The following is a 230,686-nucleotide window of genomic DNA, read 5'->3' as shown; positions in this document are numbered from 1 at the left end:
GCCCTTGCCCTCCACGACGATCTGACCGCCCTGAGCGGAGACCTTGGTAGGCCGGACACCGAACGGCAACTCCTTGGTGTCGATGGTACGGGTGAAGCGGGCGAGGACCGCCGGGCGATCGGCCTCGGTGATCACCGCCACAGGCATGGTCTCGGTGCCGGGCGGGCCCCGGTAGAACCCGGTCGCCACGATCTTCACCTGATCGCCGTCGAGCAGCAGATCGGCCTGCACGCTGACTTTTTCACCGCCGTACTGCGCGCCCGGCGTCTCCGGCATGGTTCCGGTGAGCACCAGTGCGCCCGTGGTGGTCATGCCGGAACCGCCCGATCCGCCGGTCCCGTCGGACTTGTCGGCAGGCCGCGAGTGCACCTGCAGATCGGGAATGGCGAACAGCCTGCCGAGTTCGGTCGGCTCCACTCGCAACCGGCTGTCCACGCGCTCCACCGGGACGCCGCGCAGGCTGCCGTCGACGAGTTCGCCGACCGGCAGCCGCACCCCGGTCAGCGTCGCCTCGAGCGCGATCTCCCCCGGGATGTCCAGTCGCTTCGCGCGGGCCCGGATCTCCACGTGGTCGTAGCGGCTGTCCCAGGCCTGGCCGAGGAAGGGGAAACCGTGGATCGTCACTTCGGGATCGGCGGTGAGATCGGCGCCGTCGCGCAGCGCTCGGGACACGCGATACTCCGAATAGGCCGCGGTACTGAAGTCGACGACGACGGCGAACCCAGCCAGACACAGCAGGCCGATGATCAGCTTGCGCATGCTCCCCCGTCTCTCCGGGTCTCGGGCCGCGGCGGCCGGGAGCCGCGCGGCGCGCGTTCGGCTACCGCCTCGGGGGCCTCGCCGGCGGCGGGCATGCCCGATACGTAACCCATGTACGCACCATATCGGTTGGCCCGGGCGGGGCTCCCGAGTGTCCTCCGGTGCGCTCGCCGACCCCGGAATGCGTGGTCATGCCTTGTTACGCGCTAATCTTGCATCCGATTACCTGTGATTAGCGACGTGGCCGCGGCGGTGCTGCCGCATCCACGTGGCTACGAGATGGGAGGAGGGCCCGTGGAGCTGCTCCTGCTTACCTCCGACCCCAACCCCGAGTCGGTGTTGCCCTCGCTCGCGTTGCTCGCGCACAACGTGCGCCCTGCGCCCACTGAGGTGGCCTCGCTGCTCGAGGCAGGCACGGCGGATGTCGCGCTGGTGGACGCCAGGACGGACCTGGCCGCCGCCCGCGGTCTGTGCCGCTTGCTCGGCAGCACCGGGTCATCGGTGCCGGTCGTCGCGGTGCTCACCGAGGGCGGCCTGGTCGCCGTGAACGCGGACTGGGGACTCGACGACATCCTGCTGCCCGGCACCGGCCCCGCCGAGCTCGATGCCAGGCTGCGGCTGCTGGTCGGCCGCAACGGCGGCGTGGCCAGCCCGGAGAACACCGGCAAGATCACCCTCGGTGAGCTGGTGATCGACGAGGGCACTTATACGGCGCGTCTGCGTGGCCGCCCGCTCGATCTCACCTACAAGGAGTTCGAGCTGCTGAAGTATCTGGCGCAGCACGCGGGCCGGGTGTTCACCCGCGCGCAGCTGCTGCAAGAGGTCTGGGGCTACGACTTCTTCGGCGGCACGCGCACCGTGGACGTACACGTGCGACGGTTGCGCGCCAAGCTCGGCACCGAATACGAGTCGCTGATCGGCACGGTGCGCAATGTCGGCTACAAGGCCGTGCGCCCCTCGCGCGCGGCGGTCAAGGGGGAGCCGGTGAGCTTTCCGGACGACGACAACGAGGGCACCGACGATTCTCCGCTCACGCCGGTCAACGGCTCCGTGCAGTAATCGTCGGCGGACCGTGCCCGCATCGCTTCGGCGGGGCCGAAATGCCAGCTGCCGCTACGACGTTGCCAGCAGTGGACTCCATGCGGGGTCCGCAGGCTCGATGAACGGAGGCCGATGAGCGGCGCGACGACACAGTGGACCGACGGCCCCGACGCGGGCGACGCGCGGGCGGTCACCGATCTGCTCGCGCGCGCCACCGAGGCCGACGGTGTCGCCCCGGTCTCGGAACAGGCCGTGTTGTCGCTGACTTCTGGCGCGGATACCGGAGCGCGCCATCTGCTCGCGCGGAGCGGAGGCGCCGTCGTCGGCTATGCGAATCTCGTTCCGGCCCACGGCGAACACCCTGCTATGGCCGAGGTCGCGGTCGACCCGGCTCGGCGCGGTCACGGCGTCGGTACCGATCTGGTCACGGCAGCGCTGGCCGCTGGCGGTCCGGGCGCGCGGGTCTGGGCGCACGGCGACCGGCCGGCGGCCAAAGCCGTCGCAGCGCGGCTCGGGCTGCGGACCGCGCGGGAGTTGTGGCAGATGCGCCGGTCTATGGCAACTCCTGAGCTACCGGAATTGGCCGTGCCGGACGGCATCGTGCTGCGCACCTACGCCGGTCCCGCCGACGACGCGGAATTGCTGCGGGTGAACGGCGCCGCCTTCGCCTGGCACCCGGAACAGGCCGCGTGGACCCGGCGCGACATCGAGATCCGCCGTGCCGAGTCGTGGTTCGACCCGGCGGGCCTGTTCCTGGCATTCGACACCGCGGCCCCTGATCGTCTGCTGGGATTCCACTGGACCAAGGTGCATCACGCGGAGCAACCGCCGCTCGGCGAGGTCTACGTGGTCGGCATCGATCCGGCGGCGCAAGGGCGCGGACTCGGCCGGCTGCTCACCTTGACCGGTCTGCATCACCTGCGGGAGCGCGGGCTGGCCGAAGTTCTGCTCTACACCGAGGCCGACAATGTCGCCGCGGTGCGCACTTATACCCGTCTCGGATTCGCTCCGGCACATGTCGACGTCGCCTACGCGGCGGCGGAGGTTGAATAACAGGCGGCAGAATGGATGCGCGCCAGTAAAACTGCGGCAAACGTCACATCTACCAGGCGCAATCGCGCCGGGCTGTTCACTCTCCGTTCACTCAGGTCGGTCCAACTGTCAACCACATGACCTTAGGTTGAGTGAGGGCAGCACACTGCTGCCTGGTGCGCGAGTTCCCCGCGAACAGCACCACAACACCCGTCCGGGCCGGTGAGGGACCGGACGAGTAGGACGCCATTCCGGAGGAATAGTGAATCTCAAGCGCAGCAGCGCCCTCGTTGGTGTGCTGGCCGTCGGCGCCATGGCGCTGGCCGCCTGTGGCAGCGACGACAACACCTCGGCCGATTCGGGCAACGTGGCCAAGGTCGACGTCGCCTGCGGCGGCAAGAAGGCCCTCAAGGCCAGCGGCTCTTCGGCGCAGAAGAACGCGATGGAGCGCTTCATCGCCGCGTACGAGAAGAACTGCGACGGCGCCACGCTCAACTACACCTCGAGCGGCTCGGGCGCCGGTGTGAGCGAGTTCCTCGGTGGCCAGACCGATTTCGGTGGCTCCGACTCCCCGCTGAGCGCGAAGAAGGACGAGCCGAAGAAGGCCGCCGACCGCTGCGCCTCGCCCGCGTGGAACCTGCCGACCGTGTTCGGCCCGGTCGCGATCACCTACAACATCGACGGCGTGACCGATCTCGCGCTGGACGGCCCGACCGCCGCCAAGATCTTCAACGGCACCGTCACCACCTGGGACGCGCCCGAGATCAAGGCGCTGAACCCGAACGCCAAGCTGCCGTCCGAGCCGATCGCCGTGATCTTCCGCAGCGACGAGTCGGGCACCACCGACAACTTCCAGCTCTACCTGGACTCCGCCTCCGACGGCGCCTGGGGCAAGGGCGCGGGCAAGGCCTTCAACGGCGGCGTCGGCGCGGGCTCGAAGGGCAACGAGGGCACCTCGGCCGCGGTGAAGAGCACCAAGAACTCGATCACCTACAACGAGTGGTCGTTCGCGAAGGCGCAGAACCTGTCGATCGCGCGGATCATCACCTCGGCGAGCAAGGACCCGGTGACGCTGAGCGTCGCCTCGGCGGGCAAGGCGATCGAGTCCGCGAAGGTCTCCGGCCAGGGCAACGACCTGGTCATCGACACCTCCTCGTTCTACAAGCCGTCGGTGGCGGGCGCGTACCCGATCGTGATGCCGACCTACGAGATCGTGTGCTCGAAGTACTCCGACGCCGACACGTCGAAGGCGGTCAAGGCCTTCCTCACCTCGGCGGTCACCAACGGCCAGCAGGGCTTGGACGAGGCCGGGTACATCCCGATCCCGGAACAGTTCAAGACCAAGCTGACCACCGCCATCAACGCCATCTCCTGATAGCAGTCCCACATGACCGTGCACGACGAGGTTGCCGCCGCTGGTCCGTCTGATTCGACCGACCAGCGAGCAGGCGGAGATACTGCGCTCATGCCGAGCAAGCCGAGCACCGAACCGACCGCGAAGAGCCGTCGCCAGCACAGCCCGCGGGCGGAGATCATCTTCCGCTCGCTGGCGACGACGGCCGGTGCGATCATCGTCGCGTCCATCGCGTTGATCGCGCTGTTCCTGCTCATCCGGGCGGTGCCGTCGGTGCTGGCGAACGAGGCGAACTTCTTCACCAGCACAGAGTTCAACACCTCGGACGCCAACCACTTACGGTTCGGCATCCGGGATCTGTTCATGGTGACGGTGCTCAGTTCGGTCTTCGCCTTGGTGATCGCCGTTCCGATCGGCATCGGCATCGCGCTGTTTCTGACGCACTACGCGCCGAAGACGCTGGCACGGCCGTTCTCGGTGCTCGTCGATCTGCTCGCGGCGGTGCCCTCGATCGTGTTCGGTCTGTGGGGAATCCTGGTTCTCGCTCCGCAACTGGAGCCGATCCAGAACTTCTTGAACGACAACCTGGGATGGCTGTTCCTCTTCGATGACGGCAACATCCCGCTGGCCAGCGGCGGCACGATCTTCACCGCGGGCGTCGTGCTCGCGGTGATGATCCTGCCGATCATCACGTCGGTCAGCCGTGAGGTGTTCAACCTCACCCCCCGTGCGCACATCGAGGCGGCGCAGGCGCTCGGCGCGACGAAGTGGGAAGTCGTGCGGATGACGGTGCTGCCCTACGGGCGCAGCGGCATGATCGCCGGCGCGATGCTCGGCCTCGGCCGCGCGCTCGGTGAGACCATCGCCGTGTTGATCGTGCTGAAGACGGCCGCGCAGCCAGGACACTGGTCGGTGTTCGACGGCGGCTACACCTTCGCCTCCAAAATCGCCTCGGCCGCCGCGGAGTTCAGTGCCCCGCTGCCGACCGGTGCGTACATCGCGGCAGGCTTCGTGCTGTTCGCGCTGACCTTCGTCGTGAACGCGCTCGCTCGACTGGCCGCGGGCGGAAGGGTGAACGGGTGATGACCTCCTCGACTCTGGACCGGCCGATCAAGCCGCCCACCTTCCGCGATGTGAGCCTGGCGCGCAAGGTACGCAACAACGTCGCGACCGGCTTGGTGTGGCTGGCGTTCGCGGTCGCGCTGGTACCGCTGGCCTGGGTACTGATCATGGTGATCAGCAAGGGCTTGGCCGCAGTGGTCCGGGTGGACTGGTGGCAGAACTCGCTGAAGGGCGTGCTGCCCAATCAGGTCGCGGGCGGCGTCTATCACGCCATCTACGGCACGATCGTGCAGTCGCTGGTCGCGACGGTGATCGCCGTGCCGCTCGGCATCATGGCCGCGGTGTATCTGGTCGAGTACGGCCGCGGCTTGCTGGCCAAGGTCACCACCTTCATGGTCGACATCCTGGCCGGTGTACCGTCGATCGTCGCGGCGCTGTTCATCTTCGCGCTGTGGATCGCGACGCTCGGATTCCCGCAGAGTTCGCTGGCGGTGTCGCTGGCCTTGGTGCTGCTGATGTTGCCGGTGGTCGTCCGCAGTACCGAGGAAATGCTGAAACTGGTGCCGGACGAACTGCGTGAAGCGTCCTACGCGCTGGGCATCCCGAAGTGGAAGACCATCGTGCGGATCGTGGTGCCCACCGCGCTGCCCGGCATGATCAGCGGCATCCTGCTGGCCATCGCCAGGGTGATGGGCGAGACCGCTCCGGTGCTGGTGCTGGTCGGCTACAGCAAGTCGATCAACATGAATATCTTCGACGGCAACATGGCGTCGCTGCCGCTGTTGATCTACCAGGAGCTGGCCAACCCCGAAGCTGCCGGACGCGAGCGGGTCTGGGGCGCGGCTCTGACCTTGATCATCATCATCGCCCTCCTGTACCTGGCGGCTGCGGTCCTCAACCGCCTGCTCACCCGGAACCGATAGAAGCGGAACGGATTACCGAAAATGGCCAAGCGGATCGACGTCAAAGATCTGAACATCTACTACGGCAAGTTCCACGCCGTGTCGGATGTCTCGCTGACCGTGCTGCCGCGCAGCGTGACCGCCTTCATCGGTCCCTCCGGCTGTGGCAAGTCCACCGTGCTGCGTTCGCTCAACCGCATGCACGAGGTAACCCCGAATGCCAGGGTCGAGGGCGCGGTGTTGCTGGACGGCGAGGACATCTACGGCACGCAGGTCGACCCGGTGGGTGTGCGCCGCACGATCGGCATGGTCTTCCAGCGGCCCAACCCGTTCCCCACGATGTCCATCAAGGACAACGTGGTCGCGGGTCTGAAGCTGCAGGGCGTGCGCAACAAGAAGGAACTCGACGAGGTCGCCGAGCGCTCGCTGCGCGGCGCCAACCTGTGGAACGAGGTGAAGGACCGCCTGGACAAGCCGGGCGGCGGCCTCTCCGGCGGTCAGCAGCAGCGTCTGTGCATCGCGCGCGCCATCGCGGTTTCGCCCGACGTGCTGCTGATGGACGAGCCCTGTTCGGCGCTCGACCCGATCTCGACCCTGGCGATCGAGGATTTGATCACCGAGTTGAAGAAGGAATTCACCATCGTCATCGTCACCCACAACATGCAGCAGGCCGCGCGCGTGAGTGACCAGACCGGTTTCTTCAACCTGGAGGCCCAGGGCAAGCCGGGCAAGCTGATCGAGATCGACGACACCGAGAAGATCTTCTCCAACCCGTCCCAGAAGGCCACGGAGGACTACATCTCCGGTCGCTTCGGCTGATCTCGAGGCGGGTTCCGCATCCGCGGACGCGCCGCATACGCAAAACGAAAGCCCTGGGCGGTGACCACCCCCAGGGCCTTCGGATATTCGGGCCTCGGCTATTCGTCGAGAGGCGGGGTCTCGAACAGCGGCGTCGGCGTGGATTGCACCCGGCGCGTGTGCTCCGAATCCGATTCACGATTCGCCGCTGACATTCCTCCGAGCAGTCCGGTGCTCGCGGGTGCGGTGGACGGGGAACCGGACGCGGACGCGGGAGCAACGCTCGGACTGCCGGAGTCGGCATTGGTGTAGCTCGCCTGCCGGACGGACGCCGGTTGGTCCGGCTTGGTTTCCGCGTGTTGCGACGAATTCGGTTTATCCGTCTTGCTGTTCTCGGTGCCTGCCGGATGGTCGGTCTTCGAATCGGTGGACTTCGCGTTCGGATCTTCCGTTTTCGCGTTCGGATCGGTGGCTGCGGGTTGTCCGGTCGTGGGATCGGTGGCCGCCGGATCCTGCTTCGGGGTCCCGGTTCCGGCGGGGTCACCCGTGGGCGGTGAGTCCGTGTGCGTGCCGTCCGTTTGGTGCGTTCCGGCGATCGTGTCGACGGCGTTCGCGAACTTCTCGGCGCTGGTACCGGCGGCCTCGATCAGACCCTTTCCAGCCTCCCCGCCTGCTTTGATGATGTCGTCGAGATCGTCGTCGAGTTTGCCGATGGATTCGATCAGCGTGGGCACATTGCCGGTGATCTGGCTGACCGAGGTGATCAAACTCGTCACATCCGACGGCTTCCACGAATTGGGATCGCTGGCCGCACCGGTGGACGCGGGCGTCTGGGCGGGTTGGTCCGTTTTGGACTCGTCCTTGCCCTTACCGCTCGAATCGGTCTTGTCGTCCTGTTTCCCGGACTGGTCGGCGGTATCCTGCTTTCCGGATTGATCTTGTTTCCCGGACTGATCGGCGCCGTCCTGCTTTCCGGACTGGTCGGATTTGTCTTCGGCGGCGGACTGCGCGGCCGCGATCGGGCTGGCCTGCGGCGTACCCGCGGGCGCGGTGGAAGCCGAGTCGTCCTTCTGGTCTGATTGATCCGCGTCCGACGGGTTGCTGAACAACGCGAGAGCCGGGTCTGTCCCGTCGGCGGACTTGTCGCTGTCGAGCGGGTCGCCGTCGCCGAGTTGAGCGGCTCGGGTGCTGACGTCACCGCTCGCCTGCTCGATCTTCGCCGCGACGTCCGTCTGGGTGCCGAGCAGTTCGTTCATGGCGGTGGTGATGGCGGTCTGGTAGGTGAACTGCGCATCACCGTCCTCGTCCGAGGCGCCCGGCCCGGGAGTGACCTGCCAGTCCTCGGAGACGGTGAATCCGGCCGCGACGGCCTCATCGACCTTGTCCAGCAACGTTTGGCGGAATCCGACGAGGCTGGTACCACTGTCGATCAATGTCTGGGCGAGCGTCTCGGTATCCAACGCCACCTTGTTCGCCGTGTCGCGGTCGCCTGCGATGCGGTCGTACGCGGCGTAATAGGCGTCACCGCTCCAATGCGCGCCCGCTGCCCGGATCTGCGTCACCGTTTGATCGATCAGGGAAACGAATTCGCCGTTGCGCGTGCGTATTTCGGTACCGGCTTCGCTCAGTTTCCACGGCTGCCATTCCGACCGCACCTGGCTGAGGGTTGGCGTACTGCTCGTAGACCTCACAGCTGTGCGCCCATCGCGTCGAGACCCGCGCGAAACTCCTGGTCGGACACCTCGTAATTCGCGGCGCCGCCTTTCGCGATATTCGAAACTCGTTTGCAGCGCATGGCCATTCGCCGCCATGCGTCTTCGACGTTCGAACCCGCTGTGGAACACGCTTCACCCACCGTCGAACCGGGCAGCACGCCACCGAGCGCGTCGGTGGTCGCACGCACGGTCAAAGCGCCGATCTCACCGCCGATTTTGTCCATCGACGCGGCCAGCGCGCGCAACTCCGCTGGATCGACGTCCATAACGCCCCCCTTCATGCCGGTTCCCCTCCGGCGTAACGCTATACCAGAGCAATCTCGCCCTGTGCGGCTCAATCTATCATTCGCCGCCTGCGAAACGTCAAGCGCAGCAAGCTTTTCGTTTACGACTCCGAGTCGGGGTCCGGCGGGAGCACTCCGGTGACCAAGAAGATGACACGGCGGCCGATTTCCACCGCGTGGTCGGCGAAGCGCTCGTAGTAGCGACCGAGCAGCGTGACATCGACGGCAGCCGCGACGCCGTACTTCCAGTCGCGGTCCATGAGCAGTGTGAACAGGTGACGGTGCAGATCGTCCATCGCCTCGTCGTCTTCGTTCAGCTGCGCGGCGCGCTCCGGGTCACGGGTCTCCAGCACCTCACGCGCACTGGCTCCCATGTTCACGGCGATGCGGCCCATCTCTGCGAAGTAGCCGTTGACGGACTCCGGTAGCGCGTGGTTCGGATGACGCCTGCGCGCGACCTTCGCCACGTGCAGCGCCAGCGCGCCCATCCGATTCACATCGGCGACGATCTGGATCGTGCTCACCACTTGCCGCAAATCACCGGCGACCGGAGCTTGCAGCGCGAGCAGAGCGAAGGCCTTCTCCTCGGCGTCCTGGATCAGCTCGGCGATCCGGTCGGACTCGCTGATCACCTGCTCCGCCAGGGCGAGGTCCGCCTGGAGCAGCGACTGGGTAGCCCGCTCCATGGCCGAGCCGGCCAACCCGGCCATCTCACCCAGCAGGTGGGCGAGCTCAGCCATTTGCTCGTTGTAGATGACACGCATGGGAACTGACACTAGTTCGCCGCGCTGACCAAGTCACGAACAGGGAGTGAATGACCGGTGTGCATCATTAGCGTGGGAATTGCCGTTGACGATTCAACGACTGCGATCCGCACCCTCGCGGCTTGGGAACGACGACATCGAGACGAGTTGTGATCTGCGTCGCATTCGTCCTGCGGTGTATGCCGGGTGCGACTTGCAGTCGTTGGCGGCGTTGATGTGCTCTAGATCGGAGGACAGGGTGACTGACTCGTGTCACCGCGAGAACTCCGAGGGGTGACACAGCGTTCGCGCAGTCACCATCGGAGTTCGGCCCGAACTAGCTGTAAATGTGAAAACCCCAGGCGTCGCCGCCGCCAAACGCGCTGCCGTTGGGGACCAACTCGCACCCGCTTACGCGGTTTCCGTGGTCTACAAACCACTGCCGGGAGTGCTCACATTCCTGTGGCGTGTCGTACTGCCACCACCCGTCTGCTTGGGCAGGACCTGCGAACAGCGCCATGGCGGCCGCCGCTGCAGTTGCTCCGAAGATTAGTTTGCGTACCACTGAAATCCCCTCCGTATCGATGATCGACGTCCCCGACGCTAGCAGCGATCGAACGAGCGGATCAAGCGAATATCGTTGCGGTAGAACGTGAGTCAACACGAACTTGGGCTGCGGGGGTGGGTCGGGTGCTGGTGCACTCGGTCGTCTACTTGCAGACCTCATCGGCAGCGTTGACGTGTTCCAGGTCGGAGGGCAGGACGGCGGGCGTCGAACTCGTCGAGGTGCTCGTCGTGACGTTGGTGATCTCGTCACCGACCGGCGTCGGTGCCTTCACGGTGACGCCGGTCTTCGAGTCGCCTCCGATGACGACCTCGACGATGCCGCCGAGATCGTCGGCGGCCTCGATGGTCGCGCCGGGGATGGAGGTCGCTACGGTCGCGGCCTCGGCCTCCAGGCCGGGTGCGTAGCGGACCTTCGTCGTGGTGGAGGTGCCGTTGGCGTAGTTTCCGGTGTTGTAGATCGTGAAGCCCTGGTTGCCGAGCTTGGTGGCCGCCGTGCGCGCCAGCCCTTCGACTCCGGAACCGTTGGACACCAGCAGCGAGACAGTCGAAGGATCCACCGCCTTGTACTTGGTCGGCGTCGGAGCGGTCGGTGCCGGCGCGGGTACGTTCGCCTGAACGGTCGGCTTCTCGCCTGGCAGAGGTTGATCGTCGCGGATCGCCTTGAAGATCGCCTTGATGTCGGATTCCCGGGGGATCTCGTTGCCGTAAGTGGTGGTTCCCGCGGTCGGCACGGTGATGAAGGTGACCACGCCGGCATCGATCTTCTGCAGCGAACGACCCAGCATCAGCAGGTCGGTCGTTTCGACCTTGTTGACCCAGGTGTGCTCGCGAAGCGCAGTTATGAAGCCGTTCAACTTGCCCGGATTGAACAGCACCTTGCTGGACAGCGTGCTGCGCAGCAGCGAAGCGAGGAAGCGTTGCTGCCGGTTGATGCGGTCGTAGTCGCTGCGCTCCTCGCCGTAGACATGCCGGGCACGCACATACTTCAGCGCCGTTTGGCCGTCGATGCGCTGCTTGCCCGGGTGCTCGAGGATGGTGCCGAGCACATCGTCGACGAGCGGCTTGGACGCGCAGACCTCGACGCCATCGATTTGGTTGACCATCGACTCGAAACCGGCGAAGTCGATGCCGATGAAGTGATTGATCGACGCGCCGGTGAGGCGCTGAATCGTGGAGACGAGGCACATCGGGCCGCCGAGATTGTAGACGGCGTTGAGCTTGTCACCTATGGCAGACGGGAACTTCTCGTCGGAATACGCGTTTTTTTCGTTGTCCCACCCATTGCACTGGGGCCTGGTCACGTCCAGGTCGCGCGGAAAAGATACTACGACGACCCGACTCCGGTCCTTCGGGATGTGGACCAGCATGGTGGTGTCTGCGCGGGCACCTTCGGCGTCGTCCAAAGTGCCCGCGCCGAGCTGGCCGTTGGCCCCTGCGCGTGTGTCGGTGCCGACGAGCAGGTAATTCTCGTCGCCGAGCTGGGCATTGGAATCAATGATGTCCTCTGAGTTCTCATCAAGGGCGTTGACCTGAGTGAAGCCGTCCGTCGTCGACCGCAAGTAGCTCCAGCCGCCGCCGGTGACCAGCAGAGCGAGCACAGCGCACACTGCACCCCCCGCCCTTCCCGCGGTGCGCAGACGCTTGTTGCGGCGCTCCTTGGAAGCCTGCAGACGGGTCTGGGCGGTGCCGACGGGCTTCGGCTTGGCGTCCTTGCCGTCCTTGGTCGGCCAACTCACGCCCTTGCGCTTGGCGCGCGTGGGCTCGTCGAGCGGAGGTAGGACGTCGGTGACCTCTTCGGCCTGTTCCGGTTCCGGGGGAGCGACGGGTGGTGCGGCGGATGCCGAGCGCTCGGCAGGGCGGCGGTTCGCGGGACGGGCGGCCGGTGTCGCGCCCGTGATGTCCTGGACCACCGGTGAGCTACCGGTCTGCCGTGGCGGTGGCGAGTCCGGTGCGCGCCGGGGACCGGCTGCCGCGCCACGGCCGTTGGCGGCGGCCGGGTCGGCGGGTCGGCGCGGAGCTTCTTGACGTGGCTCGGCGCGATTGATTCGTGCGGATGGTGGGCCTGCCTGCGGGGGTACCGGCTCAGGGCGGCGGCCTCGGTTCGTCGGAGAGCCCGCTACCGGTGGCGTGGGCTCGGGGCGGCGGCCTCGGATGGGCGCGGCGGCGGGGTCCGGTGGGCCGGGCTCGGGGCGGCGGCCTCGGATGGGCGCGGCGGTCGGGTCCGGTGGTTTGGGTTCCGCGCGGCGGCCTCGGCTCGGCGGGGCGGTCGGGTCCGGTGGCGTGGGTTCCGCGCGGCGACCGCGGCGGCCGGTGCGTTCGTTGTCGACTCGCTGGACGAGATCCTGCACCGTCAGGGGCGCGGAACTCTGGTCAGGAGCGGCGTCGGTATGGCGGGAACGACGAGACGTGCGTGCGACGTCTCCTTCGGGGTTATCCGCCGCGGGATACCGCTCCCACGGGGCGCGACCTCCGGGCCGTGGCGAACGCCCGTGCCGATCGTCACCCACCAACGAACCTCGCTTTTCGTCTTGCTTTCCGCCTGGGTCATACCGGACCGGCGGCACCGATCCCGCAATGATAACGATTCCGCCACGGCAGGCCACCCCACGGCGAAATCGAACAGGTCACAACGGTTCGACGCCAGCGTTCGCTGTGCGATTGCCGATCAGCCTCCGCTGTGCATCACATCTGCCGCGCGAGGCACCGCGGGATCGTCCGGGTCATCGAGCCAGCCGTGTGGCAGCGCGACTTTGCCCGGCGAGCCCTGCCTGCCGCGCGGACCTTCCGCGTCCTCCGGGAACGGAACCGTCGGGTCGAGTTGGCCGACGAGGTCTTCCAGTTGTGCGAGGCTGCCCACGGTGGCGAACGCACGTCGCAGATCGGAGCCGACCGGGAAGCCCATCAGGTACCACGCCATGTGCTTGCGCAGATCACGCATGGCCTTCTCCTCGCCGAGATGCTCGGAAAGCAGCGCGCCGTGCCGGTACAGCACCGCGCCGACCCGGCCCAGATCGGGCGCCTCCGGCAGCGGCTGACCGCGCAGCGCCGCCTGCAACTCGGCGAACAGCCACGGCCTGCCAAGGCAGCCGCGACCGACGACCACACCGTCGCACCCGGTTTCGTCCATCATGCGGACGGCGTCGGCGGCGGAGAAGATGTCACCGTTGCCGAGCACCGGGATCGAGGTGACCGCCTCCTTGAGCCGGGCGATCGCGGTCCAGTCGGCTTGGCCCGAGTACCGCTGCGCGGCCGTGCGAGCGTGCAACGCGACCGCTCGCGCGCCTTCGGCTTCGGCGATCCGGCCCGCGTCCAGATAGGTGAGGTGGTCGTCATCGATGCCGATGCGGAACTTCACGGTGACCGGGACCCCCGCCGGTTCCGCCGCGCTCACCATGGCGCGCACGATGCTCCGAAACAGCGTCCGCTTGTACGGCAGGGCGGCGCCGCCGCCGAGGCGGGTGACCTTGGGCACGGGGCAGCCCAGGTTGAGGTCGATGTGGTCGGCCCAGCCCTCGCCGACGATGATCCGCACCGCTTCGCCGAGCGTGGCCGGGTCGACGCCGTAGAGCTGCATCGAGCGAGGATGCTCGTCGGCGTCGAAGGACATCATGTGCAGCGTCTTCTCGTTACGCTCCACCACCGCCCGCGCGGTGATCATCTCGCACACGTAGATCGAGGTCGGGCTGCCGAATTCCCGGCACAACTTGCGGAACGCCAGATTCGTGATGCCCGCCATCGGCGCGAGCACGACCGGCGGATCGACCGGATACGGCCCGATCCGCAGCTTCGTCATCGCCTCGGTAGTCATCGTCACGCCGACCAGTGTCTCATTTGCGCACGTAAGTCGGCCGGAGCGGGTCGTTCGCCCGGTGCGCATGTCGCGCGGCACCGGGCCGTGCACACCGGCGCCGCCCTCGGTCTTCCGGGGCGGCGCCTGCTGTTGTTCCTCGGGTTCTACACGGAGCTGCCGACCATCGCGCGGTCGCGCTTGGCGGCCTCGCGGGCGAGCATCCGGTCGCGCTGTTCCTCGAACTTGATGACGTCCTTGCCCAGCTTGTCCAGGAACAGGCCGAGGCGCTCACGGACCGCCTCGCCGCGGGCGGTGAAGTCGGTGCGGTCGAAGATGTTCCACTTCTTCAGCACCGGCTGGACCACTTCCTCCAGGTGCTGGCGCAGATCGTAGATGCCGTGCTTGGCCATCAGCACGCCGTTGCGGCGGAAGTTGGGCATACCCGCGCCCGGCATCTGGAAGTTCTCCAGGATCAGGGTGATCGCCTCGATCGCCTGGTCAGGAGACAGGTCGAGGGCGGCGCCGCACATGTTGCGGTAGAAGATCATGTGCAGGTTCTCGTCGGCGGCGACGCGCTGCAGCATGCGATCGGCGATCGGGTCGTCACAGACCTTGCCGGTGTTGCGGTGGCTGACCCGGGTGGCCAGTTCCTGGAAGGTGACGTACGCGACGGAATGCAGGAAGCCCGCGTCGGCTTCCGCGGGGGAGGCGAAGCCGTTGGTCATGTGGACCATTCGGGCTTCCTCGAGCGCGACCGGATCGACGCCGCGGGTCACGACCAGGTAGTCCCGCATCACGATGCCGTGCCGGTTCTCCTCGGCGGTCCAGCGGCCGACCCAGGTACCCCACGCGCCGTCCTGAGAGAAATTCTCGGCGATCTCGCGGTGGTAGGAGGGCAGGTTGTCCTCGGTCAGCAGGTTCGTGATCATGGCCGCCTTCGCGACCTCATTGAGGCGGGACTGCTCCGGATCCCAGTCCACGCCACCGAGTGCCGCGAAATTGCGGCCGTCGTCCCACGGGACGTAGTCGTGCGGGTGCCATTCCTTTGCCATGGAGAGGTGCCGGTTGACGTTTTCTTCGGCAACCGGCTCCAACTCCGTCAGCAGCTCGAGTTGAGTCAGATCCCTTGCCATGTATGAACCCTTCAGTGTGTGCTTCCGGTCGTGCAGGTCAATCCCAAGGTAGACCGATACCGATGCGGCCATACCTTACGGCACCGTAGGTGTGATGCGAAACGCATCCGTTAGGCGATCGATGCTCTGGTGATCCACCTCATACGACCTCTTCGCCGTTCGGTGATCTCCATGAGTGTATGGGCTCTACCCGCTGCAATGGGTCTATCGACGCGGTGATAGGAGCGTTAGCCGTACGTGGGCGAACACACAAGGGCGGCCCAGGGGGCCGATATGGGATCGAAACGCCCTGGTTCTGCGCGTGTCGGCGAACTGCGGCGAGCCCAGCTGCGATGTTCCTGTGAATTGGCGCCGACGACGCCCTCCGTGGAGAGCGGTCGAGAGGTCGGCACCCGCCAGGAAGTGGGTAGGTGTGATGGCGGGATCCGGCATGTGTCTCCCGGGCGCCACGCGCCTTGGTTGCATGACGTCCTGTGCGATCGAGCCGGCGATTCGCGATGGATCGCGGTGAAATCGGCGTGTCCGATCGCCATCTATCGCCTCCGAAGGCCAACGCCTTCATGCCGCTCTTCCCAAGTCGCACGCTTGTCGGATCTTCGCAGGCTTTTCCTCCCCGATCGCCGACGGCGGTTCGACTGCGCATCGCAACTACGCCGACAACCATGTCCTTCTATACGTAATGCGCCGCCCGGCGGCGTATGCCACTGCCCTCGGCTGCTCGTCACTATCGGGTCATGCCGCCATGGATTGTTCATGAAGCGACGAAGCATCCGGGCCTCCAGCTGTGCCGTCGTGACCCGACGGTTGTCCTGCGTCGCGAATTGTCCGTATGTATCTACTGTGCAAGCCGAGCTGTCATCGGCTTTTCCGCCGACCGGCGTACAACCGCGATCAAGGGGATATCACAACCGGCGCATGACTGACCGGTACGCGAGACGCGATCTCTCCAGTCGACGAATGCCCTATGCGAGGTAGCTGTGCTGTTCGTCACAATCCAACCGGTACACCTCTGATGCCACTCCATCGTGGTGACCCCTATAGCCGTGCCGGGGGTGACCGGCGATGTCGCTCCGGCCGAGATTCCTGTTCCCCACCGCTTACACCGTCTACGGCGCCGACTGTGCAAACCGTGACCGGTGATCGGGGAGCGGTGCAGCCCTTCTCGCCGCCGAGCGCGCTCCCCGGACGCCGCCTCCTGCGAAGCGTCCGTGCGGCACAGGTAATAGAGCCTCGACGCTGCGTTTCCACTGCCGTATGGCCGGCGCCGCACGGCGGAGAACTCCGAGAAAACAGGTCGGGCGCCCGGAGCAATCCGGACGCCCGACCTTTGTGCCCCCAGTAGGGCTCGAACCTACGACCTGCGGATTAAAAGTCCGTAGCTCTACCAACTGAGCTATAGGGGCGCGGAGCAACAGTGTAGTGCGGGCAGGGGCGTATGCCCCAATCGGGGGAGTTCGTGTCGGCGGGCGGGCTGGATGGGTGGGGCGGCGTGGCGGACCCGGTGGGGCGGGCGGACGCGGCGGGATGGGTAACGCGGCGTGCGCGGTGGGCGATGCAGGCGGTAAACACTTGGCACCCAGCTTTGTTCATCTTAGCTGGATCTGGATATCATTCAAACATGTTGGCTGGCAATCTCTTTGGATTTGCAGGGGTGAACGGCTGTGGCCGGGGAAGGCGTGGAGGACGGGTTGGCGGGCGAAACGTGGGCGGCGGCCGGTCGTCCGGGTTGTCGGTCGGCGCGCGTGAAGAACCTTGAACCGCTGGCGAATTCGCGCACCACTCGGATAGGCGGTCCAGGTTGCCGAACATTTGCCGTAACAGAAAACCGAATCGGATGGCTACCTGACTCCTCGGTTTGCCGCGTGTCGGATCGGGATTCCGGGTACGGTGACGCCTTGGTGAATTCCGAAAGAATCGTCGACTCGGTCGGCGTCACGGAATTCGGATTGTCGTTGCTGTGTCCGAAGGTGCCGCGGTCGGCCCGGCCGGCCACGGCTCGACGGAACTCGATGCCGCAGGAGGAGGCACGTTCGAAACGAAGAAATGCCCGGATGCGCACCCCCTGCGGCGCACCCGGGCAGGCAAACTATACCAGCTGGTGTGTTTCAGGTTTTTAGGGCGTTTTCGTACCGAAAGTCTGCAATCGGTCGAAAACCGGGTTCCACGTATTGATAAAACTCATGAATTCGCGCCGAGGGTCCGTTCCTTCGGGGGTGGCTGATTGGCGGCGAGTAAGGCTTCGGAGGCGTTTCGAGCATGGCACGGCAGCAAGAGCGGGCGCGCCGGACACGGGCGGCGATTATCAGGTCCGCCGCCGTTGAGTTCGGGAAGAGCGGCTATGCCGCTGCATCGCTCAACCGCATATTGGAAGGATCGCGTGCCACCAAGGGCGCCATGTACTTCCATTTCGATTCGAAGGAAGACCTGGCACGCGCGGTGCTGGAGACCGCGGTGGAACGCTATCGCGCCTCCGCCGAGCGCTGGCTGGCGCGAACCGATCTCAGCCCGCTGGACATCCTGCACGGGGTGGTCGACGAGATCGCGCTGCGACTCGAGCACGACATCATCGTGCAGGCCGAGTACCGCCTGATCATCGAACCGGACTTCTATCGGGACGTGCAAGCCGGTGGCGGCCGCATCCTGGGCCGCACCACCAGGGTGCTCACCGTCCGCGCCATCGACCACGGGCAGCTGCGCGCGGACGCCGATCCCGACCGGTTCACCCGCACGCTCGCCGCGGCGCTGGCCGGTCAGCGGTACATGGTGGATCTGCTCGGCGGGCAGGTCGATCTGCGGGCGCGGTTCGAGGAGGCGCTCGAGGTCGTGATGGAGGCGATGGCCACCCCGGAATGGCTGGAGAAGTTCCGCAGCGACGGGTGGCGTGCCCACGCGCGCTTGGAAGAGCTCGGTTTGAGCCTCTGACCAGCCGGTTTGGGATTCGAGTCCGGTCTGTCATAAGCTATCCCAGCTCCCAACGGACACCCGTTGAAAGCCGGTCCGGAGAAATCCGGGACGAGCCCCCTTCGTCTAGCGGCCTAGGACGCCGCCCTTTCAAGGCGGTAGCGCGGGTTCGAATCCCGTAGGGGGTACGATCCATGGATCGTTGGTAGCAGAGCATGGCCCTGTGGCGCAGTTGGTTAGCGCGCCGCCCTGTCACGGCGGAGGTCGCGGGTTCGAGTCCCGTCAGGGTCGCAAGCAAGCGCCGGAGATATCCGGCGTTTCGCGTATGGCATTCACTTCGGGTGCCTGCGGCCAGGTAGCTCAGTTGGTACGAGCGTCCGCCTGAAAAGCGGAAGGTCGCCGGTTCGATCCCGGCCCTGGCCACCTTCACTTGTTGGCGAGCCCTGTTCACGGAGAGCGTGAGCCGGGCTCGTTTCGTTATGTGCTCAATTCCCGTTCTACGGGTCTGCGTCGCCCGACTTTCTCGCTTGGTGGTTTCCTTCGTCCGCGCGGGCGGACGGCTGATCGTCGTCCGGTGTGGCGTTGCTCTCTGCTCGCTGACCGCTCGATTAGATCTGGCGAATCGAGCGGTCGCGCATCGGGGTTCGGGACTACGCGGTTGCTTGTAGGGCGCGGGTAGGCTGGCGCGGCCATGTGGATCCTTCTCCTCGCGCTCGCTGGGTTCGCCTTCCTCGACTCGCTCGACCTGCTACTGATCGGCGTCACCACGGCGGTGGTCTACGACAGCAGATTGAGCCGTCGCTCGCCGCTGGTGAGCGGTTTGAGCTTGCTGGCGGGCGTCTTCGCCGTCACCACCGCCTTCGGCATCTGCACGATCCTGGGGATCGGTTTTCTGACCGATCTGTTCGACTTCGAGATCACGCCGACGGTGCGGTATTGGGGAGAACTCCTCGCGGGGGTGGTGCTGATCGCTCTCGCGTGTATTCGAATGGCCGGTACGGCGACCCCGGAACGGGCGAGCGCGCTACGACGGCAATCGTGGGTGCTCGCCGGCCTCGGCGTGGCGATCGGCATCGCACAGGCGCCGACCGCGGTTCCCTATCTGGCCGGACTCGCGATGATCTCCGCACGGAATCCGCTCCCGACGTTGTGGCCGCTGATCGTGGTCGCGTATTGCGCGTTGGCATTGCTGCCGCCGCTGGTGATACTCGGCCTCGCGATGCGGCGTACGACCGGCGCGCGGCGGATGTATCGGAAAATCGTTCGCATTATCAGCTCGTACGGACCTGCTTCGGTGCGCGTACTCTTCGCGATCTTCGGTGTGGTCGTCCTGTGCCACGCGCTCATCCATTACCGAAGCCTCTGGCCGTGAATTGCCGAGTCCGGGCAACGGATGGCGAACGGAAAAGCGATTGAGCGGTGGTGTTCGGTGGGATGCTGGAGGTATGGCTGAGCGCTGGTATTACTGCTTGAAGCACAATCGGGCCGAGCAAGGGCGGCAGTGCTGGTTCCGCGACCGGATGGGGCCGTACCCGGACAAAGCGACGGCCGAGCGCGCGCTGGAGATCGCGCACGCGCGCAACGAGCGGGAAGATGCCCGGGATCGGGCCTGGCGGGACGGGGAGTGACGCGCCCAGGGTCTTCCCCCGGGCGGTGAAGTTGATCTTGGGCCGCAGGTCGAGGGCTCGGACCGCGTCACACCGGGTGCGGCCGCTCAGGTCGCGATCAGGTGTATCGAGTACGGTTCTCCAGAACTCGACGAATGCTCGGAGGTCCTGGCGTGGGCTGCGAGCGGAAACCAGGATCAGCAGGGAGGGCGACCCTTGAGGGTTACCGTTGTTGTGCCGACCTACAACGAGCGGGAAAATCTGCCGGTTGCGGTGGAGCGGCTGACCGCGCTGCCGGTGCCCGACCTGCACGTACTCGTGGTGGACGACAGCTCGCCGGACGGCACCGGCGAGGTGGCCGACAAGCTCGCCGCCGAACTGCCGAACGTGGTCGGTGTGCTGCACCGGACCGAGAAGGACGGACTCGGCCGGGCGTACGTCGCGGGCATCACTCGGGCGCTGGACGAGGGCGCGGACGTCGTGATCCAGATGGACGCCGACCTGTCGCACCCCGCCGAAGTCATCCCGGCCATGCTGGAGAAGCTCTCCGGCACGGACGCCGGCGTCGTGCTGGGTTCGCGTTACGTTCCCGGCGGCTCGACCGCCGCGGAATGGAAGTGGTACCGCAAGGCGCTCTCGGCCTGGGCCAATTTCTACGTGAACCTCATCCTGCGCTTGGGCGTCAAGGACGCCACCGCGGGCTTCAAGGCGTGGAAGGCCGACACCCTGCGCGCCATCGACGTGGCCTCCATCCGCAGCAACGGGTATTCGTTCCAGGTCGAGATGAACTACCGGACCATCAAGAAGGGGATCGCGATCGCCGAGGTCCCCATCCGATTCGAGGAGCGGACGCTCGGCGCGTCCAAGATGAGCCTGAAGGTGCAGCTCGAGTCGGCGCTCATGCCGTGGAAGCTGCTGTTCGGCCGCGCGGTCTGAATTGCCCAACGGGTCCCGTTCGTCGGCGGCTCAGGCGGTCAACGGCTGACCGAGCGGCTGTGCATCGCCTCCAGCCCGGTCACGAGCACCGACCGCACGGGCGAGGGGAGACGCACAGACCAGGTCGAGGTCCGGCGTGATGGCCGCCGCAGGCTGCGGTCGCACCGATTACCCGCGCCGCTCACAGCACGACGGTCCGCAGCTAGGGACAGCATCGCGGCCGAAGCGGGGCGACCACACGACCGGCGGCCGTCGACGCGACGCCGTGCCGATCAGTGCGGCCAATTCAGTAGCGTGTCTACGAACAGCTGGCGGACCCGCGCCACGTTGTCGTCCAAATCACCCGGCTCCCATGCGCTGACGTCGATGGGGTCGAGTATCGCCACGTCGACTGTTCCCGGCCGGGCGACCATCGCGTTGCGCCAGCAGATCTCGCCCGCGTTCCGGATGACGACCGGGATCACCGGCACGCCCGCCTGCATGGCGATGTGGAATGCGCCCTTCTTGAACGGCCCGACTTCGGGGGTGTAGGAACGGGTGCCTTCCGGAGCCACCGCGACCGACAAGCCACCGCGCAGGGTCTCCACCACCGGCCGCAGCGCCGCCTTGGCCTGAGCGGTATTCGCCCGGTCGATGAACGTCACGCCGACGAAGCGCATGAGCGGCCCGAAGACCGGATTCTTGGTCAGTTCCTTCTTGCCGATCGCGGTCACCCCGCCGCCGAGCACTTCGGGCACGATGATGATGTCGAACTGGCTCTGATGGTTGAACAGGAAGACCGCGGGCCGCGGCGATCTCGCGTGCTCGCCGCCGGTGACCCGCACGCGCACGCCCGCGATGCGCAGCGTGTTGCGCGCCGCGTGCGCCATCAGCGCGTCGGCCATCCGCTGCCGGTCCTGGGTGGGCGCTTTCGACGCGACGCCGAACAGCGCGCCCCCGAGCAGCCCGGCGAATCCCGCGGCGGTGCGTACGTAATCGCTCGCACGCGGCGCGCGGCGCGGCCGGAATGCCAACGTGGCCCAGTGCTGCCGGTCGGCGGCGCCGCTGAGCGCGTCGTCGGCGTTCACCGCCACCGGATGCCCTACCAGCGACAGCATGGGCAGGTCGGCGATCGAGTCGGCGTAGGCGTAGCTGTGCTCGAGATCCACTCGGTGCGCGGCGGCGAACGTAGCCACAGCCTCGGCTTTGCCGTTGTGCCACAGCGTCTTCCCATCGGGATAGCCGGTGAGCACACCGCCGCTGGTGGCCATCGGCGTGTACAGCACGTGCTCGATGCCCAATTGTGCCGCCGCCGGCGCCACCTGGAATCGGGTCAGTGAGCTGACCAGCACGATGGTGTGACCGGCTGCTCGGTGGGTGCGGATCAGTTCCCAAGCTTCGGGATACAGGTACCCGTAGACGGTGCGCTGGAACAGGCGTCTGCCCACGTCGTCCAGCTCCTGTTCGGAGCGTCCGGCCAGCGCCTCGGACAACTCGCGCAGGAACCGGCTGTATTCGCCGTCGGTCATGTGATCGCGGAGGCCGCCGAGCAGCACATCGGCGGGCTTGCGGCGCAGCCGACGCGATTTCGGGGCGTCGATGACCGTACCGCCGAAATCGAAGATCGCGGCGACCGCGCTGCCTTGCGGACCGGAGCGGATGGCGGCGAGCGCGGCGTCGAGGTCGGCGCGCGCGTCGGTCACCGCGCCTCCCGATTGGATGGATCCAGCGTGGCGGCCTGCGCGATGCGGGCGCCGATGGTGCGCAGGCGCTCGGCGAATTCGTTCCTTCGCCCGACCAACTCGGCGCGGCGCTCCTCCGGCTCGTCGTCGGACACCGTCTCCAGCAGGCCGTAGTTGTCGGCGAGCTTCAGCGCGCTGGTGAACAGCTCGGTCGAGACCGACTCCGGGCTGTGCAACCGCTGCTGCAGCATCATCTGCTTGCCGACCGCCACGCATTCGGTGATGAACTCCTTGCGGTCGATCTCGTCGCCCGCATCCCGGGCGGCCAGCCGTTCGGCCACCACCAACTGCGCGTCGACGAACGAGCGCAGCACGCGGTGGGCCATGGTGAACCCGGAGGCGGTGAGCTTCGCCAGGATGTCCGAGCTGAGGGTGTCGCTGCGGGTATGGCTGTACCAGTCCGGATCGACCAGCAGCATTTCCGCGACCATCTGATCGGCGAACTCGCCGCGATCGGGGAAGAAGAACTCGAACTTCAAGAGGTCGCGCAGCCGGAATGCCTCGTCCCACCCTGTCTTCAGGGCGTCGGCGTCACCGTTGTCGACCCCGGCCAGGATGGACAGCTCGAGGATGGCGCGGTTGACGAACCAGTGCACGGCGCTGTTGCGGTAGAAGGCGGCCTCGAGATGCGCGCCGGGCTCGATCGAGTACACCGGCTCGACCCCGCCGCGATACACCGTGACCACCTTGGCCAGCGAAAGCTGTTCCAGCACGACGGCCAGGCCCTGTGCGTCGCGCAGCGCGTCGAGTTCGCCGCCCGGCAGCTCACGCTTGTCGATATAGCCGAGCACCGGGTTGAGCACCGTGCGCACCTCGCCGAGGGTGAGGGCGCGCCCGTCCACGCCAAGCAGAGCCAGGGTGACCAGCGCGCTGACGGTGATCGGGGTGACCGCGTTGATGCCGACCGCGACTTCGAATGCCAACCGCTGCACGGCCTTTCGTTCCAGTTCGGCGATTTCCGGCGGCTCGCTGTCGACGACCCCGGCTTCCGTGCGCGGCGCCGGAATCGGCTCGGTATGGTGCAGGGGGATGGTCAGCGGCGGCGCGGTGAGCGGGTCGCCATGTGCGGCAAGACGATCGCGGGCCGACAGCGGCTCCCCGAAGCGGACGTACACGTGCCCGGCGGAGTGCTGCTGGCTGCGGATGTAGCGCGCCAGCCAGGTGAGGCCCTCCGGTTTCTTCTTGCCGCCCTCCTGCTCGGTGGCGATGGCGCCGAGCTCGTTGAGCCGCTCGTAGGTGATCGAGACCGGAACCAGCATGACGTCGTCGATGCGGTTGGAACGGACCGCCGCGGCGAGGTAGTTCAGCAAGCCGTAGCGCGGGGGCCGCAGCTTGCCGGTGCGGGTGCGGCCGCCCTCGAAGTACCACTCCAGGTTGAAGCGCTTGGCCAGCAGGTAGGCGAAGTACTCCTCGACGACGGCCTTGTAGACCTCGTCGTCGCCGAAACTGCGCCGGATGAACACCGTTCCGGTGCGCCGGGCGATCGGGCCCATCGGCCAGAAGCTGAGGTTCGCGCCGCCGATCACGTGGTTCGGTGGGAAGTCGTTGCGGGCCAGCACGTCTCCCAGGACGAACGCGTCGACGTACGAGCGGTGCGAAGGCAGGAACACCAGCGGAAAGCGGCGGTTCAGGTCGCGCAAGCCGGTCAGGCCGGACTCGTCGAAGTCCACATTCCAGGTCGAAGCGTGCACCGGGCGCATGGCCTGGGTGAACAGGTCGGAAACCAGCCTGCTCTGGGCGGCGACGAGTTCGTTGAGCGCTTTCTCCGCGCGCCGGTACACCTCGTGCGGGCTCGCCCCGATCTGATCGGCGATGAGTTCCAGCCTGCGCAGGAAGTCGGGTGAGTCGAGTATCTCCTCCGCGACCAGCTTGGGCACCTTGTACCGGTCGCCGATGATGGTGCGCTCGGCGCGTTCCAGCGCCACCACCGCCGCGCGCACGACGGCGCGGGCGAACGGTTCGGCGGTGCCCTTGTCGTAGAGCGCCGAAGCCTCCGGATTGTTGACGCGCAACTCGCTGAGCCGGGCCGGAGCGCCGGTCAGCACGACGTGCCGGTCCGGTGACTTGGACACCAGCTTGCGCTGTGCCAGCCGGTTGGGCTTGCGCGGGTTGGTCAGCAGGGCGAGATCGGCGAAGGTGACGCGGCGTACGCCGTCACGTTCCGGCGGCAGCCACAGCACGCGGATCGGCACCACCAGTGGATCGTCGCGCCTGCCGACCAGCCGTGCGGCGACGGCGCCCGCGTCCAGATCCAGCTGGGTGACCGGGGCGTCGGTACCGAACTCGGCGCTGATCCCGCCGTCGGCGAGCCACTTGCCGACGAGTTCGCGTTCCACCCCGGAGGCGGCGTCGATCAGGGCCACCACCGATCGCGGTGTGGTCCCGGGCCGGACTGTCGCGGGTGAATCGCCGCGGTGATCGATCATCGATGTTCTTCCCTCCGCAGGTGACGCTTCCCCCTATTCAATCTCGGCGGGTCTGTTCCGCGCAGGCAGTCGGCGCGGCGAGTTCGTGCGCGGGCGCCGACGACGCGAACGGCGCACGCCCGGACGAAAGAACTCGGCAGGCGCGAACCATCCAGCTCGAAGCGATTTCTCGGGTCCGCGTTGTGGCCGCGAGCACACCGGCGCGTTGAAGGAGGTAATGCTAACCTTACCTCCACAAGTTAGGCCAGGGTTACCTTTGGAGGATCGTTGTCGACCACGGAACGCCTGCGGGTTGAGTATGTAACCGATCCGGCGGCAGCGATGTCCCGGCTGGCGGGGGCGGATCGGTTCGGCGAGTACGTGATGTACGAGCGTCCGGGGGAATGGGTGTTCGCCGCCGATCCGCTCGGCAGTGTCGAACTGGATGTGCGAGAGTTGCGCGTCACCTGGCAAGGGGCGGCCACGACCAGCCGGTGGGAAGGCAATCCGGCGGCGGTGATCGACCGCGCGCTCGGCGCGCTGCCCCTTGACGGGCGGAATGCCTACGGCTGGATCGGATTCGAGTTCTGCGCTTGGGCGCTCGACGCCACGGAGCACCTCGACCCGCGCACCGCATTGGCGCACCTGATGGTTCCCCGCATCGAGGTCAGGGTAGGCGAATTCGGCGTCCGGGTATCGGGTGCGACGCCGTCGGAGATCGCGGACATTCACGAGCTGATCGCGCGGTCGCAGAACACCGAACTGCCGCAGGCGCATCCGGCCGACATCCGCATCGACCCCACCGGCTACCGGGACCGGGTGGCCGAGGCGGTCGGCGAGATCCGGGCCGGGCGTTATCAGAAGGTCATCCTGTCCAGGAAAGTCGATCTGCCGTTCGCCGTGGATGTTCCGGCGACCTATCGGCTCGGGCGCGCGCACAACACTCCGGCACGGTCGTTCCTGCTGCGGCTCGGCGGCCTGGAGGCGGCGGGCTTCAGTCCGGAACTGGTCGCGTCGGTGGACGACGATCGGGTGGTGACCACCGAGCCGCTGGCGGGCACCCGCGCGTTCGGCCGCGGCGCCGCGGCCGATCTCGCCGCCAGGGCCGAACTGGTCACCGATCCGAAAGAGATCGTGGAACATGCCATTTCGGTGCAGACCTCGTTCGCGGAGATCACGGCGGTCGCCGATCCCGGCACCCCCGCGGTGTCGGACTTCATGGCCGTGCGTGAGCGTGGCAGCGTGCAGCATCTGGCGTCCACAGTGCGCGGGCGGCTGGCCGCGCACCGGTCCAGCTGGGACGCGCTCGAGGTGCTGTTCCCGTCGGTGACCGCCTCGGGAATCCCCAAGCGGGAGGGCGTCGACTCGGTGTTCCGGCTCGATCACGACCCGCGCGGGCTGTACTCCGGCGCGGTGGTGACCGTTGCGCCGACCGGTGCGCTGGAGGCGACCCTGGTGCTGCGCGCGGTGTACCAGAACGCGGAGGGAGCCTGGTTGCGCGCGGGCGCGGGCATCGTCGGTCAGTCCCTGCCGGAGCGTGAGTTCGAGGAGACCTGCGAGAAGCTCGGCAGCATCGCGCCTTACGTCGTCAAGGCGTAAGGCGGTACGGGCAGCGCGCCGGTGGTGCGCTGCCCGTCGATCTAGGACTCGGCGCGCAGCGCCTTCTTGTCGATCTTGCCGACCGCGGTGATCGGCAGTTTGTCGCTGCGGCGCAGCACGTCCGGCAGTTTGTAGGTGGCCAGCCCGCGCGCGGTGAGGAAGGACTTGATTCCGGCCAGCGTGGGCATCTCACCATCGACGACCAAGACGGCGCAGACCTTTTCGCCCAGCACCGCGTCGGGCAGCCCGACGGCGGCGGCATGCCGGACCGCGGGATGGGCGAGCAGATGTTCCTCGAGTTCGTCGCAGGACACGTTCTCGCCGCCGCGATTGATCACGTCCTTGATCCGGCCGGACACCACCAGATGCCCGCTGGGCAGGCGGCGGACCAGATCTCCGCTGCGATAGAAGCCGTCCGGTGTGAACGCGCGTGCGTTGTGCTCGCCCGCTCGGTAGTAGCCGCGGATCGTGTACGGCCCCCTGGTCAGCAGCTCGCCCTCCGCGCCGGGCGCCACATCGTTGCCGTCGCCGTCCACCACGCGGATCTCGTCGGCGGGTGAGAGCGGACGACCCTGGGTGGCGTGCAGCAGTTCGGCCGGGTCATCCAGCCGGGTGTAGTTGATCAGGCCCTCGGCCATGCCGAACACCTGTTGCAGGGTCGCGCCGAGCGCCGGGGTCACTTCCTTGGCGTTGACCTCGGCCAGTCGTGCGCCGCCCACCTGGAGCAGGCGCAGCGAACTCAGGTCGGCCTCTTCCCATTCGGTGGCCGCGCACCAGAGTTGGGCCAGCGGCGGCACGACGGCGGTCACCGTGACCCGGTGCCGCTCGATCGCGGCGAACGCGCTTTCCGGACTGGGGTCGCCGACGAAGGCGACCGCGCCGCCCACCCCGACGGTGCCGAAGATGCCGGGGCAGGCCAGCGGAAAGTTGTGCGCGGCGGGCAGTGTCGCGAGATAGACGTCCTGCTCGGTCAACGCGCACACCTCGGCGCTCGCGGTGGCGTTGTAGACGTAGTCGTCGTGCGTGCGTGCGATGAGCTTCGGCAGGCCGGTGGTTCCGCCGGAGACCAGCATCAGGGCGATATCGCCCGGATCGATCTCGGGCAGTTCGCCGCCGTCGCGCGGTACCGAGGCGAGGTCGGTGAACGGCACCGGCTCGCCGAGCACCAGGACGTGGCGCAGCGACGGCACCGCGTCCCGCACGGTCGAGGCCAGTTCGCGATAGTCGAAATCGCCTGCCCGGTCGGCGACGATGTAGCCGACCGCGTCGGAAAGCCGCGCCAGATGCTCGATTTCGGCTCGACGATGCGCGGGCAGGCTCAAGACGGGGATGATTCCGGCGCGCAGCAGGCCGAACAACACGGTCATGAACTCGGGCACATTGGGTAGCTGGACGACCACGCGGTCGCCGGGAGCGATGCCGAGCGCGAGCAGCCCGTGGGCCATCCGGTCCGCGGCGGCGTCGATGTCGGCGTAACTGTGCGAGACCTCCGCGTCGAGGAGCGCGGGGCGCTGGGGATGCCGGTGTGCGCTCGCGCGCAGCAGATCGCCGAGCGGGCGCCCGGCCCAGAAGCCCGCAGCTCGGTATTGCGCGGCCGCGTCGGCGGGGAAAGGTACGTAGCCGTCGCGATGCGCGGACCCGGTCGGTGTGGAAGTCACGTCTGCCTCACAAATCAAGCAAAGGTTCCCTTATATAGGTTAGGCAACCCTACTTCACGTCCGGGTTTGTGCCGTCACGATCATCGATTCCAGCCAGGGGTGGCACCGCCGCCGCGACGCTTCCGGCGTCGAGTGAATGCGGTCGCCCGGGCGTGTTCGAACCTGCCGCCGGGTGCCGCCGCGCACTAGACTTTCCGGCATGACCAGGTGGGACACCTCGAACATCCCCAGCCAGAGCGGCCGGAAGTTCATCGTGACAGGGGCCAACAGTGGCCTGGGGGCCGAGACGGCGCGCGCGCTGACCGCGGCGGGCGGCGAGGTGGTGCTCGCCTGCCGGAACGTGGCCAAAGGCGAGCGGGTGGCCGCCGGACTCGGCGACCGGGCGCAGGTTCGCGAACTCGATCTGGCTGATCTCGATTCGGTCCGCGCGTTCGCCCAGAGCGTCGACGGGGTCGATGTGCTCATCAACAACGCGGGCGTGATGGCTGTGCCCGAAGGCCGCACCGCCGACGGATTCGAGAAACAGGTCGGCACAAACCATCTCGGTCACTTCGCGCTCACCGGCCTGCTGCTGGACAAGATCTCCGACCGGATCGTTACCGTCTCCAGCGGTGCGCACCAGGTCGGCAAGATCGACTTGGACGATCTCAACTGGGAGCGGCGCAAGTATCAGCGGTGGGCCGCCTACGGGCAGGCCAAGCTGGCCAACCTGATGTTCGCTCGCGAGCTGCAGCGCAGGTTGACGGCGGCGGGCTCCACGAAACTCTCGGTCGCCGCGCATCCCGGCTATGCCTCCACCGAATTGCAGTCGCACACCGAGTCTTTCCTCGACCGGGTGATGTGGGTCGGCAACCGGTTGCTCGCGCAGAGCGCCGCGATGGGCGCGCTGCCGACGCTGTTCGCCGCGACCACCGACGTCCAGCCGGGCGGCTACTACGGACCGACCGGCCTGGGTGGCATGCGCGGGTACCCGGGGCCGTCCGGGTCGTCGAAAGCGTCCAGGGACGAGAAGGTCGCCGCCGACTTGTGGGAGTTGTCCGAGAAACTGACCGGGGTCACCTACGACTTCACGAAATGACCGCAGCTCTTCCCGCAGACGCGGTGTGACCTACGTCTCATAAGCCGTTGTCACACTCCGTCTTTCCGCGTCGTCCTCCTTGTGAACCCACAGGGAACGACAAAGGACGGACATCATGGAACAGCGCTTCGAACTCTTCGCCAACCCGGTCGGCGCCAGCTTCATCAAGCGGCTCACCATGGCCTCCAAGGTGATCGACGATTCCACCCTGGACGCCGCGACCTACGAGTTGGTGAAGATTCGCGCCAGCCAGATCAACGGCTGCGGTTACTGCACCGACATGCACACCAAGGACGCCGCGCACGCGGGCGAAACCTCCGTGCGGCTCAACCTGATCGCCGCCTGGCACGAGGCCACCGTCTTCACCGAGGCCGAGCGCGCCGCGCTGGCGCTGACCGAGGAGGCCACCCGGATCGGCGACGGACGCGTGGTCAGCGACGCGGTGTGGCAGGAGGTGCGCAAGCACTACGACGACGACCAGATCGCCGCCCTCATCGCCGCCATCGCGATGATCAACGCCTGGAACCGGATGAACGTCATCGCCCGCACCCCGGCCGGTGATTACGTGCCCGGGCAGTGGGGATGAGCCGGACCGTCCGGCATCGCCCGCGCCGTTCGGGGCCCCTTGTCACGTGGGCCGCGAACGGCGCTTGTAGGTCCGCCTCCCCGTCGAAACACACCGTGGCAGATAACACAGTTCACCGATCGGATGTGGGCTGGTACTGTGCCTGACGTGCAGCGCGTGTATTTCTGGTTTAGCAAGCCGGCCCTGGGTGGGCTGGTCTGCGGCAACCGCGTGCGCTGACGAACTTCCACCCCGAGCCGGACGATGGACCGGCTCGACGGGATTCTCATCCGTGGGTCGGCCCCGAGAAAAGGAACCCACGACATGACAACCGCAGCCGACGTCGACGCACGGCATTCGGATCTGGACGATCAACGCACCCTCAACGTGAGCCCGCTGCGCTCGCCCGCGGAGGTGCGTCGGGTGCACCCGATCACCGATGCCCTCGCCGACACCGTCCGTGCGGGACGCAAAGCCACCGTCGACGTGCTGAACAGCGCGGATGATCGCTTGATGGTGATCGTCGGCCCGTGCTCCGTGCACGACCCCGCCGCCGCACTGGATTACGCGCGCCGTCTGGCGGCCAAGGCCGCGGAGCTGGACGATCGACTGCACGTGGTGATGCGGGTCTACTTCGAGAAGCCGCGCACCAGCTTGGGCTGGAAGGGCCTGATCAACGACCCGCACTTGGACGGATCGTTCGACGTGAACACCGGTTTGGGCTTCGGCCGCAAGCTGCTGGTCGACATCACCGCTCTCGGTCTTCCGGTGGCCTGTGAGTTCCTGGACCCGATCACGCCGCAGTACATCGCGGATCTGGTGTCCTACGGCGCGATCGGCGCGCGCACCGCGGCCAGTCAGGTGCACCGCCAGCTCAGCAGCGCGCTGTCGATGCCGGTCGGCATCAAGAACGGCACCGACGGCGACGTCCAGGTGGCGGTGGACGGCGTGCGCGCCGCGGCGGCCAGCCATGTGTTCCCCGGTACCGACCTCGACGGCCGCTCCGCTCTCATCCGCACCACCGGCAATCCGGACTGCCATGTGATCCTGCGCGGCGGCAGCGCCGGGCCGAACTACGACGCGGCTTCGGTCGCCGAGGCGTGCCTGCGGCTGGAGAAGGCATCGCTACCGCAGCGGATCGTGGTGGACGCCAGCCACGGCAACAGCAACAAGGACCACAACAAGCAGGCCGACGTGGTCACCGACATCGCACGGCGGCTGGCGGCGGGCGAGTCGAGCGTGGTGGGCGTGATGCTGGAGAGCTTCCTGATCGCGGGCCGCCAGGACCTCACTCTCGGCCACGCCGATGAGCTCACCTACGGCCAGTCGATCACCGACGCCTGCTTGGACTGGGAGACCACCGCCGTGCAGCTGGACCGCCTCGCGGACGCGGTGCGGCAGCGCCGCGAGCGCTGACCAGCGCGTTTTCGGCGCGGCTCGTGCCCGAGTGGACGAAGCGCGAGTTTCGTCCGCTCGCGCACGAGCCGGGAGCCGCCGACGCGCAAGTCAGCTGGGCCGGCCCGAACGCCGGGCCCGCTTCGGCTACGGCACCCCCGGCCCTTGCGTGCTCGGCGTCCGGGCGGAGATGAACTGGGCGGGCCAGTCGTCCGACGGTCCGGGCGGATCGGTGCGCAGCCGGGCGGCGAGCCAGTGATCGCGGCGTCGTCCGCGTTGGATGCTGCCGAGCCTCGACATGCCTTCGTACCGGAACCCGGCGCGCCGGACCACCGCCGCCGAGGCGTAGTTGCCCACGAACGCGCGCCAGGAGATCCGCTCCAGCGCCAGTCCGTCGGCGTGGAACCCGAATTCGCACACCAGCTCGACCGCCTGTGTCATCAGGCCGCGCGACCGTTGCGCCGGAGCGAGCCAGAAACCGATCTCGGCCGCGCTCTCGTCCTGTTCGCCCAAGCCGATCATGCCGACGACCGGTGCGCCCGCACGTGGCCGGATCGCCCAGGTCGGGCTGCGCGCCGCCCACCCTGGAACGACCATCTCCTCGAGGAAGGTCACGGCGCTGTCCCGGACGTACGGCACCGGGATGGTCACCCACTCCGCGATGGCCGGGTCCTGGCAGCACTCGGTGATGGCGTCGACATCGTCCGCCGTCGGAGCCGACAGCCAGATCGTTCCGTTCGACAGCACGCGGTGTTCCATCGCGCCATGCTGTCACGGAAGCGGCCGGTGGATCATCCGGTTTGTCCGGCGCAGGCCGCCGATGCCGGGATGATGCGAATCGGACCGTAGACTTCCCGTCGATGGTTGCCGCGCTGCTTTCCGACCTGTTCGAGTCACATCGAGCGCATCTGCTCTCGGTCGCCTATCGACTGACGGGCAGCGTCGGCGATGCCGAGGACGCGGTGCAGGAGAGCTGGTTGCGCTTGGCGGGCGCGCACCAGTCCGAGATCGATGATCTGCGAGCTTGGCTGACCGCCGTGGTGAGCCGGATCTGCCTGGATCGTCTGCGGAGCGCCGCGGCGCGGCGGGAGAGTTATGTGGGCCAGTGGCTGCCGGAACCCGTGGTCACCGCTCGCACACCGTCGAGCGCTCCCGACCCGTTGGAAGCCGTGGTGCGCAAGCAGGAGTGCCGGTTCGCCGCGCTGATCGTGCTGGACACCCTGACGCCGCCGCAGCGGGTGGCCTTCGTGCTGCACGACGGGTTGTCGGTGCCGTTCGACGAGATCGCCGACATCCTCGGCATCTCCGCCGACGCGGCGCGGCAGCTGGCGGTGCGTGCCCGCAAGGCGGTGGCGCAGACGCCGCAACCGGTGCCCGACGCCGAGCACGAGGCCGCCGTGCAGCGTTTCCTCGTCGCGCTGAGCACGGGTGACGTGGCCGCCGTCGCCGCGGCGCTGCATCCGGACGCGATGATGATCGGCGATGCCAACGGCACCACCGCCACCGCGATCAACGTCCTGCACGGCGCGGATCGCATCGCCCGTTTCTATCTGGGCCTGGTGCGCAAGTACGGGCTCGAGGACGCCTCGCAGGTGTACGCGTTCGTCTCGGTGAACGGGCAATTGGGTATCAGCGTCGCGGCGCGTCCGGAGACCGAGGGCAGGGGCGGTTATCCCGCGCGAGTCGTCGGCTTCACGGTTCGGGACGGATTGGTCTGGGGCGCCTACGACGTGGCGAATCCGGCCAAGCTGGGTGGCGTCCGACTGGGTTGAGCCCGGTTGTGCGGTGGACCGCTGGACTAGTCTCCGGATATGCCCTCGCGACATCCGACCGTTGCCCGTCTGCGCCCTTTCGCGTCCACTATCTTCGCCGAGATGACCGAACTCGCCGTTCGGCACGACGCGGTCAACCTGGGCCAGGGGTTCCCGGACACCGACGGGCCCGCGAGCATGCTGGAAGCGGCGCGCCGCGCCATCGCCGACGGACTCAACCAGTACCCGCCGGGACGCGGTATGCCGGTGCTGCGCCGAGCCGTCGCCGACGACCGGGCCCGGCGCTACGGAACCTCCTACGATCCCGATTCACAAGTGCTGGTGACCGTGGGTGCGACCGAGGCGATCAGCGCGGCGGTGCTCGGCTTGGTCGAGCCGGGCGAGGAGGTAGTGCTGATCGAGCCGTACTACGACTCGTACGCCGCGGCCGTGGCACTGGCCGGCGCCCGACGGCGCACGGCGCGTCTCGTGGCCGACGGAGATCGGTTCGTCCTGGACTTGGACAGTCTGCGCGCGGCCATCACCCCGGCCACCCGGATGCTCATCGTCAACTCGCCCCATAATCCGACCGGCACGGTCCTCGGACGCGCGGACCTGCTCGCCATCGCCGAGATCGCCTGCGAGCATGACATTTTGGTGCTCACCGACGAGGTCTACGAGCACCTGGTCTACGACGGCGCCGAGCACATCAGCCTGGCCACCTTGCCTGGCATGGCCGAGCGGACGGTCGTGGTTTCCAGCGCGGCGAAGACCTTCAGCGTCACCGGGTGGAAGACCGGGTGGGCGTGTGGGCCCGCCGACCTGATCGATGGGGTGCTCGCCGCCAAACAGTTCCTGACCTTCGTGGCGGGCGGGCCGTTCCAACCCGCCGTCGCGCACGCGATCAACCACGAGTTGGAATGGGTCGGCAAGCTGCGGGACTCCTTGTCGGAGAAACGGCTTCGCCTCTCCGCGGCGCTCGCCGATACCGGTCTGCGGGTATACCCGAGCGCGGGCGGTTACTTCGTCGTCGCCGATATCACGCCGCTCGGCGCCGCCGACGGCCTGACCTTCTGCCGTGAGTTGCCCAAGCGGCTCGGCGTGGCGGCGGTGCCGGTCAGCGCGTTCGCCGACGACACGGCCGCCTGGAGTCATCTGGTCCGGTTCACCTTCTGCAAGCGCGACGAAACGCTCGACGAAGGGGTCCGCCGGTTGCGTCACGGTTGATCCCGAACCATGACGTGAACTGTCATGTTTCGCTGGCAACGTGCACGGCATGGCAACCCAGTACTACACGGCAACCAGTCTCGACGGATATCTCGCCGACACGGAGAACTCGCTCACCTGGCTTTTCGAGGTAGATGGAGCGGACGAGGCGCAGGCGGGCATCGCGGGCTTCCTCGCGCAGGTAGGCGCCATGTGCATGGGCGCGACCACCTACGAATGGGTCGTGGCGAACGAACCACCGGAGAACTGGAGTAAGTACTACGGCGACCTCCCGTGCTGGGTCTTCACCCACCGGGATCTTCCCGCGATACCGGACGCGAATCTGCGGTTCGTCGCAGGGCCGGTCGAGTCGGTGCACCGGGAGATGGCCGCGGCGGCCGGCGCCCGCAATATCTGGATCGTCGGAGGCGGGGACCTGGCCGGGCAATTCGCCGACGCCGGCCTGCTCGACGACGTCATGGTGAGCGTCGCTCCGGTGACGTTGGGCGCGGGCGCCCCGCTGCTGCCGCGGCGCATCCTTTCCAGCCGGATGCGGCTCACCGCGGTGCAGCAGGCCGGTCAGTTCGTGGAACTGCGCTACCGGTTGGCGAATCCGGCCGATCAGCGCTGAGTCGAGGCCGTTCGGCTCAGGCCGGGATGGGGCGGGCGCGGTCGGTGGCGAGCAAGGCGGCGATGGCGCCGAGCATGGTGCCGGTGAGGTATCGCTGGGTGCGCAGCCACAGGGGCCGGGCGGCGAGGAACGTCGCCAGACCGCCCGCCCCGAGGACGATCAAGCCGTTCACGGTGAGCGCCACCGCGATCTGCACCGTGCCCAGGCACAGGCTCTGCAACCACACTTTCCCGTGCTCCGGCGTGACGAACTGCGGGATCAGCGCCATGTACATGATCGCGATCTTCGGATTCAGCAGGTTGGTGACCAGCCCCATCGTGAACAACCGCCGGATGGGGTCCGCGGACAGCGCCGCGGGCGCGAAGACCGAGACGCCGCCCGGTCGCAGCGCCTGCCAGGCCAGCCAACCCAAGTACGCGGCTCCGGCCAGCTTCACCGCCAGGTACAGGCCGGGGACCACCGCGAACACCGCCGTGATCCCCGCCGTCGCGGCCGCCAGATACACCCCGAACCCCGCCGCTACCCCCGCCAACGACACCAACCCGGCCCGTCGCCCCTGCGACACCGTCCGCGACACCAGATACATCATGTTCGGCCCCGGCGTGAGCACCATCCCCAACGCCGCCACCGCGACCCCGGCCACCGCCGCCATCTCGATCATGCCCCGATCCTCGCCCGCCCCACCGCTCCTTGTCGCGGTCCACTCGACACCTGCTGGACGTGAGGCGACGCGTACCGTGCTTCCGATCAGCCCTGCGTCAATTCCAGATACGGCTTCTGCAGCTGGGCCGGCGGCTGAACCGACTGGAAGCGGGACTCCGGTCCGAGTACGTCACCGCTACGCACGCCTCGGAAGAGCTCGGAGCCCTGTGCGGCGCGAATTACCTGTGTGGGAGTAGAGCCCGTGATGAAGACGTAGAAATTATCGATGGGCCGGTCGAACCCGGAGTCCGGGAGGTTGGACCAGCAGTATCCGGGAAGATTCGCTGCCGAGTTCAGCTTCTCTGCTGGAAGCCCGGAAGACGCTATGACGACACGATCCCACTGATCATCCCACCCTGCGGCTTCGGTCAGCGCCCGCAGCGAATAGGTTCCCGGCTGCGCAGCCCGCTCTCTGATGGAGCGCCGCAATTCGGTCGCGGAACCCAGCGGCTCGGCGCGCGACTCCAGATCGAAGTTGGCCGAGCACTGCGAAGCGGTCGCACCGCGGTCCTCCGACGTGGAGCATGCCGCACCGGCCAGCAGGCCCAGAATTACAGCCGTGATCCGGAGCAGATGACCCATGGATCACCGACCTGCCGGAAGCGGGATGTCAGCACGCGCCGGGTGCCCGTTCTTGCCCACTTCGACCTGGTTGCTCCATGCGACCTGGCCGCTCGGATCGAGCACGATCGCGCCACCCTCCTTGATTCGTTGATATACCAATCGCTGTAGTTCCTCCGGTGCGGCATTCGGATTGTCGATGGCGATCTGCCTGCCGATCGCGTTGTTGTGTAGATCCATCGCTTCTCGCGTGGGAGGGTTCGCGCCGAGGCCTTCATGCGCGGCACCATAGTTTTCGGTCCACTCCGCGCCGTAGCGCTGTGTCATGAGCGCATTCCAGTACATGTGCCGGAATGCGTCGCCGTGGCCGTCGTTGAGCGCGTTCTGGTCCGGGTTGGTGTAGGTCTTCTCGGCAGCGTCCTCAGCCTGCGCTTTTATCTCGAAGAAATCCGTGATTTCACCTATTCCAGTGGTTTCCGGCCGGGCGACTCGTGATGAGAGCAGCGCTATCTCTTCGGGCGTCATCAGGATGGGTTGGAAGTCCGGGCGGACGGCACGGATGCGATCGAGGACCAAACCGGAGGGCCACAGCGTGGCGGGAGCACTCGACGGTGCGGTCTGGAATTTGGTAAGGACCTCGACCAGGCTCGGGTCCTCAGGCATAGCGGTGACTCCGCGCCGGGTCTCCGGTGAGAGATCCTCTAGTAGTCGCTTGATTTTCTCCGCGCCCTCCAGGTCGGTTTGCTGGATCGCAGTCAGCGCTGCACGGATCTGTGTGGTCAGGAAGAATTCGAGCCCCTCCTTCTCCACGAGGCCCGATGCCCCGAATTTCATCAGGACCTCGCTATTGGACATCCTGGAGTCCACGCCACCGTCGTCTCTGACGAAGAAATCGAACTTGGCGGACTCGGCTTCGGCCTTCTTGTCTTTGATCACGTCGATGTAGCCGACGATCGCATCGATCTGAAGGTAGACCTGCTGCTGGATATCGATGAGAACCTGCTTCGTTCGCCGGGCATGGTCCCGGTCCTGAGCCGCTCTGTCGCGGGCGGAATCAGCGACCGATCCCTTGAAGTAGGTGTACGACATGTCGATCCGGGATGCCGCCTGGTGCGTCTGCTCCTCGATCCGCAGCGCGGCGTCTTTGAACGCGTTGGCAACGGTGACCGTGGCACGTGGATCCCAGGACAGCACTGTCGATACCGTAAGCGGCGTCGTGTAGCTTCCGCCGCTCATCGCTGGCCCGCCTCCCGGAGCGCGGTAGCCCAGGCCTGATCCCGACTGACGAACTCCACCACCGCAGCGTCCGTGACGTCCGCGAATCCGATCAATCGCTGCGCGTGGTAGCTCACCACTCGGTCGAGCGCCGTCGCGATCTGATCCACGGCGTCTGCTACCTGGGAGTCGCGCATGGTTTCGACAGCGACGACATCCCTCGCCAGGGGCACCGACTGCCGTATCGCGTCGGCGTGGCCACGTACTGCCCCCGCCATCTCTCGCGTCTGGACCGGATCAAGTTCGAGCTCGCTCACCGTGCCCCCTCGAGGTCGTATTCCGGACAAGCGTACCGGCCGCAGGAGGGCATCGTGGCAGCGCCGGGAGACCTGGTGTCGTCTGTTCATGTAGGCGTCGACAAATCGGACGATCGGATCGAAAAGTGTTGTCTTACCGCAAGCTCGGGATTGTGCCGGTGTGGCGTGCAATGAGTTGGATGGAATAGGCGCAGCGCGCGGACACCCGACCGAGGCGCATGCCCGGCGGCGAGTCGGCGGGACTTGTCCGGCCGGACCGATGACAATGCTGCGCATGGCGGCCACGGTCAGCGGGTTGGGAAATCGGCGGGCGGAGCTGATCGACGGAGTGTCGCCGGGGGCGGCATTTCGGGGGGACATCGAAGGAATGCGGGCGGTCGCGGTACTGGCCGTAGTGCTTTTTCATGCCGGTGTGCCGGGAATCGGTGGGGGATTTGCCGGTGTGGACGTATTTTTCGTGATTTCCGGTTTTCTCATCACGGGAATGCTGTATCGGGAATCGGCGGCCGACGGCACTGTCGGGCTCGTCCGGTTCTATGGCGCGCGAGCGCGCAGGCTGCTGCCCGCCGCAGGGGTCGTGCTGGTCGCCACGGCGATCGGCGCGGCCGTGCTGCTGCCGCCGTTGCAGGGCCGCCAAGCGCTCGGCGACGGGATCGCGAGCGCGCTGTACGCCGGGAACTATCGCTTCGCCCTGCAGGGCACCGACTACCTTGCCGCGGACGCGCCGCCTTCACCGTTTCAGCACTTCTGGTCGCTCGGTGTGGAGGAGCAGTTCTACCTGATCTGGCCCGCGCTGGTGATCACGACGGCTCGGCTCGTGCGACGGCGCCGCAGTGGTTCGGCCACCGCGCTGCCGTACCTGATCGTTCTCGTCGTCGTCGCCGCGCTCTCTTTCGCGGTCGCGCTGACCTGGACGCGCACCATGCCACCGTGGGCGTTTTTCGCGCTGCCCACTCGGGCCTGGGAGTTGGCCGCGGGCGGCATGGTGGCGCTGTCGGCCGCGCTCTGGTCCCGGTTGCCGAAGTCGGTGGCCACCTGCGCGGGGTGGGCGGGAGCCGGTTTGATCGTCGTGGCCTGCGTTCGGCTCGACGAGAAGACCCCGTATCCGGGCATCGCGGCGCTGCTGCCCGTGCTCGGCGCGGTCCTGGTCATCGGGAGCGGCTGTGTCGCACCGCGATTCGGCGTCGGTCGCGTCCTGGCGGTACCCGAGATGCAGGCCGTCGGCAGGCTGTCCTACTCCTGGTATCTCTGGCACTGGCCGGTGCTGGTGCTGGCCCCGCAAGCGCTCGGCCGCCCGCTCGGGCTGGTCGGCGCACTCGGCGCGGTCGCCATGGCCGGTGGGCTCGCCGTGCTCACTCAGCGGTTGATCGAGAACCCGGTCCGCTTCGCGGCCCGCCTGCGCGGTTCGGGCCGGCTCAGCCTCGCCTGCGGTGGTGTGAGCACCGCGCTGGCCATCGGTGTGGCGGCCGCGCTACTCGTGCTCGTACCCCCTCCGGTCGGACACGGCACGGCGGCGCGGAGTCTCACACTGACGACACCGGCCGCACCGGCCACTCCCACCGCCGACCCCTACGATGCCGCGATCGAGCAGCTGACCGCGCAGACCCAAGCGGCGGTCGCCGCCTCGGCGGAGGTCCGCGACGTCCCGTCGAATCTCACGCCGGCACTGTCGAACGCGCGCGGCGACCGAGCGGAGGTGTTCGACAACGGTTGCTTCCGTTCCTGGACTGACGTGGGCCAAGGGGAGTGCGCCTCCGGCGATCCCGCCTCGTCCACCACGGTCGCGTTGGTCGGCGATTCCCACGCGGCGATGTGGCAACCGGCGTTCGAGAACATGTCGGTAGCGCACCATTGGCGGCTGGAGACCATGGCGAAGGTCACCTGCCCGCTGCTCGATCTGCCCATCACCAGCCCCTACCTGGGGCGGACGTATACCGAATGCGAACAGTGGCGCGGGCAGATCATGACCCGGTTACGGCACGAACGGCCCCGGCTGATCGTGGTCGGCATGTCCCGCCGCTACGGCGGCGACTTCGGCTTCGTGACCTACGACCCGGCGTGGATCGACGGCGTGCGTCGCCTGGTCGCCCAGCTGCGCGAGTCGGGCGCGGCCGTCCTCGTGCTCGGCGGCATCCCCGATCCACACGCCACCGTGCCGGCGTGCGTGGCCGAGCACATCGACGACGCCTCCGCATGCGCCCCCGCCCGAGCGGTGGCGGTCGACGAGGCGGGCATCGCCGCCGAGCGCGCGGCCGCTACGGCGGGCGGCGGCCAGTACGCTGATCTGACCGCGCTGTTCTGCACCACCGCCCGCTGTCCCGTCATCGTCGGGAACACCCTCGTCTACCGTGACGACAATCACCTGACGAGCGGTTACGCCACGACGCTCGCCCCGGTCGTCGGCGCGCTCACCGAACGGGCGCTCGCGCGCGGCTGAGTCGTCCCGGTGCGGTCCGCGGGAAGACATCGCGCTCTTCCGGCGTTGCATCCGGTCGCTGCCGCACCCGCGCCCTGCGGGAAGGGCCGGTAACCTGCGGGTTGTCGGAGGGGTCGGGGAGAATGGCGGGGAATCTAGCTGAGGAGGGACTGTGAACGACGGTCCGCTGATCGTGCAGAGTGACAAAACGCTGCTGCTGGAGGTCGACCACGAGTTGGCCGATGCCGCGCGGCAGGCGATCGCGCCGTTCGCCGAGCTGGAGCGGGCGCCCGAGCACGTGCACACCTATCGGGTGACGCCGCTGGCGCTGTGGAACGCGCGCGCGGCCGGGCACGACGCCGAACAGGTGGTGGACGCGCTGGTCAGCTTCTCCCGGTACGCGGTGCCGCAGCCGTTGCTGGTCGACGTGGTGGACACCATGGCGCGCTACGGCAGGTTGCAGCTGGTGAAGCATCCAGCCCACGGGTTGACGCTGGTCAGCCTGGATCGCGCGGTGCTGGAGGAGGTGCTCAGGCACAAGAAGATCGCGCCCATGCTCGGCGCGCGCATCGATGACGACACGGTGGTGGTGCACCCGTCCGAGCGCGGCCGGATCAAGCAGACGCTGCTGAAGATCGGCTGGCCCGCCGAGGACCTCGCGGGTTACGTCGACGGCGAGGCGCACCCGATCGACCTCGACTACGCGACCGACGGCTGGCATCTGCGCGATTACCAGCAGATGGCCGCCGACTCGTTCTGGGCGGGCGGCTCCGGGGTGGTGGTGCTGCCCTGCGGCGCGGGCAAGACGATGGTCGGCGCTGCCGCGATGGCCAAGGCGAAGGCCACCACGCTGATCCTGGTCACCAACACGGTGGCGGGCAGGCAGTGGCGGCGTGAACTGCTCGCCCGCACCTCGCTCACCGAGGACGAGATCGGCGAGTACTCCGGGGAGCGCAAGGAGATCCGCCCGGTCACCATCGCCACGTACCAGGTGATCACTCGGCGCACCAAGGGCGAGTACAAGCACCTGGAACTGTTCGACAGCCGCGACTGGGGGCTGGTCATCTACGACGAGGTGCACCTGCTGCCCGCGCCGGTCTTCCGGATGACCGCGGATCTCCAGTCCCGCCGCAGGCTCGGCCTGACGGCCACCCTGGTGCGCGAGGACGGCCGCGAGGGCGACGTGTTCTCGCTGATCGGCCCGAAGCGCTACGACGCGCCGTGGAAGGACATCGAGGCCCAGGGCTGGATCGCTCCGGCCGACTGCATCGAGGTCAGGGTCACGCTGACCGACGCCGAGCGGATGGCCTACGCGACCGCCGAGCCGGAGGAGCGCTACAAGCTGTGCTCCACCGCACACACCAAGATCGCCGTGGTCGAGTCGATCCTGGCTCAGCACCAGGATGCGCCGAGCCTGGTCATCGGCGCGTACCTGGACCAACTGGACGAACTCGGGGTCGCGCTCGACGCACCCGTGATCCAAGGGTCGACGAAGACCAAGGAGCGGGAGGAACTCTTCGACGCGTTCCGGCGCGGCGAGATTCCGGTGCTCGTGGTGAGCAAAGTGGCGAACTTCTCCATCGATCTGCCGGAAGCGTCCGTGGCCGTCCAGGTTTCGGGTACCTTCGGCTCGCGACAGGAGGAGGCGCAACGTCTCGGGCGGCTCTTGCGTCCGAAACACGATGGCGGACAGGCGCATTTCTACTCGGTCGTCGCGCGCGACACCCTGGACGCCGAATACGCCGCGCATCGCCAGCGTTTTCTCGCCGAACAGGGGTACGCCTACCGCATCACGGATGCCGACGACTTGCTCGGACCCGCCATCGGATAAGCGGAGGAATCCCCTCCACAAACTGTGCTAGGAATAAGGGCGTGCGACACTTCGAATTCGCGGTGGACCGCAAGCACGCCCACGCGGTGAACGAAGTCTTCGCCGACCTTCGCCGCCTGCGCCTGCTGGCGATCGCCGCCACGGTGGTCGCGGCGGCGGGCACGGCGTTGCTGATCTGGCTGGACCATCCGTGGGCGTATCTGCTCGCGGTCGCCTTCGCGCTCGGCACGGTGACGGCGCTGTGGGTGGCCTTGTGGACACCGTGGCATTCCAGCATCGACAAGCTCTACGCGGACGGTGAGCTGGTACCCGCGGTGGTTTCGGAGGCGCGCCCGTCGGGTGTCGTGCTGCTCGCTTTGGTCGATGTGTCCGCGCCGGATACGCGCGATCCGCGCTACGCCTTGGTGACCAGGAAGGTCCGCGACCTGCCCGGTCACCAGGCCAGGGCCGGGGAGCGCGTGCCGTCCGTCGCGGTGCGGACCGACCGCGCGCCGCGCCAGGTGGGTCAGCGCTGGCAGTCGGTGAGCGCCATGCCGATCGCTTGGGGCACGACCGACGACTCGGTCATCGCCCGCGCCCGCGCCGCGATCAGCGAGACCGAGTGGCGGCTGCTCACCGACAACCTCGCGCTCGCGGAGAAGGTGCGGCGCACCACCACGAAACGCCTGCTGCTCGATCCGCACCAGCTACCGGGCGAACTCGGCTCCTGAATCCGGCTGTGTCCGCGGGGTTTATCGGTTGCGCTGTCGCCTAGACTCGAAGGATGGTTCCAGCGTCCAATCTGCTGGCATTCGTCGCCGCCGCGGTCGTCATCATCGTCGTGCCCGGTCCCGGCGTACTCTTCACGGTCGGTCGCGCGCTCACGCTCGGCCGGCGCGCGGCCCTGCTGTCGGTGCTCGGGCACGCCATGGGCGTCTACGCGGCACTAGTCCTGGTCGCGATCGGGCTCGGCGCTTTACTGACCGTGTCGGCGTTGGCGCTCACCGTGGTCAAGTTCGCGGGTGCGCTGTATCTGATGTATCTCGGAATCCAAGCGATCCGTCAGCGTTCGGCGTTGCGCGAGGCGCTGGGCGCCGCGGTCGAACCGGCCCCGAACACGCGGGTGCTGCGGCAGAGCGCCGTCGTCGGGCTCACCAATCCCAAGGCGATCGTCTTCTTCTCCGCGGTGCTGCCGCACTTCGCCGACCCGGCCTCCGGGTCGCTGTCGTGGCAGTTCCTGCTGCTCGGCACGGTCTTCCTGGCCATCGCGCTGGTCTCCGACAGCGCGTGGGCGCTGCTGGCCGCCTCGGCGAGGTCCTGGTTCGCCAAGTCGCCGCGCAGGCTGGAGGCGATCGGCGGCGCGGGCGGGGTGATGATCTTCGGTGTCGGCGCGTCGGTGGCGCTGACCGGAAGCGGCGACTGAAGCCGCTACCATCCAGCGAAGTCGGTGCGCCGGTACCGGCGACAGGCGGGGTGGAAAGGGGTGGTTGTCCGTATGTGGTTGTCCGGCCGGATGTGCGCCGCGGTCGCGTGTGTGTTCGCCGCGGTGTCTCAGGTGCCCGCGCACGCGGAGCCGCCCCCGGACCCACTGGTCGGCGCGCCGGGCTTGGGCGATCCGTACTATCCGCTCGACGGCAACGGTGGCTACGACGTCCAGCACTACGACGTCGGCATCGACTACGACCCGCCCAGCCGGAAACTGGCAGGCACCACCACGATCACCGCGCACGCCACCCAGCCCCTGCGCGTGTTCAACCTCGATTACGCGGGGCCCGATGTGCGCGAGGTGGCGGTCAACGGGCTGCCCGCCGACTTCGACCGCAACGGCGAGCACGAGTTGACCGTCACGCCGACGTTGCCGCTGCTGCCAGGCCTGCCGTTCACCGTCACGGTGGACTACGCGGGCCCCGCGGTGAATGCCGAAGGGGAGGGGTGGACCTTCGCACCCAGCGGCGGCGCGTTCGTCGCCGGTGAGCCGCACTCGGCGACGACTTGGTACCCGCTCAACGACACCCCGCTGGACAAGGCCACGTTCAGCCTGAACGCCACCGTTCCCGCGGAGTGGGAGGTGATCTCCAACGGCGTACGCATCGAGGACGTGGTGCGCGGCGACAAGCGGACGGTCCGCTGGTTCAACGCCAAGCCGGTGGTCGGCTATCTGACCACGGTCGCGATCGACAAGTTCGACTACCTCGAGCAGCGCAGGGCTAACGGCATTCCGCTGATCAGCGCGTTCGCCCCGAATGTGGAGCAGGATCAGCGCGAGCTGGAACAGCGCCTGCCGGAGATCCTCGACTTCGCCGAAAAGATTTACGGCCCTTACCCGTTCGAGGCCGCAGGCGGCATCCACGTGGACGCGGGCATCACGTTCTCGCTGGAGACCCAGACCCGCCCGCTCTACGCGCCGTCGATCGATCTGCAGACTGTCGTGCACGAGATCGCGCACCAGTGGTGGGGCGACTGGGTGTCGATACGCCGGTGGTCGGACATCTGCCTGAACGAATGCTTCGCCAGCTATACCGCCGACTACCTGTGGCCGGAGCGGATGGACGGCAAGAACGTCGACGACCAGTACCGCGAGACCATCCGCAAATACCGCGACAGTGAGAAGTACTGGAACATCCCGTTGGAGGACCCCGGCGTGGGAAAGGAGTTCACCTCCGTCTACTACCGTGGCCCGCTGTTCCTGCACGCGCTGCGCAGGCAGATCGGCGACGAGGTGTTCTTCGCGGCTGTTCGGGACTTCCTCGCCGCGCATGCCTACGGCAATGCCTCGATGCCGGAATTCCGCGCTTTCGTGCAGTCCCGCTCACCCATGGACCTGACCGGGTTCTTCCACGCGTGGCTGAACACCACCGCGCCGCCGCCGGAGGAGTACCTGTTTCCGGGCGTCCTGCGCAGCTGACCCGTCAGTCGTCCCCGGCGCGCTGCCTGGCCTTCGCCAGCCTGCGTTCGGCTCGCTCCACCTGACGGCGCGCCGCGTGCAACTCGTCCTTCGCCGACCGCTCGGCCGACTTGCGGAACTGCCGCTGCTGTTCGGCGTGCTCGAGCTCGTCGCGCAGCGCGGCGACGCGTTCCTCGGCCGAGGACAGTTCTCCGGTCGCTTCTTCGAACGCGGCTCCGGCCGAATCCTCCTCGGCACGGGCGGTTTCGAGCGCCTCCTCGGCCTCCCGCAGTTCTCGGCGCGCGCTGTCGTCGGGCTGCCGCACGGCCGCTCGTCCGGGCCGCGTGGCCCGTTCGGGCACCGCGAGCAGACCCGGTCCACTCGGTCCGAAGCCTTCGTAGCTCGCGGCCGTAGCGAGTGTTCCGGCACGCAGCCGATCGGCTACGTCCCGATCGGCGAGTGCGGCGGTCAAGGTCTGGCCGATCTCCCGGACGACGTTCTCGCCGACCGGATGCCCGTGTTCGGCGGCGAGCGCCCCCGCCTTCTCGGCGAGGGCGTTGACCAGTTGCTGGCGCTGCGCGGTCAGTTCGCGCAGCTGTTCGGCCGAGAGTTTTCGCTGCGCGGCGGCCAGCGCGGCGGCCAGCCGCAGCAGGGCGGCCACGTCCTCGGGCGCCGCCCTGGACAGCAGGTTCGCCGCCCACGCGGTCAGGGTGGGTTTACGCAGCTTGCCGATGGCGGCCGCCAGTTGCTTGTCACCCGACTGTTTCGCGGCGGCCGCCCGGTCGGCGCGCGCCGCGACGAAATCCGCGGGCGCCAACCCGTACAGGTCGCGTGCGACGTCCTCGACCGTCATACTGCCCAAGCGTAACGACTCGGTCTCGGGCGACGACACACTCCGCATACCGGACAAGAGTCCAGTTGCATGGAATACGCGAAAGGCGTTGCTAGTGAATTACTCTGCGTTCTTCTTGCTCGGCCGTCTGCTCCCCAGCATCCTCGGTTACGCGCTCATGGGGCTGTACGGCACGCACAGCATCTAGGCCGCCCCCGTGCCAGGTCGCCTGCGGGCTGATGCGGCCGCTCAGGTCGTGCGGGTATCCTCACCGCGTTCACGAGCACGTGAACGTTTCGGTGAGAGAGGTTTTCAGGTGAAGTTTCCAGGAGCGAGGTTGCTGGCACGGATCGTGCTCGCCCTCGTCGCGGTGGCCGCGGTGGTGGTCACGGTGGCCGGCTGTTCGTTGATCGAGGACGCGGGTAAGTCGGACACCGCCAAGGCCAAGGCCGGCGACTGCATCAACGTCATCGAGGGCTCGGCGGTCGACTCCAAGACCGAACCGGTCGACTGCTCGTCGGACAAAGCCGTGTACAAGGTCGCGCAGTCCTACGACAAGAAGACCGACTGCGCCGCCGACTACACCTCCTACGAGGAGACCCTGGCCGGCGGTACCACCGCCTTCCTGTGCCTGGCCCCGAACTTCAAGGAAGGCAGCTGCTACAACGAGAGCAGCACGACCGGATACAAGCACGTCGACTGCGCTGCCTCGGACGCCACCTTCAAGGTGCTGAAGCGGATCGACGGCAAGGCCGACGAATTGCTGTGCGACCAGGACGCCGACGGCTTCCGCCTCATCGAAACGGACCCGAAGGTCACCTTCTGCACCGCCAAGCCCAAGGGCTGATCATTCCAGCAGGGCAACCGACGCGATCCGGTGCAGCGTGAAGTGCCGGACCGCGCCGGTGACCGGGTCCAGCGCGTCCAGCTGCCCGTTGCCCACCTTCAACGGCTCCACCACCCGTTGGGAAGCGACGCCTTGGGCGTCGACGTAGCCGATGTTCACCGACCGTCGCACCCGCGCCGCGAGCTGCAACAGGGCGAGGGTGGCGGCGGTATTGGTCCGCGTGCCGTCCGTGCGTACCGCTTGACCGGACCGGGCACTGGCGGCGCGTTCGCCCGCGCGTAATTCCGTGACGAGCAGTTCGAGTTGTTCGGTGCTGGGCGGTGTCGGCCGATACGGCTGCCGTGCGACGGGCCGCACCGAGATCCGCGCGCCCCGCGGCCGCAGATCGACGATCGCGCCGCTCGAGTCCTCACCCGCGGGCGCGAAACCGGCCGCGCGCAGCTGCTCGAGCAGTTCGCCGAGCGGCGCTTGGGCGATGGCGACGGTCGGGGCGATGGATCGCAGCGCCAGCGCGCTCGCCACCGGCGCGGACAGTACTTGGGCCAGTAGCGCCGGGTCGTCACTGCGGATGAACGACTGGGCCATACCCGCGCGCAACTGGCCGTGACGCCGGGCCACGTCATCGATCAGATAGGTCAGTGCCTGCGGGATCGGCGTCCGGGAATGCGCGGCGAACAGCGCGTGCAGCTCCGCCGCCGTCAGCCCGGCGTCCAGCGCGCGCCGCACCGAGGACTCTCCGATCCGGTATACCGTTGCGGCGCCCGCGGATTCGACGTCGGCGACGAGGGCGACGCGACGCTGGAGATCGGTGGTCAGCGGGCCGGGTGCGATCACCGTGAGATCGGCTTGCACCAGCACGTGGTCCACCGGCTCCGGCAGCGCCGCCTCCATCTCCGCCTCGGCGTCAGCCACGCTGGTCGGCGCCGCGTGCAGCAGCGCCCGCGCCGCCGAGCCGAGCGCGCCGCGGCCGATCAACCCGAGCGCCGCCGCCTCGGCCAGCGTCTGTTCGACCACCTCCGGCCGGAAATTCCTGCGCCTGCGCGGCTGCCGCCAGGCCAGTACCCGGCCGATTTCCGTTGGGGCCAGCGCGGTGCCGGACGGATATTCCGCCAGCAGGGCGAGGATCGCGTGCCGGTCGCGCGGCGCGGTCGGGGTGCGCAGTTCCAGCGACAGCGCGGCCAGCGGTTTGTCGTTGGCGTCGCGCATGCCGATCATCCACGGCATCCGATCCAATTCGAGCCAGGTCAGTCCGAGGGCGGCCCAGCGCCGGGCGGGCGGCGCTTCCAGCCAGGCGTCCACCAGTGGCGTCGGCGCCCAGAAGTCGTCGGTCGTCTCGAAGTCCGGTGGCGGGTCCGGCAAACCCTTCTCGATCAATTTCGCGGCCGCCAGCAGCTCGACCAGCAAACCCGCCCTCGGCTCGTCGACACCGACCTGCTTGGCGATGCGGCGCAGCTCGCGCACGCCCAGGCCGCCCGCGCGCAACGCGGGAGCCGGGGCATGGCCGAGCACCTCGAGCACGGCCGCGCAGTGCCGCAGCAGCTCGCCGACCTCGCCCGCCGCGACCGCGTTCACATCGGCGGGCGGGTATTTCGCCGGCTCCGGTCGCGGCGGCGTCAGGGCATGCGGGTGGGTGACCGGTTCCCCTCGCAGCACCTGGCCGACGGTGACCGGGAGTTCGACGGTCTCGTCATCGATCCGGTGCAGCAGCCTGCGCGCCAGCAGCCGCTGGATCGGCCGCTCGGCCGGAGTGCCCGGTGCGGCGTCCTTGGTGCGGCCACGAGGCCCTGTCGCGGCCAACTTGTCCAGCAGGGACCGTTCGGCGGGCGGCAGCTCGGGCAGCGCCGCGACCACCTCGGGTTCGGTGAGCGCGTCGGGGATCTCGGTCGCGGTGCCGATCGGCCACGGCAACGCCTCGGCGGCCGCCGGAATCAGGTGCAGTCCCTGCTCGGCGTCGATCCAGACCAGCGCGCGAGCGGTCAGCCGCTCCAGCGCCTCATCGATCGCGGCGGCCGGCACCCGTTCGCTCAATTGCACATGCAACTCGGCGCGGCGCAGCGTGCCGCCGTCGGTGCGCGTCACCCCGTGCATCGCAAGGGTTTCCACGATGGCGAATTCGAGGGTGTTCAAGTCCTCCGTGGCGCGCAGCACCGACGCGCGCTGTTCGACGCGGGCGGCGAGCACGGCCATGGCGGAGGGCAGCGGGACGGCCAGGTCGGGCCGAAGCTGCAGCAGCGTCACGAGCTGGGCATCACTGCGGGCACCGAGCCATCCGGCAAGGGAGTCGGTCACGGTCATCCGATCCAGCCTACGATGCTGGGCGATCGCCCGCCGACGTCCGGAGCTACGGGCTGCGGGGCATCCTGGTTGAGCGGCCGGGCTAGCATGGGGCCGTGGTGAACAAATCGAAGAAATCCTACGTCGACAACGGCTGGCCGAAGGTCGCCGACGGTGACCCCGCGGTCACCGAGCTCTCTTCGGCCCGATCCGGTGGTCTCTCGCCCTACGGCGAGGACACCGAGTTCCCGGTCCCGGCTGAGCAGTTGCCTTACATGCACCCGAACACGGTGATCAACCGCTGAGCGCGCGACCGGAACGTTCTCGGCTACGGAGAAGGGCCCCGCATCCACGTTGATGCGGGGCCCTTCTTGCTGAAGCCTTCGGGTCAGGAGGGGAGCAGACCCTTGTTCGCCTCGTAGAAGTTCACGATCGCGGGGTCGAGGGTGACTCCGCTGGACTTGGCGGCGTTGAAGAAGTCGAGAGCTTCCTTGGGCACCTGGACGCCCTGGCTCTGCACGACCTCGAGAGCGCGGTCGACGGCCGAGAAGATCTGCTGCGTGTCGGCAGGCGCGGCAGGCGCTGACTGAGCGAGCTGCGGCGCGGGGTTCCAGCGCGGGGTCTCGGCGGTGGCGGGCGCGGAGCGCGGGCTCGGCGCGCTGCTCAGGCCCAGCTTCGAGGAGCAGGAGGGCCAAGCGCCCCAACCCTGCGAGGCGAGCACCTTCTCGGCGACCGCGATCTGCTGTTCACGGCTGGCCTGGTTGGCGCTGGCGGCGTATTCCTGACCGCCGTGGGCGCGCCACGTGCTGGGCGAGAACTGCAGCCCGCCTTGGAAACCGTTGCCGGTGTTGATGCCCCAGTTGCCGCCGGCCTCGCACTGAGCGAGTCGATCCCAGTCGGAGTCGGGTGCCGCGCTGGCGTTGCCTGCGAAGGCCACACCGGCGGTGCCGATGATGGCTCCGGTCACGGCAACCTTGGCTACCGTGCGTCCGGTCGAGCTTGGCTTGCGATGGCGTCCACTCATATCGGGTTCGTCTTCCTCTCGACGCACCTGCGACATCTTCGGTTCTGGTTCGGACTGAGAGGTCGTCCGTTCCGCCCTCGCCCCTACGTTTCCGTCGGGGGATCCGGTACCCGCGGGGCGAGGCTCGGTGCGGCGGGCCGGTGGTCGCCGGGGGTGCCCCGGCTGGATAAGACCGTACGACGAACCGCGGGAAAAATCACTATTTGGTAACCGGCGTGTACCAACGGGTCTCGACGCGATATCGGACCGGGGAGGAGGCTTCATGCAGCTAGAGGCGCCGCGGCCGCACCCGCGGCCGGTCGTCACCGCTTCGTGATCTACTCGTAATGTGATGAGGATCACACACTGGAGTGGGTAACGATCGCATCGGGTAACCGGTTCGGTGTCGGATCGGAGATGATCACTCCGCTTCAGCGCGACCGGCGGCCCGAGCGCAGCGCGAAGACGAGCGCGAGCACGAACCCCAGCGGCGCGAGCATCGCCCCGAAGTACAGCCACAGCCCCGGCTCGCCGTCGGTCAGCAAGGGGATCGCGAAAATCGCGACGATAGCCAGCAATCCCAGCGCGAACACGGAGAGCGCGAGTTGCAGCAACCAGTCGCCGCGCCGCCGTGGGGCGCCGCCGGGCGGGGTCGGAGCGGAAGGGTTCGTCACGGTTCGACGGTAAAACTGATGTGCTTGCGTTATTCGCACCGGGGTAGACTCGATAGCAATCGCGTCCTGCAATCCTGCTGGGCGCGTTCTTTTCGCACAGGAAAAGGGCCGGTCGCGCGACCGGCCCGGTAGACGGATGTGCTCGGGCCGTAGGGGTCCGAGTTTTCGATGATGAACGGGTGAGCGCAGTGCCGACCGGCAGGGTGAAGTGGTACGACGTCGAAAAGGGCTTCGGCTTCCTTTCCCAGGACGAGGGTGAGGACGTCTACGTGCGCTCGTCCGCGCTGCCCCAGGGCGTCGAGGGCCTCAAGCCCGGCCAGCGCGTCGAATTCGGCATGGCCGCAGGCCGTCGCGGCCCCCAGGCGCTGAGCCTCAAGCTGCTCGAGGCGCCGCCGTCGGTCCGGCAGGGCCAGGAACGCAACGCGCGCAAGGAGCCTGCCGCGCGCAGGCACACGCCGGACGAGCTGCACGGCATGGTCGAGGACATGATCACCTTGCTCGAGGCGAAGGTGCAGCCGGACCTGCGTAAGGGCAAGTACCCGGATCGCAAGACGGCGCAGCGCATCTCGGAAGTCGTCCGCGCGGTGGCGCGCGAACTGGACCACTGATTCCGCTCGATTTCGCTTCATCCGGGCGGCCGTCGGGCCGAATTTACTCGAGGTAGGCGTTTTGGGGCCGCGGAGGTCGAGGGAAGCCCGGTTGCCGGACTTCTGACGCCGATCGTTCGTGGCCGTCCATCGGTGGATTCATCCGACCCGCAGCGGGTTTCGGGCGAGTCCTGCCCGGCCACCGTGCAGGCGCCGTGCGCTCGGAGCGCGCACCGGCGTCTGCGGAGTCGGCGAAAGACGTTGCGTCCGAGACTCGCTACGCCGTGCTGATCGACCAGGTGGCGTGCGGCACGTAGAACTCCCGGCCCGTTTCGTCGCGGGCGAGGATCGGCAGCTGGAACTCCACGCCGATGAGGCGCAGGTCCGGCTCCGGTTTGGAATCGATGGTGAGGGCGAAGGCCCGGTCCGGGTAGTCGTTGCGGCTGATCACCTGGTCGACTTTCTCGCCGTTCGGCAAAAGGTAGACCAATTGTGCGAGCCAAGGCGCGTCGGCGACCTTCTTCGGAAGCGACAGCTGCAGTGGGTAACCGGCGGGCACTTCCAGGTCGACGGTGCGGCCACGGTGGCAATCCGGCGTGTCGGGCCCGCAATTCAGCGTCGTGAACACGGTGCCGGGGACATTGTCCTCGGGCAGGATGCTGCAGTCCTGCATGGTCACCGAGCAGTAGCTGAACGGCCGCACGGTGACCGTCTTGCCGTGTGCGTAGGCGGTGAGTGTGACGTCGGGCTTCTCGGCGTCGTGGACCAGCACCGCCAGCACGCCCACGAAGGCGACGGTGAGCACGAGCAGTGCGACCGCGGCCAGCGCGGCGATCGTGCGTGCGTTGAGCTTGCTCACCAGATCGGGTCTCCTTGCCCTCGTCGAAAGCGTTCGGCGTCACCGTCGCGCGGCGCCGGGTCCTCCGCCCGAGGCGCGCTCGCCGGATATCCGTGCGGCCGGGTCGTCGGCACCTCTTGCTCCGCGTGCTGGGGACGGTTGCCGCCGAGGCCGGGCAGTAGCGAGTGGCCTCGGAAGCTGAGGAAAGTCTGCACCAAGCCGAGGACGAGTATCACGGTGACCACCGCGAAGCCCTTCCAGTAGTCGGTCGGCAGCAGCACACCGGCCGCACCGCCGACGACCCAGCTCAGTTGCAGCACGGTCTCCGACCGCCCGAAGCCGGAGGCGATCGACTCCGGCGGCAAATCGTCCTGGATCGAGGCGTCCAGCGACACCTTGGCCAGCGCGCTCGTCCCCGCCGCCACCAGGGCCGCGGTCGCCGCGCCGAGGAGGTTGTCGGCGAACGTCGCGAACAGCGCCACCAGCGCGCACGCCGCCGTGCAGCCGAGCACGACCAGCGAGGGCTTGCCGAGTTTCAGCCGGGCGCCCGTCGCATTGCCCGCGAAATTGCCGATGGCCGCGGCCGCGCCGACCGCACCGAGCATGAGGGCCTGCTGCGCGGGCCGGTGTTCTGTCGCCTTGGCGACGAACGCGACATAGAAGGTGAGGAACCCGGTCAGGACACGAATGGCGCTGTTGCCCCAGAGCCCGGTCACCACGGCGCGGCCGAGCGGTTGCCTGCGCTTGCGCGGCGGGATCGACGACTCCGCGCCGGACGAGAGCACCTCGGTGCGCGCGTCGGCGCCGTGATAGCTCAACGTCGCGGGCACCTCGCCCTCGGTCACCTCCACCCAGGAGGGGATGCGCAGACTCAGATACGTCCCCCCGCAAGCGATCAGCGCCGCGAAGACCAGTGCGCCGTTGGAGCCCGCGATCGCCGCGGCCGACCCGGCCAGCGCTCCGGCGCCCATGGTGCCGCCGACCAGCCCGAACACCGTGAGGCGGGAGTTGGTGCGGACCAGATCTATGTCCGGCGGCAGCACCCGGGGCGTGACCGCGCTCTTGAGCACGGAGAACGATTTGCTGCCGATCATCATGCACAGCGCGAGCGGATACAGCGCCCAGGTGTCGAACTGCAAGACCAGCACCACCGCGACCACCGCGCGCACCGCGAACGACGTCGCCAGCGCGAGGCGGCGACCGCGCTGCAGGCGATCGAGCAGCGGTCCGATCAGCGGGGCGATCACCGCGAACGGCGCGATCGTGATCAGCAGGTACAGCGCGACTTTCGTCTTGCTCTCCGCGGTGGCGCTGGCGAAGAACAAGGTGTTGGCCAGTGCCATCGCGATGGCGGCGTCCAGGGCGAAGTTCGCCATGGTGGCGTAGGTGAGCGCCGTGAGGCCGGACTTGTCCGCGCCGTCGGCCTTGGCCGCGCGCTGGAAGGTCGCGATGCCTTTCTCGGTGAGTTCCCTGCCGCGCATGGCGGCCACGCGGGTGACCGTGAGTTTGCGTGGCATCCGCCGCGCGCCGGCGGCATCGGGGCTCTCGGGTTGCCGGCCCTGATCCTGCGCGGCGGTCTCGGGATGGTCGCCTTCGGCGGGGGCCGGTGTCTCGCTGTACCGGGGCGGCTCCGGACGGTGCGGGAAGACGTGCCGAGCCGCGCGGTCGGAGGCCTTCGGCTGCTCGGCGTCGGGCCCGACCGGGAGCGGCTTGGTGGGCGGAGGCTGCGCGGGCCGTGGCGGGTCGCGTCGCGGGCTCGGCGGCGGTCCCGGCTGGTCATGACGCTCGGCGGCGCGTCCGGATCCCGGTCCGAGCGGTGGTAGCGGCCTGCGGCGCCGCGGCCCGTTGGGTGGCGGATATCGGTCGAAACCGGGATGCCGATCGAACGGCGGGACCTCCTCGCCTTCCCGCCGATCACGGTCGGGACCGGAAGGTTCGCGGGGAGTAGTCACGACTCCAATTCTGGCGCACTCTCGGGCCGGGTGTTCACGCGCGCTCCGGGGTGGCGGCGGAAAGCGATCGTCGTCGCGACCCGCGATCACGCTCAGGCGGGGGCGAAGCGGACCTCGAACATGGTCGGCCAGTTCTTGCCCGTGATCAGAAACCGGTCGGTGCCGGGCAGTTGGGCGATGCCGTTGAGGGCGTCGGCGCCTGCCCGTGCGGTCGCGGGGAGCAGACCGGCGGCGTCGGCGGTCGCCAGCACGGCGCCGGAGTCCGGGTCGATGCGCAGGATCGTGTCGGTGGGCCAGTCGTTGGCGTAGACCGACCCGTCCGCCGCGCATTCGAGCTCGTTGAGGCGTGCGCCGTGGTGACTGTCGAGCTCGACCGAGCCGGTAGGGGCGAAGGTGACCGGATCACGGAAGGTGAGGCGGTCGGTGCCGTCGCTCATCACCAGCCGTCCGTTTCCGGCGCACAGACCCCAGCCCTCGCCGTCGTAGCTCACCCGGCCGCGTTCGGCGAGCGTCGCCGGGTCACGGGCGATGGCCACGCCGTCGTGCCAGGTCAGCTGCCAGAGCGTGGCGCCGGCGAGGGTGATGCCCTCGCCGAAGTACGGAGCGGGCAACTCGGTTCTGGCCAACTCCTCCCCGGTCGTGAGCCGGGACGCGCGCACGCCGGACGCGCCGACCAGCCCGGTGCCCTCGTAGAGCACGTCGCCGTCGACCTCCAGGCCTTGGGTGAACGCCTTCGTATCGTGCGGCCGGGTGGCGATCACCTCGATGTTCATGCTGGGTGCCTGGTCCGCTACGCCGCCGCATCCACCCACGATGAGCAGACCGACCAGCACACTGATGGCCAACGCACGCCGATTGCGTTCCATACGGCAAAATGTAGGCCGTGAGCGCAGTTTCTGTTTCGGAGTCCGGCGTGCGGCCGATTCTGGCCGATGCCGTCGATTTGGCCCGCCGTGCGCTCCTGGAGTTGGAACCGTCGGCCGTCGGCGCGCACCTCGGCGTGATCGCCGAGGACGAGAGTGCGGCGACCCACCGATTCGAGGCCACGCTCCCCGGTTACCGCGGGTGGCAGTGGGCGGTCGTGGTGGCCGCCCCGCCCGACGCCGACCACGCGACGGTCAGCGAGTCCGCGTTGCTGCCCGGGCCCGATGCCTTGGTCGCGCCCGAGTTCGTGCCCTGGGAGCAGCGCGTCCGCCCCGGGGATCTCGCGCCAGGGGACCTGCTCGCCCCGCCCGCCGACGACCCACGCCTGGTGCCGGGCTACGTCGCGACCGGCGATCCGGTGGTGGACGAGGTGGCCTACGAGGTCGGTCTCGGCCGTACCAAGGTGATGAGCAGGGAAGGCCGCGAAGAGGCCGCCGAGCGGTGGTACACCGAACACGGACCCGACTCGGAGATGGCCAAGGCCGCGCCCGCCACCTGCGGGACCTGCGGCTTCTATCTGCCACTCGCCGGGTCGCTGCGCGCCGCGTTCGGTGTCTGCGGCAATGCCATGGGTGCGGACGGGCGCGTTGTCCACGTCGCCTACGGCTGCGGCGCGCACTCGGATACCGAGGTTCCAGCCGGTAACGGGTCGCCGCTGTTCGAGGCGTACGACGACGCGGCCATAGAGGTGATCTCGCTCGAAACCGCCGACTCTCGCGTGGCCCCGCAGGGCGCGGACGAAGCGCCGACAACCGAGGACATCGATCCGCACGGTGCGGCCGCCGAGAATGTCGCGGTGGCCGCCGACCCGGGAGTCGCCGAAGGCGCAGCCGTGGCCGGGGATGCCGCCGTGGCCGCTGCGCCTGCTGAAGACGTCTCGACCGGCGAGGGTGCCGCGGTCGTCGAGAAGGCTGTGGACGTGCGGACTCCTGCGGTTTCCGGGGAAGCTGCCATCGCGCCGGAGGACCGGGCCGAGACCACCGCCACGACCGGCGATCCCGCGTTCCGCCAGGATGCCGCACTCGGTGAGCGCGCCGCGGTGATCGAGGAAACCGCGGCGATCGGGCACGAAGAGGTCGCCGAGAACGCTGCGGTGACCGAGAACCCGGTCGTCGCTCGAGATGCGGTCTTCGCCCAAGACGACGCCGCCGCGATCGCCGCCGGCGGCGAGCATTCCGGCATCGCGGAAGCACTCGCGGCTGTCGAAGGTGACGAGGCGACGGAGGACACCGCCGCCTCGGAGGAAAGCACCACCGTCGAGGGCTCGGGCGCGACCGCCCAGCCCGCGGGCAGCACGGCGGCTACGCACCGCGATGTGGTCGAGTTCGTCGAGGTCAGCGCCGCCGAGGTCGGCGAAATCGACGCCGCCGCCGCGTTCACCGAATCGAGCATCCCGCCCGCCGTGCGTGCGACGCCGAGCGTGGACGATGCCGCCGAAGCACCGACCGGCCACGAGCCCGCCTCTGCCGGGACGGTCGCGGATGAGCCGAGCGTGGCGACGGACGACGCAGCCACCGGTCCGGCTCTCGGAACGGACGAAGCGGCGGACGCCGGTGAAAGCGGTTCGGATGTCACGCCGGCCGATACGGAAAACGCCGATGCCGCCACGCGTCCCGCGGTGGCGACCGATCGCGAGGCCGGTGCGGCGGAGTCCGAGTCGGGCACGACGGGATCACGTGCACCCGGGGTAACGAGCGGTGATGCGTCGCCGGGTTCTGACGATCGATATGCCGTCGACGCGCGCGCGACCGAACCGGACGCTGTCGAGTCGAGCGAAGCAGCCGGATCGAGTGACGCGACGACGGAGGCCGTCGAGTCGACCCCGGTGCAATCCGTCGCAGCCGATCCGAATGTGGCCGAGGCTTCCGACGCCGTGTCGCAGGCGCACGAGCCCGCATCGTCGTCCCAGACGGATACGCCTGGCGCACCGGAACCCACCGCTACGCCGGTCGCCGATGACGCCGACGCGCGATCCGAGTCGGGTATCGCTGATGCTCCGGGTTCCGAGGCACGGCCGGAGTTCTGGTCATCGCCGCGGAACTGAGCGACGCCGCCGACCCGTTCGGCACTTCGGCGCTGCGAGCGGCGGTGCTCGCCGCATGGCGTGATTCGCCGACGCGGTTGCGTGAGGACGCCGCTACCGAGAACGACCTGGTGCGCGCGGGCTATCGGGACCGCTTGCTGACCGAGTTGGCGCAGAATGCCGCCGACGCCGCGCGCAAGGCGGGCGTGGACGGCGCCGTCGTGGTCTGGCTGGACGGTCGTGACCTGCACGTCGGGAATACCGGTGCGCCGCTCGACGTCTCCGGTGTGCACGCGCTCACCGCCTTGCGCGCGTCGGGGAAGTCCGACGGCGGGACCGTCGGTCGATTCGGTGTCGGTTTCACCGCGGTGCTCGCGGTGAGCGACGACATCGAGTTGCGGTCGGCCTCCGGGTCGCTGTGGTTCTCGCGTGCCGAGACCCGGAACGCTCTGCACCGCAACGAGATCCGTTTACCTGCGGTCGATGCGGGCGAATTCGCCGCACCGGTGTTGCGGTTGGCCTGGCCGATCGAGGCGCGACCGGCGGACGGTCTCGACACCGAGGTGGTGCTGCGGCTGCGCGCGGACGTGGACGCCGACGCACTGCTGGCCGCGATGCGCGCCGAAGCCGTCGATCTGCTGCTGGAACTGCCCGCCCTGCACCGCATCCGGATCGGCACGGACGAATTCGTCAGCAGTGCCGAGGACATGGGCGACGGTATGCACGAGGTCTATGTCGACGGCCCCGGCAGCGAACAGCGCACCTGGTGGCAGTACCGCGCGCCGCGCGCCCGCTGGTTGCTGCCGGTGCGTGACGGCAGGCCGGTGGCCGCCACCCCCGATGTGCTGCGCGCGCCGACCAGATCGGACGAGGAACTGTCCCTGCCCGCCTTGCTCATCGCCGACATCCCGATGCAGCCGGATCGGCGCAGATTGCTGCCCGGCGCGCGGCTCGGCGAACTGGCCCGCGGCTACGCGGATTTCGCTCGTGCTCTTCCGCCACGCGACCGGCTCGTGCTGGTACCAACGCCCGGGTTCGCTCGCAGCGAGGCCGATGGCCTGCTGCGCGAAGCGCTGCTGCGCGAATTGCAGACGCGTTCTTGGCTGCCGGTAGTCGCCACCCGCCGGCACGCCTACCCGGAAGGCCTAGGCGATCCCGAGCCCTTGACCGCGGACCACCTCGGGTCGGGCACTCCCGCCTTTCCCGGTGCGGACGACGAACTGCGGGGCCGAGAATCGGGTGCCGTCGCCGACGTCGAAGCGGGGAACATCGCCGTCCCCACCCGCGCGTACGTCTTGGCCGGTCTGACCGCGGAATTGGCCGACCTGCTCGATGAAGTGGTCGGTCCCCTGGTGATCCCGGACCTCTCCGGACGGGCGCACACCGAGGCCATGGGCGCGCTGGACGTGCACCGGCTCGGCTTGGCTCGGCTGGCGGAGTTGTCCGGGGGCTTGGAGCGGCCGCCGAGTTGGTGGCGATCGTTCTACGCGGCGCTCGAACCGTTCGTGGTGGATCCGCTCGCGGCGGAGGAGTTGGGCGCGCTGGCGGTGCCGTTGGCCGACGGCAGACTCGTCACGGGGCCGCGCACCGTGGTGCTGGACGATCAGCTCGAGGTCGCGATCCCGCTGCACTGGGCCAGGCTGGCGCATCCGGAGGCCGCGCATCCCCTGCTGGCTCGGCTCGGCGCGCGGTCGGCCACCGCCGAGGATCTCCTGACCGACCCGGGCTTGCGTGCCGATCTGGAGGACCATCCGGGCGACCCGGACACCGCTGATGCCATCCTGCGTCTAGCCGCGCATGCCGACCGGGAGGCCCTGTCTTCCTGGCTGGGGCTGCTCGAATTGCCCGACACCGAAGGTGACTCGCGGCCCGCCGACGAACTGCTGCTGCCCGGCGCGCCGCTGCGCGAGCTGCTGGTGCCCGATGCGCCGTTCGGCACCGTCGACCCAGAACTGGTCGAACGCTACGGCGCGGACGCGCTGCGCGCCGTCGGCGTCGGCTGGGATTTCGGTGTGATCGTCGAAGCCGATCCGACCGGTCCGGACCACGATCTGGACGACGAGGAGCACTGGTGGTCCACGCTTCCGGACGATCCGCCCGAGCTGGTCGCCGTCCGTGACCTGGACCTGATCGATGACGCCGCCTGGCCGGAAGCGTTGCGGCAGTTGGCCGGGTCGCCGCGCACCCGCCGCCTGCTCACCGACGCCGACGGTTACACCGCGTGGTGGTTGCGCCGATACGCGCGGGTCGACGGCACTCCGCTGGGACTTCTGCGCCATCCCGCCGACACCGACTTCGACGGTCTGTTACCGGCGTTCGCCGTCGCCGGCGTCGACCCGGACGCTTGTCGCGCGGTTCTCGCCGACCCCGCGACGATCACCGACGAGTTGGCCGCCGCTTTGTTGGAGGCGCTCGCCGACACGTCGAGAACTCCCTCGCCGGAGGTTGTCTCCCGCACTCATGCCCGCTTGGCCGCCGCTGTCGCCGCCGGCCTGCTCGACCTCGCCGACCTGCGGCCACCCGATCGCGTGCGCGCGCTCACCGGCGCCGTGGTCGATCCGGAAGACGCGTTCGTCCTCGATCGACCGTGGTTCGGCCTGGCGGTGCCGCCGGATAGATTGGTGGTCGGCGACGCCGGAACGGCCTCGTCTCTGGCGGCTCTGCTCGATCTGCGGCTGGTGTCGGAGGCCGTCACCGGCGAGGTGGTGAGCGTCGGCCGTCGCACGACCTGGGCAGCGGAGCCGCTGGGAGTCGTGCTGCGGCAGCTGTTCGCTTTGCCGCCGCAAGCGGGCGAGCTGGTCGTACACCACGACCTGACGGTGCGGTTGAGCGGCGCGATCGAGGCCACGGTCGCGGTGCCCTGGTGGCAGACCGGCTCGGCCGTGCACGTCCGCGCGCCGCGGCCGGGTGGCTGAGCTCGGCTACTGCGCCGCGTACCCCGTGAGCATCTCGCTCAGCAGATCGAGCTGTCCGCGCACGCTCTCGCTGTCGTTGTCAACCAGCCAGCGCAGCACCACACCGTCGATGACGTTGAGCGTGAACCGGCTCAGTGTCTGCACCGGGACCGACCAGGTGTTGCCGGTCGCGTCGCGCGCGTGCTCCAGGATGTCGGCGACCGTGGAGTCGTTGAAGTTGTACTGCTCGCGCGCGATCGCGAGTTTCGCCGGGGTTTGTTCGCCCTCGCGCAACGCGTAAGTGGTCGTTTCGTAAGTGAGCAGCTGTCGTTCCGGAGTGGCTTCAATGTTCAGCCACATCAGTTCCAGACCCGCGCGGATCAATTTTTGAAGGGCTTCTTTTCCACTTCCGACGTCCTGCCAAACCGTTTCGTTCGCGTCGACGGAATCGCGCAATTCCATCGACAACGCTTTGACCAGCTCGGTCATCAGCGCGTCCTTGTTTTCGAAACAGTAATGCACCACACCGAGCGAGACGCCGGCCGCCTGAGCGACATCACGCGTGGTCACGCCCGCAACACCCTTTTTCTCGGCAAGGCCGATCGCGGCCTCGATAAGGTGGGCCCGTCGTTCTTCGACGCTCAATCGGGAGGACACCCAAGGGAGTTAAGCGCCCACGGCTCGTGCAGTCAATTCAAGGGTGGAAAAAATCTGGACTGGACGAGTGACCAGTTGTGTGGTTCGCTGCATCGGGACAGAAGGAGACGGGTATGCCGGTGTCACGCCGAACTGTTCTGACTCGGACGGCGATCGGGTCCGCCACGCTCGCGGCCGCGACGGTGCCCGGGATGAGCGACGCACTCGGCGTTCCGGCGGCCGCCGCACCGGATCCCGGCGGTTACGAGATCGGTGTCGGACTCTCCGACATCACCGGCCCGGCCGCCGAATGCGGGATGATGGGCTACTCCCAGCTCGAGCAGCAGACCGCGGGCATCCACCTGCGCCCGCGGGCGCGGGCGTTCATCATCGGCGGCGCGGGGCGGCGGATCGTCTTCGTGGTCGCCGAGAACGGAATGATCTTCCAGTCCGTCCACCGCGGCGTGCTGACCGAACTGGCCCGGCGTTTCGGCGACCTGTACACCGAGCAGAACGTCCTGCTCACATCGACCCATTCGCACGCGACCTGCGGCGGCTCCAGCAACGACTACGCCTATAACCTGTCCATCCTCGGTTTCCAGCAGCAGGTGTACGACGCCGAGGTGAACGGGATCGTCGAGGCGATCGCAGCCGCGCACGCCGATCTCGGCCCCGGCTCGCTGTCCCTCGGCCGCGCCGAGCTGCACAACGCGAGTGTGAATCGGTCGCGCGTGGCTTGGGAGCTCAATCCGCCTGCGGACAAACAGCATTTCCCGGATGCCATAGACCCCGCGGTGACCACTCTCGTCTTGCGCAAGGGCGGGCGAACGGCGGGGACCATCACCTGGTTCGCCACGCACAACACGTCCATGACCAACACGAACCGATTGATCAGCTCGGACAACAAGGGCTACGCCGCGTTCTCCGCCGAGCACATCGAGCACGGCGTGCGTTACCTGGACGGCAAGCCCGCGTTCGTCGCTGCCTTCGCGCAGACCAACGCCGGTGACATGTCCCCGAACCTGAACCTGCGCCAAGGCTCCGGTCCCACCGAGGACGAGTTCGAGAACACCCGCATCCTCGGCGAGCGGCAGTACGCGGCGTCGAAAGAAGCGGTGGCCCAGGCCCGGTCGATCTCCGGCCCGGTCGACGGGACGCTCTGCTACATCGACCTGGCGGACATCGCGGTAGACGGCCGTTTCACGCCGGACGGCCTGCCGCGACGCACCGCACCGGCCGCGGCGGGAGTCTCGCTGATCGCGGGAAGCGTCGAGGACGGCCCGGGACTGCCCGGCGGCCCGATCCCGGAGGGCGTGCGCAACCCGTTTATCGAGTCGCTCGGCGATCCGGCCCAGCCCGCGCCGGTTTGGCTGGCGGACGCGCAGGCGCCGAAAGCGATCGCGGTGCCGTTGGGCCTGCTGCCTCCGGTGCCATGGGTGCCGAATGTGGTGCCGATTCAGCTCGTTCGCATCGGCGAGCTCTATTTGGCCGCCGCGGGCGGCGAGTTCACCATCACGTCGGGCCTGCGCATTCGCAAGGCTGTCGCCGCGGCGCTGAGCGTCCCGCTGGAGCAGGTGCTCATGCAGGGATACGCGAACGCCTACCACGAATACGTCACCACGCCAGAGGAATACGACTCCCAGCAGTACGAGGGCGCTTCGACGCTGTTCGGCCGCTACACGCTGTGCGCCTATCAGCAGGAGTTCACCCGTCTGGCTACGGCATTCGCCGCCCGTGGACCGGTGCCGCGCGGCCCGGCCCCGCGCGATGTGTCCCAGCTGCAACCGAACTTCCAGCCGGGCGCGGGTCCGGACGCGGCCGCGCCGGGTCGCGACTTCGGTGACGTGCTCGTGCAACCGCACCCGTCCTACGGTCCCGGAGACCAAGTGCTGGCCGAATTCGTCTCGGCCCACCCGAAACACGACAATCGGCGTAACGGGACGTTCCTGGAAGTGCAGCGCAGGAATGCTTCCGGCGAATGGGTGCGGGTGGCCAACGAGGGCGAGTGGGCGGTGAAATACCACTGGAGCAAGCGCGGGCTCGCCGAGTCGGTGGCCCGGTTCACCTGGGACATCCCTCTCGACGCCGAGCCGGGACGCTATCGCTTCCAGCACTACGCCACCCGTCTGGATCCCGGCGGCGCGCTCTACCCGCTCACCGGCACAACCGACGAATTCGAGCTGGTCCGAAGGTAACCAGGTCGGCTACAAGCCCGTCTGCGCGCCCTTGTCCCCGCGCCGCGCGCCGCGGCGCTGAACCAGATAGATGACCAGTCCGATCAGCCCCACCACCAGGCCCATCAGGCAGACCGGACGTGCCGACGCCCACCGGTCGCCGCCCGCCCACACCACCACGGTGGCGATCAGCCACAGCGCGCTGCCGACCGCGAGCACGGGGCGCGGGTCGGTCAGGCGCGGCGGAAGCTGCGGGACGTTCTGTGTCACGGGTCAAGCCTAATCGGCCCGGCTCGGAGGAGTCCGCCGCCCGCGCGAAGACGAGGTGGCCGCACCATGGCGGGAAGCCGCGACCGGCCGCCCTCGGTCCCGTATCGTTTGCCACTGTGACAACGCCATCGGATGTCAGAGCCCTTGCTGGTGAGCTCTCGCTGGCGGTCGTTCGACTGACGCGACACCTGCGCGGCCGTCGTGCCGACTCGCAGATTTCGCTGACTCAACTCTCCGCGCTCGCCACGTTGGCGCGCGAGGGCGCGATGACCCCGGGGGCACTCGCCGCCAAGGAACGCGTCCAGCCTCCGTCGATGACCCGCGTCATCGCCTCGCTCACCGACCTGGATCTGGTAGAGCGCAATCCGCATCCGACCGATGGCCGTCAGATCATCGTCTCGCTGTCCCCGGCGGGGCGCGCGCTCATCGCCGACGAAGCCAGCGCCCGCGAGGCATGGATGACCGAGCAGCTGTCGACGCTCACCGAGGACCAACTCGTCGTGCTCACCCGTGCCGTGGCGATCATGAAGCAGATCGTCGCGGAATCCGAGTAGCGCCACGGCCGCAACGGAGTTCGTCGCATACGCCGCCGAAGGCTCGGATCAACGCTTGGCCCGGATGATTCCGGCGCCCCACCACAGCAGGCCGCCCGCGATGGCCAGGCACAGGACGAAGGCCGGATAGACCAGAACTCCGTAGTCGTCGGCCCATCGGGGCAGGTGTGTGAGCTGGGTGGCCGCGCCGATCAGCAGCAGCACTCCCAAAGTCACCGCGATCGGCGCGAGTGGCGCGGTGTCCGAGTCGGCCCGGCGGGCGGTTCGGTCGGTCATGGTGGAGCCCTCCGTGCGGTCGGCTCGGCGCCCGCTCGGGACGCTGTGGGCACTGGAAATAAATCAGTTACCTTCTAGCTAACCTTCGCACGGAGGTGTGATTTCGTTAACACACTGTGATGCGGATCACAGTGTCGTCGCGAGATGGCGCAGCTCTTCTTCCACGGCGTCGAGCGATGGAAACCCTGGTGGACCTGGTGCTATTGCGCGCCGAACGGCCGATCACTGTCCACGATCTCCCGCCCCAGGGGGAACAGCGAGATCGGTATGAACTTCAGGTTCGCCCAGCCGAACGGAATGCCGATGATCGACAGGAACAGCGGAATGCTGGTGAGCAGATGCCCGAGCGCGAGCCACCACCCCGCGACGATGAACCAGATGATGTTGCCGATCAGCGAGCCCGCGCCCGCGCCGGGCTTCTCCACGGTGGTCCGGCCGAACGGCCACAGCACGTAGGCGGCGATCCGGAACGACGCGATGCCGAAGGGAATCGTGATGATCAGGATGAAGCAGATGATCCCCGCCGCGATGTAGCCGAGCGCCAGCCAGAATCCAGCGAAGACGAGCCACAGGATGTTGAGGATCAGCTGAATCGGCTTCATGAGACCAGCATGCCAGCCCGCGGCCCGCCGCGCGTCGTCAGAAGAACCAACCGAGCATCGCGTCCCGCTCCGCGCGGAAGGCGTCGTCGAAGGTACGCAGCTGCGCGGCGTCTTTCGCCCGCAACCGGTTCGCCGCGGCGAACACTCGCGCGGGATACGCGCCGAGATACATGCTGCCGAGCACGTCGATGCCCAGCTCGATATCGGCCGCGCGATCGGTCGGCTCGCATTCGGCCTCTCCGTTCCGCACGCGCAGTGCGAACGTGCCGCCCGCGTTTCGGAAGGGATCGGTCACCTCTAGCGTCACGTCCAAGTCGCTCGCGTAAGCGCGTGCTGTCAGTGCCGCCGGGACGTCCATCAGTCGCAGCCACAGCCCGTCGTAGCGGGCGGTGGTGCGCACCAGGCGGGGATCGGTCAGCAGATAGGGCAGCGGGTCGTGGTCGGTGAGCACGGCATCCACCCGTCGCACCAGGTCGAGTCCGAGCAAGGCCCGCCACAGGGCCGCGTGTGCCTCGGCCGTGACCGTCCGCATCTCGGCGACTTCCACCGTCCGTGCCCTGCCGTCCGCGTGGTACCGATACAGCGCGTAGCCGTCGGCGTGCAGGAGTCCGAACAGGGTGGTCCCGCCCTCCCGGTAGCGTTGCGGATCATCGAACACGATGTCCCAGGCCGCCGCAGGACGTACCTGCGCGCCGGGCACCAGCCTGCGCCATCGGTCGTAGATCGCCTCCGCCGCCGCGCGCAGCTCGCTCGGCGGGCGCAGCGTCACACCGCCGGGATCGGGTGCCGAGGGGAGGAATTCGGCGAAGCGCCGCTCGATGCCCACCGCGTTCTCCTGTGTCGCGGGACCGTAACCGAATCGGCCGTAGATGCCGCCCTCGCTCGCGGTGAACATGGTCAGAGGCAAGCCGTCGGCCTCGACGCGCCGATGCTGTTCGGTGTACATGGCGCGGAGGATGCCGCGCCGTCGGTGCGTCGGTGCGACGCCGACGCTCGCGATGCCGCACACCCGCACGGTCCGCTCGCCGGGCACGGTCACCGTCATGGTGGTGGACTGCGTGTGCCCGACGACCTCTCCACCCTCGACCGCGACGATCGAGTTCTCCGGCGGGAACAGCAGCGGATTCGGGTCCACCTCGGCCGGGTCGTAGCGGGTGCCGAACGAGGTCTCCACCAGCGTCGTGATCGCGGCCGCGTCGTCCGCGGTGGCCGACCGAATGGTGATTCCCGGCAGGGTCATGCCTCGACCATCCCACGCCCGCGTACCTGCCCGCACCGCATTTTCGCCGTCCGCGACCGCGCGGCGAACACCGATTCGGACCCGGCCGCGGCCGCCCGGCAGGATGGAGCGGTGGCCGAAGTGATCGACATCGATGACCCCGCCGACCCACGGGTCGACGACTTCCGCGATCTCAAGTCGGCCGATCGCAGGCCCGATCTACCCGGGCGCAAAGGGCTGGTGATCGCCGAGGGCGTCGTGGTGGTCCAGCGCATGCTCGATTCGCGTTTCGCGCCGACCGCCCTGCTCGGAGTGGAGCGCAGGCGCGCCGAACTCGCCGACGACCTGGTGACCGTCGACGTGCCGTACTACCGCGCCACGGCCGAGGTGATGGCCGAGGTGGTCGGATTCCACCTCAACCGCGGCGTGCTTGCCGTCGCCCGCCGCCCCACCGGTCTCGGCCTGGACGAGGTGATCGAGAAGGCGCGCACGGTCGCGGTGCTCGAAGGCGTCAACGACCACGAGAATCTCGGCGCCATGTTCCGCAACGCCGCCGGGCTCGGCGCCGACGCGATCCTGTTCGGCGACCGCTGCGCCGACCCGCTGTACCGCCGCGCCGTCCGGGTGTCGATGGGACATGTGCTGCGCGTGCCGTTCGCATCCGTGCCGGATTGGCCGGATGGTCTGGATATACTGCGGCGCAAGGGATTCCAGATCATCGCCCTCACGCCCGACCCGGCGGCGGCGAATCTGGCCGCGGCGATAACGGGGGAGCGGGTGGCGTTGTTGCTCGGAGCCGAGGGACCGGGACTGACCGAGGAGGCCATGCGGGCCACCGACGTCCGCGCGCGCATCCCCATGACGCCGGGCACCGATTCACTGAATGTGGCTACCGCGGCCGCGATGGCGTTCTACGAGCGGGTGAGGACGGCGTGACCGGACCGTACCGGCCGTATCCGTCCTACCAGGACCCGACACCGTGGGGCGCGGGCCTCACCGTGGCGTTCCTGGTGGCGCTGCTGTCGGCGGTCGCGGTCTATGCCTTCGGGGCCGCGCTGGCCGAAGTGCATCCGTTACTCGCGGTGGCGGTGAATCTGGTCGCGGCCGGCGGCGCCGCGCCCACCGCATGGCGTTGGCGTTTCGCACCGGTGACACGGTGGGTGATCGGAGGCGGCGCGGCGGGCGTGCTGCTCGGGTGGGTCATATTGCTGCTGGGCGGACTATTCGGTTGACACGGCCGGTGCCGCGGGGCGACGCGGCTAACCGACGGGGTCGTGTCCGCGCAGCCAGCCGAACAGGCCGCGCTTGCGCGAGGTCGTGTGCGCCCCGCCGTCGGTTGAGCCGCGCAGCCCCGAGGTGGGCAGCTTGCCCTTCGGGTGCAGTGCGAACTTGCAGATAGGTATGTCCCCGGGGCCGAGCGCGCCGGATGCGGCGGCCCCGCGGTAGTGGAAACCCAGCCATTCGTTGTTGGCCGCGTCGGCGAAGTCGGGCGGATCGAACGGCAGCGACTGAGGGTCGGGCAGTTCGCCCGCGCGCCAGCGCACCGGATGCTCGCCGGCCCAGTAGGACCGTTCCCATACCAGCGGAAGTCCCTCGTCCTCCAGGATGTACACCCGGGTCGAGCTGAACGACCTGCGGAACTCGCCGCGCTCCCAGTGCGCGAACGCGCCCCAGCCGTGCTCGACGTCGAACGACACCAGGTAGGTGTGCTCCGAGGCCAGCGGACGTACCAGCAACTCCGGGATCTCGGTCGGGTGGATGCGCGCGGCCTGGGCCGAGCACAGCACCGTCACGCCCGGAAAGCAGCCGATGCAGACCTCGTCGATCGCCGGGCCCGCGCAACCAGCCAGCGTGCCTGCCAGGATCGGCTGCACGTCGCGGTCCTGGTGCAGTTGCTTGGCCAGTGCCAGTGCGGCTTGGGGGTCCGGGTTGTGGTTCGCGCGCAGTACCGCCAGGGGGTCCGGTGCGTCGACGTACCAGAGCGACCAAGCCTTGGACAGCATTCCGGCACCTCCCGATAGTCGCACGAATCGAACTCAGCGAACTTCGAGCAACGCACGAAGGCATAGGCCGCGGCATCGCTGCGGTCACCGTCGGCGCTCGTCGTCGACCACACCGAAATCTACTCGCACCGCACCGGCCTCGGTGCGGCTTCGCACCGCGAACGCCGGTTCGTGACCACTGATTTCGCGCGCTTACGCGTCCCGCGATGGGTACCTGGAACCGCGCTGACGTGACTGATCGGTACGACGAAGACCCGCGGTGGCGGGCGGCGCTCAGTGACCCGAGCTGCGTACCCCGAGCAGTACGTCCTCCCAGGACGGCATCGGAGCCTTGCCGCGCTTGCTGCGCGTCGGCTTCGCCGGAGCCTTGGCCGCGGGCTTCGCGGGCTCTTCGGGCGCGGCGGGCGTCGGCGCGGGGGTGTCCACCGTGGCGGCCGGTGGCGCGGCGGCACCGGCGGTAGGCGTCGCGTTGGCGGCGGCCGCGGGAGGCGCGGGAGGCGTAGCCGCGGCGGGCGCCGTGGCGTTGCCCGGCGGGATCGCGGCGGCGCTGCCACCGGCCGCGACGGCCCGCTGTTCGTAGTACTCGTCCAGCGTCGGCTGGCTCTGTCGGCTCGCGGTGCGCGCGGGCGGTGCGGCCGGGGCGGGACGCGGTTCGGCCACCGGCTCCGGCTGCGGCGGCGCGGGCTCGGGTTCCGGAGGCACGATCGTGGCCAGTCCGCGCAGCGCGCGTCCGAAATCCGGATCGATCAGATCGGAGGCCGGGTCGTCGAGCGGAGAAACCGAACCCCCGTGCGCGTCGGGCTGGTAGCGCCAGTGCGCGGCGATCTCGGATCGTCCGTTCTGCCACTGCAACTGGGCGACCCAGTAACCCTTCTCGTCCTTCCAGGCATCCCATTCGGCGCCCTCGATGTTGTGCCCGCGCGCGGTGAACGCGGCGGTGACCACATCGATGAGGATGTCGACGGCGGGACCGTCGGGACGGACCGGGTGGGCCTTCTGGGCGAGTTCGGCGGCGCGGGCTCGCTCCAACAGCACCGGATAGGCGAATCGCTCGACGCGACTGGCCGGCATTCCGGATTCTTCGGTGACCTGTTCCACTGAGGCCCCTGCTCGAATACGGGCCTGGATATCGCGGGGACGCATAGTTGCTTCCATTTCGATCTCGATCTGGCCGAATCGGGCAAGGTCTCCGCGCGCGGCGGCTCGCAGTTTGTCGTCGGCGGGCAGCCGGAACTTCTGACCGGACTCGGTGTCGATACACACGATGTGCGTGGAGTCGGGCGTCACCCCGATCACTCGAAGTTCACGCACCGTTACCTCCTTATCGCGTCGACTCGCGACACCGCCCACTTTCCGAAACAGTAGTGCACATCTGAGATTCATGGGGCAGGACACGCGGCACGGAAATCTCCTCGGAGACGTCCGTGCCCCGCTAATCTGCTCTGTTCGTTCCGCTATGGCTAATTCTGCGGCGTGTCGATCCCGGGCGTGTTGCGCACTCCGGACCGAAATAGGCGGCGCTCAGCCGAGATTCTGCACGACCCAGTCGATGGCGCGGGTCAGCTGGCTGACGTCGTCCGGATCGATCGCCGGGAACATGCCGATACGCAGCTGGTTGCGGCCCAGCTTGCGGTAGGGCTCGGTGTCCACGATGCCGTTGGCGCGCAGGATCTTCGCGACCGCGGCCGCGTCGACCGAGTCGGCGAAGTCGATGGTGCCGACCACCTGCGAGCGGTGCGCCGGGTCCGTGACGTACGGGGTGGCGTATTCGCTCGACTCCGCCCAGGAGTACAGGCGCGAGGAGGAGTCGAGCGTGCGCTTGACCGCCCAGTCCAGGCCGCCGTTGTTGTTGAGCCACTCGATCTGGTCGGCGAACAGCAGCAGGGTGCCCAACGCGGGGGTGTTGTAGGTCTGATCCTTGGTGCTGTTGTCGATCGCGATCGGCAGCGAAAGGAAATCGGGCGTCCAGCGGCCCGACGCCTTGATCTCCTCGACCCGCGCCAGCGCGGCGGGGCTCATCAGCGCGACCCACAGGCCACCGTCGGAGGCGAAGCACTTCTGCGGTGCGAAGTAGTAGACGTCGGCGTCGGTGATGGTCACCGGGAGGCCGCCCGCGCCGGAGGTGGCGTCGATGGCGATGAGCGCGTGGTCCGAGCCCGCGGGACGTCGCACCGGGATGGAGACGCCGGTGGAGGTCTCGTTGTGCGCCCAGCCGATCAGGTCCGCCGAAGGGTCCGACACCGGCTCCGGCGCGCTGCCCGGCTCCGCCGAGACCACGATCGGGTCACCGATGAACGGGTTGCCCTTGGTGACAGCGGCGAACTTCGAGCTGAACTCACCGTTGGTCAGGTGCAGCGAACGCTCCCGGACCAGGCCGAACGCCGCCGCGTCCCAGAAAGCGGTGGTGCCGCCGTTGCCGAGTACCACCTCGTAGCCGTCCGGCAGGCCGAACAGCTCGCGCAAGCCGGAGCGCACGCGCGCCACCACGTCCTTGACCGGCTTCTGCCGATGCGAGGTTCCGAACACCGAGGCGCCGACGTTCACCAGCGACTGCAGCTGCTCCGGGCGCACCTTGGAGGGGCCGCAGCCGAACCGTCCGTCGGCGGGCTTGAGGTCGTCGGGAATGGTCGGAAACGCAGAGGTCATGGCCAACAGGGTAGTCGGTGGTGTCGCTGTGGCGACGCCCACACTCCGGCTAACGTAAGCGCCCATGAGCATGCCGTCAGCTAACTCGGGGTGGCGCCTGCGCCGGCGGGCGCGGAATCTCCGCCTGCGCGGCGCGACGGTCTCGGACGCGATGCGGCGGGAGTTGTTGATCCGCGGGGAAGCGGGAACCGCGACGATCCTCGGCGTGCGTCCGCGCCGCACCGAACCGGGACACGTGTTCTGGGTCCGCGTGCAGCTGGCCGGCGAGTTCCCCTACGAGAGCCGGGTGCGGCAGCGAGTGCCGGACGCGGACCTGGAATGGATGCGGCCTGGTGACGTGGTGTGCTGCCGGGTGGACCCGCGCGACCGCGATCGCCTGGTCCTGTACGTGCCCGACCTCGAAGAAGCGGGCCGGGCGAGCATCGCGAAGATCCTCGCCGACGGCCGCCGCGCCGACGCCACCGTGCTCGCCGCCGCGCCGGTCGCGGCCGACTACTCCGGTCGTGACGACCCGGTGCTGCGGCTGGACCTCGAACTGCGCGCCTGGGACGAACCCAAGCCGTGGCGGGTACGGCTGGTCCAGCCGGTGCCGCTGCACGCCCTCCGGCTGGTCGACCTGGGCAGGCATCTGGAGGTCGCCTTCTTCGAAGTGGACCGCGGCGACACGGTCGCCGTCGACTGGGTCGCCTCGCTCGAGGAGTAAACCTCTGGCGAATACGGTCGAGCGGCTACAGGTGCACGAAGGTGAAACCCATGGCGCGAATCTTCGGCAGCGCCGCGATCATCCCCGCTCCGGTTCCGGAGCGCGGCCGATGCATATGGGCCAGTGAAATAGCGCCGGGCGCGGCCGCATTCATCGCCGATTGCACTTGAGTGGCCGACGCGGTCGCGCCGAAATCGGCGTTGATACTGAAACCGACCGGGGTTTCGCCCAATTCGTTGACGATGGACACCGCGACGTCGTCGTAATGCGCGGTGCCCGCGCGGAAGAAACGCGGCGGTTTGCCGGTGATCGTGGTGAGCAACTCGTGGTTGGCCCACACTTCGTCGGCCGCCTCCCGCGCCGAAGCGGTTCCCGCGATGCCATAGGCTTCGCGGCCGTTCACCGACAGCGGTTTGTGCGCCACACCATGATTGGCCAGTTCGAAGAGCGGATTCGCCGCCAACTGCGCGGTACGCGCGCGGTTGGCATCGATCCAGCGTTTGTTGAGGAACAACGTCGCCGGAATTCGCTCGCTGATCAGGAAGTTCACCAGCGACTCGTCGATGTCGTTGTTGCCGGTCCCGCCGCAGGCGTCGAAAGTGAGCGCCATCTGTTTGCCCGCGGCGGTGAAAGCACTTGTGATTCCCGCCATCTCGACGCCCCACCGCTTCGGCGAGATCCCGGCGTGCCTGGCGGCGACGGCGACCGGTGTGCCCGCGTCCAGGGACGCGGAGACCGGAGCGGCCCGCATCCCGGTGGTGGCGCCGGGCGCGACCGACGCGCGCGCCTGCGTGAGAGCCGTGTTCTGTGTGGTGCCGCACCCGGTGGCGGCGAATCCTGCGGCCAGAGCGGCGCCGACGCCGAGCATCCGCCGCCTCGATATTCCTTCGTCCAGCATCCCTCTAGTCCTCTAGCTTCCCCTCCCGGATGCTACGCGAGCCGGACGCAACGGCGGGACAACAGCTTCCGCCGTCACGTCCGGCTCGCGGTCGTGACGCTGTGGTCGCGCTACGTGTGCGCGATCGTGGCCCAGCCCTCGACGTCCTCGGGCCTGCGCGGGGAGGGGCCGGTGTAGATGGCCGCCGGGCGGACCAGCTTGCCCAGCTGCTTCTGCTCCAGGATGTGCGCGCACCAGCCCGCGGTGCGGCCGCAGGTGAACATGGCGGGCATCATGTGCGCGGGCACCTCGGCGAAGTCCAGGATCACCGCGGCCCAGAACTCCACGTTGGTCTCGATGGCGCGGTCCGGACGGCGTTCGCGCAGCTCCGCCAGGGCGGCCTGCTCCAGTGCGGCGGCGACTTCGTAGCGCGGCGCGGCCAGCCGCTTCGCGGTGGCGCGCAGCACGCGGGCGCGCGGGTCCTCGGCCCGGTAGACCCGGTGACCGAAGCCCATCAGCTTCTCCTTGCGGTCCAGGATGCCCTTGACCAGCGCGCGCGCGTCGCCGGTGCGCTCGACCTCTTCGATCATCGGCAGCACGCGCGCGGGCGCGCCGCCGTGCAGCGGGCCGGACATGGCGCCGATCGCGCCGGACAGCGCCGCCGCGACGTCGGCCCCGGTAGAAGCGATCACCCGGGCGGTGAAGGTGGAGGCGTTCATGCCGTGCTCGGCGGCGGAGACCCAGTAGGCGTCGATGGCCTCGGTGTGGCGCGGGTCCGGGTCACCCTTCCAGCGGGTCATGAAGCGCTCGGTGACCGTGGTGCACTCGTCGATCTTCTTCTGCGGGACCGCGGGCTGGTAGATGCCGCGCGCCGACTGCGCGACGTAGGACAGGGCCATCACCGAGGCGCGGGCCAGGTTCTCGCGAGCGGTCTCGTCATCGATGTCAAGCAGCGGCTGGTAGCCCCAGATCGGCGCGAGCATGGCCAGCCCGGCCTGCACGTCCACGCGCACGTCACCGGTGTGCACCGGGAGCGGGAACGGCTCGGCGGGCGGTAGACCGCGCCCGAACGATCCGTCGACAAGTAGCGCCCACACGTCACCGAAGGTCACCCGGCTCCCGACCAGGTTCTCGATGTCGACTCCGCGGTAGCGCAGCGCGCCGCCGTCCTTGTCCGGTTCGGCGATGTCGGTGGTGAAAGCCACCACGCCCTCGAGGCCACTGACGAAATCGCTGGGAACGGTGGCCTGCCCACCGGAAACCGCGGGGCTGGTAGTCATGTCGCGACTCTCCTTGCACTTGGGTCGCATGTTCTCGCCGATGGGAAGTTGTCGGATTTGACGAGCACATGCCGATCATCAAAACCTTAGCTCCCCGCTACCGAAGAGTAACGTCTGCCCCATGCGTGACCTGGACAATTCATCGGATCTCGCGGCCATGCGGGTCGACTACGGCGGCCTACCGCACGGCGGCAACGACGACGTCGACTTGGACGAGACCTGGCTCGCCGGCGGCTGGGAGCCGCTGCTGCGACATTGGATCGAACAGGCCACCGCGGTCGGCATCGCCGAACCCAACGCGATGGTGCTGGCCACGGTGTCGCTGGCCGACGGCACGCCGCGGCCGGTCGCGCGGACGGTGCTGTGCAAAGGGCTCTCTCCGGAGGGTGTGATCTTCTACACGAACTACGACTCGGCCAAGGGCGCTCAGTTGACCGCCCTCCCGTATGCCGCGGTCACCTTCGTCTGGCCCGCGCTGGGCAGGCAGGTGCACTTGCGCGGCGCGGTCGAGCGGGTTTCCGCCGAGACGACGGTGGCCTACTGGCGTTCCAGGCCGCGGGACTCGCAGCTGGGCGCCTGGGCCTCGCGCCAGTCCCAGCCGATCGGCTCCCGGGCCGAACTGGATCGCACGCTGGCCGAGACGACCGCGCGATTCGCCGATACCGACGAGATCCCGGTGCCGCCGCACTGGGGCGGTTTCCTGGTCCGTCCCGACGAGGTCGAGTTCTGGCAGGGACGGCGCGGCCGGTTGCACAACCGCATCCGGGTGCGGATCCAGGACGCGGGGACCACGGTCGAGCGCTTGCAGCCCTGACGTATTCCCAGCGCGGGCGTGAGAATTCTCGCGTCGATCCGGAGGGGAGGACTGATTACGCTGCGGCGGTGAAACTGCTCGCCGACACCACTCCGCTGCGCAATCCGGACTTCCGACGCCTCTGGAGCTCGGGCATCGTCACCATGATCGGCGCGCAGTTGTCCGTGGTCGCGGTTCCGCAGCAGATCTTCCAGATCACCGGCAGTTCCGGTTACGTCGGCTTGGCCGGTCTGTTCGGCTTGGTGCCACTGATCGTGTTCGGCCTGTGGGGCGGCGCGCTCGCCGACGTGCTGGATCGGCGCAGGCTCCTGCTGATCACCAACTCGGGCACCGGCCTCACCGCCCTGGCCTTCTGGTTGCAAGCGGTGGCAGGGGCGGACAACGTGTGGCTCGTGCTCGGCCTGTTCGCCGTGCAGCAGGCGTTCTTCGCGGTGAACCAGCCCACCCGCAGCGCCACCATCCCCCGCCTGTTGCCGGAAGGCCAACTTGCCGCCGCGAATTCGCTGAACATGACGGTGATGCAATTCGGCGCCATCGCGGGTCCGGTGCTGGCGGGGGTGCTCATTCCCGTCGTCGGGCTCGCCACGCTCTACCTGATCGATGCGGTCGCGCTGCTGGCCACGTTGTGGGCGGTCTGGCGGCTGCCCGAGTTGCCGCCGACCGGAACGGTGCGCCGCGCCGGATTCCGCACCGTGCTGGACGGTTTCGGTTACCTCGCCACGCAACGGGTGCTGCTGGCGTCGTTCGCGGTGGACGTGATCGCCATGGTGTTCGGCATGCCGCGCGCGCTGTTCCCGCAGATCGCGCACGAGACCTTCGGCGACCCGGCGACCGGTGGCGTCGCGCTCGGCCTGCTGTTCGCCTCGATGTCGGCGGGCGCGGTGCTCGGCGGCGTGTTCTCCGGGTGGATTCCGCGCATCCGCAGGCAGGGCTTCGCGGTGCTGGTCTGCATCGCGCTGTGGGGGCTGGCCATGGTCGGCTTCGGCCTCGCCGTCGGGCTCACCGGACACGGTCTCGGTCTCGGCGCCGGGCTGTGGATTGCGTTGGTGTGCTCGGCCTTCGGCGGCGCGGTGGACATGGTCTCGGCCGCGCTGCGGGTCACGATGCTGCAGACGGTGGCCACCGACGAGCTGCGCGGGCGGCTGCAAGGGGTGTTCACCGTGGTGGTCGCGGGCGGCCCGCGCATCGGTGATGTTGCCCACGGTTTCGCGGCAGCGAGCCTGGGTACCGCTGTAGCCGCGGCGGGCGGCGGTGCGCTCGTGGTGGTGGGTGTACTGATCGCGGCGGTCGCGTTTCCGGCCTTCACGCGTTACCGTGTCGGTCGCGCTCCTGCCGAAATCGCCGTGTGACGTGCAGTGCTAACGCTCGGCGACCGCGTTTCGCGGTAGCCACCGGACCTCACCGCGCCGGGACGTGTTTGTGAGCCGCCGCAGGACTACCCTCCGGTATTGTCCGCGTCGGCCAACGGCTAGCGTTGAGGCAAGCGCATCGTGCGCCACCGCGCCGGTGCCTGTGGTTCTAGCCTGAGAGGGATCCTTCCGTGCCCGCTGAGAACATCATCAACGTCGACGACGACGCCAAGCCGGTCCTTTCCTACCCCGGCGGCGAGTTCCCGATGACGGTCACCAGGGCCGCCGAGGGCAACGACGGGATCGAGCTGGGAAAGCTGCTGGCCAGCACCGGGTATGTGACGTACGACCCGGGCTTCATGAACACCGCCCCGACCAAGTCGGCGATCACCTATATCGACGGTGAGGCGGGCATCCTGCGCTACCGCGGCTACCCGATCGACCAGCTCGCGGCGGCCTCGACCTTCATCGAGGTCAGCTACCTGCTGATCTACGGCGAGCTGCCCACGCAGGCCCAGCTCGAGGACTTCACCGACCGCATCCGCAGGCACACCCTGCTGCACGAGGACCTGAAGCGGTTCTTCGACGGCTTCCCGCGCAACGCGCACCCCATGCCGGTGCTGTCCTCGGCGGTGAACGCCCTGTCGGCCTACTACCAGGACTCACTGGACCCGCGCGACCCCGAACAGGTCGAGCTGTCCACCATCCGGCTGCTGGCCAAGCTGCCCACCATCGCGGCCTACTCGTACAAGAAGTCGGTCGGCCAGCCCTTCCTCTACCCGGACAACTCGCTGAGCCTGGTGGAGAACTTCCTGCGGATGACCTTCGGCTTCCCGGCCGAGCCCTACGAGGTGGACCCCGAGGTCGCCGCGGCGCTGGACATGCTGCTCATCCTGCACGCCGACCACGAGCAGAACTGCTCCACTTCGACCGTGCGCCTGGTCGGCTCGTCCGACGCCAACCTGTTCACCTCGGTGTCCGGCGGCATCAACGCGCTGTGGGGCCCGCTGCACGGCGGCGCGAACCAGGCCGTGCTGGAGATGCTCGACGGCATCAAGGCCAGCGGCAGCGACGTCAAGGAGTTCATCCGCAAGGTCAAGAACAAGGAAGACGGGGTGAAGCTCATGGGCTTCGGTCACCGCGTCTACCGCAACTACGACCCGCGCGCCTCGATCGCCAAGAAGCACGCCGACGCCATCCTGAGCAAGCTCGGCGGCCACGACGAGCTGTTCGACATCGCCCAGGCCCTGGAAGAGGCCGCGCTCACCGACGACTACTTCATCGAGCGCCGCCTGTACCCGAACGTCGACTTCTACACCGGCGTCATCTACAAGGCGATGGGCTTCCCGACCCGCATGTTCACCGTGCTGTTCGCGATGGGCCGGCTCCCCGGCTGGATCGCGCACTGGCGCGAAATGCACAGCGAGCCGCTGAAGATCGGCCGTCCCCGGCAGATCTACACCGGCTACGGCGCTCGCGATTACCGCGAGATCAACAATCGCTGACGAAATCCATCCACCATCTATCGAAGGGGATAGCCGAATGACCAAACCGGAGATCGAGTTCCAGGCAGGGCCCGCGCCCACCGAGCTGGTGATCAAGGACATCATCGAGGGCGAGGGCAAAGAAGCCGTGCCCGGCGGCACCGTGGAAGTGCACTACGTGGGCGTCGAATTCGAATCCGGCGAAGAGTTCGACTCGTCGTGGAACCGCGGCGAGTCCATCACCTTCCCGCTGCGCGGCCTGATCCAGGGCTGGCAGGACGGCATTCCCGGGATGAAGGTCGGCGGTCGTCGTCAGCTGACCATCCCGCCGGAGCTGGCCTACGGCGGGGCTGGCGGCGGTCACCCCCTGTCCGGCAAGACGCTGGTCTTCGTGATCGACCTGCTGAACGCCAACTAGTCTGGCGGCGCCGCGTGTTCGCGGCCCTCTTATGGCTCGCGTATGGCCCGTCTTCTTAGAAGAAGACGGGCCATCGTCGTATCTACTTCCTGACGATCTCGACCGGGTCGGTCAGGGCCGCTGCCAGCGCTGCTTGCTGGGTGCTGCTGCGTTGCGGCAGCGCGGCCACCGCCTTGTCGGTTTGCGTGCTCAGGTTGCGCACGATGTTCTGTAGCTGGCTCACACCGCCGGTGAGCTGGCCGATGGCGCCGACCAGTTGAGCGCCGCCCTGTTCGGCGAGCTGCGGGAGGCCCTCGGCGAGTTTCGCGCCTTCGGACAGTTGCGCGCTCGCGCTGGTCAGGCGGTCGACGACGGTGCGGAGCAGGGTGCCGAGATCGGTGTCGGGGTCGACCGCGCCGCCGACGAGCGAGCCGAGGCCGGTCAGCTGGGATCCCGCCTGCGCGGACACGCCGCGCAGCGCTTCCAGCTTCCCGATGATGTCGGCGAGTGCCGGGTCGCTCGCGAACGGCAGCGCGCGCAGCAGCGGCAGGATCTGGTCGAGTCCGCCGCTCACCGTGTTCGCCGTTCGTTCCACCTGCGCGATCGTGATTCCGGTCGAATCGAGGGCCGCGGCGAGCCGGCCCGCTTGCGCGGCGGCGCCGTCGACGGTGGAGTTCAGCAACGCGATGGCCGAAGTGAGTTGCGCCGATCCGGATTTCGCGAACTCCAGGAAGCCGAGCAACTGATCTGCGCCGGAGCTGAACTGGTCGGCTCCCGCGGCGGCCGCCTCGACGCCCGCGTTGAGCAACTGGGCGCTGAACTGCACCTGCGACATCTGCGACCTGGCCTGTGCGACGGCGGTGAGCGCGGCGTCGACGCCTGCCGCGCCGATCCGGTGCGTCACCGCGGTCATCGCGCCGTGCACCAAGTCGGCGTCGGCGTGTTCGTTCGTGTCCACGGTGACCTTGGCCCGCTTCGGTTCGGGCCCGGCCAAAGTGCCCATAGACGCCGTGAGGTCGGCGGGCAGCGTGATCACCGCGGCGTAGTCGTCGGTGTTCGCCTCACCCGGCGCCGCGGCGGTCCATTCGTAGCCGCCCGCGTCCTGCAACGCCTTGACCACGCGCGCCCCTGTCGGCCCGGCATCGGCATTGACCAGCGCGATCCCCGTCGGCCCCCGATCCGTCCCGGTCCATGCGGTGAGCCCGGCGCCGAGCGCTCCAGCTGCGACGAGGGCGACGACGAGAAGGCCCCAGCGGGCGCGTTTTCCGATCACGCCGCAGACCCTAAACGCGAGTTATGGCGCCCCCCTTGGCGTTTCTCTGAGAGTTGTCTAAGTTGCCGACCGCTCTGGTAAGTCCAGGACCAAGCGGATGCCGCCGAGCGTACCCGCGTCGAAATAGGCCCGGCCGCCGTGGAGTTGGGCCTGCTGAGCGACCAGAGCGAGGCCGAGTCCGGACCCACCCTTGCTCGCCTGGCTGCCGCGGAAGAAGCGGTCGAAGACGGCCTCGCGCTCCTGCGGCGGGATGCCGCGCCCGTTGTCATCGATCGAGATCACGATGTGGCCGTCGGGCGCACGGTGCGCCGAGACCAGGGCCTCGGTCGCTCCGCCGTGTTTGACCGAGTTGGCCAGCGCGTTGTCCACCGCCAACCGCAGCCCGGCGGGCAGGCCGCGGGTGACCAGCTCGGCGTCGGAATCGATGCGCACGACCAGGCCGGGGAAGTGCCGCATGGCATCGTGCGCGGCTTGGTCGCACAGGTCGCCGACGTCGGTAGCGACGTGGTCGCGCTCATTGGTCAGGTCGCCGGTGGCCAGCCGCTCCAGCGCCGCGAGCGTGCTCTCCACCCGGCCCTGGCTGCGTTGCAGGTCGCCCAGGATCTCCGACCGCTGCGACTCGTCCAGGTCGAGTGTGCGCAGTACCTCGAGATCGGTGCGCATCGCGGTCAGCGGGGTGCGCAGTTCGTGGGCGGACACGGCGGCGAAGTCGCGGGCGGTCTCCAGTGCGGCGGCGGTCTGCGCCTGCGCCTGGTCCACCCGCTGCAACATGGTGTTCACCGCGTCGGCCAATTGCTCCGCCTCGTGCACGCCCGCACCCTCCACCGGCGCCTGCGGATTGCTCGGATCGGGAAACGCGCTGCGTGCGCCCACCTGCCGGGTGAGCCGGACGATCGGGCGCACCGCAGCGCCCGCGAGCAACCAGCCGAGCCCGGCGGCGGCGGCGATGGCCAGCAGCGCGCCGCCGAGCACCCATCGTTGCTGCTCGGCGGTGGCCTCGGCCGCGTCCGCGGCGGGTATGCCGATTGCGACCACGCGGCCCGCGGGCTGCTTCTCGGTGGTGGTCAGGATCCGGTAGGGGGTGCCGCCCACCGGCACGGTGCGGGAGCCGGTGGGCAACTCGGGTAGTTCCGTGGGCGTGCTCGCGACCACCTCGCCGTTGTCCCGGACGGTCACCGCCATGTTGTTGTTCAAGCCGGTCAGGCTGATGAACCGGACGGCGATCTGCGGCTCGATCAGCACGATTCGCGCCGCGACGTCGAGTTGCTGGTCGGATTGCCGCACGTTGTTGCGCTCGATGGCGCGGATGCTGATCAGGCTGATCAGCGTCACGATGATGATCGCGCCCGCGGCTGCCGCGCCCGCCACGCGGGTGCGCAGCGAAAACGATCGGCGCCGACGGGTTTTCGGCGGTGCGGCGGCGGGCACCGTCATTTCGGCGCTCGCAGCACGAACCCGACGCCGCGGATCGTGTGCAGCAACCGGGGAGTGCCGTCCACCTCGAGTTTGCGGCGCAGATAGCCGACGAACACGTCCACCACATTGGTGTCGGCGGCGAAGTCGTAGCCCCACACCAGTTCCAGCAGACGTTCCCGGCTCAGCACCACTCCGACGTTCCTGGCCAGCGTCGACAGCAGTTCGAATTCCCGCTTGGTGAGTTCGATCTCGCGGCCGTGCAGCAGCGCGCGGTAGCCGGCGACGTCCACCTCGAGCGGGCCGATGGCGACCGCTCCCGGGGTCGCGGGGGCTGGTACGTCCGACCGCCTGCGCAGCAGCGCCCTGATCCGGACCACCAGTTCCTTCAGCACGAATGGTTTGACCAGGTAGTCGTCGGCGCCGGACTCCAGCCCAGCGATGCGGTCGTCCACCGACGCGCGGGCGCTGAGCACACAGATCGGCACCTCGTTGCCCATCGCGCGCAAGGCGGTCACCACGCCCGCGCCGTCGAGCACCGGCATGTTCATGTCCAGCACGATGGCGTCGGGCGCGTTCTCGTTCACACTGCGCAACGCCTGTGCGCCGTCCCTGGCCACCAGGACTTGGAAGCCGGACAAACGCAGCCCGCGCTCGACCGAGGCGAGCACGTCCTCGTCGTCGTCGACGACGAGAACCGTCGGGTTCGAGGTCGAGGTCACGTCGTCCATTCTGCTCCCCGCCTCCGTGAATCTTCGGTCGTGCGAGTCGGCGCGCGGACTCGCGTTCGGAACCAGGGGATGACCCGCCGGAATACGGAAATGCCCGGCGAGTCACCCATGTTTCCGCGGGATCAGTAGTTGTGGCAGGTCTCCGCCACGACGCGGATGGTGTCGCGCAACTGCGCGGTCCGCGGGTCGTTCTCCGCCTGGCGCGCCGCGTCCGGGTTCTCGTCGATGGCCCGCCGCAATTCGGCCCTGCGCTGCTCGACCGGCTGGTCGAACTTGCGTTGCAACTCGGCCTTCTGGTTCGGGTTCGCGTCGAGCATCGCGGCCAGCTGCGGCGCCTTGTCGTGCAGGGCCGCGTCGACCTGGGCGAACGAGCAGTCCGAGGTCAGCAGGGGCTCGGCGTATTCCATCGGGCCCGCGGCGGCGATAGCGGGGCTCAGTAGCAACGTGACCGTGGCGATTCCACCTGCTGCCGCGGCGGCGACGGCAGGGCGGCCTACGGAACGTTTCATGTCTCTGCCTCCAGATCATCGAGGGGTTTCGGGCGGTCTCGAGGCTATTTCGAACTGCTGGCACCGACATGAACATCCTCTGAGGAAACTCTGAGGACGTTAACGGCGGTGCGGAAACTCAGGACGGCGCAACCGGATCCACGTCCGGCGCCACTACGTCGTCGGTGTTCTCCGTGCTGTGCGCCGGGTCCCGCCATTCGGGACGCGCCGCGCGGATCTGCTGCTCCAGCGCCACCAGCACCGCCGGATCCTCGATGGTGGAAGGCACCTCGAAAGTCTCGCCGGAGGTGATCTGCCGGATGGTCTTGCGCAAGATCTTGCCGGACCTGGTCTTGGGCAGCGCGGTCACGACGATGGCGTCGTGCAGCGTGGCGATCGCGCCGACGTGGGTGCGCACTCGCTCGATCAGTTCGTCGCGCAGCCGGTCGGGATCGATGTCGACGCCGGACTTGAGCACCACGTACGCCAGCGGCCGGTGCCCCTTGAGTTCGTCGGGCAGCCCGATGACGGCGCATTCTGCGACGGCCTCGTGCCCCGCGATGGCCGCCTCGATACTGCCCGCCGAAAGCCGGTGCCCGGCCATGTTGATCACGTCGTCGCTGCGGCCGAGGACGTACAGGTAGCCGTCCTCGTCGAAGTAGCCGGAGTCGCCGGTGAGGTAGTGGCCGGGATACGCGGAGAGATAGGAGCGCTCGTACCGGGCCTCGTCCCGCCAGAGGCCGGTCAGCGTGCCGGGCGGCAGCGGCAGACCGATGACGATGTTGCCTTCGGTGTTCGGCGCCACCGCGTTGCCGGAGGAATCGAGCACGCGTAGTCGATAGCCGGGCACCGGTACCGAGGCCGAGCCCGGTTTGATCGGCAGCTGCTGCAGGCCGAGCGGGTTCGCGCAGACCGGCCAGCCGGTCTCGGTCTGCCACCAGTGATCCACGACGGGGCAGTCCGAGCGGCCCGCGAGCAGGGTTTCGTCGGCCCAGGCGTAGGTGGCCGGGTCCAGGCGTTCGCCCGCGCAGAACAGCGCGCGCAGGGAGGACAGGTCGTGGCGGCGGGCCAGCTCGGCCTCGGGGTCGGCCTTGCGGATGGCGCGTAGCGCGGTCGGGGCGGTGAACAGCACGTCGACCTTGTGCTTGTCCACCACCCGCCAGTACGCGCCCGCGTCCGGGGTGCCGACCGGCTTGCCTTCGTACAGCAGCGTGGTGGCTCCGACCAACAGCGGCGCGTAGACGATGTAGGAGTGCCCGACCACCCAGCCCACGTCGGAGGCGGCCCACATCACCTGGCCCGCGTCGACGTCGTAGATGTTGCGCATCGACCAGGCCAGGGCGACCGCGTGCCCGCCGTTGTCGCGGACCACCCCCTTCGGCTTCCCGGTGGTGCCGGAGGTGTAGAGGATGTAGAGCGGATCGGTCGCGGCGACCGACACCGGGTCGGCCCGCGGCGCGTCGCGGACGGCGTCGTCCCAGTCGAGCCACTGCGCGGCCACGGTCTCCGCCGAACTCGGCAGGTACTCGGTGGCGGGCTGCGGCGCGGGAAAGTGGATTGTGTCGAACTGCGGCCGCTGCTTGACGATCACCGTGCGCGGCGCGGTCGTCTCGGCGAGATCCAGCGCGTGCAGCACGATGGGCGGGTATTCGATCTGCTTGCCCGGTTCCAGGCCACCGGACGCTGTGATGATCAACACCGGCTCGGCGTCATCGATGCGCGCGGCCAGCTCCGGGGCCGCGAAGCCGCCGAACACCACCGAGTGCACCGCGCCGATGCGGGCGCAGGCCAGCATCGCGATCACCGCTTCGGGGATCATCGGCAGGTAGATCACCACGCGATCGCCCGCGGCGACGCCCAGCCGCGCCATCGCCCCAGCGAACCGCGACACCTCGTCGAGCAGCTCGGCGTAGGTGTAGACAACGGTGGCGTCGGTCATAGCCGAGTCGTATATCAGTGCGGGCTGGTCGGCGCGGCTCGGCGAGTCGGGGGTGGTGGGGTGGACGTGGCGGTCGAGCGCGTTGAAGGAGGTGTTGAGCCGGGCGCCGGAGAACCACCTGGCTACCGGGCGGGCGCCGCTGTCGACGATCTGCGTCGGCGGCACGTCCCAGTCGATCGCTTCGGCCGCGCCGGCCCAGAACTCGGCTGGATCCACCAAGCTGGTCTGGTAGGCCGGTCGGTACTCGTGCCGCACGTTCAACCCCGTGACTCCCTAGCCTCGCCTCGATGCCCGCCTCGATAGATCTGGTTGATTGTGGCAGACTTCACGCGACGCCCGGGTGGGTGCCGCTACCTTTGGTTTTGCCTGGAACCGGCAGGTCAATGATCGCGACATCACGCCCCGTCACCCAAGAAGTTATTGATCCGTTAGAATCTGATGTCACTTATTTGGGCCGTCGTAGACGCAATTTCTCGGCCAGCCGCAGCTCTCGGCCAGCTCCACCTGTCGAGCCAAGCACGCGATTGTGGAGGTTCGGTTGATGGCGCGTGGTAGAGGCCAGTTTGGAAAGTGAGTGGGAGATGCGTGACGCCGCTAGCTCCGGCAGTAGCCGCTGGGCGCTGGGCAACTGGGACCTGCGCTGGAAGGTGACGGCGGTCCTCGCCGTGCCTCTCGCGGTCGCGGTCGGCCTCGGCGTATCCAGGATCTCGTCGGAGTTCGCGGACTCGAACCGGCTCGCCGACATCTCGGACAACGTCGCCGCCATCCCCTCGGTCACCGCGCTCAGCGCGCAGACCGCCACCACAGCGGGCTCGCAGATGATCTCGCTGGGGTCCAACCAGTCCGTGGTGACCGACCAGAACCTGGCGGACCTGGACAAGGCGATCGCCAACGCCGAGAAGGCGGTCGGCAAACTCGACGGCGTACCGGGCGCGCGCGCGGCCATCGACAGCATGCTCACCCAGGCCAAGGGGGTGCGCGCCCAGGGCAAGTCGGTCTCCACCGGACCGCCGTCGGACACCCTCGCGCTGATCGACCGGGTCCGCAGCGACAGCGTCCGGATCGTCGAGACGACGGTCGGCCAGGTCAGCGACACCGCGGTGGACGCGGCCAAACTGCGGCTGGTCGACTCGCTCAACACCCGTGCAACCCTGGTCAGTGAGCTCGCCGCCTTCCCCGAGGTGCTGCGCGCCCAGCAGTCCGGCGTCCAGAACTTCCTCATCGCCTCCAACACCGAGCGCGCGCTGCTCAACGTGCTCGCGCACCGCTTCGCCGACGGCGACACCTCGATCGCCGACCTGCGCGCGGGCATCGACACCAGGATCGCGCTGCTGACCAGCCCGCAGTCGCAGGCGGGCCAGCTTCCGGTCGGTGACCTGAAGAAGTCGCTGACCGACAGCCTCGCGGTGTACGAGCACGTCGTCGGCAAGGCGACCAAGGACATCGACTCCGCTATGGACTCGCTGGTGACCACCGCCCAGCGGGACGCGTGGACCTATACCGCGGTCGTCATCGCGACCATCCTCGCCGCGCTGCTGCTCGCGGTCTTCGTGGCCCGCTCGATGATCGTCCCGCTGCACCGGCTGCGGTTGGCCGCGCTGCGCGTGGCCGAGAGCGACCTGCCGCACGAGGTCGCCCAGCTCCGCACCGGCGCCTCGCCGGAAGAGGTGCCGCTGGAGCCGATGCCGGTGCGTAGCACCGAGGAGATCGGTCAGCTCGCCCGCGCGGTCGACGACATCCACGGCCAGGCGCTGCGCCTGGCGAGTGACCAGGCGAAGATGCGTTCGCAGGTCAACGACATGTTCGAGACCTTGGCGCGGCGGTCGAAGTCGCTCGTCGACCATCAGCTCACGCTCATCGAGGCGATGGAGTACGACGAGAAGGACCCGCGCCTGCTGGAGAACTTGTTCCGGCTGGACCATCTCGCCGCCCGTATGCGCCGTAACGGTGACAACCTGCTGATTCTCGCGGGCACCAGGCAGCGCCGCGCCAAGTCCGCCCCGGTCGAGATCGCCGACGTGCTGCGCGCCGCGATCTCCGAGGTGGAGGACTACGAGCGCGTGAAGCTCGGCGCCACGCCGCGCGGTTCGCTGAAGGAACCCGCCGCCTCCGACCTCGCGCATCTGTTCGCCGAGCTGCTCGACAACGCGCTGCGCGCCTCGCCGCCGGAGACCGACGTCAAGTTCACGTTCGCGCAGGCGCACGATCAGGGACTGCTCATCGAGGTGGCCGACCGCGGCATCGGTATGCCGCCCGCCGAGATGGCCGATATCAACCGCCGTCTGGAGCAGACCGCCGAGCCGGGGCCGGACACGGCCCGGCACATGGGTCTGTTCGTGGTCGGCAGGCTCGCCGAGCGGCACGGTCTCACCGTGCGGCTGCGGCCGACCTTCGACACCGCGCGCGATCCGGGCGTGACGGTGACCGTGCACGTGCCCGTCGGACTCATCGTCGCGGGCAAACCGAGCGCGGGGCAGCCCGTCACCCCGCAGCCTTCGCCGCAGGCCGCCGCTCCACAGCGTCCGTCGGCGCCGTCGTCCATGCAGATGCGGGCCGTCCAGCGGACTCCTGGGGGCAATGTCATGGTCACCGTCGATCCCGGGGTGAGCGGCCCGATTCCGGCCGTGAGCGCCAAGCCCACCGCTTCGTCCAGCGGACCGATCCCCACGGGACCGGGTGGACTGCCGCAGCGGCAGCCGGGTTCGGCGATGACGTCGTCCGGTATGCACTCGGAGAACCAGCAGTCGGCTACGAGTCTGCGGCCCACGCCGGGGCAGCCCGCGCCGAGTGGTCCGCAGCGTGGCAAGCTCGCCGCGGCCAGCCTGCCCAAGCGCAACCTCAGCCCCGGCGGTCCGCCGCCGCGCCAGCCCGGTGGGTCCGCCGAGTCGTCCGGCACGGGCCTGCCGTCGCGTGAGCCGAACTCGGGCGAGCTACCGGTGCGTCAGCCGGGCGCCAACGGCGTGCCGCAGCCGAGCACCGGTCTGCCGCAGCGCCAGCCGGGCACCAACGGCGTGCCGCCGCGAGACGCTTCGAAGGGCATGCCGCAGCGGGAATCCGGTTTGGGCGGTCTACCCCAGCGTGAGTCCGCCTCCGGCGGTCTGCCGCAGCGGGAATCGGCCGCGGGTGGTTTGTCGCAGCGCGACTCCGGTTTGGGTGGCTTGCCGCAGCGCGACTCCGGTTTGGGTGGCTTGCCGCAGCGTGAGTCCGCATCTGGCGGCCTGCCGCAGCGTGAGTCGGCGGCGGGTGGTCTGCCGACGCGTGAGCCGGGTGTGACGCGTCTGCCGTCGCGTGAACCGGGCGCCACCGGCCTACCGCAGCGGCAGCCGGGTTCGAACGGTGTGCCGCAGCGTGAGTCGGCGGCGGGAGGTCTGCCGACGCGTGAGCCGGGTGTCACGGGTCTGCCGTCGCGTGAGCCGGGTGTCACGGGTCTGCCGTCGCGTGAACCGGGCGCCACCGGCCTGCCGTCGCGTGAACCGTCCATCGGCCTGCCGTCGCGTGAGCCAGGTGCTACCGGCCTGCCGTCGCGTGAACCGTCCATCGGCCTGCCGCAGCGTGAGCCAGGTGCTACCGGTCTGCCGCAGCGTGAATCGGGCGCGACGGGTCTGCCGTCGCGTGAGCCGGGCGCTACCGGCCTGCCGCAGCGTGAATCGGGTGCTACCGGCCTGCCATCGCGGCAGCCCACGCCCAGCCTGCCGCAGCGCGATGCGGCGCCCACCGGTCTGCCGCAGCGTGAACCCGGCAACGGTCTGCCGCAGCGGGATGCCGGTGCTCACCGTCTGCCGCAGCGTGAGTCCGCCAACGGCTTGACGCAGCGGGAGCCGGGCTCCGGCGCGCTGCCTGCCGTCGGCAACGGTCTGCCGCAACGAGATGCGACGGCGAGCGGTCTGCCGCAGCGTCCGCCAGCGCCGTCGAGCCTTCCGCAGCGCGAGAGCGGGCTGACCGGTCTGCCGCAGCGGCAGCCGGGCGCTCAGGCGCCGCAGCGCCAGCCCGTGCCGCCGGGTATCGCGCTCCCGCAGCGCGATCGCGGTGGCCAGCACGCCGCGAGCCCAGAGCAGCCTGCCGCCTCGCCGGGGCGCGATCCCGGCAAGCACAGCTTCCGGTCCAACCCGGCCAAGACGGCGTCGTTCTTCCAGACCAGGTTGCAGCCCGCGGACGAGTCGGGAGCGTCGATGGGCGGAACGCCGATCTTCGCCGAGATGATGTCGGCGTGGCTGTCGGATCCCAACACGGATAGGTCCCAGGTGGCTGCCTCCTTCGAATCGCCGGGTGACGAGGGTTGGCAAGCGGCTCGCCGGGCCAGCGAGGCGCAGCCGGAGACGAAAACGGCGGCGGGGTTGCCGCAACGCAATCCGGGCGGAAGGCTTGTCCCCGGCGGCGTCAGCGGTGCGGCGGATCGGGCGCCGCGCCGCGACCCAGAAACGATCAGGTCCAGCTTGAGTCGTCACCAGCAGGGCGTCCGGGATGGCCGCGCAATGAGAGCAATGAACCTAACCGGAGATAAAGGAGACCGATGAACCCCGATCTAGGTGGTACGAATCGTCAGCTGGATTGGCTGGTTTCGAACTTTGCCAACGAGGTTCCTGGCGTAGCCCATGCTGTCCTGGTCTCGGCTGACGGCCTACTCATGGCCGCGAGTGCCCAACTGCCCGTCGACCGCGCCGAACAGCTCTCGGCCGTCACGGCCGGTCTGGCCAGCCTGTCAGTCGGCGTCTCGAACCTGTTCGAGGGCGGCACCGTGCTGCAGTCCGTCGTCGAGATGGAGCACGGTTACCTGCTACTCATGGCTGTCGGCGACGGTTCCTATCTCGCTGTGCTGACCAACACTTCGTGTGACATCGGTCAGGTCGGCTACGAGATGGCTCTGTTGGTCGAGCGGGTTGGCCAGACTGTTCAGGCCACACCACGCGTCACGATGGGTTCCTGATGGTGGGATGGACATAGAAGATCACCGCGTGGGAAGCGTCGAGCCCAGCCTCGTACGGCCGTACTCGCTGACCGCAGGCCGCACCAGGCCCGCGGTCGAGTTGGCGTTGGAGGCTCTCGTCGCATCGCATCCGGTCGCCCTGGAGCGGCAGTTCGAACTGACCAACATCGAGACGTCAATCGTGGAGTTGTGCAGAGAATCGCCGTCCGTTGCCGAGGTAGCAGCCCGATTGGGTATCCCTATCGGGGTGGCCCGTGTGCTCGTGGCCGATTTGATCGAGGCCGGGCACGTGCGCGTTTCGGCGACTTTGAAAGACGATTCCAGCGACGATGAGCGTCGCGAGCTGATCGAAAGGGTTCTCAGTGGACTCCGGCGTATTTGATTCGACGGCGCAGGTCGACACTCGTACCAGTAAGCCAACATCGGCGAAGATCGTGGTCGCGGGTGGCTTCGGCGTCGGGAAGACCACGTTGGTCGGTGCTGTCTCGGAGATCGTTCCGCTGCGCACCGAGGCATTGGTGACCAATGCCAGCGCCGGGATCGACAATCTGACCGGCATCCCGATGAAATCGACCACCACCGTGGCGATGGACTTCGGCCGGATCAGTCTCGCCGACGATCTCGTGTTGTACCTGTTCGGCACGCCCGGCCAGTACCGATTCTGGTTCATGTGGGACGACCTGATCCGGGGCGCCATCGGCGCCGTCGTACTGGTCGACACCCGCAGGCTGGAGGACAGCTTCGCGGCCGTCGACTACTTCGAAGCGCGCGGCCTACCGTTCCTGGTGGCGCTCAACGAATTCGACGACGCGCCGCGTTACCCGATCGAGGACATCCGGCAGGCGCTCGCCGTGCCTGCCGATGTGCCGATCATGTCCATCGACGCCCGTCGCCGGGAGCCGGCCAAGCAGGCCCTGGTCGCGCTCACCGAGTACGCGCTGCGCAAGGTGATGCAGGGCTACTGAGTGCTCGCGCGGCTCGCCGGAGCATTGGGTAGGGCCGGATAGGCTCGCCCGGTGCGTACTTCGGCGCGAGAGTTACTCGAGCAACTGCTCGACAAGAACTCGTTCGTCAGCTGGGACCGGCCGCCGGTGACGGTGGCCGTTTCTCCGCGGTACCGCGATGCCTTGCGGAAGGCGGCCGTCGCGGCGGGCACCGACGAATCGGTGCTCACCGGCGAAGGGCTGCTGCGTGGTCGGCGCGTGGCCGTGATCGCGTGCGAGTTCGGATTTCTGGCCGGCTCGATCGGTGTCGCGGCGGCGGAGCGGATCGTCTCGGCGGTCGAGCGCGCCACCGAACTCGGGCTGCCGTTGGTCGCTTCGCCGACCTCCGGCGGGACCAGGATGCAGGAGGGCACCGTCGCCTTCGTGCAGATGGTGAAGATCGCCGGTGCGGTGGCGGCGCACAAGTCGGCGGGGTACCCCTACGTTGTCTACCTTCGCAACCCGACGATGGGCGGCGTTTTCGCGTCGTGGGGTTCGTTGGGGCACATCACTTTCGCCGAACCCGGGGCGCTCATCGGGTTTCTCGGCCCTCGGGTCTATCAGGCCCTGTACGGCAGACCTTTCCCGGAAGGCGTGCAGACCGCGGAGAACCTGTATCGGCGCGGCGTAATCGACGGCGTTCTGACGATTCCGGTCTTCCGCCGTATCGCCCATCGCGCGTTGAGTGTGTTCAGCGGCATCGAATTGCCGGATTCGGCTGCTGGACGGAGTTCCGAGCAGATCGCGGCATCGGAGCCGCACCGGCCGGTATCTGCTCCGCATTCGAACGACGTTGCGACAGAGTCGATTCAGTCCGGTGTCGAATGTGATCGCGCCGCGGACGATCGGGTGTGGCGGTCGGTCCTCATCTCCCGCCGCCCGGAGCGTCCCGGCATTCGGGATCTCCTTCGTCATGTGACGCAACGAGTTCCGCTCAGCGGCACCGGTCAGGGCGAGTCCGATCGCACCGCCGTGCTCGCTCTCGGCCGTTTCCGCGGGCAGCCGTGTGTGGTGTTCGGGCACGATCGGCGAGGACAGCAGGGTGAGAACACCATGGGTCCGGCGGCGCTGCGCGAGGCGCGGCGCAGTATGGCGCTTGCTCAGGAGTTGCGGCTGCCTTTGGTTCTGGTCATCGACACCGTAGGCGCGGCGCTGTCGAAGGAGGCCGAGGAACGCGGGCTGGCGCCCGAGATCGCTCGCTGCATAGCCGATCTGGTGACGTTGGATACCCCGACCGTCTCGGTGCTGCTCGGCCAGGGCACCGGCGGCGGCGCGCTGGCGCTGCTGCCCGCCGACCGGGTGCTCGCCGCCACACATGCGTGGCTGGCCCCGCTGCCGCCGGAGGGGGCGAGCGCCATCGTCTTCCGTGACACCGATCATGCTGCGGAATTGGCTGCGGCGCAACGGATCAGCGCCCCTGACCTGCTGGCCGACGGCGTGGTCGACCGGATCGTGCCGGAATTGCCCGACGCGGCGGACGAGCCGGTGGACTTCGCCCGCCGGATGGTCGCCGCGATCGCGCACGAACTGGCGGCCTTGCGCGCCCGTCCGGAATCGGAGTTGCCGACGGCTCGGCAGACCCGGTACCGGCGGCTCGGGTTGCCCGGCTCGACGAGCTGACCGCGGTGAACGCGGAAAGTCCGCGGTCCGCAAGCCCCCGTTCCCAGCAAATTACAAGCCAACACACCCGAGTGCGTGATTGACGGTTCGCCGCCACACTTCTACCGTCGGAATGTGACCTTCAAAAGCGAGACCAGCACCGTTCCCTCGATCGTGCTGAACGACGGGAACGTGATCCCGCAGCTCGGCTTCGGCGTGTTCCAAGTGCCCTCCGAGGACGTCTTCTCGGCCGTCACCACTGCGCTCGAGGTCGGCTATCGCAGTATCGATACGGCCGCGATCTACGGAAACGAAGAGGGCACCGGCCGTGCGATCAGGGAATCCGGCCTGCCCAGGGATGAGATCTACGTCACGACCAAGCTGTGGAATGCCGAGCAGGGCTACGACTCCACGCTGCGCGCTTTCGACGCGAGCCTGCAGCGGCTCGGCTTGGACTACCTCGACCTGTACCTCATCCACTGGCCGGTGGCCGAGGCCGACCGCTTCGTGGACACCTTCCGTGCCTTCCAGGCCCTGAAGTCGCATGGCCGGGTGCGGTCGATCGGCGTCTCGAACTTCACGGTCGCGAACATTCAACGGCTCATCGCCGAGACCGGTGAGATCCCGGTGGTGAACCAGGTCGAGCTGCACCCGAGGCTGGCACAACGCGAGCTGCGCGAGTACCACGCGGGCAACGCGATCGCCACCGAGGCGTGGAGCCCGCTCGGGCAGGGCACCTTGCTCGACGAGAGGACCATCTCGGCGGTGGCCGCCGAGGTCGGCCGCACCCCGGCGCAGGTGATCATCCGCTGGCACCTGCAATTGGGCAACATCGTCATTCCCAAGTCGGTCACACCGTCGCGGATCGCCGAGAACTTCGACGTATTCGGTTTCGAGCTGACGCCGGAGCAGATGGACGCGATCAACGGCCTGGATGCCGGTGCGCGCATCGGTCCGGACCCGGACCGGTTCACCTACGGCCTGATCGACTGACCGCGGGAAGCGCCGGGGCCGGTCAGCGCAGTCCGAGGTATTCGGTGAGTTCGAGGGCCGCCGCGCGCCCCGCTCGATTGGCCCCGATCGTGCTGGCCGACGGTCCGTACCCGATCAGGTGGATGCGCGGATCGGCGGCCACACGGGTGGCCAGCCGTCCCGACATGGTGATGCCGCCGCCGGGACCGCGCAGCCGCAGCGGCGCGAGGTGGTCCAGCGCGCTGCGGAAGCCGGTGGCCCAGAGGATCACATCCGCTCGCTGAAAGGTTCCGTCGGCCCACCGCACCCCGTCGGGCTCGATGCGTTCGAACATCGGCAGGCGGGTGAGCGCGCCGCGGGCCCGCGCCGCCCGTAGCCGGTCATCGAGCGGTAGCCCGGTGACCGAGACCACCGATCCCGGCGGCAGCCCACGCCGCACCCGGTCTTCGACCATTGCTACCGCGGCGCGGCCGGCCGCTTCGGTGAAGGTGTTCTCGCGGAAGCGCGGCGGTGTCCTCGTGACCCAGGTCGTCGTGGTGACACGGGAGATCTCGTCGAGCAGCTGGACCGCCGAGATGCCGCCGCCCACCACCACGACGTGCTCGCCCGCGAACTCCTCGGCAGTGCGGTAGTCGTGGGTGTGCAGCTGGCGTCCGGCGAAGGTCTGCGCCCCGGGGTAGTGCGGAACGAACGGACGCTCCCAGGTGCCGGTGCAGTTGATCAGGCCGCGTACCCGGATCGTGCCCGCCGTATCGGTCTCCGCGTTGAGCACCGCACCCCGCTCGGCGGGGGCGCCTTCCTCGGTCCGGTCGCAGACCACGGTGACCGATACCTGCCGGTGCACGCGCAGGTCGAATCGTTTCTCGTACAGCTCGTAGTAGTGCGGCACGGCGGTCGCGGCGGGCACGGACGACGAACCGGGCGGCAAGGTCTCGGCGAACGACATACCGGGCAGATCGTGCACACGGTTGACCGTGTCCAGGGTGAGGGAGGGCCAGCGGAACTGCCAAGCGCCGCCCGGGCCGGGCGACCGATCGACGAGCAGAAAGTGCCGCTCGGGACGCAGTCCGAGGCGCTGGAGGTGGTATCCGGCCGAGAGCCCCGCCTGACCAGCGCCGATCACCAGGATGTCGAAGTCGGTCGGCACAGCCGGTGATCGTATCGCCCGGCGTGGAACGGGTAGTCCGCTGTGGCAGAGTGAAGAGAACAGACGGACCGTTCAGTCGGGGAGGTCGCATGCTCGGGGTCAGCCGCGATGGTGACGTGGTCACCATCGAACTTCAGCGGGAGGAGCGCCGCAACGCGCTCAATCACGAACTCGTGACACTGCTGCGCGAGGCAGTGCTCGCCGCGGTCGCCGACCAGGCCCGGGCCATCGTATTGACCGGGCGGGGCCCGGTGTTCAGCGCGGGCGCCGACTTGTCCGGGGTGTATTCGGACGATTTCCTGTCCGGATTGCTGGAAATGTTGCACGCGATCGAATCGGCCCCGGTCCCGGTGATTTCGGCGATCAACGGCGCCGCGATCGGCGCCGGTGTGCAGTTGGCGCTCGCTTCCGACCTGCGGGTGATCGCGCCGGAGGCGTACATCGCGGTCCCCGCGGCGAAACTGGGCATCACCGTCGATCGGTGGACCGTGCGCAGGCTCGCCGCTTTGATCGGCGGCGGTCCGGCGCGGACGGTGTTGCTGGGGGCCGAGCAGATATCGGCCGACGACGCCTACGCGTTCGGGTTCGCCAACCGGATCGGCACCGTGGCCGACGCGCAGGCTTGGGCCAAGCACATCGCGGCGCTGGCCCCGCTGTCCCTGCGGCACATGAAGCTGGTGCTCAATGACGACGGAACGCGCGATCCGGAAACCGCGCAGCAGCGCGCGGCACTGGAGGCCGCGTGGACGAGCGAGGATGCCAAGGAGGGTCGTTTGGCCAGGCAGGAAAAGCGCCCCGCGAAGTTTGTGGGGCGATGATGGACATCAGACGGATCGCGGGCGCCGCGGCAGGCGCGCTCGGCCTCACCTGGGTGGTGCGGGCGGTGTGGGACATCCCATCGGCGATGGGCGCTTCGATCTCGGCGATCCAGCCGTACGCGGTGGGTGCGACCACCTATCGCGATCGACAGTTCCACAACACCGAGCCCAGTAGCCAAGTGGTCGCCGGTTCGGCTCCCTCGCTGCTGGTCTCGGCGCTGACCCAGCGCAACGTGGGTCGGCCGCGGGGCAGCATCCCATTGCGGACGCCGCAGCAACCGGACACGGCGGCCGCTCTCGCCGTCACCTGGTACGGCCACGCCACGACGTTGATCGAGGTCGACGGGTACCGGATCCTCACCGATCCGGTGTGGAGCGAGCGCGTTTCGCCGTCGCCGCTGGTCGGCCCGGCGCGCATGCATCCCGTGCCGCAGCCGCTGGCCGACCTGCCGCCGATCGACGCGGTACTCATCTCCCACGACCACTACGACCACCTGGACAAGGAGACCGTCCGGGAGTTGGTGGCCCGCCAGAGCGCACCGTTTCTGGTGCCGATCGGTATCGGCGCGCACTTGCGACACTGGGGTGTCCCGGAGGATCGCATCGTCGAATTGGACTGGGGCGGTTCGGTGACGCTCGCCGAGCTCGGCCGGGACCGCGACGGCGTGGATCTGGCGATCACCTGCACGGAGGCACGGCATTTCTCCGGGCGCGGACTGCTGCGCAACACGACGTTGTGGGCCTCGTGGTCGATCGCAGGTCCGACCCGGCGGGCCTACTTCGGCGGCGACACCGGCTTCACCAAGGCGTTCGCCGAGGCGGGTGCGGCGCTCGGCCCGTTCGATCTGACGCTGCTGCCGATCGGCGCCTACGACGAGCGCTGGCCGGACGTGCACATGAATCCCGAGGAGGCGGTCCGGGCACACGCCGACCTGTGCGGCGGGAATCCCGGCCACGGATTGCTGGTGCCCATTCACTGGGCCACCTTCAATCTCGCCTTCCACGGCTGGTCCGAGCCGGTCGCGCGCATGGTGGCCGCGGCGCGGGCGGCGGGCACCGACGTCGCGGTGCCGATGCCGGGACAGCGTGTGGACCCGTCGAGCGCCCCACCCGCGGATACGTGGTGGGAGAATATCGGCTGAACGACTCCGGACAATCGGCGACAGGAAGGATCACGGCGATGAGTTTCGCGGATACGGTCAAGGGCCTGGTCGACAAGGGGAAGGACGCGGCGGCCAAGAACGCAGGCAAGATCAATCAAGCGGTCGACAAGGCCGGTGACTTCATCGATCAGAAGACGCACGGCAAGTACTCGGACCAGATCGCCAAGGGCAAAGAGGCCGCCAAGAAGGTGGTTCCGCCGGATCAGTCCGGACCGCACGCCTGAGCCCACGGCGGAGGCCGCACCGCGGCCTCCGCCGCTACACTTCGGATATGGCGGCCCGCCGCGAGTTCGGTGGTATCGAGGTTGACCTTAGCAACCTCGACAAGGTGCTGTACCCGGCCACCGGAACGACCAAAGGCGAAGTGATCGCCTATTATTCGGCGATCGCGCCCGCCATGCTGCCGCATATCGCCGGGCGGGCGGTCACCCGGAAACGCTGGCCCAACGGGGTGGACGAACCCTCCTTCTTCGAGAAGAATCTCCCGTCGCACGCGCCCTCCTGGATCGAGCGGCGTACCCTGCGCCATTCCGATCGCAAGGTCGTCTATCCGCTGATCGATTCCGAAGCGGGGCTGGCCTGGCTGGCGCAACAGGCCGCGCTGGAAGTCCATGTGCCGCAGTGGCGTTTCGACGACGACAGCATGGGCCCGGCGACCAGGTTGGTGTTCGACCTGGACCCGGGCAAGGGCGTCGGGCTCGCCGAATGCGCCGAGGTGGCGCTCGCGGTGCGCGAGATGGTCGAGGGCATCGGGCTGCACGCGTTCCCGGTGACCAGCGGCAGCAAGGGAATTCACCTGTACGTGCCGTTGGATCGCGCGCTCAGTTCGGGCGGCGCGTCCACGGTGGCGAGACAGGTGGCCACGAATCTGCAACGGCTGCAACCGGACCTGGTCACGGCGACGATGGCGAAGGCGGCGCGCGGCGGCAAGGTCTTCCTGGACTGGAGCCAGAACAACCCGGCCAAGACCACCATCGCGCCCTATTCGATGCGGGGACGGGCCGAGCCGAACGTCGCGGCCCCGCGCACGTGGAAGGAGATCGAGAACCGGAAGAAGCTGCGGCACTTGCGGTTCGACGAGGTACTGGCCAGGTACCGGTCCGACGGCGATCTGCTCGCCGAGCTGGATCCGCGGATCGCGCCGGACGCCTCGTCCTCGCCCGACGCGTTGACCAAGTATCGGTCGATGCGCGATCCGTCCCGCACGCCCGAACCGGTACCCGCCGAGTCGCCCGCGCCGGGGACGAACAACCGCTACGTCGTGCAGGAACATCACGCGCGACGCCTGCACTGGGACGTGCGGCTGGAGCGCGACGGGGTCCTGGTGTCCTGGGCGGTGCCGAAAGGGCCGCCGATCTCCACCGACCAGAACCGTCTGGCCGTGCACACCGAGGACCATCCGATGGAGTATCTCGACTTCCACGGCGCCATCCCGAAAGGCGAGTACGGCGCCGGGGAGATGACGATCTGGGACTCCGGCACCTACGAGACCGAGAAGTGGCGCGACGACGAGGTCATCGTGCGATTCCACGGCAAGCGGCTCAACGGCCGGTACGCGCTGATCCAGACCAACGGCAACCAGTGGCTGATGCATCTGATGCGCGCGCGGAACGGCGCCGAACCGCGGGAGGAGCCGGACGAGCCGCCGGGCCGGATCATCCGTCCGTCGAACGGGCCCGCGACGCTTCCGCGCGGTCTCGCGCCGATGCTCGCGACGCACGGCGAGGTCGCCGAGCTCGGCGCCGACGAGTGGTGCTTCGAGACGAAGTGGGACGGCTTCCGGCTGATCGCCGAGATCGACAACGACGCGCTGACTTTGCGCAGCCGGGCGGGGAACGTGGTGACCGACCGCTACCCCGGTATCGCGGCGTTGCGGCGGGAACTGTCCGCACACCAGGTGGTGCTGGACGGCGAGGCCGTCGTCTTCGACGATCACGGCGTCGCGAATCTCGGTCTGCTGCAAGCCGACGCGGCGCGTGCGGTGTTCGTCGCGTTCGACGTGTTGTACCTGGACGGTACGTCGCTGCTGCGCAAACGATATGCCGATCGCCGCAGGGTCTTGGAGGCGCTCGCGGCGAACGCGCCGTCGCTGGTGGTGCCGCCGCGACTGGACGGCTCGGGCGCCGATGCCCTGCGCTACAGCCAGGAGCACGGGCTGGAGGGCGTGGTCGCGAAACGCAAGGACTCGGTGTACCTACCTGGCAAACGCGGGCACGCCTGGGTGAAGCAGCGCAATTGGCGTACCCAGCGGGTGCTGATCGGCGGGTGGCGGCGCAGCGCGGCGCGGGAGTTCAAGTCGCTGCTGATCGGCATTCCCCACGACGGTCTGCTGTACTACGTCGGCCGGGTCGGGACCGGGTTCAGCGAGCCGGACATGCGGGAGCTGGCCGCGCGGCTGCGCAAGCTGGAACGCAAGACCTCGCCGTTCGACAACGAACTCACCGCCGAAGAACGCAAGGAAGCGGTGTGGGTGACGCCGAAACTCGGTGGCACCGTGCGGTTCATGAACTGGACCGAGATGGGTCGTTTGTGGCATCCCGCATGGCTCGGGCCCGCGCCCGGCGCTGGGTAGGGTTGGGGCGCGGTTGTTCCCAGCTCGAAACGAGGAGTGCACGGTGGACTTCAAGAACCTGGCGGGTAAGGCGATGGACCTGGCCCAGAAGAACGCGGACAAGCTGGACGCGGTCATCGACAAGGCGGGCGACCTCGTCGACGAGAAGACGGGCAACAAGTACTCCGGCCAGGTGGACGCCGCCCAGGACGCGGCCAAGAAAGCCCTGCGGGAGCAGTGATCTTCGAACGGGACCCGGCACCGGCCGGGTCCCCTTCGCGGCTCAGCCCGCGCCCGTGAGCAGCGGGGTGATGGTCGCGATATCGGTGACGAGCGCGTGGCCCTGGAACTCGAAATCGTCGTAAGCCCGCGCCATGGCTTCCTTGTCCCGGCCGCCGACCGCGTCGCTGATCACCACGGGCACGAATCCGAGATCGGTGGAATGCGTGACCGTGGGCGCGATGCCGATCTCCAGCGCGACGCCCGCGATCGCGTAGGCGCCGATGCGCAGGTCGCGCAGCATCGAGGCCAGCGGAGTGCCTTCGAAGGCCGACATCGACGTCTTGTCGAACACCACCTCGTCGGCGCGCGGCCGCAGTTCGGGCACGAGCTCGAAGGCGGGGGTGTCGCGCTGCAGGATGAAGCGCACCTTGTCCACCGAATCCACCTGCTGCCAGCTCATGGCCATCCGCAGCGCGAAGGTTCCGCTGAGCCGCTCGGGCAGGAAGAAATGGCGTAGGAACACCACCGGGTAGCCGCCGGAACGCGCCGCGTCGACCACCCCCACCACCCGCTCGATGATCTCCGGGCCGTCCGGCAACTGGCTGAGCACACCGACCTGCATGTCGTAGACGATCACGGCCATCCGGTCCGGGGCGCACACATCGGCGAGTCCTTCGGGGATGTCCAGTCCGTTGCCATGCCGCATGCTCGGCTACTCCTCTTCGTTGCGCTCGCGCTGCGGGCGGGGTCGCGCCGGACAGCTATTCGCTTGCGCTGGGGGTGTTTTGGCCAACACTGTAACCAGCCGCACGGACAGCGGCGGCGGTGGGTGTGACCTGCGATAGACCGTTGCCGGGTCGGTCGGCCCGGCAGTACCGTGGAAAGCCTGGAGGTCAGGTGAGCCGCCGCTGACCGCGCCGGGACATCTGCCGCCTCGCCGGAACTGGGGAGGCTCTGATGAAGGACGCCGATGCAGTGCCTGTCATCGCGCAGGCGCGCGACCGATCTGTGTGCACGACGATCCCGCGGGTTCTGCTGGCCGCCTTGCTCGTGCTGGCCGCCTGTCTGGCCGCCGCACCTGCGGCACACGCCGAGCTACCACCGCCGGATCGCGACCCGTTCTACGCCGCCCCCGCGGATCTCGCGCGCTACCACGACGGCGCCGTGCTGGATTCCCGGCCGATCGCGTTGTTCGGGTTGCCCCTGCCGATTTCGGCATGGCAGGTGAAATACCGCAGCACCGACTCGAGCGAAGATCCCGTCGCCGACGTGGCGACCGTGCTGGTCCCGATGCTGCCGTGGTTCGGGCCCGGCTCCCGGCCGCTGCTGTCGTACCAGGTGGCCGAGGACAGTCTCGGCACGCGCTGCGCGCCGTCGTTCGCGCTGCGCGGCGGCTGGGATTCCGGCGCGGTGAACACGCTGATCGACACGCCGTTCATGGCGGAGGCGTTACGCCGCGGGTGGGCGGTGGTGGTCAGCGACTACGAGGGGCCGCGGTCCCGCTTCCTGGATGGCGTTAACTCCGGACGCGGCGTGCTGGACGGCATCCGGGCGGCCCGTGATCTCCCGCAAGCCGGGCTCGGGCCCGCGACGCCCATCGGCACCTGGGGCTACTCCGGCGGAGCGTTCGCCACGCTGTGGGCCGCGCAGCTGCAGCCGTGGTACGCGCCGGACGTCCGATTCGCGGGCATCACTTCCGGCGGGATCCCCGCGGATTGGCCCGCCATAGCCGCCGACGCGGACGGCACCATCCAGACCGGGCTCGCTTTGCTCATCCTGTTCGCGCTCGCCCGCAACGATCCTGCCGGGGGCGTGCTGGACTTGCTCAACGAGCAGGGGCTCGCGGCGCTGGTGGAGAACGGCGCGGCCTGCGGGTCCGATCTGGTACCGATATACGCGGGCGCGCAGGTCGTCGACTTCGCCGCTGTGCCCGATGTGTTCTCGCACCCGGCATTTCGCGCCGCCACCGAAGTCGAGGAACTCGGCGGCAGCGCGCCGGAGGCGCCGATGTACCTGTACCACAGCCGCACCGACGACGTGATCCCCGTAGCGGGTTTCACCGACTTGGTCGGCCGGTACTGCGCCCTGGGCGCGACCGTCACCTCGGTGCACTCGATGCTGCCCACCCACAACCCGACGGCGATCGGTGAGGCGCCGGGCGCGATGAACTTCCTCGCCGACCGGTTCGCCGGTCTGCCGGCGGCTCCTGGATGCCATGAGCGGTAGGTGGACGACCGCCTCGAAGGTCGACCGCGGTACTCCCGGCGATGGAGCCGGATGTGTGATCGCGAGTCGCGGCATCGCGTCCGGGCGGCACCGACTGGTGCGCACAGACGAGAGCGCACCGGATCCCGGCCGATTCGGTGCGCGTCGTGCTCGCTGGCGTCGGTCAGTTCTGCGAACGCCCGGTGGTGTCCATCCACTTGGTGGTGCCGGGCTGGGCGGCCAGCGTGCTGATCAGATCGATGCCCGCGATGATCAAGGCCGGACCGCCGACGACGATCGTGCCGATGATGCCGCCGATGCCCGCACCGGCGACCACGGTGCCGATTCCGATGGGACCGCCGATGAGGCCGGTCAATCCGACGAGCGCGCCGATGACCGTGCCGATGAACCCGCCGACCGCGGTGGCGATGCCGAATTGTGACAGGAAGGCATCCATCGCGCGCTGGTTCTCGAACGGCGACGCGACCGGCGTTGCCGCCGGGTGAGCCTGCGCCGCGTCCTTGACGACGGTCAGCTCCAGTACGCGGCCCGCGTCCCGCACGAGGTGGGGCATGGGGTATTCGAGCCCGTCCTGGCGGAAGGCGAGCGGCAGCGTGACCGCGACATTGCCTGCGGCGTCTTTGATGTCCACGGCGTCGCCGCGCACGTCGAACGTGCCTGCGGTGAGTGTCGTGACGATCTTGTCGCCGACCAGCTGGGCTTGGTACCCGATATCCGGGACCGGTGCCGCAGCCGGTTCCGCGTGCGCGACGCCTGCCCCGACCGTGAGTGCGGCGACGAGTGGAGCGGCGGCGGCGGTGACTCTCCGGAGAATCATTCTCGGTATCCAATCTTCATCAGGTTACAAGCATTAGAGAACGCGACACACGCCGAAATTCCTTCCCCCGCCGACGTGTCCATCCGTGATGTGATCCAAAAGACAGTTACTTCCGAGTGATAACTGTACTGTGGCCCTTGGGGTTTGGGACACGATTTCAGAGGGTATTCTTTCGACTTTTGCTACCTGATGAGTTATAGCTATCAGCTATTCATTCGTGCGGGTCCGGGGTGCTCTGATCGCACCGGTCGGTTCCGCGCGGGTGGATGAAGGTGTAATGCGCCGAATCGGGGCATCGATTCCGAGCCTTTCACATCGCGTCGCCGATAGGTGTAAGCCGCAGTACCACAAGGGCTTTCGCTGGTGTCGCACTGGGGCGTGGCAGCACGTCCTGGTCGCGGGGGTGCGACTGCGAACCGGGTGACCCAGCCGGTGGTACTGATCGGTGCTCTGTGCGCCGTATCGGAGCCGGCTGCTATGCGTTCGAGACGCATGCGTTGTGCGCGAGGCGCATCCGGGGTCCCCTGCGGGGTCTTTTCGAGAGGTACCAGTCGGTCTGCAAATGGTCAGCGAATTGACCTGCAGGAATTCCACCGACGGCCATCAGGGGCCGCAACCGACCAGGATCCCGTTCGACCCCGCATTTACGCCCACCTTTCACCGCGCTCACAGCACCACGTGCAGCGCGATGGAACCGAGACAGACGCCGACTACCAGCACGAGCGCGACAGCGTCGCGCAGGCCGGGTGCACTGGGACGGGCGGTGAGCTGCCCGGTGCCGCCGCGTGCGGTGATCGCCTCACCCAATTCACCGGCGCGGCGGGTGGATACCGCCATGGCGGCGGTGAGGATGTCGATGAGCGGGTTGTCGGCCGCGCGGGCGATCATGCCGTCCTTCGGGCGCAGCCTGCGAGCGGCACGTAGCACCCGGATCTCCTCCATGAGCAGCGGCAGACCGCGGAAGGTGAGCGCGACGACGACAGCCCATTCGTCCACCGGAATCCGGAGCCGGCGCAACGGCGCGCCCAGCTTGGCCAGGGCGGGCGCGATGTCGCCCATCGGCGTGGTCCACGCGATGAGGAAGGAGGCCGCCACCAGGATCAGGCCGAAGGCCAGAACCTGGGCATAGCGCAGTACCGCCGTGCCGCCGACCGGCACGTTGATCAGGGCTCCCGCGCCGAGCAGCGCCCAGAACCACCACGGCAGCCGTGGCAGAGTGCCCAGCGGCAGCCGGGCGACCGCGCCCACGAAGACGAGGAACGCCGCCATCACACCGAGCACCGGCCAGGACGGCAGGAACATCAGCAGCAGGCTGATCAGGAACACCCCGATCATCTTGGTGCCCGCCCACAACCGGTGGACCGGACTGTCGACCGGGACCTGACGCAGCAGAACGGTGCTCATCATCGACCTCCGTGCTCGAGCCGCCACGCGGTCTCTCCGGGCGCGCGCACCGGGTTCCGTCCGGAATCGGCTCGCGTGGCGGAGTCACTGGGCACCGGCGCTGTCTGCCGCGCCGATTCCGCGCCCAGAATGCGTCCCGACTGCAATCGCACCGTCCGGTCGCACACCGCCGCCATGTCGGCCACGTCGTGCGATATGACGATCAGCGTCAAGCCGGAATCCCGTAACCGCGCGAGCAGTTCCACGATGTCGGCCCGGCCCTCCGGGTCGAGACCGGCCAGCGGCTCGTCGAGCACGACCACTTGGGGATGGCTGGCCACGATCGCCGCGAGCACCACTCGCTTGGCCTGGCCGCCGCTGAGTTCCTCGACCGAGCGCGCGGCCAGCGAACGGTCCAGCCCGACCGCGTCCAGCGCGCGGCCGACCGCGCCAGAGCCGGTCGCGCGACCGCCCCAGTCCGCGATCTCCGCGCCGACGGTCTGCTTCTGCAGTTGCAGCCGGGAGTGCTGGAACGCCAGTCCGACCCGGCCGATCTGCTTGCCGATCGGCTTTCCGCGCAGCTCGCACCGACCCGAACTCGGTTCGATCAGGCCCGCCATGATCCAGGCCAGGGTCGATTTGCCCGAGCCGTTCCCGCCGACGATCAGCAGGGCCTCGCCCTGGCACACGGACAGGTCGACGCCGTGCAGGGCGGGCGCCTCCCACGGCGTCGCGCGGTTGTAGGTGTGCCGGACGTCGCGCAGTTCGAGGACCGGCGCGCCCATCGGCCTGCGTCGCGTGTCCTGCGCCGGACGCGGCCACGCGGGCAGATGCGCCACGGTGCGTCCCCCGGCCAGGTGCACCACCCGGTCGGCGACCGCGGCGTCGGCCTCGTGGTGGGTCACCAGCACCACGGCCATCGAGTGTCGTTTCGGCAGCGAGGCAAGCAGCTCCACCAGTTCCCGCCGCCCGTCCGGATCGATCATCGAGGTCGCCTCGTCGGCGATCAGCAGCGCGGGCCGCCGGGCCAGCGCGGCGGCGACCGCCAACCGCTGTTGCTGTCCGCCCGAGAGCGTGGCGGTCTCCTTCGCCCCCATTCCGGCGAGCCCGACCTCGCCGAGCAGTGCGTCGACATCCACCGCGGCGGCGAGATCGGTGGGCAATCCCCACACGACGTCATCGGCGACGAGCACGCCCAAGGTCTGGCTTTCCGGTCGCTGCAACACCAGCGCCGTCCCGCCGAGTCTGCCGAGCCCGGCCGACCCGGGCCGCTGCGCCGACCCCGAGGTGGGCGGCAGCCCGGCCAGCAAGCGGGTCAGCGTGGACTTGCCCGAACCGTTGTGCCCGACCACGGCGACGAATTCGCCGACCCGAACGGTCAGATCGATACCGCTCAGCGCATCGCGCGCCGCTCCGGGATAGCGGAAACCCGCGTCGCGCAGCGTGACCGGAAGCGGATCGACGGGCCGGTCGTCTTGCGGCGCGTCGAGCCGGTCCCGGCCGGGCAGCCAGGCCAGCCGGTCCAGCACCGAGCCGAGTACGTACCAGGAGAAGACGCCGGTGGCCGCCATGCCGAGCGCGACGCTGCCGCCGACCCACGCCCACCACCAGCGCAGCACCGAGTCGGTCAGGTCCGCGGCGAGCTGCCCGAGCGGGGCAAGCTGCTCTTGGCGCGCCGCGAGATCCTGGAAGCCGCGCGACGCGTTGCGGATGTTGTCGAACAGCAGTTCGCGGGTGGTCGACAGCAGGGCAAGCGATCCGACGGCGAACGCGGCCCAGGCCAGCCCGGCGAGCAAGGAGAGCCCGAACGCGGCGACGACACCGCCGCCACGCCGCTTCACGGCGCCGATGATCCCGCCCACGGTGGCCGAGGCGACCAGCGCCGTCGCGGACGCCATGCCCGCGGCGACGAAGGTGACCAGCGTCGCCGCGATCGTCGCGGTGACCAAGGCGCGCAGCCGGAAACGATGCGCGATCAGCCCGATCGGGACCGCGCCGACCAGCTGGAGCGCGGCGGCGAACGGGATGACCGATCCGATGGTCACCAGCCCGACGGCGGCTCCGCCCAGCACGGCGCCGGTGGCCAACTCGATCGGACGCAGCGGGCCGCGCACATCCGATCCGCCCGGAGGGGCCAGTTCATTCACAGCACAAGTCTGCCAGCCCGGCGGGCGGCGGCGGGTCGAGGCGAATCCGGGCGGGCCCGCTCGCCGAGGCGCGCTCCGTCACGCGACGGGGGTGAGGGTGTAGGCGCTGGGGTCGAAGCGGCGGGTGCGGCGACGATAGCTCGTCTGCGATCCCGGCCAGTTGTTGGTGATGCGGCCCGCGGAGTTGCGGTACCAGCTCGAGCAGAAGTTCCACGGAGTGCGGGCCAGACGCTGCTGGAGCGCGGTGTTGTAATCCTCTTCCAGGTCGGCGCGGACTTCGGCGCAATGGCCGGGGTGGTCGGCGAGCCATTGCACGGCCTGGCGGATGTAGCGGGCCTGCGATTCGATCATGTAGATGATCGAGCCGACGCCGAGATTGGTGTTCGGCCCGTAGACGAGGAAAAGATTCGGAAAGTCCGGCACCGTCATGCCGTAATACGCGTGCGCGCCGTCGGCCCATGCGTCGGCCAGCCTGCGCCCGCCACGACCCCAGATCTCCATCGGCCAGAGGAACTCCGTGCCCTTGAAGCCGGTGCCGTAGATGATCACGTCGGCTTCGTGCGTCGTCCCGTCGGCGGTGCGTACGCCTTGCGGGGTGATCTCGGTGATGGCGGTGGTCTCCACCCGCACGTTGGGCTGGGTGAGCGCGGGGTAGTAGTCGTTGGAGAACAGCGCGCGCTTGCACCCGATGGGGTAGTCCGGGGTGAGTTTGGCTCGCAGCTGCGGGTCCTCGACCTGTTCGGCCAGGTGCCGGGAGGCGATGCGGGCCACGAACCGGGCGATGGCGGGAACCTCGACCAGCCCGAGCGAGATGAACTCCGCGATCGACCACCACCCGAACCGCTCCACCAGCAGCGCGCCCGGCACCCGCGCGAACAGGTTGTGCTGGACCGGCGAGTAGTCGGTGTCGAACTTCGGGACCACCCAGGCCGGTGTGCGCTGGAACAGTGTCAACCGGTCGACTTCGGGCTGGATCTCCGGGATGTACTGAACGGCGCTCGCCCCGGTGCCGACGCAGGCGACGCGTTTGCCGTGGAGGTCGACCTCGTGGTCCCACTCGGCCGAATGGAACGACGGGCCCGCGAAGGTGTCGATGCCGGGTATGGCGGGCAGGGACGGACGCGACAGCTGGCCCACCGCCGAGATCAGCACGTCGACGATCCAGCTCTTGCCGTCGGTGGTGCGCACGGTCCACCGGCCGGTGGCGTCGTCGAATTCGGCGTCGCTGACGCTGGTGCCGAAGCGGATCGCCGAGAGCACGTTGTGACGTTCGGCGACCGCGCGCAGGTAGGCGTGGATGGCGGTCCGTCCCGAGTACCGCTGCGGCCAGTCCGGCTTGGGTTCGAACGAAAACGAGTACAGCGGTGAGGGGACGTCGCAGGCCGCGCCGGGGTAGGTGTTCTCCCGCCATACCCCGCCGATGTCGGCGGCCCGCTCCAGGATGGTGATGTCGTCGAAGCCGTTGCGGCGTAGCTCGATCGCCATGCCGATGCCGCCGAAGCCCGCGCCGATGATGAGTATGGATGGCCGATTGCGCGCTGTCATGTGAGACTCCTCACTACGACCGTAGATGACTCCACTGTAGGAGCCGCGGTGCCGTCGTATAGAGAATTTCGGCCATAATGTCCGCGTGGAGCGGATACAGGATCCGGATATCCGCGATTGGAACTTTCCGCGCGGCGTGGCCAGCGTGGCGCTGATGGTCGGATACGCGGCCGAACACGGCGTGTCCTCGGCGCGCATGCTGCACGGCACCGCGCTCGGTGAGCAGCAATTGCGCGATCCGGACGTCCAGATCGACGCGCACACCGAACTGACGGTCATCCGCAATCTCGTCCGCGAACTCGCCGACCGGCCCGCGCTGGGTGTGGAGGTCGGTCGCCGCTACCGGATCACCACCTTCGGCATCTTCGGCTTCGCCTGCGTCAGCAGCCCGACACTCGGGGAGGCGATCAGCTTCGCGCTGCGTTATCTGGACCTCAGCTTCACCTTCTGCATCCCGGTGGCCGAGTGGGGCGCCAGCGAGTTCGTCGCGGTGGTGCGCGACGAGGCGGTGCCGACGGACGTGCGGCAGTTCCTCGTCGAACGCGACGTCACCGCGATGCACCAGGTGATGAGCGATCTGCTCGGCACACGCCTGCCGCTGACCAGGGCGGAATTCCGTTTTCCCGATCCCGGCTACGCGGAGCGGATCGCCGAGGTGACTCTCGTGCCGCCGCGTTTCGGCATGCCGCACAACCTGTTCGCGATCGAACCGATGCTGCTGGAACAACCGTTGCCGCAGGCCAACGAGCAGACCTGGGCGATGTGCCTGGCGCAGTGCCGGGAACTGGTGCACCGCCGCAGGGCGCGCACCGGCATCGCGGCCGAGGTGCGCGAACGTCTTGTGCCGCGCGGCGGCGCGGACGGATTCGCCGCTCCGCCCGGCATCGACGCCGTGGCGAACGATCTCAACATGAGCACCCGCACGCTGCGGCGGCACCTGGACGCCGCGGGTACCAGCTATCGCGCGCTGCTGGACGAAGTGCGTCGTGCGCTGGCGGAGGAAATGCTCACCGCCACACCGCTATCGGTGAGCGACGTCGCCATCCGTCTCGGCTACGCCGAAGCGTCGACCTTCATCTTCGCCTTCAAACGCTGGACCGGTAACACCCCGGCGGCCTATCGCCGCGAACGTGCCGTCCGGCGTTAGCCCTCTTCGCCGCGGCCGCTCCTGCTGCCGATGTATGCCAACTCGCGAATCTTGCCGACAGCCTTGGGAAACAACTCCACCTCGGCCGGGTGATTGAGCATCGGATCGAAGTAATCCGTGCGGTACTCGGCGGAGTCGGCGGGACGCAGAGTGAGTTCCGCGACTCGCCAAGTCGGCCCGCCGAGGCGGCCCGCGGTGAGGGTGAAGCTGACCAGATCCTCGTCGAGGTGGGCTTGCATCGCCTCCAGCGACGCGGACGCGGGCTGCACGCTGTCCGGCTCGGCGAAGAACCAGGTGGGCGAGGAGTTGCTGATCCGATAGGGCATCAGGCAGCCGTACCGGGCGCTGGCCCAACCGCGCGCGGGGGTGATCACCAACCGGCCCAGCGGTCCCCGGCCGGTGGTGGCCAGCGCGAAATCCCAAGGCTGCTCGTCGCGATCGAGCACGCGGAACGCCAGGCCGAGCACATCGGGCAGGCCGTTCGGCAACCCGATGCCCTTGGACACCCGTGCGATGACCGCGCGATCGCCGCTGCCGAACAGCGGCTCGAATTCGGGCTCCGCGTGCAGACGGCCGGCCAGGTGCAAGCCCGAGGGGTGGAATACCCGCGCGTGCCGGATCCGGGCTCCGGCCGCGAACGCGTTCTTCACCACTGCGGCTGGTAGATCGACCATGGCGGATCCTCCCGGTAGGCGTCGTGTGCCTCCCGATTGCCCCGGCACGTGCCGGGTAAACCGCTGTCAGACCGGCTGCACGCCGATCCGGCCGCCCATCGGAACCGCCCGGAAATGGCTGGTGAGGCGGTGGTCGTCACCGATGACGTGCAGCGCCACCGCCGGGTCAGGCGCGTAGTCCATGACGTGGTCGGGCAGGTCGAGTTCCCACTCGCCGCTGAGCACCGATGCGGTGCTGGGGGCCACCAGCAGCGGGCGTCCCCCGAAGGTGGTCGTCGCGGCGGAGTGCGCGTGCCCGGTGAGTACGCCGACGATCCGGTCGTCACCGGCCACGAGGTCGGCGAACCGTTGCGGATCGGCCAGGGAGATCACGTCGACGATCGGGCTGAACAGGTGCGCGGGCGGGTGGTGCAAGGCGAGCAGGATCGGCTTGCCCGCGGGCGCCGCGTCGAGGACGCCGCCGAGCCAGTCATAGGTCTCGTCCGCGAGCTGCCCGCCCGGCTGCCCCGGAACGCTCGAATCCAGCAGCGCGACGGTGAGATCGCCGATGCGATGCGCGTGGTTGATCGGGGCATCGGAGGCGGGCTCGCCGAGCAGGCTGGTGCGGAAGCCCGCGCGGTCGTCGTGATTGCCCGGGATCGCGTACACCGGGATCTCGCCGTCGAAAGCGGCCTTGGCCTCCGCGAACTGCTCCGGTTTGCCGGAATCGGTGACGTCGCCGGTCACCAGGATGGCGTCCGGCTTGCGGCGCAGCCCCGCGACGAAGTCCATCACCCGCCGCACACGCTGGGCGTTACGGGTGCCGAGATCGAAATGGGTGTCGCTGACCTGAGCAACCAGGATCATCGGCATTCGCTTTCGCTAGGGGTTCGCTGCATTGCGTCAGATTGCGCGCGCGTCGCGTCCGCGGCACCTCATAAGGCTAGTTGACCTGCGCATTACGCGTCGTCATGACGCTCGCCACCGTACGAGCGGTGCTCGTCGCATTGTGTGCTGGATCACATTGCGTGGACTCGTGGGGGGTCAAGTGGCGGGGCGGTCGGACACCGTGTCGGAGAGGGTCCGCAAAGCGCGCAGGAACGCGCTGCGATCCGGCGCGGGCAGCCGCTCGAGCAGTCGGTCCTCCCCGGCCTGGATGTCGCGCTGGGCGCGGTCGCGAAGGGTGCGGCCCGCGTCGGTGAGCGACAGCAGGTTCACCCGGCGGTCCGTGGGGTCCGGTTCGCGTGTGATCAGGCCGCGGCGCTGGAGTTCGTCGAGGACGCCGATGATGCGGGTCTTGTCCGCGCCGATCGCCTTGGCCAGCGCCGCCTGGGTGTAGACAGGTTCGGCGTCGAGGCCGAGCAATACGGAGTAGCCCCACATGGACAGTTCGTGCCGCTCCAGGATGGGCAGTTCGAGGGCCATGAGCGCCCGCCCGAGCGGCACGATCATCGCGGCGAGATCGGGGCGGGCGTTGGACATGGATCGACGATACTGCTTGGCAAATCGTAAGCTTGCGCATATGATAAGCTCATGCTTACTGAATCTGCCGAAGGATTGCGCGACCGGCATGCCCGTTCTGTCCGACTGAGCGTGGACGTCGTCGACCGCGTCCGTCCCGATGCGCTGGACGCCGAGACACCCTGCGCGGGTTGGCGTCTTCGTGACCTGCTGGAACACATGATCACGCAGAACCACGGCTTCGCCGCCGCCGCGCGGGGCAGCGAGGATCTCGATGTCTGGACCGTGCGCGCGTCGGCCGATCCGGTCGCCGACTATCGCGCCTCCGCCGACGACGTCCTCGCCGCGTTCGCCGCCGAGGACGTGCTCGAGCGCTCGCTGCTGCTGCCGGAGATCTTGCCCGACCAGGGGATTCCCGCCGTTCGCGTGATCGGCTTCCACCTCGTTGACAGCGTCGTGCACGCCTGGGATGTCGCGCGCTCGATCGGCGAGACCATCACACCCGATCCCGACGTGGCCGAGGCGGCGCTGGCCATCGCCCTCGCCGTCCCCGATGGTCCGGAGCGCTCCGTCCCGGGCGCGGCTTTCGCACCGGCACTGTCCGTTCCGGAACACACGCCGACCCTCGACCGCATCCTTTTGCTCCTCGGCCGTGCGCCGAGCTGGCCGAACTGATCTGCTCGAGCGGCCCGATAGACCGTTTCTACTCGGTGCATCGGCTCTGTGCACACGGGGCAGACCGCCTGGGGATGACTGTGGACGAACAGCGAGCCGGTATCTGCCGCCGAGCGAGCGCGACGGAGCGGCGACGGTTTGCGTGCTTCGCGATGGCGCCAGTGGTGAGCAGCGACCTCGATGGCACTCGCGCGCTGTTTGCCGCTCTAGGCGAGCGCGCCCCATAGGTGCTGGCTGTGGGCCGATTCCCGTACGGCCCTGGCCGAGATTCGGCGCGGTTATCGTGCCGGGGCACAGTGTCGACGTTCTTCGCAGCGGTCGACGCCCAGGCAACGGGCTGTGCGAAGACCGCATCGGGCGGCCCGGCTAGTCGAGAGTCCGCAACAGGTCGGTTGCGCGTTCCAAGGCCGCCGGGTCGGCGGATTCGTGTAGCGGGGCCCAGAAGCCCGCGTCGGGCTCGGCGGCCAAGACCAGTTCCGGCGGGGTGCGCCAGGAAGCGGTGAGGCCGAGACGCCAGGAATGCAGGTAGGTCCGCGAGGGGGCGCCGGAGCGGTCGAACAGGGGATCGCCGACTATCGGATGGCCGGTCCAGGCCAAATGGACGCGAATCTGGTGGCGACGGCCGGTCACCGGGCGCAGCGCGAGAACGGTATGCGCGGGACCCCGCAGCACCGTCGCGAACCGGGTGAGCGAGGGGTAGTTCTTGGCGGGCAGCAAGTCGGCGTCGTCCACGAACCAGCGGCCCGCCTCCTGACGGATGCTTTCGCGCGGCGCCGCGATCCGCACCCGGTTCTTGCGCCCCACGCTGAGCGGCAGGTCGAATACGCCGGTATCGGGCAGGCCGGTGGCCGCGACGACGGCCAGGTACGCCTTGTCCGCGGTCTGCTTGTTGAACTGCCTGGTCAGCTCGCCGTGGGCGGACAGCTCCTTCGCGAAGAGGATCAAGCCGGAGGTCACCTTGTCGATCCGGTGCACCGGATACAGCGTCTCTCCCTCGGCCGCCGCCAGCTCGACGAGATCGGTGTCGTGGCGCTCGCCCATGACGGAGATCCCGGCGGGTTTGTGCAGGGCGAGAATCGCCGCGTCCTCCTCGACGAGGCAACGCGCGCGCAGCTGTGACCAGTCCTTGTCCACCGGACGAGCCTAGGGCGGCCGTCGGCGTCGGGCGGAGATCGGGGCTATCCGCCGTTCCTGCCGTTGTGGCGCAGCAGGTGCGGACGCAGGCGATTGAAGCCGCGCACTCGGACGCTGCGCAACTGCTTGATCGCGAACGCCGGGTCGCCGTTCAACTCCGTGGCGGCGTGGTCATCGATCAGGACCGTGCCCGGCCGCGCGACGCCGGTGAGCCGGGAGGCGATGTTCACCACCGAGCCGTACAGATCCCCGAACCGTTGCAATACCGGGCCGTAAGCGAGGGCGACGCGCAACTCCGGCGTGCCCCCGACCATCATGGTGGACTCTTGGATGGCCAGCGCTATGCGCGCGGCTTCGGCGGCGCTTTCCGTGGCGAACATGACTTCGTCGCCCACGTTCTTGATCACCCATCCGCCGTTCTCGGTGATGGCGGCGGTGGTGGTGGACTCGAACGCCTCGAGCAGCATGGACAGCTCGTCGGGATGCAGATGCCTGGTCAGCCTGGTGTAGCCGACCATGTCGGCGAAACCGACGGCCAGTTCGCGCACCGACTCGCCCGCGCTCGTCCCCGGGTCGAGCGACCGCGACAGCGACGCGGCCAGGTGCCGCCGCCAGGCATAGGTGTTCAGCTGCTCCAATGTGGCTATGGCGCCCTCGGTGGCGGTGCGCACCGTCTCTTCGGGGTCGGCGCCGGGATCGGCTCGGGCGATGCGCTCCTCGATCTCCGCGAGCACCAGGTCGACCTGCCACTCCGCCAGGCGCGCCATCCCTTGGCCGAGCGTGCGCGCGGTCGCCGACTGCTGCCGGGTGTCGGCCGAGGACAAAACGGTCAGCTGCTCGAAGTTGCGCACCGCCGCGACGTCGGCGTCGGTGTAGTCCACCGCCTCGTCACCGATGCTCGACGGAAAACCGAGCGCCATCCACAATCGACGGGTGAGCGCCGTCGTCGTCCCCGACTGTTCGGCGACCTCGGTGCGGTTGTACCGGCGCGCACCGTCGAGCAGATAGGACTCGACGACCGCTTGCACCGACTGGGACCTCTCGCTGGGCACCATGATCGGTACCTTACGGCCCGGATCCGACGAGGCGGCTTCCATTGGGCGAGTTCACATACCTCTCCTACGCCACGTCGATTCCGGTGCCGCGCCGATAACACGCACGCCCCCCGCGATCCAGCCGGACTGCCGCCGCCGTAACGCGCGGGTTCGGTCCGTCCGGCCGCGTTCGCATCCCGGCGAAGGCCGTCCGCGCAGCGCGTGGCTGCTCACTCGGCAGTGGACGGGGTGCGGCCGCGGAAGGTGCGGCGCAGATCGTCGACCCACTGGGCCGGAATCTCCCACGGGATGAAGTGACCACCGTGGTCGTGGGCGGTGAGGTTGACGTGGTTGTACCAATCGCCGCGGTCGCTGTCGAGGAACGCTTGCACGCGCCGGTCGGTGTCGACGCCCGGCGGGTTCTCGTAGCCGACGAAGGTGATGCCGGTCGGAGCCTCGATGGGCGGCTGCCGGTCGTGCGACGGCGTCCAGGGATAGCGATTGTTGTTGGCATAGGTGCGGATGGACGTGCCGATGGAATTGGTGACCCAGAAGATCATCGCGTGGGTGAGCAGGTCGTCCTTGCCGAAGACCGACTCGATGTCGCCGCCGTTGTCGCTCCAGCTCACCCAGCGCTGCAAGATCCAGGCCAGCAACCCGGCGGGTGAGTCGGACAGCCCGTAGGCGAGAGTGCTCGGTTCGAGCACATGTGCGGTCAGGTGGACGGCGAAACGTCGTTCCAGTTCGAGGATCCGGTCGTGCACGGCGGCGGGCAGGCCCTCCGGGATGGGATTGCCGCCGGTGATGTCCCAGGCACGGTCGCCGCTGAACAGGGTCAGCTTCTGACCGGAGCCGATATGGATGCCGTACAGCTCGTCGGCGTACTTGTGCCCGAGTTGCCCGGTGACCAGCGCGCCGACGTCGCAGCCCGCCGCGGCGTACTTCGCGTGCCCGAGGGTCTCGGTCATCAGGACGTGCCAGAGGTCGGCGACCTTCCAGAAGTTCATGTCCGGGTTCTTCGGCAGCGGTGCGGAGAATCCGAATCCGGGGAACGACGGGACGATCACATCGAAGGCGTCGGCGGGGTCGCCGCCGAACGCCGCCGGGTCGGCCAGCGGGTCGATCACCTTGGCCCAATGCCAGAAGGTCCATGGCCAACCATGGGTGAGGATCAACGGCGTCGGGTCGGGTCCGACGCCCGGCTTCCGCAGGAAATGCACCGGCACCCCGTCGATCTCGACGAAGTAGTGGTCATAGGCGTTGAGTGCGGCCTCGGCCGCACGCCAGTCGTAATCGGTGCGCCAGTACTCGACCAGCTCCTGCAAATAGTCGCGGGACACGCCGTAGGACCAGTCGTCGTTTTCCGCGTCGACCGGCCAGCGGGTCAGTTCCAATCGCCGCCGCAGGTCGGCGAGCACGTCGTCGGATACATGAATAGGCGTGGGGTCCAGCGGGAACGGCCGCGTCTCGGCTCCACGCGAAGAGGGCTCCTGACTCACCGGGCCAGTATGCTCCGTGCGCTCTTCCGCGAGGCTGTGCAGAACATCACGGTGGGATTTGACCACCGAGGTAATCGCGGCTCGCGGCAGGCTCCGCTAGCGTCGGGAAGACGGACGGAGATCTGAGCGGAGGGCGCTGTGGTCGGGACCAGGCGGGCCGCGCGGCCCGAGATCACCGAAGGCGTGCTCGAGCACGGCATGCCGTACTTCGCGATCGGTTCCGGTCGGCCGCTGGTCTTTCTCCGGTGGTTCAGTCCCGACCACGCGAATCCCCGCGGTCGGATGCTCGACTCCGAGGTGAGAGTTCTGCGGCCGCTGGCGCGGAGCTTCCGGGTCTACGCGGTGGGCCGCGCGCCCGGCATGGCCCAGGGCATCACGATGGCGGAGATCGCGGCCGAGCACGCCGACGCGCTGCGCGCCGAGTTCGGCGAGCCGGTCGACGTGCTCGGCATCTCCTCGGGCGGGTCGGTGGCGCTGCAACTCACCGCCGACCATCCCGAGGTCGTGCGCCGCCTCGTCGTCGCGTCGTCCGGATGCCGTTTGGATCCGGTCGCCAAGGAAGGCCAGATGCGTTACGCCGAAGCGGTTCTGCACGGGCGCCGCGCGATGCACCACCTGGCGTCGAGCAGCGTCTCCTCGCCCGCCGCCGCTCGTCTCGCGGCGGCCGCCATGTGGTTGCTGGACCCGTTGAGCCGCCCGCGCGACCCTGCCGACACGTACGCCTTTCTCCGCGCGGAGGACGAATTCGACATCACCGAGCGCCTCGGTGAGATCCAGGCCCCGACGCTCGTCATCGGAGGCGAACGAGACGCCGCCTACAGCCTCGCCACTTTCCGCCGCACCGCCGACGGCATCCCCGATTCCCACCTCGCCATCTATCCGGGCGCGGGGCACGTGAGCGCGCTCAGGCGCCCCCGCTTCGCCATCGACGTCGTCAACTTTCTCGACCAGCCCTGACTCGCCACCGCTGTGCGCCTGGATAGTCGTCGGCTGTTCCTCTCGGCTGGGCCGGGTGACGGCCCGCGGGACGCTGAAAGGGTTCGGCGCGTTCACGGTTCGGGGGTAGGAGTCCAGTAGCCGGCACGGTGGTGTACCGCGGCCGTGCGGATCGCCGCGCGGAGACGATCGGTCAACTGGGCGGGAGCGGACAGATCGCCCCAGGTCCAGCGCACGACCACCCAGCCGAGTGCGCGGAGCCGATCCGCGCGGACGTTCTCCGCCGTGACCACCCGAGCGGCGGGCGGCGCGGCTCGGCGGTGATCGCTTCCGTCGAATTCGCCGATCACACCGAGATCGGGAAACAGGAAATCGACACGGCCGACACAGATCTCGTCATCGGAGAAGACCCGAGCCTGCACTTCGGGAGCCGGAAGACCCGCCCGGTGCAGCAGGATCCGGCTCAGGGACACGCCGACGTTCGCGCTGCGCCCGTCCAGGAAGTCCAGGACGAGAGCGGCACGGCGGCATCCGGGCCTGCGCCGGGCCCGGCGCAGGTGTTCCCGCAGTTCCGCCGTGGTGGTCAAGCCCTGGCGTAGCGCGGAATCCCCGAGAGCGACGGACTGTTCGAATCCTTCCGAGCGCGCGATGTCCAAGACCGTCCGCGCCGGGGTGGTCACCCGTATGTCGTCGACCAAGGTGATCTCGTCGGGCTCCATCCGAGCCGAATGGACTACCACCCGTCGGCTCAGCCGGCCGCCGTTGATCCGGTTCCTGGTCAGATGGACCCGGTCGAGCGGAATGCCCCAGGTCGTCATCCCGTGCAGCACCGCCGCCGAACAGTGGCTCGTGACGGCGGAGTCGGACGTGGACTCCGCGGTGGCCAGCGTCATCAGCAGATGCCTGCCGGTGGCGCCGAGACCGGAGCCCGGCGCGCTCAGATAGTGCCCGGCGCGCAGGCGCTGCCATTTCCCGGTTCTGCACAGCCGGTGCAATGTCTTGTCGGACAGACCGGATGCCAGCGCCTGCTGACGCGAGATCAGTTGCGGTGCTTCCATACCGACGATCGTGATCGACCGGCGATCCGGGAAACCCCCGCGCGGCGGCGCATGTGGACAACGCGCGGGCTGTGGACAACTCCGGGGAGTCAGCCCATCTGGGTCATTCCGGCCGCGACCACCTGGGCTACGTTCAGCACTTCGTCGGCGGTGGGCAGCGGCACGCCGTCGAGCGCGTGCAGCCGGTCGGTGCTGGCGATCGCGAACATCGCCGAGACCCAGGCCGCGGCGCACGCGCGCAGGGTTCCGGGACGGACCGGGCCGGGGGCGCTCGCCTGGAGCACCTTCGCGGTCACCTCCAGCATCTGGTCGCGCAGGCGGCGCAGTTGCCGCCGCACGTCGGGATGGGTGTCGGCCTCCCGCCACAGGATCACCCGCAGTACCGACGAGTGGTGGTCGCGCAGGTTCAGCGCGGCGTCGAGGTTGACCAGGCTCGCCGCCGGATCTCCCGGCGTAACCACGGTGCCGATGTCGTCGATCGGCCGCGCGGGCACCCGCTCGGACATCAAGGCGGACAGGATCGAATCCTTGGTCGGGAAGTAGTAGAAGACGAGTCCTTTGGGGACGCAGGCCGCGGCGGCGATGGCCGCCGTCGCGGTGGCGTCGTATCCCTGTGCCGCGAAGAGGTCCTCCGCGGCGTCGAGGATCAACTGCCGAGCGTCGCCGTCGGCTTTCGCGCTGCGGCGGCGTCCGGCGCGCCGGGTTCCCGGTCGCTGCATCAGTGATGCGGAGCCATGTCGTGCAGACGCCCCGACACCGTCGGCAGCGCCGCGACCGCGACCACCGCCGTCACCACCCCGACTACCCATGCGGTCCAGGATGCGCTGCGGTACGCGGTGTAGTCCATGGCCCACGGCGAGATGAACAACAGCAGGCCGCACAGGCCCATCGCGTAGTCCGCCGACGCCATGTCGGGGCGGGCCATCTGCGCCAGACCGGTGAGCGCGATGAGCACGCCGAGCACGATCAGCGCCCACATGGCGTTGTTGTTGTGGTCGACCCACAGGGGTGACAGTGCGGCGAAGGCTCCGAGCACGACGGCCAGGAGATCCTGCGCGCGGCTCTCGGTGAACATGTGTACCTCCTCAGGCTGTGCGTATGTCCTGACCTCGGTCTAGTCCTGATTGACCGCCCGATCAACATCGGAACGGACACGGTTGTGCGACGGTTGACCGGCCGCTCCGCGTGACGGTCCTCACAGAGGAATGAACCAAGCAGAGGTTAGGGTGAGCTTCGTCGCACCGCCGGTTCCGCGGAATCGGCGGCCGGATTCCACTGAAGGGATGGCCGCATGACCGCGCCGATCGTGATCGTCGGAGCCGGCCTCGCCGGCCTGCGCACCGCGGAGGAATTGCGCCGCGCGGGCTATGCGGGCGACCTCGTGCTCATCGGTGACGAGTCGCGGTTGCCCTACGACCGGCCGCCGCTTTCCAAGCAGTTCGTACGCGGCGAAACCGATGACACCACACTGCGTCCGAGCGAGTTCTACGCCGAGAAGCAGATCGATCTGCGCCTGAGCACCGAAGCCGTCGGGGTCGACACCGGTGCGCGCCGCGTTCGCCTCGCCGACGGCGCCACGCTGGACTATGACCAGCTGATCATCGCCACGGGTCTGCGCCCGCGCCGTCTGCCCGGCCTGCCCGAGTTGCGCGGCGTGCACGTGCTGCGCGGCCATTCCGACGCCGTAGCCCTGCGCGCCGATCTGAGCGGCGCGAGCACCGCGCTGGTCGTCGGCGCCGGCTTCATCGGCTGCGAACTCGCCGCGAGTTTCCGGGCGGCGGGAGTGGATGTCGTGCTGGTCGAACCGCAGGCGACGCCACTGGCCTCGGTGCTCGGCGAAGCGGTGGGCGAACTGGTCGCGCGGATGCATCGCGCGGAAGGGGTGGATCTGCGCTGCGGCATCGGCGTGGACACCCTGTTCGGCGACGAGTCGGGGCGGGTGCGCGGTGCGCGGCTGTCCGACGGTACCGAGATCGCCGCCGACCTCGTCGTGATCGGCGTGGGTTCGCGGCCGGTGACCGAATGGCTGCGCGATTCCGGGATCGCGCTGGCCGAACCGTCGGCCGGTGGCGGCGTGCTCGCCGACGAGGTGGGACGGACCTCCGCCGACGGTGTCTGGGCGGTCGGCGACGTGGCGGCCTGGCTGCACGAGACCGGACTCCGCAAGCGTGTCGAACACTGGACCAATGCCGGTGAACAGGCCAAATTGGTCGCCTGCGCGCTGCTGGGCGCCGAACCGCCCACGGCGGCGCGCGTCCCGTACTTCTGGAGCGACCAGTACGACGTCAAGATCCAGGCCCTCGGCACTCCCGGCGCGACCGACGAGGTGCACATCGCCTCCGACGACGGCCGCAAATTCCTCGCCTACTACGCCCAGGGCGGCAACCTCACCGGCGTCGTCGGCGCGGGCATGACGGCACAGGTGATGAAGGCCCGTGCCAAGATCGCGTCCGGTGCGCCGGTGACCGAGTTGCTCGCACCCAGCTGAGGGCGCGCCCGGCGGGAGCCGCGGAACGGCGGCTACGGCATCGAGCAGGTACGGGTACCGGTCGCCGAATCCTCCGCGACTATGGCCGCCGTGGCCCGCGTGCGCGCGCCGGTTGCGGAGCGTGCGCCGCGGCGCGCACGGCGTGTGGGGGTGTCATGGGGCTGTAATACGGTGGTGCGGTGATCGTCGCGCTCATCGACTCGGGTCTGGGGTTGCTGCCCACTGCCGCTTGGTTGCGCAAGTTGCGGCCCGACGTGGATCTGCTGCTGCAGCTGGATCCGGACGGGGCGCCGTGGGGGCCGAAGCCGGAGGACTGGGTGGTCGAGCGGGTGGTGAACGCCGCGCGGGCCTCGCTTCGTTCGGGCGCGGAGGTGATCGTGCTGCCGTGCAACACCGCCAGCGTGACGGCGCTGGAGCACGTGCGCGCGGAGGTCGGGCCCGGCGTGCCGGTGATCGGCACCGTGCCCGCGATCAAGCCCGCGGCGGCCGTGTGCCGGTCGGTGGCGGTCTGGGCCACCGCGGCGACCACGGCGAGCCGGTACCAGGCCGATCTGATCGCCAAATTCGGCGGCGACGCCGATGTGGTCGGGGTGGCGTGTCACGGGTTGGCGGACGCGATCGACCGTGGCGACCTGACCGCCGCCCACGAAGCGATCGGCAGCGCGGCGGAGCGGACGCCGCCCGGCGTGGAAGGCGTGGTGCTCGGCTGCACGCACTACCCGCTGGTGACCGACGCGATCGTGGCCGCGTTGCCAAACGGCGTCCGGCTCTTCGACAGCGCGCAAGCCGTTGCCGCGCAGACCATTCGGCGCATCGAGGCGCTGGGCCGCCCCACCACGGGTACCGGGGTGATCCGGGTGCTCAACAGCGGTCGGCCCGGTGCGCTGCCCACCAGCGCGGCCGCCTTCGAGTCCGGCCGCGTACTGGGCGCGCAGGGGTGAACCGCTGCCCGGCGCGGGCGCGTCCGCCACTTCTCGGAACAGGAGCATGGTTCGATGACCGACTCGGTGACCGCGGCCGACGTGCGGGCGGCGTTGCGGGAACTGGCGAATCCGGCTGATGCGACGCAGCTACAGCGGTTCTTCAAGACCGGTCCCGGCGAATACGGCGAGGGTGACGTGTTCCTCGGCGTCCGGGTACCGGCGAGCCGCCGGGTCGCCAAGCGCTTCGCGACACTTCCGCTCGACGAGATCGACCGGCTGCTCGACAGCGACGTGCACGAAGACCGGTTCGCCGCGCTGGTGATCTTGAACGCGCGATTCGCCAAGGCGTCCCAGCCGCGCTCCTTCGACGACGCCGCCCGCGCCGCCATGGTGCGGTTGTATCTGGCGGCCGTGCGCCGCGGACGGGTGAACAACTGGGATCTGGTGGACGTGTCGGCGGAGAACATCGTCGGCCCGTGGCTGCTGGACAAACCGCGTGACCTGCTGTTCGAGCTGGCGGCCACCGAGTCGCTGTGGGAGCGGCGGGTGGCGTTGCTGTCCACGTTCGCGTTCATCAAGGCGGGTGATGCCTCGACTACCTTCGCGCTGTGTGAACTGCTGCTCGACGACCGGCGCGACCTGATCCAGAAGGCGCTGGGCTGGATGCTGCGCGAAGTCGGCAAGCGCGTCGACCGCGGCCTGCTGACCGGATTCCTCGACCGGCACGCCCCGGCCATGGGACGCACCGCGTTGAGCTACGCGACCGAGCATCTGCCGCACGGGGCTCGCGCGGAATACCGCGCGCGATAGGCGAAGCAAACGATCGGCGAATTATTTCAGGCGAGCGCGCTCAGAACTGGATCTTCAGGTGGTCGGTCACCGGGTGCGCCTGGCAGCCGAGGATGTAACCGTTCTCGATATCCTCCGGGTCGAGAATTTCGGCGTTGTCCATTTCGACCTTGCCCTCCAGCACCGTGCACGCGCACGAGCCGCACTCGCCTTCCTGGCAGGAGTAGGGCACGTCCAAGCCCTTGGCCAGCATGATGTCCACCAGCGTCTGCTTGCGCGGCCACTTCAGTTCGTGCACTTCGCCGTCGAGTTCGACTTCCACGGTCGCCGCGTCGGCCGCCTCCTCGTCGGAGACCTCGACCGGCGCCTGATCGGCGAACGGATCGCCGGCCAGCGAGTTGAACACCTCGGCGTGCGTGCGCGTGCGCGGCACGCCCAGTTGCCCGAGCGCGTCGTGCACCCGGTCCATGAACGGCTTCGGCCCGCACATGTACGCGTCGTAGCCGCGATACGGGGCGACGAGGGTGGCCAGCGCGTCGGCCGTCGGCAGGCCCTGCAGGTATTCCAGCCAGTGGATCACGGTGAGCCGCTGCGGGTGCTTGTCCGCCAGATCGCGCAGCTCACCGGCGAAGATCACGGACTCGTGGTCGCGGTTGGCGTATACCAGCACGATGCGGCCGTTTCCGCGGGCCAGAGCCGACTTGAGGATGGACATGACCGGCGTGATGCCGCTGCCCGCGCCGAACAGCAGCAGGTCGTCGTCGAGATCCTTCGGGGTGAAGACGCCGGAGGGCGGCAGCACCTCGATCTGGTCGCCCGCTTTCACGTTGTCGCACACCCAGTTCGACCCGTAGCCGCCCTCGGTCCGCTTGACGGTCACCTTCGGACGGTCGTCGGTGTAGGGCGAGCTGGCCAGGGAGTAGCACCGCGCCACCGAGCCGGTCCGGTCGCTGGGGATGCGCAGGGTGAGGAACTGTCCCGGCTGGTAACGGAACTTCTCGGCCAGCTCGTCGGGAACGTCGAAGACCAGCGAGCGGGTGTCGGCCGTCTCGGCGATGACCGCGGACACCCGCAGCACGACCGAGCGCGAGCCGTGGGGAACCTCGACAGTGGTCATGTCGTCCTCTCGAACCTGGCACGGGCAACCCGCGACGCAAAAACTAGAACGTGTTTCAGTTTCATCGTACGTCGGTCGTCGCCTGGCGGACAAGCTGGGCTTCCAGACCGGCGATCAGCACCTCCATGCCGAAGTCGTAGGAGTAGCGTCCGCGCAGGTCACCGATGTACCGGGTGGCCCGATCGACAACCGGTGGCAGCGTGACATCGGCAGGCGCCGAGCGGTCGCGCGGGTTCACCCGGCTGCGGCCGAACAGGTAGGTGTGGATGGTGGCGTAGGCGGCGAGGATGTTGCGATCGCCGAACCCCGCGTCGTCGAGGATGTCCATGATCGCGGCGATCAGGTCCAGCTGTTTGCCCAGCATCTGCTCGATCAGGATGTCGCCGAGGCCGGGATGCTTGCGCAGCTTCTCGTCGATCTGGTCGACGAGATCGCGCAGCCGATGCTGCCACGTGCCGGATTCGGCCGGTGGCGTGCGCACTCCGGTGAGGGCCGCGCTGGCGACCAGATCCAGCAGCTCGCGCTTGTCGGCGACGTAGTAGTAGGGCGCCATCGGGGAGACGCCGAGTTCGCGGGAGAGTCGCCGCATCGACAGTTTCTCCACGCCGTCCTCGCGTACCACCCGCAGCGCGGCCTCGACGATCTCGGACTCCGACAGCGTGCTGCCGCCCCCGTTCGTCTGCATTCGTCCGACTCCCATGCCACCTCTACCACTGCGGGCGTGCTGCCCGTCACATTCTGTTCAGCTGCTTGCCACCCGCAGTCTAGAGCGCCGGGCATCGGTCCCGTCGCCGCCTGTTCCACTCGGCTCGCGGCGGAATCGGCTCCTCGCTCGGCGCGCGCGGCGGCTGGGACCTCCCGGATCGCCGGATAAGTGAAACCTGTTGTTTTGTCAGTTTATGACGTTATTGTGTGAGCACGGACTGCACCGGGCAGTTCGCACACGGATCGTCCTCGCGGAGGTAGCCATGCCGGAATACGGGTCCACCGGACACGCAGACACCGACAACACCGGACGGATGGAGGCCGCCGCCGCGCGGTCGGCCGAAGAAGCGCCGCTGGTCGAGGAGAGCCTCATCGAAGAGGTGTCCATCGACGGCATGTGCGGCGTCTACTGACGGGCGGTCGATGACGATGCTCGATCTCGATACCCGCTGGCAGCTGCATCCGCGAGTGGCGCTGCGTCCGGAGCCGTTCGGCGCGCTGCTCTACCACTTCGGCACGCGCAAGCTCTCCTTCCTGAAGAATCCGCGGATCGTCGAGATCGTCCGGTCGCTGCCGGAGCACACGTCGGCGCGCACCGCCCTGCGCGCGGCGGGCGTGCCGGAGAAGAACGCCGCGGCTTACGTCAAAGCGCTGACACAGCTGGCCGAATCCGACATGATCATCGGTGCGCCGGCCGGCGCACCGACGGCGCCCTCCGTCGCGAGCGCGGCCACGGCGCCGCCGTCGACGGCGGGGGTGGTCCCGCCGTCGGACGCGGCGGTTCGCCTGGTGGACCGCTTCGAGTCCGGTCTCGCCGCGCCGATCTGTCTGACCTGGGAACTCACCTACGCCTGCAACCTGTCCTGCGTGCACTGCCTGTCGTCTTCGGGGCGCAGGGATCCGCGCGAGCTGAGCACCGAGCAGTGCAAGGCGCTGATCGACGAGTTCGAACGTATGCAGGTGTTCTACGTGAACATCGGCGGTGGCGAGCCCACCGTGCGCCCGGACTTCTGGGAACTGGTCGACTACGCGACCGCGCACCATGTGGGCGTGAAGTTCTCCACCAACGGAGTGCGGATCACGCCCGAGGTCGCGGCCCGGCTGGCCGCCAGTGACTACGTCGACGTGCAGGTGTCGCTGGACGGCGCCGACGCCGAGGTCAACGACGCCGTGCGCGGGCCTGGCTCCTACGCCATGGCCATTCGCGCGCTGGAGAATCTCGCCGCGGCGGGTTTCCGGGACGCGAAGCTGTCGGTGGTGGCGACCAGGCACAACATCGCACAGCTCGACGAGTTCCGCGCCATCGCCGAAAAGTACGGCGCCACCTTGCGTTTGACCAGGTTGCGGCCGTCGGGCCGGGGTGCGGACGTGTGGGACGACTTGCATCCCACGCCCGATCAGCAGCGCGTCCTCTACGACTGGCTGCTGCGCAACGGGGAGGGCGTGCTCACCGGCGACTCGTTCTTCCACCTGTCGGCGTTCGGCGCGGCGCTGCCGGGGCTGAACATGTGCGGTGCGGGACGGGTGGTCTGTCTGGTCGACCCGGTGGGTGACGTCTATGCCTGCCCGTTCGCCATTCACGATCGGTTCCACGCCGGAAACGTCGTGGCCGACGGCGGTTTCGAGGCGGTATGGCGATCCTCGGAACTGTTCGGGGAGCTGCGCGAGCCCAGTGGCGGCGGCGCGTGCGCCTCGTGCAGCCATTACGACGCCTGCCGCGGCGGCTGCATGGCGGCGAAGTTCTTCACCGGGCTGCCCGCCGACGGGCCTGATCCGGAGTGCGTCCAGGGGTACGGCGAAGCGGCGCTGGCCGACACGGCGCGGATGATCCCGCGTTCGTCGGTCGACCATTCCCGCCGGGTCGCCCCGCGCGCGGGCGGGCGCAAGGGCGGACCGGTTCCGCTGACGCTGAGCGCGACGCGCCCGGCCGGATTCACGCCGGAACGCCGCCCGGCGCGGGCCTGCGACGAGAGCCCGCTGGCATGAAGCCATGAAGTTTGCCAAAAGTATGCTGAGAGCACGGGTGTGGCTATCGTCCGGTCGTCGACCGGGCGATAGCCGCTCCGTTGCCGGATGCTGGGAAACGGGTGCGAGCGAACACTCGGCATCGGGTACGGCGCGCGGCCGTTCCGGTGGCGGGACGGTTTCGCCCGGAAATCTGCCGTTTTTTCCGGACTGTTGATGTCTACCCGCGAAACTCCGCCTAGCATGCCAGGAATGCGCCATGATCGCCTGCCCGATGGATTCGGGGTGCGGATCGATCCCCGGGTACGCGCATACTCCGGCGGGCGGGTTCTGATCGGCGGTTCGCCGGCCAGGTTGCTGCGACTTGCCCCGGAGGCCGCCGAGATGATCGGCGACGGGTACCTCGAGGTGACCGGCCCGAAGTCCGCCGTCGTTGCCAGACGGCTGCTCGACTCCGGAGTGGCCAACCCCCGCCCCCGGCTGCTGCCTTCGCCGGACGACGTCACCGTCATCGTGCCGCTGCACAACAACGCCGAGGGACTGGCGCGGCTGCTCGCGGCGTTGCGCGGGCACAACGTCATCGTGGTCGACGACGGGTCCGACCAGCCGGTGCGGATACCGCGCAACCGTGGCACCAGGTGCCGGGTGACCGTGCTGCGGCACGACCGCAAGCAGGGACCCGCGGCCGCGCGCAACGCCGGCTTGCGGGCGGCGACAACCGACTTCGTCGCATTCCTGGATTCCGACGTGGTGCCGCGCAGCGGATGGCTGGAAGTGATGCTCGGCCATTTCAGCGACCCCGGGGTGGCGCTGGTCGCCCCGCGGATCGTCGCGCTGGACCCGGAGTCCAACGCGCTGGCGCGCTACGAGCACACCCGCTCCTCGCTCGACCTGGGCAGGCGCGAGGCTGCGGTGCACTCGCGCGGGCTGGTGTCCTACGTGCCGAGCGCGGCGCTGCTGGCGCGGCGCAGGGCGCTGCTGGAACAAGGCGGCTTCGACGAGTCGATGCACGTCGCCGAGGACGTCGACCTGTGCTGGCGGCTGGAGCGGGCGGGCTGGCGGCTGCGCTACGAGCCCGCGGCCCACGTGGCGCACGACCACCGGGTGTGCTTCCGCGCGTGGTTCGGCCGAAAGCTGTTCTACGGCACCGGCGCGGCGCCGCTGGGCGAGCGGCACGCGGGAACGGTGTCACCGCTGTCGGTGCCGTCCTGGACGCTGCTGGCCGCGTTCCTGTTCGCGACGCTCACCAAGTGGGGACTGTTCGGCGGCATCGTCACCCTGATCACCGCGCTGGCCCGGTTGCGCCGCGTCTTCGCCGGGCTGGACAACTCCACCCGGATCGCCGCGATCTATCTGGCGCGCGGCTTCTTCGCCGGACTATGGCGTCTGGCCTCGGCGATGTGCAGGCATTACTGGCCGATCACGGTGCTGGCGATGTTCTTCTCCCGTCGGGTGCGGCGCATCGCGATCACCATGGCCGTCGCGGACGGATTGGCCGACTGGTTCACCCACCGCGACTCGGGCGGCCTCGATCCCGTCCGCTACACCGTCTACAAGCGCCTCGACGACATCGCCTACGGCACCGGCCTGTGGCTCGGCGCGTTCCGCGCGCGCAGCGTGGAAGCGCTGAAACCCACCACACCATCCCGTTGATCGACCCGAATCACCCGCGATGACCTGGATCTTGCCCGCACCCTCGCCGCGCCGCCGTCCGGCTACGCGGACCGCGCCGAGATACTGAACGGGAGTCCGAATGGCCGACACGCTCATCGTCGGGGGCGGTACCGCCGGGTGTGTCCTGGCGGAGCGGTTGAGCGCCGATCCGGCGCACACGGTGCGGCTGCTCGAAGCCGGTCGGATGTGGAGCAGTCGCGAGGCGATGCCCGCCGAGTTGCTGGACGCCGCGTCGCTGCCGATCGGTCCGGAGGCCCCGTGGCTGTGGCGTTACGAGGTGGTCCTCGCCGACGACCCGCCGGTGCCGGCAACCATCGTGCGCGGCAAGGTGATCGGCGGCTCGGGGGCGGTCAACGGCGGTTACTTCGTCCGTGCCACGGTGGCGGATTTCGACGCATGGAGCCGGGTGCTCGGCGACTCGGACAGCTGGTCGTTCGATTCCGTGCTTCCGCTCTACTGCCGGATCGAGCGTGACCTCGACTTCGGCGAACAGCCCTGGCACGGCGACCGCGGCCCGATTCCCGTGGTGCGCAGCTCGGATCCCTCGCCGGTCAGCGCGGCGTTCACGGAGGCCTGCCTCGCGTCCGGGTTCGCCGAGGTGCCCGATCTCAATGCCCCCGGCAGCGGGGAGGGGGTGGGCGCGGTGCCGTGCAATTGCGACCGAGGCAGGCGCATCGGCCCGTCGATCGGCTATCTGCTGCCCGCGCTGACCCGCCCGAACCTGACCGTCGCCGGGGAAACGTCGGTCACGCGCATCCGCTTCGACGGAACCCGTGCGGTCGGCGTGGAGTACGTACGCGATGGCGAGAGCGGCATCGAGTGGGCCGACCGGATCGTGCTCTGCGCGGGCGCGATCGAGTCGGCCACGCTGCTGTTGCGCTCCGGCATCGGCGACCCGGAACGGCTGCGCCCCCTCGGTATCCCGGTCGTGCACGCCGCCCCGGTGGGCTCCTGGCTCAGCGACCATCCGGAAGTGGGCATCTCCTATCTGCTGCACCTGGCCGAACCGCCGAGCGTCCCGCTGGAGACGGTGCTCGAGGTGGACGATGTCGAAATCCGGCCGTACGCCGTGTCGTTCACACCCGGGGTGCGCAGGCTCGGCGTCACACTGATGCGGCCGCGATCCTCCGGCGTGCTCCGCTTGCGGTCGGCCGACCCCGGCGCCGCGCCGCTGATCGACTACCGCTACCTGACCGCCGACCAGGATCGCGCCCGATTACGCGACGCGGTGGCGACCGCGGGCGGGCTGCTGCGACGAATGAACGCGCGGCCGGTCGATCCGATTCCGCGGCCCGCGGATCTCGATGCCTGGTTACGCGCGAATCTCGCCACTTCGCAACATTTGTCCGGAACCTGTCGAATGGGCCGGGAAAACGATGCGGCTGCCGTGGTGGACGAGCGCTGCCGGGTGCGCGGAGTTACCGGGTTGTCCGTGGTGGATCTCTCCGTGGTGCCGGTGCCGCTCGGTCGTGGACCGCAGGCCACGACCATGGTGATCGCGGAAAAGGCGGCCGCACACCTGTGCTCGTGAAGTGAAAGACGGTTCGGTCACAATTTGCCGGGATGCGCACCGGGTGTGACCTGGCGGACAAAGCCGAACATCGGTCGTTCCCGCCCTGAGTGCGCCGGTACAGTTTGGGGCGGAAAGAAAGGCAAATGGTCAGCAACATCGCAGGTGGGCGACCCCCACGGCCGGGCGTGGAGCCGGGCGCCCAACTCGGTGCGCTCGAAGTCTACGCCGCGCAGGCGCACGGATATCTCGGCGCGGGTGGCGATCAACTTGCCCGCCTCGCCGGTCTGCTGCGTCCCGCCGTGCTGGAGTCCTGGCTGCGCAGCTTGCGCGGCGGGGTCGATCCGATGGACGCGGTCGACGGCCGCGGTCTGCGCGGCGCCGATCTGCAGCGCTATCTCCAGGCACATCCGATCGCCGCGCTGATGCCGCTGATCGACAAATTGCTCGTACAGGACACGGCCAGAACAGGTTTGATCGTCGTGGTGGCCGATCAGTTCGGCCGGGTGCTCTCGGTGCACGGTGGTGACGAACAGGTCGCGGCCGCCGCGGAGATCGGCCTGCGCGCCGGTGACGACCTGAGCGAGCGCCGCATCGGGACGAACGCGGTCGGCCTGGTGGTGCGTACCGGGCGCGCCGCGTGGATCCACGGCCCGGAGCACTTCCTGCACCGGATGCACCAGATCACCGGAGCCGCGGCCCCGGTGCACGATCCGGACGGCAGGCTGGTGGGAGTGCTGATGATCGCGGGCGGCGTCCGGGTGGCCAAGCCGGAGATTCTCGCCCTGATCAAAGCCACCGCCACGGCCGCGGAGATGGACCTGCTGCTCACCGCGATACGGTCCGGCGAGCGTCGGAACGACGGTCGCGGCAGGCGTGACCCGGCGCAGCCGCACCCGGCGGGCAGGCTCGCGCTCGACGTGCTCGGCCTCGGTCAGCCGCAACTGAGCGTCGCGGATGATCGAGTGCCCCTGTCGCAGCGGCATGCCGAGATCCTGCTGCTGCTGGCCGAACATCCGGAGGGACTCGGCGCCGATCATCTCGCGCTGTTGCTCGATGACACCGATCTGGACAACGGCACCATCCGCGCGGCCGTGTCCCGCTTGCGTTCGGTGGTCGGTCCGACCGTGTTCGGTTCGCGGCCTTACCGTTTGCGCGTTCCGGTCGCAACCGATGTGGAGGCTTTGCGCGCGGCGCTCGACTCCGGTGATGTCGATTCCGCATTACGGCTCTATGCCGGGCCGGTGCTGCCGCGTTCGACCGCGCCGGGCATCATCGATATTCGCGACGAACTGCGGGTTCGATTGCGCACAGCGGTGCTGGCTTCGGGCGACCCGGCGGTGCTGCGCCGGTGGACCGCGTGTCCGGAGGGGCGCGACGACGCCGCGGCGTGGGCGGCCTACCGGGCCACGGTCGATCGTGACTCGCCGCTGTACGCGCAGATCGAGGCCAAGATCCGGGTACTGGATCGCCGCCTCGGCGCCGATGCAACGCGAATGCAACGTTTCGGCTCATAGTCTGCACAGCCATCGGCGTCGCCGCGGTCGATGTGATCGCGCAATACGCTTTGCCCTGGACTTCCGGCCCTGGTAGCCGCGTTGGACAAGCGTCCAGAAGTTTTTAGTGCAAATTGTTCCCTTTTATTAACGAAGCGCCTAATGTTCGCAATGCACGGATCACGACCGTGTGACGTAGCTGACATAGCCGTGGCGCCCGCTCCACGGCGATGACGTTGGAGGATTGGCGGCTTTCCGCGCGAGCGTGCCCGAGCACCGCTCGCGCTCTCATCGAATCGCACGTGGTGGTCGACGCCATGCGCCCGGGCTGGGCAGCCGGGTGCAGCGGCTTGTTCGTGCTGCTCGAAAGCGTTCGGACAGCCGTTGTTCCGCCGAGTAGGAGGCTCTGGTGCACGATACGGAGTTGGGTGGGGCCAGCGCGTTGCCGCCGCGTTCCGTCGAGCCGGAGTCGTCCCGGATCGCACCCGAACCGTTCGCTCTGGCGCCCGCGCAGCTCGGCGTCTGGTACGCGCAGCTGCTCGACCCGGACGCGCCGATCAACGTCGCGCAGTACGTGGACGTGCACGGCGAGTTGGATGCCGTTCTGCTGCAAGAGGTCTCGGTGGAGGCGGCGCGCGAGTACGAGTCGGTGCTGGTGCGGCTGGGGGAATCCGGCGGCGTCCCGCACCAGTACGTCGACTTCGGCCTCTCGGTCGACATTCCGCTGATCGACCTGCGCGACCAGACCGACCCGGTGGCCGCGGCGCACGCCTGGATGCGCGCGGACGCGAGCGCGCCGGTCGACCTGCGCACCGACCGGCTGTTCGCGGGCGCCCTATTGCGCGTCGCCGAGCGACGGTACTTCTGGTACCTGCGGGCTCATCACATCGTGCTGGACGGCTACGGCGCGCTCACCAACACCATGCGGGTGGCCGAGCGGTACACCGCGCGGATGCTCGGCACCGAACCCGAGGCCGTGCGGCCGGGGACGCTCGCCTCGTTGACGCAGGCCGAACTCGCCTACCGGAGCAGCCCCCGGTTCGAGTCCGATCGCGCGCACTGGGCCGGGCGGGTGGCCGGGCTGGACGGCGCGACCAGCCTCGCCGGTCGCTCCGCACCCCGTGGCGCGACCAACCTGATCGCCGGGAGAGCGCTCACGCCGGAACTCGTCGAACGGATGAACGCGCTTGCCGCGAGCCAGGATTCGACGCTCGCCGTGGTGCTGCTCGCGGCGTTCGCCGCCTACCTGGCACGACTGACCGACCGGGACGAGGCGGTGCTGAGCCTGCCGGTGACCGCGCGCACCACCGCGCCGCTGCGGCGCTCGGCCGGCATGCTGTCGAACATCGTGCCGCTGCGGTTGCCGGTCGACGGCAGCTGGGGCGCGTTGCTGCGCGCCACCCGCGTCGAGGTCGCGGGGGCGCTGCGCCACCAGCGCTACCGTCACGAGGACATCCAGCGCGACACCGAGCGCGCCGCCGGTCCGGCGCGCCGCGGGCTGTTCGGTCCGCTGGCCAACATCATGCTGTTCCGCAGCGATCTCACCCTCGGCGCCACCGTGGGGCGGTACCACGTGTTGTCCACCGGTCCGGTCGAGGACCTGAGTCTCAACGTCTACTACGGCGACCGGGACCGGGTGCACGTCGACTTCGAGGCCAATCCGCACCTGTACACCGCCGACGACGTCGCCAGGCAGCACGCCCGGTTCCTCCGCTATCTGGAGCGCCTGGTCGCCACCGAGCCGGACACCGCGCTCGCCGCCGTGGACGTCGCGACCGAGCTGGAACTCGAGGTCAGCACCCGGATCTGGAACGAGACGGGTTTCGACGTGGAAGCGCAGCTGCCGGGTCGCTCCGCGGCCTTCGCTCCCGTGGCGACGCTGGTGTCGATGTTCGAGGCGCAGGCGGCCCGCACGCCGAGCGCGGTGGCGCTGCGGGCCGCCGGTGCGCCGGACCTGACCTACCGGGACCTCGCCGCGCGCGCCAATCGGCTCGCCCGCACGCTGATCGCGCTCGGCGTCGGGCCCGAAACGCTGGTGGCGCTGCGCCTGCCGCGCTCGCCGGAGCTGGTCGTCGCGATGTACGCGGTGCTCGCCGCGGGCGGCGCCTATCTGCCGCTGGATCCGGATCACCCGCCCGAGCGCACCGCGCACATCCTGGCCACGGCCCGTCCGGCCTGCGTGCTGATCGTCGGGGACGAGCGGCCGCCGGAGCTGTCCGGTCTGCCGGTGGTGCGGGTGGACCGAGCCGACGAGACGGTCGGGGCGGGGCCGATCTGGGACCGGGAACGAGTCGCGGCCTTGCGACCGGAGCATCCGGCGTATGTGATCTTCACCTCCGGATCGACCGGTCTGCCCAAGGGCGTCGCCATCACCCACCGCGCGATCGTCAACCGGTTGGTGTGGATGCAGCAGACCTACCGACTATCGGCGCAAGACGTTGTGCTGCAGAAGACTCCGGCCACGTTCGACGTGTCGGTGTGGGAATTCTTCTGGCCGCTGCAGATCGGCGCGACGCTGGTGCTCGCCCAGCCGGACGGGCACCGCGATCCCGCTTATCTGCGTCGGGTCATCGACGAATACGGAGTCACCACAGCACATTTCGTGCCTTCGATGCTTGCGGCGTTCCTCGCCGATCAGCATGTCGCGTTCCGCACGCCGCTGCGCACGGTGTTCGCCTCCGGGGAGGCGCTGCCCGCCGCGCTCGCTCAGCGGCTGCGCGCCATGACCGGCGTTCGCCTGCACAATCTGTATGGTCCGACGGAAGCAGCGGTCGACGTCACCTTTCACGAAGTCGCCGACACCGATACCCTCTCGGTGCCGATCGGCGCGCCGGTGTTCAACACCAGGCTTCATGTTCTCGACTCGCGGCTTCGGCCGGTGCCGGTCGGGGCGCCGGGTGAGCTGTATCTGTCGGGGGTACAGCTCGCCCGGGGCTATGTGGCTCGACCGGAACTGACCGCGGCGCGGTTCGTAGCCGATCCGTTCGGCGGGCCCGCACAGGCGGGGAACCGGATGTATCGCACCGGTGACCTGGTGCGATGGACCACGCACGGCGAGCTGGAGTATCTCGGCCGTACGGACTTCCAGGTGAAGCTGCGCGGTCTGCGCATCGAACTCGGCGAGATCGAGGCCGTGCTCGCCGGGGTGGACGAGGTGGCCCGCGCGGTGGTCGTGGTGCGCGACGACGCGGGGATCGGCGAGCAGTTGGTGGCCTACGTCGTGGCGGCGGAGCCCGGCGCGGTGCGGCAGGAGCGGCTGCGCGCCGTGGCGGCCGAGGCGCTGCCCGGGTACATGGTGCCCGCCGCCTACGTGGTGCTCGACACATTGCCGGTGAACGCGTCCGGAAAGTTGGATCGCGCCGCTCTACCTGCCCCGAGCAGAACTTCGACGGGCTACACCGCGCCCGCCACCCCTGTGGAACTCGCGGTCGCGCGGGTGTTCGCCGAAGTGCTCGGTAACGAGCTGGTCGGTCGCGACGACGACTTCTTCGCACTCGGCGGAAACAGTTTGGTGGCCACGCAGGTCGCCGCGCGGCTGTCCGCCGACCTGAACTGCCCGCTCGGAGTCCGCGACGTGTTCGCCGCCTGCACGGTGGCCGAACTCGCCGGGCTCGTCGAGCGGGCCGGTGGATCCGGCGGCGCGTCCTTGGTCGCGCAGCTGCGGGCACGGCCACGGCCGCCGCTGGTTCCGCTCTCTCCGGCGCAGCAGCGCATCTGGTTTCTCAACCGGTTCGAGCGCGCCGGCGCGAGCTACAACATGCCCTTCGTGGTGCGGCTGCGCGGGGCGGTGGACGTCACCGCGCTGCGGCAGGCGCTCGATGACCTGGTTCTCCGGCACGAAGTGCTGCGCACGATCTTCCCCGCGCTCCTGCCCGCCGACGGCGCGGGGATCGCGGCACGGCAGGTCGTGTTGTCGGTGGCGCCGATCGCCGCCGCGCCGGAGGCGATCGGCGCCGCCGACCTCGACGAGCGGCTGAGCGCGTTCGCCGCCCGCGGCTTCGATCTGGAACGTGAGATCCCGATCCGGGCGCGGATCTTCGCGGTGGACGACGGCAGTCACGCCCTCGCGCTGGTCCTGCACCACGTCGCCGCCGACGGGCTGTCGCTGCGCGTGCTGGCCCGCGACGTGATGACCGCGTACGGGGCGCGCCGCGGCGGCAGCGCGCCCGCATGGGCCCCGCTGCCGATTCAGTACGCCGACTACAGCCTCTGGCAGCACGAGTTGCTGGGCTCCTCGGACGATTCGTTCGCGGCCGATCGGCTGTCGTTCTGGACCGACGCGCTGGCGGGCGCGCCCGACCAGCTCGACCTGCCCGCCGACCGGCCCCGCCCTGCGGTCGCCTCCGGCCGTGGCGCGGTGTTCGGTTTCGAGTTCCCCGGCGAACTGGTCGCCCGGATGAACGAATTCGCCCGCGCGCACGGCGTTTCGACCTTCATGCTGACGCACGCCGCACTGGCCGCGCTGCTGGCGCGGCTGTCCGGCGCCGACGACATCGTGATCGGCACCCCGGTCGGAGGTCGGGGCGACCGCGCGCTCGACGACCTGATCGGCATGTTCGTCAACACCCTGGCACTGCGCACCCGGTTGGACGCCGCCGAGCCCTTCACCGCCTTGCTGGCGCGGGTACGCGAGGACGACCTCGCCGCCTTCGGCCATGCCGAACTGCCGTTCGAGCGGGTGGTCGCGGCGCTGGATCCGCCGCGCTCGCAGGCGCGCCACCCGTTGTTCCAAGTGCTGCTCGCCTTCGACAACGCCGAGGCAATCGCTTTCGAACTGCCCGAACTGTCGGTCGCCACCAGTACCCTGGACACCGGAGTGACCAAGCTGGATCTCCAGCTCACGGTCACCGAGAACGCCGCCGGTGCCGGACTCGGGGAAGGTTCGGCACCGGCGGGGGTTCCCGCGGAATTCACCTACGCCACCGATCTCTTCGACGAAGCCACCATCGCGGGTTACGCGGGCAGGCTGATCGGCTTCTTGTGGGCGATCACCGCCGATCCCGCGATCGCGGTGCGCGACCTGCCTCTCCTGGACCGCGACGAGCAAGCGCGCGCACTCGCGGCGGGGCAGGCCGTCGCGGGCGCACAGGACCCGGCGGAGACGTTGCTCACCGCCTTCGAGGCACAGGCGCGGCGCACCCCCGACGCGGTCGCGGTGCTAGACGCCGAGCGGCGGCTGACCTACGCGGAGTTCGCGGGTGCGGTCAACCGGCTGGCGCGTCGGCTGATCGCCGCGGGGGTGGGGCCCGAGCGGTTGGTCGTGCTCGGCATGCCGCGTTCGGTCGATCTCGTGGTGGCCGCGTACGCGGTGCTGACCGCGGGCAGTGGGTACGTGCCGGTGGACCCGGACCAGCCGGCGGCCCGGATCGCGCAGGTGATCGCCGCGGCCCGCCCGGTGTGCGTCTTGACCCGATCCCGGGCGGAGGCGGGGGAATTCGCCGATCGATGCGCGCTCGCGGAGCTACCCGCGACACGGGTGCTCACGGCCGACGCCCCTGAGGTCGCCGAATACTCCGCCGCGCCGGTCGGCGATGCGCATCGTCTCGCCCCCTTGCGCGCTTCCGGTACCGCGTACGTCATCTTCACCTCCGGTTCGACCGGCCGTCCCAAAGGCGTGGCGGTGCAGCATGACGCGGCGGTCAATCAGGTCAGGTGGATCGCGGACGAATACCGGATCGACGCGAACGACGTCGTGCTGTTCAAGACCCCCGCCACCTTCGACGTGTCGGTGTGGGAGCTGTTCGCGCCGCTCACCCGGGGCGCGCGGATCGTGGTCGCCGACCACGACGGGCACCGCGATCCCCGGTATCTCGCCGCGACCATCGCCGCGCACCGGGTGACGATGACCTCCTTCGTTCCGTCCATGCTCACGGTGTTCGCCGACGCCGGCGCGCCGGGTGCGATCGCGTCCCTGCGCACCGTGCTGGTCGCGGGGGAGGCGATGACCGGTGAGGCCGCCGCCGCGTTCGCCGCGGTGAGCCCCGCGCAGCTGCACAACCTGTACGGGCCCACCGAATTCACCGTGCACGCCACGTACGCCCCGGTCGACCCGGCCGCGAGCGGTCCGGCGCCGATCGGGCGTCCGGTGCCGGGCAGCCGTGCCATGGTCCTGGACGAACGGTTGCGACCGGTTCCGGACGCCGTGGTCGGCGAGTTGTACTTGTCCGGCGTGCAACTGGCGCGCGGCTACCTCGGCCGGGCCGACCTGACCGCGGAGCGTTTCGTCGCCGACCCGTACGGGCCTGCGGGCAGCCGGATGTACCGGACCGGGGATCTGGTGCGCCGCCGCCGCGACGGCGCGCTGGAGTACCTGGGCCGCGGCGACTTCCAGGTGAAGCTGCGTGGGCAGCGGATCGAGCTCGGCGAGATCGAGGCCGCCTTGCTCGCCATGGACGACGTGCGGGCGGCGGCGGTGCGGATCGTCGCGCAGCCCTCCGGCGAGACGCTGGCCGCCTACGTGGTCGGCGCGATCGCCCCCGATCGGCTTGCCGCGGAGCTGGAGCAGCGGCTGCGCCCGGTGCTGCCCTCGTACATGGTGCCCACCGCGTACGTCCCGCTGACCGCGATGCCGCTGACTCCGTCGGGCAAGCTGGACCGCAAGGCGCTGCCCGACCCGGTGCCGGTCACGAAGACTTTCCGCGCGCCCTGCACGCCGGTGGAGCGGACCGTCGCCGACGTGTTCGGGCAGGTGCTGGGGATTGATCCGGTCGGCTCGGACGACGATTTCTTCGCGCTGGGCGGGAATTCGCTGGTCGCGACGCAGATCGCGGCCCGCCTGGCGGACGCGCTGGACACCGAGGTGCCGGTGCGGGCGCTGTTCGAGTTCCCGACCGTGTCGGCGCTGGCCGCGCACCTGTCCGGCGGCCGGGCGCGTAGACGGGCGCCGCTGGTCGCCGGGGCGCGCCCCACACTGATCCCGCTGTCCTACGCGCAGCAGCGCATGTGGTTCCTGAACCAGTTCGACGCGGCCTCGGTGGCGGACAATCTGGTCGCCGCCATCCGGTTGCGCGGCGCGCTCGATCAGACGGCGCTGGCGGACTCGGTGGTCGACGTGCTCGCCAGGCACGAGTCGCTGCGCACGGTCTACCCGGCGGCGGAGGGTATTCCGTATCAACTGGTGCTCCCGGTCGAGGAGGCGCGGGTCGAGCTGGTCGCGGAATCGGTCGACGAGCGGCGGCTGACGGAACGGATTCGCGAACTGGTGGCCACGCCCTTCCGGGTCGATCGCGAGCCGCCGGTGCGCCTCGCCCTGCTGCGCCTCGGCGCGGAGCAGCACGTGCTCGTCGTCGCTTTGCATCACATCAGCGCCGACGGTTGGTCGCTGGCACCGCTCACCCGGGACCTCATGCGCGCCTACGACGCTCGCCGTGCGGGTGGCGTACCCGACTGGACGCCACTGTCCGTCCACTACGCCGACTACGCGTTGTGGCAGCGGGAGGTCCTCGGCTGCGAGGACGACCCGGACGCGATGCTGGCCGAGCAGATCCGGTTCTGGCGGGGCGAATTGGCCGGTCTGCCGGACGTGATGACGCTGCCCGCCGATCGGCCGCGTCCGGCCGTCGCGTCGGGTCGCGGCGCGCGCCACGTCTTCACCATCGATGCCGCTACGCGGCGCCGGTTGCGCGAGATCGCGGACAGCGCGAACGCCTCGCTGTTCATGGTGCTGCACGCGGCGTTCGCCACGCTGCTGGCCGGATTGACCGGGCAGCAGGACATCGTGATCGGCACCCCGGTGGCCGGTCGCGGCGAGCGTGCGCTCGATGAGCTCGTCGGCATGTTCGTCAACACCGTCGTGCTGCGCGCCGATGTGCGGGCCGGGTTGACGTTCACCGGCCTGGTCGCGGCGGTGCGCGAGCGCGACCTGGCCGCCTTCGCCCACGCCGACGCGTCGTTCGAGCGTTTGGTCGAAGTGCTCGCGCCGGAGCGGTCGGCGGCCAGGCATCCGCTGTTCCAGGTGATGCTGGACTTGCAGAACACCGCGCGCACCGAACTCGAGTTGCCCGGCCTGACCGTCTCCGGGCTCGACATCGACACGGGGACGGCGAAATTCGATCTGCACCTGTCGGTGACAGAGGCGGCGGACGGTTCCGGTCTCGCCGCGGTCTTCGAATACGCGACCGATCTGTTCGATTCGGCTACCGTCGCGTCGTTCGCCCTGCGTTTGCGCCGGGTGCTCGACGCGGTGGCCGCCGACCCGAGGGTGCCCGTCGGCGCGATCGACCTGCTCAGCCCAGGGGAACGTGCCCGCATCCTGGGCACCTGGAATGCCACCGTGCACCCGGTGGATCCGGCCGCGACGCTCGTGTCGCTGTTCGAGGCGCAGGCGGCGCGGACGCCCGAGGCGCTCGCGGTGACCTTCGACGGTGCATCGCTCAGCTACGCCGAGTTCGCGAGCCGGGTGCACCGGCTGGCCAGGCTACTGGTGTCCGTCGGCGTGCGGCCGGACCAGCCGGTGGCGGTGGGCATGCGGCGGTCGGTCGATCTCGTGGTGGCCCTGTACGCGGTGCTCGCGGCCGGGGGAGTCTACGTTCCGATCGATCCGGAGCATCCGGCCGGGCGGATCGCCGACATGCTGCGAACGGTGCGGCCGGTGTGCGTGCTGAGCCGCTCCGCGGACGGGCTCGACCTGTCCGGGCGGGCCACCGGGATGTGGGCGGTGCTGGACGTCGACCTGTTCGATACCGGGGACTATTCCGGCGAACCGCTGACCGACGAGGATCGTCTCGGGACGCTCGCACCGTCGAATGCGGCGTATGTGATCTTCACGTCGGGTTCGACGGGTCGTCCGAAGGGTGTGGCGGTTTCGCATTCGGCGATCGTCAATCGCCTGGTGTGGATGCAGACCGCGTACCAGTTGACCTCGGCTGATGTGGTGTTGCAAAAGACGCCTGCGACGTTCGATGTGTCGGTGTGGGAGTTCTTCTGGCCGTTGCAGGTCGGTGCCCGCCTGGTCGTGGCGAAGCCGGACGGTCATCGCGACCCGGCCTACCTGGCCGAGATCATCAGCGCCGAGAAGGTGACGGTCACGCATTTCGTGCCGTCGATGCTGGCGGTGTTCGTGGCTGACGCGGCTGCCGCGCAGTGTGATTCGCTGCGTCTGGTGTTCGCTTCGGGTGAGGCGTTGCCGCCCAAGCCTGCGCATCGGTTGCGTGAGTTGACCGGCGCGTCCCTGCACAACTTGTACGGCCCGACGGAGGCGGCGGTCGACGTCACTTTCCACGAGGTCGTGGATGCCGATATCGAGTCGGTGCCGATTGGTGCGCCGGTGTTCAACACGCAGGTGTTCGTGTTGGATGCGCGGTTGCGTCCGGTGCCGGTGGGTGTCGCGGGTGAGCTTTATCTGGCGGGCGTTCAGCTCGCGCGGGGTTATGTCGCGCGTCCGGATCTGACCAGTGATCGGTTTGTCGCCAACCCGTATGGGGAGCCGGGTGCGCGGATGTATCGCACGGGTGACTTGGTGGCGTGGACCGAAGACGGTGAACTCGAATACTTGGGCCGCACCGACTTCCAGGTGAAACTGCGTGGTCTGCGTATCGAGCTGGGTGAGATCGAGTCGGCGCTAACGGGTCTGGAGGAAGTCGCTCAGGCGGTCGTGGTCCTGCGCGACGACACCGAGACCGGCGAGCGGCTCGTCGCCTACCTGGTCTCCGCGTCCGGCGCGGACCTCGACCCCGGTGCGCTCGAAGCGACGCTCACCCGGCGTCTCCCGGCGTATATGATCCCGTCGGCATACGTCGTGCTGCCCGAATTCCCGGTCAACGCCTCCGGCAAGCTGGACCGCCGAGCGCTACCGGCGCCCGCGATCGAGCCCGCGCGGTTCCGCGCGCCCGCGACGCCCGTGCAGAAACTCGTCGCCGCGGCGTTCGGCGAGCTGCTCGGCGTCGACCGGGTGGGCCTGGACGACGATTTCTTCGCCCTCGGCGGCAACTCGCTCACCGCCGCCAGGGTGGCGGCCCGGCTCGGCGCCGCGCTCGACACCCGGATTCCGGTGCGGGCGCTGTTCGACGCACCGACGGTCGCCGCGTTGGCGGCTCGCGCCGAAACGCATCGGGGCGACGGCGGTCGCGTCCCGCTGCGCCCCCGCCCGCGGCCGGAGCGCGTCCCGCTGTCCGCGGCCCAGCAGCGCGTCTGGTTCGTCAACCGCTTCCACGCCGACGAGCAGGCCGGGCCCGCCGCCGCGATCGACAACATCCCGGTCGCGCTGCGCCTCGCCGGTGAGCTCGACGTCGCGGCGATGACCACGGCGTTGGCCGACGTGGCGGCCCGGCACGAGATCCTGCGGACCGTCTACCCGGACGGCTCGGACGGGCCGGAACAACTGGTCCTGCCGCAGTCCGCGCCCGACCTCCTGGTCACGCGTGTGGCCGAAACCGCACTGGTGGAACAGCTTCGGGAGCTGGCGGCAGCGCCTTTCGATCTGACCACCGAAACACCGCTGCGGGCAGCGCTGTTCGCGATCGACGGTGCGCCACAAGCGGAATACGCGCTCGCCCTGGTGCTGCACCACATCGCCGCGGACGGTTTCTCGCTCGGTCCGCTGGCCGAGGATCTGATGACCGCCTACTCGGCGCGCCGGGCCGGGGCAGCGCCCGCGTGGGATCCGCTGCCGGTGCAGTACGCCGACTACACGCTCTGGCAGGCCGATCTCGCCGACGCCGGGCGGCAACTCGACTACTGGCGCGGCGCCCTGGACGGCCTGCCGGAGCAACTCGAACTGCCCACCGACCGTCCCCGTCCGGCGATCTCCTCCCATCGCGGTGCGACGTACCGCTTGCGGATCGATTCCGACCTGCACAGCGAGCTGGGCGAGCTGGCGCGCAAACGCGAGACCACGCTGTTCAGCACGGTGCACGCGGCCTTGGCGGTACTGCTGGCCCGGCTGTCGGGCGGCGCGGACATCGCGATCGGCACCCCGGTCGCCGGACGCGGTGACGCGGCGCTGGACCGGCTCGTCGGCATGTTCGTGAACACGCTGGTGCTGCGCACCGCCGTCGACTCCAGAGCCAGGTTCGAGACCGTGCTGGACGCGGTGCGCGACCAGGACCTCGACGCGCTCTCGCACGCCGACGCGCCGTTCGAGCGGCTCGTCGAGATGCTCGCTCCGACCCGCGCGCGCAACCGTCATCCGCTCTTCCAGGTGGCGCTGACCTTCCAGAACTTCGCCTTGCCCGAGCTCGAGCTGCCCGATCTACGGGTGCGCGCGCAGGAGTTCGACGCGCCGGTGGCCGAGTTCGACCTCCAGTTCACCGTGCTCGAATCGAACGACCCGGACGGGCGCGCCGACGGCATGCAGATCGAGATCCGCTATGCCACCGACCTTTTCGACGCGCCGTCGGTCGCCGTTCTCGGCAGGCGGTTCACCCAGGTGCTCGCCGCCATCGCCGCCGATCCCACGGTGGTCGTGGGCGACATCCAGTTGCTCAGCGCCGAGGAGCAGCATCGCGCTTTGTACGAGTGGCCGGTCGGCGGCCCCGACGTCGCGGACGCCACCGGCAGTGTGGCCGAGCGTTTCGCGCGGGCCGCCGCGCTGGACCCGGCCGCCGTCGCGGTGCGCGACGGGGCACGGTCGCTGGCATATGCCGAACTCGACGACTGGTCCAACCGGCTGGCGCGGCGGCTGATCGCCGCGGGCGTCGGGCCGGAAACACTGGTGGCCGTCGCGCTGCCCCGCTCGGCGGAACTGGTGGTCGCCCTGCTCGCGGTGCTCAAAGCGGGCGGCGGATACCTGCCGATCGATCCGGCCTACCCGGACGACCGGATCGAATACGTCCTGGACGATGCCCGGCCGATCTGCGCGATCGCGGGGGCCGCCACCGAGTTGCCGCGCGGCTGGTTCGGCGGACCGGTGATCGACGTCGCCGCACCGAACCTCGTCGAGTTCGGCGGCGAGCCGGTCACCGATGTGGATCGGCGCGCCCCGCTGCGCTCCGGTCACGTTGCCTACGTCATCTACACTTCCGGTTCCACCGGCAGGCCCAAAGGCGTCGTGGTGCCGCATCGCAACGTGCTGCGGCTGCTGGACAACACGCGGCGGCGCTTCGGCTTCGGCTCGGCGGACGTGTGGACCCTGTTCCACTCCTACGCCTTCGACTTCTCGGTCTGGGAAATGTGGGGACCGCTGCTGTCCGGCGCGACGGTGGTGGTGGTCGACTACTACACCTCGCGCTCGCCGCGGCAGTTCCGTGAGCTGCTGATCGCCGAGCGGGTCACCGTGCTCAACCAGACCCCGTCGGCGTTCTATCAGCTCGTCGCCGCCGATCTGGCCGAGCCGGAACCCGCCGCGTTCGCGTTGCGGGTCGTCGTCTTCGGCGGCGAGGCGCTGGAGCCGCAGCGCCTCGGTGGTTGGTTCGCCCGCTACCCGGACGCGCCGCGCCTGGTGAACATGTACGGCATCACCGAGACCACGGTGCACGTGTCCTATCGGGAGATCGACGGGCACACCGGTTCGACCGGCGTGATCGGCGCGGGGTTGCCCGGACTGACCGTCCGCCTGCTCGACGACCGGTTGCGGCCGGTCCCGGTCGGCGTGCCCGGCGAGATCTACGTCTCCGGCGGCCAATTGGCGCGCGGCTACTTGCACCGTCCCGCCCTGACCGCGGGCCGCTTCGTCGCGGACCCGTACGCGGGCGACGGAGCGCTCACCTACCGCTCCGGCGATCTGGCCCGCTGGACCGCCGACGGCGAGCTGGAGTATCTCGGGCGCGCGGACCAGCAGGTGAACCTGCGCGGCTTCCGCGTCGAGCTCGGTGAGATCGAGGCCGCGCTGCTCGAGGCGTCCGAAGCGGTCCGGGAAGTGGCCGCGGTGGTGCGCACCGATCTGGTGGACGAACCGCGCATCGTCGCGTACGCGGTCGTCGCGGACGACTCCGTCGACAGCGCCGCGCTACGACAAGCCCTGGTGTATCGCCTGCCCGAGCACATGGTGCCCGCCGCGATCGTCCCGCTGCCGCGCATCCCGTTGACGGTCAACGGGAAGCTGGACCGCGCCGCGCTGCCCGCGCCACGGTTCGAATCGACCACCTACCGGGCGCCGTCCACGCCGAGCGAACGGGTCGTGGCGGAGGTGTTCGCCGAAGTGCTGGGCGCGGAGCGCGCCGTCGGCGCCGACGACGATTTCTTCGCGCTCGGCGGCAGCTCCCTGTTGGCCGCGAAAGCGGTCAGCAGGATCGGCGCGGCGCTGGGCCGGACGGTCGGTGTGCGCGCGCTGTTCGAAGCTCCCAGGGTCGCGGACCTCGCGGCGGCGGCAAGCGCGGTGGCCATGGGAGGCGCCCTGCCCGCGCTGGTGGCGGCGCCGCGCCCGGAGCGGGTCCCGCTCTCGCCCGCGCAGCAGCGCATGTGGTTCCTCAATCGGTTCGACCGGTCCTCCACCGCCTACAACATCCCGGTGGCCCTGCGGCTGTCCGGTCGGCTGGACGTGCCCGCGTTGCGCGCCGCGCTCGGTGACGTGGTCGCCCGGCACGAGGCGCTGCGCACTCGCTATCCGGAGATCGACGGCGAACCGGTGCAACTCGTCGAACCCGCCACCGTTCCGGCGCTGCGGCCGATCGATGTCCCGGAAGACGAACTACCACAGCGGGTCAGGGAACTGGCGGAGACGACCTTCGACGTCACCGCCGAGATTCCGGTGCGGATGAGGTTGTTCCGCGTGGTCGGCACGGGCGCGCGGCCGGAGTTCGTGCTCGCCGCGGTGCTGCACCACATCGCCGCCGACGGCTCGTCCATCGCGCCGTTCGTACGGGACCTGATGGTCGCCTACACCGCGCGCCGTGGTGGCGCCGCGCCGGACTGGACACCGCTGACCGTGCAGTACGCCGATTACGCACTGTGGCAACGCGATTTGCTCGGCGCCGAGGACGACGCCGAATCGGTGGCGGCCCGCGAGATCCGTTTCTGGACCCGGACACTCGCCGGACTGCCGGATCAGCTGGCGCTGCCGACCGACCGCCCCCGCCCCGCGAGGCAGACCCTGCGCGGGGACAAGGTTCCGCTCACGATCGGCGCGCGGCTGCACGCGGATCTGGCCGCCCTCGGCCGACGGCATGGCGCGACGCTGTTCATGGTGGTGCACACCGCGTTCGCCGTGCTGCTCGCGCGGTGGTCGGGCGCAGGAGACATCGCGATCGGCACGCCGGTGGCCGGACGCGGCGCCGCCGAACTGGACGACGTCATCGGGATGTTCGTCAACACTCTCGTCCTGCGCGTCGGTGTCGACGGCGGCGAATCGTTCGCCGGACTGCTGGCCCGGGCGCGGGCCGCCGACTTGGCGGCGCTGGAACACGCGACCGTGCCGTTCGAACGTCTGGTGGAAGTGCTCAACCCGGTGCGCTCCACCGCACGCCACCCGCTGTTCCAGGTCGGCTACTCGTTCCAGAACCATGAGCGCGGACAGCTGCGGCTGCCCGAACTCGAGATTCGCGAATTCGAGTTCGACAACGGCGTAGCGCAATTCGACCTGCACCTGTTCGCGGTGGACGCCTACGACGCCGAGGGCGCGCCCGACGGCATCGAGCTGTCCCTCGGCTACGCCACCGATCTGTTCGAGCGCGCGACCGCGTTCCGGTTCACCGCCCAACTGCGCCGGGTGCTGGAAACGATCGCGGCGCGGCCGGAACTGCCGGTGGGTGACATCGAGCTGCTCGGGACCGACCGATCGCAGGTGCTCGCCGAATGGAACCGGACCCGGCGGCCGGTCCCGCGGGCCACGCTGGCGGATCTGATCGACGCGCAGACCGCGCGCAGCCCAGGCGCGGTCGCGCTGGTGGACGCGGCGACCGGCGAAGAGCTGCGCTACGCCGAGTTCGACGGGCGGGTGAACCGGTTGGCGCGCAGGCTCATCGCGTCCGGTGTCGGACCGGAGTCGACGGTCGTGCTGGCGATGCGCCGCTCGCTCGAACTGGTCGTCGCGATGTACGCCGTGGTGCGGGCGGGCGGCGCCTATGTGCCCATCGATCCGGACCATCCGGCCGAGCGGATCGCCCACATCGTGGCCACCGCGGCGCCGGTCGTGGTCCTGACCACCTCGCGCGACGGGTTCCCGTTCGAAACCGACTGCGTTGTCATGGAAATCGATCGGCTCGACGTCGCCGGGCTCGCCGCGACGCCGATCACCGACGCGGACCGGATCGGTCCGCTGCGTCCCGAGCATCCGGCGTACGTCGTCTTCACCTCCGGCTCCACGGGCGTGCCCAAGGGCGTGACGGTTCCGCACGCCGCGATCGTCAACCAACTCGCCTGGCTGGCGGACAGATTCGGCCTCGGCGCGAACGATCGGGTGCTGCTGAAGACGCCCGCGACCTTCGATCTGTCGGTGTGGGAGTTCTGGTCCGCGCTGATCACCGGCGGGTCGCTGATCGTCACCGCGCCCGGCGCCGAACGTGACCCGGACCTGCTGCGCGCGCTGCTGCGCCGCCACGGCGTCACCGTGCTGCACGCGGTGCCCGCCCTGATCGGCATGCTGCTGGCGGCCGAGCCGGGTGGCGCGCTGCCGGAAACGCTGCGCCACGTGCTGGCCATCGGCGAGGCGCTGCCGTCGGCCACGGCCGTGGACTTCCTGTGCCGCCATAGCGGCACGACCGCGCTGGACAACCTCTACGGCCCCACGGAGGCGGCGGTGTCGATCACCGCGTTCGCGCTCGACACTCAGCCGGAGCACACCGTCCCGATCGGGTCGCCCGCCTGGAACAGCCGGGTCTACGTGCTGGACGGGCGGTTGCGGCCCGCGCCGATCGGAGTGCCCGGCGAGCTGTACCTCGCGGGAGCGCAGCTGGCGCGCGGCTATCAGCGCCGTCCGGCGCTGACCGCCGACCGCTTCGTGGCCGATCCGTTCGCGGTGGAACTCGGTGCGGCGGCCGGCGAGCGGATGTACCGCACCGGCGACATCGTGCGCTGGCGTCCCGACGGCACCCTGGAATACCTCGAGCGCGCCGACTTCCAGGTGCAGATCGGCGGCTTCCGCATCGAACTCGGCGAGGTGGAGGCCGCGCTGCTGCGGCAACCCGGGGTGGCCGCGGCCGTCGCGGTGGCGAAGGCCGACGACCGCGCGGGAACACGGCTCATCACGTATGCCGCAGTGCCGGAGGCGGATCCGGTCGCGTACGCCGACCTGGCCGTGTCGCTGCGCGCCGTTGTGGCCGCGCGACTGCCCGGATACATGACGCCTGCCGCCGTCGTCGTGCTGGCGGCGCTGCCGCTCACGGCCAACGGCAAGATCGATCGTTCGGCGCTGCCCGAGCCGCCGTTCGCCGAGGCGGCCTTCCGCGCGCCGTCCGGTGCGTTGGAGCGCCTGGTCGCGGACGCGTTCGCAGAGGTCGTCGGCGTGGACGCGGTGAGCGTCGACGACGACTTCTTCGCCAGGGGCGGCAACTCCCTGATGGCCACCCGGCTCGCGGCCCGGCTCGGCGCGGCACTCGGCGGCCATGTCGCGGTGGCCGCGGTGTTCGAAGCCCCGACGCCCGCCGCACTCGCAGAACGCATCGCGGCCACCGAGCGCGGCGTGGCCCGGCCCGCTTTGGTCCGTCGCGCCGATGCCGGGCCGGTGCCGCTCGCGCCCGCGCAGCAGCGCATCTGGGTGCTCGACCGGCTCGCACCGGACTCGTCGGCCTATCACATTCCCACGGCGCTGCGGCTGCGCGGCCGGCTGGATGTGGCGGCGCTGGCGGCGGCGCTCGGCGATGTGCTCGACCGGCACGAGACGCTGCGCACCAGGTACCCGGACACCGAGGACGGACCGGTCCAGGAGGTGGTGCTCGCGTCGCCGGTCGATCTGACACCGATTCCGGTGGGCCGAGCGGAAATGGACAGGCGGATCGCGGAATTCGTGGCCCCCGCCTTCGATCTCGCTTCCGCGCCGCCGGTGCGTGCCGCCCTGTTCACCCCCGCCGCCGACGAACACGTCTTGGTGGTCGTGCTGCACCACATCGGTGCGGATGGATACTCGATCGCGCCGTTGACCGCCGATCTGGTGCGCGCCTACCTGGCCAGATCCACCGGACACGCGCCGGACTCGGCCCCGCCCGCGATCCGTTACCGCGACTACAGCGCCTGGCAGCACGAGCTGCTCGGCGACGGCGCGGACCCCGACAGCCTGCTGGCGCGCCAACTCGCCTTCTGGCGCACCGAATTGACCGGTGCGCCGGAACTGCTCGCCCTACCCACCGATCGACCGCGACCGGCCAGGCGAAGCATGAAGGGGGCAAGCGTTACCCGGGAGATCGACGCCGAGCGCACCGTACGCCTGGAGCGACTGGCCCGCGAACACGGCGGCACACTGTTCACCCTGGTGCACAGCGCGCTCGCGGTGCTGCTGGCGAAACTGTCCGGCGCGGCGGACGTCACGGTCGGCGTGCCGGTCGCCGGGCGCGGTGTCCGCGAGCTGGATGAGCTGGTCGGCATGTTCGTCAACACCGTGGCGTTGCGCACCGAGGTCGATCCCCGTGCGAGTTTCGGCGAGCTGCTGCGCCAGGTCACCCGGCGGGATCTGGCGGCGTTCTCGCACGCCGACGTCCCGTTCGATCAGGTGGTCGAGGCGCTGGGCGTCACCCGTTCCGGCTCGTACGCACCGCTGTGCCAAGTACTGCTCACCTTCCAGAACTTGCCGCGGGCGGAGGTGGAACTGCCCGGCCTCGCGGTCGAGGCGATCGACCTGACGTCGGCGGAGGCGAAGTTCGACCTCCAGGTGACCGTGCTGGAGCAGTTCGCCGCCGACGGTGCGCGCGCCGGTATGGAGCTGCGCGTCGGCTACGCGACCGACCTCTTCGACGAACCGACGGCGCACGCGTTCGGTGACCGCTTGCTGCGGGTGCTGGAGGCGGTGTCCGCGGATCCGGCGGTAGCCCTTCGCGCGATCGACATCCGTTCCGCGGCCGAACGGCTGCCCCGGCCCACCGCGTCGGCGGCGGACCTGCCCGCGCTGATCGCCCGGGCGGCCCGGGCCGTCCCCGCCGCCACCGCGTTCGAGCACGGCGATCGGTTGGTCTCCTTCGGCGAGCTCGACGCGAAGCTCGCGTCCGTCGCGAAGGCGATGGGCCCGGCGGCCAAACCCGAAGCCCTGATCCATGTCTCGCTCGCCGGGTTGGTTCCCGGCCTGCTCGCCGCACTCGGCGGCAGCGGTCTGGCGGCCTTGCTGCGGACCCTGCCCGCCACCGCCGAGGCGCTGCTCGCCGACTCGGCGGCGGCCCTCGATTCGGAAGGAAACCGCTGATGACCCACGCAGACGCCGTGCGCCGCGGCTACGGCATCGACGACCTGCCCGGTCTCATCGCGACTGTTGCCGGGCTGGACCCGCAGCGCGTGGCGTTGCGGCACGGAGAGCTTACCGTCACCTACGCGGCGCTGGCCGACGAACTCGCGGCCCTGTCCGAAGCCATGGGCGCGGGGGTGGGCGCGGAGGCGCTGGTTCCGGTGGTGGTCTCCGGTCGACTGCCCGCGCTGCTGGAATCCGGTGACGGCGCGCTCGGCGCGGTGCTGGACGCACTGCTCGTCGACGCGCTCGCGGCCGCGCCCGACCTTCCGGCGACCACCACCGCGCCCGTCGAGACATTGGTGAGCCTGTTCGAGGAGCAGGTGTGGCGGACTCCGGACGCGATCGCCGTCGAATACGCGGGAATCACCCTCACCTACGCCGAATTCGACGGCCGAGTCAACGCGCTGGCCCACCACTTGGTCGAACTCGGCGTGCGGCGGAACTCGCTGGTGGGCTTGGCCGTGCGGCGCTCGATCGACCTGCTGGTCGGCATGTACGCGATCCTGCAGGCGGGCGGCGCGTACCTGCCGATCGACCCGGACCATCCGGCCGACCGCATCGGCTACGTGCTCGCGGTCGCCGAGCCGGTGCTCGTGCTGACCACCACGCGTGACGAGCCCGACTTCGGCGGTGCGGTCGCGACGCTGCGGATCGACGAATTCGTGGGCTCGCCCACGCCGGAAGCTCCCGCGGTCGCCCGGTCGGCCGACGACCTCGCCTACGTGATCTTCACGTCCGGCTCGACCGGCAGGCCGAAGGGCGTCGCCGTGTCGCACCGCGCGATCGTGGCGAATCTGCGGTGGCGGCAACGGATGTACCGGCTGTGTGCCGACGACGTGGTGTTGCAGAAGACGCCGTTCACCTTCGACGTGTCGGTGTGGGAGTTCTTCTGGCCGTTGCAGGTCGGCGCCCGGCTGGTCGTCGCGGAGCCGTACGGTCATCGGGACCCGGCGTACTTGGCGCGTGCGATCGCCGAAAACGGGGTCACGGTGGCGCATTTCGTGCCGTCCATGCTCGCGGTCTTCGTCGCCGAGTCGGTCGCGGTGGACTCGCTGCGGCTGGTCTTCGCCTCGGGTGAGGCGCTTGCGGCCGCCACCGCCGCGTCCTTCCGCGACGTCTGCGGGGCGACGCTGCACAACCTGTACGGGCCCACCGAGGCGGCGGTCGACGTGACCGCGCACGAGGTAACCGGCGCGGACGTGGCGGGCGTGCCGATCGGCGTCGCCGCCGACGACACCGAGTTGCTGGTGCTCGACGACAGCCTGCGTCCGGTGGCGCGCGGCGTCGTCGGCGAGCTGTACCTGGCAGGCGTGCAATTGGCCCGCGGTTATGTCGCCCGGCCAGGCCTGACCGCCGAGCGATTCGTGGCGAACCCCGAGGGACCGGCCGGGGAGCGGATGTACCGCACCGGCGACCTGGTGCGCTGGGCGCCCGGGGTGGAGGGCGGGCCGGAGGAGCTGGAGTATCTGGGCCGCACGGACTTCCAGGTGAAGTTGCGCGGCCTGCGGATCGAACTGGGCGAAATCGAGGCGGCGCTGCTGCGCCACCCGCGCGTCACCCAGGCCGCGGTGGTGCTGCACCGGCACGCGAGCGGCGATCATCTGGTCGGCTACGTGGTCGGCGACGCTGTCGAGACCGCCGAGGTACTGGACTCCGTCCGCCGCGAGCTGCCCGAGTACATGGTGCCGACGCTGCTCGTCGCGCTGGCGGCGATGCCGTTGAACGCCAACGGCAAGCTGGACCGCAGAGCGCTTCCTGAGCCGAAATTCGATTCCGGGACGACGGCTTATCGGGCGCCGGAGACCGAGGCGGAGACGGCGGTCGCCGCGATTTTCGCCGAACTGCTGGACGTGCCGCGCGTGGGCGCGGACGACGACTTCTTCGCGCTGGGCGGCAATTCGCTGCTCGCCACCCGAGCCATCGCCCGGATCGCCGCGGCCATCGGCGCGACCGTGGACGTGCGCGATTTCTTCGCTCGTCCCACCGCGGCCGCGGTGGTCGCGTCGGCGCGCCCGGCCGCGGCGCGTCCGCCGCTGGTGGCCGGTCCGCGCCCGGAGCATGTTCCGCTCTCGCCCGCGCAGCGACGCATGTGGTTCCTCAACCGATTCGGCGCCGACACCGATCAGGCCCGCGAGCTGGGCGCCGCCGCCGTGGACAACATCCCGGTGGCGCTGCGCCTGCGCGGCCCGCTGGACGTCGCCGCGCTGTCGGCGGCGGTCACCGATCTGGTGGCCAGGCACGAAGTGCTGCGCACCGTGTATCCGCAGACCGCCGACGGGCCTGCGCAATCGGTGCGACGCGTACACGCGGTGTTCGACCTGACGCCCGCCGAAGTGCCGCGGGAGCGGTTGGCCGCGGCGATCCGCCGGGCGGCGAGCCAGGGCTTCGACGTGGCGGAGGAGATCCCGGTGCGGGTGCGCCTGCTGCGCTGCGAACCCGAGGACCACACGCTCGTGCTCGTCGTCCACCACATCGCGGCCGACGGCGTCTCGCTCGTGCCCCTGATGCGCGACCTGGCCACGGCCTATGCCGCGCGGCGCGACGGTCGCGGGCCGGGGTGGACTCCGCTGGCCGTGCAGTACGCGGACTACGCGCTGTGGCAGCAACGGGTCCTCGGTGCGGAGACCGACGCGGATTCCGTGGCGGCGCGCCAGCTCGCCTTCTGGCGCGCCGAGTTGGCCGAGCTGCCAGCGCAATTGGATCTGCCCGCCGATCGGCCGCGTCCGGCCGCGCCCTCGTACCAGGGCGCCACCTACGAGTTCGCCGTCGACGCCGCGCTGCGCTCCGCCGTCGAGGCGATCGCCGCGCGCGTTCGCGCGACGCCGTTCATGGTGCTGCACGCGGCGCTGGCCGCCCTGCTGGCCCGGTTGTCCGGCACCCAGGACATCGCTATCGGCACACCGGTCGCGGGCCGGGGCGAGGCCGTACTCGACGACGTGGTCGGCATGTTCGTCAACACCCTCGTGCTGCGCACCGAAGTGGACGCCGCGAGCGGTTTCGCCGACTTGGTGGCGCACGCCGCCGACCGCGACCTGCGCGCCTTCGCGCACGCCGACATCCCGTTCGAGCAGTTGGTGGAGGCGCTGAACCCGCCGCGTTCGGCCGCCAGGCATCCGCTGTTCCAGGTCGCGCTGTTCATGCAGAACATCGGGCCGATCGCGCTGACCATGCCCGGTCTCGACACCGAGCAGGTCGACTTCGACTCCGGTTTCGCGAAGTTCGACCTCCAGCTCACGGTGTCCGAAGCCGCCGACAGCTACCGCGCCGAATTCACCTACGCCACCGACCTGTTCGACGCCGCGACGGTGCGGGAGTTCGCCGCGAAGTTCGTCCGGCTGTTGCGCGCGGCGGTGGACGACCCGGACGCACCGGTCGGGGATCTCCCGCTGCTCGACGCGGGCGAGCTGGACTATGTCACCGCGAGCTGGAACGCCAGCGGGCACCGAGTGCCCGATCGGTTCCTGCACGAGGGTTTCGACGCGCAGGTGCGCCGTACCCCGGATGCCGTCGCGGTGGTCACCGACGGCGAGCGGCTGACCTACGCCGAGCTGTCCGACCGCGCCGACCGGCTGGCGAGGATGCTGATCGGGCTCGGCGTCGGTCCGGAAGCGCTGGTCGTGCTGGCCCTGCCGCGCTCGGTGGAACTGGTCGTCGCCATGTACGCGGTGGCGCGGGCGGGCGGCGCGTACGTCCCGGTGGACCCAGGACATCCCGCCGAACGCATCGGCCACATCCTCGACACCGCGCGACCGCATGCCGTCCTGACCACGAGCGATAGCGGTTTCGACGCCGCCGCGCAGGTTTCCGTTCCGGTGTATCACCTGGATGAACTCGATCTCTCCGCCTACCCCTCCGGCAAGATCGGCGACCGCGAACGCCACGGCGCGCTGCACCCGCAGCATCCCGCCTACGTGATCTTCACTTCCGGGTCCACCGGAAAGCCGAAGGGCGTGGCGGTCAGTCATCAGGCCATCGCCAACCAGCTGGCCTGGATGCACGCGGAGTACCGTCCGCGCACCGGCGATGTCTACCTGCAGAAGACCGCGAGCACCTTCGACGTCTCGCTATGGGGCTACTTCCTACCGCTACGAGCGGGCGCGACCATGCTGCTGGCCGCACCGGACGGACATCGCGATCCGCGCTATCTCGCCGAGACCGTCGCACGCCATGGCGTCACGCTCACCGACTTCGTGCCATCGATGCTCGCGGTGTTCGCCGCGCACGCCGCGCCGGGCGAACTCGACTCGCTGCGCGACGTGTTCATCATCGGCGAGGCGCTGCCGCCGGAGACCGTCGCCGCCTTCAGGCAGGTGTGCGACGCGGGCCTGCACAACCTCTACGGCCCCACCGAGGCGGCGGTGTCCATCACCAACCGCGAGGTCACCGAGGTGAACTCGCCGCAAGTGCCGATCGGCGAGCCGGAGTGGAACTCGCAGGTCTACGTGTTGGACGGACGGTTGCGGCCCGCGCCGATCGGCGTGCGGGGCGAGCTGTACCTGGCGGGAGCGCAGCTGGCGCGCGGCTACCACGGCCGCGTCGACCTCACCGCCGATCGTTTCGTCGCCAATCCCTTCGGTGCGCCGGGCGCCCGCATGTACCGCACCGGCGACCTGGTGCGCTGGAGCCGCGACGGCGAGCTGATCTATCTGGGCCGCAGCGACTTCCAGGTGAAGTTCCGCGGTCGGCGCGTCGAACTCGCCGAAATCGAGACAGCGCTGCTGGCGGCGGCCGGGGTCGGCCAGGCCGCGGCGCGGCTGGTCACCGGACCGGCGGGGGAGTTCCTGGCGGGCTACGTGATCGCAGCGCCCGGCGCGACGCTCGATCTCGACGCGGTGAAATCGTGTGTCGCTCAGCGTCTTCCCAGCTACTTGGTGCCGACCGCAGTGGTCGAGCTGAACGAATTCCCCCGCAACACCAGCGGCAAGCTCGATCGCGCCGCCCTGCCGATCCCGGTGCTCGCGGCCGAGCGCTTCCGTCCGCCGGTGAGCGCCGCGCAACGTCTGGTCGCCGCGGTGGTCGCGGAGGTGCTGCGGGTCGAGCGGGCCGGGCTGGACGACGATTTCTTCGCTCTCGGCGGCAGCTCGCTGGACGCCACCCAGGTCAGCGCCCGCACGGGTGAGGCGATGGGAGTACGCGTTCCGGTGCGCGCGCTGTTCGACGCGCCCACGGTGGAGGGCTTCGCCGCCGCCGTCGAGCGGCTCGGCGCCGCAGGGGCGCCGCGACTCCCACTGGTCCGCCGTCCACGGCCCGAGCGGGTGCCGCTCTCGCCCGCGCAGCAGCGCCTGTGGTTCCTCAACCGCGTCGAGAGCCAGGACGGCGCCGACAGCGTCTACAACCTGCCGATCGTGCTGCGGCTGACCGGCCGCCTCGACGTGACGGCGCTGGAGCGCGCCGTACTCGACGTGCTCGCCCGGCACGAGACGCTGCGCACCACCTTCCCCGAAACCGACGACGGCCCCTGCCAATCCGTTCGCGACGCCACCGACATCGGCCTGAGCCTGCATCCGGTGCCGATCGACCGCTCCGCACTGGAGGATGCCGTGGCAGGCATCGTCGGCGCCGGGTTCGACGTGACCGCCGAGTTGCCCTGCCGGGTCGCGCTGCTCGCGGTGGAGCGGGTCGACGAGGCGCGCGGCGTCACCGGCGACGAATACGTGCTGGTGTTCGTCGTGCACCACATCGCCGCCGACGCCTTGTCGATGGTCCCGCTGGTCACCGACCTGGTCGGGGCCTACCTCGCGCGCCTGACCGGGCGGCGGCCGGACTGGGAGCCGCTGGCGGTGCAGTACGCCGACTACAGCCTCTGGCATCGGGACCTGCTCGGCGCCGAGGACGTCCCCGGTGATCTCGCCTACCAGCAGCTGCGCTTCTGGCGCGACGTGCTGACCGGCGCGCCGGCGCAACTGCCCCTCCCGGTCGATCATCCACGGCCCGCGATCCCCTCGCACGAGGGAGCGGGCGTCGATTTCGTGATCGAGCCCGAGGTCGTCGCCGGCTTGCGCGCGCTGGCCCGGCGCGGCGGCGCGACGTTGTTCATGACGCTGCACGCGGCCTTCGCCGCCACCCTGGCCCGGTTGAGCGGCAGCGCCGACATCGTGATCGGCTCGCCCGTCGGCGGACGCGGGGAGCTGGCGCTGGACGCACTCGTCGGCATGTTCGTCAACACCCTGGCGTTGCGCACCCGAGTAGCCGCCGACGCCTCGTTCGCCGCGCTGCTGAGCGAGGTGCGCGAGGCCGATCTGGCCGCGTTCGCCAACGCCGACCTGCCATTCGAGCGCCTGGTGGACGTCATGGCGGTGGATCGCTCCGCGGGCGCGCATCCGCTGTTCCAGGTGATGTTCAGCTTCGAGACCGCGACGCCCGCATTCGGCGGGAAAGCCATGGAGGTGCCGTGGCTGTCGGTGCACCCGGTCGAGATCCCCGACAACGGAGCGAAATTCGACCTGCACCTGGTGGTGGCGGAGCGCGCGGATTCGGCGGGACTGTCGGGCACCCTGCGCTACGCGACCGATCTGTTCGACGCCGCGACCGTCGAGTCGTTCGCCGACCGCTTCCAGCGGATGCTCGCCGCCGTCGCGGTCGACGCCGGTGCGCGGATCGGTGACATCGAACTGCTTTCGGACGCCGAACGCACACGGGTGTTGCGGGTGTGGAATGCCACCGACCGCCCGTTCCCCGAATCCGACACGCTCGCCTCCCTGTTCGCCGCGCAAGTCGAACGCACACCGGACGCGCCCGCGGTCACCTTCGAGGAGACGACGCGGGCCTACCCGTCGCCGGACCACAGCTCCTCAGCGGCTGGCTCTGCGGCGCCGGCCCACCCGTCACCCGACCAGGACCTCTCAGCGGGTGGCTCCGCTGTCCTGCCTCAGCTATTGCCCGGCCACGACTCCTCGGCGGGTAGCTCTGCGGCGCTGGCCCACCCGTCACCCGGCCACCCCTCGGCGGGTAGCTCCGCGACGCTGGCCCACCCGTCACCCGACCATCACCCCCCAACGAGTCGCTCCGCGACGCTTACTTATTCGGAATTCGCCGGGCGGGTCAACCGGCTGGCGCGGTGGCTCGTAGCACAGGGCGTCGGCCCGGAAACGCTGGTTGCGCTCGGTATGCGCCGATCCCTCGACCTGGTGGTGGGCATGTACGCGGTCACCGTCGCGGGCGGCGGATACGTGCCACTCGATCCCGACCACCCCGCCGAACGCACCGCCCACATCCTGGCCACCGCCGCGCCGGTGTGCGTACTGACCGCAGGCGCGGACCTGAGCTGCGGCGTGCCCGAGACGCGGATCGACCGGCTGGACCTGTCCGGTTACCGGGACACCCCACTCACCGACGCCGACCGGCGCGCTCCGCTGCGCCCGGCGAACACCGCCTACGTGCTGTTCACCTCGGGCTCCACGGGCAAGCCGAAGGGTGTCGCGATGAGCCACCGCGGCATCGTGAACCGGTTGTGCTGGATGCAGTCCGCGTATGCCGCGCTCGGGCCGGGCGATGTGCTGTTGCAGAAGACGCCCGCCACCTTCGACGTCTCGGTGCCGGAGTTCTTCTGGCCGTTGCAGGTCGGCGCGCGCATGGTGCTGGCGCGGCCGGACGGGCATCGCGACCCGGCGTATCTGGCCCGCCTCATCCGCGCCGAGGGCGTCACCGCGGCGCACTTCGTGCCGTCCATGCTGGCCGTCTTCGTGGCGGGCGAGTTCGACGTGCCGTCGCTGCGTGAGGTGTTCTGCTCCGGCGAGGCGCTACCCGTCGGCGTGGCCCAGCGGATGCGCGAACTCACCGGCGCGCGGGTGCACAACGGCTACGGCCCCACTGAGGCCGCGGTGGAGGTGACCTTCCACGAGGTGCGTGACACCGACTTCGAGACCGTGCCGATGGGCGAACCGATCTGGAACACCAGAACATATGTGCTCGACGCGCGACTGCGGCCGGTGCCTGCGGGTGCGCCGGGGGAGTTGTATCTCGCGGGCGTGCAACTGGCGCGCGGCTATCTGGACCGCCCCGGCCGCACCGGCGACCGGTTCGTCGCCGACCCGTTCGGCCCGCCCGGTGAACGGATGTACCGCACCGGCGACTCGGTGCGGTGGAACGCTTCGGGAGAGCTGGAGTTCCTCGGCCGCACCGACTTCCAGGTCAAGATCCGCGGCTTGCGCGTCGAACTCGGCGAGATCGAGTCGGTGCTGCTCGCGACGCCCGCCGTGACCCAGGCCGCCGTACTGGTCCGGGACGATCGCGGCGTGGGCGAGCGCCTGGTCGCCTATTTGGTGACGGACGGACCGGTCGAGATCGCGGCGGTGCGTGACGCGGTGGCCCAACGGCTTCCGGGCTACATGGTGCCGCAGGCGTTCGTGGTGCTGGACCGGTTCCCGGTGAACGCGTCCGGGAAGCTGGACCGATCGGCGCTGCCCGCGCCCGTGATCGCCGGCGTGGTGTTCGAGGCGCCGAGCGGTGCGGCGGAAGAACTCGTCGCCGGGACATTCTCGGCTCTGCTCGGGGTGGACGAGGTCGGCGCCGAGGACGATTTCTTCGCCCTGGGCGGCAATTCGCTCAGCGCCACCCAGCTCGCCGCGCGGCTTGGCAAAGCCACCGGCGGGGAAGTGGCGGTGCGCACTGTCTTCGACGCGCCCACGGTGCGGGCGCTGGCGCGGCGGATCACGGTCGATGCTCCGGCCGAGATCGGGCCCGTCGCGCTGCCGCCGCTCACGCCGCAGGAGCGCGGCCGGTCGATCCCGCTGTCGATCGCCCAGCAGCGCATGTGGTTCCTGAACCGGTTCGACACCACCAGCGGCGCGTACAACATCCCGTTCGCGCTGCGCCTCACCGGAGCGCTGAACGTGCCCGCCCTGGAGGCGGCGATCGCCGACGTGATCGCCCGGCACGAAACCTTGCGCACGATCTATCCCGAGCAGGACGGCGGTGCGACGCAGCTGGTGCTGCCCGCGGGGACGAAGCTGGTCGAGCTGGTCGCACGGCCGGTTCCCGCGCCGCAGGTGCCCGAACTCGTCGCCGCCGCCGCGCGAGCCGGGTTCGACGTGACCGCCGAGGTCCCGCTGCGCGTGCGCCTGCTGCGCGTGGAGGACGACGCCGCGGCAGGCAGCCACCAGGTGCACGTCCTGCTGTTCGTCGTGCACCACATCGCCGCGGACGGTTGGTCGTTCGCGCCGCTCACCCGGGATTTGGCCAACGCTTACGTCGCGCGGTGCGCGGACACGGCTCCCGCGCCGGGAGCGTTGCCGGTGCAGTACGCCGACTTCGCGATCTGGCAGCGCACCGCGCTGGGTTCCGCCGACGACCCGGCCTCGGTGCTGGCACGCCAGCTGTCCTACTGGACCGACCGGCTGGCCGGGCTGCCGGAGGTGCTGACACTCCCGTCCGACCGGCCCCGCCCCGCGGTCGCCACCAACCGGGGCGGCGCGCTGACCGGACGGCTGGACGCCGCCCTGCACGAGCGGATCCAGGAACTGGCCGCCGCGCACCGGGCGACCCCGTTCATGGTGCTGCACACCGCGCTGGCCGTGCTGTTGAGCCGTTACGGCGCGGGCCAGGACGTCGTGATCGGCGCGCCGGTCGCCGGGCGCGGCGAGGAAGCGCTGGACGAGTTGGTCGGCATGTTCGTCAACACGCTGGTGCTGCGCACCGAGGTTCGCCCGGACGCGACTCTGGCCGAGTTGCTGGCGTCCGTGCGCGCGGCCGACCTGGCCGCCTTCGATCACGCCGCGGTGCCGTTCGAGCAGTTGGTCGAGGTGGTGAACCCGGTTCGCTCACAGGCGCACGCTCCGCTGTACCAGGTCGCGCTGACCTTGCAGAACCAGACCGCGCCGGAGTTCCGGCTGCACCGGCTGGCCATCGCGGCGCTGGAGATCGGCGCGGCGCCGATCCAGCTCGACCTGGACTGGACGCTGACCGACCGCTACACCGCTGACGGCGCGCCCGACGGCATCGACGTGCACCTGCACTACGCGCTGGACCTGTTCGACGAACCGACTGCCGCAGGGTTCCTCGCCGCCTTCGACCGCGTGCTGCGCGCCATGGTGCGCGACGCCCGCACCAGGGTCGGCGCGGTCGAGCTGATGTCGGTGGCCGAACGCGGCCTGCTGCTGTCGGATCGCAACGCCACCGCGCACCCGTTGCCCGCCGAGACGCTGGACGACCTGCTCACCGCCCGTGTCGCGGCCACGCCCGACCGTGTCGGCGTGCGTTATGAGAACGAAGCGGTGACCTACGCGGAGTTCGCCTCTCGCGTGAACCGTCTGGCCCGCAAGCTGATCCGGACAGGTGTGGGCCCGGAGGACATCGTCGGCCTGGCCGCGGCGCGCTCGATCGACATGCTCGTGGCGATGTACGCGATCGTGCGCGCGGGCGCGGCGTATCTGCCGATCGATCCGGCGCACCCGGCCGAACGCCTGGCGCAGGTCGTCGCGAGCGCGGAGCCCCGGTTGGTGCTGACCGCCGGTGACGTGACGCTGCGCCCGCTCGACGGCGTCCCCGTGCTCGAGCTCGACGCTCTCGACCTCGATGACTTCGCCGACGGACCGGTGGCCGACGCCGAGCGGATCACCGCGCTGCGCCAGGACAACACGGCCTACGTGCTGTTCACCTCCGGCTCCACGGGGCGGCCGAAGGGCGTCGCGGTGACCCACCGCGCGATCATGAACCAGCTGCGCTGGCTGGAATTCCGTTACCAGGTCACGGCGTCCGACCGCATCCTGCAACGGGCCCCGCTGACCTTCGACGTGTCGGTGTGGGAATGCTTCCTGCCGATCGCCGTCGGCGCGCCGCTGGTGATTGCCCGGCCCGGCGGGCACCTGGACCTGGCCTACTTCGCGGATCTGCTGCGCGAACACCGGATCACCATCGCGGAGTACGTGCCCTCGGTGCTGGCCGCGCTGATCGGCGAGGGCATGGGCGACGCGCTGCGGTCGTTCCGGCATCTGCACTGCGGAGGCGAGGCGCTCACCCCGGACCTGCTCGCCGCGCTGCGCGGCAGCTTCGACGGCGCGGTGCACAACGCCTACGGCCCGACCGAGGCGGCGATTTCGGCGATCTACCACGAATTCACCGACAGCGACGCCGAATCCGGGCGGGACGTCGCCATCGGCCGTCCGTGCTGGAACACCAGGGCCTATGTGCTGGACGACCGGTTGCGCCCGGTGCCGATCGGCGTCACGGGCGAGCTGTATCTCGCGGGCGACCAGCTGGCGCGCGGCTATCACGCCCGCCCCGGACTTACCGCCGAGCGGTTCGTCGCCGATCCGTTCGGCGTGCCCGGCCGCATGATGTACCGGACCGGCGACCTGGTGCGCTGGAACCGCGACGGCGATCTGGTGTATCTGGGCCGCAACGATTTGCAGGTCAAGCTGCGCGGCCAGCGGATCGAGCTGGGCGAGATCGAGTCCGTCCTCGCCGCCGCGACCGGCGTGACCAACGCGGCGGTGCTCGTGGCTCGCGACAACTCTGGACAGGAATGCCTGGTCGGTTACGTCACCGGAGCCGACCCGACGCCCGATGCTGTGCTCGACGACGCGCGGGCACAACTGCCCGCGTACATGGTGCCCGCCCACATCGTCGTGCTGGACCAGATGCCACTGACCACTGTGGGCAAGCTCGATCGGTCGGCGCTGCCCGCTGTCGAGCTCACCGGCGCCACGGGAGACTTCCGCGCACCGCGGGAGGGGACCGAGGCGGTGCTCGCCACCCTGGTCGCCGACCTGACCGGCGCGGAGCGGATCGGCGCGGACGACGACTTCTTCGCCCGCGGCGGCAACTCGCTGCTGGCCATGCGGCTGGTCGCCCGGGTCAACGCGGCCTTCGGGTGCGCGCTGACGGTGCGCGAGGTCTTCGAAGCGCCGACCGTGGCCGGACTCGCCCTGCGAGTGGCGGGATCGGAACGGCCGGACGTCACCCGGCCCGCGCTCGTTCGCCGCGAACGGCCGGAGCGGATCCCGTTGTCCCTGGCACAGACCCGGATGTGGCTGCTGCACCGGCTCGATCCGGATTCGGCGGTCTATCACATCCCGATCACCATCCGGCTCACCGGCGCGTTGGACCTCGCGGCATTGCGCGCGGCCGTGCGCGACGTGATCGATCGGCACGAATCGCTGCGCACCGTCTTCCCCGCCGACGCGGACGGCCCCGCCCAAGTCGTCCGCACCGACGCGGATGTGCCCGAACTGCCACTGCATCCGATCGAGGTGACCGAGCCGAACCTGCGGGACGCGGTGCTCGCGTCGATCGGCGAGAGCTTCGATCTGCGCAGTCGTATCCCGGTGCGGGCGAGCCTGTTCCGCGTCGCGCCCGAAGAACATGTGCTGGCCGTGGTGGTCCATCACATCGCCGCCGACGGCGTCTCCACCGCACCGCTGGCCCGCGACCTCATGACGGCCTATACCGCGCGCGTCGCGGGGGAGCGGCCGTCGTGGCCGCCGCTGCCCGTGCAGTACGCGGACTTCACCCTCTGGCAGCGCGAGGCCCTCGGCTCCGCGGATGATCCGGACTCGCCGGTGTCGAACCAGATCGCCTACTGGCGCTCGGAACTCGACGGACTCGCCCCGGTGCTGGAACTGCCCGCCGACCGTCCTCGCCCGGCGGTGGCCTCGGGGCGCGGCGCCACCGTCGACTTCGCGATTCCCGCCGACCTCACCGGGTCGATCGCGGAACTCGCCCGGCGGCACGGCGTCTCGATGTTCATGGTGTTGCACGCCGCCTACGCCGCGCTGCTCGCCCGGCTGGCCGGAGTCGGCGACGTCGCCATCGGCACCCCCGTCGCGGGACGGGGCGAACAAGCGCTGGACGACATGGTCGGCATGTTCGTCAACACCCTCGTACTGCGCACGCCGATCACGCCGGACGCGTCGTTCGCCGCCTTTCTCGGCGGCGTCCGGGAGATCGACGTGCGGGCCTTCGCCCACGCCGACCTGCCGTTCGAGCGCTTGGTCGAGGAGCTGAACCCGATTCGCTCGCAGTCTCATTCGCCGCTGGTGCAGACACTGCTCACCTTCGAACAGCACGACGACACCGTGCTGCGCCTGCCCGGCCTGACGGTGACGGCCTATCCGCTGGACAACCGCGTCGCGCAGTTCGACCTGGCGGTGGAACTGACCGAACACCGCGTCGCGACCGGTTACGCGCTGCGCGGCGTGCTGCGGTATGCCACCGACCTGTTCGACCGAGCCACCGTCGAGACGTTCGGGGCGCGCTTCACGCGCGTGCTGCGGGCCGCGGTGGCCGACCCCTCGGTGCGGGTCGGCGACCTCGAAATCCTGGACGACGCGGAACGGGCACTGGTGCTCGACCGCTGGAACGACACCGCCGTCCCCGTCGACCCGGCCGCCACGCTGATCTCGTTGTTCGAGGCGCAGGTCGCGAGGACCCCGGACGCGCCTGCGGTCACGGTCGATGGGCGCACCCTGTCCTACGCCGAGTTCGCCGCGCGGGCGCGGCGGCTGGCGCGCTGGCTGGTCGGTCAGGGCGTCGGCCCGGACGCGCCGGTCGCGCTCGGCATGCGACGGTCGCTGGATCTGGTGGTCGGCATCTACGCGGTCACCCTCGCGGGCGGCGCGTACGTCCCGCTCGACCCCGACCATCCGGCCGAGCGGCTGGAGTACGTGCTGTCGACCGCCCGGCCGGTGTGCGTGCTCACCTCGGGCCTCGACCTGGACGCGGGCGCGGCGCGGCAGGTCCGCGTCGACCGGCTCGACCTGACCCGATACTCCGCCGATCCGCTCACCGCCGGAGACCGGCTCGGTGCGCCCGCCCCTGGCCACACCGCGTATGTGATCTTCACCTCAGGATCGACCGGTCGCCCGAAGGGCGTGGCCGTCACCCACGCGGCGATCGTGAATCGCCTCACCTGGATGCAGTCGGCCTATCCGCTGGTCGCGGACGATGTGGTGCTGCAGAAGACCCCCGCCACCTTCGACGTCTCGGTCTGGGAATTTTTCTGGCCCTTGGCTTTCGGCGCTCGCTTGGTGGTCGCACGTCCAGATGGGCATCGCGACCCCGCCTATCTGGCCCGCCTGATCGTCGAGCAACGCGTCACGACGGTGCACTTCGTACCCGCCATGCTGGCGGTTTTCCTGGCGGATCCGCACACAGAAAAGTGCATTACGCTGCGCAACGTCTTCGCATCGGGCGAGGCATTGCCCGCGGTTGCCGCGCAGCGGGCGCGAGAGGTGATCGGAGCGCGGGTGCACAACCTGTACGGCCCTACCGAGGCCGCCGTCGACGTCACCTATCACGAGGTGACCGATCAGGACCTGGTGTCCGTGCCGATCGGCAGACCGGTGGCCAACACCCGCCTGCTGGTGCTGGACGCCCGGATGCGGCCGGTCCCGGTCGGCGTTCCGGGGGAGCTGTACCTCGCCGGTGCACAGCTGGCCCAGGGTTACGTGGCGCGCCCGGAGTTGACCGCCGACCGGTTCGTGGCCAACCCGTACGGACCCGCCGGGGCGCGGATGTACCGCACCGGCGACCTCGTCTCCTGGACCGGCAAGGGTGAGCTGGAGTATCTCGGTCGCACGGACTTCCAGGTGAAGCTGCGCGGTCTGCGCATCGAGCCGGGCGAGATCGAGTCGGCGCTGTCGGCGCTGGACGCGGTTGCCCAGGCGGTGGTGCTGGTCCGTTCGGACGAGCGGTTGGGCGCTCAGCTGGTCGCCTACCTGGTTGCCTCGCGCCGCCACCCGATCGACATCGAGGACGTGCGGGCCGCACTGAGCGCCGAACTGCCCGCGTATATGGTGCCCACCTCGTTCGTCCTGCTCGAGCGGTTCCCGGTCAACGCCTCCGGCAAGCTGGACCGCGCCGCGCTGCCCGCGCCGCGGTTCGCGACCGTGGGGTACCGAGCTCCGGCCACTCGGACCGAGGCGACCGTCGCGGGGATCGTCGCGGCTCTGCTCGGCGTCGAGCGCGTGGGGGCGGACGACGATTTCTTCGCCCTCGGCGGAAACTCGCTGCTCGCGACCCGGGTCGCCGCCCGGCTGGGCGCCGAACTGGACGCCGAGATCCCGGTGCGCCTGCTGTTCGAGGCGCCGACCGTGACCGCGCTGGCCGCGCGGGCCGAACGGCTCGCGGGGACGGGCGCCAAACCGGCGCTCGCGCCCCGGCCGCGCCCGGAGCGCATCCCGCTCTCGCCCGCGCAGCAGCGGATGTGGTTCCTCAACCGCTTCGATCCCGCCGAAACCGTGCACAACATCGCGGTGGTGGTCCGCCTCACCGGCTACCTGGACCCGGACACCCTCGCCGGCGCCGTCGCTGACGTGGTCGGCAGGCACGAAACGCTGCGCACCGTGTACCCCGACCACGAGGGCGTCGGGTACCAGCGCATCCTCGACGCCGATCAGGTACCCGTCATCCGAATGCTGGAAGCGACGGGCGCGCTGCGGGAGTTCGTCGCCGCCCCGTTCGACCTGACCGCCGAAGTGCCGCTGCGCGTCGGCCTGGTGACCCGGTCCGATCGCGACCACCTGCTGGCGCTGGTGGTGCACCACATCGCGGCCGACGGCTTCTCGATGGGCCCGCTGGCCCGCGATCTCGCCGCCGCCTACGCGGCTCGCGCGACGCGAACCGCCCCGGTCTGGACCGAACTCGACCTGCAATACGCCGACTACGCGCTCTGGCAGCGCGAGGTGCTCGGCGCCGAGGACGACCCGGACTCGGTGGCCGCACGCCAGCTCGCGTACTGGCGCGAGACGCTGCGGGCTCTGCCCGCCCAGCTCGACCTGCCCGCCGACCGGCCGCGCCCCGCCGTCGCCTCGCACATGGCGGCGAGCACGACCGTCGCTCTCCCGCAGGAGATAGGCGCGGGCATCGCCGAGGTGGCCGCGCGCTACGAGGCCACACCGTTCATGGTCGTGCACGCCGCGCTGGCCACCCTGCTGGCCAGGCTGTCCGGCACGGAGGACATCGCGATCGGCGCGCCCGTCGCGGGCCGCGGTGACGCGGCGCTGGACGAGTTGGTCGGCATGTTCGTCAATACCCTGGTGCTGCGCGCGCAGGTCCCCGGCTCGGACACCTTCACCGCCGTGCTGCGCCGGGTGCGCGAGCGCGACCTGGACGCCTTCGCCCATGCCGACGTACCGTTCGAGCGCCTGGTCGAGCTGCTCGACCCGCCGCGTTCGCAGGCCAGGCACCCGCTGTTCCAGATCGCGCTGTTCTTCCAGAACCTCGGGCCGGTCACCCTGGACATGGCAGGCGTCGCCGTGGCGGAGCACGACTTCGACTACGAGGCAACGCCGTTCGACCTCCAGCTCACCGTCACGGGTGACGCGCTGCGCTTCACCTACGCCACCGACTTGTTCGACGCCGACACCGTGGCGACGTTCGGCTTGCGCTTCACCCGTCTGCTCGCCGCGGTGACCGCCGACCCGGAACAGGTGGTCGGCGACATCGACCTGTTCGGCGCGGGCGAACTGCGCCGCGTGGTCACCGAGTGGAACGACTCCACGCACACCGCCCTGGCCGACGAACTGCTGCTCGACGAATTCGAGGCGCAGGCCGCCGCGACGCCCGACGACCCCGCGCTGGTGTTCGTGCCCGACAGCGCGATGCCTCCCGTCACCGTGACCTACGGCGAGCTGGACCGGCGCGCCAACCAGCTGGCCCGCCACCTGATCGCGGCGGGCGTCGGCCCGGAAGCGCTGGTGGCGCTGGCGATCCGGCGCTCACCGGAGCTGGTGGTCGCGATGTACGCGGTGCTCAAGGCGGGCGGGGCGTATGTGCCGATCGACCCGGACCACCCCGCGCGGCGCATCGCCCACATCCTCGACACCGCCGCGCCCGTGGCCGTGCTCACCACGGCGGCCGACCGGATCGACCTCGGCGATTCCGTCGCCACCGTCCTGGTCGACGCCGTCGCGCTGGACGGTTACGCCGACGACCCGATCGCGGCCGACGAACGTCGCGCGCCGATCCACCCGGGCAGCCCGGCGTACGTGATCTTCACCAGCGGCTCCACCGGGAAACCCAAGGGCGTCAGCGTGTCGCACGCCGCGATCGTCAACCAGATGACCTGGATGCAGTCGCGGTACGGTCTCACCGCCGAGGACGTCTACCTGCAGAAGACGGCGACCACGTTCGACGTGTCGCTGTGGGGCTACTTCCTGCCGCTGCGGGTCGGCGCCACCCTCGTGCTGGCGGCTGCGGACGGCCATCGCGACCCGGCCTATCTCACCGGCGTGATCGCCGAAAGGCAAGTCACCGTCACCGATTTCGTGCCGTCGATGCTGAGCGTCTTCGCCGGGCACGTCGCCGCCGCAGGGCGCGGCGCCGCACTCGCGTCGCTGCGCACGGTGTTCGTGATCGGCGAGGCGCTGCCCGCCGAGACCGTGCGGGCATTCGGCGCGGTGAGCGCCGCACGGGTGCACAACCTGTACGGCCCCACCGAAGCGGCGGTGAGCATCACCCACCGCGACGTGACGGGCGAGAGCGACCGCACCGCGCTGCCGATCGGCAATCCGGAATGGAACAGCCGCGTCTACGTGCTGGATTCGCGGCTGCGCCCGACGCTGCCCGGCGTCGCGGGCGAACTGTATCTCGCGGGCGTCCAGCTCGCGCGCGGCTATCACGGCAGGCCGGATCTCACCGCGGACCGGTTCGTGGCCGATCCGTTCGGCGCGCCGGGCCTGCGGATGTACCGCACCGGCGACCTGGTGCGCTGGGAGACCCGAGGGAACACCGCCGAATTGGTGTACCTGGGCCGCACCGACTTCCAGGTGAAGTTCCGCGGCCAGCGCGTCGAGCTCGGCGAGATCGAGGCCGCGCTCGCGGCCGCCCCCGGGGTGGCGCAGGCGGCGGCCCGGGTGGTCACCACCGTCACCGGCGACGATCACCTGGTCGGTTACGTCACCACCGAGCCGGGCACGGTGCCTGCGGATGCCGAGGTGCTGCGCGCCGCCGCGCGCACGCTGCCGTCGTACATGCTCCCCTCGGCTCTGGTCACGCTCGACGCCTTCCCGCTCAACGCCTCCGGCAAACTGGACCGGAAAGCGTTGCCGGATCCGGTTTTCGACCGCGCCGCCTATCTCGCCCCCGTCACCCTGGCCGAGCGCGTAGTGGTCGAGGCCTTCGAAACGGTGCTGGGCGATGGGCCGATCGGCGTCGACGACCACTTCTTCGCCCTCGGCGGCAACTCGCTCAGCGCCACCCGCGTCGCGGCCCGGCTGGCCGACCGGCTCGGTCGCCGCGTCCCGGTGCGGCTGCTGTTCGAAGCGCCGACGGTAGGCGCGCTGGCCGCGCTGCTCACCGCGGAGGCCGCCGCGACCGAACAGGTGGTGCCCTTGGTCGCCGGACCGCGACCGGAACGGATTCCGCTCGCGCCGGTCCAGCGTGGCATGTGGTTCCTCAACCGGCTCGATCCGGCGTCCGCCGCGCACAACATCCCGGTCGCGCTGCGCATAGAGGGAGAGCTGAACACCGACGCCATGATCGCCGCGTTCGCCGACGTCGTGGCCAGGCACGAGACCTTGCGCACGGTGTATCCGGCCGACGCGACCGGCGCGGGTCATCAGGTGATCCTGCCCGCGGACGGCGCTTCGGTGCGCTTGACGGTCGAAGCGCTGGACGGTCGCGCCGCCGACGACCGGATCGCCGAGTTCCTCGACGCCGGTTTCGACGTCACCGCCGCCGTTCCGGTGCGCGCGGTGCTGCTGCGGGAGCACGCCACCAGCCACGTGCTGGTCGCGGTGGTGCACCACATCGCGGCCGACGGTTATTCGATGAGCCCGTTGCTGCGCGATCTGCTGACGGCCTATCTCTCCCGCGTCCTCGGCGCCGAACCGGTCTGGCCCGCGCTCGCCGCCCAGTACGCCGACTACGCCCTGTGGCAGGACGCTCAGCTGGAAACCACTGCCGCGCACCAACTCTCGTATTGGGCGGAGACGCTGCGCGATCTGCCGGGCGAGCTGGAGCTGCCCGCCGACCGTTCGCGTCCCGCCGTCGCGAGCAAGCGCGGCGCCAGCGTGCGGGCCAGGATCGGCGACGGGATCGCGGCGCGGGTCCGTGAACTGGCGCTGCGCCACGACGCGACGCCGTTCATGGTGGTGCACGCCGCTCTCGCCGTCCTGCTGTCCCGGTTGTCGGGTTCCGGCGACGTCCCGATCGGCACCCCGGTGGCCGGACGCGGCGCGGCGGCCCTGGACGACCTGGTCGGCATGTTCGTCAACACCGTGGTGCTGCGCGCCGAAGTGCACGCCGACGAGTCCTTCACCGACCTGCTCGCCCGGGTCAGGGCCGTCGATCTCACGGCGTTCGAGCACGCGAGCGTGCCGTTCGATCGGGTGGTCGACGAACTCGGCGTCGAGCGTTCCCAGGATCGGCATCCGCTGTTCACCGTGGCGCTGAGCTACCCGAACACCGCCGCCGACGCCTTCACCGTGCCCGGTCTCGAACTCACCGCCGTCGCGTTCGACGAACAGGTGGCGCGTTTCGACCTGCAATTCACCGTCGCCGCCGAGCCCGACGCCGACGGCCACCTCGCGGTCGAACTGGACTACGCCACAGACCTCTTCGACGCCGCCACCGCGCGCGCTCTGCTGCGCCGCTTCGGCAGGCTGCTCGGCACGCTCATCTCGCGACCGGACGCGCCGATCGCCGCCGCCGATCTACTCGCCCCCGCCGAACGCGCCGACCTGCTCGGCCGCCGGGGCGACGCGCCGGCGCCGGCGCGCACGCTGGCCGAACTGATGGCCGCCGCCGTCGCGTTCGACCCCGGCGCGGTCGCACTGGTCGGCGGCGAACGGCAGCTGACCTACCGGATGCTGGACGAGCAGTCGTCGCGGCTGGCGCGCATGCTCATCGGCCACGGTCTCGGCGCGGAGGACGTGGTGGCCGTCGCGGCGCCGCGCTCGATCACCTCCGTGCTCGCGGTGTGGGCGGTGGCCAAGACCGGCGCCGCGTTCGTTCCGGTCGACCCGACCTATCCGGCCGAGCGGATCGCGCACATGCTGACCGATTCCGGTGCGGCGCTGGGCCTGACGATCGCCACCTGCCGCGCGGCGCTGCCCGGTGCCGTCGACTGGCTGGTGCTGGACGCCCCGTCCACGGCCGCGCGGATGCGCCGCAACAGCACGGCGCCGATCGACCCCGCCGAACTCGTCCGTCCCGTGCGGTGCGCGAACCCGGCCTGGATGATCTACACCTCCGGCTCGACCGGGACGCCCAAGGGCGTGGTCGCCACGCACGGTGGCCTCGCCGGAGTGGCCCTCGCCCAGCGGGACCGGTACCTGGTCACCGCGGACGCGCGCGTGCTGCACGTGGCCTCGCCCAGCTTCGACGCGTCCATGCTGGAACTGCTGCTGGCTCTGTCCGCGGGTGCGGCGTTGGTGATCGCGCCCCCTGGCGTCTACGGCGGCGCGGAACTCACCGCGCTCATCCGTGACCGGCGGGTGACGCACGCGTTCCTCACCCCGGCCGTCCTGCCCACGCTCGACCCGGCCGAGCTGGACTGCTTACGGCAACTCACCGTCGGCGGCGAGTCCTACGGCCCGGACACGGTGCGCCGCTGGGCCCCCGGCCGGTCGTTCCACAACACCTACGGCCCGACCGAGACCACCGTCATCGCGACGATCAGCGCCGCGCTGCGGCCCGGCGACCCGCTCGACCTGGGCACGCTGATCCACGGCATGTCAGCGGTGGTGCTGGACGGCAGGCTGCGGCCCGTGCCGGTCGGCGTCACCGGCGAGCTGTACCTGCGCGGTCCAGGCCTGGCCCGGGGATACCATGCGCGACCAGGGCTTTCGGCCGCACGGTTCGTCGCCGACCCTTACGGTCCCGCGGGCGGACGGCTGTACCGAACCGGTGATCTGGTGCGCTGGACCGGATCCGGCGCACTGCGCTATGTCGGGCGTTCCGACCACCAGGTGAAGGTGCGCGGCCTGCGCATCGAACTCGGTGAGATCGACGCCGTGCTCGCGGCGCACGAGACGGTGCGCACGGCCGTCACCGTCGGCCACACCGATGCCTCGGGTGCGGTATCGCTGGTCGCCTATGTGGTCGCGGCCGCGGGCCACACGATCGACGCCGCCGACCTGCTGGCTCATGCCGCGCGCTCGCTCGCCGCGTACATGGTGCCGAGCCGCGTGCTGGCGCTCGACGAGCTGCCCCTGACCCCGGTCGGCAAGCTGGACCGTAGAGCATTGCCGCAGCCCGAGTTTCGCGCTGCTCCGTTCCGTGCGCCGCGTACCGAGACCGAGCGGGCGGTGGCGCACACGGTCGCGGAGGTGCTCGGACTCGACGGCGGCGTGGGCCTGGACGACGATTTCTTCGCCCGAGGCGGCAATTCGCTGACCGCGACCCAGCTGGCCGCGCGGCTCGGTGACCGGCTCTCGGTCGCCGTCGGCGTCCGCGCGGTGTTCGAGCACTCGACCGTCGCCGCGCTGGCCCGCGCGCTGGACGACTCCTCAGGTGGGTCCGCGCGTCCCGCGCTCACCCGGCGCGCGGTGACCGGTCCCGTGCCGCTCTCGCTCGCGCAGCAGCGCATGTGGTTCCTCAACCGCCTCGATCGGCAGTCCACCGCCTACAACATCCCGCTGGCGGTGCGCCTGACCGGCGAGCTGGACGTGGCGGCGTTGAACGCCGCGATCGGGGACGTGGTGGCTCGCCACGACGTGCTGCGCACCGTCTACCCGCTGCACGCGTCCGGACCGGTGCAGGTCGTATTGCCCGTCGCGGACACCACCCCGGTGCTCGCGCCCATCGCCGTCCCGGCCGACGACCTGGCCGCGGCGGTGGCCGATTTCGTCGGCGGCGGCTTCGACGTCGCCGAGACCGTCCCGGTCCGCGCCCGGTTGTTCGCGCCGGTCGACGGCGACGCGGCGGGGACCGAACACGTGCTCGTGGTGGTGGTGCACCACATCGCCGCGGACGGCTCGTCGCTGGCGCCGCTGGCGCGCGACGTCATGTCCGCCTACGCAGCACGCAAACGCGGCGTCGCACCGGACCGGCCGCCGCTTCCCGTGCAGTACACCGATTTCAGCGTGTGGCAGCGTGAACTGCTCGGCGCGGAGGACGATCCCGCCTCGCTGCTGGCGCGGCAGATCCGATTCTGGACCGAGACGCTGGCCGAGCTGCCCGCGCAGCTGAGCCTGCCCACCGATCGCCCGCGTCCCGCGGTCGTTTCCACGCGCGGTAGGCACGTCGATTTCGCGATCACCCCGGATGTGCACACGCGGCTGGCCGATCTCGGCCGGTCCTGCGGCGCCACGCTGTTCATGGTGTTGCACACGGCGTTCACGGTGCTGCTCGCCCGCCTGTCGGGCACCTCGGACATCGCGGTGGGCACCCCGGTGGCCGGGCGCGGCGCCGCCGAACTCGACGACGTTGTCGGCATGTTCGTCAACACGCTGGTGCTGCGCGCCAGGGTGGACGCGGGCGAGGGCTTCACCGACCTGCTCGCGCGCGTGCGCGCCGCCGACGTCGCGGCCTTCGCGCACGCCGACGTGCCGTTCGAGCGTCTGGTCGAGGTGCTCAACCCGGAGCGCTCCACCGCCCGTCACCCGCTGTTCCAGGTCGGCTTCTCCTTCCACAACCAGGCGGAGGCCGATTTCTCGCTGGACGGATTGACCGTCACCGCCGCCGATTTCGAATCCGAAGTCGCCCAGTTCGACCTGCATTTGATCGTCACCGATCGCTACGGCTCCGACGGAACCCCGGCTGGCATGGCGGCTTCGATCACCTACGCCACCGCCCTGTTCGACGAGTCGACGGTGGCCGGTTTCGCCACTCGCCTGCAACGGCTGCTGGGCGCGGTGTGCGCGGACCCGCGACTGCCGGTCGGGGATCTCGCGCTGCTGGACCCGGCGGAGACCGAGCGCGTGCTGGTCACCTGGAACCAGTCCGGGCGCGCCTGCACGCCTGCCACGCTGGCCGCCGCGTTCGAGGCGAGGGTGGCCAGGACGCCGCAGGCCATCGCGATCGTCGACGACGCCACGACGGTCACGTACCAGGAGTTCGGCGCGCGGGTCAATCGCCTGGCCCGGGTGCTCATCGCGCGCGGCATCGGCCCGGAAAAGCTGGTGGCGCTGGCTATTCCGCGCAGCGTCGACCTGCTCGTCGCGATGTACGCGGTGGTGACGGCCGGTGGCGCCTACGTGCCGCTCGACCCGGCGCATCCGCTGGAACGCACCGCGAGCGTATTGGCCGCCGCAGCGCCGCGGCTGGTGCTCACTTCGGCGCGGGAGCCGATGCTGCCCGCGACGGCGTCGGAACACAGCGTGGTGCTGGATATCTCGACCGTCGCCGACACGGTGGCCGACGGTCCGGTGCGCGACGACGAACGGATCGCCGCGCTGTCGCCAACGAACACCGCGTATGTCATCTTCACCTCCGGTTCCACCGGCGCGCCGAAGGGCGTGGCGATGCCGCACGCCGCCGTCTCGCACCAGCTGGATTGGATGCAGTCGGAATACGCGCTCGGCCAAGACGACGCGGCGCTGGTGCTGACCTCGGCCGCGTTCGACCTGTCGGTGTGGGAGTACTGGTGGGCGCCGCGGGCCGGGGCGCGGCTCGTGCTCGCACCTCGGGGCGCGCAGCGCGATCCGTCGGGGCTGCTCGACCTGGTGCGCCGTGCCTCGGTGACGACGCTGACGCTGGTGCCGTCGCTGCTGGCGATGCTGGCCGAAGCGTCCGGCGAGCGCCGCCTGCCGCGTTCGCTGCGCCGACTGCTGGTCATCGGCGAGGCGTTGCCCGCCGCGACGGTGCGGCGGGTCCAGGCGCTCACCGCGGCCAGGATCGACAACCTCTACGGACCCACCGAAGCCGCGGTGTCGGTGACCCGCTTCCGCACCGCCGCGGGCGACCGGCAAGCGCTGGTGCCCATCGGCACACCCGAATCCGGCAACCGGGTCTACGTGCTCGACGACCGTCTGCACCCGGTGCCCGCCGGGGTGACCGGCGAGCTGTATCTCGGTGGTGCGCAATTGGCCCGCGGCTATCACGGCAGCGCCGAGCTCACCGCGGAGCGGTTCGTGGCCGACCCGTTCGGACCCGCGGGCACTCGCCTGTACCGCACCGGCGACATGGTGCGCTGGTCCGCGGGGGGCCACCTCGAGTACGTCGAGCGGCGCGACTTCCAGGTGAAGATCCGCGGCTACCGCATCGAACTCGCCGAGATCGAGCATGCCCTGCGCTCGCGGCCCGAGATCGGCGAGGCGATTGTCGTCGCCTACGACACCGACGGCGCGAACGCCGTGCTGGCGGGCTATTTCACCGCAGCAGAGCGGCTCGACCCGGCCGAGTTGCGCGCCGCGCTGGCCGAGATCCTGCCGAGCTACATGGTGCCCGCCGTGCTGCGGCAGTTGGCGATGTTGCCGCTCACCGCGAACGGCAAGGTCGACCGCTCCGCCTTGCCCCGACCCGAGACACAGGCCCGGGAATTCCGCGCCCCCGGCACCGACTTGGAGCATGCCGTGTGCGCGGATTTCGCCGAGATACTCGCCGTCGAGCGGGTCGGCCTGGACGACAATTTCTTCGAGCGCGGCGGCAACTCGCTGCTGGCCACCCGCCTGGCCGTCCGGCTGAGCGCGGCGCTCGGCGAACAGATTCCCGTGTTGTGGCTGTTCGCCGCGCCGACACCGGCCCGCCTGATCGCCCAGTTGGAGCAGCACCGGTCCGGTCGCGGCCGGGTGGACGCGACCGCCGCGTTCGACGTCGTGCTTCCGCTGCGCACCGGCGGCGCGCGGGAGCCGCTGTTCTGCCTCCACCCGGCCGGCGGCGTCGCGTGGTCGTTCGCGGGCCTCGCGGCGCACTTGGACCCGGAACGCGACGTGTACGGCATCCAGTCGCCGGTGCTCAACTCGGAGGCCATGCCGGAGTCCATCGACGACTGGGCGAGCCGCTACGTGCGCGAGATCCGGGCCGTGCAGCCCGAGGGCCCGTATCACCTGCTCGGCTGGTCGCTCGGCGGCGTACTCGCGCACGCGGTCGCGGTGCGGCTCCAGGAGCAGGGCCAGCGGGTCGCGGTACTGGCCATGATGGACAGCTCGCTGCGGGTCGCCGCGCACGCGGCCATCGCGCTGCCGGTCGCCGATCTGCTCGGCGGGTTGCTCGGCGAAGCGGCCGACGACGAGGACGCCGAACTCGACCCGCCTCGGCTCGCGCGCCTGCTCGCGGACCTGCCCGAGCCGTTCGCCTCGTTCGGCGCCGACCGCCTCGACCGTGTGCTCGGCGCGGGCGCCGGGTCACTGGAGTTGATCCGGCGCTACCGCCCCCGCCCCTACAAGGGCAACCTGGTGTACTTCACCGCCGCGCTGGACGATCCGACCGGTGCCGCGGGCGCCGCGAGCTGGGCGGACGCCGTGGACGGCACCGTGCACAACCACGCGGTGCACGCCTCGCACTGGCGGATGACCTCCGAATCCGCGCTGGCACGGATCGGCCACGTCCTCACCGCGGCGCTGGCCGACACCGACCGCCCTTAGACCCCCCAACCTGATCTGACCAGGAAGAAGGAAATCCGAAATGACCAACCCGTTCGACGACGACAACGCCAAGTTCTACGTCCTGATCAACCAAGAAGGCGAACATTCCCTATGGCCGGTCTTCGCCGCCGTTCCCGGCGGCTGGTCCATCGCCTACGGCGCCGCCAACCGCAAGTCCTGCCTGGAGTACGTCGAGACGCACTGGGTGGACATGCGTCCCAAGTCGCTCATCGAAGCCATGTCCACCGAGGCGAACTGACCACCTGAATACGCGGGGCGCGCCGGTCCACATCCCCCTGCCGACCGGTGCGCCCCGCCTCGTCTCCGGGCTCAGACCTCGGCGTGCGCCGCGTCGATCACCGCGTGCGCGTGCTGCCGCCATTCCGCGACGGCTCTGGTGCGCAGGCCGCCGAGCGCCGAGTCGAACTGTTTCGCGCGCTTGGTGACCGTGAGCCCCACGTAGGTGTGCGCGTTCGTGATGGCGCTGGTCGCCACCGCGCAGGCCTCCTCGACCTCGCCCGAGGCCAGCAGCGCCGTGGCGTGCTCGAAGCGGACCAAGGCGGGCTCCATGGTCTCCGACGGGTCGTACAACGCCATCGCGCGGGCGGCCGCTACGGCGGTCTCCTCGGCGCGGCCGAGCCGGGAATATCCGATCGCCTGATAAAAAGCGAGTTTCTCCGGGCGGAAAGAAAAAATACCGACCGAAAGGTCTTCGGACCCGACGTCTTCCAAAGCCGATGCCGATCGTGCGATACACCGCGCGAATTCATCGGCGTGCCCGAGACTGGCGTGCGCACGCGCCGCCATTCCCCACAACCATGCGGCGGCCGGGCCGTAAGACGGATTTTCTTGCAAGCGGCCGTCGAGTAACTGCAAAACTTCCTTCGGTTTATCGCTATACGTCGGCAAATACGCGAGCCCGGCCAGGGCGATGTCCTCCGAATAACGGTCGCCGATGTCCTGCGCGGCGTGGATCGCGGTGGCATACCACATGCGCGCCTGACCGAAATGCCCTTCGTTGAAGAGGATCTCGCCCACCACGTTCGCCAGCCGTCCGGCCGTGCGCACCAATCGGACCTGCTGATGGGTGGGCTGCCGTTCGCCGAGACAGCCACGTACCAGCCGGAATTGCTCGAGCCCCGTCTGCAACAGCTCGTGGGGCGGAACCTGCACCACCCGCGTGCCCAGGACCTCGGCCGACTGCTCCAGGAACGCCAGTCGCCGTTCGCTGATCGACCCCGCGTCGAGGGTTGCCAGCATCCTCTCCGGTTCGCTCGCCACCAGGTCCGCCGCCTGGCCTGCCATGCCCGCGCCGATGCAGGCCAGCAGTTCTCGCCTTCTCACGTCGTCTTCCTCGACTTCCTTGTCGAGCCCGATTTCCCTACCGAGCTTGGTGTGCCTTTCGGGCGCCGAATCGGCGCGTTCGTAGTCGGGGGCCGGCTCCTGGCGCGTGGTGATCGCGCGCTCGAATCGTTCGGCGACGACGGAATCGACGCCCGACAAGACCCTGTCCAGGAGACGCTGGCTAGCGGCGTGCATCCGGGTTGTCCGGCCGTTCTCCCACAGGACCACGGTGCGCGGTGTGACGCCCACCAGACGCGCGAATTCGTAACGGCTTCGCTTCATCGCCGTGCGAAGCGCATGTACAGCTTCGCCCGTCCAGTCGACCTCCACCATAGGTCTCTCTTCCTCGCTCCAGGCCGCTACAAACGGAAAGTACTCGCAATTACCGCATTCGGGTCTGTTATCTACCGAATCGCAACGCGCACTGTTGAATCGCACCCGGCATCGGGGGTCCGCCCAAACCCTGTCGAGGGCGCCCGTTGTCCGGAACCCGGCGCACGGTCCCGACACGGCCCGATCCATCCGTGTCGAGCGCGGCTCCGGCGGCGCCTTCTCGGTGCCGGGTGCACTGCGCTTATGGAGGTGAACGATGGACGTGTTGCACTCGGATGTCCGAGAGCTGTGGTTGATTCAGAGCCGCGACTGCTCGCAGGAACCGCTCGGCCTGACCTATGACCGCGCGCGGTTCCTGTGCGCCGTCCACGCCGGGCACGGCGCACACTGCAGGCAATACCTAACCGCGTCGGCGTTCTGTTCCCGGCAGGCCGCCGACCAGTGAGCGGCCGTGAATCCGCTGCTGAGCATGCTCGGCGCGTGCACCTTGCTGGTGGCCGCGATCGTCGGCGTCGGCTCCTGCCTGCCGCACGGCGGCGCGGAGGACGCGCACCGACCGCCCGATGAGCCGTTCACCGTCGAGCAGGCGCACCGCGTGATGCAGGGCCACCGCCCCTGCCGCGCCGACGCCTGCCCCCGCAAACAAGCGGCCTTCCGCACCTTGGTCGCATCCGGCCGCGTCGTCCCCGACAGCAGGGCCGACGGATACTCGCGCTGACCGACTGTCAGCGCACCGAACTCGTTGCCGGCAGCGTGATCCGCCCGCCAACGACGTTCATCCCCTGCACGGGACTACGGCGAGGGAGCCCCGGCAGCGCCGAAGTCCTCGTACCCCGTACGACGGGGTACGAGGACTTCCCGGTGCCCGCGGAACCGAGTCGATGTCGCAGGGGTACATCGACCTGAGCGAGTGGCATACGGCCGCGGCGAACCCGAGTGGGCCCTCGGTGATGTGCCACTCGCGGTGTCAGTCGATTTCGGGCGGCCGTCCCCATCGCTGCTCGTACCGTTGCGGCGACATGAATTCCAAGCCCGTCGTGGTATCCGCGTGGTGGCATCGTGCCGCGTGGCAATCGCCACCACACCCAGGGTCGCAGCAGTTGTCACCGGAGCCCGCAGGGAACTCGACATCTCCCATGGAATCAACGATATCCGCAAGGGACGCTAATCGGCGGGAGTGCGACTTACGCGGACATCACGCCGGTCGATGACCGCCGATTCGAAGGTCTGACGGTGGAGAAGTTGGAAGAAATCGTTCCAGCGCCACCGCCCTACTACCTCTTCCTGGCGGACAAGCGAACGATGACCGATCCTGAACATCCGATACTCGTCGTGGATACGAGTCGGGGCAACACGGACTTCTTTCAGACCTTCCGCGTGGTGCCCAGCGAAATGCCCGCCGTAGAGAACAACCTGTCGCTGTCGAACATGGACTTCGAGGACTTCTCCGAAAACGTCGACGCCGACGGGGTGTTCCGCGGCTTCTGATGCGGGCCGTTTGCGTCGGCAGCCGCCTGAGCACCCCGCTGCGGGGCGCTCAGCCGACAGCAGCAACGGTCAGTTTCCGCTCGACGCGGTGGCGGCCGACAGCGCCTCGAATTCCTTGTCCGTCAGCTCGATTCGCGCGGCGGCGATGTTCTCCTCGACGTGCGCGACGCTGGAGGTGCCCGGGATCGGCAGCATGACGGGGGAGCGGCGCAGCAGCCAGGCCAGGGCGAGCTGGGCGGGGGTCGCGCCGTGCTCGGCGGAGATGGCGGCCAGCGGACCGCCGGGAGCGGCGAGTTCGCCCGTGGCGATGGGGAACCACGGGATGAAGCCGATGTTCTCCTGCTCGGCGTAGTTCAGCACGTCCTCGTCGGCGCGGTTGGCGAGGTTGTACAGGTTCTGCACCGAGACGATGGTGGCGAGTTCGCGCACCTGGCGCAGCTGTTCGACGGTCACCTGCGAGAGGCCGATGTGCCGGATCTTGCCCTCCTGCTGGAGTGCGACCAGCTCGCCGATCTGGTCGGCCAGCGGCACCTGCGAGTCGATGCGATGCAGCTGGTACAGATCGATCCGGTCGACGCCGAGATGGCGCAGGCTCAGTTCCGCTTGCTGGCGCAGGTATTCGGGCCGCGCGACCGGGCGCCACTCGTTCGGACCCTGCCGCGTGAGACCGGCCTTGGTGGCGATGACCAGGCCCTCCGGATAGGGGTGCAGGGCCTTGCGGATCAGTTTCTCGCTGACGAACGGACCGTAGGAGTCGGCGGTATCGATGAAGTTCACGCCGAGCTCCACCGCCCGGCGCAGCACCCGTACCGCCTCGTCCGGGTCCTTGGGGTCACCCCAGACGCCGGGGCCGGTCAACTGCATCGCGCCGTATCCCAGCCGATGCACCGGAAGATCGCCGCCGATGGCGAAGGTTCCGGATGCCGCGGCGGGTTGCGCGTCGAGATCTGTGCTCATGAGAATCTTCTTTCCGAAGTCGGAGACTGCGCCGATGCCCTGCGAATGTCGCGCCGGGACCGGACGCGGGCCTTTCTACCGCAACAGCATTGCCCCGAGGCCGATTCCGCCCCGGCGTTCGCCGGTGGCGAAAACCGGCCGTGCCCTCGAACTGGCCCAGGACCCGCGCCCGATGTCCGGCCTATCGGCAACGCCCACGTAGTCGGCACGGATCCCACCGTACTCGGACTCGGGAATCGAGCACCCCGAGCGACCAGCCGCGAACGAAAGCTTCCGCCACGATTCCGCCGGTACAACGCGCGCCGACTCCCGCGCTCGGCCGACTCGGCGATACTCGTGCCATCGAGTGGCACCTCGCCGCGGTGGCCACACACGATTCGCCGCGGCCGTGTGCCCACTCGCGAACGAAGGCGTCGAGCCGGTTCGCCGGTCGGTCGGCCGCCGTTACCGGACCGACGGTGCGCTGTCGCCCACGACCGTGGGCCACCCGCGCTACGGCGTCAGGTGGCCGAAGAGGATCGCCTGCATCAGGCGCACCACGCGCCGGGGGGAGCAGGCCGGGTCGGTGGAGCCGAAGCGTTCGCCCAGGTCGACGACCAGGGCGAAGGCGGCGTGCACCAGCAGCCGCGCCTCGGCGGCGGACAACTCGGGCCGCACGCCGCCCAGCAGTTTGGCCCATTCCTCCACGTTGAGGCGCTGGATATTGCGCAGCACCGTGCGCTCCTCCGGCGGCACGTTGCTGATCTCGGCGTAGTAGACGAAGGTCAGCTCGCGCTCGGCGAACGAGCCGGCCACGTACAACTCGATCAGGGTGTCGAGCGCTTGCTGGGGCGTCTCGGCCGCGGAGACGGCAGGCCCGATGGCGGCCGACACCCGATCCGCGGCCCGGCGGAACGCCGCCGTGAGGATGTCGCCCTTGCCGCGGTAGAACCGGTACACCGCCGAGGATGCGGGCAGTCCGGCGGCGTTGGCGATGTCCTCCACGCTGACGTTCGGGTATCCGCGCTGGTGGAACAGTTCGACCGCGCGCATCAGCAGCAATTCGTGTTTGAAGGTGAGCGGGATCTCGGTCGCGGTGAAGTTCTCGGCCTCGGCGCTGCCGGGCGGCGGCAGCTCGCACGCGGCGAGTGCGTGGCAGGCCGCGGTGAGCCGCGCGGTGAGCGTCCGCACCGGGATCGACACATGGTGATCACCGATGCTGCTGAGCACGCTCAGTTCCGCCGCGGCCAGGACGGCGCGATCGGCCTTCGACAGCGCGGGCCTGGTCTCGGCGAGCAGTGCGGTGAGCGTCGCGTTCACGCCCGCGAGCTGATCGGCCAGCGTGTCCGCGTCGTCTTCCTCCAGGTAGCGCCGCTGCCAGCGCAACAGCGCCGCGCTGCGCCGGTTGACGATGGCGGCCTCGATCAAGGCGTCGAGCACCCGCGCGAGCCGCTGCTCGGCGGACAGGTCCGTGGCTTCGGGCAGCCGGACCGCTTCGGCGCTGACCGCGCCCAACCGCAACACTTCCTCGCGGAACAGCGCGTACTTGCTCGGATAGTGGCGATACAGCGCCGCGGAGCTGATGTCGAGCCGAGAGGCGATGTCGTCCATGCTGACGCCGTGGTAGCCGAGCGCCCCGAACGCCTCGGCCGACGCCGCCGCGATCTGGGCGCGGCGGTCACGTGGTCGGCGCCGGATCACGCGTGCCGGTGTCCCGTCGGCCGCCTTGTCCGCGGCATGGCGGTCCTGGGCACCCATGCCGCGATGGTAGCCCAACACAACGTTCGGTACAGCGACGCTACCCGCTCCCGGGAAGAAATGAATGGTAGATCACAAAAATTTGGTGATCCGCCTTCAATCTCCCGCAATGCGCCGATCGAAGCGAGAATCTCTGCTAACTTACCTGGCTATCGCGCGGGCCGTCCGAAGAGCACCAGCTGCATCAGCAAGCGCACCCGGTCCTGGGCGGCCAGCGGTTCGTTGCCGAAGGCGCGGCCCAGGTCGACGACCACCGCGAAAGCCGCGTGGACGAGGATGCGCGCCTCCGCCGGAGCGAGCTCCGGACGCACCTCGCGCAGCAGCCGGGCCCACTCCTCGACGCTGAGTCGCTGGATATTGCGCAGCACCGTGCGGTCCTCGGTGGGGACATGCTGGAACTCGGTGTAGTACACGAAGGTGAGGGCGCGTTCGGCGAACGATCCGGCGACGTATTGCGTGATCAACGCGGTGAGCGCGTCCTCGGAATCGCCGGCCGCCGCCACGGCCGGGCCGACGGCGCCGGAAACCCGTTCGGCGGCACGGCGGAACGCGGCGGCCAGGATGTCGCTCTTGCCGCGGTAGAAGCGGTACACCGCCGAGGCCGCCGAAAGCCCTGCGGCGGTGGCGATGTCCTCCACGCTGACGTTGGGGTAGCCGCGTTCGTGGAACAGCTCGACCGCTTTGCGCAGCAGCAGTTCGTGTTTGAACGAATCCGGGATCTCCACCACCGCGACCGGCTCGACCGCGCGCGTCGCGGGCAGCTTCGCGTGGGCGACCGACCAGCACGCCGAATGTAGCAGGCGGGCAAGGGGTTTCGCCGGGAGGGCGGCGTGATGGTCGGCGATGCTGGTGATCGTGCTGAGCAAGGCGGCGCGCAGCACGCGCACGTCCTCCTCGATGAGTTCCGGGCGCAGCGCGGCCAGCTGGCTGCCCAGCGCGCCGAGTACCGTGGCCTGCTGGTCGTTGAGCGTGGTCTGGTCGTCCGGCTCGAGGTACCTGACTTCCCAGCGCACCAGCGTGACGGTGGGGCGGTTGTCGATGGTGACCGCGATGAGCGCGTCGAGCACGTGCCGCAGCCGCTGTTCGGCGGGCCAGTCGGCCGCCTCCTCGGGCAGCTCGACCGATTCGGTCATCGCCTGGCCGACGCGCAGCAGTTCTTCCCGGAACAGCGCGTATTTGCTCGGGTAGTGGCGGTACAGCGCCGCGGAGCTGATGCCGAGCCCGGAGGCGATGTCGTCCATGCTGACGCCGTGGTAGCCGAGCGCGCCGAACGCGGCGGCCGACGCGGCGGCGATCTGGGCACGGCGGTTCTTCGGTCTGCGCCGGATCTCGCGAGGTGCCGAGTCGCCGCTGCTCGCCTTCCGCGCCGTACGGCGATTGTCGACACTCATGACGAACATCGTAACGACCTGGCCGTATGGCCGGGCTGGCCGTGCCACGGGATACGGCTCCCGGGGATGAGCGGCCCCCGGGAGCTGTACCTGTTCTCCGGTGCGCGCCGGCATGCGACGAGGCGGGATGTGCGCGCCGGTGCGTCCGGAAGTCGACAGCTGGACTCGGCCGAAGCGCGGGGCACGATGCGCGCCGTGCCGGGACTAGCTGTCGAACAGAGATAAACTTACACGAATATAAATCCAGTACAAGTGCTGATCGAACACAGAATCATTGTTCACATACTGGTTGACCGCCGGTCGACCACCACCCGCGCCCGGCCGCGCGGCACCGTGGTGATGTTGCGGATCTTGCCGCGCTCGGGCGCGCTGCCCGCCGGGAGCGAAAGCGTGTCGCGGACGAGGATTTCGCGCAGCACCGTGGCGCCCTCGAGCAGTGAGAACCCCGCACCGATGCATCGCCGCACACCGCCGCCGAACGGCAGCCAGGTGTTCGGCGACACTTCGCCGTCGAGGAAGCGGGCCGGGCGGAACACGGCGACGTCGGGGTAGGCCTCGGTACGGCGGTGTGCGAGGACGATCGACGTGGCGACCACGGTGCCCGCGGGCAGCCGCTGTCCGCCGATCGTCATGTCCCTGGTCAGTTTTCGATTGGTGCCGGAGATGACGGTGTGCAACCGCATGGCCTCCTTGAGCACTGCGTCCAGGTATCGGTCGTCGCCGGTGCGCGCGGCCTCCGAGGCCTGCCGCTGGATCTCGGCGTCGGCGGCGAGTTCGTAGAGTGCCCAGGACAGCGCCGAGGCGGTGGTCTCGTGCCCGGCCAGCAGTAGCGTGATGAGCTGGTCGCGCAGTTCGGCATCGGTGAGCGGCGCGTCGCCGTCGCCCGCGCCGACCTCGAGCAGGCGCGACAGCACGTCGGTGCGCCCGGCCAGATCGGTCGCCCGCCGCCGCTCGGCGATCTCCGCGTAGAGCAAGGCGTCGACCGCGGCCAGGTTCTCGGCGAAGCTCTTCCACGGGCCGACCCGCCGCAATCGGTCGCTCTTCAAACCCAGGAACACCAGCGGATTCAGGTGGACGATCCGGTTCAGGCGCGGGTTCAGCTCGGCCCTGGTCCGCTCGTCGGTGACGCCGAAGACCACCCGCGTGATCACCTCGAGGGTGAGCGCGTTCATCCGGTCCAGCATGCGCACCGTGGATCCGGACGCCCAACCGCCGATCTCCGCGGCCGCGATCTCGGAGATCAGCGCTCGGTAGCCGCGCAGCGCGGCGCCGTTGAACGCGGGCATGAGCAGCCTGCGCGCCCGCGCGTGCTCGGCCTCGTCGGTCAGCAGCAGCGAGTGCGGGCCCATGATCGCACCGAGGATCTGGTTGCCCTCGCCCGCGTGCAGGTCGTGCGGATCGCCCGCGAAGATCTCCTTGATGTGCTCGGGGCGGGAGTACACCACGACGCGGTCGGCGAACGGCGGGATCCGCAGGGTGAAGACGTCACCGTAGCGGCGCGCCATCGCGGTGAGGAACCGGGCCCGGTCCCGCTGGAACAACGCGCTCTGCACGAGCGGCGGCAGCGCGGGCCCAGGCGGAAAACCCGCGGGCTCCGTGCGTTCTCGGACGTCCTGTGCGGCCACGATGCCACCTCCACGCGCATGTCGAACCGGCTGTCGCCTCCACGCTAGGAGAAACCCGGACGCCGGTCCATGCCCGATGCCCGCCGCTCGCGTACCCCGGCTCACCTTCCAATACTCCGTTTGTCCGAAACCGCTTGTACCGGTGCGTCTTTCTGGTAAGGAGTTCGTCATGGCGTCGGCTTTGCGCCCGGTGGACCCCATCCCGGTGCTCGGCGCCGTGGTCGCCGCGGTACGGCGGATCACGGCGCGCTATCGGCTCACCCCGCAGGAGAAGCGCAACCTGGAAGCCGCCCGCGGCGCGCGGGCGGCGGTCTTCACCGCGTCCATCGGCGGGCGCGGCTACCGCCGATAGAATCCTGCGCCGCAGCCGAACTCGCGACGCACACAGCCGCGCCCGTTCCGGATCGCGGCGTCCGATTCGGGCGCTCCCGGCACTGCGTCCGACAACTGATCGGGATCGTCCGCAGCCGAAGTCGGGAGCGCCCTCAGCCCTGCGCGCCGGGCCGGATCGCGCCGTACCAGTCGAGCAGGTCCGGGTTGTCCACGGCGCTGCGTTCGACGACGCGGGTCGGGTCGGCGCCCTGGAACAGCTTCTTGATCGGTACCTCGAGCTTCTTCCCGGTGCGGGTGTGCGGGATGCCGGGGGCCAGGATGATCTCGTCGGGCACGTGGCGGGGGGATACCTCGGTGCGGATGGTGCTGTTGACGCGCGCTTTCAGCTCGTCGGTGAGTTCCGCGCCGGGCGCGAGGGTCACGAACAGCGGCATCCAGTATCCGCCGTCGGGCTGCTCGGCGCCGATCACCAGCGCTTCGGCGATCTCCGGGAGCCGTTCGACGGATTGGTAGATGTCGGCGCTGCCCATCCGGATGCCGTGCCGGTTGAGCGTGGAGTCCGACCGCCCGTGCACGACCACGCTGTGGTGGTCGGTGATGGTGATCCAGTCGCCGTGCCGCCACACGCCGGGGAACATGTCGAAATACGCGTCGTGATAACGCTTCCCGTCCTCGTCGCGCCAGAAGGAGACCGGCATGGACGGCATCGGCGCGGTGACGACGAGCTCGCCGACTTCGCCGCGCACCGGCTGCCCCGCCGGGTCGTAGGCGTCCAGCGCGACGCCGAGGAAGGGCGCCGACAGCTCACCCGGCCACACGGGCACGGTGCGCGCGCCCCCGATGAACGCGGACACCACGTCGGTGCCGCCGCTGATCGAGGACACCTGGACGTGCTCGCCGACGTTCTCGCCCAGCCACAGCGCCGAGGAGGTGGGCAGCGAGGAGCCGGTGATGCCGACGGTGCGCAGGGCCGACAGGTCGTGCTCGGTGCGCGGCACCGACCCCGCTTTGATGCAGGCCAGCACATAGCCGGGGCTGGCGCCGAGCACGGTGGCGCCGACCTCGGCGGCGATCCGCCACAGCGCGTCGGGGGTCGGCGCGGTAGGGCTGCCGTCGTAGGTGACGATGGTCGCCCCGGCCAGCAGGCCCGCGATCTGGAAGTTCCACATCATCCAGCTCGGGCTGGTGTACCAGAAGAAGGTGTCCTCGGGTCCGATGTCGGATTGCAGGGCAACGGCTTTGAGGTGTTCGAGCAGCACGCCGCCGTGGCCGTGCACGATGCCCTTGGGCAGGCCGGTGGTGCCGGAGGAGAACACGATCCACAGCGGATGGTCGAAATCCACCGACTCCGTGGTGATCACCGGAGGCAGCCCGTCGGTGGTGGTCACCGCCTCGTCCCACGAGGTCGCGTCCGGCACGTCCAGCCCGAGCCGGGAGACCGCGATCGTGCCCTTCAGCGAGTCCAGGCCCACACGCAACGCGGCGATGTCGTCGCGCTTGTCGTGCGCCTTGCCGCCGAAGCGGTAGCCGTCGGCGGTGACCAGGACAGTCGGCTCCAATTGCCCGAGACGGTCCAGCGCGGCTTTCGGCGAGTAGTCCTGTCCGCAGGCGCTCCAGATCGCGCCGATGCTCGCGGTGGCCAGGAACGCGATCACCGTTTCCGGGATGTTCGGCAGATACCCGGCCACCCGGTCGCCGGGCCGCACACCCAGCGACCGCAGCGTCTGTGCGAAAGCGGCGGTGTGGTCGATCAGTTCGGCCCAGGACACCTCGCGGATCGGAGCGTCCTCACTGACCGCCTTGATCGCGGGCCGGTCGGTGCGCAGCTGCCGGATCACCTGGTCCACATAGTTCAACCGGGTGCCGGGGAACCACTGCGCGCCCGGCATCTCCGCGCTCGCCAACACTTCGCCCGCGATGTCACCGAGCTCGAAGTAGTCCCAGACCGCGTGCCAGAACCCGGCGAGATCGTCGACCGACCACTGCCACAGCGCGTGATAGTCGGTCGCGTGCACACCGGTGCGTTCCGCGACGAATCGGGCGAAGTCGGTGATCCTCGCCTCGGCGATGTCTTCTTCGGTCGGCACCCATTGTGGTTGCATCGCGGTCCTCTCGACTGGGGAAACTCTGCGTTCAGGCGCGGTCGGCGCGCCGCACGATCTGCTCGGCGTGCCGGAACACGGGGCCATCGACCATCCTGCCCTCGAAGGCGAAGACGCCGCGGTGGTTCGGCGCTTCCGCCAGCACTCGGCGGGCCCAATCGATCTGCTCCTCGGACGGCGCGTAGGCGGCCCGCAGCACCGGCACCTGGCTGGGGTGGATCGCGACCTTGGCGTCGAATCCGACCGCGACCGCGTCCTCGGCCTCTGCTCGCAGGCCGTCCAGATCGCGGATGTCCAGATACACCGAGTCCAGCGCGAACTTGCCGTACGCCTTGGCGGCCAGCAGCGCGCGGGAGCGGACGTGTCGCGCCACGTCGCGGTAGCTGCCGTCGGCGTGCCTGCTCGCGGTGCCGCCGAGCCCGGCCACCAGGTCCTCCGCGCCCCACATGACGCCGATCGCGTTGGCCGCCGTCATCGCCTCGCCGACCGTCAGCGCGCCGAGCGGCGACTCGATCAGCGCGATCACCGCGTAGTCCGCCAGCGCGGTGACCTGTTCGGCGGACTCGCATTTCGGCAGCATGAGCCTGCGGTAGGCGGTGTCGGCGAGTGCCGCCAGATCGAGCGCGTGGTCCTCGGTACCCGCCGCGTTGACGCGCACCACCGTGGTCGCCGGATCGAGCGGTGTATCCAGCAGCGCCTTGCGCGCCGCCGCTTTGTCGTGCGCGGCGACGCCGTCCTCGAGGTCGAGAATCACGACGTCGGCCGCAGCCGCCGCCTTCGCGAAGCGCTCGGGACGATCGGCCGGGCAGAACAACCAGGCCGGACCTGCCATCTGCCAATTCATGCGGCATCGCCTCCGGCATGAGCGCGACCCTGCCGACTCCGGGCCGAACCGCTCATGCTGTGTCGGTTGTGGATACCCACGGAGCCCGGTGGAGTGCCGCTGTGCTGCCTCAGGACCGGGCCGCTCATGCTGGGTCGGTTGTGGGCATCCGCATCGCTGTTCGTGGTGACCTTGGGTTGTCTCACCCGGACCGGACGCCTCATGCCACGCCCTCCGGAGCCTTGCGCACCAGCGTCTTGCGCACCGCCGTGGCCACGACCTCGCCGTGCTGATTGCGCGCCGTGTGCGCGAAGGTAACGATGCCCTCGCCCGGACGGCTCTTCGATTCGCGCTTGTCGGTGACCACGGTTTCGGCGTACATGGTGTCGCCGTGGAACAGCGGCTTGGGGAAAGCGACCTCCGAGAAGCCGAGATTGGCCACGATGGTGCCCTGGGTCAACTGCGCCACCGACAGTCCGATCAACGTGGACAGGGTGAACATCGAGTTCACCAACCGCTGATTGAACGGAGGCAATCGATCGCTGAACGCCGCGTCCAGGTGCAGCGCCTGGGTGTTCATGGTGAGCGTGGTGAACAGGACGTTGTCCGCCTCGGTGATGGTGCGGCCGGGGCGGTGCTCGTAGACCACCTCGGTGTCGAACTCCTCGAACCACAGGCCGCGCTGCACGACCGTCCGCCGGGTCACAGGCCCAGCTCCCGTCCGATCAGCATCAGCTGCACCTCCGTCGTCCCCTCGCCGATTTCCAGGATCTTGCTGTCGCGATAGTGCCGGGCGACGGCGTACTCGTTCATGAAGCCGTAGCCGCCGAAGATCTGTGTCGCGTCGCGAGCGTTGTCCATGGCGGCCTCGCTGGCCACCAGCTTGGCGATGGACGCCTGCTTCTTGAACGGCTTGCCCGCCAGCATCAGCGCCGCCGCGTCGTAGTAGGCCGTGCGCGCGGCGTGCGCCCGCGTCTCCATCCTGGCGATCTTGAACGCGATGGCCTGATTGCGCCCGATCGCCTGGCCGAACGCCTCGCGCTCCTTGGCGTAGCGCACGCTCTCGTCCACACAGCCCTGCGCGGCGCCGACCGCGAGCGCGGCGATGGCGATGCGGCCCTCGTCGAGGATGCGCAGGAAGTTCGCGTAACCGCGCCCGCGCTCGCCGAGCAGATTCTCCTCGGGGACGCGGACGTCGGTGAAGCTGAGCGGATGGGTGTCGGAGGCGTTCCAGCCGACCTTGTTGTACGCGGGCTCGGCGACGAAACCGGGTGTGTCGGTCGGCACCAGGATCGTCGAGATCTCCTTCTTGCCGCCGGTGTTCCCGGTCACCGCGGTCACCGTGACGAGCTTGGTGATGTCGGTGCCGGAATTGGTGATGAACTGCTTGCTGCCGTTGATGATCCATTCGCCGCCGTCGATGACCGCGGTGGTCCTGGTGCCGCCCGCGTCGCTGCCCGCGCCCGGTTCGGTGAGCCCGAACGCGGCGAGGTTGCGGCCGCTGGTCAGCCGCGGCAGCCATTCCTGTTTCTGCTTGTCGTTGCCGAAGCGGTAGATCGGCATCGCGCCGAGCGAGACGCCCGCCTCCAGCGTGATCGCCACGCTCTGGTCGACCTTGCCCAGTTCCTCGAGCGCCAGGCACAGCGCGAAGTAGTCGCCGCCCATGCCGCCGTACTCCTCCGGGAACGGCAGGCCGAACAGGCCCATCTCGGCCATCCCCGCGACCACTTCGTACGGGAAGGTGTGGTTCGCGTCGTGCTCGGCCGCCACCGGAGCGACCACCGACCGCGCGAAGTCGCGCACGGTCAGCGCGAGATCGCGGTACTCCTCCGGCAGCGTGCCGGTGGACAGGAAGTCGGTCATGCGGGGATTCCTTCTCGTTCGGTGGGATTCGTTGCGGCCTGCGCGACGACGCGCGCCAGCACTTGGTCCAGGCGCACCTGCGCGCCGGGTTCGACCAGTAGTTCGACGGTTCCGGCGACCGGCGCGGTGAGCGAGTGCTCCATCTTCATCGCCTCCACGATGACCACCGGATCGCCCGCCGCGACGGCGGCGCCGGAGGCGACCGGCACCGCGATCACCGAGCCGGGCATGGGGGAGCGGATCTCGGCGTCGCCCACGTGCTCGTCGCCGCCGCGCACGTTGACCTCGGCCACTTCGCGCAGCACCGCGATGCCGGACGGTCCGGCCACCCACAACAAGCCGTCCTGCTCGGCGACCCGGTAGGTGCGGCGCAGGCCGTCCAGGGTGAGGGCGAGTTCGCCCGCGCATCGATCGCCGGAGGCGGTGAATACCGCGGTCAGTGCGCGGCTTTCGCCCTCGTCGACCCGCACCGTGCCGTCGTCCGGCGTGCCGGACAGGTAGACGTGCTCGACCCGCTCGCCGCCCGCGAGCCGGATCGGCGTCGGCGCGTCGGCCCCGATCCGCCAGCCGGAGGGCACCTCCCAGGGGTCGCGCGGCGCGGCGGGCCAGCGGCGCACCCAGTGCCAGGCCGCCGCGGCGACGAACTCGTCGTCGCCCACGGCGGCGGGCCGGAAGTCGGCGACCCGCCGGTCCAGCAGGGCGGTGTCCAGCCGTCCTTCGGCCACGTCCGGGTCGGCGAGCAGGAAACGCAGGAATTCGATATTGCTGGTCACGCCGAGCAGCACGGTGTCGGCCAGCGCGCGATCCAGTTTCGCGAGCGCGGCGGCGCGATCACCGGCGTGCGCGATGACCTTCGACAGCATCGGGTCGTAATCGCTGCCGACGCGCGTGCCGATCCGCAGGCCCGAGTCGACCCGGACGCCGGGACCTTCCGGCTCGTCGAGGTCGAGCACCGTGCCGCCGGTGGGCAGGAACCCGCGCCCCGGATCCTCGGCGTACACCCTGGCCTCGATCGCGTGCCCGACCATCCGGATGTCGTCCTGCGCCACCGCAAGCTTCTGCCCGGCCGCCACCCGGACCTGGCATTCCACCAAGTCGACGCCGGTGACCAGCTCGGTGACCGGATGCTCTACCTGCAGGCGGGTGTTCATCTCCATGAAGAAGAACTCGTCCGGCTGGTCGGCGGAGACGATGAACTCCACGGTGCCCGCGCCCACGTAGTCCACGCTGCGCGCGGTGTTGCAGGCCGCCGCGCCGATCCTGGCCCTGGTGGCCGCGTCCAGCAGCGGCGAGGGAGCCTCCTCGATCACCTTCTGGTGGCGGCGCTGCAAGCTGCATTCGCGCTCGCCCAGATGCAGCACGTTGCCGAACTGGTCGGCGAGAATTTGCACCTCGATGTGCCGCGGCCGGGTGACGAACCGTTCCAGGAACAGCGTGTCGTCGCCGAACGCGGCGGCGGCCTCGCGCCGGGCGCTGCGCAGCGCCTCCGGCAGGCGGGCCGGATCGTCCACCCGGCGCATGCCCTTGCCTCCACCGCCCGCGGACGGCTTGACCAGCACCGGATAGCCGACTTCGGCGGCCGCGGCGATCAGCTCGTCATCGGTCAGGCCCGGGGTGGCGATGCCGGGCACCACGGGGACACCGAACGCGGCCACGGTGTTCTTCGCGGTGATCTTGTCGCCCATCACCTCGATGGCGCGGGCCGGCGGTCCGAGGAAGACGATGTCCGCCTCCGCCAGCGCGGCGGCGAAAGCGGCGTTCTCCGAGAGGAACCCGTAGCCGGGGTGGACCGCTTGCGCGCCGGTGCGCACGGCGGCGGCCACCACCTGGTCGATGGCGAGGTAGCTCTCCCGGGCGGGGGCCGGGCCGAGACGCACCGCAGTGTCGGCTTCGTGGACGTGGCGGGCGTCGGCGTCGGCGTCGCTGTAGACGGCCACCGAGCGAATCCCCAAGGCGCGCAGAGTGCGGATCACCCGCACCGCGATCTCGCCGCGGTTGGCGACCAGCACGGTGTCGAATCCGACGGGAACGGATCTGTTCAGCATCGTCATCACATCCGGAAAACGCCGTAGGAGACGGGTTCGAGCGGGGCCTGCGCGCACACCGACAGCGCCAGCCCGAGCACGGTTCTGGTGTCGGCGGGATCGATCACGCCGTCGTCCCACAACCTGGCCGTCGAGTAATAGGGGTTGCCCTGGCTCTCGTACTGGTCCCGGATCGGGGCCTTGAACGCCTCCTCGTCCGCGGCCGACCAGGGCTGCCCGCTGCTGTCGAGCTGGTCGCCGCGCACCGTCGCCAGCACCGACGCCGCCTGCTCGCCACCCATCACCGAGATCCGGGCGTTCGGCCACATCCACAGGAACCGCGGCGAATACGCGCGCCCGCACATCGAGTAGTTGCCCGCGCCGTAGGAGCCGCCGATGACGACGGTGAGCTTCGGCACGCGGGCGCAGGCCACCGCGGTGACCATCTTCGCGCCGTGCTTGGCGATGCCGCCTGCCTCGTAGTCGCGGCCGACCATGAAGCCGGTGATGTTCTGCAGGAACAGCAGCGGGATACTGCGCTTGTCGCACAGCTCGATGAAATGCGCGCCCTTCATGGCGGATTCGCTGAACAGCACGCCGTTGTTGGCGACGATGCCCACCGGATGTCCGTGGATGTGCGCGAACCCGGTGACCAAGGTCTTGCCGTATTCGGCCTTGAACTCGTGGAACCCGCTCTCGCCCTCGACGGTCCCGTCGACGACGCGATGGATCACCTCGCGCACGTCGTAGGGAGTGCGCAGGTCGGTCGGCACCACGTCGTAGAGCTCGGATTCCGGCGCGGCGGGCGCGATGACGGGCCGCGCGTCCCACGGGACCGGCGTGCGCGGGCCGAGCGTGGCCACGATGCGGCGCACGATGCGCAGCGCGTCCTGATCGTCCTCGGCCAGGTGGTCGGTGACGCCGGAGGTGCGCGAGTGCAGCTCGCCGCCGCCGAGTTCCTCGGCCGTGACCACCTCACCGGTCGCGGCCTTCACCAGCGGCGGGCCGCCGAGGAAGATGGTGCCCTGGTTGCGCACGATCACGGCCTCGTCGCTCATCGCGGGCACGTAGGCGCCGCCCGCGGTGCAGGAGCCGAGCACCGCGGCGATCTGCGGAATCCCTTTGGCGCTCATGGTCGCCTGGTTGTAGAAGATGCGCCCGAAGTGCTCCCGGTCGGGGAACACCTCGTCCTGGTGCGGCAGGTACGCGCCACCGGAGTCGACCAGGTAGACGCACGGCAGCTGGTTCTGCAATGCGATCTCCTGCGCACGCAGATGCTTCTTCACCGTCATGGGGTAGTAGGTGCCGCCCTTGACCGTCGCGTCGTTGGCCACGATCACGCATTCCCGGCCGGACACCCGGCCGATCCCGGTGATGATCCCGGCGCCGGGGGAGTCGTCGCCGTACATTCCGGTCGCGGCCAGCGGGGACAGCTCGAGGAATGGGCTCCCCGGGTCCAGCAGCTGGTCCACGCGCTGCCTGGGCAGCAGTTTGCCCCGCGCGACGTGGCGATCGCGTGCCTTCTGGGGCCCGCCCAGCGCCGCGGCGGCCAGCCGGGCGCGCAGATCGTCGACCAACGCCGCGTGCGCGGCGCGGTTCCCGACGACCTCTTCGATAACGGTCATCACGTAATCCTGTCGTCCAGTTAGTCGACGATAACTGAAATTCAGGTTAGTCTTGATTAACCGAGTTGTCCAGATCGGCCGAAAGGACCGCGTGTGACCAGTGCCGAATCCGTCGCGCCGACGCGTCGTGAGCAATTGAAGGCGCAACGCAGGATGCAACTGCTGGAAGCGGGAGCGCGGTTGATCGCCGATCGCGGCTTCCTCGGCATGCGCCTGGACGACCTGGGCGCCGCCGTCGGCATCAGCGGCCCCGCGGTCTACCGGCACTTCCCGAACAAGGAAGCGCTGCTGATCGAGCTGCTGGTCGGGGTGAGTCAGCGCCTGCTCGACGGCGGCAAGAAGGTGGTCGCGGGCACGAACTCCCCGGAGGAGGCGCTCGCCGGGCTGGTCGATCACCATCTGGACTTCGCGCTCGGCGAGCCGGAGCTGATCCGCATCCAGGACCGCGACCTGGACAACGTGCCCGCTGCGGCCCGCCGCGAGATCCGCCGCACCCAGCGCCAGTACGTGGAGATCTGGGTGAGCGTGTTGCGCGAGCTGCATCCCGAACTACCCGAGGAGGCGGCGCGGGTGCAGGCCCACGCCGCCTTCGGTCTGATCAACTCCACCCCGCACAGCGCGAGCGAGGCGACCGCGGCACGCGCCCGGCCGGTGCTGCGCGGAATGGCGCTGACCGCGCTCGGGTGAGCGCGCCCTCATCGCGCGCTCCACCCGCCATCCATCGTGTAGGCCGCGCCGGTGACCATGCCCGCCTCCGGCGACACCAGCCAGGCCACCAGCGACGCGACCTCCTCCGGCTCGACGAGCCGTTTGATCGCGCTCTCGGTGAGCAGGATCTTCTCCACCACCTCCTGCTCGGGCACGCCGTGCGCCTTGGCCTGATCCGCGATCTGCTTGTCCACCAGCGGCGTCCGCACATAGCCGGGGTTCACGCAATTGCTGGTGACGCCGTGCGGGCCGCCCTCCAGCGCGGTGACCTTGGACAGCCCCTCCAGGCCGTGCTTGGCCGTCACGTACGCGACCTTGTATTCGGAGGCGCGCAGGCCGTGGACCGAGGAGATGTTGACGATCCGTCCCCAGCCCTGCCGGTACATGTGCGGCAGCGCCGCGCGCACCAGCAGGAACGGGGCCTCGACCATCAGCGTGAGCAGGTCGCGGAAGCGCTGCGGCGCGAAGTCCTGGATCGGGCTGACGTGCTGCACCCCGGCGTTGTTGATCAGGATGTCGACGTCGAGTTCCAGCTCCTCCAGCGCCGCGACGTCGAGCAGGTCCACCGCCCACGACTTGCCGCCCAGCTCCCTGGCCACGGTCTTCGCGCCGACGTCGTCGACGTCGGCCACCGTGACCGTGGCCCCCCGCGCCGCGAGCGCGCGGGCGCACGCCGCGCCGATGCCGCTCGCGCCGCCGGTGACCAGGGCGCTGCGCCCCGCCAGATCGCTCATCGCACGGTCACTTCGGTGCGCGCGCCGAGGGTCTCGGCATCGGCGTGATCGATGCTCTCCAAGGTCAGTCCCTTCGTCTCTCGTGCGACGAGCACGGCGATCGCGCTCACCGCCGCCGCGCCCGCCAGGTACCAGGCGATCGGCACCGCGGAGTGGTAGGTGTTCAGCAGCCGGACGGCGATGATCGGCGCCAGCGAACCGGCCACGATCGAGGTCACCTGGTAGCCGAGGGACACACCGGAATAGCGCATCCGGGTGGGGAACATCTCGGCCATGATCGCGGGCTGCCCGGCGTACATGAAGGCGTGGAAGATCAAGCCGATGACGATGGCGGACATGATGACCACGTTGTGGCCGCTGTCCATCATCGGGAAGGCGAAGAAGCCCCAGGTGCCCGCGGTGAGCGCGCCGATCAGGTAGACCGGCCGCCTGCCGATGCGGTCGGACAGGTTGCCCACCAGCGGGATCGCCACGAAGTGGACCGCGTGCGCGGCCAGCAGCCACCACAGGATCACTTGGGTGTCGGCGTGCACCTGCGTCTTCAGATAGGTGATGGTGAACGTGACCACCAGGTAGTACATGACGTTCTCGCCGAAACGCAGCCCCATCGCGGTGAACACGCCGCGCGGGTAGCGGCGCAGCACCTCCACCACGCTCAGCGAGGTCGCCTTGATCTGCTCGGCTTCCCGCTGCGCCGCGACGAAAATGGGCGCGTCGGTGATCTTGGTGCGGATGTAGTAGCCGATCAGCACCACGACCGCCGACAACCAGAACGCGACCCGCCAGCCCCAGCCGAGGAACGCCTCGTCCGACAGCGTGGAGGTGAGCACCAGCAGCACCACCGTCGCCAGCAGGTTGCCCGCGGGTACGCCTGCCTGTGGCCAGCTCGCCCAGAATCCGCGGCTGCGGCTCGGGCTGTGCTCGGCGACCAGCAGCACCGCGCCGCCCCACTCTCCGCCGACCGCGAAGCCCTGGATGAAGCGCAGGGCCACCAGCAGCGCGGGCGCCCAGTAGCCGATCTGCCCGAAGGTCGGCAGGCAGCCCATCAGGAACGTCGCGCTGCCCACCAGCACCAGGCTGAACTGCAGCAGCTTCTTGCGGCCGTACTTGTCGCCGAAGTGCCCGAACACCACGCCGCCCAGCGGCCGCGCCGCGAAACCGACCGCGTAGGTGATGAACGCGGCGAGGATGGCGTCCAGGTCGCTGGTGCCCTTGGCGAAGAACACCTTGCTGAACACCAGCGTGGCGGCGGTGCCGTACAGGAAGAACTCGTACCACTCCACCACCGTGCCCGCCATCGACGCGGCCACCACGCGGCGCAGGCCGCTGGTCGTGCCGCCCGAATCCGCCGCTACGGCGTTGTGCTCCCTCATCGCACTTCTCCTTCGTGCCCGGGGCCACACTTCGTTCCCGATGTGACGGCCCCCACAATGCTTGGCTGCACCGAGTATTGGTGCAGAGGAATTGCGCCGCAATGACCATTTGTGCAGTGCGTCTCTGCAAAGATGCAGATATGCGCCCGGCCACTCCTGGTCGTCCCAGCGCGGACGACCTCCTCGTCCTCCTGGCCGTCGGGCGCTCCGGCCGATTCGTGACGGCGGCCGACGAACTCGGCATCAACCACACCACCATCTCCCGGCGCATCGCCGCGCTCGAGCACACCCTCGGCGGCCGGGTGCTCACCCGGGTGACCGGTGGCTGGGAGCTGACCGATCTCGGCAGGGAAGCCCTGGCCGCGGCCGAGGCGGTGGAGTCGGCGGTGAAGTCGCTGGCCGCGGACGCCGACGGAAACCGGGTGCTGGAGGGGGTGGTCCGGCTCTCGGCGACCGACGGCTTCAGCGCTTACATCGCCGCGCCCGCGGCGGCGGAGGTGCAGCGGCGGCACCCCAAGATCTCGGTGGAAATCGTGGCGATCACCCGGCGCGCCTCGCAGCAGCGTTCGGGGCTGGATCTCGAGATCGTGGTGGGCGAGCCGCAAGTGCACCGCGCCACCGCCACGCATCTGGCCGACTACTGTCTCGGCCTCTACGGTTCCCGCGAATACCTGTACGAGAACGGCGCACCCGCGACGATCGACGACCTGTCCCGGTATCCGCTGGTCTACTTCATCGATTCCATGCTGCAAGTCGACGATCTCGACTTGGCCTCCAGCTTCGTACCCGCGATGCGCGAATCGGTCACGTCCACCAATGTTTTCGTGCACGTCGAGGCCACGCGCGCCTCGGCGGGCCTTGGCCTGCTGCCGTGCTTCATGGCCGATCGCCACGCGGACCTCGTTCGCGTGCTGGCCGATTCGGTGACCGTCACCCTCGGCTACTGGCTCGTCGCGCGCACCGAAACCCTTCGCCGCCCGGAAGTGGCCGCCGTCGTCGCCGCGATCCGCGCCGTGGTCGCCGATCAGCGCGACATCCTCCTCGGTCGTCGGCACTGACGGTCGACTCCGGCCCCGGGGGCGATGCGAGTCGTCTTCGTCCGCTCCTGGCGGCATGCTCGGCCTCACTCCTGCCCGTGCGGCTTCGGTGGCTCAGCGGGCGAGGTGTCCGGCCTGGCGGCGCGCTGTGATCCAAATTACTGGTTTCCGACCATCTGGACAGCGCACAGCTATCTCAAAGAAAACTCACAGCAATCGCTGAACAGATGTTTTCATGCTGTCGCCGCCAGCGACGCCGGTGAGGTGAACAGGCCAGCGTACAACGTGGTCAGACATGCGGGCATTTCTCATTTCGGGGAAGAATTGCCAGTGTTGGGAAGGTGCATACTCAGCAGTATGAGGCATAGATCACGCGCTACGTGAACGCACAATCATTCTCCTGACCAGATGTTTCTCCGCCGCGCTGCCGGGCGTTGGCGGAGTCGTAACTCTGTCTTCGTCTCCGGCGCCTTATTTGAGTTCAGTGAGCCGACTTCAAACGGAGGAATCTGTGCTACCACACGTGACCGTGATCCACCGCGTACGTGGTGTCGATGTTCCGTATACCGAGCGTATCGATCACGTTCGCAATCTTGTCACCTATGTTTGCGCGAGCGGCTTGCCCGACGGGATACCCGAGCAGGCGGCGGCGGTCACGGTTCTCGACGGCGCGACTCCGGTGCACGGTGCCGTGCGCGATCTCGCGGCACGGTTCGGCACGCCGGAACGCATTGTCGCACTGCACGAGTTCGACCTACTCCCGGCGGCGGAACTGCGCGCGGAATTCGGCATCCCCGGTGACCGGGCGGAATACGTCACCCGGTTCCGCGACAAGCTGACAATGGCCCAAGCGGTCGCCGCGCGGAACGTCTCCGTTCCCGCATTCCGCGCCGCACCCGACCTGTCCTCGGTCGCCGAATTCGCCGCGGAGTCCGGTTTCCCGATCATCGTCAAGCCCAGATTCGGCGCCGGCAGCCGCGATGTGGTCAAGCTGAGTTCGGAAGCGGATCTCGCCGCATTGCCGGACCTCGCGTCCGAACCATTTCTGGTCCAAGAATTCTGCCCGGACGAAGTCGGCGCCATCGACGGCGTGTGGACGGGTTCCCAACTCGGGCCGTGGCGCGCTTCGAAATATCTCGGAACATGCCTCGATTTCGCCAACGAAGCGGAAAGCCTGGGCTATATCGAGGTCGACGATCCCGCATTGACCGGTACATTGACCGAGTTCGCCGAATCGGTTCTTTCCGCACTCAGCCCTGGTGTCCCGACCGTATTCCATCTGGAATTCTTCGTCGGCGGAGACGGCGATTCTCCCCGCGTCCAGTTTCTGGAGGTCGCGGCGCGCGCGTGCGGCGGGCAAACCACCCACATGTGGCGCGAGGTGCACCGATACGACCTGCTCGGCGCGGCGGTCGACATCCAGCTCGGCCGGACGCCCGCCACGGCGCCGCTCACCGACGGCGAGGTGGTCGCCGAACTGCTCATCCACCCGCCGGTGACGCCGCCGTGCCGGGTGGTGGCCGTGCACTGGGCGGTCCCGGAGGCCTACGCCCCGTACCACTGCTCGATTCCGCAGGTGGGGTCGGTGATCACCGAAACGTTCGGCTATGCCGATATCGGTGCGGCATTCCGCATCCGCGGAAAGTCGACCGCGGAAGTACTGGAATCGGTGCGCCGCACCGTGGCCGGGTTCCGAATGATGTGCACGGCGCTCGATTCACCTGTCGCGGCGGCGGTCGCCTGATCTGCTCGGACTTCTCTCGTGTCTCGGCTCTCCGTAGCTGTACCGCCGCCGGGTCCGCAGCGCATGCTGACCCTGATCACCGCGGCGTCCGCTGTCTCCAGCGGAATCTATTTGTCCACCGTGGTCCTGTATTTCACCAGGATCGTGCGGATTTCGCCGATGCGGGTCGGCGTGGGGCTGAGCGTCGCCGGCGCCGCCTGCGTTGTCGGCGGAGTACTCGTCGGCAAACTCTCGGATCGGCATGATCCGCTGCTGGTATTGCGTCGCAGTCTGATCGTCGCCGCTCTCGCCACGCTCGGATTTCTCGCGGTCGACGGATTCGCGATGTATTTGCTCGTCGTTCCCGCGGCGGCCGCGGGGCAGGCCTGCGTGCAATTGCTGACCACGGCGATCATCACCAAGATCGGCACCGACCGGGCCAACGAGTTCCGGGCGTACACGCGGTCGGTGCTCAACGTCGGCATCGCCGTCGGCATCGGGATGTCCGCGCTGGCGGTGCAATTCGACTCCGCCCTGCTCTATCGCGCGGCGATCGTCGTCGGAGCGGTATTTCTCGCCCTGGCGGCGCTGCTGGTCGGCCGACTGCCCGCGCTGCGATCCGTCGATGCCGAGTCGCCAGGCGGCCGCAGCCGGTGGGCGGCACTACGCGACCGGCCGTATCTGGCATTGACGGCGCTCGACGGTGTGCTGTCGCTGCAGTACCGCGTCCAGTCGGTCGCCATTCCCTTGTGGATAATCGGCGCGACCACGGCGCCGCGCTGGTCGATCGCCACGCTCGACATGCTCAACATCGCCATCGTCGTGTTATTCCAGGTCCGCGCCAGCAGGCGCGTCCTCGACGTCCCAGCGGCGGGCGCGGCGCTGCGGCGCTGCGGCTGGGCGTTCCTGATCGCCTGCGTCCTGTTCGCGGCCGCGCGCGGCCACGGCGGCTGGATCGCGGTGCTCATCCTGGTCGCGGGCGGCGCGATCCTGAGCGTGGGGGAGCTGTGGCAGACGGCGGGCGGCTTCGAAGCGTCGAACCTGCTCGCCCCGCCGCGGGAAATCGGCGCGTACCTGGGTGTTTTCAGCATCGGCTTACGAATGGCCGACACCGTCGGCCCGGCGCTGCTCGCTTGGTTGTGCGTCGATGTCGGCGTCGTCGGCTGGTACATCACGGGATTCGTCCTGCTGGCCGCCGGGCTGCTGTCCCCCCTCGTCGTCGCTTGGGCCGAATCGACCCGCGACAGGTACGCGCTCGCTCCGGCGTCGTGAAGCCGGACGCGAAACCCCGGTACTGGCATTGGAAGGAACCATCCCGATGGAAGCGACGATCGACATCCGGATCACCGAGGCGGATCTGGCCGAAGCACTGCGCACGGATGTCATGGCCGGACTGTCCGGACCGCGGAAATGGCTGCCGCCCAAGTGGTTCTACGACACCCGTGGCAGCAAACTGTTCGAGGCGATCACCGACCTGCCCGAGTACTATCCGACCCGCACCGAGCGCGCGCTGCTGCACGCTTGCGCTCAGGAGATCGCGGTCGGGGCCTCCGACGCGACGGAGCTGATCGAACTCGGTTCGGGATCCTCGGAGAAGACCGGTCTGCTGCTGCGTTCGTTCAGTGCACACGGCTCGTTGCGCTCGTATGTGCCCTTGGACGTCTCCGAGTCCGCTCTGCGGGACGCGGTCGGGTGGATCAACGCGGAGTTCCCCCGGCTCGAGGTCCACGGCCTGGTCAGTGATTTCACCAACGGGCTCGACTGGCTGCCACGCCGTGGGCGAAGGATCGTCGCGCTGCTCGGCGGCACGCTGGGCAACCTCGTCCCGGCGGAGCGGGCCGAGTTCTTCGGGCGCCTGCACGACGTGCTCGAGCCGGGGGAACAGTTGCTGCTGGGCGTGGGCCTGGTGACCGATCCGGCCGTCATGGTGCCCGCATACGACGACGCCGCGGGCGTAACGGCCGAGTTCAACCGGAACATCCTGCACGTGGTGAACAACCGGCTCGGCGCGAATTTCGAACCCTCGCGGTTCGCGCACGTCGCCGTGTGGGATCCCGGCAACCGGTGGATCGAGATGCGGTTGGAGGCCACCGCCGACATGACGGTGACCGTCGCGGACCTGGATCTGATGCTCGAGTTCGCCGCCGGTGAGCAGATGCGCACCGAGATCTCGGCGAAGTTCCGGCTGGCGGACTTCCACGCCGAGCTGGCCGCTGCCGGGCTCCCGGCGCAGCGATCCTGGACCGATCCCGCCGAGCGCTTCGCCGTGGTGCTCGCGGGCAGATGAGCGACCTCATCGCGGCGGGCGGGGCGACGTTCGCCGAACGTCCCCGGCTGCGGTCCGGCGCGGGCCGGTGGATCATGGCCGCCGCCGTGCTCGGTTCGGCGCTGGTCTCCCTCGACACCACCGTGGTCAATCTCGTCGTGCCGCGGATCGGGGCGGACCTCGGCGCCGACATGGTGGATCTCCAATGGGTGGTGAGCGGCTACACCCTCGCCTTGGCGTCGCTGATCCTGGTGGGCGGGGCGTTGGGTGACAGGTACGGCCGTCGCGCGGTATTCGTCTGGGGCAGTGTGGTCTTCGCGCTGGCCTCGGCGTGGTGCGGAGTCGCGCCGGACGTCGCGACGCTGGTGGCGGCGCGGGTGGTGCAGGGGGTCGCGGGTGCGCTGATCACGCCCGGCAGTCTCGCGCTGATCGCGGCGTCGCTGGATCCGCGCGATCAAGGCGCGGCGATCGGCATGTGGTCCGGTCTCGGGGGCGTGGCGGGTGCGGTGGGGCCGATCGTCGGCGGCTGGCTGGTGGAACTGGCCGGATGGCGCTCGGTGTTCCTGATCAATGTCCCGTTGGCCGTGGCCGTGGCCGTCGTGTCGATGCGCCGCGTCCCGGAGTCCCGAGATCCGTACGCGCCGGCGCGGCCGGACCTCATCGGCACGGCGGTGGTGGTCACGGGCCTGGTGACGCTGACCTACGGGTTCATCGCAGGACACCCGGGGATGCAGGTTCCCGGCGCCGCGCTCGTGGCCGTCTTCGTGATCGTGCAGACCCGCGTCCGCAACCCGCTGGTCCCGCCCGCGCTGTTCCGGTCGCGGCAATTCACCGCGGTCAATCTGGTGACGTTGCCGGTGTATGCCGCCTTGGGGTGTGTGCTGTTCCTGTTGCTGCTCCAATTGCAGATCGTCGCGGGGTATTCCCCTCTCGTCGCCGGAACCGCGACGATCCCGATCACCGCGATCATGCTGCTGTCGTCGGGCTGGATCGGGCGGTGGGCGCAGCGGCACGGTGCGCGCCTGCCGATGACCATCGGCCTGCTGCTATCCGCCGCCGGAGCAATGTCATTGGCCGGAATCGATGCGGACGGTTCGTATGCCACCGCGGTGCTGCCCGGCGTCCTCCTGCTCGGCGCGGGCATGGCGGTGTTCGTGGCTCCGTTGACCGAATCCGTGTTCGCGTCGGTCCCGATCGAGGAGGCGGGCATCGCCTCCGGGGTCAACAACGCGATCGCCCGCATCGCCCAGTTACTCGCCATCGCCGCGATCCCCGGCCTGGTCGGCATCTCCCGGACGCCGCTCACCGACGGCGTCGCGTTCGGCGCGGGCTACCGCGCGGCCATGTGGATCTGCTCTGCCCTGTTCGCCTCGGGCGCCACACTCGCCGCGACCCTCATGCCTCGACCGGCAAGGGCCACGGTGGCCGCCCCACCTGCGGCGCGATGGCCGAGCGACCTGCTTCCCTTTTCGGCGGACGCGGTGGACATCGGCGAGTCGCGGACGACCCCGTCGCGAGGTCGTCGGCTGGGCCGCGGCCGGGGTTCGCGTCGGCAACCGGGCGGCGGCCCGTCGGACCACGACGTTCGCCGCCCGCGACCTACCCACTCGACCACACGGCCGGAAAACCGCTCCGGTCAACGTATGCGGAACGAGTGAGTGCGGGTCGGCCGCTTACGCCGTGCGTGCGGGTCGGCACGCGTTCGCGCCACTCGGACGGTGCAGCGCAGCCGGAACGGAAGTCCGTTCAAATAGCAAGCGGGGGTGACACCGCGACGGGCTGGTCAGGTGGTTCGTAGGTCCGCCATGCCTCGGCTAATCGGCGTGCGGCTTCGCGCAGGTCGTGGGGTTCGGCGACGAAACTGATCCGTATGCGGTCGATGCTGCCGCCGGAGGCATCAAGCCCGGCACCGGGCAAGATCGCGACCCCGTGTCGCAGTGCGCGCTGAGCGAAGGAGGCGCCGTCCCCATGGGGCAGTCGGATCCACAGCGTCTGGCCACCGGACACCGTGGGGATGTCCCATTTCGGCAGACGCGCGGCCAGTTCGGCCACCAGCAGGTCGTGACCTTCTCTGCGCTGCTGCGAGATTCGTTCCCGCAATCGGTCGAGATCGCGGAGCAGCCAGGTGGCGGCTAACTGTGCTGGGATGTTGCCGCCGAGGTCGTGCACCGCGCGCAGCCGAGACAACCGGGCGATCACCGGGACCGGTGCCCGCACCCAACCGACACGCAACCCGCCCCAGACGACCTTGCTGAGCGAACCGATGGATATCACCGATTCGTCATAGTGGGCCAACGGCGGTGGTGGCGGATCGGTGCCAGGGAATCCGAGATCGGCCAGCACCTCGTCATCGACCAAAGGCACCGCGGCCCTTCTCGCCGACTCGACCAGGGCCCGCCGTCCCGGCGCGGGAAGCACCGTACCTGTGGGGTTGTGGCATGTCGCAACGACATACGCGAGCGCCGCCGAGGTTACCGTGCCCAAGCCGACCGGGCCTGTCCGCAGTACCGTCGCGGCCTCGCGAAACGCCTCGAGCGCGCCCGGGTACGTCGGCGCCTCGACCAGGACGTGGTCACCGGGCCGAAGCAGTGCGCGGGCGAGTAGCGACAGCGCGTGTTGTCCGCCGCCGGTGACGAGAATCTGCTCCGGATCGGTTGGCACGCCACGCGCTCGATATCGGTCGGCAATCGCCCTGCGCAACAGCGGATGTCCGGTTGGGTGGTACCCGATGTCGCCCTCGACCGCGGCGAGCTCGGGCGCGATGCGCCGATATGCCTGGGCCAACTCGGGCGGCGGTTTCCCCGGAGCGGCACAAGCGAGCGCGATGACATCGGCGCTCGGCTCGAGCAGTTGCAAAAAGGCCGGGGAATGGGTGGTCTCGCGAGCCGGGACCGTCTCGGTTCCCGCGACCCGGGTGCCACTGCCCTGGCGGCGCACCACGCGACCATCCGCGCCGAGCAGATCGTATGCCGCTACCACCGTACTGCGCCCGACCGCGAGAGCCTTCGCCAGTTTGCGCTCGGGCGGCAGCCGCATGCCCGACCGCAGCTCACCGTCATCGATCAACGCCCGCAGTCGCCGCGCCAGCAGGACATAGAGCGGACCTCGGTCGGTCGACCAGCGACCGAGCCGATCAGCAAGTTCCATTGGCTCCATATGCAAACCAATTCTGCCTGATTGGCTCTAGGGTCCCGACCTCGCCACGGCGACGATGAACCCATGAGCAAGATCTCCATTACCGATGTCGTCGACGACCTGAGCGGTCCTTGGCAGCCGCGCGACCTGGCCACCGCCAACGACGCCGTGGTGCGCATCGCTCGCCTGCACGGCGCATTCCCCTGGCATCACCACGACGAAGACGAGCTGTTCCTCTGCTGGAACGGCACCTTCCGCATCGAAATGCAGGACCATGCGGCGGTAACACTTGGTCCCGGCGAGATCTTCGTGGTTCCTCGCGGAGTCGAACACCGACCGGTGGCCGAGGAACCAGCTCACGCGATCATGATCGAACGGCCGGAAACCAAGCAATACGGCAATTAGCCGAGGACGCACGCGACAGCGGTAGAAGCTGCGACGCGCTGAGTGAACTGTCAGTGCGGCTCCCTATGCCGCGGCAGCCTGGTCAGCTCCTCGTGGTACCGGGGCGGCGTAGTAGGCGCGATAGGAGTCAGGGAAGTAGCCACAGTCGTTCACAAGGCAGCCGATCATATTCAATGCTTGGATCGCCGACTTCGGATGCCGATACTTCCGGACAGTGACTCTCGGACCATTTTCGCAACAGGTTTCGGACTGCTGTTCGACAAGCTACGTAGTCGAATACGCCGGCAGGTCCGGTAAACCTGATGTGGACGTCGGGTTCGCGGGGAAGCGGGGATTCCGCTGAAGAGGTGTACACCTGTCGTCACGCAGCTTCCGGTGGCCTACTCCGCATCCGGACCGCTAATCGTCCCGCAGGGTAGGAGTGCGTTGACAACCCTGGCGGAACGATCATGGTCGGGCTGCTGGCCGGTGATGAGCCCGAGGTAGGTATAGGACTCCATGACGCGGACCAGTACGTACGGCAGATCTTCGGAAGGAATCGACGACTGCAGGCGACCGGCGGCGGTCTCCTCGCGCACGATCTCGGCGATCAGCTCGATCAGTCGAGCCTCGAAACCGGACGCTTTGGTTGTCAGCAGGCGCAGGGCCAGTTCGCCCTCGCGGTCGATGAAGCGCTGCATGCCCGGATTCGTGTTGACGGCGCGCATGGCCTCGTTCATGACGGCTGCGGCGGGGGACTGATTGGGCGCGGCGGGAGGTCCGGAGTGGCAGTGGGTCTTCCGCGAGCGGGTGAGGGTCGGTTCGATCAGTGACCAGAGAATCTCGGTGAGCAATTGGTCGCGGGAGCCGACCCAGCGATACAGGGTGGCGCGGTCAACGGCGAGCTCCTTGGCCAGCGCTTGCATGTCCACACGGTCGCCGGCGAGGAAGGTTTTGCGGGCTTCGCGGAAGGCGTCGAGAGCGGTCGGACGCGACGTCGCGGTGCCGTCGAGATGGCGCCGCAACGGTGTGTCGGCGGAGTGGGGGTCCTGCCTTGGCATCCTGCGCACCTCCCTGCGGTTGTCTCGGAATGCGTGCCGACCGTCACAGTATGCTACATTTCGGAGAAACATTGCAAGAAAGCTACGGATAATTATTCTGGTGCAACACTGAACTATCCGCCACTTCGGCCTCCTGACCCGAACCCGGTGTCATGAGCCGTCTTTGAGCACAATCGTGCAGGTTTGAAGGGACAACCGCCGATCTGACGCATTTGGTCTCGGCGGCTGCGCTGCGCAGTTACATGTCTTGTCGAGCCAGGTCACGCCGTGCGGGCGAGTGTGTCGAAGCGGTGGCGGAGGTGTTCGGCGTCCTCGCCGTGGGTGCGGGTGGCGGCGGCGCGGACGGGGCGTAGTTCGGCCAGAAGGCGTGGGGAGTTGACGGGGCCTTCGAGGAGGGTGAGGGCGGTGTGTGCTTCGGTGATGGCGGAGGTGGTGTCGCCGAGGCCCGCGAGGGCTGCGGCGTAGTAGGCGCGGTACGAGGCTTCGTCGCGCGGACGCTGAGTGCCGCGGGTGCCGATAGTTTCCCGGTAGATGCCCACCGCCCGATCGTGCTGGCCCAGATAGACCCGGCCCCTGGCCTCGATGGATCGGATCTCGAGCGGCGTCACGTGGTGCAGCCATACCGGCTCGTCGACATCGTCGAGCCCTCGATCGACCTCGCGCCAGGCGCGCGTCATCGCCCGATCGAAGTCCTGTCGTTCGCCGATCGCCGCATGCGCCACGGCCTCCCGCGCGGAGCGAACGGCATTCAGCCGAGCCGATGGGATCCGGCGGGCAAGGTGACTGGCCCGCTGTGCCAGCCGCACCGGTTCTCGGCTGGTCGGCCGGTCTGTGGTCAGAAACGTCAAGCTGGCCAGCGCATTGGCGAGCAGTTCGTCGTTGTCGGTCTGCTCTGCCATCAGCACCGCTTCGACGTAGCACCGCCGGGCGACGGCTGGGCGACCGGCGTCCAGACAAAGCCAGCCCGCGCACCGCGCGAGGCGGCTCGTCTCGGCCAACAGCCGGACGCCGGTTTCCCGGCCATAGGTGCCGTGGTCGAGCAGGCGACGAGCCAAACCGTATTGGCGAAGTGCGAATTCGGCGATGTCCCCGCCGCCGAAGTGATTATCGTGCTGCCACATACGTTGTGTCAGGGTCTGCAAGTAGCCGACATGGCTGGACCCCACTCGCGTCGGCACCCCAGCGGCCGGAGCGCTCGCCGCCAATGTCGTGATCGTCGCTGCCAGGCCGAATTGTCTGCGGTCCATGTCGTCGGCTCCTTCACCCCCATCTTCGATGGTCCTCGGATCGGCCGGACCCAGCAAGATTGGCAGCAACGCGGTGCGCGGCACGCCCAGCGCGTCGGCGGCGCGGACCAGTTCGCGAATGTCGAAGATGGTTCCTACTTCTCCGCGCTCGACTCGTCCCGCGTGGGTGCGGTCCCAGTGCAGCAGTGCTCCGAAATCGGCTTGGGACAGGCCCATTTCTTTGCGGACGAGGGCGAGGGCCTGACCGGGCCGTCCTTCGGCGAGCAATTTGCGGAATTGCGGCGACTCCCAAACGCCGTCGATCTCGTTGTCCCGCACCTTGTCCCCTGACCTCGAAATTCACTGTGATGGAGCGACTTTAAGCACGATCGCGCAGGTGGGGAGGGACAACCGCAGATATCGCACAGCTGTTCCCTCGCAGTTGACAATCTGTGGAGGGGGCTCCATGTGGCTCCGCCCGGTCGATGCAGTCGACTTCGGGCCATCATGGTTGCTGCGCTGCAAAGTCACATGTCAGGTCACGCCGTGCGGGCGAGCGTGTCGAAGCGGTGGCGGAGGTGTTCGGCGTCCTCGCCGTGGGTGCGGGTGGCGGCGGCGCGGACGGGGCGTAGTTCGGCCAGAAGGCGTGGGGAGTTGACGGGGCCTTCGAGGAGGGTGAGGGCGGTGTGTGCTTCGGTGATGGCGGAGGTGGTGTCGCCGAGGCCCGCGAGGGCTGCGGCGTAGTAGGCGCGGTACGAGGCTTCGTCGCGGGGGAAACAGCTCTCATGGCCGACGCTCTCGCGGTACAGCTTCACCGCCCGGCTGTGGTGTCCGAGCATGCCGAGTCCTCGCGCCTCGTGGGCGCGCAGTTCGGCCTCGGTGACGTGCTCCAGCCATGCCGGGTCGTCCGGGCTGTCGAGCCCGCGATCGGCTTCGCGCCAGACTCGCACCATCGCGCGGCTGAACTCCTGCTCGTCGCCGACGGCCGCGTAGGCCGTTGCCTCCTCGGCGGCCTTCAGCGCGTTCATACGAGCCGACGGTATGCCCCTGACGAGTTCTGTCGAACGTCGTGCGAGGCGCACGGGCTCGGCGAAGGAAGCAGGCGAGGACGCGGCGAGATTCGCGAGATCGCCGAGGGCGGCGGCCAATAAGGCATTGTCACCGCACTGTTCGGCGAGCAAGACCGATTCCGTGAGGTGCCGCCGGGCCGTGCCGGGGCGATTACTGTCGCGAGCCAACCATGCAACGGTATTCGACAGCCATCCCGTCGCACTGACCAATTCGGCACCTATGCGGTGGCCGTAGGACCTCGAGTCCAGTAGCCGCCGTACGGAGGCGTATTGCCCTGCTGCGTAGTGGAATATCGCGCCGCCACCGCGATGATGGTCGTGCTCCCAGAGTCGTTCGGTGAGCATGCGGATATACGTGATATGCCCGGTGCCGACCCGAAACGGTTCCGCGTTCCTGGTCGGCGGTATGGAGACACCCGCCACCGCGGTCATTGTCGCTGCCAGGCCGAATTGTCTGCGGTCCACGTCATCGACTCCTTCGCAGGCCCCGTTGTCGATGGTCCCCGTATCGGGGGTAGCGAGCAAGAGGGGCAGCAACGCGGTGCGCGGCACGCCCAGCGCGTCGGCGGCGCGGACCAGTTCCCGGATGTCGAAGATGGTTCCTACTTCTCCGCGCTCGACTCGTCCCGCGTGGGTGCGGTCCCAGTGCAGCAGTGCTCCGAAATCGGCTTGGGACAGGCCCATTTCTTTGCGGACGAGGGCGAGGGCCTGCCCGGGGCGTCCCTCGGCGAGCAATTTGCGGAATTGCGGCGACTTCCATACGCCGTCGATCTCGTTGTCCGTCACTTTCGTCCCCCTGACCCCGAAATCCGATGTTATGAGCGGACTTTAAGCACGATCGCGCAGGTAGGGAGTGACAACCGCAGATATCGCGCACTTGGTCTCGTGCGCTTGACAGCGTGGCTATCCGCCTCCCGTTCCTCGAGGCTCGGGATGCGCGCGCCGTCGGGGTGATGCCGTGCCGGGCACGGCACTCCGGACGCGGTGAGCCGCGAACGGTGGCGAAAGCCCCCGGCGGCGGGCGTTCCCATCGAACGAGAGGTGATGATGAAGCCGAAAGTGGTCGGGTACCTGCGCCGCGACATCTCCGGGCAGCGCACGCGCAGGCACGAGATGGAAATTCGCGCTATGGCGAAGTCGTCGGGTTTCGATCTGGCACGAACGCTGGTCGCCGGTCCGACCGCGCCCGCTTCGCTCGCGGCGCTGCTCACCGTGGTCGGCCGCGTCGGCGCGGTCGCGGTGATAACGCCAGCGCTCGACCATGTGCAATTCCGCGCGGACGAGATCATGGCGGTGTGCGCGCTGATCACTCTCGACCAGCGCAGCATCCCGCCGCATGGTTTCGCTCGGCACCAGCCCTCCGCGCCGCACCGTGGTTTCCCGGGCCGCGCCTGACCGATCACAAGGATGCGGGCGCTTTCGGTCACGCTTCGGCTGGTCCATTGCAGGAGGAGTCGGCGGCTTCGGATAAGAACAGGATTTCCCGCGCAGTACGTCTCCTCGAATGTGCATCGCCGGTCAGCGGATGTCCTCCCAGAGCGCACGCTCGTCGCCTGCCGGGTCATCGACAGGATTGATGTTGTCGGTGAGCAGGCCGGTGGTGCGGCCGACGGTGTCGTAGGGTGCCCAGCCGGGTTCCCCGTGCGTGATGAACTCGACCCAGACGCGGTGGGTTCGGTCCGCGGCGGCCTGCGACGGCGCGTCGCCCAGAAGTGGGTGCGTCTCAGGACGGGTGATGGTGTCGAAGACGAAGGGGACCTCAGTGCCGTGGCATGCGCCGAGTCCATGGTTCGCCTCCGGCTCGGGATGGTCGAAGCGATACATCCAGGTCCTGGTTGCTCCTGCGGCGCTGCGGGCCTCGCTGACCCGGATCGCCGGTATGCGGTAGTACCAGTCGGTGATCACGGCGGCCAGGATGTCGCCGCAGCTGCTTTCGGGGCGGTTGGTTCGGTAGACGGCCAGATCGTCTCCGGTAAGGCCGTATGCGCCCGCCATCATGGCGAGCGTCGGCTCGTCGATGGCGGCGATGATGCCCGTCGGGACCAGGAACAGTCGACCCTCGTCTCGGTTCGATCCGATCAGTAGCGGAATTTCCGCCCCCTGGCCTGCCGTGATTGCGTCGATCGGCATGGCGGTCAGAATTGCGCCGTCGAGAGCAGGCGCGAAGGGAAGCAGGCTAAGAGCGAGCTGCCCCCATTTGGCAGGGTCGGGAGCTGTCTGCACCTCGACCACGAGGTCGGATGCGGCCTGCACGAGTTTGTCCAACGGAATGGCTTCGATCACCTTCCGGTCCGGCGCAACGCCGAGCACGTCGGCGAGGTAGCCACCGACGGTGCGAGCCTGCTGTCGGGTGAGCGTGTGAGCGGCGGCTCCGCTCTGCGCGATGGCCTGCGCGAACAGGCCCTCTGCCAACGGCATCGACAGCAGCGTCGTCACGCTCATCGCTCCGGCCGACTCGCCCGCGACGGTGACACGCGCCGGATCACCCCCGAACGCCGCAATGTTGTCCCGCACCCAGCGCAGTGCCGCCAGTTGATCGAGCAGGCCGAGATTGGCGATGCCGTCGTCGAGGAACAAGTAGCCCTCGGCGCCCAGCCGGTAGTTGACGGTCACGCACACCACGCCGTCACGGGCGAAAGCGCTGCCGTCGTACGCACCGACCGACGAGGACCCGTTCGTGAACGAGCCGCCGTGTAGCCACACGAGCACCGGCAGCCCCGTCGCGCCGGGATCGGGTGTCCACACGTTGAGGTTCAGGCAGTCTTCCCCTGGGATCACCACTTCAGGGAACAACGGGGCGAACTGCGGCGGATAGTCCCCTTTGGGTGCTGTCGGGCCGTACGCCGTCGCGTCCCGCTCGCCATCCCAGGGCTGGACCGGCTGGGGCGGTCGCATCCGATTCGCACCGAACGGCGGTGCCGCGTAGGGGATTCCGAGAAACGCGTGGACACCGGATGCGGTCTTCCCGCGAACGACTCCGTGCCCGAGGCGCACCATCGAGTGTTGCATCATAGCTCCGATCCGTAGCTTCTTTGCAATCAATTTATGATATGTAGCATACTGTTTCCGGTCGGCTCCGCGTGTCAAAACTGAACCGCTCTGGACCGTTGGAAACCTCTGATGGGCCGGCCACCGCGCCGCACGCGCGGTCTGGACCGTTGCGGTCGCCAGGTAGGCGCGGCGTCCGGCTCCTCGAAATGCGCCTATCGGGCGGGAGAACCACTGCCCGGCGCGACGACATCGGCGTGGCGCTAGCCGGCGCGGCAGAGTTCCTGCACGGCGATGGAGAGTGTCTCCTGGCGCAGTGAGGCCTGCAGAGAGTTGGTGTTCATGAACAGCGCGACCTGGCGACGGCCGACTTGCATCACGCTGGATGTGTACCCGTCGATGTCTCCCAAAGAGCCGTAGGCCGTTCCACACGGAGTCGGGGCGATCATCAGGCCGAGGCCGTAGCTGATGCCGGGCACACCAGCGGCGGCGTAGAACGCGTCGGCTCCCGGCGTGGGCCGCTGCATTTCGGTAATCAGTTCCTGCGCGAAGAGTCCCCCGCTGAGCAGCGCTCCGAGAAACCGGTCCACATCGTCGCCTGTCGACACCATCGCCGCCGCCGCCCCGGCCGCGCTGGCGCTCGTCCGGGTGGTCACGTCGAGTGCGGGACCGGAACGAGGCGGCAGAGGAGCGTCGAAGACGTAGCCGCGTGCCTGCCGGGGTGCCACCACAGTCTCCGTGGGGAAGGTCGTGCCGCTCAGGTGGAGAGGGGCGATCAGACGCGTCTGTACCTCGTCGTGGATCGCACGACCGGTGACCTGGTGAACGATCTCGCCGAGGACGGTGTAGTTGGTGCTCGAGTAGCGGAAGCCCGTTCCGGGCGGAAAGTATGGCGACTGCTCTACGCCCAGAGCTATGAGCTGCGTGGGGGTATAGGTGGCGCCGGGGTTGAAGCCGGGATTATCCGAGTAGTCGGCGAGTCCGCTGGTGTGGTTGAGCAGTTCGCGCACGGTGATCTGTTCGGCGTTGGGCACCGGTTCGGGCAGGAGCCCCGCTATCGGCTGGTCGAGTGTGAGCCGGTGCTCCGTGACCAGCTGCAATACCACCGTGGCTACGAAGGTCTTGGTTATGGAAGCGATCCTGAACTGATTGTCGGGTCGCATCGGCCGGTTTGCGGGAATGTCCGCGAGGCCCGCGGCCGTCTCCCGCGTCTTCTGCCCGTCGTCGCTCGTCACCACGGCTATGCCGGGCACGCCGTCGGCGTTGACCAAATTGTGGATTTCTGCCGGTAACGCCTTGGGCGGCGACGGCTCACCCATCGCCTGTGCTGGTGACCACGCGGCAATTCCGATCAGCGCGGCGAGGACTGGCGCGACACAACGCTTCGACTTCATGAGCGTTCTCCTTCATGGCTAGACGCGACAGCCAGTCTGCTACAGATCGGAGATACATTGCAAGGGGGCAACGCATTGATGATGTGTTGCATGGCTCGACATGTAGTAGAAACATCTCGATATGTCTACAAATGACTGTCATGCTGCATCAGCTCGGTGATGCGACTCGAGAACCGAGCCTTCCGCGGCGGGACCGAATTCGGCGTGCACGTGGTTCTTGGAATACATTGTGCGACAGAGCTTTTCGTTGCCGCACGCAGATGTGCGAGAAGAGATGTGCACCAACCTCGCACTGGTCTGCGCAAGCTGCGCACCGGCGGATTCGATGTGCTCGAGGTGCACACGGCTGGTGGTCGGCGGCCCAGGCCGTGGTGTGAAGACCGAATCGGTCGAGGAGACATGCGTGCCAGACCGCGTTCTGACGCTCTGGACGGTGCGGGCATCGACGGCGTCGAAGAGCCTGCCGGGCATCCCCGACGCTGCGGCGCAACCAAATTCGGCACCATATGCGCTGGACCAGGCGGGGCTCCGGGGCGGACGCTTCGGTACTACTGTTCGGAACTGGCCCGCGAAGCGCGAGATGATCTCACGATTGCCGTCGTTATCGGCTTCTATGGTGTAGACCAGGCGCCGGATCGTGGCACCCGCGGACCGGAAGTCAGGGAAGCAGCCATAGTCGCTCGCAAGGCAGTCGATCGTATTCGATGATTTGATCGCCGACTTCGAAGGCCGATATTTCCGGACAGTGACTCTCGGGCCACTTTCGCAGCAGGTTTCGGACTGCCGTTCTACAAGCTATGTAGTCGAATACGCCGGCAGGTCCGGTGAATCTGATGTGGATGTCCGGCTCGCTGGGGAGCGGGGATTCCGCTGAAGAGGTGAACACATGCTTTCCCTTAGTGTTCGGTACGTGCCAAGCGCTATCTGGTGACTTACCGAGTCGAACTCCTTCAGGCGCATGCGATATCGAGTCGACATCCGGCTAGCTCTCTCGTTGAGAGCGGTTGATGGGTGACTACTCCGCCTCCGGACAGCTGTCTTTCCCGCCGGGTAGAAGTGCGTTGACGACCCTGGCGGAACGATCGGGATCAGGGTGCTGGTCGGTGATGAGCCCGATGTAGGTGTAGGACTCCATGACGCGGACCAGCACATACGGCAGATCTTCGGAATGGATTGACGACCGCAGGCGACCGGCCGCGGTCTCCTCACGAATGATGTCGGCGATCAGCTGGATCAGTCGGGCTTCGAAACCGGACGCCTTGGTTGTCAGCAGGCGTAGGGCCAGGTCGCCCTCGCGGTCGATGAAGCGCTGCATGGCCGAATTCGCGTTGACGGCGCGCATGACCTCGTTCATGACGGCTGCGGCCGGCGACTGACCGGGCACGGCGGGAGGTCCGGAGTGGCAGTGGGCCCTCCGTGAACGGGCGATGGTGGGCTCGATCAATGACCAGAGAATCTCGGTGAGCAATTGGTCGCGGGAGCCGACCCAGCGATACAGGGTGGCCCGGTCCACGGTTAGGCTCCGAGCCAGCGACTGCATGTCCACCCGGTCACCGGCGAGGAAGGTTTTGCGGGCCTCGCGGAAGGCGTCGAGAGCGGTCGGACGCGACGTCGCGGTGCCATCGAGATGGCGCCGCAACGGTGTGTCGGCGGAGCGGGGGGCCTGCTTTGCCATCTACTCGTCCCTCCTGCGGTTGTCTTGCTATGCATGCCGACCGGCAGCAGTATGCTACATATCGCGAATACATTGCAATGAGGCTACGAAAAGATGCAATGGTGCAACGCGTGTCGGCGCGATCCGAGAGCGGCGTCGTCGATGGCCGAATTCTGTCACTGTCGGCAAACCGGCCAGCGCTACAGCGGATTCGGTCAACCTGTGACCCGAACGCGAGAATCCGTCGTGGCTGGGCAGCCCGACGCCAGGCGCTGTCGCGTGAACGTCGCTGGTATCGGTAATAGGCCGGCGGTAACGGCGTCTTCCAGGCCGAGGTCGTAACCGTCCAAGTCGGGATCGTAGGAGTCGGGCGCAGGTAGATCACTGGCGATGGCTCCGGACTGTCGAGCGGCTGCGGCGTAAGCGCCCCGGTCGTCCTCCGCCGGTCGGCGCATGCCTCGGCGCGATCAGCTGGTCCACGTGCGCGGTGAGTCGGGCGATCGGGAGCGCTCGACCAGTTCGAGGATGTCCCGCCATCGCCGGTCGACCTAGCTGCGAGAAACGGACCGTTCGGTAGTAGGTTGCCTTCGTGAGACGTCAACATTCCGGTCCGGAAGCTTGCTCCGGTCGGATGTTGGACCGCTGCCGGGCGGTTCGTCGCAGGTGAAGGTGAGGGTTCATGGCCGAGTGCACGCCGACTCTGGTCGCGATCTATGACGTCGGTTTTTCGCCGGAACGCCGAGTAGCCGAATTCAGGTTGGTTCCTGGCGGTGGCGTGACGCTCACGGTGACCGATCGTGACGGATGCCCGATCGCCGAAAGGTTGTACGAGCGCGGTGTCAAGGTTTTCGACCCGCCCGGGCGAATAACGCCGGACGAAGGTCCGTCCTTCCTGCGTGCGCTGCTCGACGCGCCGGAGATGAGCTATTACCGCGTCGTCGATGAAACCCCGGTCGAGCCGAAGCGGCCCGGCGTCCACACGCCTTGGTCCGCGCTGCCCGCACCGGTTTCGGATGGCGCGGCCCCGCCGCCCTCTCGGTGAGAGACGCTGTCACCCCTCTACTTCGCAACATCACCCGGCGCTTGACCAGAACCCTCGATCTGGGCACCCAGACCGCGGCGGGCACCTACCGGCGCACCAGCCGCACGCTCGACCTCGGCGCTCGTGAGTTCCGGGACGTCGACGAGCGGTCCTCGCATCTGGTGGAAGAGGCGCGCACCCAGGTACAGCCGCATCCGGCACAGGTGGCTCGACAGCGAACGTGGGACTACCAGCCGAGCGCGACCGAATCGGCGATGAGCGCGCGTCGGCTGACCACCGACGTCGGGTTCGACGGTGACATGCGGGACAAAGCGCTGAGAAGCTCCACGACAGTGCAGAAGATGCTTTCCGACGACGGTGAACTCAACGTCTACAAACCGATCCACGGTGAGCAATACGACGCGGGATTGCCCTTCGTGCACGCTCCCGGCGCGCTGACGAGCCGGGAGATCGCGGCATATCGCGTCGATGAACTACTGGGCTTCGGTCGGGTGCCTCCGACGGCTCGGACGGACGGTGTGATCGGACCCGACGGCAGAGCGTCCGGCCCCGGCATGATCCAGCAGTTCGTCAAGTCCGAGCCTGCCAAGCCGGTGGGCGAATATCCGAAAACGCAGCAACAGCAGGTCGCGGTGCTCGACTACATCATCGGCGCCATGGACCGGCATCCCGGCAACTACCGCACCGTGGAACGTAACGGGCAGCTGGAAGTGGTCGCTATCGACCACGGTCGATCGTTTCCCCTGTCGACCCGACCGCTGGAGATCAATATCGATTCCGATTTCGTCATGGCGCAGAAGGGTGAGCGCCTCGAAGGGGATGTGCTCCGCGCGGTCCAAGGCGTGGATACGGACCGATTTCGAGCGGCGCTCGGAGACGCCGGTCTGCACGAGAATGCCGTCAACGGTGCGGTGACCCGACTGGAGAAAATACGCGAGCTCGGCATGATCCCGGCCGACGCCAGGGTCTTGCCACCCTGATCCGCTGGATCATCCGGCCTGCGGGTGCGGGCGCCGTTCGATCGTGTTCCGCGCCCGTGCCCACACTTCCTCCGCTTCGAATTCCGCGGCCTGCCAGGAGTCGGTGGCCAGACCGACTCGGCCGCGCCACTTCCGCATGATGTCGGCGTGCACCGGCCAGCGCACGAACCGCCGCATGTCCTGCTCGGTTTCCCACACCGAGATCGAGCCGCCGCGCGACTCCGACGGCCGTGCCCACAACCACAGGCCGACCGCGCCGTGCATCACCGGCCAGTTCCGGCCCAGCCGCATTCCCGTCTTGTAGATCGCCTGGACGTCCTCTTCGGAGGCGGCCAGAAAGTCGGTCACGCTGACGAACACCGGGCCCCGGCTGTCGTGCAGCGGCCCGGCCTGCCAGGGCATCAGCACGGTTCCGTCGGAAAACGGCTGTTCATCCGTGCCGCTGTGCCGGTCGCCGGAACGGTTCTCGCCAGAGTTAGTAAGCATGAGTAGATGATATGCACACGCTTATTGAATTGCCAACCCTTACCTTCTGGTCTTCGCGGCCGGCGGTACATCGAACCCGCACCGTCCCGCGCCTACCACCGGCAGTGCTCCGATTTGTCTATCGATCGACTGGATCCGAGTGGTCGCACAGCGGGCGTCTTGCTGTAGTCGGTCAGAGTCGGCACCATTGCTTCCGTATGCCCCTGACTCCTGATATCGCCCTCGACAGCCTCGACGGTCTATCCGTTGGCGACGCATTGGGCGCCCAGTTCTTCGTGCCCGACCGTTCCCTATCCGACCTTCTCGCCGGGCGCCCGCCGACGGCCCCGTGGCAATGGACCGACGACACCGAGATGGCCTGCTCGGTCTATTCGGAAATTCGCAACCGCAGCTACATAGACCGCGATGCGCTCGCGGCCGTATTCGCCGACCGCTGCGAGCCCTATCGCGGCTACGGTGGCGGCACAGTCGTCGTGCTGCACCAGATACGTGACGGACGCCCCTGGGCCGAGGCCGCAGGCTCATCGTTCGACGGTCGTGGTTCGTGGGGAAACGGAGCCGCGATGCGGGTCGCCCCACTTGGGGCGTACTTCGCCGGGAACCCGGACCGGGCCGCAGCGCAGGCCGCGTTGTCCGCCGAAGTCACCCATCGGCATCCCGAAGCGATCATCGGCGCCATGGCGATCGCCGTCGCGGCGAGCCATGCCGCCGCCACTCGCGAAACTGGCTGTACATCAATGGAGTTGCTATCCGCCGTCGAGCCATACCTGGTCGACGGACTAACCGCGACAGGTGTCCGCCGAGCTCGAAAACTACTGGGCAAGACGGTAGCCGAAGCGGCCTACGAACTCGGCAACGGCGCCCAGGTCAGCGCTCAGGACACGGTGCCGTTCACCTTGTGGGCGGCAGCAACCTATCTCGCCGACTATCCGGCCGCCATCACCGCATGCGTCGAAGCGGGTGGAGATGTGGACACCACAGCAGCGATCGTCGGTGGCATCGTGGCAGCCCACACGGGAATAGGGAATCGAGATCACGTCCGCGGAATACCACAACAGTGGCTGCTCGCGCGTGAGCCTCTTCCTTCGTGGGCGACAAGATAGCCCAGTCCGCGGGCTGAGCACTAATGTCATTCCCCCGCAGGTGCACGCCGCTTGTCCTCGGTCAGCTCAGCCGGTATCCCGAGTCCGGAGACCGCTGGGTTCTGTTGTCGGCACCGGGGTGGTCCGTCTGTTGGCGACCTATGGGGTCACTAGGGCGGCGGCTGGAACGGTTTCCGGAGTGAGGCGTCCGTCGACCATCTGGTAGACGGCGTTCATGCGGTGCAGGTGGGTGCGGTCGTGGGTGACCAGGAGGGTGGCGGCCTCGTGTTCGTGGGCGACGGACAGGATCAGGTCGATCACCGCGGCGCCGCGTTCGGTGTCCAGTGCGCTGGTGGGTTCGTCGATCACCAGGAGGGACGGTGCGTTCATCAGGGCGCGGGCGATGTTCACTCGTTGCCGTTGACCGCCGGACAGTTGCGCGGGGCGCTTGTCTCGCTGGTCGGCGAGCCCGACCGAGTCCAGTAGTGCCAGTGCGCGTTCGCGGGTCGTGCGGCGGTGTCGGCGTGACGTGATGATCCGCTGCCCGAGATGCGCCATCGCCTCGAGTTGCTCGACGGCGGTGAGTGCCGGGATCAGGTTCGGTTGTTGGAAGACGATGCCGATCGACGAGCGACGCAGTGCGGCGGCTTCGCGACGGGTCACGTCAGCGAGATCGATTGTGTCCCGGGGCGTTACGAGACGGATGCGCCCGGATTCCGGGCGGATCAGAGTGGCTGTCACAGCTAGCAGGCTGGACTTGCCGGAGCCGGACGGGCCGGTGATGGCGGCGATCTCGCCGCCGCGGACCCGCAGGTTCACTCGGTCCAGGGCGGTGAGCCGGCCGGTGCCGTCGGGGTAGGTGAGCGTCACGTCCGCGAGGGTGAGCGTGGTGGGGGATGTCATCGGAACTCCGTGCTGAGGGCGGTCGGGCGGTTCGGGTGCGCTGATGAGGCGATCCGGGTGCGGCGGTTGGCGATCGTGCCGTGCGGAGGCCTGCGGTTCAGCGGCCCGCGCCGAGCGCGGTGAGCGGGTCGGCGGTGAGCAGGAAGCGCAGGGCGAACGCCGCGCCGAGCAAGCCGAGCAGGATCAGCGCGAGCGAGGGAAGCAGCGTGGTGGCCGGGCTCAGCACGAACGGCACCGCGTCGCCGAGCAATGTCGCCGCGGCGACGGTGATCCCGAGGCCGGTCGCGATACCGGCCGTGAGCACGGTGGCGGCTTGGACGAGTGCGTCGCGGACGAGCGACCCCGAAGTCGCCCCCAGCGCTTTCAGTGTGGCGATGTCGGGCATCCGCTGAATCGTCCACACGGTGAAGAACGCGCCGATCACCAGCGCGGAGATGGCGAACAGCAGGGCGGTCATCAGGGTGAGCGAGCCGTTTTCGGCCTGGTAGGAGCCGATCGCCGAGCGCGCTCCCGACAAGTCGGTGGTCCGGGTGTGTGCGGTGGTGTTCACCGCTTCCGGATCGGTCGCCCCCGACACCGCGAGCACGGTGGCCGCGCCGGAACGAGGGTTGAGCGCCTGCCAGTCGGCGAGCGTCATCCAGACCGCGGGCGTATGGCTGTACCAGTCGTCGCCACGCACGGCGGACACGACGAACGCGCGGCCGCCGATCACCACGGAACCGCCGGGCGCGGCACCGAGATCGGCGGCCGCGCCGGTACTGAGCAGCACCGTGCCCGCATCGGTCGCCGGGTGGTTGCCGAATGCCGTGTCCGTGCCGAACAGGGCGACCTGCGCGGGGGCGGAGCCGTCACTGTTCGCTTTGCCGCGGGCGATGCCCACCGGTGTCACGCCGCGGGCGGCGGCGCGCCAAGTCGCGATCTGTTCTCCGGTCAGCATGGACCCGTCGAACGAGGGAGCGCCGCCGGTGTCGGCGAAGACGACGGTATCGCCGGGCAACGACTCGACGGCCGAGACGTTCTGGTGCGCGAGCCCGGCCGTTAGCCCGCTGAGGAAGCTCACCAGCACCGCCACCAGCGTGACGACGAGTGTGATCAGTGCGAACCGGCCGCGGGCGGCGCGGAGGTCTCGGAGTGCGACGAACATGTCTCCACCCTCACGCCGCGCCGGGCCGTTTCCATCGCGCCGGGGGAGGAAGCGCGGATGAGCGAAAGTCGGCGGCGGTTTTCCACCTTTCGATGGATGCCCCGGCGATAGCCGTACATAAGCTGACACCGTGCACTCGTCCCCGTTGACCCCGGTTTTCACCACGTTGCGGCTCGGTCTGCACGTGCTGATGACCGGTTTGGCGGTAGTGGTCGCCGTGCGCGCGGTGCTGCCCGGCGCGGCACATCCGGCCGCGACCGTCGGTCTCGCCGCGGCCTTCCTCGTGATCTATTTCGCGGGTGCGGGGTTCGCGGGGAAACGGCGCGCGATTCCGGTGTGGCTCGGTGCGCTGACGGCCCTGTGGCTCGGGCTGGCCGTACTCGCGCCGGACGCGGGTTATCTCGCGTTCGGCCTGTTCTTCCTGTACCTGCACCTGCTGCCGCGCCCATGGAATCTCTGCGCCGTGGCCGCCGCGACCGCCGTGGCGGTAGTCGGCTTCGGCCTGCATCGGGGCTGGTCGGTGGCCGGTGTGGTCGGCCCGGTCATCGGAGCCGCCGTCGCGGTCGGGATCGGGCTCGGTTATCAGGCGTTGTTCCGCGAGGCCGCGGAACGACAGCGACTGATCGACGAATTGCTCAGCACCAGAGCGATACTGGCCGAGCGGGAACGCACGGCGGGCAAGCTCGCCGAGCGGGAGCGGCTGGCCGCCGAGATCCACGACACGGTCGCGCAGGGGCTGAGTTCCATTCAACTGCTGCTGCACGCGGCCGAGCGGGAAGCGCCGGATCACCCCGCGCTGCAACGGATCCGGCTGGCCAGGGAGGCGGCCGCGGAAAACCTCGCCGAGACCAGGCGACTCATCGCCGAACTGGCTCCCGCCGCGCTGGAGGGACAGTCACTGGCCGAGGCGCTGGAGCGGATCACTCAGCGCGCCGCCGCGCCCGGGTTGAATACCAGGTTCGTTGTGGAGGGTCCGCCGGAGCGACTGCCCATGCCGATCGAGGCCGCGCTGGTCCGGATCGCGCAAGGCGCGGTCTCGAACGTGATCCGGCACGCCGGTGCGGGCCGGATGCGCGTGACGCTCACGTATGCGGACGACGCGATCCATCTCGACGTGGTCGACGACGGTGTCGGCATCGCTCCCGAAGTACTCGAGCGCAGCCCGTCGGGATCGTTCGGGCTGGCCGCCATGCGATCGCGGGTACACGAGCAGGGCGGAGTCATGGCGGTCGAGTCCGAGCCGGGGCACACGGCAGTCACCGTGTCCTTTCCGCTCGACACTGTCTCGGGTTGCGCCGAACTCGAAGCGGGCGAACATGGCGCGGTGCCGCTCGCCATGGCACATCGGCCGCGCACGGAACCGGCCCGGACGGAATCAACTGCCTCGGACCCGGTCGGGCCGGTGTCCGGCAGTCAAGGCGGGCCCGAGACCGGTCCGCCCGGCCAGGGCGGAACGGACACCCGAGGCACGGACTCGCGCGACCTCGGCGCGGAGGGTTCCGAGTGATCCGCCTGCTGCTCGCCGATGACCACGCGATCGTCCGCGCCGGATTGCGCGCGCTGCTGGACGTCGCCGACGACATCACCGTCGTCGGCGAGGCGGCCACCGCGGAGGCCGCCGTCGCGTTCTGCGCGACCACGCCGGTCGACCTCGTGCTGATGGACCTGAGTTTCGGGTCCGGCCGGTCGGGAGTCGAGGCGACCGCGCGGCTGCGTGAGTTGCCGAGCCCGCCGAACGTTCTCGTGGTCACCAACTACGACACCGACGCCGACATCCTCGGCGCGGTCGAGGCCGGCGCGTGCGGCTACATCCTCAAGGACACACCGCCCGGCGAATTGCTCTCCGCGGTGCGGTCGGCCGCGGCGGGCGACAGCGTGCTCTCGCCCGCGGTCGCGTCCAAGTTGATGACCAGGGTGCGCCGCGCCGACACCACGCTGAGCAGGCGCGAGATCGAGGTATTGCGGCTGGTGTCCGACGGTCGGTCCAACCGCGAGATCGCCAAACAGTTGTTCCTCAGCGAGACCACCGTCAAGTCCCACTTGGTGCATATCTACGGAAAACTCGGCGTGCGCTCGCGTACCTCCGCGGTGGCGCGGGCCCGCGAGCGCGGCATGCTGTGACGCGGACGCGCGCAGGAACGGCCGTTCTTCACCGGCTCCGAAGCTCCGCCGATCGACTACTGTGACCGACATCGGATTTTCTATCTTCGGGGGTTTCACATGCTGATCTGGGGCTGGCAGAAGCGTATCCACACGCTCGCCATGATCACCTTGATCTGCGGCCGCTGCGGCAATCCCGCCGCGCACGCGCTGCGCAAGCTCGTCACGAAGTTCACGCTCTTCTTCATTCCGCTCTTCCCGCTCAGCACCAAGCATCACCTGGAGTGCACGTGGTGCGGCGCATCGTCACCGGTCGCCGGACCGCAGGTGCCCGACCTCCTCGCCCGCGCGAACGCCGAGAGCATGGGCCCCGCCCAGTACCAGCAGCCCGCCGCGGGCGGCCCCAACGCCCAGTGGCCCCAGCAGTCCGCTCCCCACCCCAACTCCAACTGGCAGCGCTGACGAAAGTCCACCGGAGACAGCCAGTGAGTCGGCAGTCCGGCACGGTGCGCGCTGATCGCCTTCCACCGCGGTCGATACCGCCGCAACGAGTGAATCGCGCGACCGAACTCAGCCGAACGGAGCCGATCGAACCAACCGAGCCGAGCTGTCGGGAGTCACCACCTAGGGTGAGCGGATGGCCTCTCTTTCCGATCCCGAAGTGCGCGAGTTTCTGACCCATGGCACCCGCACCGGCAAGGTGGCGTTCGTGACGGCTGACGGCAGGCCGATGGTGACGCCGGTGTGGTTCATCGTCGACGGCGACGAACTGGTGTTCAACACCGGCAAGTCCACCGCGAAGGGCAAGGCGTTCGCCCGGGACGGCCGCGTCTCGGTGTGCGTCGACCTGGAGGAACCGCCCTACGCGTCGGTCCAGTTGCGGGGCACGGTGACGCTCTCGGAAGACCCGGACGAACTGCTGCGCACCGCCACCGAGATCGGCGGCCGTTACATGGGCGCCGACCGTGCCGAGGAATTCGGCAAGCGCAACGGCGTCCCCGGCGAACTCGTCGTCCGCCTTCGCCCCGAGAAGGTGATCGCCCACTTCGACGCCACCGCCTGAGCGGGGGTCAATACACTCGCGCGCATGACCGTGCACTTCATCGGGGCCGGGCCGGGCGCGGCCGATTTGTTGACGGTGCGCGCGGTCGAGTTGCTCCGCGCGTCGCCGGTGTGCCTGTACGCGGGGACCTATCTGGATCCCGGCGTGCTGGCGCACTGCGCGCCGGACGCCGAACTGGTCGATACCCAGCGCTTGGACCTCGACCAGATCACCGAGCGTCTGGTGCGCGCGGACCGGGCCGGACAGGACGTGGCCCGCCTGTGCTCGGGCGACCCGTCGCTGTATTCGGCGCTGACCGAGCAGACCCGCAGGCTGGACGCGCACGGGGTGCCGTGGGATGTCACACCGGGCGTGCCCGCCTATGCCGCCGCGGCGGCGGTGCTCGGTGCGGAGTTGACCGTGCCGGAGCTGGTCCAGTCGGTCGTGCTGACCCGGGCGCAGGCCCGCTCCACCGCGATGCCCGAGTCCGAAGCGCTGGCGAATTTCGCCGCCACCGGCGCCACCCTCGCGCTGCACCTGGCCGTCACTCGCACCCGCGCGACGGCCGCCGAACTGGCCGCCGAGTACGGCCCGGACTGCCCGGTCGCTGTCGTCTACCGCGCCAGCCAGCCCGAGCAATTGATCCTGCGTGGGACCCTGGCCGACATCGCCGACCAGGTCGAGGCCGCCGGACTGCGGCAGGCCGCGGTGATCCTGGTTGGCCGCGCGCTCACGCCGGCGGTGTCGTGCGCGGAATCCCACCTCTACGACCCGGCGCGGGTGCGCGGGTCGTGACGGCGGGTGCCATAGGCGGCCGCCTCCCGCGGCGCGAAAGCGCCGGTTTGGGGCGGGGGTGACGCATGTGAGAACCGCAACATCCCCCTGGCAAACCTCTTACGCCCTACCTACCTGCGTTGATGTGCAGCGGCTATGACGATTGGTTGGTCGGCTGCCGGGGGCGACGGTAGATTGATCCGGTGATTCGCAAAGAAGGTCCCGGCGGAGCCGGTCGGTGGGTGCTGGGCACGGGCGAGCCCATGTAACGAGCCCGGCCGGTTGGACAGATAGTTCAATTGAACATTTTTGCCTGATTTGATGTGAGAACTGAACCTGGAGACGCAGGCGCCACGCTCGGATAGGTGGAGCGCCCTCTCCGGGTGTGGTCGGGGAGCGCTTGCGTGGTGTTCCGGAAGCGAGGTTACGGTTGGACCGGCTGGATTTCGGCGGAAACGGCGAAACTGGTAGCGAACGGGCACACGCTGCGTCTGGGGTAGCACCCGAGGTGTCGGGTGCGTTCCCGTTGTCTCCCGCTCAGCTGGGCATCTGGTACGCGCAGCACGTCGACCCGCAGGTGCCGGTCACGATCGCGCAGTACGTCGACCTGCACGGTGAGCTGGATGTCGATGTGCTCGAGCGGGCCAGCATCGACGCGTCGCACGAGTTGGGTTCCGGGTTCCTGCGGATCGTCGAGCGCGATGGCGAGCCGCTGCAGTTCGTCGACCACTCGATCGCCGATTACGACAAGGTGGTGTACGTCGATCTACGCGGCGAGGCCGATCCGGCCGCCGCCGCGATGGCGTGGATGCGCGCGGAGTACAGCCGTCCGTTCGACCTGCTGAACGACCGGTTGATCAAGGTCGCGGCGCTGCAGCTGGCCGACGATCATTGGTACTGGTATTCCCGCTCGCATCACGTCGCGCTCGATGGCTTCGGCGCGATGACCTATGTGAATCGCATCGCTGAGCTCTACACCGCCTACGTCGACGGGGTCGAACCGGCTGTTTCCAAGGCGACCGACCTGCACACGCTGTATGAGCAGGAGATCGCCTATCGGGAGAGTTCCCGCTTCGCCTCCGACAAGGAGTATTGGGCGCAGCGGGTGGCGGGGCTGGAGGAAGGCACCAGCCTGACCGGCCGTTCCGCGCCGCCCGCCGCGATCAACGGCATCGCCAGCGCCGCGCTGTCGGACGAGCAGAACACCCTGCTGGACGCGGCGGTCGCGCGGCACGATTCCTCGCCCGCCGGTCTGCTGCTGGCCGGTTTCGCCGCGTATCTGGCGCAGTGGAACGGCGTCGAGGACGTCATTCTCAGCCTGCCGGTGACCGCGCGCACCACCGCGGCGATGCGCCGCTCGGGCGGCGTGTCGTCGAACATCGTGCCGCTGCGGCTGCACGTGGGCCACGACACGACGGTGTCGGAGCTGCTCAAGCAGGTGGCGGTCGAGGTGTCCGGCGCGTTGCGGCACCAGCGGTACCGGCACGAGGACATCCGCCGCGACGCGGCCGGTGACGGTGTGGTGACCACGGAGTTCTTCGGGCCGTGGGTCAACATCATGCTGTTCGGTGACGAGATCGCGCTCGGCCCGATGGTCGGGCAGCTCAGCGTGCTGTCGACCGGCAGCATCGAGGATCTCGGCGTCAACTTCTATCAATCGGTCGCGGGCACGCGTTCGCATATCGACTTCGAGACCAATCCCAACCTCTATACCGAGGACGAGGCGCGCAGCCACCACGGCCGCTTCCTGGAGTTCTTCGATCGTTTCCTGGCCGCCGAGGCGGACGCAACCGTGTGGGGCCTTCCGGTCGCCACCGTCGAGGAGCGCGAGCGGACGCTGCTGGAGTGGAACGACTCGGAGCAGGACGTTCCGCAGACCACGCTCGCGGCGCTGCTGGACGCGCAGATGTCGCGGACGCCGGACAACATCGCCCTCGACTTCGAGGGCGCGACGCTCACCTACGCGGAGTTCGACGCACGGGTCAACCGGTTGGCCCGTTTCCTGATCGCCGACGGCGTGGGCCCGGAGTCGCTGGTCGCGCTGGGCATGCGCCGCTCGCTGGAGCTGGTGATCGGCATGCACGCGGTGGTGAAGGCCGGTGGCGCGTACGTGCCGATCGATCCGGATCATCCGGCCGAGCGCACCGCCTACATCCTCGACAGCGCCGCGCCGGTGTGCGTGCTGACGCACTCGGCCGACGAGCTGGAGCTGCCGCAGGCGGTGCGGCGGGTGGAGATCGACACCCTGGACACCTCGGCGTACTCCGCCGACCCGGTGACCGACGCCGACCGCCTGGCGCCGCTGCGTCCGGACAACACCGCCTACGTCATCTACACGTCGGGTTCGACCGGCCGCCCCAAGGGCGTGGCGGTCACCCACCACGCGATCGTCAACCAGCAGCTGTGGATGCTCGACGAGTACCGGCTGACCGCGGAAGACGTGTACCTGCAGAAGACGGCGACCACGTTCGACGTGTCGCTGTGGGGTTACTTCCTGCCGCTGATGGTGGGCGCGAAGCTGGTCATCGCGTCGCCGGACGGGCACCGCGACCCGCTGTACGTGGCGGAGATGATCGCCCGGCACGGCGTCACCGTGACCGACTTCGTCCCGTCCATGCTGACGGTGTTCGTCGCACACGCTACGCAGGCCCAATGCGCGACGCTGCGGGCGGTTTTCGTGATCGGCGAGGCGTTGCCGCCGGAGACCGCGGCGGGCTTCCGCGCCATCACCGACGCGGGGCTGCACAACCTGTACGGCCCGACCGAGGCCGCGGTCTCGGTGACCTACTGGGAGGCGACGGCCGCCGACACGGTGACCGTGCCGATCGGTATCCCGGAGTGGAACGTCCAGGTCTACGTGCTGGATTCGCGGTTGCGCCCGGCCGCGATCGGCGCGCCCGGTGAGCTGTACCTGGGCGGGCGTCAGCTCGCCCGCGGCTACCGCGGCCGTCCCGACTTGACCTCGGATCGCTTCGTCGCGAACCCGCTGTCGAGCACGGGTGAGCGGATGTATCGCACTGGCGACCTGGTGCGCTGGAACGAAGCGGGCACGCTGGAATACATCGGCCGCACCGACTTCCAGGTGAAGTTCCGCGGCCAGCGCATCGAGCTGGGGGAGATCGAGACCGATCTGCTCGCCCACCCCGCGGTCAGCCAGGCCGTCGTGCTGGTGGTGGACACCGCGACCGGTCAGCAGTTGGTGGCCTACGTCGTGCCCGCTCCCGGTCACAGCGTGGAACCGGTGGAGCTGACCAGGTTCGCCGCCGAGCAGCTGCCCAGCTACATGGTGCCCGCGTCGATCATGGTGCTGGACGCCTTCCCGCTCAACACCAGCGGCAAGCTGGACCGCAAGGCGCTGCCGGAGCCGGTGTTCAGCGCCGACGCCGGCGACTTCCGCGCGCCGCGCACCCAGGCCGAGCAGATCGTGGCGGGCATCTTCGCCGACGTGCTCAGCCAGGACCGCGTCGGTATCGACGACAACTTCTTCGACCTGGGCGGCAACTCGCTGGTCGCCACCCAGGTGGTGGCGCGCATCGGCGCCGCGTTCGGCACCCAGATCGGGGTGCGCGCGCTGTTCGAGACCCCGACCGTCGCCGGTATCGCCGCGCGCGCGGAAAACGCCGCGCCCGTGGGCGAATCGCGTCCGCCGCTGGTGGCCCAGCAGCTGCCGGAGCGGGTGCCGCTGTCGCTGGCACAGCAGCGCATGTGGTTCATCAACCAGTTCGACCCGACCGTGCCGACCTACAACCTGCCGTTCGTGGTGCGGTTGCGCGGCCAGGTGGACCTGGAAGCGTTGCAGTCGGCGCTGCTGGACGTGGTCGAGCGGCAGCAGTCGCTGCGCACGATCTTCCCCGAGTCCGGCGACGGCGGCTACCAGCAGGTGCTCCCGGTCGACCAAGTCGATCTGGGCATCGAGGTGCAGCCGATCGACGAGGCCGAACTGCACGGCGCGCTGGCCGAATTCGCCGCGCGCGGCTTCGACGTCTCGACCGAGCTGCCGATCCGGGTGCGGGTCTTCGCGGTCACCGGCGGGCGTGGCAACGGCGCGGCGGACTACGCGCTGGCGTTCGTCGTGCACCACATCGCGGCCGACGGCTTCTCCTTCGGCCCGCTGGCGCGCGACGTGGCCGCCGCCTACCTGTCCCGCAGCGCGGGCGAGGCGCCGAGCTGGGCGCCGCTGCCGGTGCAGTACCAGGACTTCAGCGTGTGGCAGCGCGAGCTGCTCGGCGCGGAATCCGATCCCGCGTCCATGGCGGCGCGCGAGATCGCCTATTGGCGTAGGGCATTGGCGGGTCTGCCGGATCAGCTCGACCTGCCCGCGGACCGCCAGCGCCCGCCGGTGCAGAGCTTCCACGGCAGCCGGGTGAGTTTCGACATCGACGCCGAGTTGCACCGGCGGCTGGTCGCGCTGGCCCGCGCGCAGGGTGTCAGCCTCTTCATGGTCATGCACGCCTCGCTGGCCGTGCTGCTGGCCCGGTTGTCCGGCACCAGCGACATCGCGATCGGCACCCCGGTGGCCGGGCGCGGCGAGCAAGCGCTCGACGACCTGATCGGCATGTTCGTCAACACCCTCGTGCTGCGTTCGGAAGTGGACGGGAGCGAGTCGTTCGCCGAATTCCTCGGCCGCACCAGGGAAACCGATCTCGCCGCGTTCGCGTTCGCGGACGTGCCCTTCGAGCGGCTGGTCGAGGTGCTCAACCCGACCCGCTCGCAGGCGCGGCACCCGCTGTTCCAGGTGATGCTGTCGTTCCAGGAGATGTCGCACGCGACCCTGGAACTGCCCGGGCTCTCGGTCACCGCCGACGAGCTCGAGGTCGACATCGCCAAGTTCGACCTGCAATGGACGGTCACCGAGGAACGCGGCGCGAACGGTGAGCCCGCAGGCATGGGCGCGGTCATCTCCTTCGCCACCGACCTGTTCGACGCGCCCACCGTCGCCGAGTTCGGCCGCCGTTACCTGCGCGTGCTGGAAGCGGCCGTCGCCGCGCCGGGAACCACGGTGCGCGATATCGAGATCCTCGACGAGGCCGAGCGCGCCCGGGTGCTGACCGAGTGGAACCACACCGGGCACGACGTGCCCGCCGCCACCGTGCTCGAGCTGTTCGAAGAGCAGGTGCGGGGCAGGCCGGACGACCCGGCCGTCCTGTTCGACGGCGGCACGCGCGGCGCGGAGGAGTTCGGCGCGCCGATCGAGCTGACCTACGCCGAGTTCGCCGCGCGGGTCAACCGCTTGGCGCGCAAGCTGATCGACGCGGGCGTCGGCCCGGAGACGTTGGTCGCGGTCGGCATCCGCCGCTCGGTGGACATGCTGGTGGCGATCTACGCCACGCTGACCGCCGGTGGCGGCTACGTGCCGATCGACCCCGACCACCCGGCCGAGCGCACCGAATACGTGCTCGACAGCTCGTCTCCGGTGTGCGTGCTCACCACCACCGGCGACAATGTCACCGCCGCCGACATCCCGGTGCTGACGCTGGACACCCTGGACCTGAGCGGATTCGGCGACGAGCCCGTCACCGACGCCGAGCGCCGCGCCCCGCTGCGCGCCGCGAACACCGCCTACGTGCTCTACACCTCCGGCTCCACCGGCCGCCCCAAGGGCGTCGCGGTCAGCCACGCGTCGGTGGTCAACCAGATCGCCTGGATCACCGCCGAATACCGGATCGGACCGGCCGACGTGATCCTGCAGAAGACGCCGGTCACCTTCGACGTGTCGGTGTGGGAGCTGTTCGGCACGCTGGCCGTCGGCGCCCGCATGCTGATCGCCGCGCCGGACGGTCACCGCGATCCGATCTACCTGTCGGAGATCATCGGACGGCACCGGGTCACCATGACCTCGTTCGTGCCGTCCATGCTGTCGGTGTTCGCCGGGTCCGCCGACACCGCCGAATGCGCCTCGCTGCGCGCGGTTCTGGTCGCCGGTGAAGCGCTGCCGCCCGCGACCGTCACCGCGTTCCGGCAGTTCTCCACCGCCGCGGTGCACAACCTGTACGGCCCGACCGAGTTCACCGTGCACGCCACCGCCTGGCAGCTCAACGAGGTCGCGCCCACGTCGGTGCCGATCGGCCGCCCGGTGTGGAACGCGCAGACCTACGTGCTGGACGAGGGCCTGGCCCCGGTTCCGGTCGGTGTGCCCGGCGAGCTGTACCTCGGCGGCGTGCAGACCGCCCGCGGCTACCACGGGCGTCCCGACCTGTCCGCCGAGCGCTTCGTCGCCGACCCGTTCGGCCCGCCCGGCTCCCGCCTGTACCGCACCGGCGACCTGGTGCGCTGGGTGCGTCCGCGCGATCCGGAGGTGGGCAGCGCGGGCGTACTGGAGTACATCGGCCGCACCGACTTCCAGGTGAAGTTCCGCGGTCAGCGCATCGAGCTCGGCGAGATCGAGACCGCCCTGCTCGACCATCCGGCCGTCACCCAGGCCGTGGTGCTGGTCATGGACACCGTCGCGGGCGACCAGCTGGTCGCCTACGTGGTCACCGGCGGCGGTCCCGTCGACCTGGACAGCATCAAGAACGCGCTGCACCGCACGCTGCCCGCGTACATGGTGCCCTCGGCGATCGTAGTGCTCGAGGCGTTCCCGCTGAACGCCTCCGGCAAGCTGGACCGCAAGGCGCTGCCTGCGCCGGTGTTCGAGGTGCGCGAATTCCGCGCTCCGACCACGCCGATCGAGGAGATCGTCGCGCAGATCTTCGGTGAGGTACTCGGTATCTCCCGCGTCGGCGTGGACGACGACTTCTTCGAGCTGGGCGGCAACTCGCTGATCGCCACCCAGGTGGCCTCCCGCCTCGGCATCGCGCTGGACACCAGGGTGCCGGTGCGCATGCTGTTCGAGGCGTCCACGGTCGCGGCGCTGGCCGCGCGGGTGGAGTCGCACGCCGGGGACGGCGCGCGCAAGGCGCTGGTGGCCCGGCACCGTCCCGAGCAGGTGCCGTTGTCGCTGGCGCAGCAGCGCATGTGGTTCCTCAACCGTTTCGACACCTCCTCGGCGGTCAACAACATCCCGGTCGCGATCCGGTTGTCCGGCGATCTGGACATCGCCGCGTTGCAGGTCGCGGTCATCGACGTGATCGACCGGCACGAGTCGCTGCGGACGGTGTTCCCGGAGACCAAGACCGGCCCCGTGCAGGTGGTGCTGGACGCGGCGCAGATCGTGCCGGACCTGACCCCGGTGCGGGTGACCGAGCACAACCTGATCGATCACCTGGTCGAGCTGGCGTCGATGGCGTTCGACGTGACCAGCGAAGTGCCGCTGCACGCCCGGCTGTTCGAGATCAGCGAGACCGAGTACGTGCTGGGCATGGTGGTGCACCACATCTCGGCCGACGGCTGGTCGATGGGCCCGCTGGCCCGTGACGTGATGGTGGCCTACGCCGCGCGCACGTCGTGGGAGGCGCCCGCGTGGTCGGCGCTGCCGGTGCAGTACGCCGACTACGCGCTGTGGCAGCGCGAGGTGCTCGGCTCCGAGGACGACCCGAGTTCGCTGATCGCCAACCAGATCCGGTACTGGACGCGCGAACTGGCCGATCTGCCCGACGAATTGACGCTGCCGTCGGACCGGCCGCGCCCGGCCGTCGCCTCCTACCGCGGCGGCACCTATCCGTTCGTGATCTCCGGCGAGACCCAGCGCGCCCTGATCGAGCTGGGCCGCAGGCACAACGCGTCGCTGTTCATGGTGCTGCACAGCGCGCTGGCGGTCCTGCTCGCCCGCGCCAGCGGCACCAGCGACATCGCCATCGGCACCCCGGTCGCCGGTCGCGGTGAAGCCGCGCTGGACGACCTGATCGGCATGTTCGTCAACACCCTGGTGCTGCGCACCGAGGTGGACGGCGCGATGAGCTTCGCCGACCTGCTCGCCCGCTCCCGCGAAACCGACCTGCACGCCTTCGCGCACGCGGACGTACCGTTCGAGCGCCTGGTCGAGGTGCTCAACCCGGCGCGTTCGCAGGCGCGGCATCCGCTGTTCCAGGTGATGCTGACCTTCCAGAACACCCGGCAGGCCAGCTTGGAACTGCCCGGTCTCTCGGTCAACGGCATCGACTACGACGCCCGGCTGGCCAAGTTCGACCTGCAGCTGACCCTGTCGGAGACGCAGGACGACCACGGCGATTCGGCGGGCATGTCGGCCGAATTCTCCTACGCCCTGGATCTTTTCGACGAGCCGACGGTCGCGGCGTTCGCCCGGCGCCTGGACCGCATCCTCGCGGCCGTGACCGCCGACCCGGACGTCCCGATCGGCGACATCGACCTGCTCGCGTCCGAGGAACGCGCCAGGGTGCTGATCGATTGGAACGACACCGGACATCCGGTGGACCAGGTCGCGACGCTGGTCTCGCTGTTCGACGCGCAGGCGGCGGCGACGCCGGACGCGATCGCGCTGGACTTCGAAGGCGAGCGGCTGACCTACCGCCAGTTCCAGGAGCGGGCCAACCGCATCGCCCGCCAGCTCATCGGCGCGGGAGTGGGCCCGGAATCGCTGGTGGCGCTGGCGCTGCGGCGTTCCACCGAACTGGTCGTCGCGATGTACGCGGTGGTGCAGACCGGCGCGGCCTACGTGCCGCTGGACCCGGATCAGCCCGCCGACCGGATCAACTACATCATCGAGACCGCCCGCCCGCGGATGATCCTGTACCGCTCGGCGGACGGATTCGGCCTCGACCCGCAGCCCGCGGTGACCGCGCTGTCGGTGGAGGGCATCGAGGGCGTGCCCGGGTTCGCCGAGACCAGCGGCGCGCCGATCACGGATGCCGAGCGCACGCGCCCGCTGCGGCCGGAGAACACCGCGTACGTCATCTTCACCTCCGGTTCCACCGGACGCCCGAAGGGTGTGGCGGTCAGCCACGAAGCGATCGTGAACCGGTTGCTGTGGATGCAGCACGAGTACCCGATCGGTCGCGACGACGCGGTGTTGCAGAAGACGCCCGCCACGTTCGACGTGTCGGTGTGGGAGTTCTTCTGGCCGTTGCAGACCGGGGCCAGGCTGGTCGTGGCGCGCCCGGAGGGGCACCGCGACCCGGTGTACCTGTCCCAGATCATCGCCGAGAAGCAGATCACCACGGCGCATTTCGTGCCATCGATGCTCTCGGTCTTCGTCTCCACGCTCGGCAACGAGAACGGCGACGGACTGCCCGCGCCGCGGCTACGGCAGGTCTTCGCCTCCGGTGAGGCGCTGCCCGCGCAGACGGCGCAGCGTCTGCGCGAGCTGACCGGCGCGCGGCTGCACAACTTGTACGGCCCGACCGAGGCCGCCGTCGACGTGACCTACCACGAGGCGACCGAGGCCGACACGGTGTCGGTGCCGATCGGACGCCCGGTGTGGAACACCCGCGTCTTCGTGCTGGACAGCCGCCTGCACCCGGTCGCGCCGGGTGTCGCGGGTGAGCTGTATCTCGCGGGCGATCAGCTGGCGCTCGGCTACCTGGGCCGCTCGGACCTGACCGCCGACCGGTTCGTGGCCAACCCGTACGGCGCGCCGGGGGAGCGGATGTACCGCACCGGTGACCTGGTGGCCTGGACGCCGGACGGCGAACTGGACTACCTGGGCCGCACCGACTTCCAGGTGAAGCTGCGCGGTCTGCGTATCGAGCTGGGCGAGATCGAGGCCGCACTGCTGGCGCAGCCGGGTATCGCGCAATCGGTGGTCGTGCTGCGCTCCGACGCGCACGCGGGCGATCAGCTGGTGGGCTACCTGGTCTGCGAACCGTATGTGGCTGTGGACATCGACGAGGTGAAGTCCGCGCTGGCCGCGGCGCTGCCGGGCTACATGGTCCCGGCCGCGCTGGTCGTGCTGGACGCCTTCCCGGTGAACGCCTCCGGCAAGCTGGACCGCAGGGCGCTGCCCGCTCCGGTGTTCGAGGCCAGGGTGTTCCGCGCGCCCTCGACTCCGATCGAGGAGATCGTCGCGGAGATCTTCGCCGACCTGCTCGGCGTGCCGCGCGTCGGCGTGGACGACGACTTCTTCGAGCTCGGCGGCAACTCGCTGGTCGCCACCCAGGTGACCGCCCGCGTCAGCGCCGCGCTGAACACCGAGGTCGGCGTGCGCGTGTTGTTCGAGGCCCCGACCGTGGGCGCGCTCGCCGCGCGGATCGAGTCGCACGCGGGGAGCGGTGCGCGCCAGGCGCTGACGGCACAGGTGCGTCCCGAGCACCCGCCGCTGTCGCTGGCGCAGCAGCGCATGTGGTTCCTCAACCGCTTCGACATCGGGAGCGCAGCGACCACATCAGGCGCGGCCTCCGCCACCTACAACATCCCGGCCGCGGTGCGGCTGGAAGGCGCGCTGGATCTGGACGCGCTGCGCGGCGCGGTCGCCGACGTGGTCGGACGGCACGAGTCGTTGCGCACCATCTACCCGTCTCGCGACGGCGTGGCCTACCAGCGGGTGTTGAACGCCACCAGGGCGATTCCCGAGCTGGACGTGGTCGAGGTGGCCGAGGGGCAATTGCTCGGCGTGCTCTACGAGTTCGTCGAGCGCGGCTTCGACGTGACCGCCCAGCCGCCGGTGCGCCTGCGCGCCTACCGGCTCGCCCCGGACGACTACGTGCTGGTCGTCGTGGTGCACCACATCGCGGCCGACGGCTTCTCCATGCGTCCGCTGGTGCGCGACCTGATGACCGCTTACGTGGCGCGGACCTCGGCGGCTGAGCCGGGCTGGCCGCCGCTGGCGGTGCAGTACGTGGACTTCGCGCTGTGGCAGCGCGACACGCTCGGCTCCGAGGACGACCCGACCTCGCTGATCTCCGAGCAGCTCGACTACTGGCGCGAGACGCTGGCCGGGCTGCCCGACGAACTGCGCCTGGCCGATCGTCCGCGGCCCGCCGTCGCCTCCTACGGCGCGGGCACCTATCGGTTCCGGGTGCCGGGCGAGCTGATCGAAGACCTGAACCGGGTCGCGCAGACGCACGGCAGCACGCTGTTCATGGTGGTGCACGGCGCCTTCGCCGCGCTGCTGGCGCGGTTGAGCGGCTCCGAGGACATCGCCATCGGCATCCCGGTCGCCGGTCGTGGCGAGCAGGCGCTCGACGATCTGGTCGGCATGTTCGTCAACACCCTGGTGCTGCGCGCCGAGGTGGACACCGCCGAGCCGTTCGCCGATCTGCTCGCCCGGGTCCGCGAACGCGACCTGCAGGCGTTCGCGCACGCGGACGTGCCGTTCGAGCGGCTGGTCGAGGTGCTCAACCCGGCGCGTTCGCAGGCGCGGCACCCGCTGTTCCAGGTGATGCTGTCGTTCCAGAACCTCGGCCGCACCGCGCTGGAACTGCCCGGTCTCACCGTCTCCGAGCTGGGCATCGACCAGCCGACGGCGAAGTTCGACCTGCAGCTCACACTCAGCGAGGTCCCCGGGGCCGAGACGGCGATGGACGCCGAACTCGTCTATGCCACCGACCTGTTCGACGGCGTGTTCGCCGGGACGTTCGCCGAGCGGTTCGTGCGCGTGCTGCACGGCATCGCCGCCGATCCGTCGGTCACCGTCGGCGACATCGACCTGCTCGACGACGCCGAGCGGGCCTTGGTGATCGAGCGCTGGAACGCCACCGAATTCCCGGTCGACGCCGCGCTCACCTCGCCGGTCGGCGACGCCGCCGCGACCCTGGTCTCGCTGTTCGAGGCCCAGGTCGCGCGCACCCCGGACAGTCCAGCGGTGACGTTCGAGGGGACAAGTCCGGCCCACCCGTCGCCCGACCACCACCCCTCACCGAGTCGTGAAACGACGCTGACATATCTCGAGTTCGCCCGCCGGGTGCACCAACTGGCGCGCTGGCTCAAGGTCAACGGCGTCGGCCCGGAATCGTATGTGGCGCTGGGCATGCGCCGCTCGA

The 230,686-nt window shown here is 69.2% G+C and carries 158 protein-coding genes, 4 tRNA genes and 3 pseudogenes (1 of these 165 cut by a window edge); 87 read left to right on the top strand and 78 right to left on the bottom strand.

What is annotated here, in order from left to right; translation table 11 throughout:
• Positions 1 to 759, bottom strand: the 5' portion of a protein-coding gene (locus AB0L97_RS04015) for an LmeA family phospholipid-binding protein (RefSeq protein WP_355076984.1). Its footprint begins 42 nt before the window's first position; the window shows 759 of its 801 coding nt (coding positions 1-759); its start codon is at positions 757 to 759; the stop codon falls past the left edge of the window.
• A gap of 294 nt (positions 760 to 1,053) precedes the next feature.
• On the opposite strand from AB0L97_RS04015, the gene AB0L97_RS04010 reads away from it, so the two are divergent.
• From AB0L97_RS04010 to pstB, 6 genes are all read left to right on the top strand, one after another.
• Positions 1,054 to 1,818: a response regulator transcription factor gene (locus AB0L97_RS04010; protein WP_355076986.1), complete on the top strand. Its 765-nt coding sequence runs from the start codon at positions 1,054 to 1,056 to the stop codon at positions 1,816 to 1,818.
• A 114-nt stretch (positions 1,819 to 1,932) separates the two neighbouring features.
• Positions 1,933 to 2,853: a mycothiol synthase gene (mshD, locus tag AB0L97_RS04005; RefSeq protein ID WP_364425039.1), complete on the top strand. Its 921-nt coding sequence runs from the start codon at positions 1,933 to 1,935 to the stop codon at positions 2,851 to 2,853.
• 241 nt (positions 2,854 to 3,094) lie between these two features.
• The gene (gene pstS / locus AB0L97_RS04000; RefSeq protein WP_355076989.1) at positions 3,095 to 4,207 is read left to right on the top strand and encodes a phosphate ABC transporter substrate-binding protein PstS; all 1,113 of its coding nucleotides are present in this window, start codon (positions 3,095 to 3,097) and stop codon (positions 4,205 to 4,207) included.
• Between the two features lie 90 nt (positions 4,208 to 4,297).
• Entirely contained in the window at positions 4,298 to 5,269 is a 972-nt protein-coding gene (pstC, locus tag AB0L97_RS03995) for a phosphate ABC transporter permease subunit PstC (protein ID WP_355076991.1), read from the top strand.
• Entirely contained in the window at positions 5,269 to 6,171 is a 903-nt protein-coding gene (gene pstA, locus AB0L97_RS03990; RefSeq protein WP_356963675.1) for a phosphate ABC transporter permease PstA, read from the top strand. The genes pstC and pstA overlap by 1 nt, the downstream gene beginning before the upstream one ends.
• Before the next feature lie 21 nt (positions 6,172 to 6,192).
• Positions 6,193 to 6,969 (top strand): phosphate ABC transporter ATP-binding protein PstB, encoded by a 777-nt coding sequence (gene pstB / locus AB0L97_RS03985; protein WP_039795034.1) that lies wholly within the window; start codon positions 6,193 to 6,195, stop codon positions 6,967 to 6,969.
• A gap of 98 nt (positions 6,970 to 7,067) precedes the next feature.
• Here pstB and AB0L97_RS03980 read toward each other — a convergent pair whose 3' ends face one another.
• The 7 genes from AB0L97_RS03980 to AB0L97_RS03950 all read right to left on the bottom strand — a co-directional run bounded on the left by AB0L97_RS03980 (position 7,068) and on the right by AB0L97_RS03950 (position 16,583).
• A complete protein-coding gene (locus tag AB0L97_RS03980) occupies positions 7,068 to 8,603 on the bottom strand; it encodes a hypothetical protein (RefSeq protein WP_364425035.1) in 1,536 nt (511 codons plus the stop codon).
• 32 nt (positions 8,604 to 8,635) lie between these two features.
• Positions 8,636 to 8,929 (bottom strand): hypothetical protein, encoded by a 294-nt coding sequence (locus tag AB0L97_RS03975; protein ID WP_355076997.1) that lies wholly within the window; start codon positions 8,927 to 8,929, stop codon positions 8,636 to 8,638.
• 119 nt (positions 8,930 to 9,048) lie between these two features.
• Positions 9,049 to 9,711 carry a phosphate signaling complex protein PhoU gene (phoU, locus tag AB0L97_RS03970; RefSeq protein WP_355076998.1) on the bottom strand — a complete coding sequence of 221 codons (663 nt, stop codon included), beginning with the start codon at positions 9,709 to 9,711 and terminating at the stop codon, positions 9,049 to 9,051.
• Positions 9,712 to 10,400: 689 nt separating this feature from the next.
• Positions 10,401 to 12,167: an LCP family protein gene (locus tag AB0L97_RS03965; protein ID WP_364425032.1), complete on the bottom strand. Its 1,767-nt coding sequence runs from the start codon at positions 12,165 to 12,167 to the stop codon at positions 10,401 to 10,403.
• A gap of 755 nt (positions 12,168 to 12,922) precedes the next feature.
• A complete protein-coding gene (gene dusB, locus AB0L97_RS03960; RefSeq protein WP_364425213.1) occupies positions 12,923 to 14,050 on the bottom strand; it encodes a tRNA dihydrouridine synthase DusB in 1,128 nt (375 codons plus the stop codon).
• A 161-nt stretch (positions 14,051 to 14,211) separates the two neighbouring features.
• A complete protein-coding gene (locus tag AB0L97_RS03955) occupies positions 14,212 to 15,180 on the bottom strand; it encodes an acyl-ACP desaturase (protein WP_355077002.1) in 969 nt (322 codons plus the stop codon).
• A gap of 1,330 nt (positions 15,181 to 16,510) precedes the next feature.
• Positions 16,511 to 16,583, bottom strand: a tRNA-Lys gene (locus AB0L97_RS03950).
• An 853-nt stretch (positions 16,584 to 17,436) separates the two neighbouring features.
• On the opposite strand from AB0L97_RS03950, the gene AB0L97_RS03945 reads away from it, so the two are divergent.
• The 7 genes from AB0L97_RS03945 (at position 17,437) to AB0L97_RS03915 (ending at position 20,624) form a co-directional block, all read left to right on the top strand.
• Positions 17,437 to 18,102 (top strand): TetR family transcriptional regulator, encoded by a 666-nt coding sequence (locus AB0L97_RS03945; protein ID WP_355077042.1) that lies wholly within the window; start codon positions 17,437 to 17,439, stop codon positions 18,100 to 18,102.
• A 94-nt stretch (positions 18,103 to 18,196) separates the two neighbouring features.
• Positions 18,197 to 18,269 (top strand) — tRNA-Glu (locus tag AB0L97_RS03940).
• A 29-nt stretch (positions 18,270 to 18,298) separates the two neighbouring features.
• Positions 18,299 to 18,372: transfer RNA gene (locus AB0L97_RS03935), tRNA-Asp, on the top strand.
• Positions 18,373 to 18,430: 58 nt separating this feature from the next.
• Positions 18,431 to 18,504, top strand: a tRNA-Phe gene (locus AB0L97_RS03930).
• A 268-nt stretch (positions 18,505 to 18,772) separates the two neighbouring features.
• Positions 18,773 to 19,453, top strand: a complete 681-nt coding sequence (locus AB0L97_RS03925; protein ID WP_364425029.1) for a GAP family protein — start codon at positions 18,773 to 18,775, stop codon at positions 19,451 to 19,453.
• Between the two features lie 73 nt (positions 19,454 to 19,526).
• Positions 19,527 to 19,709: a hypothetical protein gene (locus tag AB0L97_RS03920; RefSeq protein ID WP_355075016.1), complete on the top strand. Its 183-nt coding sequence runs from the start codon at positions 19,527 to 19,529 to the stop codon at positions 19,707 to 19,709.
• Positions 19,710 to 19,904: 195 nt separating this feature from the next.
• Positions 19,905 to 20,624, top strand: a complete 720-nt coding sequence (locus tag AB0L97_RS03915) for a polyprenol monophosphomannose synthase (RefSeq protein WP_228827674.1) — start codon at positions 19,905 to 19,907, stop codon at positions 20,622 to 20,624.
• A 272-nt stretch (positions 20,625 to 20,896) separates the two neighbouring features.
• On the opposite strand, the gene AB0L97_RS03910 is transcribed toward AB0L97_RS03915, so the two are convergent.
• Both AB0L97_RS03910 and AB0L97_RS03905 read right to left on the bottom strand, forming a co-directional pair.
• Positions 20,897 to 22,306: an HAD-IB family hydrolase gene (locus AB0L97_RS03910; RefSeq protein WP_364425026.1), complete on the bottom strand. Its 1,410-nt coding sequence runs from the start codon at positions 22,304 to 22,306 to the stop codon at positions 20,897 to 20,899.
• A complete protein-coding gene (locus AB0L97_RS03905; RefSeq protein ID WP_356963683.1) occupies positions 22,303 to 24,771 on the bottom strand; it encodes a glycerol-3-phosphate 1-O-acyltransferase in 2,469 nt (822 codons plus the stop codon). The genes AB0L97_RS03910 and AB0L97_RS03905 overlap by 4 nt, the downstream gene beginning before the upstream one ends.
• Before the next feature lie 267 nt (positions 24,772 to 25,038).
• Here AB0L97_RS03905 and nbtS point away from each other — a divergent pair, with 267 nt between their 5' ends.
• The gene (gene nbtS / locus AB0L97_RS03900; protein ID WP_364425023.1) at positions 25,039 to 26,349 is read left to right on the top strand and encodes a nocobactin biosynthesis salicylate synthase NbtS; all 1,311 of its coding nucleotides are present in this window, start codon (positions 25,039 to 25,041) and stop codon (positions 26,347 to 26,349) included.
• A gap of 41 nt (positions 26,350 to 26,390) precedes the next feature.
• On the opposite strand, the gene AB0L97_RS03895 is transcribed toward nbtS, so the two are convergent.
• Positions 26,391 to 28,007 (bottom strand): AMP-binding protein, encoded by a 1,617-nt coding sequence (locus AB0L97_RS03895; RefSeq protein ID WP_364425021.1) that lies wholly within the window; start codon positions 28,005 to 28,007, stop codon positions 26,391 to 26,393.
• Positions 28,008 to 28,206: 199 nt separating this feature from the next.
• On the opposite strand from AB0L97_RS03895, the gene AB0L97_RS03890 reads away from it, so the two are divergent.
• The 3 genes from AB0L97_RS03890 (at position 28,207) to AB0L97_RS03880 (ending at position 31,066) form a co-directional block, all read left to right on the top strand.
• Complete coding sequence (locus AB0L97_RS03890; RefSeq protein ID WP_364425019.1) at positions 28,207 to 29,085, top strand: oxidoreductase; 879 nt, start codon at positions 28,207 to 28,209, stop codon at positions 29,083 to 29,085.
• Positions 29,086 to 29,200: 115 nt separating this feature from the next.
• A complete protein-coding gene (locus AB0L97_RS03885; RefSeq protein ID WP_355075004.1) occupies positions 29,201 to 29,671 on the top strand; it encodes a carboxymuconolactone decarboxylase family protein in 471 nt (156 codons plus the stop codon).
• 303 nt (positions 29,672 to 29,974) lie between these two features.
• Positions 29,975 to 31,066, top strand: coding sequence for a 3-deoxy-7-phosphoheptulonate synthase (locus AB0L97_RS03880; protein WP_356963687.1), 1,092 nt, complete (start codon positions 29,975 to 29,977; stop codon positions 31,064 to 31,066).
• A gap of 126 nt (positions 31,067 to 31,192) precedes the next feature.
• Here the strand turns inward: AB0L97_RS03880 and AB0L97_RS03875 are convergent, their stop codons facing one another.
• Positions 31,193 to 31,804: a GNAT family N-acetyltransferase gene (locus tag AB0L97_RS03875; RefSeq protein ID WP_364425016.1), complete on the bottom strand. Its 612-nt coding sequence runs from the start codon at positions 31,802 to 31,804 to the stop codon at positions 31,193 to 31,195.
• A gap of 101 nt (positions 31,805 to 31,905) precedes the next feature.
• Between AB0L97_RS03875 and AB0L97_RS03870 the strand changes: the two genes are divergently transcribed.
• From AB0L97_RS03870 to AB0L97_RS03860, 3 genes are read left to right on the top strand one after another with little or no spacing between them, the layout of a single operon-like run.
• Positions 31,906 to 32,817: a sigma-70 family RNA polymerase sigma factor gene (locus AB0L97_RS03870; RefSeq protein WP_364425014.1), complete on the top strand. Its 912-nt coding sequence runs from the start codon at positions 31,906 to 31,908 to the stop codon at positions 32,815 to 32,817.
• A gap of 39 nt (positions 32,818 to 32,856) precedes the next feature.
• Positions 32,857 to 34,023, top strand: coding sequence for a pyridoxal phosphate-dependent aminotransferase (locus tag AB0L97_RS03865; RefSeq protein ID WP_355074996.1), 1,167 nt, complete (start codon positions 32,857 to 32,859; stop codon positions 34,021 to 34,023).
• Positions 34,024 to 34,072: 49 nt separating this feature from the next.
• A complete protein-coding gene (locus tag AB0L97_RS03860; protein WP_364425012.1) occupies positions 34,073 to 34,633 on the top strand; it encodes a dihydrofolate reductase family protein in 561 nt (186 codons plus the stop codon).
• A gap of 16 nt (positions 34,634 to 34,649) precedes the next feature.
• On the opposite strand, the gene AB0L97_RS03855 is transcribed toward AB0L97_RS03860, so the two are convergent.
• The 4 genes from AB0L97_RS03855 to AB0L97_RS03840 form a co-directional block, all read right to left on the bottom strand.
• Positions 34,650 to 35,294: a LysE family translocator gene (locus AB0L97_RS03855; RefSeq protein ID WP_356963691.1), complete on the bottom strand. Its 645-nt coding sequence runs from the start codon at positions 35,292 to 35,294 to the stop codon at positions 34,650 to 34,652.
• Between the two features lie 86 nt (positions 35,295 to 35,380).
• Entirely contained in the window at positions 35,381 to 35,917 is a 537-nt protein-coding gene (locus AB0L97_RS03850) for a hypothetical protein (RefSeq protein WP_364425010.1), read from the bottom strand.
• Between the two features lie 3 nt (positions 35,918 to 35,920).
• Complete coding sequence (locus AB0L97_RS03845; protein WP_364425008.1) at positions 35,921 to 37,090, bottom strand: hypothetical protein; 1,170 nt, start codon at positions 37,088 to 37,090, stop codon at positions 35,921 to 35,923.
• A 38-nt stretch (positions 37,091 to 37,128) separates the two neighbouring features.
• Entirely contained in the window at positions 37,129 to 37,428 is a 300-nt protein-coding gene (locus tag AB0L97_RS03840; protein ID WP_356963694.1) for a hypothetical protein, read from the bottom strand.
• Between the two features lie 367 nt (positions 37,429 to 37,795).
• On the opposite strand from AB0L97_RS03840, the gene AB0L97_RS03835 reads away from it, so the two are divergent.
• The 5 genes from AB0L97_RS03835 to AB0L97_RS03815 all read left to right on the top strand — a co-directional run bounded on the left by AB0L97_RS03835 (position 37,796) and on the right by AB0L97_RS03815 (position 44,559).
• Positions 37,796 to 39,865, top strand: a complete 2,070-nt coding sequence (locus tag AB0L97_RS03835; protein WP_364425211.1) for an acyltransferase family protein — start codon at positions 37,796 to 37,798, stop codon at positions 39,863 to 39,865.
• A 151-nt stretch (positions 39,866 to 40,016) separates the two neighbouring features.
• On the top strand, positions 40,017 to 41,675 hold the full coding sequence (locus AB0L97_RS03830; RefSeq protein WP_355074985.1) for a DNA repair helicase XPB: 1,659 nt from the start codon (positions 40,017 to 40,019) through the stop codon (positions 41,673 to 41,675).
• Between the two features lie 41 nt (positions 41,676 to 41,716).
• Entirely contained in the window at positions 41,717 to 42,385 is a 669-nt protein-coding gene (locus AB0L97_RS03825; RefSeq protein WP_355074983.1) for a DUF3239 domain-containing protein, read from the top strand.
• 53 nt (positions 42,386 to 42,438) lie between these two features.
• A complete protein-coding gene (locus tag AB0L97_RS03820) occupies positions 42,439 to 43,077 on the top strand; it encodes a LysE family translocator (protein ID WP_364425004.1) in 639 nt (212 codons plus the stop codon).
• 60 nt (positions 43,078 to 43,137) lie between these two features.
• Positions 43,138 to 44,559, top strand: a complete 1,422-nt coding sequence (locus tag AB0L97_RS03815; RefSeq protein ID WP_364425002.1) for a M1 family metallopeptidase — start codon at positions 43,138 to 43,140, stop codon at positions 44,557 to 44,559.
• A 4-nt stretch (positions 44,560 to 44,563) separates the two neighbouring features.
• Here the strand turns inward: AB0L97_RS03815 and AB0L97_RS03810 are convergent, their stop codons facing one another.
• A complete protein-coding gene (locus AB0L97_RS03810) occupies positions 44,564 to 45,391 on the bottom strand; it encodes a hypothetical protein (RefSeq protein WP_364425000.1) in 828 nt (275 codons plus the stop codon).
• Positions 45,392 to 45,686: 295 nt separating this feature from the next.
• Between AB0L97_RS03810 and AB0L97_RS03805 the strand changes: the two genes are divergently transcribed.
• Positions 45,687 to 46,217, top strand: a complete 531-nt coding sequence (locus AB0L97_RS03805) for a hypothetical protein (protein WP_355074975.1) — start codon at positions 45,687 to 45,689, stop codon at positions 46,215 to 46,217.
• Here AB0L97_RS03805 and AB0L97_RS03800 read toward each other — a convergent pair whose 3' ends face one another.
• Entirely contained in the window at positions 46,218 to 48,512 is a 2,295-nt protein-coding gene (locus AB0L97_RS03800; RefSeq protein WP_355074973.1) for a helicase-associated domain-containing protein, read from the bottom strand.
• A gap of 95 nt (positions 48,513 to 48,607) precedes the next feature.
• Here AB0L97_RS03800 and AB0L97_RS03795 point away from each other — a divergent pair, with 95 nt between their 5' ends.
• Positions 48,608 to 48,796: a hypothetical protein gene (locus AB0L97_RS03795; RefSeq protein ID WP_040864798.1), complete on the top strand. Its 189-nt coding sequence runs from the start codon at positions 48,608 to 48,610 to the stop codon at positions 48,794 to 48,796.
• An 83-nt stretch (positions 48,797 to 48,879) separates the two neighbouring features.
• Here the strand turns inward: AB0L97_RS03795 and AB0L97_RS03790 are convergent, their stop codons facing one another.
• Positions 48,880 to 49,515 carry a resuscitation-promoting factor Rpf1 domain-containing protein gene (locus AB0L97_RS03790; RefSeq protein WP_355074971.1) on the bottom strand — a complete coding sequence of 212 codons (636 nt, stop codon included), beginning with the start codon at positions 49,513 to 49,515 and terminating at the stop codon, positions 48,880 to 48,882.
• 410 nt (positions 49,516 to 49,925) lie between these two features.
• Positions 49,926 to 50,168: a hypothetical protein gene (locus AB0L97_RS03785; protein WP_355074969.1), complete on the bottom strand. Its 243-nt coding sequence runs from the start codon at positions 50,166 to 50,168 to the stop codon at positions 49,926 to 49,928.
• Positions 50,169 to 50,356: 188 nt separating this feature from the next.
• On the opposite strand from AB0L97_RS03785, the gene AB0L97_RS03780 reads away from it, so the two are divergent.
• Positions 50,357 to 50,776, top strand: a complete 420-nt coding sequence (locus AB0L97_RS03780) for a cold-shock protein (RefSeq protein WP_039795090.1) — start codon at positions 50,357 to 50,359, stop codon at positions 50,774 to 50,776.
• A gap of 256 nt (positions 50,777 to 51,032) precedes the next feature.
• Here the strand turns inward: AB0L97_RS03780 and AB0L97_RS03775 are convergent, their stop codons facing one another.
• From AB0L97_RS03775 to AB0L97_RS03765, 3 genes are all read right to left on the bottom strand, one after another.
• Entirely contained in the window at positions 51,033 to 51,614 is a 582-nt protein-coding gene (locus AB0L97_RS03775) for a DUF2771 domain-containing protein (RefSeq protein ID WP_355074967.1), read from the bottom strand.
• Complete coding sequence (locus AB0L97_RS03770) at positions 51,611 to 53,545, bottom strand: MFS transporter (protein WP_364424996.1); 1,935 nt, start codon at positions 53,543 to 53,545, stop codon at positions 51,611 to 51,613. Before AB0L97_RS03770 ends, AB0L97_RS03775 begins: the two co-directional genes overlap by 4 nt.
• Positions 53,546 to 53,637: 92 nt before the next feature.
• Positions 53,638 to 54,411 (bottom strand): glutaminyl-peptide cyclotransferase, encoded by a 774-nt coding sequence (locus AB0L97_RS03765; protein ID WP_355074963.1) that lies wholly within the window; start codon positions 54,409 to 54,411, stop codon positions 53,638 to 53,640.
• Positions 54,412 to 54,428: 17 nt separating this feature from the next.
• Between AB0L97_RS03765 and AB0L97_RS03760 the strand changes: the two are divergent.
• Positions 54,429 to 55,163, top strand: a pseudogene (locus AB0L97_RS03760) (DUF3027 domain-containing protein); the annotation flags it as partial.
• Positions 55,164 to 56,557: 1,394 nt separating this feature from the next.
• Positions 56,558 to 59,407 carry an ATP-binding protein gene (locus tag AB0L97_RS03755; protein ID WP_364424993.1) on the top strand — a complete coding sequence of 950 codons (2,850 nt, stop codon included), beginning with the start codon at positions 56,558 to 56,560 and terminating at the stop codon, positions 59,405 to 59,407.
• A 6-nt stretch (positions 59,408 to 59,413) separates the two neighbouring features.
• Here AB0L97_RS03755 and AB0L97_RS03750 read toward each other — a convergent pair whose 3' ends face one another.
• The gene (locus AB0L97_RS03750; protein ID WP_228829715.1) at positions 59,414 to 60,031 is read right to left on the bottom strand and encodes a TetR/AcrR family transcriptional regulator; all 618 of its coding nucleotides are present in this window, start codon (positions 60,029 to 60,031) and stop codon (positions 59,414 to 59,416) included.
• 203 nt (positions 60,032 to 60,234) lie between these two features.
• On the opposite strand from AB0L97_RS03750, the gene AB0L97_RS03745 reads away from it, so the two are divergent.
• On the top strand, positions 60,235 to 62,217 hold the full coding sequence (locus AB0L97_RS03745; RefSeq protein ID WP_364424991.1) for a neutral/alkaline ceramidase: 1,983 nt from the start codon (positions 60,235 to 60,237) through the stop codon (positions 62,215 to 62,217).
• Positions 62,218 to 62,226: 9 nt separating this feature from the next.
• On the opposite strand, the gene AB0L97_RS03740 is transcribed toward AB0L97_RS03745, so the two are convergent.
• Entirely contained in the window at positions 62,227 to 62,466 is a 240-nt protein-coding gene (locus AB0L97_RS03740; protein ID WP_355074957.1) for a DUF2530 domain-containing protein, read from the bottom strand.
• A 116-nt stretch (positions 62,467 to 62,582) separates the two neighbouring features.
• On the opposite strand from AB0L97_RS03740, the gene AB0L97_RS03735 reads away from it, so the two are divergent.
• Entirely contained in the window at positions 62,583 to 63,020 is a 438-nt protein-coding gene (locus AB0L97_RS03735) for a MarR family transcriptional regulator (RefSeq protein WP_355074955.1), read from the top strand.
• Positions 63,021 to 63,068: 48 nt separating this feature from the next.
• Here AB0L97_RS03735 and AB0L97_RS03730 read toward each other — a convergent pair whose 3' ends face one another.
• From AB0L97_RS03730 to AB0L97_RS03720, 3 genes are all read right to left on the bottom strand, one after another.
• Positions 63,069 to 63,296: a hypothetical protein gene (locus AB0L97_RS03730; protein WP_355074953.1), complete on the bottom strand. Its 228-nt coding sequence runs from the start codon at positions 63,294 to 63,296 to the stop codon at positions 63,069 to 63,071.
• Between the two features lie 200 nt (positions 63,297 to 63,496).
• A complete protein-coding gene (locus AB0L97_RS03725; protein ID WP_355074951.1) occupies positions 63,497 to 63,898 on the bottom strand; it encodes a YccF domain-containing protein in 402 nt (133 codons plus the stop codon).
• Between the two features lie 37 nt (positions 63,899 to 63,935).
• Positions 63,936 to 65,138 (bottom strand): GNAT family N-acetyltransferase, encoded by a 1,203-nt coding sequence (locus tag AB0L97_RS03720; protein WP_364424987.1) that lies wholly within the window; start codon positions 65,136 to 65,138, stop codon positions 63,936 to 63,938.
• 111 nt (positions 65,139 to 65,249) lie between these two features.
• Between AB0L97_RS03720 and AB0L97_RS03715 the strand changes: the two genes are divergently transcribed.
• Together AB0L97_RS03715 and AB0L97_RS03710 are read left to right on the top strand one after the other, a co-directional pair.
• Entirely contained in the window at positions 65,250 to 66,053 is an 804-nt protein-coding gene (locus tag AB0L97_RS03715) for an RNA methyltransferase (protein WP_364424985.1), read from the top strand.
• Positions 66,050 to 66,349, top strand: coding sequence for a DUF2537 domain-containing protein (locus tag AB0L97_RS03710; protein ID WP_355074945.1), 300 nt, complete (start codon positions 66,050 to 66,052; stop codon positions 66,347 to 66,349). Before AB0L97_RS03715 ends, AB0L97_RS03710 begins: the two co-directional genes overlap by 4 nt.
• 27 nt (positions 66,350 to 66,376) lie before the next feature.
• On the opposite strand, the gene AB0L97_RS03705 is transcribed toward AB0L97_RS03710, so the two are convergent.
• The 3 genes from AB0L97_RS03705 to serC form a co-directional block, all read right to left on the bottom strand.
• Positions 66,377 to 67,120, bottom strand: coding sequence for a hypothetical protein (locus AB0L97_RS03705; RefSeq protein ID WP_356963706.1), 744 nt, complete (start codon positions 67,118 to 67,120; stop codon positions 66,377 to 66,379).
• Positions 67,121 to 67,393: 273 nt separating this feature from the next.
• Positions 67,394 to 68,431 carry a septation protein SepH gene (gene sepH / locus AB0L97_RS03700; RefSeq protein ID WP_364424982.1) on the bottom strand — a complete coding sequence of 346 codons (1,038 nt, stop codon included), beginning with the start codon at positions 68,429 to 68,431 and terminating at the stop codon, positions 67,394 to 67,396.
• A 210-nt stretch (positions 68,432 to 68,641) separates the two neighbouring features.
• Entirely contained in the window at positions 68,642 to 69,766 is a 1,125-nt protein-coding gene (gene serC / locus AB0L97_RS03695) for a phosphoserine transaminase (protein ID WP_355074939.1), read from the bottom strand.
• Between the two features lie 64 nt (positions 69,767 to 69,830).
• Here serC and AB0L97_RS03690 point away from each other — a divergent pair, with 64 nt between their 5' ends.
• Positions 69,831 to 70,469 carry a hypothetical protein gene (locus tag AB0L97_RS03690; RefSeq protein ID WP_355074937.1) on the top strand — a complete coding sequence of 213 codons (639 nt, stop codon included), beginning with the start codon at positions 69,831 to 69,833 and terminating at the stop codon, positions 70,467 to 70,469.
• Positions 70,470 to 70,494: 25 nt separating this feature from the next.
• On the opposite strand, the gene AB0L97_RS03685 is transcribed toward AB0L97_RS03690, so the two are convergent.
• Both AB0L97_RS03685 and AB0L97_RS03680 read right to left on the bottom strand, forming a co-directional pair.
• Positions 70,495 to 71,367 carry a polysaccharide deacetylase family protein gene (locus AB0L97_RS03685; RefSeq protein ID WP_364424979.1) on the bottom strand — a complete coding sequence of 291 codons (873 nt, stop codon included), beginning with the start codon at positions 71,365 to 71,367 and terminating at the stop codon, positions 70,495 to 70,497.
• A 110-nt stretch (positions 71,368 to 71,477) separates the two neighbouring features.
• Positions 71,478 to 72,626, bottom strand: coding sequence for a citrate synthase 2 (locus AB0L97_RS03680; protein ID WP_364424977.1), 1,149 nt, complete (start codon positions 72,624 to 72,626; stop codon positions 71,478 to 71,480).
• A 121-nt stretch (positions 72,627 to 72,747) separates the two neighbouring features.
• Here AB0L97_RS03680 and pdxH point away from each other — a divergent pair, with 121 nt between their 5' ends.
• The 4 genes from pdxH to AB0L97_RS03660 all read left to right on the top strand — a co-directional run bounded on the left by pdxH (position 72,748) and on the right by AB0L97_RS03660 (position 76,691).
• The gene (pdxH, locus tag AB0L97_RS03675; RefSeq protein WP_364424975.1) at positions 72,748 to 73,440 is read left to right on the top strand and encodes a pyridoxamine 5'-phosphate oxidase; all 693 of its coding nucleotides are present in this window, start codon (positions 72,748 to 72,750) and stop codon (positions 73,438 to 73,440) included.
• A 68-nt stretch (positions 73,441 to 73,508) separates the two neighbouring features.
• Positions 73,509 to 74,789: an MFS transporter gene (locus AB0L97_RS03670; RefSeq protein WP_355074930.1), complete on the top strand. Its 1,281-nt coding sequence runs from the start codon at positions 73,509 to 73,511 to the stop codon at positions 74,787 to 74,789.
• A gap of 191 nt (positions 74,790 to 74,980) precedes the next feature.
• Positions 74,981 to 76,294 carry a citrate synthase gene (locus AB0L97_RS03665; RefSeq protein WP_083880375.1) on the top strand — a complete coding sequence of 438 codons (1,314 nt, stop codon included), beginning with the start codon at positions 74,981 to 74,983 and terminating at the stop codon, positions 76,292 to 76,294.
• 37 nt (positions 76,295 to 76,331) lie between these two features.
• Positions 76,332 to 76,691 (top strand): FKBP-type peptidyl-prolyl cis-trans isomerase, encoded by a 360-nt coding sequence (locus tag AB0L97_RS03660; RefSeq protein ID WP_355074928.1) that lies wholly within the window; start codon positions 76,332 to 76,334, stop codon positions 76,689 to 76,691.
• Between the two features lie 82 nt (positions 76,692 to 76,773).
• Here the strand turns inward: AB0L97_RS03660 and AB0L97_RS03655 are convergent, their stop codons facing one another.
• The 5 genes from AB0L97_RS03655 to AB0L97_RS03635 all read right to left on the bottom strand — a co-directional run bounded on the left by AB0L97_RS03655 (position 76,774) and on the right by AB0L97_RS03635 (position 82,775).
• Positions 76,774 to 77,943 carry a hypothetical protein gene (locus AB0L97_RS03655; protein ID WP_364424971.1) on the bottom strand — a complete coding sequence of 390 codons (1,170 nt, stop codon included), beginning with the start codon at positions 77,941 to 77,943 and terminating at the stop codon, positions 76,774 to 76,776.
• Positions 77,944 to 78,000: 57 nt separating this feature from the next.
• Positions 78,001 to 79,377 carry a HAMP domain-containing sensor histidine kinase gene (locus tag AB0L97_RS03650; protein ID WP_355074924.1) on the bottom strand — a complete coding sequence of 459 codons (1,377 nt, stop codon included), beginning with the start codon at positions 79,375 to 79,377 and terminating at the stop codon, positions 78,001 to 78,003.
• Positions 79,374 to 80,087, bottom strand: coding sequence for a response regulator transcription factor (locus tag AB0L97_RS03645; RefSeq protein WP_355074922.1), 714 nt, complete (start codon positions 80,085 to 80,087; stop codon positions 79,374 to 79,376). The genes AB0L97_RS03650 and AB0L97_RS03645 overlap by 4 nt, the downstream gene beginning before the upstream one ends.
• A 122-nt stretch (positions 80,088 to 80,209) precedes the next feature.
• The gene (locus AB0L97_RS03640; RefSeq protein ID WP_355074921.1) at positions 80,210 to 80,596 is read right to left on the bottom strand and encodes a hemophore-related protein; all 387 of its coding nucleotides are present in this window, start codon (positions 80,594 to 80,596) and stop codon (positions 80,210 to 80,212) included.
• Between the two features lie 118 nt (positions 80,597 to 80,714).
• The gene (locus AB0L97_RS03635) at positions 80,715 to 82,775 is read right to left on the bottom strand and encodes an AMP-binding protein (protein WP_364424968.1); all 2,061 of its coding nucleotides are present in this window, start codon (positions 82,773 to 82,775) and stop codon (positions 80,715 to 80,717) included.
• Between the two features lie 320 nt (positions 82,776 to 83,095).
• Here AB0L97_RS03635 and AB0L97_RS03630 point away from each other — a divergent pair, with 320 nt between their 5' ends.
• The 6 genes from AB0L97_RS03630 (at position 83,096) to AB0L97_RS03605 (ending at position 91,013) form a co-directional block, all read left to right on the top strand.
• Entirely contained in the window at positions 83,096 to 87,028 is a 3,933-nt protein-coding gene (locus tag AB0L97_RS03630; protein WP_364424966.1) for an ATP-binding protein, read from the top strand.
• Positions 87,025 to 87,438, top strand: a complete 414-nt coding sequence (locus AB0L97_RS03625; protein ID WP_011207200.1) for a roadblock/LC7 domain-containing protein — start codon at positions 87,025 to 87,027, stop codon at positions 87,436 to 87,438. The genes AB0L97_RS03630 and AB0L97_RS03625 overlap by 4 nt, the downstream gene beginning before the upstream one ends.
• A gap of 7 nt (positions 87,439 to 87,445) precedes the next feature.
• Entirely contained in the window at positions 87,446 to 87,820 is a 375-nt protein-coding gene (locus tag AB0L97_RS03620) for a DUF742 domain-containing protein (RefSeq protein WP_039795171.1), read from the top strand.
• On the top strand, positions 87,801 to 88,403 hold the full coding sequence (locus tag AB0L97_RS03615) for an ATP/GTP-binding protein (RefSeq protein ID WP_355074914.1): 603 nt from the start codon (positions 87,801 to 87,803) through the stop codon (positions 88,401 to 88,403). Before AB0L97_RS03620 ends, AB0L97_RS03615 begins: the two co-directional genes overlap by 20 nt.
• Before the next feature lie 51 nt (positions 88,404 to 88,454).
• On the top strand, positions 88,455 to 90,041 hold the full coding sequence (locus AB0L97_RS03610) for a carboxyl transferase domain-containing protein (protein ID WP_364424963.1): 1,587 nt from the start codon (positions 88,455 to 88,457) through the stop codon (positions 90,039 to 90,041).
• Positions 90,042 to 90,155: 114 nt separating this feature from the next.
• Positions 90,156 to 91,013: an aldo/keto reductase gene (locus AB0L97_RS03605; RefSeq protein WP_355074910.1), complete on the top strand. Its 858-nt coding sequence runs from the start codon at positions 90,156 to 90,158 to the stop codon at positions 91,011 to 91,013.
• 22 nt (positions 91,014 to 91,035) lie between these two features.
• Here the strand turns inward: AB0L97_RS03605 and AB0L97_RS03600 are convergent, their stop codons facing one another.
• Positions 91,036 to 92,139, bottom strand: a complete 1,104-nt coding sequence (locus AB0L97_RS03600; RefSeq protein ID WP_364424960.1) for an NAD(P)-binding domain-containing protein — start codon at positions 92,137 to 92,139, stop codon at positions 91,036 to 91,038.
• 89 nt (positions 92,140 to 92,228) lie between these two features.
• Here AB0L97_RS03600 and AB0L97_RS03595 point away from each other — a divergent pair, with 89 nt between their 5' ends.
• From AB0L97_RS03595 to AB0L97_RS03575, 5 genes are read left to right on the top strand one after another with little or no spacing between them, the layout of a single operon-like run.
• Positions 92,229 to 92,957, top strand: coding sequence for an enoyl-CoA hydratase (locus AB0L97_RS03595; RefSeq protein WP_355074906.1), 729 nt, complete (start codon positions 92,229 to 92,231; stop codon positions 92,955 to 92,957).
• A complete protein-coding gene (locus tag AB0L97_RS03590; protein ID WP_355074904.1) occupies positions 92,954 to 94,099 on the top strand; it encodes an MBL fold metallo-hydrolase in 1,146 nt (381 codons plus the stop codon). Before AB0L97_RS03595 ends, AB0L97_RS03590 begins: the two co-directional genes overlap by 4 nt.
• 38 nt (positions 94,100 to 94,137) lie before the next feature.
• Positions 94,138 to 94,344 (top strand): antitoxin, encoded by a 207-nt coding sequence (locus AB0L97_RS03585; RefSeq protein ID WP_355074902.1) that lies wholly within the window; start codon positions 94,138 to 94,140, stop codon positions 94,342 to 94,344.
• Positions 94,345 to 94,391: 47 nt separating this feature from the next.
• Positions 94,392 to 96,692: an ATP-dependent DNA ligase gene (locus tag AB0L97_RS03580; protein WP_364424957.1), complete on the top strand. Its 2,301-nt coding sequence runs from the start codon at positions 94,392 to 94,394 to the stop codon at positions 96,690 to 96,692.
• 43 nt (positions 96,693 to 96,735) lie between these two features.
• The gene (locus AB0L97_RS03575; protein WP_355074898.1) at positions 96,736 to 96,912 is read left to right on the top strand and encodes an antitoxin; all 177 of its coding nucleotides are present in this window, start codon (positions 96,736 to 96,738) and stop codon (positions 96,910 to 96,912) included.
• 42 nt (positions 96,913 to 96,954) lie between these two features.
• On the opposite strand, the gene AB0L97_RS03570 is transcribed toward AB0L97_RS03575, so the two are convergent.
• Positions 96,955 to 97,599 carry an isochorismatase family cysteine hydrolase gene (locus AB0L97_RS03570; protein ID WP_355074896.1) on the bottom strand — a complete coding sequence of 215 codons (645 nt, stop codon included), beginning with the start codon at positions 97,597 to 97,599 and terminating at the stop codon, positions 96,955 to 96,957.
• A gap of 251 nt (positions 97,600 to 97,850) precedes the next feature.
• Here AB0L97_RS03570 and AB0L97_RS03565 point away from each other — a divergent pair, with 251 nt between their 5' ends.
• A complete protein-coding gene (locus tag AB0L97_RS03565; RefSeq protein WP_364424954.1) occupies positions 97,851 to 99,119 on the top strand; it encodes a lipase family protein in 1,269 nt (422 codons plus the stop codon).
• A gap of 163 nt (positions 99,120 to 99,282) precedes the next feature.
• On the opposite strand, the gene AB0L97_RS03560 is transcribed toward AB0L97_RS03565, so the two are convergent.
• The 4 genes from AB0L97_RS03560 to AB0L97_RS03545 form a co-directional block, all read right to left on the bottom strand.
• Positions 99,283 to 99,936: an ammonium transporter gene (locus AB0L97_RS03560; RefSeq protein WP_364424952.1), complete on the bottom strand. Its 654-nt coding sequence runs from the start codon at positions 99,934 to 99,936 to the stop codon at positions 99,283 to 99,285.
• A 666-nt stretch (positions 99,937 to 100,602) separates the two neighbouring features.
• Positions 100,603 to 101,340: an energy-coupling factor transporter transmembrane protein EcfT gene (locus tag AB0L97_RS03555; RefSeq protein WP_355074890.1), complete on the bottom strand. Its 738-nt coding sequence runs from the start codon at positions 101,338 to 101,340 to the stop codon at positions 100,603 to 100,605.
• Positions 101,340 to 103,466 (bottom strand): ATP-binding cassette domain-containing protein, encoded by a 2,127-nt coding sequence (locus tag AB0L97_RS03550; RefSeq protein WP_364424950.1) that lies wholly within the window; start codon positions 103,464 to 103,466, stop codon positions 101,340 to 101,342. Before AB0L97_RS03550 ends, AB0L97_RS03555 begins: the two co-directional genes overlap by 1 nt.
• A 78-nt stretch (positions 103,467 to 103,544) precedes the next feature.
• Complete coding sequence (locus AB0L97_RS03545) at positions 103,545 to 105,011, bottom strand: NAD(P)/FAD-dependent oxidoreductase (protein WP_356963725.1); 1,467 nt, start codon at positions 105,009 to 105,011, stop codon at positions 103,545 to 103,547.
• 85 nt (positions 105,012 to 105,096) lie between these two features.
• On the opposite strand from AB0L97_RS03545, the gene AB0L97_RS03540 reads away from it, so the two are divergent.
• Positions 105,097 to 106,158 (top strand): AraC family transcriptional regulator, encoded by a 1,062-nt coding sequence (locus AB0L97_RS03540; protein ID WP_355074884.1) that lies wholly within the window; start codon positions 105,097 to 105,099, stop codon positions 106,156 to 106,158.
• Here AB0L97_RS03540 and AB0L97_RS03535 read toward each other — a convergent pair.
• The 3 genes from AB0L97_RS03535 to AB0L97_RS03525 form a co-directional block, all read right to left on the bottom strand.
• Complete coding sequence (locus AB0L97_RS03535) at positions 106,155 to 106,832, bottom strand: phosphodiesterase (RefSeq protein WP_355074882.1); 678 nt, start codon at positions 106,830 to 106,832, stop codon at positions 106,155 to 106,157. The two genes, AB0L97_RS03540 and AB0L97_RS03535, sit on opposite strands and share 4 nt — an antisense overlap.
• A 66-nt stretch (positions 106,833 to 106,898) precedes the next feature.
• A complete protein-coding gene (locus AB0L97_RS03530) occupies positions 106,899 to 107,684 on the bottom strand; it encodes a metallophosphoesterase (RefSeq protein WP_355074880.1) in 786 nt (261 codons plus the stop codon).
• Between the two features lie 171 nt (positions 107,685 to 107,855).
• Positions 107,856 to 108,293 carry a MarR family transcriptional regulator gene (locus tag AB0L97_RS03525; protein WP_355074878.1) on the bottom strand — a complete coding sequence of 146 codons (438 nt, stop codon included), beginning with the start codon at positions 108,291 to 108,293 and terminating at the stop codon, positions 107,856 to 107,858.
• A gap of 51 nt (positions 108,294 to 108,344) precedes the next feature.
• Here AB0L97_RS03525 and AB0L97_RS03520 point away from each other — a divergent pair, with 51 nt between their 5' ends.
• Entirely contained in the window at positions 108,345 to 108,947 is a 603-nt protein-coding gene (locus AB0L97_RS03520) for a TIGR03086 family metal-binding protein (protein ID WP_355074876.1), read from the top strand.
• A gap of 366 nt (positions 108,948 to 109,313) precedes the next feature.
• Here AB0L97_RS03520 and AB0L97_RS03515 read toward each other — a convergent pair whose 3' ends face one another.
• The 3 genes from AB0L97_RS03515 to AB0L97_RS03505 all read right to left on the bottom strand — a co-directional run bounded on the left by AB0L97_RS03515 (position 109,314) and on the right by AB0L97_RS03505 (position 112,614).
• Positions 109,314 to 110,081, bottom strand: coding sequence for an RNA pseudouridine synthase (locus AB0L97_RS03515; protein ID WP_356963730.1), 768 nt, complete (start codon positions 110,079 to 110,081; stop codon positions 109,314 to 109,316).
• A gap of 44 nt (positions 110,082 to 110,125) precedes the next feature.
• Positions 110,126 to 111,136: an adenylate/guanylate cyclase domain-containing protein gene (locus AB0L97_RS03510; protein WP_364424945.1), complete on the bottom strand. Its 1,011-nt coding sequence runs from the start codon at positions 111,134 to 111,136 to the stop codon at positions 110,126 to 110,128.
• 209 nt (positions 111,137 to 111,345) lie between these two features.
• Positions 111,346 to 112,614 (bottom strand): epoxide hydrolase family protein, encoded by a 1,269-nt coding sequence (locus AB0L97_RS03505; protein WP_364424943.1) that lies wholly within the window; start codon positions 112,612 to 112,614, stop codon positions 111,346 to 111,348.
• Between the two features lie 138 nt (positions 112,615 to 112,752).
• Here AB0L97_RS03505 and AB0L97_RS03500 point away from each other — a divergent pair, with 138 nt between their 5' ends.
• A complete protein-coding gene (locus AB0L97_RS03500) occupies positions 112,753 to 113,571 on the top strand; it encodes an alpha/beta hydrolase (RefSeq protein WP_364424941.1) in 819 nt (272 codons plus the stop codon).
• A gap of 92 nt (positions 113,572 to 113,663) precedes the next feature.
• On the opposite strand, the gene AB0L97_RS03495 is transcribed toward AB0L97_RS03500, so the two are convergent.
• The 3 genes from AB0L97_RS03495 to AB0L97_RS03485 form a co-directional block, all read right to left on the bottom strand.
• Positions 113,664 to 114,608 carry a type IV toxin-antitoxin system AbiEi family antitoxin domain-containing protein gene (locus AB0L97_RS03495; protein ID WP_364424939.1) on the bottom strand — a complete coding sequence of 315 codons (945 nt, stop codon included), beginning with the start codon at positions 114,606 to 114,608 and terminating at the stop codon, positions 113,664 to 113,666.
• Positions 114,609 to 114,697: 89 nt separating this feature from the next.
• Complete coding sequence (locus AB0L97_RS03490; protein WP_355074864.1) at positions 114,698 to 115,327, bottom strand: TetR/AcrR family transcriptional regulator; 630 nt, start codon at positions 115,325 to 115,327, stop codon at positions 114,698 to 114,700.
• Positions 115,327 to 115,683 (bottom strand): SPW repeat protein, encoded by a 357-nt coding sequence (locus AB0L97_RS03485; RefSeq protein WP_364424936.1) that lies wholly within the window; start codon positions 115,681 to 115,683, stop codon positions 115,327 to 115,329. Before AB0L97_RS03485 ends, AB0L97_RS03490 begins: the two co-directional genes overlap by 1 nt.
• 216 nt (positions 115,684 to 115,899) lie before the next feature.
• Here AB0L97_RS03485 and AB0L97_RS03480 point away from each other — a divergent pair, with 216 nt between their 5' ends.
• The 3 genes from AB0L97_RS03480 to AB0L97_RS03470 all read left to right on the top strand — a co-directional run bounded on the left by AB0L97_RS03480 (position 115,900) and on the right by AB0L97_RS03470 (position 118,829).
• Positions 115,900 to 117,096, top strand: a complete 1,197-nt coding sequence (locus AB0L97_RS03480) for an FAD/NAD(P)-binding oxidoreductase (protein WP_364424934.1) — start codon at positions 115,900 to 115,902, stop codon at positions 117,094 to 117,096.
• A gap of 179 nt (positions 117,097 to 117,275) precedes the next feature.
• Positions 117,276 to 118,037, top strand: coding sequence for an aspartate/glutamate racemase family protein (locus tag AB0L97_RS03475; protein ID WP_364424932.1), 762 nt, complete (start codon positions 117,276 to 117,278; stop codon positions 118,035 to 118,037).
• 54 nt (positions 118,038 to 118,091) lie between these two features.
• Positions 118,092 to 118,829, top strand: coding sequence for a DNA alkylation repair protein (locus AB0L97_RS03470; protein WP_364424930.1), 738 nt, complete (start codon positions 118,092 to 118,094; stop codon positions 118,827 to 118,829).
• Positions 118,830 to 118,869: 40 nt separating this feature from the next.
• Here AB0L97_RS03470 and AB0L97_RS03465 read toward each other — a convergent pair whose 3' ends face one another.
• On the bottom strand, positions 118,870 to 119,925 hold the full coding sequence (locus tag AB0L97_RS03465) for a ferredoxin--NADP reductase (protein ID WP_364424928.1): 1,056 nt from the start codon (positions 119,923 to 119,925) through the stop codon (positions 118,870 to 118,872).
• A 61-nt stretch (positions 119,926 to 119,986) separates the two neighbouring features.
• Positions 119,987 to 120,610 (bottom strand): mycofactocin system transcriptional regulator MftR2, encoded by a 624-nt coding sequence (gene mftR2 / locus AB0L97_RS03460; RefSeq protein WP_355074852.1) that lies wholly within the window; start codon positions 120,608 to 120,610, stop codon positions 119,987 to 119,989.
• Between the two features lie 334 nt (positions 120,611 to 120,944).
• Between mftR2 and mftA the strand changes: the two genes are divergently transcribed.
• The 9 genes and pseudogenes from mftA (at position 120,945) to AB0L97_RS03415 (ending at position 171,181) form a co-directional block, all read left to right on the top strand.
• Positions 120,945 to 121,043 (top strand): mycofactocin precursor MftA, encoded by a 99-nt coding sequence (gene mftA, locus AB0L97_RS03455; RefSeq protein WP_157170973.1) that lies wholly within the window; start codon positions 120,945 to 120,947, stop codon positions 121,041 to 121,043.
• Positions 121,044 to 121,053: 10 nt separating this feature from the next.
• Positions 121,054 to 121,302: pseudogene (gene mftB / locus AB0L97_RS03450) on the top strand (mycofactocin biosynthesis chaperone MftB); the annotation flags it as partial.
• A gap of 3 nt (positions 121,303 to 121,305) precedes the next feature.
• Complete coding sequence (mftC, locus tag AB0L97_RS03445; RefSeq protein WP_364425208.1) at positions 121,306 to 122,616, top strand: mycofactocin radical SAM maturase; 1,311 nt, start codon at positions 121,306 to 121,308, stop codon at positions 122,614 to 122,616.
• Positions 122,617 to 122,847: 231 nt separating this feature from the next.
• Positions 122,848 to 124,248 carry a mycofactocin biosynthesis glycosyltransferase MftF gene (gene mftF, locus AB0L97_RS03440; RefSeq protein WP_355074850.1) on the top strand — a complete coding sequence of 467 codons (1,401 nt, stop codon included), beginning with the start codon at positions 122,848 to 122,850 and terminating at the stop codon, positions 124,246 to 124,248.
• Positions 124,249 to 124,348: 100 nt separating this feature from the next.
• Positions 124,349 to 125,800 carry a mycofactocin system GMC family oxidoreductase MftG gene (gene mftG / locus AB0L97_RS03435; protein ID WP_364424925.1) on the top strand — a complete coding sequence of 484 codons (1,452 nt, stop codon included), beginning with the start codon at positions 124,349 to 124,351 and terminating at the stop codon, positions 125,798 to 125,800.
• Between the two features lie 125 nt (positions 125,801 to 125,925).
• Positions 125,926 to 127,296 carry a GAF domain-containing protein gene (locus tag AB0L97_RS03430; protein ID WP_356963738.1) on the top strand — a complete coding sequence of 457 codons (1,371 nt, stop codon included), beginning with the start codon at positions 125,926 to 125,928 and terminating at the stop codon, positions 127,294 to 127,296.
• Between the two features lie 388 nt (positions 127,297 to 127,684).
• On the top strand, positions 127,685 to 145,474 hold the full coding sequence (locus AB0L97_RS03425) for a non-ribosomal peptide synthase/polyketide synthase (RefSeq protein WP_364424922.1): 17,790 nt from the start codon (positions 127,685 to 127,687) through the stop codon (positions 145,472 to 145,474).
• Positions 145,474 to 170,922, top strand: a complete 25,449-nt coding sequence (locus tag AB0L97_RS03420) for a non-ribosomal peptide synthase/polyketide synthase (RefSeq protein WP_364424920.1) — start codon at positions 145,474 to 145,476, stop codon at positions 170,920 to 170,922. The genes AB0L97_RS03425 and AB0L97_RS03420 overlap by 1 nt, the downstream gene beginning before the upstream one ends.
• Positions 170,923 to 170,962: 40 nt before the next feature.
• Positions 170,963 to 171,181 (top strand): MbtH family protein, encoded by a 219-nt coding sequence (locus AB0L97_RS03415; RefSeq protein ID WP_355074840.1) that lies wholly within the window; start codon positions 170,963 to 170,965, stop codon positions 171,179 to 171,181.
• A 71-nt stretch (positions 171,182 to 171,252) separates the two neighbouring features.
• Here AB0L97_RS03415 and AB0L97_RS03410 read toward each other — a convergent pair whose 3' ends face one another.
• A complete protein-coding gene (locus tag AB0L97_RS03410; protein ID WP_356963741.1) occupies positions 171,253 to 172,548 on the bottom strand; it encodes a hypothetical protein in 1,296 nt (431 codons plus the stop codon).
• 307 nt (positions 172,549 to 172,855) lie between these two features.
• Between AB0L97_RS03410 and AB0L97_RS03405 the strand changes: the two genes are divergently transcribed.
• The 3 genes from AB0L97_RS03405 (at position 172,856) to AB0L97_RS03395 (ending at position 174,087) form a co-directional block, all read left to right on the top strand.
• Entirely contained in the window at positions 172,856 to 173,044 is a 189-nt protein-coding gene (locus AB0L97_RS03405) for a hypothetical protein (RefSeq protein ID WP_355074836.1), read from the top strand.
• Positions 173,045 to 173,050: 6 nt separating this feature from the next.
• Positions 173,051 to 173,317, top strand: a complete 267-nt coding sequence (locus AB0L97_RS03400; RefSeq protein WP_355074834.1) for a hypothetical protein — start codon at positions 173,051 to 173,053, stop codon at positions 173,315 to 173,317.
• A gap of 515 nt (positions 173,318 to 173,832) precedes the next feature.
• Positions 173,833 to 174,087, top strand: coding sequence for a hypothetical protein (locus AB0L97_RS03395; protein ID WP_364424917.1), 255 nt, complete (start codon positions 173,833 to 173,835; stop codon positions 174,085 to 174,087).
• 69 nt (positions 174,088 to 174,156) lie between these two features.
• Here AB0L97_RS03395 and AB0L97_RS03390 read toward each other — a convergent pair whose 3' ends face one another.
• The 4 genes from AB0L97_RS03390 to AB0L97_RS03375 all read right to left on the bottom strand — a co-directional run bounded on the left by AB0L97_RS03390 (position 174,157) and on the right by AB0L97_RS03375 (position 179,797).
• Complete coding sequence (locus AB0L97_RS03390; protein ID WP_364424915.1) at positions 174,157 to 175,044, bottom strand: aldo/keto reductase; 888 nt, start codon at positions 175,042 to 175,044, stop codon at positions 174,157 to 174,159.
• 492 nt (positions 175,045 to 175,536) lie between these two features.
• On the bottom strand, positions 175,537 to 176,781 hold the full coding sequence (locus AB0L97_RS03385; RefSeq protein ID WP_364424913.1) for a TetR/AcrR family transcriptional regulator: 1,245 nt from the start codon (positions 176,779 to 176,781) through the stop codon (positions 175,537 to 175,539).
• Between the two features lie 149 nt (positions 176,782 to 176,930).
• Positions 176,931 to 178,172 (bottom strand): TetR family transcriptional regulator, encoded by a 1,242-nt coding sequence (locus tag AB0L97_RS03380; protein ID WP_355074826.1) that lies wholly within the window; start codon positions 178,170 to 178,172, stop codon positions 176,931 to 176,933.
• A gap of 278 nt (positions 178,173 to 178,450) precedes the next feature.
• Positions 178,451 to 179,797, bottom strand: a complete 1,347-nt coding sequence (locus tag AB0L97_RS03375) for a cytochrome P450 (RefSeq protein ID WP_364424911.1) — start codon at positions 179,795 to 179,797, stop codon at positions 178,451 to 178,453.
• A 169-nt stretch (positions 179,798 to 179,966) separates the two neighbouring features.
• Here AB0L97_RS03375 and AB0L97_RS03370 point away from each other — a divergent pair, with 169 nt between their 5' ends.
• Positions 179,967 to 180,149: a hypothetical protein gene (locus tag AB0L97_RS03370; RefSeq protein ID WP_364424909.1), complete on the top strand. Its 183-nt coding sequence runs from the start codon at positions 179,967 to 179,969 to the stop codon at positions 180,147 to 180,149.
• A 133-nt stretch (positions 180,150 to 180,282) separates the two neighbouring features.
• On the opposite strand, the gene AB0L97_RS03365 is transcribed toward AB0L97_RS03370, so the two are convergent.
• The 6 genes from AB0L97_RS03365 to AB0L97_RS03340 form a co-directional block, all read right to left on the bottom strand.
• Positions 180,283 to 182,232: an acetoacetate--CoA ligase gene (locus AB0L97_RS03365; protein ID WP_364424907.1), complete on the bottom strand. Its 1,950-nt coding sequence runs from the start codon at positions 182,230 to 182,232 to the stop codon at positions 180,283 to 180,285.
• A gap of 31 nt (positions 182,233 to 182,263) precedes the next feature.
• A complete protein-coding gene (locus AB0L97_RS03360) occupies positions 182,264 to 183,076 on the bottom strand; it encodes a CoA ester lyase (RefSeq protein ID WP_364424906.1) in 813 nt (270 codons plus the stop codon).
• Positions 183,077 to 183,275: 199 nt separating this feature from the next.
• On the bottom strand, positions 183,276 to 183,761 hold the full coding sequence (locus AB0L97_RS03355) for a MaoC family dehydratase (protein WP_355074813.1): 486 nt from the start codon (positions 183,759 to 183,761) through the stop codon (positions 183,276 to 183,278).
• Positions 183,758 to 184,918: an acyl-CoA dehydrogenase family protein gene (locus AB0L97_RS03350; RefSeq protein WP_355074811.1), complete on the bottom strand. Its 1,161-nt coding sequence runs from the start codon at positions 184,916 to 184,918 to the stop codon at positions 183,758 to 183,760. Before AB0L97_RS03350 ends, AB0L97_RS03355 begins: the two co-directional genes overlap by 4 nt.
• The gene (locus tag AB0L97_RS03345; RefSeq protein WP_364424905.1) at positions 184,915 to 186,963 is read right to left on the bottom strand and encodes a biotin carboxylase N-terminal domain-containing protein; all 2,049 of its coding nucleotides are present in this window, start codon (positions 186,961 to 186,963) and stop codon (positions 184,915 to 184,917) included. Before AB0L97_RS03345 ends, AB0L97_RS03350 begins: the two co-directional genes overlap by 4 nt.
• A 5-nt stretch (positions 186,964 to 186,968) precedes the next feature.
• Positions 186,969 to 188,567, bottom strand: a complete 1,599-nt coding sequence (locus tag AB0L97_RS03340) for a carboxyl transferase domain-containing protein (protein ID WP_364424904.1) — start codon at positions 188,565 to 188,567, stop codon at positions 186,969 to 186,971.
• Positions 188,568 to 188,720: 153 nt separating this feature from the next.
• On the opposite strand from AB0L97_RS03340, the gene AB0L97_RS03335 reads away from it, so the two are divergent.
• Positions 188,721 to 189,254 carry a TetR/AcrR family transcriptional regulator gene (locus tag AB0L97_RS03335; protein WP_355075038.1) on the top strand — a complete coding sequence of 178 codons (534 nt, stop codon included), beginning with the start codon at positions 188,721 to 188,723 and terminating at the stop codon, positions 189,252 to 189,254.
• 8 nt (positions 189,255 to 189,262) lie between these two features.
• On the opposite strand, the gene AB0L97_RS03330 is transcribed toward AB0L97_RS03335, so the two are convergent.
• Both AB0L97_RS03330 and AB0L97_RS03325 read right to left on the bottom strand, forming a co-directional pair.
• Complete coding sequence (locus tag AB0L97_RS03330; RefSeq protein ID WP_364424903.1) at positions 189,263 to 190,009, bottom strand: 3-hydroxybutyrate dehydrogenase; 747 nt, start codon at positions 190,007 to 190,009, stop codon at positions 189,263 to 189,265.
• The gene (locus AB0L97_RS03325; RefSeq protein ID WP_355074803.1) at positions 190,006 to 191,382 is read right to left on the bottom strand and encodes an MFS transporter; all 1,377 of its coding nucleotides are present in this window, start codon (positions 191,380 to 191,382) and stop codon (positions 190,006 to 190,008) included. Before AB0L97_RS03325 ends, AB0L97_RS03330 begins: the two co-directional genes overlap by 4 nt.
• 140 nt (positions 191,383 to 191,522) lie before the next feature.
• Between AB0L97_RS03325 and AB0L97_RS03320 the strand changes: the two genes are divergently transcribed.
• From AB0L97_RS03320 to AB0L97_RS03300, 5 genes are all read left to right on the top strand, one after another.
• Complete coding sequence (locus AB0L97_RS03320; protein WP_364424902.1) at positions 191,523 to 192,440, top strand: LysR family transcriptional regulator; 918 nt, start codon at positions 191,523 to 191,525, stop codon at positions 192,438 to 192,440.
• A gap of 502 nt (positions 192,441 to 192,942) precedes the next feature.
• Entirely contained in the window at positions 192,943 to 194,163 is a 1,221-nt protein-coding gene (locus AB0L97_RS03315) for a hypothetical protein (RefSeq protein ID WP_364424901.1), read from the top strand.
• Positions 194,164 to 194,226: 63 nt separating this feature from the next.
• Positions 194,227 to 195,414, top strand: a complete 1,188-nt coding sequence (locus tag AB0L97_RS03310) for a hypothetical protein (protein WP_364424900.1) — start codon at positions 194,227 to 194,229, stop codon at positions 195,412 to 195,414.
• Between the two features lie 46 nt (positions 195,415 to 195,460).
• Positions 195,461 to 196,429 carry an L-histidine N(alpha)-methyltransferase gene (gene egtD / locus AB0L97_RS03305; protein ID WP_364424899.1) on the top strand — a complete coding sequence of 323 codons (969 nt, stop codon included), beginning with the start codon at positions 195,461 to 195,463 and terminating at the stop codon, positions 196,427 to 196,429.
• Entirely contained in the window at positions 196,426 to 198,066 is a 1,641-nt protein-coding gene (locus AB0L97_RS03300; protein WP_364424898.1) for an MFS transporter, read from the top strand. The genes egtD and AB0L97_RS03300 overlap by 4 nt, the downstream gene beginning before the upstream one ends.
• Before the next feature lie 88 nt (positions 198,067 to 198,154).
• Here AB0L97_RS03300 and AB0L97_RS03295 read toward each other — a convergent pair whose 3' ends face one another.
• Positions 198,155 to 199,555, bottom strand: coding sequence for a PLP-dependent aminotransferase family protein (locus AB0L97_RS03295; RefSeq protein WP_364424897.1), 1,401 nt, complete (start codon positions 199,553 to 199,555; stop codon positions 198,155 to 198,157).
• Positions 199,556 to 199,627: 72 nt separating this feature from the next.
• Here AB0L97_RS03295 and AB0L97_RS03290 point away from each other — a divergent pair, with 72 nt between their 5' ends.
• The gene (locus AB0L97_RS03290; RefSeq protein ID WP_355074789.1) at positions 199,628 to 199,948 is read left to right on the top strand and encodes a cupin domain-containing protein; all 321 of its coding nucleotides are present in this window, start codon (positions 199,628 to 199,630) and stop codon (positions 199,946 to 199,948) included.
• Positions 199,949 to 200,328: 380 nt separating this feature from the next.
• Here the strand turns inward: AB0L97_RS03290 and AB0L97_RS03285 are convergent, their stop codons facing one another.
• The 3 genes from AB0L97_RS03285 to AB0L97_RS03275 all read right to left on the bottom strand — a co-directional run bounded on the left by AB0L97_RS03285 (position 200,329) and on the right by AB0L97_RS03275 (position 204,070).
• Positions 200,329 to 200,988 carry a QsdR family transcriptional regulator gene (locus AB0L97_RS03285; RefSeq protein ID WP_364424896.1) on the bottom strand — a complete coding sequence of 220 codons (660 nt, stop codon included), beginning with the start codon at positions 200,986 to 200,988 and terminating at the stop codon, positions 200,329 to 200,331.
• Positions 200,989 to 201,248: 260 nt separating this feature from the next.
• Positions 201,249 to 202,553, bottom strand: coding sequence for a helix-turn-helix transcriptional regulator (locus AB0L97_RS03280; RefSeq protein WP_364424895.1), 1,305 nt, complete (start codon positions 202,551 to 202,553; stop codon positions 201,249 to 201,251).
• Between the two features lie 200 nt (positions 202,554 to 202,753).
• The gene (locus AB0L97_RS03275) at positions 202,754 to 204,070 is read right to left on the bottom strand and encodes a helix-turn-helix transcriptional regulator (protein WP_364424894.1); all 1,317 of its coding nucleotides are present in this window, start codon (positions 204,068 to 204,070) and stop codon (positions 202,754 to 202,756) included.
• Positions 204,071 to 204,328: 258 nt separating this feature from the next.
• Here AB0L97_RS03275 and AB0L97_RS03270 point away from each other — a divergent pair, with 258 nt between their 5' ends.
• Positions 204,329 to 204,679 (top strand): hypothetical protein, encoded by a 351-nt coding sequence (locus AB0L97_RS03270; RefSeq protein WP_364424893.1) that lies wholly within the window; start codon positions 204,329 to 204,331, stop codon positions 204,677 to 204,679.
• 123 nt (positions 204,680 to 204,802) lie between these two features.
• Here the strand turns inward: AB0L97_RS03270 and AB0L97_RS03265 are convergent, their stop codons facing one another.
• From AB0L97_RS03265 to AB0L97_RS03255, 3 genes are all read right to left on the bottom strand, one after another.
• Positions 204,803 to 206,281, bottom strand: coding sequence for a carboxylesterase/lipase family protein (locus tag AB0L97_RS03265; protein ID WP_364425205.1), 1,479 nt, complete (start codon positions 206,279 to 206,281; stop codon positions 204,803 to 204,805).
• Positions 206,282 to 206,535: 254 nt separating this feature from the next.
• Positions 206,536 to 207,666: a serine hydrolase domain-containing protein gene (locus AB0L97_RS03260; protein ID WP_364424892.1), complete on the bottom strand. Its 1,131-nt coding sequence runs from the start codon at positions 207,664 to 207,666 to the stop codon at positions 206,536 to 206,538.
• 1,015 nt (positions 207,667 to 208,681) lie between these two features.
• Positions 208,682 to 209,341, bottom strand: a complete 660-nt coding sequence (locus AB0L97_RS03255) for a QsdR family transcriptional regulator (protein WP_364424891.1) — start codon at positions 209,339 to 209,341, stop codon at positions 208,682 to 208,684.
• Between the two features lie 658 nt (positions 209,342 to 209,999).
• On the opposite strand from AB0L97_RS03255, the gene AB0L97_RS03250 reads away from it, so the two are divergent.
• Together AB0L97_RS03250 and AB0L97_RS03245 are read left to right on the top strand one after the other, a co-directional pair.
• A complete protein-coding gene (locus AB0L97_RS03250) occupies positions 210,000 to 210,362 on the top strand; it encodes a hypothetical protein (protein ID WP_364424890.1) in 363 nt (120 codons plus the stop codon).
• Positions 210,363 to 210,403: 41 nt separating this feature from the next.
• Positions 210,404 to 211,342 (top strand): hypothetical protein, encoded by a 939-nt coding sequence (locus tag AB0L97_RS03245; RefSeq protein ID WP_364424889.1) that lies wholly within the window; start codon positions 210,404 to 210,406, stop codon positions 211,340 to 211,342.
• A gap of 9 nt (positions 211,343 to 211,351) precedes the next feature.
• Here AB0L97_RS03245 and AB0L97_RS03240 read toward each other — a convergent pair whose 3' ends face one another.
• A complete protein-coding gene (locus AB0L97_RS03240; protein WP_364424888.1) occupies positions 211,352 to 211,828 on the bottom strand; it encodes a hypothetical protein in 477 nt (158 codons plus the stop codon).
• An 11-nt stretch (positions 211,829 to 211,839) separates the two neighbouring features.
• Here AB0L97_RS03240 and AB0L97_RS03235 point away from each other — a divergent pair, with 11 nt between their 5' ends.
• Positions 211,840 to 212,931 carry an ADP-ribosylglycohydrolase family protein gene (locus AB0L97_RS03235; protein ID WP_364424887.1) on the top strand — a complete coding sequence of 364 codons (1,092 nt, stop codon included), beginning with the start codon at positions 211,840 to 211,842 and terminating at the stop codon, positions 212,929 to 212,931.
• A 138-nt stretch (positions 212,932 to 213,069) separates the two neighbouring features.
• Here the strand turns inward: AB0L97_RS03235 and AB0L97_RS03230 are convergent, their stop codons facing one another.
• Together AB0L97_RS03230 and AB0L97_RS03225 are read right to left on the bottom strand one after the other, a co-directional pair.
• The gene (locus AB0L97_RS03230) at positions 213,070 to 213,813 is read right to left on the bottom strand and encodes an ATP-binding cassette domain-containing protein (protein ID WP_364424886.1); all 744 of its coding nucleotides are present in this window, start codon (positions 213,811 to 213,813) and stop codon (positions 213,070 to 213,072) included.
• Positions 213,814 to 213,910: 97 nt separating this feature from the next.
• Positions 213,911 to 214,957: an ABC transporter permease gene (locus AB0L97_RS03225; RefSeq protein ID WP_364424885.1), complete on the bottom strand. Its 1,047-nt coding sequence runs from the start codon at positions 214,955 to 214,957 to the stop codon at positions 213,911 to 213,913.
• Positions 214,958 to 215,087: 130 nt separating this feature from the next.
• On the opposite strand from AB0L97_RS03225, the pseudogene AB0L97_RS03220 reads away from it, so the two are divergent.
• From AB0L97_RS03220 to AB0L97_RS03195, 6 genes and pseudogenes are all read left to right on the top strand, one after another.
• Positions 215,088 to 216,236: pseudogene (locus AB0L97_RS03220) on the top strand (sensor histidine kinase); the annotation flags it as partial.
• A gap of 224 nt (positions 216,237 to 216,460) precedes the next feature.
• Positions 216,461 to 217,078: a response regulator transcription factor gene (locus AB0L97_RS03215; RefSeq protein ID WP_355074768.1), complete on the top strand. Its 618-nt coding sequence runs from the start codon at positions 216,461 to 216,463 to the stop codon at positions 217,076 to 217,078.
• A 99-nt stretch (positions 217,079 to 217,177) separates the two neighbouring features.
• Complete coding sequence (locus AB0L97_RS03210; protein ID WP_364424884.1) at positions 217,178 to 217,519, top strand: hypothetical protein; 342 nt, start codon at positions 217,178 to 217,180, stop codon at positions 217,517 to 217,519.
• Positions 217,520 to 217,694: 175 nt separating this feature from the next.
• Positions 217,695 to 218,120, top strand: coding sequence for a PPOX class F420-dependent oxidoreductase (locus AB0L97_RS03205; protein WP_355074764.1), 426 nt, complete (start codon positions 217,695 to 217,697; stop codon positions 218,118 to 218,120).
• A gap of 24 nt (positions 218,121 to 218,144) precedes the next feature.
• A complete protein-coding gene (gene cobM / locus AB0L97_RS03200; protein ID WP_364424883.1) occupies positions 218,145 to 218,894 on the top strand; it encodes a precorrin-4 C(11)-methyltransferase in 750 nt (249 codons plus the stop codon).
• 505 nt (positions 218,895 to 219,399) lie between these two features.
• Positions 219,400 to 230,686: amino acid adenylation domain-containing protein (locus tag AB0L97_RS03195; protein WP_364424882.1), on the top strand; the 11,287-nt coding region annotated here is incomplete at its 3' end.

The sequence above is a fragment of the Nocardia sp. NPDC051911 genome, assembly GCF_040681035.1.
GTDB lineage: Bacteria > Actinomycetota > Actinomycetes > Mycobacteriales > Mycobacteriaceae > Nocardia > Nocardia sichangensis.
Note: the sequence above shows the minus strand (reverse complement) of the source record. Positions and strands in the feature narration are given on the sequence as shown.

Excerpts from the sequence above, each read along its gene's own strand:
- mshD (WP_364425039.1), top strand. The coding sequence starts at position 1,933 with ATGAGCGGCGCGACGACACAGTGGACCGACGGCCCCGACGCGGGCGAC.
- pstC (WP_355076991.1), top strand. The coding sequence starts at position 4,298 with ATGCCGAGCAAGCCGAGCACCGAACCGACCGCGAAGAGCCGTCGCCAG.
- pstA (WP_356963675.1), top strand. The coding sequence starts at position 5,269 with ATGACCTCCTCGACTCTGGACCGGCCGATCAAGCCGCCCACCTTCCGC.
- pstB (WP_039795034.1), top strand. The coding sequence starts at position 6,193 with ATGGCCAAGCGGATCGACGTCAAAGATCTGAACATCTACTACGGCAAG.
- AB0L97_RS03975 (WP_355076997.1), bottom strand. The coding sequence starts at position 8,929 with ATGGACGTCGATCCAGCGGAGTTGCGCGCGCTGGCCGCGTCGATGGAC.
- phoU (WP_355076998.1), bottom strand. The coding sequence starts at position 9,711 with ATGCGTGTCATCTACAACGAGCAAATGGCTGAGCTCGCCCACCTGCTG.
- dusB (WP_364425213.1), bottom strand. The coding sequence starts at position 14,050 with ATGACGAAGCTGCGGATCGGGCCGTATCCGGTCGATCCGCCGGTCGTG.
- AB0L97_RS03955 (WP_355077002.1), bottom strand. The coding sequence starts at position 15,180 with ATGGCAAGGGATCTGACTCAACTCGAGCTGCTGACGGAGTTGGAGCCG.
- AB0L97_RS03945 (WP_355077042.1), top strand. The coding sequence starts at position 17,437 with ATGGCACGGCAGCAAGAGCGGGCGCGCCGGACACGGGCGGCGATTATC.
- AB0L97_RS03925 (WP_364425029.1), top strand. The coding sequence starts at position 18,773 with ATGTGGATCCTTCTCCTCGCGCTCGCTGGGTTCGCCTTCCTCGACTCG.
- AB0L97_RS03920 (WP_355075016.1), top strand. The coding sequence starts at position 19,527 with ATGGCTGAGCGCTGGTATTACTGCTTGAAGCACAATCGGGCCGAGCAA.
- AB0L97_RS03905 (WP_356963683.1), bottom strand. The coding sequence starts at position 24,771 with ATGATCGATCACCGCGGCGATTCACCCGCGACAGTCCGGCCCGGGACC.
- AB0L97_RS03890 (WP_364425019.1), top strand. The coding sequence starts at position 28,207 with ATGACCAGGTGGGACACCTCGAACATCCCCAGCCAGAGCGGCCGGAAG.
- AB0L97_RS03885 (WP_355075004.1), top strand. The coding sequence starts at position 29,201 with ATGGAACAGCGCTTCGAACTCTTCGCCAACCCGGTCGGCGCCAGCTTC.
- AB0L97_RS03880 (WP_356963687.1), top strand. The coding sequence starts at position 29,975 with ATGACAACCGCAGCCGACGTCGACGCACGGCATTCGGATCTGGACGAT.
- AB0L97_RS03875 (WP_364425016.1), bottom strand. The coding sequence starts at position 31,804 with ATGGAACACCGCGTGCTGTCGAACGGAACGATCTGGCTGTCGGCTCCG.
- AB0L97_RS03870 (WP_364425014.1), top strand. The coding sequence starts at position 31,906 with ATGGTTGCCGCGCTGCTTTCCGACCTGTTCGAGTCACATCGAGCGCAT.
- AB0L97_RS03865 (WP_355074996.1), top strand. The coding sequence starts at position 32,857 with ATGCCCTCGCGACATCCGACCGTTGCCCGTCTGCGCCCTTTCGCGTCC.
- AB0L97_RS03860 (WP_364425012.1), top strand. The coding sequence starts at position 34,073 with ATGGCAACCCAGTACTACACGGCAACCAGTCTCGACGGATATCTCGCC.
- AB0L97_RS03855 (WP_356963691.1), bottom strand. The coding sequence starts at position 35,294 with ATGATCGAGATGGCGGCGGTGGCCGGGGTCGCGGTGGCGGCGTTGGGG.
- AB0L97_RS03850 (WP_364425010.1), bottom strand. The coding sequence starts at position 35,917 with ATGGGTCATCTGCTCCGGATCACGGCTGTAATTCTGGGCCTGCTGGCC.
- AB0L97_RS03835 (WP_364425211.1), top strand. The coding sequence starts at position 37,796 with ATGCGGGCGGTCGCGGTACTGGCCGTAGTGCTTTTTCATGCCGGTGTG.
- AB0L97_RS03820 (WP_364425004.1), top strand. The coding sequence starts at position 42,439 with ATGGTTCCAGCGTCCAATCTGCTGGCATTCGTCGCCGCCGCGGTCGTC.
- AB0L97_RS03810 (WP_364425000.1), bottom strand. The coding sequence starts at position 45,391 with ATGACGGTCGAGGACGTCGCACGCGACCTGTACGGGTTGGCGCCCGCG.
- AB0L97_RS03800 (WP_355074973.1), bottom strand. The coding sequence starts at position 48,512 with ATGACCGTGACCGACTCCCTTGCCGGATGGCTCGGTGCCCGCAGTGAT.
- AB0L97_RS03790 (WP_355074971.1), bottom strand. The coding sequence starts at position 49,515 with ATGAGTGGACGCCATCGCAAGCCAAGCTCGACCGGACGCACGGTAGCC.
- AB0L97_RS03765 (WP_355074963.1), bottom strand. The coding sequence starts at position 54,411 with ATGGAACGCAATCGGCGTGCGTTGGCCATCAGTGTGCTGGTCGGTCTG.
- AB0L97_RS03745 (WP_364424991.1), top strand. The coding sequence starts at position 60,235 with ATGAGCGACGCACTCGGCGTTCCGGCGGCCGCCGCACCGGATCCCGGC.
- AB0L97_RS03730 (WP_355074953.1), bottom strand. The coding sequence starts at position 63,296 with ATGACCGACCGAACCGCCCGCCGGGCCGACTCGGACACCGCGCCACTC.
- AB0L97_RS03725 (WP_355074951.1), bottom strand. The coding sequence starts at position 63,898 with ATGAAGCCGATTCAGCTGATCCTCAACATCCTGTGGCTCGTCTTCGCT.
- AB0L97_RS03720 (WP_364424987.1), bottom strand. The coding sequence starts at position 65,138 with ATGACCCTGCCGGGAATCACCATTCGGTCGGCCACCGCGGACGACGCG.
- AB0L97_RS03705 (WP_356963706.1), bottom strand. The coding sequence starts at position 67,120 with ATGCTGTCCAAGGCTTGGTCGCTCTGGTACGTCGACGCACCGGACCCC.
- serC (WP_355074939.1), bottom strand. The coding sequence starts at position 69,766 with ATGACCTCTGCGTTTCCGACCATTCCCGACGACCTCAAGCCCGCCGAC.
- AB0L97_RS03690 (WP_355074937.1), top strand. The coding sequence starts at position 69,831 with ATGAGCATGCCGTCAGCTAACTCGGGGTGGCGCCTGCGCCGGCGGGCG.
- AB0L97_RS03685 (WP_364424979.1), bottom strand. The coding sequence starts at position 71,367 with ATGCTGGACGAAGGAATATCGAGGCGGCGGATGCTCGGCGTCGGCGCC.
- AB0L97_RS03680 (WP_364424977.1), bottom strand. The coding sequence starts at position 72,626 with ATGACTACCAGCCCCGCGGTTTCCGGTGGGCAGGCCACCGTTCCCAGC.
- pdxH (WP_364424975.1), top strand. The coding sequence starts at position 72,748 with ATGCGTGACCTGGACAATTCATCGGATCTCGCGGCCATGCGGGTCGAC.
- AB0L97_RS03660 (WP_355074928.1), top strand. The coding sequence starts at position 76,332 with ATGACCAAACCGGAGATCGAGTTCCAGGCAGGGCCCGCGCCCACCGAG.
- AB0L97_RS03650 (WP_355074924.1), bottom strand. The coding sequence starts at position 79,377 with ATGACGGTGCCCGCCGCCGCACCGCCGAAAACCCGTCGGCGCCGATCG.
- AB0L97_RS03645 (WP_355074922.1), bottom strand. The coding sequence starts at position 80,087 with ATGGACGACGTGACCTCGACCTCGAACCCGACGGTTCTCGTCGTCGAC.
- AB0L97_RS03640 (WP_355074921.1), bottom strand. The coding sequence starts at position 80,596 with ATGAAACGTTCCGTAGGCCGCCCTGCCGTCGCCGCCGCGGCAGCAGGT.
- AB0L97_RS03630 (WP_364424966.1), top strand. The coding sequence starts at position 83,096 with ATGCGTGACGCCGCTAGCTCCGGCAGTAGCCGCTGGGCGCTGGGCAAC.
- AB0L97_RS03625 (WP_011207200.1), top strand. The coding sequence starts at position 87,025 with ATGAACCCCGATCTAGGTGGTACGAATCGTCAGCTGGATTGGCTGGTT.
- AB0L97_RS03620 (WP_039795171.1), top strand. The coding sequence starts at position 87,446 with ATGGACATAGAAGATCACCGCGTGGGAAGCGTCGAGCCCAGCCTCGTA.
- AB0L97_RS03595 (WP_355074906.1), top strand. The coding sequence starts at position 92,229 with ATGCTCGGGGTCAGCCGCGATGGTGACGTGGTCACCATCGAACTTCAG.
- AB0L97_RS03590 (WP_355074904.1), top strand. The coding sequence starts at position 92,954 with ATGATGGACATCAGACGGATCGCGGGCGCCGCGGCAGGCGCGCTCGGC.
- AB0L97_RS03585 (WP_355074902.1), top strand. The coding sequence starts at position 94,138 with ATGAGTTTCGCGGATACGGTCAAGGGCCTGGTCGACAAGGGGAAGGAC.
- AB0L97_RS03580 (WP_364424957.1), top strand. The coding sequence starts at position 94,392 with ATGGCGGCCCGCCGCGAGTTCGGTGGTATCGAGGTTGACCTTAGCAAC.
- AB0L97_RS03570 (WP_355074896.1), bottom strand. The coding sequence starts at position 97,599 with ATGCGGCATGGCAACGGACTGGACATCCCCGAAGGACTCGCCGATGTG.
- AB0L97_RS03565 (WP_364424954.1), top strand. The coding sequence starts at position 97,851 with ATGAAGGACGCCGATGCAGTGCCTGTCATCGCGCAGGCGCGCGACCGA.
- AB0L97_RS03560 (WP_364424952.1), bottom strand. The coding sequence starts at position 99,936 with ATGATTCTCCGGAGAGTCACCGCCGCCGCCGCTCCACTCGTCGCCGCA.
- AB0L97_RS03555 (WP_355074890.1), bottom strand. The coding sequence starts at position 101,340 with ATGAGCACCGTTCTGCTGCGTCAGGTCCCGGTCGACAGTCCGGTCCAC.
- AB0L97_RS03545 (WP_356963725.1), bottom strand. The coding sequence starts at position 105,011 with ATGACAGCGCGCAATCGGCCATCCATACTCATCATCGGCGCGGGCTTC.
- AB0L97_RS03535 (WP_355074882.1), bottom strand. The coding sequence starts at position 106,832 with ATGGTCGATCTACCAGCCGCAGTGGTGAAGAACGCGTTCGCGGCCGGA.
- AB0L97_RS03530 (WP_355074880.1), bottom strand. The coding sequence starts at position 107,684 with ATGCCGATGATCCTGGTTGCTCAGGTCAGCGACACCCATTTCGATCTC.
- AB0L97_RS03525 (WP_355074878.1), bottom strand. The coding sequence starts at position 108,293 with ATGTCCAACGCCCGCCCCGATCTCGCCGCGATGATCGTGCCGCTCGGG.
- AB0L97_RS03520 (WP_355074876.1), top strand. The coding sequence starts at position 108,345 with ATGCTTACTGAATCTGCCGAAGGATTGCGCGACCGGCATGCCCGTTCT.
- AB0L97_RS03510 (WP_364424945.1), bottom strand. The coding sequence starts at position 111,136 with ATGGTGCCCAGCGAGAGGTCCCAGTCGGTGCAAGCGGTCGTCGAGTCC.
- AB0L97_RS03495 (WP_364424939.1), bottom strand. The coding sequence starts at position 114,608 with ATGGAAGCACCGCAACTGATCTCGCGTCAGCAGGCGCTGGCATCCGGT.
- AB0L97_RS03490 (WP_355074864.1), bottom strand. The coding sequence starts at position 115,327 with ATGCAGCGACCGGGAACCCGGCGCGCCGGACGCCGCCGCAGCGCGAAA.
- AB0L97_RS03485 (WP_364424936.1), bottom strand. The coding sequence starts at position 115,683 with ATGTTCACCGAGAGCCGCGCGCAGGATCTCCTGGCCGTCGTGCTCGGA.
- AB0L97_RS03480 (WP_364424934.1), top strand. The coding sequence starts at position 115,900 with ATGACCGCGCCGATCGTGATCGTCGGAGCCGGCCTCGCCGGCCTGCGC.
- AB0L97_RS03470 (WP_364424930.1), top strand. The coding sequence starts at position 118,092 with ATGACCGACTCGGTGACCGCGGCCGACGTGCGGGCGGCGTTGCGGGAA.
- AB0L97_RS03465 (WP_364424928.1), bottom strand. The coding sequence starts at position 119,925 with ATGACCACTGTCGAGGTTCCCCACGGCTCGCGCTCGGTCGTGCTGCGG.
- mftR2 (WP_355074852.1), bottom strand. The coding sequence starts at position 120,610 with ATGCAGACGAACGGGGGCGGCAGCACGCTGTCGGAGTCCGAGATCGTC.
- mftA (WP_157170973.1), top strand. The coding sequence starts at position 120,945 with ATGGAGGCCGCCGCCGCGCGGTCGGCCGAAGAAGCGCCGCTGGTCGAG.
- mftC (WP_364425208.1), top strand. The coding sequence starts at position 121,306 with ATGATCATCGGTGCGCCGGCCGGCGCACCGACGGCGCCCTCCGTCGCG.
- mftF (WP_355074850.1), top strand. The coding sequence starts at position 122,848 with ATGCGCCATGATCGCCTGCCCGATGGATTCGGGGTGCGGATCGATCCC.
- mftG (WP_364424925.1), top strand. The coding sequence starts at position 124,349 with ATGGCCGACACGCTCATCGTCGGGGGCGGTACCGCCGGGTGTGTCCTG.
- AB0L97_RS03430 (WP_356963738.1), top strand. The coding sequence starts at position 125,926 with ATGGTCAGCAACATCGCAGGTGGGCGACCCCCACGGCCGGGCGTGGAG.
- AB0L97_RS03420 (WP_364424920.1), top strand. The coding sequence starts at position 145,474 with ATGACCCACGCAGACGCCGTGCGCCGCGGCTACGGCATCGACGACCTG.
- AB0L97_RS03415 (WP_355074840.1), top strand. The coding sequence starts at position 170,963 with ATGACCAACCCGTTCGACGACGACAACGCCAAGTTCTACGTCCTGATC.
- AB0L97_RS03410 (WP_356963741.1), bottom strand. The coding sequence starts at position 172,548 with ATGAAGCGAAGCCGTTACGAATTCGCGCGTCTGGTGGGCGTCACACCG.
- AB0L97_RS03405 (WP_355074836.1), top strand. The coding sequence starts at position 172,856 with ATGGACGTGTTGCACTCGGATGTCCGAGAGCTGTGGTTGATTCAGAGC.
- AB0L97_RS03390 (WP_364424915.1), bottom strand. The coding sequence starts at position 175,044 with ATGAGCACAGATCTCGACGCGCAACCCGCCGCGGCATCCGGAACCTTC.
- AB0L97_RS03385 (WP_364424913.1), bottom strand. The coding sequence starts at position 176,781 with ATGGGTGCCCAGGACCGCCATGCCGCGGACAAGGCGGCCGACGGGACA.
- AB0L97_RS03380 (WP_355074826.1), bottom strand. The coding sequence starts at position 178,172 with ATGAGTGTCGACAATCGCCGTACGGCGCGGAAGGCGAGCAGCGGCGAC.
- AB0L97_RS03370 (WP_364424909.1), top strand. The coding sequence starts at position 179,967 with ATGGCGTCGGCTTTGCGCCCGGTGGACCCCATCCCGGTGCTCGGCGCC.
- AB0L97_RS03365 (WP_364424907.1), bottom strand. The coding sequence starts at position 182,232 with ATGCAACCACAATGGGTGCCGACCGAAGAAGACATCGCCGAGGCGAGG.
- AB0L97_RS03360 (WP_364424906.1), bottom strand. The coding sequence starts at position 183,076 with ATGAATTGGCAGATGGCAGGTCCGGCCTGGTTGTTCTGCCCGGCCGAT.
- AB0L97_RS03350 (WP_355074811.1), bottom strand. The coding sequence starts at position 184,918 with ATGACCGACTTCCTGTCCACCGGCACGCTGCCGGAGGAGTACCGCGAT.
- AB0L97_RS03345 (WP_364424905.1), bottom strand. The coding sequence starts at position 186,963 with ATGCTGAACAGATCCGTTCCCGTCGGATTCGACACCGTGCTGGTCGCC.
- AB0L97_RS03340 (WP_364424904.1), bottom strand. The coding sequence starts at position 188,567 with ATGACCGTTATCGAAGAGGTCGTCGGGAACCGCGCCGCGCACGCGGCG.
- AB0L97_RS03335 (WP_355075038.1), top strand. The coding sequence starts at position 188,721 with ATGCAACTGCTGGAAGCGGGAGCGCGGTTGATCGCCGATCGCGGCTTC.
- AB0L97_RS03330 (WP_364424903.1), bottom strand. The coding sequence starts at position 190,009 with ATGAGCGATCTGGCGGGGCGCAGCGCCCTGGTCACCGGCGGCGCGAGC.
- AB0L97_RS03325 (WP_355074803.1), bottom strand. The coding sequence starts at position 191,382 with ATGAGGGAGCACAACGCCGTAGCGGCGGATTCGGGCGGCACGACCAGC.
- AB0L97_RS03320 (WP_364424902.1), top strand. The coding sequence starts at position 191,523 with ATGCGCCCGGCCACTCCTGGTCGTCCCAGCGCGGACGACCTCCTCGTC.
- AB0L97_RS03310 (WP_364424900.1), top strand. The coding sequence starts at position 194,227 with ATGCTGACCCTGATCACCGCGGCGTCCGCTGTCTCCAGCGGAATCTAT.
- egtD (WP_364424899.1), top strand. The coding sequence starts at position 195,461 with ATGGAAGCGACGATCGACATCCGGATCACCGAGGCGGATCTGGCCGAA.
- AB0L97_RS03300 (WP_364424898.1), top strand. The coding sequence starts at position 196,426 with ATGAGCGACCTCATCGCGGCGGGCGGGGCGACGTTCGCCGAACGTCCC.
- AB0L97_RS03295 (WP_364424897.1), bottom strand. The coding sequence starts at position 199,555 with ATGGAACTTGCTGATCGGCTCGGTCGCTGGTCGACCGACCGAGGTCCG.
- AB0L97_RS03290 (WP_355074789.1), top strand. The coding sequence starts at position 199,628 with ATGAGCAAGATCTCCATTACCGATGTCGTCGACGACCTGAGCGGTCCT.
- AB0L97_RS03285 (WP_364424896.1), bottom strand. The coding sequence starts at position 200,988 with ATGCCAAGGCAGGACCCCCACTCCGCCGACACACCGTTGCGGCGCCAT.
- AB0L97_RS03270 (WP_364424893.1), top strand. The coding sequence starts at position 204,329 with ATGATGAAGCCGAAAGTGGTCGGGTACCTGCGCCGCGACATCTCCGGG.
- AB0L97_RS03265 (WP_364425205.1), bottom strand. The coding sequence starts at position 206,281 with ATGGTGCGCCTCGGGCACGGAGTCGTTCGCGGGAAGACCGCATCCGGT.
- AB0L97_RS03260 (WP_364424892.1), bottom strand. The coding sequence starts at position 207,666 with ATGAAGTCGAAGCGTTGTGTCGCGCCAGTCCTCGCCGCGCTGATCGGA.
- AB0L97_RS03255 (WP_364424891.1), bottom strand. The coding sequence starts at position 209,341 with ATGGCAAAGCAGGCCCCCCGCTCCGCCGACACACCGTTGCGGCGCCAT.
- AB0L97_RS03250 (WP_364424890.1), top strand. The coding sequence starts at position 210,000 with ATGGCCGAGTGCACGCCGACTCTGGTCGCGATCTATGACGTCGGTTTT.
- AB0L97_RS03240 (WP_364424888.1), bottom strand. The coding sequence starts at position 211,828 with ATGCTTACTAACTCTGGCGAGAACCGTTCCGGCGACCGGCACAGCGGC.
- AB0L97_RS03235 (WP_364424887.1), top strand. The coding sequence starts at position 211,840 with ATGCACACGCTTATTGAATTGCCAACCCTTACCTTCTGGTCTTCGCGG.
- AB0L97_RS03230 (WP_364424886.1), bottom strand. The coding sequence starts at position 213,813 with ATGACATCCCCCACCACGCTCACCCTCGCGGACGTGACGCTCACCTAC.
- AB0L97_RS03225 (WP_364424885.1), bottom strand. The coding sequence starts at position 214,957 with ATGTTCGTCGCACTCCGAGACCTCCGCGCCGCCCGCGGCCGGTTCGCA.
- AB0L97_RS03210 (WP_364424884.1), top strand. The coding sequence starts at position 217,178 with ATGCTGATCTGGGGCTGGCAGAAGCGTATCCACACGCTCGCCATGATC.
- AB0L97_RS03205 (WP_355074764.1), top strand. The coding sequence starts at position 217,695 with ATGGCCTCTCTTTCCGATCCCGAAGTGCGCGAGTTTCTGACCCATGGC.
- cobM (WP_364424883.1), top strand. The coding sequence starts at position 218,145 with ATGACCGTGCACTTCATCGGGGCCGGGCCGGGCGCGGCCGATTTGTTG.